General features: G+C 72.7%; 202 protein-coding genes and 1 pseudogene (2 of these 203 cut by a window edge). 82 read left to right on the forward strand and 121 right to left on the reverse strand.

From position 1 onward, the window contains the following. The 4 genes in view from AC5WAM_RS08925 to AC5WAM_RS08940 are tightly spaced (at most 8 nt apart) and all read right to left on the reverse strand, a layout consistent with a single transcriptional unit that may run on beyond the window. Positions 1–683: the start of an SAV_2336 N-terminal domain-related protein gene (locus tag AC5WAM_RS08925; RefSeq protein ID WP_495522227.1), read on the reverse strand. The gene continues 3727 nt to the left of window position 1, outside the view; the window shows 683 of its 4410 coding nt (coding positions 1–683); it begins with the start codon at positions 681–683; the stop codon falls past the left edge of the window. After that, positions 673–1719 carry an AAA family ATPase gene (locus AC5WAM_RS08930; RefSeq protein ID WP_495522228.1) on the reverse strand — a complete coding sequence of 349 codons (1047 nt, stop codon included), beginning with the start codon at positions 1717–1719 and terminating at the stop codon, positions 673–675. Before AC5WAM_RS08930 ends, AC5WAM_RS08925 begins: the two co-directional genes overlap by 11 nt. 1 nt (position 1720) lies before the next feature. After that, on the reverse strand, positions 1721–3436 hold the full coding sequence (locus AC5WAM_RS08935) for a VMAP-C domain-containing protein (protein WP_495522229.1): 1716 nt from the start codon (positions 3434–3436) through the stop codon (positions 1721–1723). Between the two features lie 8 nt (positions 3437–3444). Next, positions 3445–3801, reverse strand: a complete 357-nt coding sequence (locus AC5WAM_RS08940; protein ID WP_138962627.1) for a CU044_2847 family protein — start codon at positions 3799–3801, stop codon at positions 3445–3447. A 120-nt stretch (positions 3802–3921) separates the two neighbouring features. Here AC5WAM_RS08940 and AC5WAM_RS08945 point away from each other — a divergent pair, with 120 nt between their 5' ends. Then, complete coding sequence (locus AC5WAM_RS08945) at positions 3922–4632, forward strand: bleomycin resistance protein (RefSeq protein WP_495522230.1); 711 nt, start codon at positions 3922–3924, stop codon at positions 4630–4632. A 64-nt stretch (positions 4633–4696) separates the two neighbouring features. On the opposite strand, the gene AC5WAM_RS08950 is transcribed toward AC5WAM_RS08945, so the two are convergent. The 4 genes from AC5WAM_RS08950 to AC5WAM_RS08965 all read right to left on the reverse strand — a co-directional run bounded on the left by AC5WAM_RS08950 (position 4697) and on the right by AC5WAM_RS08965 (position 8018). Continuing rightward, on the reverse strand, positions 4697–5644 hold the full coding sequence (locus tag AC5WAM_RS08950; protein WP_495522231.1) for a methyltransferase: 948 nt from the start codon (positions 5642–5644) through the stop codon (positions 4697–4699). A 108-nt stretch (positions 5645–5752) separates the two neighbouring features. Further along, positions 5753–6499: a class I SAM-dependent methyltransferase gene (locus tag AC5WAM_RS08955; RefSeq protein ID WP_495523536.1), complete on the reverse strand. Its 747-nt coding sequence runs from the start codon at positions 6497–6499 to the stop codon at positions 5753–5755. A 23-nt stretch (positions 6500–6522) separates the two neighbouring features. Then, the gene (locus AC5WAM_RS08960) at positions 6523–6882 is read right to left on the reverse strand and encodes a 4a-hydroxytetrahydrobiopterin dehydratase (RefSeq protein ID WP_495522232.1); all 360 of its coding nucleotides are present in this window, start codon (positions 6880–6882) and stop codon (positions 6523–6525) included. Positions 6883–6950: 68 nt separating this feature from the next. Then, positions 6951–8018, reverse strand: a complete 1068-nt coding sequence (locus AC5WAM_RS08965) for an ADP-ribosylglycohydrolase family protein (RefSeq protein WP_495523537.1) — start codon at positions 8016–8018, stop codon at positions 6951–6953. A gap of 63 nt (positions 8019–8081) precedes the next feature. On the opposite strand from AC5WAM_RS08965, the gene AC5WAM_RS08970 reads away from it, so the two are divergent. After that, entirely contained in the window at positions 8082–8939 is an 858-nt protein-coding gene (locus AC5WAM_RS08970; RefSeq protein ID WP_495522233.1) for a helix-turn-helix domain-containing protein, read from the forward strand. Positions 8940–8949: 10 nt separating this feature from the next. Here the strand turns inward: AC5WAM_RS08970 and dnaK are convergent, their stop codons facing one another. Together dnaK and AC5WAM_RS08980 are read right to left on the reverse strand one after the other, a co-directional pair. Continuing rightward, positions 8950–10848, reverse strand: coding sequence for a molecular chaperone DnaK (gene dnaK, locus AC5WAM_RS08975; protein WP_495522234.1), 1899 nt, complete (start codon positions 10846–10848; stop codon positions 8950–8952). A 178-nt stretch (positions 10849–11026) separates the two neighbouring features. Continuing rightward, positions 11027–11452, reverse strand: coding sequence for an OsmC family peroxiredoxin (locus AC5WAM_RS08980; protein WP_138962621.1), 426 nt, complete (start codon positions 11450–11452; stop codon positions 11027–11029). 304 nt (positions 11453–11756) lie between these two features. On the opposite strand from AC5WAM_RS08980, the gene AC5WAM_RS08985 reads away from it, so the two are divergent. Continuing rightward, a complete protein-coding gene (locus AC5WAM_RS08985) occupies positions 11757–15068 on the forward strand; it encodes a S8 family peptidase (RefSeq protein ID WP_495522235.1) in 3312 nt (1103 codons plus the stop codon). A gap of 274 nt (positions 15069–15342) precedes the next feature. Next, positions 15343–16974, forward strand: a complete 1632-nt coding sequence (locus AC5WAM_RS08990; RefSeq protein ID WP_495522236.1) for a DUF6345 domain-containing protein — start codon at positions 15343–15345, stop codon at positions 16972–16974. Positions 16975–16993: 19 nt separating this feature from the next. Here AC5WAM_RS08990 and AC5WAM_RS08995 read toward each other — a convergent pair whose 3' ends face one another. The 3 genes from AC5WAM_RS08995 to AC5WAM_RS09005 form a co-directional block, all read right to left on the reverse strand. After that, positions 16994–18397: an amino acid permease gene (locus AC5WAM_RS08995; RefSeq protein WP_495522237.1), complete on the reverse strand. Its 1404-nt coding sequence runs from the start codon at positions 18395–18397 to the stop codon at positions 16994–16996. Between the two features lie 83 nt (positions 18398–18480). Then, the gene (locus AC5WAM_RS09000; protein ID WP_495522238.1) at positions 18481–20661 is read right to left on the reverse strand and encodes a phage holin family protein; all 2181 of its coding nucleotides are present in this window, start codon (positions 20659–20661) and stop codon (positions 18481–18483) included. Positions 20662–20748: 87 nt separating this feature from the next. Then, positions 20749–21177: a recombinase family protein gene (locus AC5WAM_RS09005; protein ID WP_172382678.1), complete on the reverse strand. Its 429-nt coding sequence runs from the start codon at positions 21175–21177 to the stop codon at positions 20749–20751. An 82-nt stretch (positions 21178–21259) separates the two neighbouring features. On the opposite strand from AC5WAM_RS09005, the gene AC5WAM_RS09010 reads away from it, so the two are divergent. Both AC5WAM_RS09010 and AC5WAM_RS09015 read left to right on the forward strand, forming a co-directional pair. After that, entirely contained in the window at positions 21260–22045 is a 786-nt protein-coding gene (locus tag AC5WAM_RS09010; protein WP_495522239.1) for an MBL fold metallo-hydrolase, read from the forward strand. Beyond that, entirely contained in the window at positions 22045–22683 is a 639-nt protein-coding gene (locus tag AC5WAM_RS09015) for a DedA family protein (protein WP_495523538.1), read from the forward strand. Before AC5WAM_RS09010 ends, AC5WAM_RS09015 begins: the two co-directional genes overlap by 1 nt. On the opposite strand, the gene AC5WAM_RS09020 is transcribed toward AC5WAM_RS09015, so the two are convergent. The 4 genes from AC5WAM_RS09020 to AC5WAM_RS09035 all read right to left on the reverse strand — a co-directional run bounded on the left by AC5WAM_RS09020 (position 22680) and on the right by AC5WAM_RS09035 (position 26787). Beyond that, on the reverse strand, positions 22680–23891 hold the full coding sequence (locus AC5WAM_RS09020; protein ID WP_495523539.1) for an MBL fold metallo-hydrolase: 1212 nt from the start codon (positions 23889–23891) through the stop codon (positions 22680–22682). The two genes, AC5WAM_RS09015 and AC5WAM_RS09020, sit on opposite strands and share 4 nt — an antisense overlap. A gap of 125 nt (positions 23892–24016) precedes the next feature. Then, positions 24017–25264, reverse strand: a complete 1248-nt coding sequence (locus AC5WAM_RS09025; RefSeq protein ID WP_495522240.1) for an aminotransferase class I/II-fold pyridoxal phosphate-dependent enzyme — start codon at positions 25262–25264, stop codon at positions 24017–24019. A 129-nt stretch (positions 25265–25393) separates the two neighbouring features. After that, positions 25394–25987 (reverse strand): hypothetical protein, encoded by a 594-nt coding sequence (locus AC5WAM_RS09030; protein WP_495522241.1) that lies wholly within the window; start codon positions 25985–25987, stop codon positions 25394–25396. A gap of 83 nt (positions 25988–26070) precedes the next feature. After that, positions 26071–26787: an ANTAR domain-containing response regulator gene (locus AC5WAM_RS09035; RefSeq protein ID WP_366793121.1), complete on the reverse strand. Its 717-nt coding sequence runs from the start codon at positions 26785–26787 to the stop codon at positions 26071–26073. A gap of 81 nt (positions 26788–26868) precedes the next feature. Between AC5WAM_RS09035 and AC5WAM_RS09040 the strand changes: the two genes are divergently transcribed. Next, the gene (locus AC5WAM_RS09040) at positions 26869–28008 is read left to right on the forward strand and encodes a PAS domain-containing protein (RefSeq protein WP_495522242.1); all 1140 of its coding nucleotides are present in this window, start codon (positions 26869–26871) and stop codon (positions 28006–28008) included. On the opposite strand, the gene AC5WAM_RS09045 is transcribed toward AC5WAM_RS09040, so the two are convergent. Then, positions 27989–29005 carry an RNA polymerase sigma factor SigF gene (locus AC5WAM_RS09045; protein WP_495522243.1) on the reverse strand — a complete coding sequence of 339 codons (1017 nt, stop codon included), beginning with the start codon at positions 29003–29005 and terminating at the stop codon, positions 27989–27991. The two genes, AC5WAM_RS09040 and AC5WAM_RS09045, sit on opposite strands and share 20 nt — an antisense overlap. A gap of 253 nt (positions 29006–29258) precedes the next feature. Between AC5WAM_RS09045 and AC5WAM_RS09050 the strand changes: the two genes are divergently transcribed. Then, positions 29259–31064, forward strand: coding sequence for a thiamine pyrophosphate-requiring protein (locus AC5WAM_RS09050; protein ID WP_495522244.1), 1806 nt, complete (start codon positions 29259–29261; stop codon positions 31062–31064). 88 nt (positions 31065–31152) lie between these two features. Continuing rightward, the gene (locus AC5WAM_RS09055) at positions 31153–31590 is read left to right on the forward strand and encodes a CBS domain-containing protein (RefSeq protein WP_366793125.1); all 438 of its coding nucleotides are present in this window, start codon (positions 31153–31155) and stop codon (positions 31588–31590) included. 45 nt (positions 31591–31635) lie between these two features. On the opposite strand, the gene AC5WAM_RS09060 is transcribed toward AC5WAM_RS09055, so the two are convergent. The 3 genes from AC5WAM_RS09060 to AC5WAM_RS09070 all read right to left on the reverse strand — a co-directional run bounded on the left by AC5WAM_RS09060 (position 31636) and on the right by AC5WAM_RS09070 (position 35260). Next, complete coding sequence (locus tag AC5WAM_RS09060) at positions 31636–32220, reverse strand: TIGR03086 family metal-binding protein (protein ID WP_495522245.1); 585 nt, start codon at positions 32218–32220, stop codon at positions 31636–31638. A 396-nt stretch (positions 32221–32616) separates the two neighbouring features. Continuing rightward, the gene (locus AC5WAM_RS09065) at positions 32617–33579 is read right to left on the reverse strand and encodes an AraC family transcriptional regulator (protein ID WP_495522246.1); all 963 of its coding nucleotides are present in this window, start codon (positions 33577–33579) and stop codon (positions 32617–32619) included. Between the two features lie 52 nt (positions 33580–33631). Next, positions 33632–35260 carry an ABC-F family ATP-binding cassette domain-containing protein gene (locus tag AC5WAM_RS09070; protein ID WP_366793128.1) on the reverse strand — a complete coding sequence of 543 codons (1629 nt, stop codon included), beginning with the start codon at positions 35258–35260 and terminating at the stop codon, positions 33632–33634. Positions 35261–35518: 258 nt separating this feature from the next. On the opposite strand from AC5WAM_RS09070, the gene AC5WAM_RS09075 reads away from it, so the two are divergent. Continuing rightward, positions 35519–37006, forward strand: coding sequence for a bifunctional phosphatase PAP2/diacylglycerol kinase family protein (locus tag AC5WAM_RS09075; RefSeq protein ID WP_366793130.1), 1488 nt, complete (start codon positions 35519–35521; stop codon positions 37004–37006). Between the two features lie 93 nt (positions 37007–37099). Then, on the forward strand, positions 37100–37948 hold the full coding sequence (locus AC5WAM_RS09080; RefSeq protein WP_495522247.1) for a class I SAM-dependent methyltransferase: 849 nt from the start codon (positions 37100–37102) through the stop codon (positions 37946–37948). A 195-nt stretch (positions 37949–38143) separates the two neighbouring features. On the opposite strand, the gene AC5WAM_RS09085 is transcribed toward AC5WAM_RS09080, so the two are convergent. The 13 genes from AC5WAM_RS09085 to AC5WAM_RS09145 all read right to left on the reverse strand — a co-directional run bounded on the left by AC5WAM_RS09085 (position 38144) and on the right by AC5WAM_RS09145 (position 48007). Next, positions 38144–38407, reverse strand: a complete 264-nt coding sequence (locus AC5WAM_RS09085) for a gas vesicle protein K (protein ID WP_366793132.1) — start codon at positions 38405–38407, stop codon at positions 38144–38146. A gap of 13 nt (positions 38408–38420) precedes the next feature. Further along, positions 38421–38666 (reverse strand): gas vesicle protein, encoded by a 246-nt coding sequence (locus AC5WAM_RS09090; protein ID WP_366793133.1) that lies wholly within the window; start codon positions 38664–38666, stop codon positions 38421–38423. Next, the gene (locus tag AC5WAM_RS09095) at positions 38663–39637 is read right to left on the reverse strand and encodes a GvpL/GvpF family gas vesicle protein (RefSeq protein ID WP_495522248.1); all 975 of its coding nucleotides are present in this window, start codon (positions 39635–39637) and stop codon (positions 38663–38665) included. Before AC5WAM_RS09095 ends, AC5WAM_RS09090 begins: the two co-directional genes overlap by 4 nt. Beyond that, positions 39606–39980, reverse strand: a complete 375-nt coding sequence (locus tag AC5WAM_RS09100; protein ID WP_366793134.1) for a gas vesicle protein — start codon at positions 39978–39980, stop codon at positions 39606–39608. Before AC5WAM_RS09100 ends, AC5WAM_RS09095 begins: the two co-directional genes overlap by 32 nt. After that, positions 39977–41104 carry an SRPBCC family protein gene (locus tag AC5WAM_RS09105; protein WP_495522249.1) on the reverse strand — a complete coding sequence of 376 codons (1128 nt, stop codon included), beginning with the start codon at positions 41102–41104 and terminating at the stop codon, positions 39977–39979. The genes AC5WAM_RS09100 and AC5WAM_RS09105 overlap by 4 nt, the downstream gene beginning before the upstream one ends. Next, positions 41097–41801, reverse strand: coding sequence for a DNA primase (locus AC5WAM_RS09110; RefSeq protein ID WP_495522250.1), 705 nt, complete (start codon positions 41799–41801; stop codon positions 41097–41099). The genes AC5WAM_RS09105 and AC5WAM_RS09110 overlap by 8 nt, the downstream gene beginning before the upstream one ends. After that, positions 41798–42091 (reverse strand): gas vesicle protein GvpG, encoded by a 294-nt coding sequence (locus AC5WAM_RS09115; protein WP_366793137.1) that lies wholly within the window; start codon positions 42089–42091, stop codon positions 41798–41800. Before AC5WAM_RS09115 ends, AC5WAM_RS09110 begins: the two co-directional genes overlap by 4 nt. Before the next feature lie 9 nt (positions 42092–42100). Continuing rightward, a complete protein-coding gene (locus tag AC5WAM_RS09120; RefSeq protein ID WP_366793138.1) occupies positions 42101–42859 on the reverse strand; it encodes a GvpL/GvpF family gas vesicle protein in 759 nt (252 codons plus the stop codon). Beyond that, positions 42856–43290: a gas vesicle structural protein GvpA gene (locus tag AC5WAM_RS09125; protein WP_495522251.1), complete on the reverse strand. Its 435-nt coding sequence runs from the start codon at positions 43288–43290 to the stop codon at positions 42856–42858. Before AC5WAM_RS09125 ends, AC5WAM_RS09120 begins: the two co-directional genes overlap by 4 nt. Before the next feature lie 84 nt (positions 43291–43374). Then, positions 43375–43695 carry a gas vesicle protein GvpO gene (locus tag AC5WAM_RS09130; RefSeq protein WP_366793140.1) on the reverse strand — a complete coding sequence of 107 codons (321 nt, stop codon included), beginning with the start codon at positions 43693–43695 and terminating at the stop codon, positions 43375–43377. Positions 43696–43752: 57 nt separating this feature from the next. Continuing rightward, a complete protein-coding gene (ligD, locus tag AC5WAM_RS09135; RefSeq protein ID WP_495522252.1) occupies positions 43753–44691 on the reverse strand; it encodes a non-homologous end-joining DNA ligase in 939 nt (312 codons plus the stop codon). A 13-nt stretch (positions 44692–44704) separates the two neighbouring features. Continuing rightward, positions 44705–46579, reverse strand: coding sequence for a transketolase (locus AC5WAM_RS09140; RefSeq protein WP_495522253.1), 1875 nt, complete (start codon positions 46577–46579; stop codon positions 44705–44707). 6 nt (positions 46580–46585) lie between these two features. Continuing rightward, on the reverse strand, positions 46586–48007 hold the full coding sequence (locus AC5WAM_RS09145) for an NAD(P)/FAD-dependent oxidoreductase (protein WP_495523540.1): 1422 nt from the start codon (positions 48005–48007) through the stop codon (positions 46586–46588). Positions 48008–48219: 212 nt separating this feature from the next. Here AC5WAM_RS09145 and AC5WAM_RS09150 point away from each other — a divergent pair, with 212 nt between their 5' ends. Beyond that, positions 48220–48828 carry a nucleoside/nucleotide kinase family protein gene (locus tag AC5WAM_RS09150; RefSeq protein ID WP_495522254.1) on the forward strand — a complete coding sequence of 203 codons (609 nt, stop codon included), beginning with the start codon at positions 48220–48222 and terminating at the stop codon, positions 48826–48828. 58 nt (positions 48829–48886) lie between these two features. Here AC5WAM_RS09150 and AC5WAM_RS09155 read toward each other — a convergent pair whose 3' ends face one another. Beyond that, positions 48887–49480: a phage holin family protein gene (locus AC5WAM_RS09155; RefSeq protein WP_366793145.1), complete on the reverse strand. Its 594-nt coding sequence runs from the start codon at positions 49478–49480 to the stop codon at positions 48887–48889. A 123-nt stretch (positions 49481–49603) separates the two neighbouring features. Between AC5WAM_RS09155 and AC5WAM_RS09160 the strand changes: the two genes are divergently transcribed. Further along, positions 49604–49951 carry a VOC family protein gene (locus AC5WAM_RS09160; RefSeq protein ID WP_242725957.1) on the forward strand — a complete coding sequence of 116 codons (348 nt, stop codon included), beginning with the start codon at positions 49604–49606 and terminating at the stop codon, positions 49949–49951. A gap of 60 nt (positions 49952–50011) precedes the next feature. Here AC5WAM_RS09160 and AC5WAM_RS09165 read toward each other — a convergent pair whose 3' ends face one another. From AC5WAM_RS09165 to AC5WAM_RS09205, 9 genes are all read right to left on the reverse strand, one after another. Next, positions 50012–51946, reverse strand: coding sequence for a DUF5107 domain-containing protein (locus AC5WAM_RS09165; RefSeq protein WP_495522255.1), 1935 nt, complete (start codon positions 51944–51946; stop codon positions 50012–50014). 95 nt (positions 51947–52041) lie between these two features. Continuing rightward, on the reverse strand, positions 52042–52938 hold the full coding sequence (locus AC5WAM_RS09170) for an arginase family protein (RefSeq protein WP_495522256.1): 897 nt from the start codon (positions 52936–52938) through the stop codon (positions 52042–52044). A gap of 58 nt (positions 52939–52996) precedes the next feature. Next, positions 52997–53587, reverse strand: a complete 591-nt coding sequence (locus tag AC5WAM_RS09175; RefSeq protein WP_366793148.1) for a GNAT family N-acetyltransferase — start codon at positions 53585–53587, stop codon at positions 52997–52999. 27 nt (positions 53588–53614) lie between these two features. Further along, positions 53615–53860, reverse strand: coding sequence for a LapA family protein (locus AC5WAM_RS09180; RefSeq protein WP_138962587.1), 246 nt, complete (start codon positions 53858–53860; stop codon positions 53615–53617). A 205-nt stretch (positions 53861–54065) separates the two neighbouring features. Then, positions 54066–55826, reverse strand: a complete 1761-nt coding sequence (locus AC5WAM_RS09185; protein WP_495523541.1) for a CocE/NonD family hydrolase — start codon at positions 55824–55826, stop codon at positions 54066–54068. 282 nt (positions 55827–56108) lie between these two features. Continuing rightward, positions 56109–57044 carry a S66 peptidase family protein gene (locus AC5WAM_RS09190; protein ID WP_495522257.1) on the reverse strand — a complete coding sequence of 312 codons (936 nt, stop codon included), beginning with the start codon at positions 57042–57044 and terminating at the stop codon, positions 56109–56111. Continuing rightward, positions 57041–59041, reverse strand: a complete 2001-nt coding sequence (locus AC5WAM_RS09195) for a dipeptidyl-peptidase 5 (protein WP_495523542.1) — start codon at positions 59039–59041, stop codon at positions 57041–57043. The genes AC5WAM_RS09190 and AC5WAM_RS09195 overlap by 4 nt, the downstream gene beginning before the upstream one ends. 79 nt (positions 59042–59120) lie before the next feature. After that, positions 59121–60446 carry a M20/M25/M40 family metallo-hydrolase gene (locus AC5WAM_RS09200; RefSeq protein WP_172382652.1) on the reverse strand — a complete coding sequence of 442 codons (1326 nt, stop codon included), beginning with the start codon at positions 60444–60446 and terminating at the stop codon, positions 59121–59123. Beyond that, positions 60439–61281: a M55 family metallopeptidase gene (locus AC5WAM_RS09205; RefSeq protein ID WP_172382651.1), complete on the reverse strand. Its 843-nt coding sequence runs from the start codon at positions 61279–61281 to the stop codon at positions 60439–60441. The genes AC5WAM_RS09200 and AC5WAM_RS09205 overlap by 8 nt, the downstream gene beginning before the upstream one ends. A gap of 705 nt (positions 61282–61986) precedes the next feature. Here AC5WAM_RS09205 and AC5WAM_RS09210 point away from each other — a divergent pair. The 3 genes from AC5WAM_RS09210 (at position 61987) to AC5WAM_RS09220 (ending at position 73533) form a co-directional block, all read left to right on the forward strand. Beyond that, positions 61987–66045: a LamG-like jellyroll fold domain-containing protein gene (locus AC5WAM_RS09210; RefSeq protein ID WP_495522258.1), complete on the forward strand. Its 4059-nt coding sequence runs from the start codon at positions 61987–61989 to the stop codon at positions 66043–66045. A 226-nt stretch (positions 66046–66271) separates the two neighbouring features. Further along, the gene (locus AC5WAM_RS09215; RefSeq protein ID WP_495523543.1) at positions 66272–73141 is read left to right on the forward strand and encodes a polymorphic toxin-type HINT domain-containing protein; all 6870 of its coding nucleotides are present in this window, start codon (positions 66272–66274) and stop codon (positions 73139–73141) included. Further along, positions 73138–73533 (forward strand): DUF5958 family protein, encoded by a 396-nt coding sequence (locus AC5WAM_RS09220; RefSeq protein WP_495522259.1) that lies wholly within the window; start codon positions 73138–73140, stop codon positions 73531–73533. Before AC5WAM_RS09215 ends, AC5WAM_RS09220 begins: the two co-directional genes overlap by 4 nt. 1257 nt (positions 73534–74790) lie before the next feature. Here AC5WAM_RS09220 and AC5WAM_RS09225 read toward each other — a convergent pair. The 4 genes from AC5WAM_RS09225 to AC5WAM_RS09240 all read right to left on the reverse strand — a co-directional run bounded on the left by AC5WAM_RS09225 (position 74791) and on the right by AC5WAM_RS09240 (position 81650). Next, on the reverse strand, positions 74791–75546 hold the full coding sequence (locus AC5WAM_RS09225) for a class I SAM-dependent methyltransferase (protein WP_495522260.1): 756 nt from the start codon (positions 75544–75546) through the stop codon (positions 74791–74793). A gap of 287 nt (positions 75547–75833) precedes the next feature. Next, positions 75834–78272 carry a SpoIIE family protein phosphatase gene (locus tag AC5WAM_RS09230; RefSeq protein ID WP_495522261.1) on the reverse strand — a complete coding sequence of 813 codons (2439 nt, stop codon included), beginning with the start codon at positions 78270–78272 and terminating at the stop codon, positions 75834–75836. A gap of 180 nt (positions 78273–78452) precedes the next feature. Continuing rightward, the gene (locus AC5WAM_RS09235; RefSeq protein ID WP_375256648.1) at positions 78453–80870 is read right to left on the reverse strand and encodes an MFS transporter; all 2418 of its coding nucleotides are present in this window, start codon (positions 80868–80870) and stop codon (positions 78453–78455) included. Positions 80871–81206: 336 nt separating this feature from the next. After that, positions 81207–81650, reverse strand: a complete 444-nt coding sequence (locus AC5WAM_RS09240; protein WP_242725931.1) for an SRPBCC family protein — start codon at positions 81648–81650, stop codon at positions 81207–81209. A gap of 157 nt (positions 81651–81807) precedes the next feature. On the opposite strand from AC5WAM_RS09240, the gene AC5WAM_RS09245 reads away from it, so the two are divergent. From AC5WAM_RS09245 to AC5WAM_RS09255, 3 genes are all read left to right on the forward strand, one after another. Next, the gene (locus tag AC5WAM_RS09245; RefSeq protein WP_495522262.1) at positions 81808–82854 is read left to right on the forward strand and encodes an Rv2578c family radical SAM protein; all 1047 of its coding nucleotides are present in this window, start codon (positions 81808–81810) and stop codon (positions 82852–82854) included. Between the two features lie 144 nt (positions 82855–82998). Continuing rightward, positions 82999–84585 (forward strand): alpha/beta hydrolase, encoded by a 1587-nt coding sequence (locus AC5WAM_RS09250; RefSeq protein WP_495522263.1) that lies wholly within the window; start codon positions 82999–83001, stop codon positions 84583–84585. A gap of 111 nt (positions 84586–84696) precedes the next feature. After that, the gene (locus AC5WAM_RS09255) at positions 84697–85113 is read left to right on the forward strand and encodes a RidA family protein (protein WP_172386248.1); all 417 of its coding nucleotides are present in this window, start codon (positions 84697–84699) and stop codon (positions 85111–85113) included. Between the two features lie 125 nt (positions 85114–85238). Here AC5WAM_RS09255 and AC5WAM_RS09260 read toward each other — a convergent pair whose 3' ends face one another. Then, a complete protein-coding gene (locus tag AC5WAM_RS09260) occupies positions 85239–85817 on the reverse strand; it encodes an adenylosuccinate lyase (protein WP_495522264.1) in 579 nt (192 codons plus the stop codon). Between the two features lie 364 nt (positions 85818–86181). Between AC5WAM_RS09260 and AC5WAM_RS09265 the strand changes: the two genes are divergently transcribed. The 9 genes from AC5WAM_RS09265 (at position 86182) to pssA (ending at position 97362) form a co-directional block, all read left to right on the forward strand. Next, a complete protein-coding gene (locus AC5WAM_RS09265; protein WP_495522265.1) occupies positions 86182–88005 on the forward strand; it encodes a 3-hydroxyacyl-CoA dehydrogenase family protein in 1824 nt (607 codons plus the stop codon). Between the two features lie 136 nt (positions 88006–88141). Next, a complete protein-coding gene (locus tag AC5WAM_RS09270) occupies positions 88142–88951 on the forward strand; it encodes a TetR family transcriptional regulator (protein ID WP_242725921.1) in 810 nt (269 codons plus the stop codon). Between the two features lie 502 nt (positions 88952–89453). Beyond that, positions 89454–90791 (forward strand): crotonyl-CoA carboxylase/reductase, encoded by a 1338-nt coding sequence (ccrA, locus tag AC5WAM_RS09275; RefSeq protein ID WP_495522266.1) that lies wholly within the window; start codon positions 89454–89456, stop codon positions 90789–90791. A gap of 91 nt (positions 90792–90882) precedes the next feature. Next, positions 90883–92934: a protein meaA gene (locus AC5WAM_RS09280; RefSeq protein ID WP_495522267.1), complete on the forward strand. Its 2052-nt coding sequence runs from the start codon at positions 90883–90885 to the stop codon at positions 92932–92934. Then, entirely contained in the window at positions 92931–93947 is a 1017-nt protein-coding gene (locus AC5WAM_RS09285) for an HpcH/HpaI aldolase/citrate lyase family protein (RefSeq protein ID WP_216678106.1), read from the forward strand. Before AC5WAM_RS09280 ends, AC5WAM_RS09285 begins: the two co-directional genes overlap by 4 nt. 5 nt (positions 93948–93952) lie before the next feature. After that, positions 93953–94465, forward strand: a complete 513-nt coding sequence (locus AC5WAM_RS09290) for a MaoC family dehydratase (protein ID WP_172386243.1) — start codon at positions 93953–93955, stop codon at positions 94463–94465. 2 nt (positions 94466–94467) lie between these two features. Continuing rightward, positions 94468–95673 carry an acyl-CoA dehydrogenase family protein gene (locus tag AC5WAM_RS09295; protein WP_495522268.1) on the forward strand — a complete coding sequence of 402 codons (1206 nt, stop codon included), beginning with the start codon at positions 94468–94470 and terminating at the stop codon, positions 95671–95673. Positions 95674–95855: 182 nt separating this feature from the next. Continuing rightward, on the forward strand, positions 95856–96512 hold the full coding sequence (locus tag AC5WAM_RS09300; RefSeq protein WP_138962569.1) for a phosphatidylserine decarboxylase: 657 nt from the start codon (positions 95856–95858) through the stop codon (positions 96510–96512). Next, complete coding sequence (pssA, locus tag AC5WAM_RS09305) at positions 96499–97362, forward strand: CDP-diacylglycerol--serine O-phosphatidyltransferase (protein WP_138962568.1); 864 nt, start codon at positions 96499–96501, stop codon at positions 97360–97362. The genes AC5WAM_RS09300 and pssA overlap by 14 nt, the downstream gene beginning before the upstream one ends. 112 nt (positions 97363–97474) lie before the next feature. Here pssA and AC5WAM_RS09310 read toward each other — a convergent pair whose 3' ends face one another. Beyond that, on the reverse strand, positions 97475–98608 hold the full coding sequence (locus tag AC5WAM_RS09310) for a glycerate kinase (protein WP_495523544.1): 1134 nt from the start codon (positions 98606–98608) through the stop codon (positions 97475–97477). A gap of 224 nt (positions 98609–98832) precedes the next feature. Between AC5WAM_RS09310 and AC5WAM_RS09315 the strand changes: the two genes are divergently transcribed. The 4 genes from AC5WAM_RS09315 (at position 98833) to AC5WAM_RS09330 (ending at position 102142) form a co-directional block, all read left to right on the forward strand. Continuing rightward, a complete protein-coding gene (locus AC5WAM_RS09315; RefSeq protein ID WP_495522269.1) occupies positions 98833–100551 on the forward strand; it encodes a BCCT family transporter in 1719 nt (572 codons plus the stop codon). 64 nt (positions 100552–100615) lie between these two features. Beyond that, positions 100616–101110: an NUDIX domain-containing protein gene (locus AC5WAM_RS09320; protein ID WP_495522270.1), complete on the forward strand. Its 495-nt coding sequence runs from the start codon at positions 100616–100618 to the stop codon at positions 101108–101110. Positions 101111–101291: 181 nt separating this feature from the next. Next, positions 101292–101825, forward strand: coding sequence for a PaaI family thioesterase (locus tag AC5WAM_RS09325; RefSeq protein WP_495522271.1), 534 nt, complete (start codon positions 101292–101294; stop codon positions 101823–101825). Next, a complete protein-coding gene (locus tag AC5WAM_RS09330) occupies positions 101822–102142 on the forward strand; it encodes a DUF4326 domain-containing protein (protein WP_366793167.1) in 321 nt (106 codons plus the stop codon). The genes AC5WAM_RS09325 and AC5WAM_RS09330 overlap by 4 nt, the downstream gene beginning before the upstream one ends. A gap of 18 nt (positions 102143–102160) precedes the next feature. On the opposite strand, the gene AC5WAM_RS09335 is transcribed toward AC5WAM_RS09330, so the two are convergent. The 6 genes from AC5WAM_RS09335 to AC5WAM_RS09360 form a co-directional block, all read right to left on the reverse strand. Beyond that, a complete protein-coding gene (locus AC5WAM_RS09335; protein ID WP_242725900.1) occupies positions 102161–102646 on the reverse strand; it encodes a methylated-DNA--[protein]-cysteine S-methyltransferase in 486 nt (161 codons plus the stop codon). Positions 102647–102729: 83 nt separating this feature from the next. Continuing rightward, on the reverse strand, positions 102730–104220 hold the full coding sequence (locus tag AC5WAM_RS09340; protein WP_495523545.1) for a DNA-3-methyladenine glycosylase 2 family protein: 1491 nt from the start codon (positions 104218–104220) through the stop codon (positions 102730–102732). Between the two features lie 151 nt (positions 104221–104371). Beyond that, positions 104372–104902, reverse strand: coding sequence for an O-acetyl-ADP-ribose deacetylase (locus AC5WAM_RS09345; protein WP_366793168.1), 531 nt, complete (start codon positions 104900–104902; stop codon positions 104372–104374). After that, entirely contained in the window at positions 104899–106320 is a 1422-nt protein-coding gene (locus tag AC5WAM_RS09350; RefSeq protein WP_366793169.1) for a phytoene desaturase family protein, read from the reverse strand. The genes AC5WAM_RS09345 and AC5WAM_RS09350 overlap by 4 nt, the downstream gene beginning before the upstream one ends. Positions 106321–106427: 107 nt before the next feature. Further along, complete coding sequence (locus tag AC5WAM_RS09355) at positions 106428–107282, reverse strand: inositol monophosphatase family protein (protein WP_366793171.1); 855 nt, start codon at positions 107280–107282, stop codon at positions 106428–106430. Positions 107283–107418: 136 nt separating this feature from the next. Next, complete coding sequence (locus tag AC5WAM_RS09360) at positions 107419–109242, reverse strand: gamma-glutamyltransferase family protein (RefSeq protein ID WP_495522272.1); 1824 nt, start codon at positions 109240–109242, stop codon at positions 107419–107421. Between the two features lie 158 nt (positions 109243–109400). On the opposite strand from AC5WAM_RS09360, the gene AC5WAM_RS09365 reads away from it, so the two are divergent. Both AC5WAM_RS09365 and lplAB read left to right on the forward strand, forming a co-directional pair. Next, positions 109401–109973, forward strand: coding sequence for a DUF4352 domain-containing protein (locus tag AC5WAM_RS09365; RefSeq protein WP_495522273.1), 573 nt, complete (start codon positions 109401–109403; stop codon positions 109971–109973). Positions 109974–110055: 82 nt separating this feature from the next. Continuing rightward, complete coding sequence (gene lplAB, locus AC5WAM_RS09370; protein ID WP_366793176.1) at positions 110056–111120, forward strand: lipoate-protein ligase LplAB; 1065 nt, start codon at positions 110056–110058, stop codon at positions 111118–111120. Here lplAB and AC5WAM_RS09375 read toward each other — a convergent pair. From AC5WAM_RS09375 to AC5WAM_RS09400, 6 genes are all read right to left on the reverse strand, one after another. Next, positions 111086–111799: a DUF4232 domain-containing protein gene (locus AC5WAM_RS09375; RefSeq protein WP_495522274.1), complete on the reverse strand. Its 714-nt coding sequence runs from the start codon at positions 111797–111799 to the stop codon at positions 111086–111088. The two genes, lplAB and AC5WAM_RS09375, sit on opposite strands and share 35 nt — an antisense overlap. A gap of 51 nt (positions 111800–111850) precedes the next feature. Beyond that, positions 111851–112849, reverse strand: coding sequence for a TIGR03842 family LLM class F420-dependent oxidoreductase (locus AC5WAM_RS09380; RefSeq protein WP_495522275.1), 999 nt, complete (start codon positions 112847–112849; stop codon positions 111851–111853). A 10-nt stretch (positions 112850–112859) separates the two neighbouring features. Continuing rightward, positions 112860–114263, reverse strand: coding sequence for a dihydropyrimidinase (gene hydA / locus AC5WAM_RS09385; RefSeq protein WP_495522276.1), 1404 nt, complete (start codon positions 114261–114263; stop codon positions 112860–112862). Positions 114264–114326: 63 nt separating this feature from the next. Continuing rightward, positions 114327–115607 carry an aspartate aminotransferase family protein gene (locus AC5WAM_RS09390; RefSeq protein ID WP_495522277.1) on the reverse strand — a complete coding sequence of 427 codons (1281 nt, stop codon included), beginning with the start codon at positions 115605–115607 and terminating at the stop codon, positions 114327–114329. Then, positions 115604–116446: a nitrilase-related carbon-nitrogen hydrolase gene (locus AC5WAM_RS09395; RefSeq protein WP_172386227.1), complete on the reverse strand. Its 843-nt coding sequence runs from the start codon at positions 116444–116446 to the stop codon at positions 115604–115606. The genes AC5WAM_RS09390 and AC5WAM_RS09395 overlap by 4 nt, the downstream gene beginning before the upstream one ends. A gap of 196 nt (positions 116447–116642) precedes the next feature. Then, complete coding sequence (locus AC5WAM_RS09400) at positions 116643–118268, reverse strand: hypothetical protein (RefSeq protein WP_495522278.1); 1626 nt, start codon at positions 118266–118268, stop codon at positions 116643–116645. Positions 118269–118733: 465 nt separating this feature from the next. Here AC5WAM_RS09400 and AC5WAM_RS09405 point away from each other — a divergent pair, with 465 nt between their 5' ends. After that, a complete protein-coding gene (locus tag AC5WAM_RS09405) occupies positions 118734–119945 on the forward strand; it encodes a Cmx/CmrA family chloramphenicol efflux MFS transporter (RefSeq protein ID WP_495522279.1) in 1212 nt (403 codons plus the stop codon). Here AC5WAM_RS09405 and AC5WAM_RS09410 read toward each other — a convergent pair. After that, positions 119902–120153, reverse strand: a complete 252-nt coding sequence (locus AC5WAM_RS09410) for a helix-turn-helix domain-containing protein (protein ID WP_366793184.1) — start codon at positions 120151–120153, stop codon at positions 119902–119904. The two genes, AC5WAM_RS09405 and AC5WAM_RS09410, sit on opposite strands and share 44 nt — an antisense overlap. 48 nt (positions 120154–120201) lie before the next feature. Here AC5WAM_RS09410 and map point away from each other — a divergent pair, with 48 nt between their 5' ends. Beyond that, complete coding sequence (map, locus tag AC5WAM_RS09415) at positions 120202–120969, forward strand: type I methionyl aminopeptidase (protein ID WP_495522280.1); 768 nt, start codon at positions 120202–120204, stop codon at positions 120967–120969. Positions 120970–121138: 169 nt separating this feature from the next. Here map and ggt read toward each other — a convergent pair whose 3' ends face one another. Beyond that, on the reverse strand, positions 121139–123025 hold the full coding sequence (ggt, locus tag AC5WAM_RS09420) for a gamma-glutamyltransferase (RefSeq protein ID WP_495522281.1): 1887 nt from the start codon (positions 123023–123025) through the stop codon (positions 121139–121141). A gap of 104 nt (positions 123026–123129) precedes the next feature. Between ggt and AC5WAM_RS09425 the strand changes: the two genes are divergently transcribed. From AC5WAM_RS09425 to AC5WAM_RS09435, 3 genes are all read left to right on the forward strand, one after another. Next, on the forward strand, positions 123130–123876 hold the full coding sequence (locus AC5WAM_RS09425; protein ID WP_495522282.1) for a hypothetical protein: 747 nt from the start codon (positions 123130–123132) through the stop codon (positions 123874–123876). Between the two features lie 138 nt (positions 123877–124014). Continuing rightward, complete coding sequence (locus tag AC5WAM_RS09430; RefSeq protein ID WP_495522283.1) at positions 124015–125211, forward strand: L,D-transpeptidase; 1197 nt, start codon at positions 124015–124017, stop codon at positions 125209–125211. Between the two features lie 136 nt (positions 125212–125347). Further along, positions 125348–126922, forward strand: a complete 1575-nt coding sequence (locus tag AC5WAM_RS09435; RefSeq protein WP_495522284.1) for an alpha/beta fold hydrolase — start codon at positions 125348–125350, stop codon at positions 126920–126922. Positions 126923–126970: 48 nt separating this feature from the next. Here the strand turns inward: AC5WAM_RS09435 and AC5WAM_RS09440 are convergent, their stop codons facing one another. From AC5WAM_RS09440 to AC5WAM_RS09465, 6 genes are all read right to left on the reverse strand, one after another. Then, positions 126971–127861 (reverse strand): amino acid ABC transporter permease, encoded by an 891-nt coding sequence (locus AC5WAM_RS09440; RefSeq protein ID WP_138962543.1) that lies wholly within the window; start codon positions 127859–127861, stop codon positions 126971–126973. Then, on the reverse strand, positions 127858–128502 hold the full coding sequence (locus AC5WAM_RS09445; protein ID WP_138962542.1) for an amino acid ABC transporter permease: 645 nt from the start codon (positions 128500–128502) through the stop codon (positions 127858–127860). Before AC5WAM_RS09445 ends, AC5WAM_RS09440 begins: the two co-directional genes overlap by 4 nt. Before the next feature lie 9 nt (positions 128503–128511). Continuing rightward, positions 128512–129435, reverse strand: coding sequence for a glutamate ABC transporter substrate-binding protein (locus AC5WAM_RS09450; RefSeq protein WP_495522285.1), 924 nt, complete (start codon positions 129433–129435; stop codon positions 128512–128514). Between the two features lie 7 nt (positions 129436–129442). Beyond that, on the reverse strand, positions 129443–130186 hold the full coding sequence (locus AC5WAM_RS09455; protein WP_495522286.1) for an amino acid ABC transporter ATP-binding protein: 744 nt from the start codon (positions 130184–130186) through the stop codon (positions 129443–129445). Between the two features lie 179 nt (positions 130187–130365). Next, positions 130366–130806 carry a DUF6278 family protein gene (locus tag AC5WAM_RS09460; protein ID WP_366793193.1) on the reverse strand — a complete coding sequence of 147 codons (441 nt, stop codon included), beginning with the start codon at positions 130804–130806 and terminating at the stop codon, positions 130366–130368. Between the two features lie 169 nt (positions 130807–130975). Continuing rightward, on the reverse strand, positions 130976–131419 hold the full coding sequence (locus AC5WAM_RS09465; protein WP_366793194.1) for a DUF3093 domain-containing protein: 444 nt from the start codon (positions 131417–131419) through the stop codon (positions 130976–130978). A 169-nt stretch (positions 131420–131588) separates the two neighbouring features. Here AC5WAM_RS09465 and AC5WAM_RS09470 point away from each other — a divergent pair, with 169 nt between their 5' ends. Continuing rightward, positions 131589–133361, forward strand: a complete 1773-nt coding sequence (locus AC5WAM_RS09470; RefSeq protein WP_495522287.1) for an SGNH/GDSL hydrolase family protein — start codon at positions 131589–131591, stop codon at positions 133359–133361. Here AC5WAM_RS09470 and AC5WAM_RS09475 read toward each other — a convergent pair. From AC5WAM_RS09475 to pcaDC, 3 genes are all read right to left on the reverse strand, one after another. Continuing rightward, a complete protein-coding gene (locus AC5WAM_RS09475; RefSeq protein WP_138962536.1) occupies positions 133358–134137 on the reverse strand; it encodes an exodeoxyribonuclease III in 780 nt (259 codons plus the stop codon). The genes AC5WAM_RS09470 and AC5WAM_RS09475 overlap by 4 nt on opposite strands. A 65-nt stretch (positions 134138–134202) precedes the next feature. Then, complete coding sequence (locus AC5WAM_RS09480; protein ID WP_366793215.1) at positions 134203–134835, reverse strand: MBL fold metallo-hydrolase; 633 nt, start codon at positions 134833–134835, stop codon at positions 134203–134205. A gap of 81 nt (positions 134836–134916) precedes the next feature. Then, the gene (pcaDC, locus tag AC5WAM_RS09485; RefSeq protein ID WP_495522288.1) at positions 134917–136212 is read right to left on the reverse strand and encodes a bifunctional 3-oxoadipate enol-lactonase/4-carboxymuconolactone decarboxylase PcaDC; all 1296 of its coding nucleotides are present in this window, start codon (positions 136210–136212) and stop codon (positions 134917–134919) included. Between the two features lie 622 nt (positions 136213–136834). Here pcaDC and AC5WAM_RS09490 point away from each other — a divergent pair. Continuing rightward, positions 136835–137017 (forward strand): hypothetical protein, encoded by a 183-nt coding sequence (locus AC5WAM_RS09490; protein WP_495522289.1) that lies wholly within the window; start codon positions 136835–136837, stop codon positions 137015–137017. A 127-nt stretch (positions 137018–137144) separates the two neighbouring features. Here the strand turns inward: AC5WAM_RS09490 and AC5WAM_RS09495 are convergent, their stop codons facing one another. Continuing rightward, positions 137145–137630 (reverse strand): Asp23/Gls24 family envelope stress response protein, encoded by a 486-nt coding sequence (locus AC5WAM_RS09495; RefSeq protein ID WP_087886396.1) that lies wholly within the window; start codon positions 137628–137630, stop codon positions 137145–137147. A gap of 453 nt (positions 137631–138083) precedes the next feature. Between AC5WAM_RS09495 and AC5WAM_RS09500 the strand changes: the two genes are divergently transcribed. The 4 genes from AC5WAM_RS09500 to AC5WAM_RS09515 all read left to right on the forward strand — a co-directional run bounded on the left by AC5WAM_RS09500 (position 138084) and on the right by AC5WAM_RS09515 (position 140756). Beyond that, a complete protein-coding gene (locus AC5WAM_RS09500; protein WP_495522290.1) occupies positions 138084–138533 on the forward strand; it encodes an STAS domain-containing protein in 450 nt (149 codons plus the stop codon). Further along, the gene (locus tag AC5WAM_RS09505) at positions 138533–139195 is read left to right on the forward strand and encodes a hypothetical protein (RefSeq protein WP_495522291.1); all 663 of its coding nucleotides are present in this window, start codon (positions 138533–138535) and stop codon (positions 139193–139195) included. Before AC5WAM_RS09500 ends, AC5WAM_RS09505 begins: the two co-directional genes overlap by 1 nt. Continuing rightward, on the forward strand, positions 139192–139953 hold the full coding sequence (locus AC5WAM_RS09510) for an ANTAR domain-containing protein (protein WP_495522292.1): 762 nt from the start codon (positions 139192–139194) through the stop codon (positions 139951–139953). The genes AC5WAM_RS09505 and AC5WAM_RS09510 overlap by 4 nt, the downstream gene beginning before the upstream one ends. A gap of 86 nt (positions 139954–140039) precedes the next feature. Further along, positions 140040–140756, forward strand: a complete 717-nt coding sequence (locus AC5WAM_RS09515; protein WP_495522293.1) for a GAF and ANTAR domain-containing protein — start codon at positions 140040–140042, stop codon at positions 140754–140756. Positions 140757–141284: 528 nt separating this feature from the next. Here the strand turns inward: AC5WAM_RS09515 and AC5WAM_RS09520 are convergent. Next, a complete protein-coding gene (locus AC5WAM_RS09520) occupies positions 141285–142127 on the reverse strand; it encodes a DUF1206 domain-containing protein (RefSeq protein ID WP_495522294.1) in 843 nt (280 codons plus the stop codon). 122 nt (positions 142128–142249) lie between these two features. On the opposite strand from AC5WAM_RS09520, the gene AC5WAM_RS09525 reads away from it, so the two are divergent. Together AC5WAM_RS09525 and AC5WAM_RS09530 are read left to right on the forward strand one after the other, a co-directional pair. After that, complete coding sequence (locus AC5WAM_RS09525) at positions 142250–143593, forward strand: bifunctional phosphatase PAP2/diacylglycerol kinase family protein (protein ID WP_495522295.1); 1344 nt, start codon at positions 142250–142252, stop codon at positions 143591–143593. 192 nt (positions 143594–143785) lie between these two features. Further along, positions 143786–144388, forward strand: coding sequence for a hypothetical protein (locus AC5WAM_RS09530; protein ID WP_495522296.1), 603 nt, complete (start codon positions 143786–143788; stop codon positions 144386–144388). A 163-nt stretch (positions 144389–144551) separates the two neighbouring features. On the opposite strand, the gene AC5WAM_RS09535 is transcribed toward AC5WAM_RS09530, so the two are convergent. The 4 genes from AC5WAM_RS09535 to AC5WAM_RS09550 form a co-directional block, all read right to left on the reverse strand. After that, a complete protein-coding gene (locus AC5WAM_RS09535) occupies positions 144552–144902 on the reverse strand; it encodes an ANTAR domain-containing protein (RefSeq protein WP_495522297.1) in 351 nt (116 codons plus the stop codon). Between the two features lie 68 nt (positions 144903–144970). After that, positions 144971–145327, reverse strand: a complete 357-nt coding sequence (locus AC5WAM_RS09540; RefSeq protein WP_495522298.1) for a PRC-barrel domain-containing protein — start codon at positions 145325–145327, stop codon at positions 144971–144973. Between the two features lie 41 nt (positions 145328–145368). Beyond that, positions 145369–145728: an ANTAR domain-containing protein gene (locus tag AC5WAM_RS09545; RefSeq protein WP_495522299.1), complete on the reverse strand. Its 360-nt coding sequence runs from the start codon at positions 145726–145728 to the stop codon at positions 145369–145371. 68 nt (positions 145729–145796) lie between these two features. After that, positions 145797–146066 carry a hypothetical protein gene (locus AC5WAM_RS09550; protein WP_495522300.1) on the reverse strand — a complete coding sequence of 90 codons (270 nt, stop codon included), beginning with the start codon at positions 146064–146066 and terminating at the stop codon, positions 145797–145799. 705 nt (positions 146067–146771) lie between these two features. Between AC5WAM_RS09550 and AC5WAM_RS09555 the strand changes: the two genes are divergently transcribed. The 4 genes from AC5WAM_RS09555 to AC5WAM_RS09570 all read left to right on the forward strand — a co-directional run bounded on the left by AC5WAM_RS09555 (position 146772) and on the right by AC5WAM_RS09570 (position 148383). Further along, a complete protein-coding gene (locus AC5WAM_RS09555) occupies positions 146772–146945 on the forward strand; it encodes a hydrophobic protein (protein ID WP_495522301.1) in 174 nt (57 codons plus the stop codon). Between the two features lie 92 nt (positions 146946–147037). Then, positions 147038–147211, forward strand: coding sequence for a CsbD family protein (locus AC5WAM_RS09560; RefSeq protein ID WP_079043547.1), 174 nt, complete (start codon positions 147038–147040; stop codon positions 147209–147211). Positions 147212–147340: 129 nt separating this feature from the next. Then, complete coding sequence (locus AC5WAM_RS09565; RefSeq protein ID WP_495522302.1) at positions 147341–147967, forward strand: hypothetical protein; 627 nt, start codon at positions 147341–147343, stop codon at positions 147965–147967. Beyond that, the gene (locus tag AC5WAM_RS09570) at positions 147964–148383 is read left to right on the forward strand and encodes a hypothetical protein (protein ID WP_495522303.1); all 420 of its coding nucleotides are present in this window, start codon (positions 147964–147966) and stop codon (positions 148381–148383) included. The genes AC5WAM_RS09565 and AC5WAM_RS09570 overlap by 4 nt, the downstream gene beginning before the upstream one ends. A gap of 190 nt (positions 148384–148573) precedes the next feature. Here AC5WAM_RS09570 and AC5WAM_RS09575 read toward each other — a convergent pair whose 3' ends face one another. The 4 genes and pseudogenes from AC5WAM_RS09575 to AC5WAM_RS09590 all read right to left on the reverse strand — a co-directional run bounded on the left by AC5WAM_RS09575 (position 148574) and on the right by AC5WAM_RS09590 (position 152015). Then, positions 148574–149002, reverse strand: a complete 429-nt coding sequence (locus tag AC5WAM_RS09575) for a hypothetical protein (RefSeq protein ID WP_495522304.1) — start codon at positions 149000–149002, stop codon at positions 148574–148576. Positions 149003–149149: 147 nt separating this feature from the next. Continuing rightward, positions 149150–149710, reverse strand: coding sequence for a DUF6328 family protein (locus tag AC5WAM_RS09580; protein WP_495522305.1), 561 nt, complete (start codon positions 149708–149710; stop codon positions 149150–149152). Positions 149711–149842: 132 nt separating this feature from the next. After that, positions 149843–150907: a fatty acid desaturase family protein gene (locus tag AC5WAM_RS09585; RefSeq protein ID WP_495522306.1), complete on the reverse strand. Its 1065-nt coding sequence runs from the start codon at positions 150905–150907 to the stop codon at positions 149843–149845. Positions 150908–150926: 19 nt separating this feature from the next. After that, positions 150927–152015 (reverse strand): annotated as a pseudogene (locus AC5WAM_RS09590) (ferredoxin reductase). 666 nt (positions 152016–152681) lie between these two features. Between AC5WAM_RS09590 and AC5WAM_RS09595 the strand changes: the two are divergent. The 3 genes from AC5WAM_RS09595 to AC5WAM_RS09605 all read left to right on the forward strand — a co-directional run bounded on the left by AC5WAM_RS09595 (position 152682) and on the right by AC5WAM_RS09605 (position 155338). Beyond that, complete coding sequence (locus tag AC5WAM_RS09595) at positions 152682–152978, forward strand: transposase (RefSeq protein WP_495522307.1); 297 nt, start codon at positions 152682–152684, stop codon at positions 152976–152978. Between the two features lie 138 nt (positions 152979–153116). After that, positions 153117–153695 (forward strand): IS3 family transposase, encoded by a 579-nt coding sequence (locus AC5WAM_RS09600; protein WP_495522308.1) that lies wholly within the window; start codon positions 153117–153119, stop codon positions 153693–153695. Between the two features lie 665 nt (positions 153696–154360). Then, complete coding sequence (locus AC5WAM_RS09605) at positions 154361–155338, forward strand: ornithine cyclodeaminase family protein (RefSeq protein WP_495522309.1); 978 nt, start codon at positions 154361–154363, stop codon at positions 155336–155338. Positions 155339–155344: 6 nt separating this feature from the next. Here AC5WAM_RS09605 and AC5WAM_RS09610 read toward each other — a convergent pair whose 3' ends face one another. The 8 genes from AC5WAM_RS09610 to AC5WAM_RS09645 form a co-directional block, all read right to left on the reverse strand. Continuing rightward, complete coding sequence (locus tag AC5WAM_RS09610; protein WP_495522310.1) at positions 155345–156613, reverse strand: sulfite oxidase; 1269 nt, start codon at positions 156611–156613, stop codon at positions 155345–155347. Positions 156614–156879: 266 nt separating this feature from the next. Continuing rightward, positions 156880–157470 carry a sugar kinase gene (locus AC5WAM_RS09615; RefSeq protein ID WP_366793200.1) on the reverse strand — a complete coding sequence of 197 codons (591 nt, stop codon included), beginning with the start codon at positions 157468–157470 and terminating at the stop codon, positions 156880–156882. After that, positions 157471–158628 carry an ROK family glucokinase gene (locus tag AC5WAM_RS09620; protein ID WP_138962531.1) on the reverse strand — a complete coding sequence of 386 codons (1158 nt, stop codon included), beginning with the start codon at positions 158626–158628 and terminating at the stop codon, positions 157471–157473. Positions 158629–158842: 214 nt separating this feature from the next. Then, on the reverse strand, positions 158843–159670 hold the full coding sequence (locus tag AC5WAM_RS09625) for an ATP-binding cassette domain-containing protein (RefSeq protein ID WP_366793201.1): 828 nt from the start codon (positions 159668–159670) through the stop codon (positions 158843–158845). After that, entirely contained in the window at positions 159667–160725 is a 1059-nt protein-coding gene (locus AC5WAM_RS09630; RefSeq protein WP_366793202.1) for an ABC transporter permease, read from the reverse strand. Before AC5WAM_RS09630 ends, AC5WAM_RS09625 begins: the two co-directional genes overlap by 4 nt. Beyond that, a complete protein-coding gene (locus tag AC5WAM_RS09635) occupies positions 160722–161735 on the reverse strand; it encodes a sugar ABC transporter substrate-binding protein (protein WP_495522311.1) in 1014 nt (337 codons plus the stop codon). Before AC5WAM_RS09635 ends, AC5WAM_RS09630 begins: the two co-directional genes overlap by 4 nt. Before the next feature lie 161 nt (positions 161736–161896). After that, on the reverse strand, positions 161897–162055 hold the full coding sequence (locus AC5WAM_RS09640) for a hypothetical protein (RefSeq protein ID WP_366793204.1): 159 nt from the start codon (positions 162053–162055) through the stop codon (positions 161897–161899). A gap of 132 nt (positions 162056–162187) precedes the next feature. Next, positions 162188–163042, reverse strand: a complete 855-nt coding sequence (locus AC5WAM_RS09645) for a GntR family transcriptional regulator (protein ID WP_366793205.1) — start codon at positions 163040–163042, stop codon at positions 162188–162190. A 36-nt stretch (positions 163043–163078) separates the two neighbouring features. On the opposite strand from AC5WAM_RS09645, the gene AC5WAM_RS09650 reads away from it, so the two are divergent. Beyond that, positions 163079–164098 (forward strand): Gfo/Idh/MocA family protein, encoded by a 1020-nt coding sequence (locus AC5WAM_RS09650; RefSeq protein ID WP_495522312.1) that lies wholly within the window; start codon positions 163079–163081, stop codon positions 164096–164098. 39 nt (positions 164099–164137) lie between these two features. Here the strand turns inward: AC5WAM_RS09650 and AC5WAM_RS09655 are convergent, their stop codons facing one another. From AC5WAM_RS09655 to AC5WAM_RS09680, 6 genes are all read right to left on the reverse strand, one after another. Next, positions 164138–164566, reverse strand: coding sequence for a PaaI family thioesterase (locus AC5WAM_RS09655; protein WP_495522313.1), 429 nt, complete (start codon positions 164564–164566; stop codon positions 164138–164140). 75 nt (positions 164567–164641) lie between these two features. Next, complete coding sequence (locus AC5WAM_RS09660; protein WP_495522314.1) at positions 164642–165826, reverse strand: cytochrome P450 family protein; 1185 nt, start codon at positions 165824–165826, stop codon at positions 164642–164644. Between the two features lie 296 nt (positions 165827–166122). Continuing rightward, a complete protein-coding gene (locus AC5WAM_RS09665) occupies positions 166123–166791 on the reverse strand; it encodes a response regulator (RefSeq protein WP_138962525.1) in 669 nt (222 codons plus the stop codon). 59 nt (positions 166792–166850) lie between these two features. Then, positions 166851–168038 carry a hypothetical protein gene (locus AC5WAM_RS09670; RefSeq protein ID WP_495522315.1) on the reverse strand — a complete coding sequence of 396 codons (1188 nt, stop codon included), beginning with the start codon at positions 168036–168038 and terminating at the stop codon, positions 166851–166853. Further along, entirely contained in the window at positions 168035–169243 is a 1209-nt protein-coding gene (locus AC5WAM_RS09675) for a hypothetical protein (RefSeq protein WP_495522316.1), read from the reverse strand. The genes AC5WAM_RS09670 and AC5WAM_RS09675 overlap by 4 nt, the downstream gene beginning before the upstream one ends. A 170-nt stretch (positions 169244–169413) precedes the next feature. After that, entirely contained in the window at positions 169414–170679 is a 1266-nt protein-coding gene (locus AC5WAM_RS09680; protein ID WP_495522317.1) for a sensor histidine kinase, read from the reverse strand. A gap of 235 nt (positions 170680–170914) precedes the next feature. On the opposite strand from AC5WAM_RS09680, the gene AC5WAM_RS09685 reads away from it, so the two are divergent. Then, the gene (locus AC5WAM_RS09685) at positions 170915–171124 is read left to right on the forward strand and encodes a hypothetical protein (protein WP_366796245.1); all 210 of its coding nucleotides are present in this window, start codon (positions 170915–170917) and stop codon (positions 171122–171124) included. 16 nt (positions 171125–171140) lie between these two features. On the opposite strand, the gene AC5WAM_RS09690 is transcribed toward AC5WAM_RS09685, so the two are convergent. Next, complete coding sequence (locus AC5WAM_RS09690; RefSeq protein WP_366796246.1) at positions 171141–171575, reverse strand: guanyl-specific ribonuclease; 435 nt, start codon at positions 171573–171575, stop codon at positions 171141–171143. Positions 171576–171799: 224 nt separating this feature from the next. Further along, a complete protein-coding gene (locus tag AC5WAM_RS09695; protein WP_366796247.1) occupies positions 171800–172408 on the reverse strand; it encodes a dihydrofolate reductase family protein in 609 nt (202 codons plus the stop codon). Between the two features lie 238 nt (positions 172409–172646). On the opposite strand from AC5WAM_RS09695, the gene AC5WAM_RS09700 reads away from it, so the two are divergent. Continuing rightward, entirely contained in the window at positions 172647–173387 is a 741-nt protein-coding gene (locus AC5WAM_RS09700) for an SDR family NAD(P)-dependent oxidoreductase (RefSeq protein ID WP_495522318.1), read from the forward strand. Positions 173388–173593: 206 nt separating this feature from the next. Here AC5WAM_RS09700 and alc read toward each other — a convergent pair whose 3' ends face one another. Then, the gene (gene alc / locus AC5WAM_RS09705; protein ID WP_495522319.1) at positions 173594–174706 is read right to left on the reverse strand and encodes an allantoicase; all 1113 of its coding nucleotides are present in this window, start codon (positions 174704–174706) and stop codon (positions 173594–173596) included. A gap of 5 nt (positions 174707–174711) precedes the next feature. Continuing rightward, entirely contained in the window at positions 174712–176049 is a 1338-nt protein-coding gene (allB, locus tag AC5WAM_RS09710; RefSeq protein WP_495522320.1) for an allantoinase AllB, read from the reverse strand. A 344-nt stretch (positions 176050–176393) separates the two neighbouring features. Here allB and AC5WAM_RS09715 point away from each other — a divergent pair, with 344 nt between their 5' ends. Beyond that, on the forward strand, positions 176394–177206 hold the full coding sequence (locus AC5WAM_RS09715; RefSeq protein WP_242725759.1) for an IclR family transcriptional regulator: 813 nt from the start codon (positions 176394–176396) through the stop codon (positions 177204–177206). 206 nt (positions 177207–177412) lie between these two features. On the opposite strand, the gene AC5WAM_RS09720 is transcribed toward AC5WAM_RS09715, so the two are convergent. Then, on the reverse strand, positions 177413–177934 hold the full coding sequence (locus tag AC5WAM_RS09720) for a universal stress protein (protein WP_495522321.1): 522 nt from the start codon (positions 177932–177934) through the stop codon (positions 177413–177415). A 120-nt stretch (positions 177935–178054) separates the two neighbouring features. Here AC5WAM_RS09720 and yczR point away from each other — a divergent pair, with 120 nt between their 5' ends. Next, on the forward strand, positions 178055–179524 hold the full coding sequence (yczR, locus tag AC5WAM_RS09725) for a MocR-like transcription factor YczR (protein WP_495522322.1): 1470 nt from the start codon (positions 178055–178057) through the stop codon (positions 179522–179524). 199 nt (positions 179525–179723) lie between these two features. Here yczR and AC5WAM_RS09730 read toward each other — a convergent pair whose 3' ends face one another. Then, entirely contained in the window at positions 179724–180035 is a 312-nt protein-coding gene (locus AC5WAM_RS09730) for a DUF5955 family protein (protein ID WP_495522323.1), read from the reverse strand. A 97-nt stretch (positions 180036–180132) separates the two neighbouring features. Here AC5WAM_RS09730 and AC5WAM_RS09735 point away from each other — a divergent pair, with 97 nt between their 5' ends. Together AC5WAM_RS09735 and aceB are read left to right on the forward strand one after the other, a co-directional pair. Continuing rightward, positions 180133–180756, forward strand: a complete 624-nt coding sequence (locus AC5WAM_RS09735) for a nucleotidyltransferase family protein (RefSeq protein ID WP_495522324.1) — start codon at positions 180133–180135, stop codon at positions 180754–180756. Positions 180757–181127: 371 nt separating this feature from the next. Next, entirely contained in the window at positions 181128–182750 is a 1623-nt protein-coding gene (aceB, locus tag AC5WAM_RS09740; protein ID WP_495522325.1) for a malate synthase A, read from the forward strand. Positions 182751–182800: 50 nt separating this feature from the next. Here the strand turns inward: aceB and AC5WAM_RS09745 are convergent, their stop codons facing one another. Continuing rightward, complete coding sequence (locus AC5WAM_RS09745) at positions 182801–183697, reverse strand: HipA family kinase (RefSeq protein ID WP_495522326.1); 897 nt, start codon at positions 183695–183697, stop codon at positions 182801–182803. Positions 183698–183768: 71 nt separating this feature from the next. On the opposite strand from AC5WAM_RS09745, the gene AC5WAM_RS09750 reads away from it, so the two are divergent. Continuing rightward, positions 183769–185049: a VWA domain-containing protein gene (locus tag AC5WAM_RS09750; protein ID WP_495522327.1), complete on the forward strand. Its 1281-nt coding sequence runs from the start codon at positions 183769–183771 to the stop codon at positions 185047–185049. Next, positions 185049–185801 (forward strand): hypothetical protein, encoded by a 753-nt coding sequence (locus AC5WAM_RS09755; RefSeq protein ID WP_495522328.1) that lies wholly within the window; start codon positions 185049–185051, stop codon positions 185799–185801. The genes AC5WAM_RS09750 and AC5WAM_RS09755 overlap by 1 nt, the downstream gene beginning before the upstream one ends. Positions 185802–185848: 47 nt before the next feature. Here AC5WAM_RS09755 and AC5WAM_RS09760 read toward each other — a convergent pair whose 3' ends face one another. Beyond that, complete coding sequence (locus AC5WAM_RS09760; protein ID WP_366791948.1) at positions 185849–186484, reverse strand: winged helix-turn-helix transcriptional regulator; 636 nt, start codon at positions 186482–186484, stop codon at positions 185849–185851. 84 nt (positions 186485–186568) lie between these two features. Between AC5WAM_RS09760 and AC5WAM_RS09765 the strand changes: the two genes are divergently transcribed. The 4 genes from AC5WAM_RS09765 to AC5WAM_RS09780 all read left to right on the forward strand — a co-directional run bounded on the left by AC5WAM_RS09765 (position 186569) and on the right by AC5WAM_RS09780 (position 190411). Continuing rightward, positions 186569–187780, forward strand: a complete 1212-nt coding sequence (locus AC5WAM_RS09765) for a pyridoxal phosphate-dependent aminotransferase (RefSeq protein ID WP_495522329.1) — start codon at positions 186569–186571, stop codon at positions 187778–187780. A 48-nt stretch (positions 187781–187828) separates the two neighbouring features. After that, positions 187829–188440 carry a cysteine peptidase family C39 domain-containing protein gene (locus AC5WAM_RS09770; RefSeq protein ID WP_495522330.1) on the forward strand — a complete coding sequence of 204 codons (612 nt, stop codon included), beginning with the start codon at positions 187829–187831 and terminating at the stop codon, positions 188438–188440. Between the two features lie 48 nt (positions 188441–188488). Next, entirely contained in the window at positions 188489–189706 is a 1218-nt protein-coding gene (locus tag AC5WAM_RS09775) for an FAD-dependent monooxygenase (protein ID WP_495523546.1), read from the forward strand. A 105-nt stretch (positions 189707–189811) separates the two neighbouring features. Continuing rightward, positions 189812–190411: a histidine phosphatase family protein gene (locus tag AC5WAM_RS09780; RefSeq protein WP_495522331.1), complete on the forward strand. Its 600-nt coding sequence runs from the start codon at positions 189812–189814 to the stop codon at positions 190409–190411. Between the two features lie 422 nt (positions 190412–190833). Here AC5WAM_RS09780 and AC5WAM_RS09785 read toward each other — a convergent pair whose 3' ends face one another. The 3 genes from AC5WAM_RS09785 to AC5WAM_RS09795 all read right to left on the reverse strand — a co-directional run bounded on the left by AC5WAM_RS09785 (position 190834) and on the right by AC5WAM_RS09795 (position 196547). Next, on the reverse strand, positions 190834–191469 hold the full coding sequence (locus AC5WAM_RS09785) for a hypothetical protein (RefSeq protein WP_495522332.1): 636 nt from the start codon (positions 191467–191469) through the stop codon (positions 190834–190836). 130 nt (positions 191470–191599) lie between these two features. Next, positions 191600–192061, reverse strand: a complete 462-nt coding sequence (locus tag AC5WAM_RS09790) for a hypothetical protein (protein WP_495522333.1) — start codon at positions 192059–192061, stop codon at positions 191600–191602. 16 nt (positions 192062–192077) lie between these two features. Beyond that, on the reverse strand, positions 192078–196547 hold the full coding sequence (locus AC5WAM_RS09795) for an RICIN domain-containing protein (RefSeq protein ID WP_495522334.1): 4470 nt from the start codon (positions 196545–196547) through the stop codon (positions 192078–192080). Between the two features lie 489 nt (positions 196548–197036). On the opposite strand from AC5WAM_RS09795, the gene AC5WAM_RS09800 reads away from it, so the two are divergent. Further along, a complete protein-coding gene (locus AC5WAM_RS09800; protein ID WP_495522335.1) occupies positions 197037–197495 on the forward strand; it encodes an acyl-CoA thioesterase in 459 nt (152 codons plus the stop codon). Positions 197496–197554: 59 nt separating this feature from the next. Here the strand turns inward: AC5WAM_RS09800 and AC5WAM_RS09805 are convergent, their stop codons facing one another. Further along, positions 197555–198475, reverse strand: a complete 921-nt coding sequence (locus tag AC5WAM_RS09805) for an oxidoreductase (RefSeq protein ID WP_495522336.1) — start codon at positions 198473–198475, stop codon at positions 197555–197557. A gap of 101 nt (positions 198476–198576) precedes the next feature. On the opposite strand from AC5WAM_RS09805, the gene AC5WAM_RS09810 reads away from it, so the two are divergent. Together AC5WAM_RS09810 and AC5WAM_RS09815 are read left to right on the forward strand one after the other, a co-directional pair. After that, entirely contained in the window at positions 198577–199248 is a 672-nt protein-coding gene (locus tag AC5WAM_RS09810) for a DNA-binding response regulator (protein ID WP_495522337.1), read from the forward strand. Between the two features lie 426 nt (positions 199249–199674). Then, on the forward strand, positions 199675–200106 hold the full coding sequence (locus AC5WAM_RS09815; protein WP_138962500.1) for a hypothetical protein: 432 nt from the start codon (positions 199675–199677) through the stop codon (positions 200104–200106). 60 nt (positions 200107–200166) lie between these two features. On the opposite strand, the gene AC5WAM_RS09820 is transcribed toward AC5WAM_RS09815, so the two are convergent. Beyond that, a complete protein-coding gene (locus tag AC5WAM_RS09820; RefSeq protein WP_495522338.1) occupies positions 200167–200595 on the reverse strand; it encodes an ATP-binding protein in 429 nt (142 codons plus the stop codon). A 156-nt stretch (positions 200596–200751) separates the two neighbouring features. Between AC5WAM_RS09820 and AC5WAM_RS09825 the strand changes: the two genes are divergently transcribed. Continuing rightward, positions 200752–201585, forward strand: a complete 834-nt coding sequence (locus AC5WAM_RS09825; protein WP_495522339.1) for a helix-turn-helix domain-containing protein — start codon at positions 200752–200754, stop codon at positions 201583–201585. Further along, complete coding sequence (locus tag AC5WAM_RS09830; protein WP_495522340.1) at positions 201582–201833, forward strand: DUF397 domain-containing protein; 252 nt, start codon at positions 201582–201584, stop codon at positions 201831–201833. The genes AC5WAM_RS09825 and AC5WAM_RS09830 overlap by 4 nt, the downstream gene beginning before the upstream one ends. On the opposite strand, the gene AC5WAM_RS09835 is transcribed toward AC5WAM_RS09830, so the two are convergent. Next, on the reverse strand, positions 201827–202507 hold the full coding sequence (locus AC5WAM_RS09835; protein WP_366791960.1) for a S1 family peptidase: 681 nt from the start codon (positions 202505–202507) through the stop codon (positions 201827–201829). The two genes, AC5WAM_RS09830 and AC5WAM_RS09835, sit on opposite strands and share 7 nt — an antisense overlap. Before the next feature lie 254 nt (positions 202508–202761). Here AC5WAM_RS09835 and AC5WAM_RS09840 point away from each other — a divergent pair, with 254 nt between their 5' ends. The 4 genes from AC5WAM_RS09840 to AC5WAM_RS09855 all read left to right on the forward strand — a co-directional run bounded on the left by AC5WAM_RS09840 (position 202762) and on the right by AC5WAM_RS09855 (position 206372). Beyond that, positions 202762–203589, forward strand: a complete 828-nt coding sequence (locus tag AC5WAM_RS09840; RefSeq protein WP_495522341.1) for an MOSC domain-containing protein — start codon at positions 202762–202764, stop codon at positions 203587–203589. A gap of 165 nt (positions 203590–203754) precedes the next feature. Then, complete coding sequence (locus tag AC5WAM_RS09845) at positions 203755–204960, forward strand: Cmx/CmrA family chloramphenicol efflux MFS transporter (RefSeq protein WP_495522342.1); 1206 nt, start codon at positions 203755–203757, stop codon at positions 204958–204960. Positions 204961–204969: 9 nt separating this feature from the next. Next, positions 204970–205548 carry a TetR/AcrR family transcriptional regulator gene (locus tag AC5WAM_RS09850; RefSeq protein ID WP_495522343.1) on the forward strand — a complete coding sequence of 193 codons (579 nt, stop codon included), beginning with the start codon at positions 204970–204972 and terminating at the stop codon, positions 205546–205548. Further along, positions 205545–206372 (forward strand): GNAT family N-acetyltransferase, encoded by an 828-nt coding sequence (locus AC5WAM_RS09855; protein ID WP_495522344.1) that lies wholly within the window; start codon positions 205545–205547, stop codon positions 206370–206372. Before AC5WAM_RS09850 ends, AC5WAM_RS09855 begins: the two co-directional genes overlap by 4 nt. On the opposite strand, the gene AC5WAM_RS09860 is transcribed toward AC5WAM_RS09855, so the two are convergent. Next, positions 206341–208158 carry an alpha-L-fucosidase gene (locus tag AC5WAM_RS09860; protein WP_495522345.1) on the reverse strand — a complete coding sequence of 606 codons (1818 nt, stop codon included), beginning with the start codon at positions 208156–208158 and terminating at the stop codon, positions 206341–206343. The two genes, AC5WAM_RS09855 and AC5WAM_RS09860, sit on opposite strands and share 32 nt — an antisense overlap. 245 nt (positions 208159–208403) lie before the next feature. Between AC5WAM_RS09860 and AC5WAM_RS09865 the strand changes: the two genes are divergently transcribed. Further along, positions 208404–210623 (forward strand): alpha-N-acetylglucosaminidase, encoded by a 2220-nt coding sequence (locus tag AC5WAM_RS09865; protein ID WP_495522346.1) that lies wholly within the window; start codon positions 208404–208406, stop codon positions 210621–210623. Positions 210624–210730: 107 nt separating this feature from the next. Here the strand turns inward: AC5WAM_RS09865 and AC5WAM_RS09870 are convergent, their stop codons facing one another. Beyond that, positions 210731–211375 (reverse strand): DUF4360 domain-containing protein, encoded by a 645-nt coding sequence (locus AC5WAM_RS09870; protein ID WP_138962489.1) that lies wholly within the window; start codon positions 211373–211375, stop codon positions 210731–210733. 522 nt (positions 211376–211897) lie between these two features. Between AC5WAM_RS09870 and AC5WAM_RS09875 the strand changes: the two genes are divergently transcribed. Further along, positions 211898–212704, forward strand: a complete 807-nt coding sequence (locus AC5WAM_RS09875; RefSeq protein WP_495523547.1) for a chitosanase — start codon at positions 211898–211900, stop codon at positions 212702–212704. A 117-nt stretch (positions 212705–212821) separates the two neighbouring features. Beyond that, positions 212822–213775 carry an alpha/beta hydrolase gene (locus AC5WAM_RS09880; RefSeq protein ID WP_495522347.1) on the forward strand — a complete coding sequence of 318 codons (954 nt, stop codon included), beginning with the start codon at positions 212822–212824 and terminating at the stop codon, positions 213773–213775. A gap of 51 nt (positions 213776–213826) precedes the next feature. Here AC5WAM_RS09880 and AC5WAM_RS09885 read toward each other — a convergent pair whose 3' ends face one another. From AC5WAM_RS09885 to AC5WAM_RS09920, 8 genes are all read right to left on the reverse strand, one after another. Further along, positions 213827–215257, reverse strand: coding sequence for a nucleobase:cation symporter-2 family protein (locus AC5WAM_RS09885; RefSeq protein ID WP_366791969.1), 1431 nt, complete (start codon positions 215255–215257; stop codon positions 213827–213829). 201 nt (positions 215258–215458) lie between these two features. Then, positions 215459–216847 (reverse strand): 8-oxoguanine deaminase, encoded by a 1389-nt coding sequence (locus AC5WAM_RS09890; RefSeq protein ID WP_495522348.1) that lies wholly within the window; start codon positions 216845–216847, stop codon positions 215459–215461. 79 nt (positions 216848–216926) lie between these two features. Beyond that, the gene (locus tag AC5WAM_RS09895; protein ID WP_495522349.1) at positions 216927–218324 is read right to left on the reverse strand and encodes a nucleobase:cation symporter-2 family protein; all 1398 of its coding nucleotides are present in this window, start codon (positions 218322–218324) and stop codon (positions 216927–216929) included. Between the two features lie 63 nt (positions 218325–218387). Beyond that, complete coding sequence (pucL, locus tag AC5WAM_RS09900; protein ID WP_366791972.1) at positions 218388–219359, reverse strand: factor-independent urate hydroxylase; 972 nt, start codon at positions 219357–219359, stop codon at positions 218388–218390. A 3-nt stretch (positions 219360–219362) separates the two neighbouring features. Next, positions 219363–219761 (reverse strand): hydroxyisourate hydrolase, encoded by a 399-nt coding sequence (uraH, locus tag AC5WAM_RS09905; protein ID WP_495522350.1) that lies wholly within the window; start codon positions 219759–219761, stop codon positions 219363–219365. A 6-nt stretch (positions 219762–219767) separates the two neighbouring features. Beyond that, positions 219768–220325 (reverse strand): 2-oxo-4-hydroxy-4-carboxy-5-ureidoimidazoline decarboxylase, encoded by a 558-nt coding sequence (gene uraD / locus AC5WAM_RS09910; RefSeq protein ID WP_495522351.1) that lies wholly within the window; start codon positions 220323–220325, stop codon positions 219768–219770. A gap of 170 nt (positions 220326–220495) precedes the next feature. Next, a complete protein-coding gene (locus AC5WAM_RS09915) occupies positions 220496–220858 on the reverse strand; it encodes a helix-turn-helix domain-containing protein (RefSeq protein WP_366791974.1) in 363 nt (120 codons plus the stop codon). Then, complete coding sequence (locus AC5WAM_RS09920) at positions 220855–221118, reverse strand: thiamine-binding protein (RefSeq protein WP_366791975.1); 264 nt, start codon at positions 221116–221118, stop codon at positions 220855–220857. The genes AC5WAM_RS09915 and AC5WAM_RS09920 overlap by 4 nt, the downstream gene beginning before the upstream one ends. 191 nt (positions 221119–221309) lie before the next feature. Here AC5WAM_RS09920 and AC5WAM_RS09925 point away from each other — a divergent pair, with 191 nt between their 5' ends. From AC5WAM_RS09925 to AC5WAM_RS09935, 3 genes are all read left to right on the forward strand, one after another. Then, positions 221310–222143, forward strand: a complete 834-nt coding sequence (locus AC5WAM_RS09925) for a TIM barrel protein (RefSeq protein WP_366791976.1) — start codon at positions 221310–221312, stop codon at positions 222141–222143. Positions 222144–222193: 50 nt separating this feature from the next. After that, positions 222194–223090, forward strand: coding sequence for a 2-hydroxy-3-oxopropionate reductase (locus AC5WAM_RS09930; RefSeq protein ID WP_366791977.1), 897 nt, complete (start codon positions 222194–222196; stop codon positions 223088–223090). 186 nt (positions 223091–223276) lie between these two features. Then, a protein-coding gene (locus AC5WAM_RS09935) for a catalase (RefSeq protein WP_495522352.1) crosses the window boundary here: on the forward strand, positions 223277–224320 show its 5' portion. Its footprint extends 414 nt past the window's final position; 1044 of the gene's 1458 nt are visible here — the first part of the coding sequence; it begins with the start codon at positions 223277–223279; its stop codon lies off the right edge, out of view.

Genomic DNA, 224320 nt, shown 5'->3' on the forward strand with positions numbered 1-224320 from the left:
CGCAGTCCGACGCGGGTGCCGAGGTCGGCGACGTACCAGAGGCGGACGTCGCGGAAGGCGCCCGTGCGCTGGAGCGCGGCCCGCAGCTCCCCGGCGAGCGGCCGCCACACGGCCATCGCGGAGCCGGTGTCGACGACGAGGGCCAGGCGCAGCGGACGGCAGGCGGCGGGCACCAGGACGGGTGCCCAGGGGCCGCGTTCGGCGTACCCGGCGGTGGTGGCGCGCTCGGCGGCGCGCTCGGCGGTGGCGTCCTCGTCCAGGACGCGGCGGCGGGGGTCGGGCCCGCGCCGCTTGAGGGGGCGCAGGGCGCGCTGGATGGCGAGTTCGTGGCGCAGCGCCTGCGGGGCGGGCACGAGCACGTCGTCGGCGTCGGTGCCGGGCCGGGCTGCGCCGCGGGGCAGGTGCAGGGGCCGCCCGCCGGGCTCCGCGGCCGCCGCCGGGTCGCCCGCGGCCTGCTCCTCGGGGGGCTCCGGCCCCGGGAGCGGCGTCCGCGCCCGCTCCCCCGCGAGCGCGTCCGGCGGCAGGCGGGGCCCGCCCTGCGGCGGCCGGGGGCCGTCCGTGCTCCCGGGGCCCTCGGGTGCCTCGGGCAGCGTGCGGGCGAGCCACAGCATCTCCGCGAGTTCCAGGGGCGTGACCGGCGGGCCGAGGGCCTCCAGCGTGGCGCGCAGCCGGTCAAGCGTCATCGGGGTCCGTCGCCTCGCTGCTCAGGTACGGGGCGACCTGCTCGGCCAGCTCGGCCACGTTCCCGGGCGGTTCGCTGAGGGCCGCGTGGTGGCACATGTAGACGGCGTTCAGGAGCTGGTCGTTGGCGAGCAGGCCGCCGCCCCGCCGGTCGAAGAAGCGCCGGATGACGTCGTGGGCGCCCTCGGGCAGGGCGCCCGAGGCGTCGCCGACGACACCGCCGAGGTGTTCGCCGACGATCGCGGTCAGCTCCTCGACCGTGGCGGGCTGCTTCAGGTCGACGGTCACGCAGCGGCGCAGGAACGCGGGCGGGAACTCGCGCTCGCCGTTGCTGGTCATGACCACGAAGGGGAAGGCCCGGCAGGTGACGGTGCCGTCGCGGATCTCCACCCGCTCCGTGGTGCTGTCGGCCGTCATCACCTCGGCGGTGGGCTCGGCGCGCCGGGCCAGCTCGACGAGTTCGTACGACCCCTTCTCGAAGATGGTGAGGAGGTCGTTCGGCAGGTCGATGTCGCTCTTGTCGATCTCGTCGATGAGCAGCACGCGGGGGCGGGCGTAGGGCAGCAGGGCGGTGCCGAGCGGGCCGAGGCGCAGGTAGTCGCCGATGTCGTCGGCCCGCTCGGGGCCCGCCGCCCCGTCGCGGGCGCGCCCGGCGGCGTACAGGCGCGTCAGCGGGTCGTACGCGTACAGCCCGTCGCGCAGGGTGACGCGGCTGGTGATGGGCCAGTGCAGGACCTTGCCGAGGCCGAGTTCGTGGGCGACGGCGTAGGCGAGGGACGACTTGCCGGTGCCGGGGGCGCCGGTGACCAGGAGCGGCCTGCGCAGATAGAGGGCGGCGTTGACCTGGCGGACGGCGTCGGCGCCGGGGCGATAGCTGACGGCCGCGTGCCGGTTGCCGGTGTCGCCGGGCGGGGTGGGCAGCGGCGGGCCGCCGGTGAAGCGCCGCCAGGGCGGCGGCTCGGGCAGCTGGTCGACGCGGTCGTGCGGGGTGCGGCTGCCGGTGTAGACGTGCCAGGCGCGCGACGGGTGTGCGGTCATCTCAGCTCCTCTCCTTGTTCCCCATGGCCAGCGGCGGGTCGGGCCTGCGCGCGGGGTCGTCCCAGAACAGCGCGAGGCGGTGTCCGCAGTGGCCGTCGCCGCCCCGCTCCGGGGAGCGGGCCTCCTTGCGCAACTTCATGACCTCGTACGGGAGCCGGTCGGGGTCGAGCCCGGACACCGCCCGGGTGAGCCGGTCGAGGAAGGCGGCGGACGCGCAGTCCGCGTGGCCCCCGCCGCCGCAGTCGCGCCGCCGCCACAGCATGATGGGCATGCCGATGTCGAGCGCCGCCGACAGCCAGGCGTCGGCGGGGGTCGCCGCGTACGCGAGGGCGCACAGCTGCTCCTGGCCGTCGAGCCAGTCGTAGAACTCCTGGTAGTCCCACGTCAGGGAGCAGGCGACGGGCTTGGGCCGGGTCTCGCCGCGGGCCCGCACGGTCTCCCAGCGCTCGCGGGTGAAGCGGCAGACCATGAGGGGTTTGAGGCGCTCCGTGTGGCGGACCACGACGGGCACGGCCCGCAGCGGCCGGGGCCGGGCCGCGCCGGGCTCGTGCAGCAGCCACTCCTCGAAGGGCTCGTCCATGAGCCCCTGCGGCACGACGAACTCCGCGATCCAGTCGAAGTCGGCGACGGCGCCGACCTGCGCGGCGAGCAGCGCCTCGACCTTCGTCCGCAGCTGCTGGGGGCGGACGCGCACGGGTCCCGCGCGCCCGACCGGGACCCCGTCGACGAGGGCGCACACGGACAGGTCCAGGCTCTTGGCCTTCGTCATCGGCTCCACCCGGACCATGAGGGACCCGGTGCGCACGGCCGCCGCGGCCGGGCCGGGGCCGGCGTCGTCCGGCTGCCAGCGCCGCATCCAGGCGGCGAGGCGGGCGGCGGCGCCGCCGGGCGCGTGGTCCCGCAGCTCGCGCAGCAGCCGTTCGACGCGGCCCTCGCCGGTCAGCTCCTCGGCGACGTACCGCACGGCGTGCCAGGCAGACCGGAAGGCGGGAAGCTCCCGCAGGAACGTCGGGAAGGCCTGGCGCACCGCCAACGCCACGGCGGCGGGGCCCAGTTCGCCGCCGCCGAGGGCGGCCCGCAGTTCGCGGCGCGGCGCGGGCTCCATCCAGCCGAGGGGCAGCAGGTCGTCCAGGCCCTCCCAGTGGCGGCGCACGGTGTCGAGGGGCAGCATGCGGCCCTGGGTGCCGCCGCGCTCGCCCTCCAGTTCCGCGTCGGTGACGATGCCGACGACCTCGCCGCTCACCGGGTCGTACACCCCGGCGCCGCTGAACCCCTCGTCGAGGCGGCGCAGATGGGCCTTGTCGACGTCCAGCTCCAGCCACTCGCCGTGCAGTTGCCGGTCGGCGCTGGTGGTCACCGTGACGTACGTGCCGTCGCGCTCGTGGCCCTCGGGGAAGCCGAGGGCGCGCAGCACGTGGGCGGGGCGGCCGCGGTCCGGGCGCAGCGCGCCGAGGGGGGCGAGGGCGCAGGGCGCCGCGCGGACCGGGCGGTCGAGCGCGAGCACCGCGATGTCGCCGGGGTCGCCGAGGGCGCGCCAGCCGCCCGTCCACACGACGCGCGCCGGTTCCTCGCCACCGTCCCCGGGCAGCGCCACGCGGACCTCGGCGTGGCCGTCGACGACGTGGGCGCAGGTGATCACCCGCTCGCCGTCGACCAGCACGCCCGCCCCCAACGGCGGGCCGCCGCCGACCGCGTGGATGCGGGCACGCCAGTGCACGTCCGCCATTATTCGCCCCGCGCCGCGCCTTCCGCGCCCCCTGGGGCGCCCCCTTTGGACCACGTCAGCTTGACCGTCAGATGCCCCTCGGCCGCGGTCTTCGCGATGACGGCACCCGCGGCGACGCTCAGCTTCACGCCGAACTCCAGCTCGATCCCGTCCGGGTCGAGCGCCTGCTCCCGGAACGTGCGGAGCGCCGAGAGCGCGGCGCCGCGCACATTGCCGAGGGCCGACTCGAAGCGGCCCTCGACCTCCCGGACCCCGTCGTCGTCCCGGCGCGAGACGGACCGGTAGCCCACGTCCCGCGAGTCCATCTCCACGACGACGGGCCCGTCGTCGGACTCCCAGCGCATCAGCTCCCTCATGCGGCAGAACGTAGACGCAACCGGCCCGCCGGAGCAGTGGAGTGGCGAAATCTACGTCCACCACGGCGTACGAATACGCATCCCCTCCCCCAGGTATTCAAGTTTGACTAGACTGACGGAATGGCTGAGAAAACCATCCCTCTGCTCCCCTGCCGGTCCGTCCAGCCGGTCGTCGACTTCTACACCGCCCTCGGCTTCGAGACGACCTACCTCCAGAAGAGCCCGTACGCGTACGCCGTCGTCGAACGCGGCCCCGTGGAGCTCCAGTTCTTCGGCATGAAGCAGTACGACCCCGCCGCGTCGTACTCGGGGTGCTACGTCCTCACCGACGACGTGGACGCGCTGTACGCGGCGTTCCGGGCCGGGCTCAAGGCCGCGTACGGGAAGGTGCCGCGGCGGGGGCTGCCCAGGATCGGGCCGCTGAAGGACATGTCGTACGGCGTGCGGCAGTTCGTGATGACCGACCCCGCGGGCAACAGCATCCGCGTCGGGCAGCAGCTCGACGAGGACCAGAGCCACCGCCCCGCGCCGAAGGAGACCTTCGCGCGGGCCCTGCACATAGCCGACCTCTTCGTCGACTCCAAGGAGGACCTGGAGGGCGCCGCCAAGGTCATCGACCGGGCCCTCGCCCTGGAGGACGAGCGGCCCACGCCCGCGCAGCACCTGCGGCTGCTCGTGCTGCGCGGGGACATCGCCCAGCGGCGGGGCGACGACGAGCTGGCGGAGCGCCTCCTGGAGCGGGCCGCCGGGATCGGGCTCGGCGGACTCGGCGAGGACGAGCGGGAGGCCGTGCGGGACGCGCTGGCGCGGCTCGACGAGCTGCGGTCGTAGGGCGGGCGCGGGGAGGGCGGCGGGGCCCGGGGCGGCCGGGGCCCGAGGCGGCCGGGGCCCGGGGTCAGCCCTCCTTCACCGCCACGTGCACCGTGTGCGCCACGAGCAGGAACACGTCCCGGCGGCGGTGCAGGCTCAGCTCGTCCTCGGGGTCGAGCAGGCGGTTCAGGACCGTCACGTCGTCGGCCGCGAGCGCCTCGGGCCCCTCGGCGGCCGCGAGGCCGCGGTAGCGCTCGAAGGTGTCGATGACGTGCGCCCGCGCCCGCTCGTCCAGGGGCGCGGGCAGGTCGAGCAGGAACGTGCGGGTCGCCGTGTGGCGCAGGCCCGCCGCCGTGAGCAGCGCGGCCCAGTCCTCCGTGGCCCCGGTGGCGCCGGGCAGGGACGCGCGCATGCGGGCGAACCACTCCTCGTTGGCCGCGTCGAGACGGGCCTGGAGGCCGGGGCGGCCCACGCCGATGTCGCGCGGCAGGCTGCGCGGCGGCAGACCGCCTTCGAGGACCGCGAGCGCGCCGCCCGGCGCGAGCCGCTCGCCGAGCGCGGTGAGCGCGGCGACCTGGTCGCCCACGTGGTGCACGGACCGCGCCGCCCAGATCAGGTCGGCGGGCGGCAGCTCGCCGAGGCCGTCGGGGAGTTCCGCGCGGTGCGCGCGCACCCGGTCCGCCAGGCCGAGCCGGGCTGCGCGCGCCTCGGCCCGGTCGAGCAGGGCCCGCTCCGGGTCCGCCGCGACCACCTCGGCCTCGGGGAACGCCTGGGCGAGCAGGCTGGTGACGACGCCCGGGCCGCTGCCCGCGTCGACGATCAGGGACGGCTCGGCGGCCGCCGCGCGCAGCTCCCGCAGCCACGCGGCGACCTGCCGGTACAGCGGGGCCGTGACCTCGGCGTTCTGCTCCAGGACGGGCGCCATCTCGGCCCAGTCGATGTCGTGGTCGCCGTGGCCGTGGCTGTGCCCGGAGCCGTGGCCGGAACCGTGGTCGTGGTCGTGGCCGCCGGCCTTGGTCTCGTACGCCGTCATCGTTCCGCCGCCCTCTCACCTGGTCTTCGCGAACGCTGCCAGCGTGCGTCGGCGTTCCCCCGAACGGCCACTTCTGTTGCCGTTTCGGCAAACGGCGTTCGGGGGCCGTCACCCAGGGGCGCTCTTGGTGAAGGCGCGCAGCGCGAACTCCGGGTCGGGCCGCCGCACGTCCTGGTCCGGCAGCCCGGCGAGCCGCTCCGCGTACCCCCGCGCCATCGCGCTGTCCGTCGGGATGCTGGTGAACCAGCCGCGGAACAGGTCCTCCGCGGTGCTGCGCGGGCTGCGGCCCTGGCCGTGGCCGGTGAAGCGGGCGCGGCCCGCGGGGGTCAGCCCGCACGCCGCGGCGTAGCCCTCGACCCGGTCGGCCCCGTCCACGGGCTCACGGACGGGGCGGCCCGCCAGGGCGGCGTCGATGTCGCTGCCCACGTCGTGGGAGGCGGCCTTGTCGACGGTGGTGACGTAGCGGCCGCCGGGCCTGAGGACGCGGGCGCACTCCGCCACCACGGCCGCGGCCTCCGCGGGCTCCGCGAACAGGTGCAGCAGCCACACCGTGACCACCGCGTCGAACGCGCCGTCGGGGAAGGGCAGCCGACGGCTGTCGCCCAGGACGACGGCGCCCGGGACCCGCTCGGCGGCCATGCGGGCCATGGCGTACGTCGCGTCCACTCCGGTCACGCCGAGGCCCGGCCGGTCGGCGAGCCGCCGGGTGACGAGGCCCGTGCCGCAGGCCACGTCGAGCAGGGTCCGGGTGCCCGGCGCCAGCAGCGAGAGCACCGCGGCGGCCGCGGCGGCGGCCCGGGGCTCGCCGCCGCGCGAGGCGTCGTAGCGGACGGCCTCCTTGCCGTAGTCGAGCATCACGCCCCGGGGCCCGTCGGCCGTCACGCGGCACCGTGGCCGGGCGCCAGCTCCTCGACCCTGCGGGCGAGTTCGAAGTCGCGCTCGGTGAGGGCGTCGCCCGCGCTGTGGGTGCACACCGCGAGCGCCACCGTGTCGTAGCCGAGGGTGATCTCCGCGTGGTGGTCGAGCTCCTGCTGCACCTGGGAGACGTGGACGACGAACGCGGTGGCCGCGTAGTGCGAGCCGAGGCGGTAGGAGCGGGTGAGGACGCTTCCGGAGGGGCCCGTGCCCCCGGCGTTCCCGGAGGTGCCCGGGCCCTCGGCGCTCTGGGTGACGGACCAGCCGGGCAGCTCGGCGAGCCGGTCCTCGATCTCCTTCTGCGACAGCGGTTCGAGAGGCATGGCCGCGCTCCTTCCTTGGTGTCGGGGGTGCGTTGTCAGCCTGCCACAGCACGTTGCGGGCACGGGACTCAGCGGCGCGCGCATTCCGTCGCGAGGTCGTCCGCGAGCGCCGCGATCACCGCCCGGCCCTCGACGGCCCTGAGCCAGTCGCCCGGCAGCCCGTGGTCGCCGTGCAGCGCGCCGAGCAGATTGCCGCAGACCGAGCCGGTCGAGTCGCTGTCGCCCGAGTGGTTCACGGCCAGGGTGAGGGCGTCCTCGACCCGGGGCGCGGCCAGGGCCGCGTACACCGCGACGGCGAGGGCCTCCTCGGCGATCCAGCCCGCGCCAAGGGACTCCACCCGGGCGGCGTCCGGCTCCCCCTCGGCGGCCAGGTCGACGGCGCGGGCGAGCGCGGCGGACGTCTCCTCGTGCCCGGGGTACCGGGCGAGCAGCCGCAGGGTGCGCAGGACAGCGCCCTCCAGCGAGTCCCCCGCGACCAGGTGCGCCACGATCGCGGCGAGCGCGCCCGCGGCGTAGGAGCCGGTGGGGTGGCCGTGCGTGATCAGCGCGCAGCGCGCGGCGAGCTCGAAGGCCCGCCCGGCGGGGGCGCGGGTGAGCCCGAAGGGCGCGGAACGCATGACGGTGCCGCAGCCCTTGGACTCCGGGTTGACCGGTCCGGGCGGCCCGAGCGGGGCGCGCGGGTCGGGCGCGTGCGCGTGGGCCAGGCCGCTGAGGCAGGCGTTGCCGGGCGCGCGGCGGGCGTAGAGCCAGGCCTCGGCGGCGAGGCCGCCGCGCGCGTCCGCCGCGGGGCCCGGCCTGTGCTGCGTGTCCAGCCAGCGCAGATACGCCTCCAGGACGAGCCGGGGCGCCGCGCCGCCGATGCCCTTGCGGCGCTCGCGCGCGTGGGCGGCCTCCAGGGCCTCGACGGTGAACAGCGTCATCTGGGTGTCGTCGCTGATCCGCCACACGCCGTCGGCGTCGGGGAGCGGGCCGGTCACGCCGCGCGGGCCGTGGGCGGCACGGATGGCCGCCAGCGAGTCGAACTCGACGGCGTAGCCGAGCGCGTCACCGACCGCGCCGCCCAGCAGACAGCCGCGCACCCGCGCCCGATAGCCGGCGGCGGCCTCCCACGACAGCGGGTCCCACGGGTCGTTCATGCCGGTCATGCACCACTCTTCTTCGCGTTCGCCATGCGGGGCTCCTCGATTACCGTCAGGGGTATGACAACTCTGGCTCCCGACAGGCACAACGGCAAAGGCGGTGCCCGGCGCGCGGGCACCGCCTCCGACGTGGGCACGGCCTCCGCGGTGGGCGCGCTGCTGCGCGGCTGGCGCCAGGAGCGGCGCGTCAGCCAGCTGGAGTTGGCGCTGCGCGCGGACTCCTCGGCGCGGCACATCAGCTTCGTGGAGACGGGCCGCTCCAAGCCGAGCGAGGAGTTCGTCCTGAAGCTCGCCGAGCACCTGGACGTGCCCGTGCGCGAGCGCAACGCGCTGCTGCTCGCGGCCGGTTACGCGCCCCGCTTCCGGCAGACCCCGCTCGACGACCCGTCGATGGGCGCGCTGCGCGCGGGCCTGGAGCGGCTGCTCCAGGGCTACGAGCCGTATCCGGCCCTGGTCGTCGACGCGACGTACGACGTGGTCGCCGCGAACCGCGGCATCGCCTCGCTCCTCGACGGCCTGCCGGAGCACCTGCTCGCGCCGCCCCTGAACGCGATGCGGGTCGTGCTGCACCCCGAGGGTCTCGCCCCGAGGATCCGCAACCTGCGGGAGTGGCGCGGGCATCTGCTGCACCAGATGGAGTGGCAGATCGCGCTCCAGCGGTCGGGCGCGCTGCGCGCCCTGTACGAGGAGGTGGCGGCCTACCCGGTCCTCGACCCGGGCGAGGACACGGCGGCGGACGGGCAGGTGCCGCACTTCGCGCTGCCGCTCAGGATCGAGCACGAGGGCCGGGTGCTGTCCTTCATCTCCTCGATCTCGACGTTCAACACGCCGATGGACGTGACCGTCGCCGAGCTGGCCGTCGAGACCCTGCTGCCCGCCGACCCGGCGACGGTCGAGTACCTCCAGGACCGGGGGTAGCCGGGACCGTTCAGGAGGCGCCGGGGCCGCGCTCGCCCTTCCCCCCGTTGTCGTCGCCCTTCCCGGCCTCCTCGTCGTCGACGATCTCCGCCTCGACCACGCCCTCGTCGGCGGGGCCCCGGGCGCCGGGGTCCCGCGGCGGCGCCGTGCTCCCGGTGGCGCCCGCGGCCGCGTACATGGCCTGCCCCATCTTCTGGCTGACCGTGGCGAGCCTCTCGGTGCCCGCGCGGACGGCGTGGGTGTCGCCGCCGTCGAGGGCGCTCCTCAACTCGGCGGCGGCCGCCTCCACTTCGGCCTTGGTGTCGGCGGGGATCCGCTCGCCGTTCTCGCTCAGGAACCGCTCGGTCTGGTAGACGAGCTGCTCGGCCTGGTTGCGGGTCTCGGCGGCCTCGCGGCGCTTGCGGTCCTCCTCGGCGTACTGCTCGGCCTCGCGGACCATCCGGTCGATGTCGTCCTTGGGCAGCGCCGAGCCGCCCGTGACCGTCATGCGCTGCTCGCGCCCGGTGGCCTCGTCCTTCGCCGAGACGTGCATGATCCCGTCGGCGTCGATGTCGAAGGTGACCTCGATCTTGGGAACCCCGCGCGGCGCGGGCGGCAGCCCGGTCAGGTCGAAGACGCCGAGCTTCTTGTTGTACGCGGCGATCTCGCGCTCGCCCTGGAAGACCTGGATGCCGACCGAGGGCTGGTTGTCCTCGGCGGTGGAGAAGGTCTCCGAACGGCGCGTGGGGATGGTCGTGTTGCGCTCGATGAGCTTGGTCATGATGCCGCCCTTGGTCTCGATGCCGAGGGACAGCGGCGTCACGTCGAGCAGCAGGACGTCCTTGACGTCGCCGCGGATCACGCCCGCCTGGAGCGCCGCGCCGAGGGCGACGACCTCGTCGGGGTTGACGCCCTTGTGCGGGTCCTTGCCGGTCAGCTCCCTGACCAGGTCCGTGACCGCGGGCATGCGGGTGGAGCCGCCCACCAGGATGACGTGGTCGATCGCGGAGAGCGGGACGCCCGCGTCCTTGACCGCCTGCTGGAAGGGGCCCTTGCAGCGGTCGAGCAGGTCCCCGGTGAGCTCCTGGAGCTGGGCCCGGGTGAGCTTCTCGGCGAGGTGCAGCGGCCCGTCCGCGGAGGCCGTGATGTAGGGCAGGTTGATGTCGGTCTCGCTGGACGAGGAGAGCTCGATCTTCGCCTTCTCGGCGCCCTCGCGCAGGCGTTGCAGCGCCATCTTGTCCTGGGCCAGGTCGATGCCGTACGCGTTCTTGAACTGCCGGACGAGGTGCTCGACGATGCGCTGGTCCCAGTCGTCGCCGCCGAGCCGCGTGTCGCCGTTGGTGGCCTTGACCTCGATGACGCCCTCGCCCATCTCCAGGAGCGACACGTCGAAGGTGCCGCCGCCGAGGTCGAAGACCAGGACGGTCCGGTCGTCGCCCTTGTCGAGGCCGTAGGCGAGCGCGGCGGCCGTCGGCTCGTTGACGATCCGCAGGACGTTGAGGCCCGCGATCCCGCCCGCCTCCTTGGTGGCCTGGCGCTGGGCGTCGTCGAAGTACGCGGGCACGGTCACCACGGCGTCGGTGACGTCCTCGCCGAGGTAGGACTCGGCGTCCCGCTTGAGCTTCTGCAGGACGCGCGCGGACAGCTCCTGCGCGGTGTACCGGCGGCCGTCCACCGTGCCGCTCTGCGGGAAGCTCCAGGCTGGGTCGCCCATGTGGCGCTTGACGGAGCGGGCGGTGCGCTCCACGTTCGTCACCGCCTGGCGCTTGGCGACCTCCCCGACGAGCACGTCGCCGCTCTTGGCGAAGGCGATGACCGAGGGGGTGGTGCGGGCTCCCTCCGCGTTCGCGATGACGGTGGGCTCGCCGCCCTCCAGGACGGCGACCACGGAGTTGGTCGTGCCGAGATCGATGCCGACCGCACGTGCCATGTCCAACAACCCCTTCCGACGCGGTGCCACTCCGCCCTCCAGCACAAAACTTGAGCGGGCTCTTGTCAATGCCGCGTACGGGGCCGGGCCCGTGCGGGCCCGGCGGGGGCCGCGGACACGACGAAGCCGCCGCCCCGGCGCGCGGGGTCGGCGGCTTGGCCGCGGTGCGGGCTGCGGGTCAGGCCAGCTTCGCCGACAGCGTGATGGTCGTGCCCGTGAGCGCCTGGCTGACCGGGCAGTTGGCCTTGGCGTTCTCGGCGGCGGCGGTGAAGGCCGCCTCGTCGAGACCCGGCACCTCGCCCTCGACGGTGAGGTGGATGCCGGTGATGCCGGTGCCCGGCTGGAAGGTCACGTCGGCGGACGTGACGAGCTTGGTGGGCGGGGTGCCCGCACCGGTCAGGCCGTGGGACAGGGCCATCGAGAAGCAGCTGGAGTGCGCGGCGGCGATGAGCTCCTCGGGGCTCGTCTTGCCGTTCGCCTCCTCGGCGCGGGACGGCCAGGACACGGCCTGCTGCCCGATGCCCGAGGAGTCGAAGGTCACCGTGCCGGAGCCCTCGGTCAGGCTGCCTTCCCAGACCGTGTGTGCGGAGCGCGTGGTAGCCACGATGCCAAATCCCTTCGGTGAAGTTCCGTGACCCCCATCCGATCACACTCCGGGGGAAATCGCGGCGTACGGGGTCAGTACGGAGCCGTAAGAAGGATCACCCGGGAGGGGGTCCCGGCGGGCGCCCGGAGGGCGCGCACCACCGTCGCACAATGAACCTGGCGCCTCAACTGATCGTCTACGTAACAAAGTTGAACTCGATTGGGGAAATGTGCGCCATCACCGAAATGAGCACAGAAGTCGCCGGGGAAGCCGTCGCAGAAGCCGTCCCACGAGAGCGGGCGCGGTCACCGTCGCGACAGCGGTGGCCGCGGCGCTGACGGCGGGCCTGACGGGACCGGCGGCGGCCGAGGGCGGCCGGGCGGCCTCCGGAGGCGCCGCGGGGCCCGCCCTGTCGTCGGCCCTGTCGTCGGTCCTGTCGTCGAAGGACGGGGCCGCGCACCGGCTCACCCTCGTCACCGGCGACCGCGTCGCCGTCGACGCCGAGGGCCGCGTGCGGGGCTTCGTGCCCGCGAAGGGCCGCGAGCACATACCCGTGCGCACCCAGACGGTCGGCGGCCACACGCTGGTCCTGCCGTACGACGCGCGGCGGCTCATCGCCGAAGGGCGCGTCGACCGGCGGCTGTTCGACCTCACGGAGCTGAGCCGGAAGGCCACCCGCACGGCCCAGAAGAAGGGCCTGAAACTGATCGTCGGCTACACGGGCGCGGCACGCGGCGCCCGGGCCGGTGTCCGGGCTGCCGGGGACACGACGGTCCGCCGCGTCCTGCCGTCCCTGAACGCGGAGGCCGTCCGCACCCCGCGCCAGGACGCGGCCCTGCTGTGGCGCACCCTCACGGACGCGCGCGGGTACGCCCCCGGGGTGCGCCGGGTGTGGCTCGACGGCGTCCGCGAGGCGAGCCTGGACAAGAGCGTGCCGCAGATCGGCGCCCCGGAGGTCTGGCGGTCCGGGTACGACGGCAAGGGCGTGAAGATCGCCGTCCTGGACTCGGGCGTGGACTCCGCGCACCCCGACCTCAAGGACCAGGTCGTCGCCGAGAAGAACTTCAGCTCGGCCGCCGACGTCGAGGACCGCCTCGGGCACGGCACGCACGTGGCGTCCATCGCGGCGGGCACGGGCGCCGCGTCGGGCGGGAAGCTCAAGGGCGTCGCGCCCGGCGCGAAGGTCCTGAGCGGCAAGGTGCTCGACGACGACGGCTTCGGCGACGACTCCGGCATCGTCGCGGGCATGGAGTGGGCCGCGGCCCAGGGCGCCGACGTGGTCAATCTGAGCCTGGGCGGCGGGGACTCGGAGGGCACCGACCCGCTGGAGGCCGCGGTCGACGAGCTGTCGGCCGCCAAGGGCGTCCTGTTCGCCGTCTCGGCGGGCAACGAAGGCGAGTTCGGGCCCGGCACCGTCGGCTCCCCGGGCAGCGCGAAGGCCGCGCTGACCGTGGGCGCCGTCGACGACGCCGACGAGCTCGCGAAGTTCTCCAGCCGGGGCCCGATCGGGGACGGCGGCACGATCAAGCCGGACGTGACGGCGCCGGGCGTGGACATCACCGCGGCCGCCGCCCCGGGCAGCCGGATCGAGAAGGAGGTCGGGCAGGGCCCCGAGGGCTATCTGACGATCTCCGGCACCTCCATGGCGGCCCCGCACGCCGCGGGCGCCGCCGCGCTGCTCAAGCAGCGGCACCCCACCTGGAAGCAGGCGGAGCTGAAGGGCGCCCTGACGGCGTCCGCGCGGGGCGGCGCGTACAGCCCCTTCGAGCAGGGCTCGGGCCGGATCGCCGTGGACAAGGCCGTCGACCAGACGGTGATCGCCCGGCCGACGTCGCTCGACTTCGGCACGCAGCTGTGGCCGCACACCGACGACAAGCCCGTCGCGAAGAAGCTCACGTACCGCAACCTCGGGGACCGGGACGTCACGCTCGGCCTCGCGGTGGCGGCGACCGACCCGAAGGGCCGCCCGGCGCCCGAGGGGCTCTTCGCCCTGAGCAAGCGCGAGCTGACGGTCCCCGCGGGCGGCACCGCCGCGGTCGACCTGATCGCGGACACCCGGCCCGGCGGCTCGGTCAACGGCACGTACGCGGCGTACGTCACCGCGACCGGCGGCGGGCAGAGCGTGCGCACGGCGGCCGTCGTGGAGCGCGAGATCGAGCGGCACGAGGTGACGCTGAAGACCGTCGGCCGCGACGGGCGGCCCGCGCCGCACTACCTGACCCTGCTCCAGGGCCTCACCGGCGGCGACAAGGGCCAGAACCACTGGGTGGACGACGCCTCCGGGACCGTCAGGCTCCGCGTGGCAAAGGGGACGTACCTGCTGGACACGGCCGTCTACGTCGACCCCCGCGACCCCGACAAGGGGACGGACTGGCTGGTCCAGCCCCGGCTCGTGGTAAACAAGAAGACGACCGTGACGCTCGACGCCCGCGCGGCGAAGCCGGTCGACATCAGCATCGCGGACCGCACCGCGAAGCTGGTCTTCCTCGACGCCCGGTACGCGTACGCGGGCAACGAGCTGGGCGCCCTCAACATCTCGAAGTTCTCCAGCCTGCGCACCGCGCACCTCGGCCCCGCGGTCCCCGCCGGGTTCGGCCAGCAGTGGCTCGGGACCTGGCGCAAGGGCGCGGACACGCGCTACGACGTCATGCTCGGCGGCAAGGTCACCAAGTTCGCGACCGGCTACACCCGGCACCTCCAGAAGGCCGACTTCGCCACCCTGAAGATCCGCTCCGGTACGTCGGCCCCCGGCCGGTGGGGCTCCCTGGCCGTCGCCGGATACCTCCCCGAGGCGGGCGGCATCTCGCCGATCCTGGCGCCGCAGAAGCTGCCGCGCACGACCACGGCGTACGTGTCCGCGCGCGACGGCGCGCGGTGGGGCGTCGGCTTCGAGCAGTACGGCGACAAGGACGCCGAGGGCGACCGCGTCCTGGAGGGCTCCTACGAGACGGCGCCGCGGGCCTTCCGGGCCGGGACGACGTCCACCCGGACGTTCAACACCGGCGTGTTCGGACCGGGCCTCGACTCCGGCACCGGTGTCTTCCGCAAGGGCGACGAGCTGCGCGGCCGGCTCCCGGTCGTCGCCGACGGCCGGGGCAACCCCGGCTGGACGCGCTACACCACCGAGAAGTCGGTCCTGTACCGCGACGGCGTGAAGGTCGCGGAGAAGAAGGGCGCGGTGACGGGCGCCGAGGCCTTCAAGGTCCCGGCGGGCGACGCGGAGTACCGGCTGACGGCCTCCGTGACCCGCTCCCCGAAGCTCGCGGCGGTGTCCTCGCGCGTGGAGGCGAGCTGGACGTTCCGTTCCCGGCACGTGGACGGGGAGGAGAAACTGCCCGTGTCCACCGTGCGGTTCACGCCGAAGGTGGGTCTGGACAGCCGCGCCCCCGCAGGCGTGAAACAGTCCGTCCCGGTCACCGTCCAGGGCCATGCGGCCGGTGGCAACCTCGCGTCCCTGAAGGCGTACGTCAGCTACGACAAGGGGCGTACGTGGACCGCCCTGACGGTCACCGGCGGCAAGGCCGAGGTGACGAACCCGGCCCGCGGCAAGGGCGTCTCCTTCCGCGCCGAGGTCACCGACCGGCAGGGCAACGCGTCGAGCGTGACGATTCTCGACGCCTACCGCGGCCGGTAGACGGCAAGTAGACAGCCTCCGTTTTCCGCCAACCGCGCGGCCCCCTCACCGTGTTCGAGGGGGCCGCGCTGGTGCGCGCGGCCGATACGAACACCGGGGCGGCGAACGCCCTGGCCGGCGGGGCCACAGGGGCGGCGCGGCACCTCCGTGGCGTGTTCCCTATGGCCGGAATGTCACCTGGGCAAGGCCCTTCGGCAGTGACACTTTTAGGCCCCCTCGACCGCGTGCGGTTCAGCCACGCGACGGGGAGAACCCAGGGGGTAAGGCCATGCGCATGAACTACGCGGACCGCGGTCCGTCTCCGCTGGAGCCGGAGAAGCCGGGCGCGACCGGGGACCGGGACTCCACGTTCGGCTGGTGGGGCGCGTTCAGCGTCGAGAAGTTCGCCGACGCCTCGCCGCTGTCGTACACGCACGAGGACGCCACCGGCTTCCTCGCGTACCTCCAGCAGTTCTACGACCGCAACTTCTGGTTCGCCGACGGCGGCGTCCAGGTGTGGGCGTACGAGGAGACGTACGACAACTGGCAGGACCGCTACGGCATGGACGCCGTCTGCGCCGTGTACCACTCGGGCCACGGCACCATGGACGGCGGCGGCGTCTTCATCGCGCCGCTCGGCGCGGCCTGGGACGGCCGCACCCGTGCGTACTCGAACCGGATGGCGCTCGGCAACGAGAAGGCGAAGTACGTCTTCTGGTCGACCTGTCTGTCGCTCCGGGTGCTCGACGGGCACTCCCCGATCCGCACCTGGGGCGGGCCCAACCTCGGCTTCCGGATGCTCTTCGGCTTCGAGACCGTCAGCATCGACAACCCGGACTACGGACGGAAGTTCTGGGAGAAGTGGCGGTCCGGGCAGACGTTCTGCGACGCGTGGCTGAACGGCAGCTGGGACATCTACCACGGCCAGGCCCCGTCCGTGTGCGCGGTCGGCGCCACCCAGGCCGAGGCCGTCAACCGGCTCAACACCGAGCGCAACTTCTTCCGCGACGCCGTGCCGGACGACTGGTACGCGTGGCGCTGGTACTACGCGCGCGCCTCGCTCGCCGGCGAGCCGACCGAGGCGCCGCAGGGCGCGCAGATCGTCCAGCTGGCGCCGCGCGACCCGAGCGCCGAGCTGACCGCGGCCGGGCGCATCGCCGAGTTCCCGGCGGCGGCCCTCGAAGAGGTGCAGGTCGAGCGGCAGGGCGTGCTGAGCGCCGCGTCCGGCGACCGCACGGTCTCCACGGGTCCGCACGCGGTGCGCTGGGTGCGGCTCGCCGAGCCGAACCACCGCAACGCCACGCCGCTGCCCACCGAGCGCGCGGTGGAGCTGGCGCGGGCCTTCGCCGAGCGGCACGCGGAGGGCGCCGAGCTGGTCGTCGACAGCGTGCACGACCTGATGCAGAACTCCGGCACGAAGGACGGCTCGGAGATCGGCGTCCCGACGAGCCTGCAGACGCACGTCACCTTCCGCCAGGCCTTCGACGGCGTGCCCGTCATCAGCCCGGACCGCGGGGTGATCCGGGTCGGCCTCGACAACGACGGCACCGTCGTCCAGGCCCAGCTGTCCACGCGCACGGCGACCGGCACGGCCCGCGAGCCCAGCAGCCGCGTGGCGCCGCCCACCGGCGAAGGCGCCCGGGCCGCCGACGCACCGGCCCCGCGCGACCCGCGGGAGGCCCTCGCGCTCGCCCAGGAGCGGCTGCTCACCGACCTCGCGGTGCGGGGCGCGGCCGACGACGGCGACTTCGGCGCGGCCCTCGCGCGGGAGCGGCGGCCCGAGGTCAGGGACGTGCCCGGCACGTTCCGCGTGGGCTACGAGGTGGTGGGCAACGAGGCGTACCCCGCCGCCCGCAAGCTGATCGAGATCGGCCCCGAGGACGGCTTCAGGACCCGGCGCTGGGTGATGGCTCCGCTGGCGCGGTGACGCGCCGGGGCAGGACCGGCTAGGAGGGAGAGCGGTCGGCGGCCCGCTTCTTGCGGGCCGCCATCCACGCGTACACGGGCACGCCCGCGAAGAGGAACAGGACGCCCTGGTAGACGGCCGTGTACCCGGCGCCCGCGACCAGCCACATCGAGAAGCCGAACGCGGCCGAGGCGAGCACGGCGTCGCGCACCAGACGCCCGCGGCGCACCCGCTCGCGCTGCCCCGAGGCCAGGAAGTAGAGCTGCGCGGCGGTGGCGAGCAGATAGGGCACGGTGGCCGTGAACGTCGTGACGAGCACGAGGACCTCGAAGACCCCCGAAGGCCCCGCCGTGTAGTTGTACACGGTCAGGAGCGAGGCGAGGACCACGGTCACGAGGACGCCGACGGTGGGCACGCCGCGCCGCTTGGTGGCGAAGGCGCTCGGGAACAGGCCGTCCTTCGCGGCGGCGTACGGCGTCTGGGCGCTCAGGAGCGTCCAGCCGTTGAGCGCGCCGACCATGGACACGAGCGCGGCGACGGCGACGGCCGTGCCGCCCCAGGAGCCGCCGAACATCGCGTTCACGGCGTCGGTGAACGGCGCCGTGGAACCGACGAGCTTGTCGTGCGCGACGGTGCCGAAGACGGCGAGGGTGCCGAGCAGATAGACGAGGGCGGCGCCGAGCGTGCCGAGGACGGTGGCGCGGCCGACGTTGCGCCGCGGGTCGCGCACCTCGCCGGCGCTGACGGCGGCGGACTCCACGCCCAGGTACGAGAAGAGCAGGATGGCGGCGGAGGCGGAGACCGCGCCGAGCGCGCCGTCGTCGCTCGCGCGAAACGGCCCGAGGTTCGCCGGGTCGAAGAAGAAGAGCCCGCCGAAGGCGACGAGCAGCAGCGGCAGGAACTTGAGCACGGTGGCGACGAGCTGTACGGCGCCGACGTACCGGGTCCCGGCGAGGTTGGCGAGCGCGGGGAGCAGCTGGAGCCCGAGCGCGGCCAGACAGGCGGTCCACTTGTGGTCGGTCACGGGCACCAGGACGTCGAAGTAGCCGACGGCGGCGACGGCGAGCGCCGCGTTCGACACCCAGGTGGTGATCCAGTACGACCAGGCCGCGAGGAAGCCCGCGAAGTCGCCGAAGGCCTCACGCGCGTAGACGTACGGGCCGCCGGTGCGCGGGTCCCGTTCGGCGAGGCGGCCGAAGACCAGGGCGAGCGCGATGGCCCCCGCGGTCAGGACGGCGAAGGCGACGAGGCTGATCGTGCCGAAGGGCGCGACGGAGGCCGGGAGCAGGAAGATGCCGCCGCCGATGATGTTGCCCATGACCAGGCAGGTGGCGATGGGGAGTCCGAAGCGGCGCGCGTGCTTGCCGTCGTCGTGCGGCGCGGCGGTCTCCGCGTCCTGCTGCGGGGCCGGAGCCGACGGTGGTGCGGTTCCGGTGTCGTGCATGGGGTGGTGCGCCTCTCGTCGTGCCGGGGCCCGGGATCACCGGGCGCGGGCCCATGGTCGGGCACCGGGGGCACGCCGCAAAATCACTGCGTTTTGTCCTGTACGACCTGGTCGGCGGCGGGAAATGCTGTCGGTGCCGCAGGGTCCGGAAGGCGATCATCCACGGGTGTGACGCGGGGCACTTCCGGCCCGTGCGCCTCGCGCAGCCAGCGCCGCAGGACCTGGTGCACGGCCTCCGCGCCGACGAGTTCGGCGGTGCCGTCGGCGCCCTCGGCGCCCTGCGCGACGGGCGGCGAGAGGACGAGCGGGGAGAGCAGGAACGGCCGGGACTGGGCGCCGCCGAGCCCGCCGTGCGAGCCGATCTGCTCCTCGAACGCGAGGACTTCGCCGTCCAGCGGGTCGTACACGGAGTTGACCATGATGTCGGCGGTGTGCGGGAAGCCGTCGGTGCGCCGCACGGCGTCGGCGGCGCCGGGCCCGAAGTCGGCGAGCGGGCCGAGGGCGGTGGGGCCCGCGTCGGCGGGCAGCTCGTCCAGATACACCTCGGCGCCGCGCGCGCCCAGGACGAGGGGCCCGCGGTCCGCGCTGCGCACCAGCAGGAAGCCGATGCCGGGGTGGTTGGCGAGCGTCGGCAGGAGCGCCGGGTGGCGCCGGTCGATCTCCTCGCGCGTCATGCGGTGGGGCACGTCGGGGAAGGAGACGAGCCCCAGGTTCCCCGAGGCGAGCACGATGGGCTCGGCGAGGCGGCGCGGCCGGTGCTCGCCGGTGCCCTCCTCCACGGGCCTGCGCAGGGCGGCGCGGACGGCCGAGCGGGCCTCGGCGTCGCTGTGCGTGCGGCGGGCCCGGCGCGGGACGGGCAGGCCGCAGCCCGCGCGCACCAGGTCGCCGAGGGTCAGGCCGTAGCGGGCGCGGAAGGTCTCGCCGGGGCTCTGGCCGTGGTCGGAGAGGAGCACGATGCGGTACGGCCGGGGCGCGTGCTCGGCGACCTGGGCGAGCAGCGCGAGGGACCGGTCGAGGCGTCTGAGGACCCGCTCGGCGTCGCCGCTCGTGGGCCCGGAGTGGTGTGCGACCTCGTCGTACGCCACGAGGTCGGCGTACACGGCGGCCCGCCCGGCGAGCATGTCCCCGATGACGGCGGCGACCACGACGTCGCGCTCCACGACGGTGGCGAAGGCGCGGATGAAGGGGTACAGGCCGCCCCGGCTCACCCGCGGGCGGCGCCGGCGGATCCGGGCGCGGGTCGACTCGCCGATCTCGCGGCCGACCTCGGCGACGAAGGACAGGGCGGTGCGGACGGCGTTGGCCGGATCGGAGAAGTACGCGAAGTACCCGGCCCGCGAGCGGTTCTCGCGGCCGCGCCGCGCGGCCATGGAGAGCACGAGCGCGAGCTGCCCGGCGCCGCCGCTGAAGAGGTTGCCGCGGCTGGCCCCGTCGTGGGTGAGCAGTCCGCCGTCGCCGGTGCGGACGATCGCGCGCCGCTGGAGCTCCGCGGCGGACGCGGGCCGGTTGGACACCATGACCTCGCCGGTGTCCTTCTCGTACCAGCGGAAGGCGGGCACGTCGTGGTTGCTGCCGTGCAGGATGCCGAGCTGGCTCGCGCCGGTCTGGCTGGACCAGTCGGTGCGCCACGGCGTGAGCCGGTGCGTGGGCCGCGCGGCGGGCCCCTCGTCGGCGCCGAGCCAGCGGGCGATCGTGGGCGTCACGCCCTTGCGCGCCGCGCGGCACAGGACGTCGTGGCCGACGCCGTCGAGCTGGAGGAAGACCGTGCCCGGGGTGCTGGGGCGGTGCGGGTCCGCGGCGCGGCGGCGTCTTCGGTCCGCGAGGCGGTACAGGCGCCGCCGGTAGGCGTCGTCGTCGCGGACGGCGAGCGCGCCACCCGTCGCGGACGCCACCGCCGACATCACGGCCGCGACGACCACGGCGGTCTCGGCGTTCGCGTCGCCGCGCCCGTCGGGGATGAGGCGCAGCGCGAGCAGCAGCAGCGAGCCGTTCAGGAAGAAGGTGAGCAGGCCGATGACCAGGGCGGGGACGAGCAGCAGGGCCCGTACGAGCAGCGGCCACACCAGGGCGGACAGCAGACCGAAGGCGCCCGCGCCGAGGGCCGCCGTCACGGCGATGCGGGTGGCGCTGTCGCCGTCGTCGGACTGGAGCTTGAAGTCCGGCAGGATGCCCGCGAGGACCAGCATCGTGAGCGTGCTCACCGCCCAGACGACGATCACCCGCCCGAGGCCGCGCCCCACCGTCCGCCACCGACCACCACGCACCGCGCTCCGCCTGCCTCACGTCCTGACCTTGCCCTCAGCCTGTCACAGGCCGGGGTCCCGCAGGCGGCAGGGCGCCCGGGGCGGGGCTCAACAGCCGTCGTAGCCCGCCGTCGGCATGGAGAGGCGGCGGTGCACGCGGGCCTTCATGTGGGAGTCGTAGCAGGGCTCCTCGAAGCCCGCGGTCTCGATGCGGACGCCGCGCCGCGCGCACTCCGCGGTGAACTCGTCGGCGGACCGCAGCGCCCGCTCCAGAACTCGGCGGCACGGGACCACGAACAGGTCCACCAGGCCCGCGTCCACGTCGTTCCAGAAGACGGCGTGGTCGGCGCGCAGGCCGTGCACGACGAGCTCCCGGGTCACCACGTAGCCGTGGGCGGCGGCCCAGCGCGCGCACATGGCGTGCTGGCTGCGCGAGTCGACGAGGAACGGGTCGCTGTCCAGCTCCTCCAGAGGCGTCAGGCTGGCGATGGCGGCGACCCGCACCGCGCGGGCCGGCCCCCCGCAGGTGTTTCCCATGGCATGCCCCTCACCTCTGCCGTCAGCCGACGACACTACTCCTGGCCGTAGGCTCGGAGACAGTCACACGAAGGAGGAACGGGTGCGGCCGGACGTCACGGTCACTTGGTGGGGCCATGCCACCTGCACGGTCGAGGATTCCGGGACGCGGGTCCTGACCGATCCTCTCTTCGTGCGCAGGCTCGCGCACTTGCGCCGCCGCCGGGGAGCCCTCCCGCCGCCCGAGGCGGCGGTGGCCGACGTCGTGCTGCTGTCCCATCTGCACGCCGACCATCTGCACGTGCCCTCCCTCGCCCGCCTGGCGCCCGGCACCCGGGCACTGGTTCCGCGCGGCGCCGCGCGTTCGGTGCCGGGGCTCCGCCGCCTGTCCCACCTGCGGTTCACGGAGGTCGCACCGGGGGACGAGGTGCCCGTCGGCGACGGGGGCGTCGTCGTGCGGGTGGTGCCCGCGCTGCACGACGGCCGCCGCCTCCCGGTGGGCCCGCACCGCTCCCCCGCCCTCGGGTACGTCGTCGAGGGCGCGGCCCGGACGTACTTCGCCGGGGACACCGGCCTGTTCGACGCGATGGCCGACGAGGTCGGCCCCGTCGACGTGGCGCTCCTGCCGGTCGGCGGCTGGGGCCCCTATCTGGGCCACGGTCATCTCGACCCGGCCCGCGCCGCCGAGGCCCTGGCCCGGATCGCGCCGCGCAGCGCGGTGCCGGTGCACTACGGCACGTACTGGCCGATCGGCATGGACGCGGTGCGGCCGCACGAGTTCCACACGCCGGGCGACGAGTTCGTGCGGCAGGCCGCGCGCCGGGCGCCGCAGGTGGCGGTGCACCGCCTCGCGCACGGCGAGAGCGTCCGGCCGGAGGCCGCCCGATGATGCTGGCCGCCGCGGCCCAGGTGGCGCCGGACTCCACCCAGCAGGCGGTCGGCTATCCGTCGCTCTTCCTGCTGGTGGTGGTCGGCGCGCTGGTGCCGGTGGTGCCGACGGGGGCGCTGGTCAGCTCGGCCGCGGTGGTCGCCTTCCACCAGACCGACACCTCGCCCTTCGCGCTGCTCGTCGTGTTCGGCGTGGCCTCGCTCGCGGCGTTCACCGGTGACGTCGCCCTGTACTGGCTCGGGCAGCGCGGCATGCGCTCGAAGAACGGGTCGCGCTGGCTGGAGGCGATCCGCGACCGCGCGCCCGAGGAGCGCCTCGCCCGCGCCCAGGACAAGCTCCAGGACCACGGCGTCCTGGTCCTCGTCCTGTCCCGGCTCGTCCCCGCGGGCCGCCTTCCGGTCATGCTGGCCTGCCTCCTGGCCCGGATGCCGCTGCGCCGGTTCGCCCGCGGCAACCTCCCCGCGTGCCTCGCCTGGGCGGTCACCTACCAGCTCATCGGCATCCTCGGCGGCTCGCTCTTCAAGGAGCCCTGGCAGGGCGTCGCCCTGGCGGTGGGCCTCACCGTCGTCATCAGCACGGCCCCGGCCCTGTGGCGCCGCCTGCGGCCGCGCGGCGCCCGGTCGGAGCGGGCCTCCTAGCCGGGACCCAGGACCCGCGAACCGCCCACCGGCAGGTCCCAGAGGTCGCCGGGCGCGAGGCCCGCCGCGGCCCAGGCGGCGCGCACCCGCTCCAGGGGTTCGAGGACGGGCTCGGCCGAGAGCAGGAACGTGCCCCAGTGCATGGGGGCCATCCGCCGCGCCCCCACGTCGCGCGCCGCCCGCACCGCCTCCTCCGGGTCGCAGTGCACGTCCCGCAGCCACCACCGGGGCGCGTACGCCCCGATGGGCAGCAGCGCCAGGTCGATCCCGGGATACCGCTCCCCGATGCGCGCGAACCAGTGCCCGTACCCCGTGTCCCCGGCGAAGTACACCCGCTGCCCCTCCCCGTCGGTGAGCACCCACCCGCCCCACAGGCTCCGGCAGGTGTCCCGCACGCCGCGCTTGGACCAGTGGTGCGCGGGCACGAAGCCGAGGCGGACGCCGTCGAGTTCGGCGCTCTCCCACCAGTCGAGCTCGGTGACGCGCGTGAAGCGCCGCCGGGCGAACCACCGCCCGAGTCCCGCGGGCACGAACAGCGGGGTGTCGCGCGGCAGCCGCTTGAGGGTGGGCGCGTCGAGGTGGTCGTAGTGGTTGTGACTGATGACGACGGCGTCGACGCGCGGCAGGGCGCTCCAGGCCACGCCGACGGGGGTGACCCGGGCGGGGGTGCCGAGGATCCGCCGGGACCAGACGGGGTCGGTCAGGACGGTGAGGCCGCCGATCCTGACGACCCAGCTGGCGTGGCCCGCCCAGGTCACCGCGACGGTACGGGCGTCGACGCGGGGCAGCGGCCCCGGGGCGAAGGGCAGCCGGGGGATGTCGGCGAGGCCCGCGGGGGCGGGCCGCAGCGCGCCCTCGCGGGCGAACCGCGCGAAGGCGCGCAGGCCCGGCAGCGGCGCGCTGAGCCGGTCCGCGAAGGACCTGGGCCACAGGCGCGGCGAGCCGGGCACGGACACCGGGGCGGGCGGGCGGCGGGCGGTGGCGGTACCGCGTGCGTCCGGGGCGGACGGGCCGGTCCGCGCGCGCCCCGCCTCGGCGAGGTCACGGGGGCGGGCCGGGGCGGCCCCGGCCGCGGGCGCGGCCGCCGGGCGGACCGTGGCGGGTCCGGAGCGGGGCGCGGCCGCCGCGCGGGCCGTGGCGGGCCCGGAGCCGGGCGCGTCCGCCGCGCCGGGCCTGTCCGTCGCGTCCGCCCCGCCCGGCCCGTCCATCGCGTCCATCGCGTCCGTCGTGCCCATCACGCCCATCACCTCCGTCGCGTCCGTCGTGTCCGTCGCGTCCGCCGTGCGCGTCCGTCGTGCCCGCTCCGTGCCCTGAAGCTGCTGCTGTGTCTGCGTCACCGAGGAGGCTCCCATCGCTGTGCTTCTGCGCGGAGCTCGTCGAAGGCCGCGGCGATCCCGGCCAACTCCCGCTCCACGTACGGCGATTCCAGTGGCTCTGGGGCGCTGAGCGCACGGCCGCGCTCCGCGGGGTCCGGCCCCAGGAGCGGTCCGGTGGACAGGCGTACGCGCAGCGCGTCGATGTCGTCGCCGAAGCGGTGGCTGCCGGGTGCGGGCAGGCCGAGCCGCTCCTGGAGGTGGTCCTCCAGCTCCTGCGCGTCCGTGACGCCGCGGGCGGCGAGCGCGGCGCGCAGCGGGCCGAGGTCGGCGTACACGTGCCGCCCCGCGGCGGGCGGCCGGGCGAGCGCGCCCGCGCCGACGACGGCCTCGCGCAGCGCGGCGGCGAGGCGCGCGTGCAGGCGGTTCGCGGCGGCGAGGCGCGCGGTGACCTCGCCGGGCTCGCCGAGCGCGTACGTCGCCGCGGCGGCGACCGGCACGGCCGGGGTCGCACCCAGGGCCGTGAGCACGTCGAGGGCGCGGGCGCGCAGCGCGGCGCCCGCGCCGTCCGCGGGGAAGCGGGCGACGGCGGCGGGCAGCGCGGGCGGCAGGAAGGCCCCGGCGAGGTCGCTGACGACGGTGACCCGGTCGGGGGCCATCGCGGCGGGGCCGACCAGGACGGTGTCGCGCGGGTGGTGCAGGGTGTCGCGCCACGTCTCGTCGCTCACGATGTGCAGGCCCTCGCCCGCCGCGGCCTCGACGGCCTCGTGGACCGCGTCGGGCGGCGGCACGGTGGCGGTCGGGTCGTCGGCGACGGAGAGCACGAGCAGCCGCGGCACGCCGCCCTCGGCGCGGACGCGGCGCACGGTCTCCAGGAGGGCGTACGCGTCGGGGACGCCACCGCACTCGGCCGGTGTCGGCACGTGGTAGACGGAGCGGCCGAGGAGCCGCACCTGGGGCTCCCACCAGGCGGCGCACGGCCGGGGCAGCAGGACGTCGCCGCCGAGGGCCGCGGCGACGGCGAGCAGCAGCGGCCCTGCGCCGGGCGCGGCGGCCACGTGCTCCGGCCCGGTCGGCAGCCCGCGGCGCTCCCAGTAGCCGCTCGCCGCCGCGCGCAGCGCCGGGCCGCCGCCGGGCGGGGGCGCGTGGCTGTGGCCCGCCGCGGCCGCGACGACGGCGGCGAGCTCCGGCAGGACCGGCAGCCCCGGCTCCGGCAGGGGCGGTCCCGACCGGACGCGGCCGCGCCCCGCGTGGTCCGTCCGCCGCATGGGCACCTCCGTGCGCTCGCCTGGCCACCCGTGTGACCGTCCGCGTGCCGTCGGGTCTGTGCGTACCCACGGCGGCGCCGCTCGATCGTCGGGTGGGTGGTGGTCCGTCAGGTTTACTCCGTACGGCGGTCAGCGCGCGGCGCGGTCGCGGCGCAGCCGGTGGACGGCGGCGGCGCACGCGCCCGCCACCAGGAGGCCGCCGGCGGCGAGGGCCGCGGGCGAGTCGGTGAAGGCGCCGCCCCCGCCCGCGTGGACGCCGTGCGGCGCGGCGGGAGGGGGCGCGGTGTGCGAGGGGCCCGGCGCGGCCCGGGTGACGGTGAAGGTGGCCTGCCACGGCCCGTCGTCGGGGCACACGCCGTCCACGGACCACTCCGACGCGGGGCCCGCGACGTCCGGGCCGCCGTCCCCGGAGCCCGCCGTGGGGGCGATGCGGGCGGTGCCCTGGTAGCCGACGGCGCCGGGGCTCCGGTTCTGGTCGTCCGGTACGCGCTGGAGCGTGGCGCTGCCCTGCTCGAAGGCCCGGGAGGCGGCCTCCATCGTCTGCGGGGGCGCGGTGCCGGTGGCCGGGCAGGCGACGGAGACGGTGACCTGCTCGCCGGGCGCGGCGCGCGCCGGGGTGACCTCGGCGGCCGTGCCGCCCTCCGCGTGGGCGGGCGGCACGACGGCGAGCAGGGGGTACAGGGCCAGCGGGAGGGCGAGGGTCAGCGGGACGGAAGTGCGCATGCACTCATTCGAGCCGCTGACCGCGCCGCGCGCTCGTCCTCCCGCGCCGGACGGGCTAACCCCGGCGCGCCGGGAAGGGGCCGTCAGCCGGTGCGTGCCACGCGCGCCAGGGAGGTCAGCTCCCGTTCCAGGCCGCGGCCGCGGGAGTCCACCAGGGCCGCCGACACCTCGGAGAGCTTGCGGTTCGTGGTCTGGGAGATGCGCCGCAGCAGGGCGAAGGCCTGGTCCGCGTCGCAGCTCAGGACGTGCATGATGATGCCGCGCGCCTGGTCGACGACGGGCCGGGTGCGCAGCGCCTCGCCCAGGTGGTCCAGCTCGGTGAGGGCCGCGCGGTAGTGGCGGTCGCGGACGAGGCCGGTCGTCGCGAGGGCGCCGAGCGCCTGCGCGGGGCCGCAGCTCACGTCGTCCAGGCTGCGCGGCCGGAAGCTGAACAGGCTGAGGGTGAGCGTGAGGCCGGAGCGCCGGAACGGCAGCGTGACGCTGGCGCGGACGCCGGATTCGAGGGCGAGGGCACGGTATTCGGGCCAGCGTTCGTCGCGCAGCAGGTCGCCCGCGTCCACCGGCGCGCCGCGCTCCTGCGCGGCCGGGATGGGCCCCTCTCCGGAGCGCAGCTGGACGGAGACGAGCCCGGCGAGGTCGGGGTGGGTGACGGCGGTGGGCAGCTCGTCGCCGCCGTCGGTGACCGTGGTGCCCGCGCCGCAGCACGCGGCGGTGCACCGAACGGCCTGTTCGGCGAGTTCGGACAGCCTGCGCTGGGGCAGTGCGGATTCCGGTCCTTCCGGTCCGATCGGCATCGGCATGTCGCTCTCCTCCTTGCTTCCCACCTGTGCGGCTTCCCCCGGAAGCCTCCGGAAAACGGGCGCAGCGGCTACGTTCGACGCATGGCGCAGACGGATGAGTACGGTGAGGAGCTCGCGGACTTCGTGCGCCGCGTCGCGGAGTTGAAGGCGTCCCGTGCCGTGCCGGCCGGAGACCTCGCCACCATGCTCGACGCGGCCCTGTTCGAACTGGACCACGCGGCCGAGCGGTTGTGGCCGGGGTTCGAGCGGCTCGCGGTGGACGGCGGCGCGGCGGCCGCCTCCTCGGACCGCGACGAGCAGCGGCTGCTGCGCGCGGTCTTCCAGCGCTTCCCCCTTCCCGTGGTGCTCGTCGACGGCGAGACCGTGGTGCGGCGCATGAACGTCGCGGCGACGGGCCTGACGGGGGTGCGCGGCGGATACGCCACCGGGCGCCCGCTGTCGGGGTTCCTCACGCCGTCGGACGGCATCGCGTTCCGCTCGCAGGCCGCGGCGGTCGCCCGCGGCGAGGGCGACCGGAGCCTGACGGTGCGCCTCCAGCCGCGCCCCGAGCAGCCGCTGCGGGCGACGCTGACCGCGCTGCGGCCCGGCACGGAGCCCCGTACGGTGGTCCTCGCCGTCCTGCAGCCCGCGGAGGCTGGCGAGCCCCGCTCCGCCGGGCACGGCTCCTTCGGCCCGCTGCGGGGCCACGTGCCCGACCTGACCGAGGCGACCCGCCACGCCGAGCTCCTCGAACTGTCGGACGCGATGACGGCGGCGCTGCTCACGGTCCCGCCGGGCGACCCGGCCGAGGTGCTGCGGCGCGCCGCCGAGGTGCTGCACGGCACGTTCGCGGACTGGGTGATCACTGACGAGGGCGGGGCGCGGCCGCGCCGCACCACGGTCCTGGGGCCCCCGGGCGGGCCGGTGGCGGACGTCCGCGCGCTCGACCCGGCCGACTGCCCGCTGGTCATGGAGGCGGTGCGCTGCGGGGCGCCCGCCCTCCAGGTGCGGCCGCACCCCGAGGACGGCTTCGGCCGGGACGCGTCCGGCGTGCCGGTGCTCGTACGGGCGCAGGTGACGTCCCTGCTGTGCGTGGCGCTGACCGCGGACGCGGGCGGCCCGCCCGAGGGGGTGCTCAGCCTGTTCAGGACCGGCGCGCGCCTCGCCTTCTCGATGGCCGAGGCGCGCGCCGTGGATGTGATGTCCCGTCATATCGCTCTGGCTATGCGGCGTCCCGGGTGACCTCGCCGGCCGCGACGGGGTGCGGGCGGGCCGGGTGCCGCGCCAGATCACGGGTGATCTCGTCCCGCAGCCGCCCGCAGCAGCGGCTGATCAGGCGGGACACGTGCATCTGGGAGATCCCCAGGTGCTCGGCGATGCGGCTCTGCGTCATGTCGCCGAAGAACCGCATGTAGAGGATGGCCCGTTCGCGCTCGGGCAGCGCCGCGAGGCGCGGCTTGACGGCCTCGCGGTCCACGACGACGTCGAGCGCCGGGTCGGGGCCGCCGAGGGTGTCGCGCAGCGCGTAGCCGTCGTCGCTGCCGGGCAGTTCGGCGTCCAGGGACAGCGCGGTGAAGCTGTCGAGGGCCTCCAGGCCGGTGGCCGCGTCCTCCTCGCTCATCCCGGCCCGCTCGGCGATCTCGGCGATGGTCGGGGCCCGCCCGGACACGGTCTGGGAGAGGTCCTGGCAGGCGAACCGCACGCGGTTGCGCAGGTCCTGGACGCGCCGGGGCACGTGCAGGGTCCACATGTGGTCGCGGAAGTGGCGTTTGATCTCGCCCGTGACGGTGGGCACGGCGTAGCTCTCGAAGGCGTTGCCGCGCTCGGGGTCGTAGCGGTCGACGGCCTTCACCAGGCCGAGGGCGGCGACCTGGCGCAGGTCCTCCAGGGACTCGCCGCGGTTGCGGAACCGGCCCGCGAGCCGTTCGGCCATCGGCAGCCAGGCCCGCACGATCTCCTCCCTGAGGGCGTCCCGCTCGGGCCCGTGCGGAAGTTCGCACAGCCTGCCGAAGGCCGCGGCGGTGTCCGGGGCGTCGTCGTGGGGGTGCCGGTTGGCGCGCTGCCGCCGCGCCGGGGACTGCCTCCCGGACAGGCGCGTCGGTGCCGCCGCGCGCTGCGCGTGCGGGGTGTGCGGGGTGGTTCGGCCGTGGTGCAGGCGCTCGCGGCGCGTGGTGTCGCCCGACGAGGTGCCGTCGGGGACCGCCGTGGCTTCCTCGGGACGTGCTGCGTCCGTTGGCATAGTGCGTCACAACTCCCTTGCCTGTGCTTTGGGTCGCACGGTCACCGTGGGAGTGCGGGCACGTGCCGCGTCAGGGCACACCCGGGGCGAATGAAGCCTCTCCCACGGACGTGCCTCCGTTCCGAAGCACTGCCTTCCGCCTGCCCCTCGCTCCGCGCACCAAACGCCACGTCGGCGGGTGCGGGTTTTTCCGGGGCTCCGGCGGACACCCGGCCGGGACGCATTCCGCGCCCGGCACCGGAAGGACACCTCCATGAGCACGAAGGTCGCCGACCACATTCTGCAGCGCCTGCGGGCCTGGGACGTCGACTGTGTCTTCGGCTATCCCGGGGACGGCATCAACGGCCTCCTCGCGGCCTGGGGCCGCGCCGACGACCGGCCGCGTTTCCTCCAGTCCCGGCACGAGGAGATGGCCGCGTTCGAAGCGGTCGGCTATGCCAAGTTCGGCCGGCGGCTCGGGGTGTGCGTGGCGACCTCGGGACCCGGCGCCATCCACCTCCTCAACGGCCTGTACGACGCGAAGCTGGACCACGTGCCGGTGCTCGCCCTGGTCGGCCAGACGCACCGCTCGGCGATGGGCGGCTCGTACCAGCAGGAGGTCGATCTGCACACGCTGTTCAAGGACGTGGCCTCCGAATTCGTGGAGACCGTGACGGTGCCCGAGCAGCTCCCGAACGTCCTGGACCGCGCCATCCGCACCGCGTACGCGCGCCGCTGCCCCACCGCCGTGATCGTCCCCGGTGACGTCCAGGAGCTCGACTACCGCCCGCCCCCGCACGCGTTCAAGATGGTGCCCTCCAGCCTGGACCGCAGCGCCTGGACGGCGCTGCCCTCGCCGACCGCCCTGGAGCGGGCCGCGGACGTGCTGAACTCCGGCACCAGGGCGGCGGTCCTGATCGGCCAGGGCGCGGCGGGCGCGCGGGCCGAGGTCGAGGAGCTCGCGGAGCTGCTCGGCGCGGGCGTCGCCAAGGCGCTGCTCGGCAAGGACGCCCTCAGCGACGAACTGCCGTACGTCACGGGCGCGATCGGGCTGCTCGGCACCCGCCCCTCGTACGAGTTGATGCGCGACTGCGACACGCTCCTGACGATCGGCTCCAGCTTCCCCTACGCGCAGTTCCTGCCGGAGTACGGCAAGGTCCGCGCGGTGCAGATCGACATCGACCCGCACATGATCGGCATGCGCTACCCCTACGAGGTGAACCTGGTGGGCGACGCGCGCGCCACCCTGCGGCAGCTGATCCCGCTGGTCTCCGCGGAGCGCGCGGCGGCCGGGCGCGAGTGGCACGCCGAGGTGCGGGCGAACGTGGAGCGGTGGCGCGGCGTCCTCGACCGCCGCGCGCGGCTGGCCGCCGACCCCGTCAACCCCGAGTACGTGGCACGGGCCCTGGACCCGCTCCTGCCCACCGACGCGATCATCACCTCCGACTCGGGCTCCACGGCCAACTGGTTCGCACGCCATCTGACGCTGCGCGGCGACATGCGGGCCTCGCTGTCCGGCACGCTCGCGACGATGGGCTGCGGCGTGCCGTACGCGATCGGCGCGAAGTTCGCGCACCCGAACCGGCCGGTCGTGGCCCTCGTCGGGGACGGCGCGATGCAGATGAACGGCATGGCCGAGCTGATCACGGCGGCCAAGTACCGGCACCGCTGGGACGATCCGCGGCTCGTCGTCGGGGTGTGGAACAACCGCGACCTCAACCAGGTGACGTGGGAGCTGCGGGCCATGGGCGGCGCCCCGTCGTTCGAGCCCTCGCAGTCCCTGCCGGACGTGCCGTACGCGGACTTCGCGCGCTCGATCGGGCTCACGGGGATCCGGGTGGACAAGCCCGAGGACGTGACCGCGGGCTGGCGCGCGGCCCTCGACGCGGAGGGCCCCGCCGTCGTCGAGTTCCTGACCGACCCCGCGGTGCCGCCGATTCCGCCGCACGCCACCTGGGAGCAGCTGGAGTCGACGACGACGGCCCTGCTCAAGGGCGACGCCGACCGGGGCGCGGTGGTGAAGCAGGGCCTGAAGGCGAAGGTCCAGGACTTCCTGCCGGGCGGCGACAAGCGCCGGTAGCGCCGGGCCGGGCGAGGCATGGGTGGCCCGCACAGGGGTACTGCGGGCGGGGTCCCATCGCCGACGGACGAAGGAGGTCTCTGCGGACATGGCGGAGTACGTGAGGCAGGTCATGACACCGGGAGTCGTCGCGGTCAGGCCCGACGCCTCGCTGGTCGAGGCGGCGCAGCTGATGCGCGCCCAGGACATCGGCGACGTCGTCGTGGCCAACGGCGACCAGGTGGTCGGGGTGCTCACCGACCGGGACATCACGCTGCGGGCCGTGGCCGAGGGCGCCGACCCGCTGACGGTCAGCGCGCAGGCCGTGTGCACCCCGAACCCGGTGGTGGTGGGCCCCGACGACGAAGTGGCGGCGGCGGTCGGTCTGATGCGCGACCACGCGGTGCGCAGGCTGCCGGTCGTGGAGAACGGGCGCCCGGTGGGCATGGTGAGCCTCGGCGACCTGGCGATCGAGCAGGACCCGGCGTCCGCGCTCGCCGACATCAGCCGCGCCACGCCCGACGGCGGCGCGGGCCCGCCCCGGTGAGGACGCGCCTCGGCGGGCCGCCGCGGCCCAGCGGTTCGGAGCGGTTCAAGGGGTGCGGCCGAGCAGGCACAGCAGCTCGGTCTGCGCGTCCGCGCCCGGGGGCGGCTCCACCGGCGCGGCGAACAGGCCGCTGTGCGCCAGGTCGGCCGCGTACGGGGCGACTTCGCGCGCGGCCGCGGCGACCAGGGCGTCGGGCAGGCGCTCGTCGGCGCCGATGGCGCGGGCCAGGTCCCAGGTGTGCACCACCAGGTCGGTGGTCATCTGGGCGCAGTAGGCGCGCGCGGGGGTGTCACCGTAGCTCAGGTGGACGGTGCCCGCGAGCGCGCCCGGTGCGCCGAGCGCGGCCCGGGACGCGGCGGCCGCGGTGTCCCAGGAGGCGACGGGGTCGGGCCCGAGCAGATCGCCGTCGAAGGCGTCGCCGACCTCCTCGACGGTGGCGCGGTCACGGACGAGCGGCTCCACCCACAGCTGCTCGGACACGAGGTGGTTGACGAGGTCGCGGACCGTCCAGCGCGCGCAGGGCGTCGGGGCGTCCCACTGGTCCTGCCGGACCGCGTGCACCCGGTCGCCGAACTGCTCGACGGCCTGGCCGTGCCGCTCCAGGACCCGCTGGTCGTCGTCGGTGCTCATGCCGTCTCCCGTCGGTCGGTGCGCGTACCGCGTGGTGTCGAGTCTGACGGCGACGCGCGGCGCGAACCACTGGGAGGGGGCCGCAGAGGCCCCGGCGGCGTGCGGAGTGGCGGGCCCGATGGCACACGGGGGAATGCCAGGGGGAACGACCGGGCCCGCCGGTCCGAGACCGGCCCGGCGCTCACCAGAGCCGGGCCGGAAGTGCCGGGGTTCCGTCCTCGGTCCGCCCCGGGAGAAGGCTAGGACCCCCGCGACGCGACCGGTCCACCCGGCGACAGAGCCACGTTAGGCGCGGCCCCCGGAGCCCACGATCCGCTGTGCGCACGGCCTGTCCGGATAGCGCACCGCGTCCGGATAGCGCACGCGCCCCGGCCGCCGCCCCGGCAAGTGCCCCGGTCAGCGCCGCAGCGTCTGCGACGGCAGCTCCCCGAACCGCGCCCGGTACTGCTCGGCGAACCGGCCGAGGTGGGTGAAGCCCCAGCGGTGGGCGACCTCGCTCACGGACCGCTCGCCGGGACCCGACGCGAGCAACTCCTCGCGGACCCGCCCCAGGCGCACGTCTCGTACGTACGCCATCGGGGACATGCCCACATAGCGGCGGAAGGCCTCCTGGAGCCAGCGCACGCCGACGCGGCCCTCGTCGGCGAGGGCCGCGGTGGTGAACGGGTGCTCGGGGCGCGCCTGGACGGCTTCCGTCACGCGTTTGACGGGGGCGGGGCGCAGCTGGTGCACGGGGTCGGTGAGCCGGTCGCGGTAGTGGTGGTCCGCGGCGAGCAGCAGGCCGTTGAGGAGGGCCTCCTGGAGTGGCTCGGCGACCAGGGGGTGGGTCAGGACGCCGTCGTCCTCGCGCAGGTCCGCCACCACGGTCCGCACGAGGCGTGCCCAGCCGCGCCCGGCGCCCCGCCGGGTGTCGAAGACCGGGCCGAAGGTCACCGGGGAGGGTACCGGCCTGCCGATGAGCTGCCCCAGGCGCCCTTCGAGGGCGGCGCGGTCGACCTTCACGGCGAGCAGGCGGCAGTCGCCGGTCCAGCGGTCCAGGACGGTGTCGCCCACCGGCTGGTAGACCGCCGCGCTGCCGGCGCCGGCCGTGGCGGCGGGCGCGGCCCCCTGCCGCCAGGTGACGTGTCCGCTGAGCGGGATGTTGACGTGGTAGGCGCCCAGCTCGCCGAAGCGCATGCGGACGTCGGCCCCGCAGCGCATGTCGCCGACGGTGAGCGCACCCAGCTCCCCGATGTCGTACCGCGCGCTGAAGGGCCGCGGGCCTTCGCACACGTCCATGAAGTTGCTGTAGTACGTGGCCTCGATGAGCTGCCTTGCCTCGTCGACGTCGCCCGTCCTGAAGGACGTCCTCACGGACACGGTGTCTCCAACCGCGCAGCGTACGACGGATTGCCCTGCGCTGCCGGCCACGCTACCGCGCGCGCTCGACCCGGCGCTCGTCCCAGACGGGCTCGGAGGTCTCGCGGACCCGGCCGTCGGAGCCGAAGACGAGGAAGCGGTCGAAGGAGCGGGCGAACCAGCGGTCGTGGGTGACCGCGAGCACCGTGCCCTCGTACGCCTCCAGGCCTTCCTGGAGCGCCTCGGCGGACTCCAGGTCCAGGTTGTCCGTGGGCTCGTCGAGCAGCAGGGCGGTGGAGCCCTGGAGTTCGAGGAGGAGGATCTGGAAGCGGGCCTGCTGGCCGCCGGACAGCTTCTCGAAGCGCTGCTCGGCCTGCCCGGTCAGCTCGTAGCGGCGCAGGCGGGACATGGCCGCGCCCCGGTCCTTGGCGTGCTCGCGCCACAGGATGTCGAGGAGGGTGCGGCCCTCCAGCTCGGGGTGGGCGTGCGTCTGCGCGAAGTGTCCCGGTACGACGCGGGCGCCGAGCCGCCACTGGCCGGTGTGCGCGACGGGGTGGTCGGGGTCGCCCGCGAGGAGGCGCAGGAAGTGGGACTTGCCCGAGCCGTTCGACCCGAGGACGGCTACGCGCTCGCCGTAGAACACCTCCAGGTCGAAGGGGTTCATCAGGCCGGTGAGCTCAAGGTCCTTGCAGGTCACGGCGCGCACGCCGGTGCGGCCGCCGTGCAGGCGCATGGTGATGTCCTGCTTGCGGGGCGGCTCGGGCGGCGGCCCGGCCTCCTCGAACTTCCTGAGGCGCGTCTTGGCCGCCTGGTAGCGCGAGGCCATCTCGTCGCTGCGCGAGGCGTACTGCTGCATGTCGAGCACGAGCTTCTTGAGCTGCGCGTGCTTCTCGTCCCAGCGGCGGCGCAGCTCCTCGAAGCGCGCGAAGCGCTCCTGGCGCGCGTCGTGGTACGTGGCGAAGCCGCCGCCGTGCACCCACACGTCCGAGCCCGCGGGGCTGGGCTCCACGCTGACGATCCGGTCGGCGGCGCGGGCGAGCAGCTCGCGGTCGTGGCTGACGAACAGGACGGTCTTGCGGGTCTCCTTCAGGCGCTCCTCCAGCCAGCGCTTGCCGGGGACGTCCAGGTAGTTGTCCGGCTCGTCGAGGAGCAGGACCTCGTCGGTGCCGCGCAGCAGCGCCTCCAGGACCAGGCGCTTCTGCTCACCGCCGGAGAGCGTGCGGACCTCGCGCCACTGCGCCTTCTCGTACGGAACGCCGAGCGCGGCCGTGGTGCAGATGTCCCAGAGCGTCTCCGCCTCGTACCCGCGGGCCTCCGCCCAGTCGGCGAGCGACTGCGCGTACTGGAGCTGGGCCGCCTCGTCGTCGACGGTGAGGAGGGCGTGCTCGGCCCTGTCGACGGCTCGGGCGGCCTCGCGGATGCGGGGGTGCGCCACCGAGACGAGCAGGTCGCGCACCGTCGTGTCGTCCCGCACGGAACCGACGAACTGGGGCATGACGCCGAGGCCGCCGCTGACCGTGACCGTGCCGCCGTGCGGGCGCAGCTCGCCCGCGATGAGCCTGAGGAGGGTGGTCTTGCCCGCGCCGTTCGGCCCGACGAGCGCGGCCGACGTGCCCTCGGCGACGCGGAAGGAGACATCTCCGAGCAGCGCCCGGCCGTCCGGGAGGTAGTACTCGATGTGCGCGGCTTCCAGATGTCCCATGGGGCGATTGTCCGTGGGCGGGCGCGCGGGCGGCAAACGGATTTACGGCCCGGACCGGCGGACACGTGCGGGGCGGCCTGCCGCGCGGAGGGGCCGAGGGGTGGGGCTCAGGGGCCGAGGGCGGGGCTCAGGGGGTCAGATCAGAAGGGCCGAGGGCGGAGACGGGGACGAGGGCGGGGGCGGGGGCGAGGACGGGGGCGAAGGTGGGGTCGATCACTCGGCCGTTGGCCGCGGCGCTCTGCGGGTACCCGGGATTCCATGAGTCCTGACGCCGTGCTCCCCCTGCCCCCCGCCCGTGGGCCCAAGGCCCGTCTCACCGCCCTGGACTGCCGGGTCTTCACCGCCGTGGCGTCCCGGCACTGGCCGGGGGCCGACCAGGTCCTGCCGCGGCTGAGCCGGGCGGCGAACCACGGCGTGCTGTGGTTCGCCACGGGCGCCGCGCTCGCGGCGACGCGGCACCCCCGGGCCCGGCGCGCCGCCGTGCGCGGGGCGGCCTCGCTCGCGCTCGCGTCCGCGACCATCAACACCCTCGGCAAGCGCTCGGTGCGGCGGGCGCGGCCGCTCCTCGACGACGTGCCCCTGATGCGGCGGCTCAAGCGCCAGCCCATCACCACGTCGTTCCCCTCGGGCCACGCCGCGTCCGCCGCCGCCTTCGCCACGGGCGTGGCCCTGGAGTCGCGGGGCCTGGGCGCGGCCGTCGCGCCGCTCGCCGGTGCCGTCGCCCTGTCGCGGGTGTACACGGGGGTGCACTTCCCGAGCGACGTGCTCGCGGGCGCCGCCCTGGGCGTGGGCGCGGCCTACGCCGTGCGCGGCCTGGTGCCGACCCGGTCCCAGCTGCCGCCGCCGGGCCGCCCGCGCGTGGACGCCCCCGCCCTGCCCGGCGGGCGCGGCCTGGTGGTGGTCGTGAACGAGGGCGCGCGGACCCCCGACCGGGTGCGCCCGCTGCTCGACGCGCTGCCGCACGCCGAGGTCGTGCGGTGCTCCCCGGACGAGGTGGCCGCCGAGCTCGACAAGGCGGCGGAGCGCGCCCGGGTGCTCGGCGTGTGCGGCGGCGACGGCACCGTCAACACGGCGGCGGCCGCCGCCCTGCGGCACGACGTCCCGCTCGTGGTGGTGCCGGGCGGCACCCTCAACCACTTCGCGCAGGACCTGGGCGCCGAGGACCCGCGCGAGGTGGCCGCCGCGATCGAGGCGGGGGAGGCGGTCGCGGTGGACGTGGGCCGGTTCAGCGCGGCCCGGGGCGACGGCTACTTCCTCAACACCTTCAGCCTCGGCGTCTACCCCGAGCTCGTGCGCGAGCGCGAGCGGTGGTCGCCCAAGGTCGGCGGCTGGCCCGCCGGGGTCCTCGCGGCCGCCCACGTGCTGCGCGCGCACCGGCAGCCGCTGCGGGCCGAGTTCCAGGGCACCGAGCGGCCGCTGTGGCTGCTGTTCGCCGGCAACTGCGTGTACAACCGCCTGGGCCTCGCCCCCGCGCGCCGGTTCGACCTCGCCGACGGGCTCCTGGACGTGCGCGTCGTGCACGGCGGCCGCAAGCCCGGCGCCCGGCTCCTCGCGGCCGCGCTGACCTCGCCGGTGGAGCGCTCCCCCGTGCAGACCGCGATCCGCCGCCGGACCCTGCGCGTGGCGGGTCTCGCGCCCGGCACCATGGTCGCGTACGACGGCGAGATCACGCCGGTCGAGGGCGAGTTGCTGATCGAGAAGTTGCCGGAGGCGCTGACGGTGTACCGCCCCTCGCCGCTGGCGTGAGCAGGACTCCCGCGGGCCGCCTCCCCGCGCCCGCGCGGTCCACATCCTGATACGGGGGTCTCATGATCCGGTACGGCGGCGTACGGTTCGGACATGACACAGCCCCTGCCCCAGCACGCCCCGGCGGACGGGCCGCGACGCGACGCGGCCGTCTACACGCACGGCCACCACGAGTCGGTCCTGCGGTCCCACACCTGGCGCACCGCGGCCAACTCCGCCGCGTACCTCGTCGGTTCGCTCCGGGCGCACATGCAGGTGCTCGACATCGGCTGCGGGCCGGGCACCATCACCGCCGACCTCGCGGCACTCGTCCCGGACGGACACGTCACGGGCCTCGACCGGGCCCCGGAGATCCTGGACCGGGCGCGGGCGACGGCGGCCGAACGGGGCCTGGCGAACCTGGAGTTCGCCGTCGGGGACGTCCACGCCCTGGACTATCCGGACGGCTCCTTCGACGTCGTCCACGCCCATCAGGTGCTCCAGCACGTGGGCGACCCGGTGCGCGCGCTGCGCGAGATGCGCCGCGTCTGCGCGCCCGGCGGCATCGTGGCCGCCCGCGACAGCGACTACGCGGCCATGACCTGGCACCCGCGCACCCCCGGCCTGGACGACTGGCTCGACCTGTACCGGCGCGTGGCCCGCACCAACGGCGGGGAGCCGGACGCGGGCCGCGCCCTCAAGTCCTGGGCCCTCGCGGCCGGCTTCACCGACGTCACCGCGGGCGCGAGCACCTGGTGCTACAGCACGCCCGAGGAGCGCGCCTGGTGGTCGGGGCTGTGGGCGGACCGGACGGTGGCGTCCTCGTACGCGGACCGCGCGGTGGAGAGCGGGCACGCCGACGCCGAGCGGCTCTCGGCCGTCGCCGAGGCCTGGCGGGAGTGGGGGCGCGCGCCGGACGGATGGTTCGCGGTGCTGCACGGGGAGGTGCTCTGCCGCCGGTGACCCGGGGTGTGCGCGGGCCCGTCGGGGATACCCGGACGGCAGGAGGTGTACGCCATGGCTTTCGTTCTTCTGGTCCTGCTGTTGGTGCTGTTGCTCGCCTTCCTGCCGCGCGGCACGGGCCCCGGCGCGTCCGGGACGCGGCCGCACTGGTACCGCTGGTAGCGGCCCGGCGGCAGCGGCCGCCCCGAGGGCCCGTCACTCCCTCGGCAGCAGCGGCCCCAGCGGCCCGAGGTCCAGGTTCAGGTCCTCGGGCCGCAGTCCGTAGCGCTCGCGCAGCTCGCCCATCCGCTCCTCCAGGAGCATCAGCGTGAGCCCGACGCGCTCCTCCTGCTCCTCCGTCAACTCACCGGTGTCGAAGCGGCGCAGCGCCTGGCGCTCCATGAGCTGGCGCAGCAGCTCCACGACGGTGAGGACGAGCGCGACGAGGTCGCGCTCCACGGTCTGGGGGTCGAGGTCCACGGTGGGCTCCCGGTCAGCTCGGCTCGCGTACGGTGATCGGCTCGCGCACGGCGGCCCCGCGCTCGGGGTACTCCGGCCAGGGCGACGGCACTGCCGTGCCGACCGTGCTGATCAGCGCCTTCAGGTCGATGCGGACGAGGTCCACGTCCGCGATGCGCAGGGTGAGGTCACCCGCGATGACCACTCCGCCCGCGAGCAGCCGGTCGAGGAGGTCGACCAGCGCGATCTCCCGGCCGTACAGGGGCTCGATCGCCGTCATCCGGTCTCGGTGTCCTTCCTCGTCGTCCCGGCCCTCCGGGTCGTCCGGGTCGTCCCGGCGGTCGTCCTGGTCTCCTCGTTCATCTCGTCCTTCCCGGCGTCGGCGCCGCGGCCGCCCATGCCGCCCGCGTCCTCCGCGTCGCCCGCGTCCTCCGCGTCGTCCGTGAAGGAGTACGCCGCCCAGGGACCCGTCACCTCCACGCGCAGGCCCGGCTGGCTGCCCTCGGTGCGGCCGATCAGCTCCAGGAACTCTTCGGCGTACGAACGGGGCACCAGGTAGGCCGCGTTGAGGACGTTCAGGCCGGAGCCCGCGGCGGCGAGGGCCGGGCTCTGCGGCGGGTGCTGCCGGGACGCGGCGGCGGACCGCGCGAGCTCGCCGTGCAGCCGCCGCGCGAACACCTCGGCCCGCGCGGTGGTCTCCTCACTCGCCGTGCGCTGCTCCCTGCGCCGGCGCAGATAGTCGCGCCCGGAGGCGGGAGCGCCGCGCGGCCGCGACGACCCGGCGGAGGCGAGGCCGGCGGCGTCGGGGTGCAGCCACACCTTGACCCCCCACTCGACGTGCCCGTCGATGCGGTCGAGGATCCGGCGCAGGCGCGCGTTCTCGTCCTCCAGCATGGCGCGCACGCCGCTGTCGTCCCGGAAGACCGTCGCGAGCCGCAGCGGCAGCGGGCAGGTCACGGCGGTGAGCGCGCCGATGACGTGCTGATGGGCGCGGGCCGTCTCCGACAGCCAGTCCAGGTCCTCCAGATGCGCGCGCAGCGGCTCCAGGCCGAAGTCGCGGGCAGGGACGGGGCCGACCACGGCGACCAGTCCCGCGTGGGCCAGCTGCCGGGGCGGCGCGCCACCGACCCCGGTCAGGTCCGCGTGCAGCGGACCGGACAGGGGCCTGCACACCGCGTAGACGTAGCGCAGTTCGTCGCTCACGCCATCGATCACGTCGTCACTCGCGTCCGGGTTCACTTCCGCCGTCATGTTCACGCTCACTTTCACTCTCGGCCGCGGCCTCACCCCGCGTCAGTTCGAGCCGCTCCAGGCGCTGCTTCAACTCGGCGTTCTCCCGGGCGAGTTCGGACCTGCGCGCCTTGCTGGACAGCGCCGGGTCGTCCTCCCACCAGTCGATGCCCATCTCCTTGGCGCGCTCCACCGAGGCGACGACGAGCCGCAGCTTCACGGTGAGCAGCTCGATGTCGAGCAGGTTGATCCGGATGTCCCCGGCGATGACGACGCCCTTGTCCAGGACGCGCTCCAGGACGTCGGCGAGGTTGGTGCCGCCGCCCTGGCCGTACGAATCGGGCAGCCGGCTCGCGGTCGTCATCGGCGGCTCCGGGCGGCCGCCACGGGTTCGTCCTCGTCGACCTCGTCCTCCGCGTCGGCGTCGACCTCGTCGGCGGCGTCCTCGGGCTCGCCGTCGTCCTCCTCCTCGTACGCGCCGTCCTCGTCCGCGTAGTCCTCGTAGTCGTCGTCGGCCTCGTCCTCGTCCTCGTCAGTCCTGTCGGCCTCGTCCGCGTACGTGTCGTCGCCCTCGTGGTACGCCGTGTCCTCGGCGTCCTCCTCGGGCTCCACGTCCTCGGCTTCGGTATCGGCGTCGGTGTCGCTGTCGTCCTGCGCGGCCGAGCGCAGCGACACATGGCGGGCGAAGTGCTTCAGGTCGAGCCGGGCCCTGCGGCCCTGGGCGCGCCAGAGGTTGCCGGTGCGCTCGAACAGGCCCTTCGGGTAGTACTCGATGACCAGCGCCACCCGGGTCAGGCGCTCGCCGAGCGGATGGAAGCTGACCACGCCCTTCGTGGTGCCCTTGGCGCCCTCCGACGTCCAGGCGAGGCGCTCCTCGGGCACCTGGTCGATGAGGCGTGCCGTCCAGCTCCTGCTCGACCAGAAGATCTTGAGCTTCCAGTGGGACTCGGTGTCGCTCACCTCGGTGGCGTCCCGCACGCCCTTGGTGAACGTGGCGAACTCCTCGTACCGCGTCCACTGCTCGTAGGCCTCGCGCACGGGCACGCCGACGTCGACGTGCTCCAGGATGACCGTGGGCTTCTGCCCGCTGCCGCCCTTGCCGCCCTTGCCGCGCGCGCTGTCCAGGGCCCCCTTGAGCGAGCCGGTCACGGCCTCCTTGAGGCGGCCGCCGCCGAGCTCCACGGCGCTGCGCACCGGGCCCTTGCCGGAGGCCAGTTTGCGGCCGCCGTCCAGGGCGAGGCGGGCGAAGCCCGGACTGCGGCCCTCGGCCACGTCGTTGAGCTTGACGGTGGCGTCGCCGAGCTTGCGGCCGACGCCGACGAGGGCGCGCTCGGCCTGCGCCATGAGGTAGGCCCGCGCCTCGTCCTTCAGGCGGTCGGCGCCGGGGCCGTGCAGGGCGGCGCTCAGCGCGCCCCCGGGCCCCGCGCCGTCGCCGGAGCCCGTGGCCCCGCCCGCGGTGTCGCTGATGCGCTCACGCGTGTCAGGCATCGTCGCCTCCCTTCTCGCCACCGGACTTCCGCGCCGCGGTGCGCTTCGCGGGGGCCCGCTTCGCCGGGCTGCGCTTGGCGGTGTCCCGGCTCTGGGTGCCGCGCGCGGACTGCTTCTTGCGGGGCGCCGGGCTCTTCTTCCTGGCCTGCCCGGACCCCGTGCCGCCGCCGCTCTTGCCACCGGTGGGCCTGGGGGCCTTCTTGGCCGCGGACCGCGCCTTTCTGGTCGCCGCGTCGGTCTTCCCGCGGGGCTCGTCGCGTCCCTCAGGCTCGTCGCGTCCCTCGGGCTCGTCGCGGCCGTCGGGCTCCCCGGATCCGTCACGGCCGTCGCGCGCCTCGGACCCGTCGCGTTCGTCCGGCTCCTCGTCGGCCCCGGGCGCCGCCCCCGCCATCCGGTCCCGCACGTCCAGGGTGCGGTCGTGCAGCCGGTCCGCGAAGGACTCCAGGCGCCGGTCGAGCAGCGAGCCGGTGGCGGCCTTGCCGACGCCCCGCAGATCGTCCTTGAGCTGGCCGCCTATCTCCTTGAACTGCGGGTTCTTCTCCAGCTGGTCGGTCACCGCGCGGGCCAGGGACGCGGGGTTCAGCTTCAGCCTCCTGCCCGCGACCATGGTGCCCACGGCGAAGGCCAGCTTGGCCTTCTTGGTCCGTCCCAGGAGGTACCCCGCGCCTACGCCGAGGCCCACTGCCAAACGGTTCATCGTGTCGCCGTCCTGTTCTCCTCCGGAGCGGCCCGCGGAACGGTCTCCTGAGCCGCTTCCTGCCGGGCGCCGTAGCCGAGCCGCGCCAGCAGCTCGTCCTCACGGCGGTCGAACTCGGCCGCGTCGATCTCCCCCGCCTCCAGCAGCTCGGTGAGCCGGGCGAGTTCGGCGCGGATCGCCGAGGGGTCGTAGTACTGCCGCTCCGCCTCCGCGACCACCTGGCGGATCACCCAGAGGGTGCCCCGGGCCGGGGCCAGGGGCAGCGCGAGCAGTTCACCGACGAGTCCCATGTGCGGGCCTCACCGCGCCCGTGCCGCGTCGTCCGCGGGCTGCGCGGCGCCGGGGTCGACGAAGCTGTAGGGGGGCAGCGGGCCGTTCACGCGCACGTCCAGGTGCGGCTGGGTCTTGCGCAGTTCCGCGACGGCGGCCACGAAGCCCTCGGCGGACTCGCGGCGCACCAGGAACGAGTAGTTGGCCAGCCACCCGGTGCCCTCGGGGCCCGTGCTGACGGCCTCCGCGCACGGTTCGAGCGCGCGGCGCACCTGGAGGCCGTCGTCGGCCTCGCGGCCCTGTACGGCGGCGGTCAGCTGCTCGCCGAGCCGCAGCTTCTGCTCGTAGGTGCCGCCGCCCGCCTTGCGGTTGGCCTCGGCCAGGGCGCGCAGTTCCGGGTTCTCGGCGAGCACCTGGTGCAGCACGGCCTGCTCGTCGTGGGCGGCCTTCACGTTGTACTCGGCCCTGCCCTCCAGGGAGCGCAGCCGCTCCTCGTAGTGGTCGGCCAGCTCGTCGAGGACCTCGACCACGGCCGCGTCGTCCTGCGCGAGGCTGCCGAAGCGCATCGGCAGGACGGGGCCGCCCGCGCCCGCCTCGTCCAGGACGTTCTGGTGGGCGAGCAGATCGCGCCGCTTGGGGCGCAGGTCTTCGGGGCTGTCGCTGACGAGCGCGGCGAGCTTGCCGTGCCTGAGGATCCGCACCGGGCGGGCCGGTTCGCCGATGCCGCCCATGCCCTCCGGCAGCGCCGGGTGGCCGCTGCCGGCGATCCCGTAGATGTACGTGGTCACTCCGTCTCCTCCTTCCGGGACCGTGACGTGCTGCGCCGACGCGGCCGGGCGGCCTCCTCCTCACCGGAGCGGCCCTCCTCGCGCGCCTGCTTGAAGGCGTCCGACACGGTCTGGGCGGCGCCGCTGAGCGCGCCCTTGGACTTGCCGCGCGCGCCCGACTCGGTGATCTCGCCGACCATGTCGGGCAGGCCGGGGCTCTTGTGCGGTCCGGACTCCAGGTCGAGGCGGTTGCAGGCCTCGGCGAAGCGCAGATAGGTGTCGACGCTGGCGACGACGACGCGCACGTCGATCTTGAGGATCTCGATGCCGACGAGCGAGACGCGTACGAACGCGTCGATCACCAGTCCGCGGTCGAGGATGAGTTCGATGACGTCGTACAGGCCGCTGGTGCCGCCTGCGCCGCCGCTCTGCTGTGCTGGGACGACGGTCATGCCGACCTGTCCTCCTTGCCTTGGGTGATGGCGTCGCGGGTGTTCGGGACGCCCGGAGTGTTCGGTTCGTGCCGGGTGTGCCGGTCAGGTGCCCGTGCGGTGCGGGTCCGCGCGGCCGCGCTCGTAGCGGCGCACCCTGCGGTAGGCGGTGAGCTCGCCGCCCGGGTCCAGGCTCACGGCGTAGGTCGCGAGCAGGCTCATGGTGTCGGGCACGCGGGCGAGTTCGAGGACCTCGACCTCCAGCTCCCAGCCGTCGTCGGTGCGTTCGAACGACGAGACGGACTCGGCGGCGAGGCCGGTGAGTTCCGAGAGCTGCTCGCGCGCGTGCCGCAGCACCGAGACGGGGCCGGGCAGGGCGTCGGACTCGGCTGTCGTGTTGTTCTGCTTGCGGGACGTATGCGTCATGGCCACCTCCTGGCCCGAGTGACCTGGTGCCGTGGCGGCAAACCTCCGCCGGGCCGTTCAGCCGCCGCGCAGCGCCCGGAGCTTGCGGCGTGCCGGGCCGAGTGCGCGGGGCGAGCGCAGCAGGCCCGCCCAGGGATCGCCACGGGCCTGCTCCACGGCGTCGGCGATGGTCCAGCGGGCCGCGTGGGTGCCGGGGGCGTCGAGCTGCTCCCAGGCCAGCGGCACGGCCACCGGGGCGCCCGGCCGGGCCCGTACCGAGAAGGGCGCGACGGCGGTCTGGGCGTATCCGTTGCGCTGGACGTCGAGGTAGAGCCGCCCGCCCCGGTCCTTCTTGCGGACGGCCGTGGTCAACCGGTCCGGGTGCGCGGCGGCGAGGACCTCGGTGAGCTCCTTGGCGAACGCGCGGACGTCGTCGACGTGGTGGCGGCCGTTGACCGGCACGACCACGTGCAGGCCGCGCGAGCCGGTCGTCATCACGGCGGACGGCAGGCCCACTCGGTCGAGGAGTTCACCGAGCAGCCCGGCGGCCTCGCGCACCGGGCCGTACGCGGCCTGCGGCGTGCCGTCCCCGGCCGGGTCCAGGTCGAAGACCATGCGGTCGGGCCGGTCGAGGCGCCCGACGCGGGACTGCCAGCGGTGCAGGGTGACGCAGGCCTGGTCGGCGAGGTAGAGGAGCGTGGCGCTGTCGTCGCACACGGTGTGCGTGACGGTGCCGCCCTGCTTGGGCACCTCGGCGCGGGTGATCCAGTCCGGGTAGTGCTCCGGTGTGTCCTTCTGCATGAAGCGGGGTCCTGTGATCCCGTCCGGGTGCCGCTCCAGCATCAGGGGACGGCCGCGCAGATGCGGAAGGATGAAGGGGGCGACGGCCCGGTAGTAGTCGAAGAGGTCCCCCTTCGTGTACAGGGCGGAGCCGGTGCCGTCGGGGACGAACGGCTTCTGGGGCCGGTGGAGTGCGACGGTGCGGCGGCCCGCCCGTACGGTGCGCGTCTCGCTCATGCCCGCTCCCCCGTCATCGCACCACCACGTGTTCCACGAGCAGCCGTACGGCCGCCGCGATCGACTCCGCGTCGATCCCTGCGGCCCGCAGCTGCTCGGCGGGCGAGGCGGACCCCGGCACGCCGGTCACCGCGAGGCGCACCAGGCGCGGCACCGGGCTGCCGTCGCTGAACGCGTCCAGGACGGCGTCGCCGATGCCGCCCTCCTGCCGGTGGTCCTCGACGGTGAGCAGACAGCCCGTCCGCTCGGCGGCCTCGCGCAGCGTGCGCCGGTCCACGGGCTTGACGGAGTACAGGTCGACGACGCGCACCGGGATTCCCTCGCGGTCGAGGAGCACGGCGGCGGCGAGCGCCTCGTGGACGGTCACCCCGGCCGCGACGACCGTGAGCCGGTCGGCGTCGCTGCGCCGCAGCACCTTGGACCCGCCGACGGGGAACTCCTCGCCGGGGCCGTAGAGGACGGGGGTCGCACCGCGCGTGGTGCGCAGGTAGCGCACGCCGTCGAGGTCGGCCATGGCGGCGACCAGGCGCGCCGTCTGCGGGGCGTCGCACGGGTACAGGACGGTGGAGCCGGGCACGGCCCGGAACATCGCCAGGTCCTCCAGGCCCATCTGGGACGGGCCGTCCTCGCCGATGGCGACGCCCGCGTGCGAGCCCACCAGGTTGAGGTCGGCGCCGCTGACGGCCGCCATGCGCACGAAGTCGTGGGCGCGGGTCAGGAACGCCGCGAACGTGGACGCGTAGGGCACCCAGCCGCGCCGGGCGAGGCCCACGGCGGCGGCGACGAGCTGCTGCTCGGCGATGTAGCACTCGAAGTACCGCTCGGGGTGCTCCTTGGCGAAGAGTTCCGCGCGGGTGGAGTCGCCGACCTCGCCGTCGAGGGCGACGACGTCGCCGCGTGCCGTGCCGAGCGCCGCGAGCGCCCGGCCGAAGGCGTCCCGGGTCGCGACCTCGTCGCCCTGCTCGTACCGGGGCAGCTCCAGGTGTCCGCTGCGGGTGGCGCGCAGCACCCGGGCCGCCGGGGGCAGCCGGACGTCCACGCGCAGCCGCCCGGGGCCGCCGAGCTCCGCGACCGCGGCCTCGGCGTCGGGCAGCGGCTTGCCGTGCAGGCCCTCGCGGTCCTCCGCGGACGCCACGCCCTTGCCCTTGACGGTGCGGGCGAGGACGACGGTGGGCTGGCCCGCGGTGGAGCGCGCCTCGTGCAGGGCCCGGTCGACCGCCTCGACGTCGTGCCCGTCGATCGCGACGACGTGCCAGCCGAAGGCCTTCCAGCGGCGCGCGTACGCGTCGAGGTCCCAGGCGTGCCGGGTGGGCCCGCGCTGGCCGAGCCGGTTCACGTCGACGAGCGCGGTGAGGTTGTCCAGGTGCTCGTACGCGGCGTGCTCCGCGGCCTCCCACACGCTGCCCTCGGCCAGTTCGCTGTCGCCGCACAGCACCCAGACCCGGTAGGGGATGCGGTCGAGCCGCTTGCCGGACAGGGCCATGCCGACGCCGACGGCGAGCCCCTGCCCCAGCGAGCCGGTGGCGACCTCGACCCACGGCAGACGGCGGGGCGTCGGGTGTCCTTCGAGGCGGCTGCCCTGGGCGCGGAAGGTGAGCAGTTCCTCGTCGCCGAGCGCGCCCGCCGCCTTGTACGCGGCGTACAGGAGCGGCGACGCGTGGCCCTTGGAGAGGATGAACCGGTCGTTGCCGGGGTGGTCGGGGCGCTGGAAGTCGTACTGGAGGTGGCGGGCGAGGAGCACCGCCATCAGGTCGGCCGCGGACAGGGACGAGGTGGGGTGCCCGGATCCGGCGGCGGCCGCGGCGCGCACGGAGTCGACGCGCAACTGCCGGGCGAGCTCCCGGAGGTGGTCCGGCCCGTGCCCGCCGCGCGAGGTGGTCTCGGTCATGGTCGCTCACTCCTCGGGCTCGGACTCGGGCTTGGATTCGGGCTCGGGCTTGGGCTCGGGCTTGGGCTCGGGCTCGGACTCGGGCTTGGATTCGGGCTCGGCCCCGGGCTGGTTCTCCCGGTCGGGGGTGCGCCCGCCGGGCCCGCCGGGCACCCGGGCCAGCTCCGGCGACGACGTGTCGAGCGGCACCGACCACGACCGGACGAGGCCGAGCTGTACGCCCTGGCGGGGCAGCACCGCGTCCAGGAGCCAGTCGGCGGCGACGCGCACGCGGTTGCCGGGCATCGCGGCCAGGTGGTAGCCGCGGGTGACGGCCCCGGCGAGCGGCCCGGACAGCGGGACGCCGAGCGGATTGGCGGCACCCTTGACGCCGCCGAGGTCGACGGTGAAGCCGAGGTCGTGGTGGCGGTAGGGGGCGCGGCGGCCGATGCCGAGCGAGGCCGCCGCGTTGCGGCCCGCGGTCTTGCCCTGCCGCCAGGCGTGCTGCGCGGTCATGGCCGTGAACTTCCCCGGCTGGGCGAGGTCGGGCACGGCCGCCGCGTCGCCGCAGGCGAACACCTCGGGGTGGCCCGGCACGTTCAGGAACGGGTCGACGACGAGCCGCCCGCGCTCCAGCGGCGTGCCGATCCCGGCGACGAGCGGGTCGGGGCGCACGCCGACGCACCACACGAGGGTGCGCGTGTCGACCGTGTCGCCGTCGTCGAGGAGCACGCCCCGGTGCGTGGCCTCCTTCACGGAGGTGCCCGTGCGGACCTCCACGCCGCGCCCGCGCAGGACGCGGTCGGCGGTCGTGGACAGCCGCCGGTCCAGCTCCGGCAGGACGCGCGGCGCGATGTCCAGGAGCAGCCAGCGGGGTTCGATCCCGGCGCGCAGCGGCTGACCGCGCACCAGGGACCGGGTGAACAGCTGCCCGTGCGCGGCGACCTCGACGCCGGTGTAGCCCGCGCCGACGACGACGAAGGTGCAGCGCGCCCGGCACGTCGCGGCGTCGGGCGCGGCGGCGGCGAGCTCGATCTGCCGGGTCACGTGGTCGCGCAGGTACAGCGCCTCCGGCAGGCCCCGGAAGCCGTGCGCGTGCTCGGCGACGCCGGGGACGGGCAGCAGCTTGTTGACGCTGCCGACGGCCAGGACGAGCCGGTCGTAGGTCAGCTCGCCGCGCTCGCCCTCCGGGCCGGTGTAGCCCACGGCCCGGCGCTCCAGGTCGATGCCGTCGGCCTCGCCGAGGACGAGCCGGACGTGCTTGAGGGCGCCCGAGAGCGACACGGTGACGCGGCGCGGTTCGAGGACGCCCGCGGCCACCTGGGGCAGCAGGGGCAGATAGAGGAAGTAGTCGGTGGGGTTGAGCAGGGTGATGTCGACCCGGCGACGGGCGAGGCGCGCGAGGGTCCGCGCGGCCTGGAACCCGGCGAAGCCGGCACCGACGACCACGACGTGCTGGCGGTGGGATTCACGGCTCACGTAGCGCCTCCGGTGGAGTGCGGTACGGCATCCGTGCGGTGTCCGCGCACGGATGCCTCTGGGCTGCCGGTGCGGGCGCCGGTGCGTGTGCTCCCGCACGGACCTCCCAGGTGCCCGTGGCCGCCGCGGTGAAACGGAATATCCGGTGGCGTGCGCCGGGCAGCGTTGCGACGCTCGCGGTCATGGATGCGCTGAGGCAAGCACAGTCGGGGCAGGAAGCACCGTCGCGGCGGGAAGAAACACCGCCGGAGGTCCTGCTCATCGGTGGCCGCTCCGGGGCGGGCAAGTCGTCCGTGGGCTGGGAGGTGGCGGCACGGCTGCGGGCCGCCGACGTCGGTCACGCCCTGGTCGAGGGCGACGTACTGGACACGGTGCACCCCGCGCCGCCGGACGACCCGGACCGCTCGCGGCTCACCACCCGCAACCTGGCGGCGCTGTGGGCCAACTACGCGGCTCTGGGCTGCCGTCGGCTCGTCTACACGAACACGGCGGCCGTGCTCGGCAGCGAGGAGTGGATCTTCACCGAGGCCCTCGGCTCCCCGCGGCTCACCCGCGTCCTGCTCACGGCGACGGACGAGACGGCCGCGCGGCGCCTGACGGCACGCGAGCAGGGCTCGGAGCTGGCCCGTCAGCTGCGCCGCAGCGCGTCCATGGCACGGCACTTGGAGACGCACGTCCCCGTCGGCACCCATCGGGTGCCGACGGACGGCCGCACGGTGGGCGAGGTGGCCCTGGCGGTCCTACGGGTGACGGGCTGGCTGCCGGGGGCGGCGGGCGAGGGCGCGCCGTAGGCGGTCCGCGCGAGGCAGCGGTCGAACCGCCCGTCCGGTAGGCGCGCGCCGCCGTGCCTCACCGCGACCGCGGGCCCGCGCTCGGCGACTCGGGGGCGACGGGCGGTGCGGTGGCGTCCGGCGCGTTCGACGGGACCGCGGGGAAGTCGGCGGTGCCCGGGGCGCCGCGAGGGGTCGGGGGCACGGCCGCCGCGGGGGGCTGGACGGGCTCACGGGCCGGGGGTCGGGCGGCCTCACGGTCCGGGGTGCCCGTGCCGGGCCGGGAGCGGCCGGGGCGCGCCGCGTTGCGCAAGGCCACGGCCACCACCGCGAGCAGCACGGTGACGATCAGGCCCGCCGCCCAGCCGGGCAGGCCGACGGCGACGGCCAGGCCGAGGGTGAGCGCGGCGGCCGCGCCCGCGTACAGCGCGGCGACTGCGGCCGCCGCGTACAGGGAGGCCCTGCGGCGCTGCTTCCGCGCCGCGTCGGCGAGTTCGCGCGGCAGCTCCGTGCGCACCGCCTCCCGCAGGGACGCACGTACCGCCTCGTGGACGACCTGCGACAGCGCGTCGCTCAGCGCCGTCTCCGGGGACGCGAGGCCCGTGGCCCGCTGCCCCGGAGCGCTCGCCGAGGAACGGCCGAAAGGTTGGTGGGGATGGTCCGATGCAGTCATGGCCGCCGAGTACCCCGCGGCCGCGGCGCGTAACGGCCCCCGCCCCGGGGACCGGCGCGTCCGCCCGCGCGAGGTCGGCCGAACGGATCTCCTGTCCCGGCCCGGCCAACTAGGCTCGTTCGTATGGAAATCCTGGGAACCGTGCTGCGTGTCTGTGTGAACGACCTGGAGGCGTCCGTCTCCTTCTACGAGCGCCTTACGGGCAGCACAGCGATGCGGTTCGAACGCGGCGGCGTGTCCGTCGCGTCGGTCGGGTGCTTCCTGCTGATGAGCGGGCCCGAGCACGAGCTGGAGATCCTCCGCAAGGTCACGGCGACGATCGCCGTGAAGGACGTCGACGAGGCCCACGCCACCCTCACCGCCTCCGGCGCCCGCATCGTCGCGGGCCCCGTCCCCACCCCCGCGGGCCGCAACCTGATCGCGATGCACCCGGACGGCACGGTCTTCGAGTACGTCGACCGCAACGCGTAGTCCGTGGCGCGGCGGTGGGCCGTGCCCACCGCCGCCCCGCACCGGGCCGCACCCGGCCGCTCAGGCCTTGCCGGGCTCCGCGGCGGGTGTCATGCGGAAGTCGTAGCACGGTGGCACCGGCTCCCCCGGCGCCACCGTCGCCCACAGCTCCCCCAACCCCTCGTCGCCCTCCCGGAGGTCCGCCACCTCGAACCCCTCGTCGAGCACCGCCCGCGCTCCCGCCGGGTCGCCCTCCGCGAGCAGCAGCCTGACCTCCAGGAGCCGGAACCGCCCGAGCCCCCGCACGGCGGGGCTCAGCCGGTCCCAGACGTCGCGCGCGGCCTCCGCCCGCCCCACGGCGAGGAGCGCCTCGATCGCCTCACGCCCGAGCGCGGCCCGGGCCTCGGACTCCCCGAGCCCTGCGAAGGCCTCCGCGTAGCGGTCCGCGGCCCGCTCCCCGTGCCCCGCCTCCAGGTCGGCCACCGCCAGGCACCGCAGCAGCGGCCAGCGCACCGCGGCCGCGGCCCGTTCGAGCCCGCGCTCCCAGCTGCGCACCGCCTGCGCCCGGTCCCCGGCGTGCCACTGCGCCACCCCGAGGTGGTACTCGGCGTGCGGCCGCGCGGGCGCCGTCTCCAGCATGTCCCGCCAGTGCCGGGCGACGAGCGTGGGCCCGGGCGCCCCGGCCCCGGACGGCTCCGGGACCGCCCCGGACCGCAGGAGTTCGAGCCACGGCTCCTGCTCGGGCCCGAGCGTGGCCTCGGCGAACGGCGTGCCCGGCAGCTTGAACTCGCCCCGCAGCACCTCGAGCGCGCCCCAGCCGGACCCGACGGCGAGGGTCTCCCCCGGCTCGTCGTCGGCGTACGGCCGCCACCGCTCGTACGCCGCGTCCACCGCCGACGGCGGCAGCGCCGTGGCGAGTCGCTCCTCGGCCGCGGCGCGGGCCGCCGCCCAGTCGTCCCCGTGCGCCACGTCCGCGGGGAGCGACAGCGGGCCGTACGACTCCAGCCACGCGACCTCGCTCTCCGCGTCGAGCCGGACGTGCTCCAGCTGCGTGCGCGCGAGCCCCGCCTGGATCTCCGCGTACCCGCCGGAGTCCGGGCCCGTCAGCCACTCCTGCCAGCGCCGGCCGCCGGAGCCCGCGCCCCACCGGAACAGCTTGCGCCCGCGCAGCGCGGCCGTGGACGTCTGCACGAGCCCGTGCCCGTCGGCGTCGAGCGCCGCGATCCAGCGGCGCGCGCCGTCCGGGACGTCGTAGAAGTAGTCGGCGGCGTACGGGCCGTGGGGCTCGGGGACCGGCACCCGAGCGAGGGCGCGCGTGTAGTCGTAGCGCCAGGCCTCGGCGGCGGGCGCGAGCACCCGGCGTTCCTCGGGCACGGCGGTGTTGGACCACCAGTAGACGGGCACGGGCTTCTCGTGCGGATTGCGGATCCGCACGCCCACGTGCAGGAAGTCGGAGTCCTCCGGCAGCCACAGGTCCACCTGGAAGGGCACGTCGCGCAGCCGCTCCCACTCCCACAGGCGCAGCATCGGACCGCCGTCGGGCGCGGTCACGACGGCGGCGTGCAGCGGTGCGCAGGACAGCGTGGTGTGCCCGGTGGCGCCGATGTTCCACTCGATGCCGCCCGCGTACCAGGCGCCGTTCAGCGCGAAGCACGCGGGCTGGAACACCGGGTTCCGGTACAGCAGTTCCCGTCCGGTCGGCTTGTGCACGAGGGAGTGCACACGGCCGCCGAGGCCGGGCAGGACGGTGGCGCGCAGCCGCTCGTTCTCCAGGACGAGCACGTCGAAGGAGGCGGGCGCGCGCCGGCGGCCGTAGCCGTCGCGCAGCGGCACGGGAAGGACCGAGCGCAGCGGCTCGTACCCGAGTTGCCGCGCCATGTCGCGCGGCAGGCCCTGCCGCGCGCGGTCGTCGACCCGGTGCGGCTCGCGCGGCAGCCGCAGCGGCGGCAGCGGGTTGTCCAGCCCCAACTCGGCGGCGGGCAGGGTCAGTACGTCGCGTCGCACGGTCGTCGCCACGGCGGTCTCCTCAGGTCATCGGGTCGGTGACCATGGAACACGCTGAACGCCACCCCCACCAGGGGCCCTGCCCGGTCCGTCGGCGCCGGGAGCGATCACGCCGGGGCGAAGGCGGCCACCACGACGTCGGTGAGCACGTCGCCCGCCGTGCCCTCGGGGTCCAGGTCCGGGTCGTAGATGGTGACGTTGAGCCCGACGCAGCGCGGCGAGCGGACCAAGGGGCGCAGCAGCGCGAGGAGTTCGTCGGGGTGCAGGCCGTCCTCGTCGGGGCTGTCGACGGCGGGCATCACGGACGGGTCGAGCACGTCGGCGTCCAGGTGCACCCAGAAGCCGTCCAGGGACGCGTGCTCCAGGGCGACGACGGCCGAGCGGGCCACGTCGGCCGCGCCCCACTGCCGCAGCTCGCCCACGGTCACGGTCGGGATCTTCAGCTCGCCGAGCTCGGCGCGGTCCTCGTCCTCGTCGCGCATGCCGAAGATCCGTACGTCCTCGTCCCGCAGATAGGGCCGCAGGCCTTCGAGGTCGGTGAGGTCGGCCTGGCCGCGCCCGGTGGCAAGGGCCAGCTCCTCGCCGCCCGCCGCGCCGATCCGGTCGGAGTTGCCCGGGTGCCGGAAGTCCGCGGAGGCGTCGATCGCCGCCAGGCCGTAGCGCCCCAGGCGGCGCAGCGCGAGGGACGCGCCGAGCTGGATGGAGCAGTCGCCGCCGAGGACGACGGGCAGGTCACCGGCGCGCAGATGGCGCTCGATGCGGTCCGCGAGCCGGGGCGTGTACGCGGCGATGGCCGCCGCGTTGAACACGCCGTCGCCCTCCTGCCAGTCGCCCCGGTCGTAGCGCGGCGGTACGACGACGCCGCCCTCCGAGGCACCGAGGCGGCGCACGATGCCGCGCTCGCGCAGCGCCCCGGCGAGTTTGTAGCAGCCGGGCACGGTGCCCGGCGCGGGCGGGCGCAGACCCAGGTTGGAGGGGGCGTCGATCACCACGATGTTCCGCATGCGGTCCATCCTCCGGGACGCGGGCCACCGCCTTCAATGGCCGCGTCCGTGGCCGCCGTCACTCCTCGCGGGGCCCGGTGGCGGCCGCCCGGCCGCCGGGCGACACGGCCCGCATCTCGGCGGTCAGGGCCCACCGCTGGTGGTCGCGCCAGGCCCCGTCGATGAACAGGAAGTCCGGCGAGAAGCCCTCCAGACGGAAGCCCAGCCTGCGGGCGAGCGCGATCGACGCGGCGTTGCCCGGCTGCACGTTGATCTCCAGTCGGTGCAGGCGCAGCTCGCCGAACGCGCGGTCCACGACGAGCCCGAGCGCCTCCCGCATCAGGCCGCGCCCGGCGGCGTGCGCGAACACGCCGTAGCCGAGCGCCCCGCAGCCGAAGCCGCCCCGGACGATGTTGTTGATGTTGATGAACCCGGCGATCGCGCCCGACTCCCGCTCGCAGACGAGGAACCCGGCCCTGGCCGGGTCCTCGACGAGCGTGCGCGCGTACGCCGCGTAGGTCTCCTCGGTGGTGGGCGGGAACAGCCAGGGCCGGTGCAGCTCCTGGCTCTCCCGCGCCCGTGCCGTGAACTCGGCCCCGTCCGCGGGGGTGAAGGGGCGTATGCCCGTGCGGGGGCCTTCGGCGAGGTGGCGGGGGCTCGGCTGGCGCATCCGTCCCACGTTACCGGGACGGCCCGCTCACTTGCGGCGGCGGACGAAGTAGGCCCCGCACACGGCGCCGATCACCGCCGTGCCGAACAGCGCCATCCACAGCGGCATGGTCACTTCGGGGATCAGCAGCCGGATCTTGGTGCTGCGGGTGTTCTCGAAGATGAAGACGAGGGTGAGCAGGGCGATGACGGCGACGGTGATCCTGCCGGGCGTCATCAGCCCGGCCACGCCGCCCTTCGAGGGACTCTTGGAGCCGCCCGTGGAACTGCTCATGGCGGGACCCTTCCGTAATCCGTCGCAGCGCCGGCCGCTGCCCGTCCCGTCAGGATGGGCAGCGGCGGCGGCGGGCGCACGGCGGGTGACGCGGGCGGGTGGGTCCGTGGGCCGAACGAGTGACGGCGCCCGGGGCGTGTCCGACGGTCGGCGCGGCGCAAGGAGCGGACGGGCCCAAGGGCCTGCCCGGCCCGCAGGACGCGCCTTACACCACGGGCAGCCGCAGCACTCCGGTGTCGCCGGGCGCGCTGGTCACCGTCACCGGCTTCACCCCGCGGTTCCCGCCGTACGCCCCGTCGCTGGCCGCGATCACGAACCGCAGCCGGTGCCCCCGCTCGTACCGGTGCACGATGCCCGGCAGCCGGACCGTGAACGTCTCCCGCACGTCCGGCACCCGCACCGGCGCCACCAGGCGGTGCACCAGCGTCTGCGTGCCGTCCGGCGCCACGTCGTACAGCTTCGCGAACAGCACCAGCTTGTCGGCGGCGTCGGCGGAGCCCTGCGCCCGCTCGGCGCGGGGCGACTCCACCCTCAGCGTCGCCTCGGGCGCCCCCACCACGTCGACGGACCGCCGCAGGGGCCCGGTGGTCCAGGCGAGGTAGGTGCCCTTGGTGTCGTACGGCGCCGGGTCGGGCAGGCCCGCCATCCTGGCGGCCGAGCTCTCCGAGTGGCTCGTGGGCAGCGGCCGGTTGCGGTACGTCCGGCTGCCGGGCGTCACCCGCGCGCGGTCGCCGACGAGCCTGCCGTCACCGGAGAGGTACAGCTCCCGCCCGGGTGCGGGGACGTGCGACGCGGTGGCGTAGGTGCGGCCCGGGTCCTTGATCCAGTCGCGGTAGTAGGCGAAGTCGGGCCCGGTGTCGGCGCTCTCGTCGTGGCGCAGATAGCGGTCGAACCACGCCAGGACGCGACGGCCGACGTACGTCGACTCCAGGTCGCCCTTGCCCAGGTCGAGCTCGCCCGGGGCGGGGCCGCCCATGCCGCCGCTGTGCCCCCAGGACTGCCAGATCATCTTCGCCGTGGTGCCGCGCTCCTTGAGCGCGCGGTACGTCGCCTCCGCCTCGTTCAGGTTGAACAGCGTGTCGGCCTGGCCCTGCACGAGCAGCGTCGGTGCCTCGACCCGGTGCAGATACGACGCCGGTGACACGCTGCGGGCGTACGCCAGGAGCCGCCGCGTCCTGCCTTCCGGGTAGCGGCCGGAGTTGAGCGTGCGGATGAGCTCGCAGGCCCGGGTGACGAAGTGCAGACAGTCCAGGGAGTTGATCCGGGACGGGTCGAGGTTCGGCGCGGCGAGGGGCTGGCCCTCGCCCATGAGGTAGAAGCCGTTCATCCACTGCCACTTGACGGCACCGGGCACCTCGCGGCCCGCGGCCGTCCCCTCGACGGCGTTGTTCGGGTTGAGGGAGTAGCCGAGGTCGTGCCAGGTGATGAGCGGGACCAACGCGTCCACGCGGTGGTCGTCGGCCGCCGTGGCGAGCTGGATCGCGCCGCCGTACGACGCGCCGACCATGCCGACGCGCGGGTCGCCCGGGGCGTCCGCGACGACGTAGTCGGCCCGGGTGCCGTCGTCGGCGGCCCGCTCACCGGCGAGGAAGTCCACGAGTCCCGAGGCGGCCCGGCCGTCGATCCCGGGGTCGTCGAGCGAGATCAGACAGCCGGACTTGCCGAAGCCGAGCCCGGAGTAGACGAGGCCGACGTATCCGCGCTCGGCCATGGTCCTGCCGATGGCGGCCGTGGCGCCGTCGGCCTTGCTGCCGCCGAAGCCGTGGGTGGCGAGCACGGCGGGCGCGGGATGCGCCCGGTCCACCCCCCGCGGGCGGTACAGATCGGCGTCGACGGTGCAGCGCCGCTCCCCCGCCCGCACCGTGAACGTGAGCGGTGTGACGGTGAACCGGCCGCCCCGCTCCCCCGCGCCGGACGCGGGCGCGGCGACGAGCAGGGGCGCGGCGAGCGCGGCGGCGGAGAGCAGCGCGAGCGGCGTCCTCGCTCTCGCCCGGCCGCCCCCGGCGGAGGCGGAGGCGGCGCCGGGACGCGGCGGGGCCGTGCGGAACGGCGGCACGGCAGGGCGGAGCTGAGGAAACAGACGGAACAAGAGGGCCTCCACGGTGTGGGCGTGGCGACCACCGCCCGGCAGGCACCGGTCCGCGCTCCTGCTGAGGCACGCGTCATGCGGGGGCAACGCCCGTGGCACTGGATTCTTGACGGAGATTCAGCGGACGGGCCGTACGCCACACGCGACAGCACACGCGCCCTAGACGAGCGCGGGTATGTCCAGCGTCAGCGTCCCCGCGTCCGCGTCCAGGTGCCCCGGTATCCCGAACGGCACCGTCAGCGCCCCGTCACAGTGCCCGAACCCGAACTCCTCCACGACCGGCACCCCCAGTCCCTCCAGGCGCTCGGCGAGCAGCGGCCGCAGCCGCTCGTACGGCTCGCAGTCCACCCACGACCCGAGCGCCACCCCGGCGACGCCGTCGAGCCAGCCCGCCCGCGTCAGCTGCGTCAGATAGCGGTCGATGCGGTACGCCTCCTCGCCGATGTCCTCGAGGAACAGCAGCCCGCCGCGCGCTCCGGTCCGGGCCCCCGCCGTGCCCACGTCCGCCGCGAGCAGCGACAGACAGCCGCCGAGCGTCACCCCCCGGGCCCGCCCGCCCACCAGCGGCCGGCCCGCGGAGGCGATCTCCCGCACGGACTCCGGGTCGAACAGCGTGGCCCGCAGGTGCTCCTGCGCCCGCGCGTTCTTCAGGAAGTCGGCGGCCGCCACCATCGGGCCGTGCAGCGTCACGAGCCCCAGACGGCTCGCGAACGCCTCGTGCAGCGTGGTGATGTCGCTGAACCCGAGGAACACCTTGGGCCCGGCCGCCCGCATCGCGTCCCAGTCGAGGAGGTCGACCATCCGCGCCGCCCCGTACCCGCCGCGGGCGCAGAGCACCGCCGCCACCGACGGGTCGCACCAGGCGCTCTGGAGGTCCCGCGCGCGGTCCTCGTCCGTGCCCGCGAGGTAGTCGAACCGCGGGTGCGTGTCCCGGGCGTGGGGGGCGGCCACGGGCTCCAGGTCCCAGCCGCGCAGGACGTCCAGGCCCGCCGCGAGCCGGTCCTCGGGGACGGGCCCGCTGGGCGCGACGACCGCGACCCGGGCGCCGGGGGCGAGCCGTGCGGGCCGCGTCAACGGCTCGACCGCCGCGCTCACTTGGACAGCTCCAGCGGCGGCAGACCGCCCGCCGGGTCGATCCGGAACACCTGCGCGTACAGCGACAGCTCGGCCTCCAGGGCCCGGACCATGGTGTCGGCCCGCCGGAAGCCGTGCCCCTCGCCCTCGAAGGCGAGGTACGCGTGCGGCACCCCGCGCCCCTCCATCCGCGCCAGGAACCGCTCGCACTGCGCGGGCGGACAGATCACGTCGTCCAGGCCCTGGAGCAGCAGGAACGGCGCGGTGATCCGGTCGGCGTGGCGCGTGGGCGAGCGCTCCTCGTACCGGCCGGGCACCTCGTCGGGCGGGCCGATGAGCGTGTCCAGATAGCGCGACTCGAAGTCGTGGGTCTCCCCGTCGCTCCAGGAGGTGAGGTCGAGGACGGGGTAGATGATCGTGCCGCAGGCGTACACGTCCGTCGTCGTCAGGGAGCTCGCCGTGGTCCAGCCGCCCGCGCTGCCGCCGCGGATCGCGAGGCGCGCGCGGTCGGCGGTGCCCTCCTCGGCGAGCGCGAGCGCGACGGCGGCGCAGTCCTCGACGTCGACGACGCCCCACTGCTCGCGCAGGCGGTTGCGGTACTCCCGGCCGTAGCCCGTGGAACCGCCGTAGTTGACCTCGGCGACGCCGATGCCGCGCGAGGTGAAGTAGGCGATCACCAGGTCGAGGACGAGCGGCGCGCGCGAGGTGGGCCCCCCGTGCGCCCACACCACGTACGGCGGCAGCTCGTCGTCGGGCGCGAGGTGACCCGGGTGGTGCGGCGGGTACACGTGCGCGTGGATCTCCCGGCCGTCGGGCCCGAGGAAGGTGCGGATCTGCGGCTCGGGGTAGTACGTGGGGTCCACCGGGTCGTCGTGCGGCGCGCCGATGACGCGGGCGCGGCCGGTGCGGTTGTCCAGCTCCACCACCTCGTACGCGCTGCGCGGGCTCGCGGCGACGCCGATGACGCGGGTGCCGCTGACGGCGACGGAGGCCGACCACTCCGTCCAGGGCCCGGCCGCGTCGACGACCTCGCCGGTCTCCGGGTCGAGCACGCCGAGGGCGGTCGCTCCGGTGCCGTGCACGACCGCGATCAGACCGCTGTCCAGCGGCGCGAACCAGCTGAGGCCGAGCTGCCACAGCGGCCCGCCGAACTCCTCCTCGCGCGGGCACAGCGCGACGGGGGCGCCGTCGAGCGGAGCGCGGTACAGGTTCCACCAGCCCGTGCGGTCGCTCGCGAACAGCAGCCGTCCGTCCGGCGCCCACTCGGCCTGCGCGATCGACTCCCGCGGCCCGCCCGCGAACCGGCGCGCGGCGGCGAAGGTGCCGTCCGCGCCGACCTCGGCGACCATCAGCTCCGTGCCGTCCCAGGGCATCCGCGGGTGGTCCCAGGCGAGCCAGGCGACGTGCGCGCCGTCCGGTGCCAGGCGCGGCCCGGTGACGAACCGGTGGCGTCCGTCGGACAGCTCCCGCACCGCGGCCCGGTCCCCCGCGGCCGAGCCGTCCAGGGGCACGGCGGCGAGCACGCGCCGCACGTCGGTCTGCCCCTCGCCGGTGAACTCCTCCAGGACGCACCACACCTCGCCCCGCTCCAGGTGGATCCGCGGGTCCGCCCAGCGCAGCCCGCCGCCCACGTCCGACACCGGGGTCAGGGGTCTTGGTTCCGCGCCGGGGGCGTCCGGCTCGTAGGCGTACAGGCGCTGGTCGGCGAAGTGCGCGAACACGAGGAGCGGGCCGCGCGGGCCCCCGGGGCGCTCGACGCCGGTCCAGGGCAGGCCGCCGTACTCCATGACCCGGCTGCGGACGTTCCACGGGGCGGGCAGCACCGACTCCTCGTGGCCGTCGGGGCGGCGGCGCAGCAGCGCGCGCCGACCGCCCTCCAGCGGGCGCGGCTCGGTCCACCACGCCTCGCCGCCGACGAAGCCCGCGAAGGCGGGGCGGCCGTCGTGCGCCGCGGCGAGCCCGGCGTCGATCGGGGACCGCCACGAGCCGTACGGCTTGGTCTGCGCCATGTCGATCATCTCCCCCATAGTCCGTTCCCCCATTGGTCCGTCACGTGGTCCATCGGCCCGTCGGCCCGCCGAGCGGCCCGTCGGCCGGTCAGGCCGTCCGCAGATACCGGTCCAGTACCCGCGTGCCGAAGTGCAGTGCCTCGACCGGCACCCGTTCGTCCACTCCGTGGAAGAGCGCCTGGTAGTCGAAGCCTTCCGGCGTCCGCAGGGGCGAGAAGCCGTAGCCCCGGATGCCGAGCCGCGAGAACTGCTTGGCGTCCGTGCCGCCCGACATGCAGTACGGCATGACGCGGCCCTCGGGGGCGAACTCGGCCACGGCCGCGCGCATCTTGGCGAACGTGGGCGTGTCCACCGGCGCCTGCAGCGCCACCTCCCGGTGGTGGAACTCCCAGTCGACGTCCGGTCCCGTGAGCCGGTCAAGGGTGGTGCGGAACTCTTCCTCGCCGCCGGGCACGAATCTGCCGTCCACATAGGCGGTCGCCTCGCCCGGGACCACGTTCACCTTGTAACCGGAGCGGAGCATCGTGGGGTTGGCGCTGTTGCGGACCGTGGGCTCGACCAGGGCCGCGGTCGGGCCGAGCTTCTCCATGAAGGCGTCGACGTCGAAGCCGGGGGCGTCCGGGTCGGCCTCCAGGCCGTAGATCCCGGCCAGCTCCACCAGGGCCGCCCGCACGGTGGGGGTCAGCCGCACCGGCCAGCGGTACTCCCCGATGCGGTGGATGGCGGCGGCGAGCCTGCTGACCGCGTTCTCCTTGTTGACCTTGGAGCCGTGGCCCGCGGTGCCGCGCGCGGTGAGCTTGAGCCAGCCGGTCCCGCGCTCCCCCGCGGCGATCGGATACAGCTGATTGCCCCGCCCGTCGTGGAAGGTGAACGCGCCGGACTCGCTGATCCCCTCGGTGCAGCCCTCGAAGAGCCCGGGGTGCTCGTCGGCGAGGAAGCCGGAGCCGTCGCGGGCGCTGGCCTCCTCGTCGGCGGTGAACGCGATCACGATGTCGCGCCGGGGCCGCACTCCGGCGCGCGCCCAGCCGCGCACCACGGCCAGGATCATCGCGTCCATGTTCTTCATGTCGATGGCGCCCCGGCCCCACACGACGCCGTCGCGGATCTCGCCGGAGAACGGGGGCACGCTCCAGTCGGCGGCCTCGGCGGGCACGACGTCGAGGTGGCCGTGGACCAGCAGGGCGTCGGCGCCCGGGTCCGTGCCCTCGATGCGGGCGACCACGTTCGTCCGGCCGGGGGTGCGCTCCAGGAGCGTGGGCTCCAGGCCGGTCTCGGCGAGCAGCGCCGCGGCGTACTCCGCGGCGGGGCGCTCGCGGCACTCGCCGTCCCCGCTGTTGGTGGTGTCGATGCGGATGAGGTCGGAGGTGAACCGGACGACCTCGTCCAGTGCCGATGAGTCCACCTGCTCAGCCATACTGCTCCTCCACCGCGGCGGAGGCGATCGTGGTGACCGCCTTGAACGTGCGAATGCCTTCGTACATGGTCTCGCTCGTGTACGCGACCTTCCGCTCCGCCACGCGCCGGACCCCGGGAACCACCGTCGCGGCCATCGACAGGTGCTCGGCGTCGAACTCGACCTCCACGGTGAACGGGCCGCCCGCCACCGGCTCGTGCCGCACGGCGAGCGCCGCCGCCTCCTTCGCGGCGGCGCGGATGTCGGCGGCCGTGCGGGCGGGGGTGCGGCACACCGCCGCGTACCGCGACACGTGGTCCTTGACGGCGACCTTCAGCGCGCCGGGCGCATAGCCGAGGGCGTCCTCACAGGCCAGGTCGTCGCCGGTGACGAGCACCACGGGGACGCCGAACTCGGCCACCACGTGCGCGTTCAGCAGGCCCTCGCTGGCGCGGACGCCGTTGATCCACACACCGGTGATCTGGTTGGCGAGATAGGTGTGCGCGAGGACGCCCTCCATCCCGGCGCCCGCGTGATAGCCGATGAAGGCGATGCCGTCGACGGCCTGGCTGCCGCCGTGCTGCACGCCCTCGACCATGGAGAGCGCCTTATGGCGGCCGGTGAGCATCTGCGCGCGCTCGTCCAGCTCTTCGAGCAGGAGGTTGCGCATGGTCCAGTGCGCCTCGTTGACGAGCACCTCGTCGGCGCCACCGTCGAAGAAGCCGAGCACCGCCGCGTTCACGTCCGAGGTGAACATCGACCGGCACCGCTCCCACTGCGGCGTACCCGGCAGCACGTCAGCCGGCCAGGTCACACCTGTGGCGCCCTCCATGTCGGCGCTGATGAGGATCTTCATGACACGCCGTCCCGTCGCAGGTCAGGAGTGTTCGGTCGACACCGTGACAGCAGTTCGCGACAACGTGCGGCAGTGACGGGGATCTTCATGCCCTGCCACGTTACGGGGTGGCGCGAAATCCTGCTACGACGAGCGGCACCGACTCGGGGGGCATCTCTGCACTGGGACCTTCCGGGGCACTTGCCACCCCGCGCCACCCGGACGGACTGCAGCGACTACCAGTGACCCCAGGTCCGTGACCCGGTCCAAGCCAGGAGAGCACACCGCTCATAGCGTGGGCATTATTCAGCATTCTTGCGTTTTGCGAACGTTATCAAGCTCCCTCCACATGGGGGGCAACCATGATCAATGCCACATCAAGGCCGCCCGATAAACCCCTAATGCCCGTACAACCCAGCCAAACTGTGGGCCTTCGCTGCATAGGGTCGTCGCCTGATTACCCATTAAGGGAATCTTCATCTTTGTGTCTGAAACGGGTTCAGTATGTGGAGACGCGCGCGCTCGCGCGGAGTTACAGGGACGCTGACAGGGCTCTTGACCGGAGCCCTGTTGGCGGGTGCCGCACCGGTCGCGCAAGCGGATCCGGCTGCGCCAGGTGAGACGGCGACAAGAACCACGCGTACAGCAACACCTGACGGGGCGGCGACGACAGAAGCCGCTCAGGACGAGGCAAAGCGCACCGGCAAGCCGGTCGAAGTGACCTCCATGCGCGGCGAGTCGAGCGATGTCTTCGCCACGGCCGACGGGAATCTGGAAGCTCGGGAGTATGTGCGTCCCGTACGGGCCCGGGTGGACGGCGGTTGGAAGCCTGTCGATACCGGCCTGGTGAAGGCTGCGGACGGCTCGGTGGCACCGAAGGTGACCACGGTAGGGCTGGAGTTCTCCGGCGGCGGGGACGAACCGCTGGTACGGATGACGAAGGCCGGCCGCGAGCTCGCCCTTTCCTGGCCAGGGAAGCTGCCCGAGCCCACGCTCGACGGCAGCACTGCCACGTACGAGAACGTGCTGCCGGACGTAGATCTGCGGATGGGCGCGCAGGAGGACGGTTTCACCCAGCTCCTCGTCGTGAAGTCCGCCAAGGCGGCCGCCGGCCCGGAACTCGCCGCGGTGCGTCTGAAGCTCGCGGCCGACGGCATGGACGTGAAGGAGACCGCCGAGGGCGGGCTCGAGGCGTCGGACGAGGGCGCGCAGGGAGCGGTGTTCGAGGCCCCGCGTCCGATGATGTGGGACTCGAGCCAGGGCGACGCCCCGGCCAAGCAGAAGACCACCGGGGCGCGGGCCAAGGCACTGCGCAGTGCCGCCCAGCAGCAGAGCTCGGAGCCCACGGCCGCGGAGTCCGGCAAGCTCGCGCCGGTGGGCGTAGAGGTCCCCGAGAGCGGCAAGGAGCTGGTGCTGACTCCGGATGCGGACGTACTGAAGGGCAAGGACACGACCTATCCGGTGTTCATCGACCCGCAGTGGCACTCGCCACAGGCGACGGCGTGGACGATGGCGTCGAAGTACTGGGCGGACTCGCCGCAGTGGAAGTTCAACGGCGAGAACAACGCAGGCATGGGGTACTGCAACTGGTACTACTGCAAGCCTCATGACACCAAGCGGCTCTTCTACCGCATCCCGGTGTCGAGGTTCGCGGGCAAGTCGATCCTCTCGGCAGAGTTCGTGGTGAAGAACACCTGGTCGGCTTCCTGCTCGGACCGCTCGGTGGAGCTGTGGCAGACCAAGGACATCTCTTCGTCCACGACGTGGAACTCCCAGAACGCTTCAGGGTTCTGGAAGAAGGAGCTGTCCTCGAAGTCCTTCGCCTACGGATTTGAAGGCTGTGCGGCCAAGGACGCGGAGTTCTCGGTGAAGTCGGCCCTGCAGTCCGCGGCCGACGACAAGGCGTCGACGATGACGTTCGGTCTGCGGGCCGGCAGCGAGTCCGACGCGTACGGCTGGAAGCGGTTCTCGGACAAGGCGTTCCTGCGGGTGAAGTACAACCGCCCTCCGTCGCAGCTGAAGATGTCGCAGCTGCGCATGGAGTACGGAGGCGTCTGCGCGAAGCCGGGCAGCGCACCGCGAGTGAGGACGCTCGGGAAGATCCGGGCCAAGAACGTGAAGGACCCCGACGGGGACAAGGTCTCGGTGCAGTTCCAGGCCAAGTGGGATGCCGGCAACGGCAAGACCGGCAGCTGGAAGCCTGACCGCACCACCTTCAAGAAGTCCGGTTCCGGCTTCTCCGTCAGCCTGCCCGGTTCGATTCCCGAGAACAAGCAGATCAACTGGTACGCACGGGTCTACGACGGGGCTCAGTACTCGCCATGGTCCTACGCGGGAGACCCGACCGCCTGCTACTTCATCCACGACACCAAGGTCCCCAAGGGGCCTTCGATCACCTCGGGCGACTACCCGGCCTCCGACTCGGAAGACCCGGAGGACCCGTGGTACGACGGGGTGGGCAAGTACGGGAAGTTCGAGCTGAACGCCGCCGAGAAGGACGTGACGTCCTACCGGTACGGCATCAATGTCAACCCCAGCTCGAAGAACAAGATCACCACAACGGGCGGTGCGGCCAAAACGCTGTCGGCGCTGCCTGCCGAGGCGGGTCCGAACTTCATCACCGCGCAGTCCTTCGACGCGGCCGGCAACGGCAGCGAGATCCATACGTACGAGTTCCGGGTCAAGGCAGGCCAGCCCGACCGTGCGTCCTGGCAGCTGGACGAGGACAAGGGCGCAAGTGAGGCCAAGGGATCGACGCCCCCGCGCACCGTGCAGCTGCACGGCGGCGTCACGCCCGGGACCGCCGGTGCACGCGGCTCGGCTGCGTCCTTCAACGGCACCGACGGCTACGCCGCCAGTGACCTACCTGTCGTGGACACCAGCCGCGGCTTCGCAGTCTCGGCCTGGGCCAAGTTGTCGAAGATGCCCGAGGGCGCTGCGGTGATCGCCACCCAGCCGGGCAACCACAGCCCGGGCTTCGAGCTGTACTACACGCAGAAGTACGACCGGTGGGCGTTCAACCAGTACAAGACCGACACCCCTGACGCGGGCATCGCCCGGGTCATGGCGGACAAGCCCGGCGGCGTCAGCGTGGACAAGTGGACGCACCTGGTGGGCTCCTACGACTCGGCGCGTGACGTCCTGGAGCTGTACGTGGACGGCAAGCTGGTCGGCCAGACCGCCTACGCCGATCCGTGGGAGGCGCGCCGCGGTTTCCAGCTGGGCGCCGCTTCCTACAGCGGTACGTCGTCGGCCTTCTTCCCCGGTGCGATCGACGAGGTGCAGCTGTTCGACAAGCCGCTCGCCCAGGACGAGGTCGACAAGCTGCGCGTGCACGAGAGCGCCGGTGACCCCGGCCGTCCCGCGGTCGCCGTCTTCGATCTGGACGAGAAGGCGGACGCGAAGGAGATCACCGGCTACGGCGGCGTGCTTCCGGCCACGTACCAGGGCGGCGTCACCACCGGCGTGAAGGGCGTGACGGGCAAGGCGGCCAAGTTCAACGGCAGCGACGGCTACGCCCGGATCGGCAAGAACAGCGGCCCGCACGTGAACACCTCGCGCAGCTTCACCGTCTCGGCCTGGGCCAAGCTCAGCAAGAAGCCGGACGGGGCAGCGATCATCACCGCGCAGGCAGGAAAGAAGGCGCCCGGTTTCGAGCTGTACTACTCCTCCGCCTACAACCGGTGGGCGGTCAACCAGTACTCCTCCGACGCCGCTGACGCCAAGCCCATCCGGGCCATGCAGGCCGACGACGACCAGGCCTACGTCGGTGAATGGGCCCACCTGGTGGGCGTGCACGACATGGTCGCCGACACCTTGACGCTGTACGTGAACGGATCCGAGGCCGGCTCCACCAAGCTGGCCGGAGCGTTCTACGCCGACCAGTCCATGTACATCGGCGCCGGTTCCTACGACGGGCAGGTCAAGAACCACTTCCCGGGCACCATCGACGACGTGCGTCTGCTGGACCGGCCCGTCTCCGCCGAGGAAGTGCGGCAGATGTTCAAGCAGCGCCCGCTGGTCAAGGGCCGCTGGAACTTTGAAACAGTGACCGGCGCGAGCTCGGCCACCACACCGGACTCCTCCGACGAGGACCGGCCGCTGAACCTGCACGGCGGCGCCAAGGCCGGCGAGGGAATGGTCGACGATCACGGCCTGGACCTGAACGGCACCAACGGCTACGCCGCGACCAGCGGCGCACCGGTGGGGACCAGCACCAGCTACACCGTGACCGCCTGGGCCAGGGCGGCCGCGCTTCCCAAGCGCCAGGTCGCGCTGGTCAGCGCGGAGGGCAACCGGCAGAGCGCGTTCACCGTGCGCTTCGTGCCCGACAAGAAGGATCCGGGGGGCCTGGGACGCTGGGAGCTGGCCATCCCGGACAAGGACGACTCCAACGCCTCGGTCAAAAGCATCGTCCACACCGAGTTCACCGATGCACGCCTCTGGAATCACCTGGCGGTCGTCTACGACGGGTTCTCCAAGGAAGCCCGCCTGTATGTGAACGGAGCGCTGCAGGAAGTCGCATGCGGCGATGCCGACGGTGACGGCGAGGCTGACGAGTCCGGCTGCCAGGACCTCGTCTCCTGGTCCGAGGACACGCTGGCCTTCAAGGCGACCAAGTCGCTCCAGGTCGGCCGCACCAAGACCGACGGCGCATCGGGGGAGTACTTCCCCGGGACCGTCGATGACGTGTGGGTCTTCCAGGGTGCTCTGTCCGACGCCCAGATTCAGCGGATGGAGAGCCGAACGATGGACGTTCCGACCGAGGTCCCCACGGACGACTGAGCTGACCGCTCGCACGGTGGGCCCCGTGTGCCGGGGCCCACCACCCGTACTTCATTTCTGTTCCTCTTCAACGTCACCGACCCTGCCCGCATGCGGCGGGCAGTCAGGCATGCCGCTCTACCGGCGGTATACAAGGGATCTGAATCATTCAATGAACGGCATATCCAGACCACGCCGTGGCCACAAGGGGCTACGGCGAAGAGTGGCAGTGGCGGTGTCCGCTGTGATGGTGGGCACGCTGCTGCAAGCAGCCACCACTTCCACGGCGACCGCAGACAGCGGCGGACGTCCCGGGCTTCCCTCCGCGGAGAAGCCCGTCGCGGGCCGCGACGGCGCCAAGACCGAGCCGCGCAAGACGGACCACGCTCCTACGACACCCTCGCGGAAGCCCAAGGCCGCTTGGCCGCGCCCCGGCTCCGCCGTGGTGACCGTCCCGGATGCCGCGCCGAAGACCGCTGCCGCACCCAAGCGGGCCAAGGGGCTGCCCCTGTCCGTCGGCGCCCCGAAGGCCGTTGCCACCCGTTCCGCCAGCCGCAGCGCGACCAAGCCCGGTCCCGCCGCACGCGGCGACGTCGAGGCCCGCGTACTGAGCCGCAAGGCAGCCGAACGAGCAGGCGTGAAGGGCCTGCTGTTCACCCTCGAATCCGGAGACCGCAAGGCCGACAAGGCCGGTACGGTCCAGACGAAGGTCGACTACTCCAGCTTCGCCGAGGCCTTCGGCGGCGGCTATGCCTCCCGCCTCACCCTGGTCGAGCTGCCCGGCTGCGCCCTCGACGCGCCCTCGAAGGACAAGTGCCGTACCGGCAAGCCGGTCCGCACGGTCAACGACACCGAGAAGCAGACCCTGACCGCGAGCGCGGTCACCCTGCGCGCCTCCGGCCCGACCGTGCTGGCAGCGGTCGCTGAGGAAGGCGGGAAGAACAGCGACTACAAGGCGACCTCGCTGTCCCCGTCGGCGAAGTGGGACACGGACCTGCGCACCGGTGACTTCTCCTGGTCGTACGACATGCCGGTACCGGAGGTACCGGGTGATCTGAAGCCGAACGTGGGCCTGTCGTACTCCTCGGGCTCGATGGACGGACGCACCGGCAACACGAACAACCAGTCTTCCTGGGTCGGTGACGGCTTCGACCTGTGGCCCGGCTACATCGAGCGCCGCTACAAGGGGTGCGCCGATGACGGGCAGAAGAACGCGGACGGCAACAAGCCCGGCGACCAGTGCTGGGACTACGACAACGCGTTCATCACCTTCAACGGCAAGGGCGGCGAGCTCGTCCCGGCCGGGGACGACGAGTTCAAGTTCCAGCAGGACGACGGCAGCCGCATCAAGAAGCTCGCGTCGACCAACCGCGGCAACGGTGACAACGACGGCGAGTACTGGCGCCTGACCGACCCCGAGGGCGTGCGGTACTACTTCGGCTACAACCGTCTGCCCGGCTGGAAGGACGGCAAGGCTGCCACCAATTCCGCGTGGACGGTGCCGGTCTTCGGCAACGACAGCGGCGAGCCCTGCCACAAGGACTCCTTCGCCGAGTCCTGGTGCCAGCAGGCCTGGCGCTGGAACCTCGACTACGTCGTCGATCCGCGCGGCAACGCCATCGCCTACTACTACGACGAGGAGAAGAATTCCTACGGCCGCAACCTCAAGGCCACGGACGACACTCCCTACACGCGCGGTGGCTCCCTGGAGCGCATCGAGTACGGCCTGAAGTCCTCCTCCATGTACGGCGGCAAGCCGCTGGCCAAGGTCGACTTCACCACGTCGGAGCGGTGCATCGTCGACAGCAAGACGGACTGCAAGGACATCGAGAAGGACGCCTTCTACTGGTACGACACGCCGTGGGACCTGAACTGCAAGGCGGGCAGCAAGTGCGACAAGGGCCGCCTGTCCCCGTCCTTCTTCACCCGTAAGCGCCTGACGGGCGTGACGACCCAGGTCCTCAAGGGCGACACGTACAGCAAGGTCGACTCCTGGAAGCTGCGCCACCGCTGGGGCAAGGCGGACGTCGACTACCAGCTGCTGCTCGGTTCGGTCGAGCGCACCGGCCACACCGCCGAGCCCGCGGTGACGCTGCCGCGGACCACGTTCTCCTACACCCAGCTCGAAAACCGCCTGGACAAGATCGGCGACGGATACGCCCCGTTCATCAAGGACCGTCTGTCCACCATCGCCGACGAGTCCGGCGGTCAGGTCGACGTGAACTACTCGGCCCCGGCGTGCAAGTGGGACGCCCTGCCCACCCCGCAGTCCAACACCACCCGCTGCTTCCCCCAGTACATCGGCGGAGACTCGGGGGACGACCCCGAGAAGCAGTGGTTCAACAAGTACGTGGTCACCTCCACGACCACCACCGACCGCACCGGCGGCGCTCCCGACGCCGTCACGACGTACGACTACCTGGGCGACGCGGCCTGGCACTACGACGATGACGACGGTCTGACGAAGAAGAAGTTCAAGACCTGGTCCCAGTGGCGCGGCTACGGACACGTCCGCGTGAAGACGGGCGGCCAGGGCGGCGGCGACGCACTGAAGACGCAGCAGGACTCCTACTTCCTGCGCGGCATGGACGGCGACCGCAAGGAACCCTCCGGCGGCACCAAGTCCGTCGACGTCGGGCTCGGCAACGACGAGGGCGACCCGATCACGGACCACGAGTCGGCCGCCGGCGTCGAGTACAAGACCGTCGCCTACTCCGGCCCGGGCGGCAAGGTGCTGTCCAAGACCGTGAACCGCCCCTGGCACCATCAGACGGCGAAGAAGGTGCGCGACTGGGGCACGGTGACCGCCAACCTCACCGGTGTCTCCCACAGCAAGACCTGGACGTCGCTGGACGACGGCGCGGGCAAGGACTGGCGCACCACCTCGGTAGCGACGGAGTACGACACCGTCGCGGGCCGCCCCGTGGAGGTCGACGACCGCGGTGACAGCACCACGGCCTCGGACAACCAGTGCACCCGCACCACGTACGCCACTAACGCCGACAAGAACATCCTGATGCTGCCGTCCCGTGTGGAGACGGTCACAGGCGCGTGCGCCGACAAACCGGATCGCGCCAAGGACGTGGTCTCCGATGTACGGACCGCCTACGACGGCGGTGCCTATGGTGAGGCCCCTACCAAGGGCGATGCCACGGCGACCGCCACGCTGAAGAAGCACGACGGTTCCAAGGCCACCTATCTGGAGTCCGGCGCGACCTTCGACGACTACGGCCGCCAGCTGACGGCCACCGACCTGACCGCCGACGTCACGGTCACCGGCAGCGGCGACCCCGTCCGCAGCGTGCGCAAGGACGGCCGCACCGTCACGACCAGCTACAGCCCGGCCACCGGCTTCGCGGCCAAAATCACCGAGACGACGCCGCCGGCGAAGGCCGCCGATCCGGACTCGGCGCAGACTTCGGTCACGGAACTGGAGCCGCTGCGCGGTCAGCCGACTGCCACGGTGGACACCAACGGCAAGCGCACCGAGCTGAGCTACGACGCGCTCGGCCGCTCGTCCAAGGTGTGGCTGCCCGACCGCCGCACCAGCCAGACCCCGAGCCACGAGTTCACGTACTTCGTCGACGAAGGCAAGCCGGTCGCGGTCCGCACCCAGACCCTGAACAACAACGGCGGCCAGATCCCCTCGTACACGATCTACGACGGGTTCCTGCGTGAGCGCCAGACCCAGGCGGTCGGCCCGGACGGCGGCCGCATCCTCTCCGACACCTTCTACGACGAACGCGGCCTGGCCGCCAAGACGTTCGCCCCCTATTACACCGAGGGCAACCCGAACCGCGACCTGTTCAAGCCGGACAACGCCCTGAGCGTCGAGTCGCAGACCCGCACCACCTACGACGGCCTGGGCCGTCCGGTCGAGCTGCGTCAGATCGCTGGCAACGGTGACGGCGGCAAGGTCCTGGCCACCACCAAGACCATCTACGGCGGCGACCGCACCACGGTCATCCCGCCCGAAGGCGACACGGCCGCCACCACCCTCATCGACGCGCGCGGCCGGACCACAGAGCTGCACCAGCACCACAAGCGCAGCGCCGACGCAGAGTTCGACACCACGAAGTACACGTACGCTCCGCGTGGCGAGCTGACGAAGGTGACGGACCCGGCTGGCAACACGTGGTCTTACGGCTACGACCAGATGGGCCGTCTGACAAGCACCGACGACCCGGACAAGGGCAAGACGACCACCACGTACGACGACCGCGGCCAGGTCACCAAGACCGAGGACGCACGCGAGACCGTCCTGGCTCACGTCTACGACAACCTCGGCCGTGCGACCGAGCTGCGTGAGGGTAGCCCCACCGGTGAGCTGCGCGCGAAGTGGGTCTACGACACCATCGACGGGGCCAAGGGCCAGCTGGCCGAGTCCACGCGTTACGTGGACGGGGCCGCGTACACGTCCAAGGTCACCATGCTCGACTCCCTCTACCGGCCGATGAAGTCCGCCGTGGTGATCCCCGAGAAGGAAGGCGCGCTGGCCGGCACCTACCAGACCGGCACCCAGTACCTGACCTCGGGACTCGTCGGAGGCATCAGCTACTCCAAGGCCGGCTCCCTGCCCGGCGGCAGCTACAACACCACCTACGACAAGGAGACCCTGCGCCCCCTGTCCGTCCTGGGCGACGGCCTCAAGGCCGACACCAGCTACTCCCTGACGGGCAAGCCGCTCCAGTACACGCTGGGCACCTCCGGCGGCAAGAAGATCTGGGCCACCAACACCTACGAGTGGGGCACCCAGCGCCTGGCCACCTCCCGCGTCGACCGCGAGGACCAGCCGGGCGTCGACCAGCACGACACCTACCGCTACGACGACGCGGGCAACGTCCTGTCCGTCTCGGACGTCTCGCGCACCGGTACCGACACCCAGTGCTTCAACTACGACTACCTGCGTCGCCTCACGGAGGCGTGGACCCAGGGCGACAAGACCTGCGGCGCCGCCCCGGCCGGTGACAAGATCGGCGGCCCGGCTCCGTACTGGCACTCCTACACCTACGACAAGGCAGGCAACCGCCTCACCGAAACCCTGCACGACACCAGCGGCGCCACCGGCGACAAGGCCAAGGACGCCAAGCGCAGCTACGACTACCCCAAGCCCGGTGCCCCGCAGCCGCACACCCTGACCTCGGTCACCACTCAGCAGCCCGGCGGGACCGCCACCAAGGACTCCTACGGCTACGACGCGACCGGCAACACCACCACCCGCACCCTGCGCGGCGACACGCAGAAGCTGACCTGGGACGCCGAGGGCCACCTGGCCAAGGTCACCGAACCGGATGCCAGTGGGAACCGCAAGGCCAAGACCACGGAGTACCTCTACGACACCGACGGCAACCGCCTGATCGCCCGCACCCCGACGGGGACCACCCTCTACCTCGGCCACACCGAAGTCACCCTCCCCAAGGGCGCCTCCAAGGCCAAAGCCACCCGCTACACCCCCCTGGGCGGCGGACACGAGGCCGTCACCGCTGACGACGGCACGGTCACCTTCACCACCGCCGACCACCAGGGCACCGGCCAGCTCTCCATCGCGGGCGCGGACCTGAAGCTCAACCAGCGCCGCACTCTGCCCTTCGGCGGACCGCGTGGCGAGCAGCCCAAGGCCTGGCCCGGCACGAAGACGTTCGTCGGCGGCACCGACGACACGGCCTCCACCGGCCTGATCCACCTCGGCGCCCGCGAATACGACCCCACCACCGGCCGCTTCATCTCCGTCGACCCGATCATGGACCTGACGGACCCGCAGCAGATGAACGGCTACGCCTACGGCAACAACAGCCCGCTGGTGTACTCCGACGCGACGGGCCAGTTCTCGATCTCCAACATCATCGGCGGTCTCGGTAGGTCACTTAAGAGGGCAGCCAACAAGGTTGTCTCCTATCTCAACTCGGACAGCAACGCCAGCAGAAGCTTCGGTGGTGGCGGAGGCGGCAGTAGGAACATCGGCGGCGGCTACTGGGGCGGCAGCGGATCCACGAGCAACGCCCTGTACACCGGCGGTGGTGGCGGCCATGTGTCTCAGGCCGGATTCGGAATCGACGATGCACTTGGCTCCCTGAACCATGGCATCCCTCGCCTGCTGAATAACTTCTTCTCCAGCGGCGGCGCAAAAGACGTGCCGAAGTTCATGCTTCCCGACCTCAACTCGTGGAAGACCTGCGGTACGCACCCCGGCGTCACAGTGGAATGCGCCGAGACCGGCATGGATCTCATTCCATGGGGCAAGGCCCTCAAGCCGTTTAAGGGTGCGCTCAAGGGCCTCAAGAAGGCAGAGAAGGGGGAGGAAGCAGCAGGTAAGGCGAGGAAGGGGATTCCATCCGGCTGCAAGTGCTTCCTGGCCGGCACCGACGTCCTCATGGCCGACGGCTCGACCAAGAACATTGAGGACGTCGAACTCGGCGACAAGGTTCTGGCCACTGACCCGGAAACCGGGGAGACCAGCGAACGCGAAGTCACCGCGACCATCGTCACCGACGACGACAAGCAGTTCACCGAACTGACCATCGCCACCCCCGACGGCCCAGAGAAGCTCACCGCCACCTATGAGCATCCCTTCTGGTCCGTCGACCAGAAGGACTGGATCGAGGCCAGAGACCTCAAGCCCGGCACGACCCTGCGCACGGACGACGGCCGCACCGTCACCGTGGCCGCCACCCGTCAGTACCGGGACCACCAGCGCACCTACAACCTCACCATCGAGGGCCTGCACACGTACTATGTGCTGGCAGGCGAGACGCCAGTTCTGGTTCACAACTCCAATGGGTGGTGCGGACCTGGCCTTCGAACGGCAGCGGAAGCCGGCATCAATCCGAATAACGCCAAGCGAATTCAGAATGCCGCCGACAAAGCCGGGCAGCCAATCGTTGTGGTCGGCAGTCGCGCAAACGGAACACCCAACCCGGCATCGGACTGGGATTACATCCTGTCTGGCCCGTCCAGGAACCGTCACAGTGTCAAGAATTCACTGCCGAGAGGAACGGGAGATGGCGAGGGGAGCGGACGCGGGAGAGACTTCTGGCAAAGCTACAATCCGAACCGCCCAGACTATGCAGAGCTGGACAAAAATAAGCCCTACGTCGTATTTGAGCCCCGGAGCAGGTGAGCACTTTGCAAGCATCAGAGCGAATCATCAACGAAGCCGCCCAAGGGCTCCGGAGTCCGGAGGACGCTGTCGCCTGGTTCTCTTCACTGGAACAAGTTGATCAGAAGGCAGCACTGCACGAGGTTGTTCGCTACGCCATGCAGGCACATGCGACAGCGAGCGACGCACGTGAGGGGCTTCTGCGATCAGGCGTCAAGCCAACCATGACTCCGGCTGTACTGATCGTCCGCGAACCGATTATCGAACAAATGGGGAAGATTATAAATCTTCCCCCCGCAGAGTACGTGAAGTCTTTTCGTGTTCTCTTGTCCACGTTCACCGTGGCTGACTCCCGACGAAGAGAAGCAGAGTGTCGGGGAAGTTGCAGCCACCCCTGGCACAACCTGTCGTAGACACCGACACCACCAGCACACCGAAAAGTAGATTTCTGAGGATTTCCGAGTTAATTCGGGCGCGCATGGGGAGCCCCCGTCGAGCAGGCCATCGGCGGGGGCTCCCGGGCGTTAGTCGGCAACGCTGGTCAGGTGAGGACTGACGGCAGAAGCGAACTCGATTTTGATTGATCACAACGACTACCTGGATGTTCGCTCCCGTGGCGCAGCCACCTTCGACCTTGATGCCAGATTGCCCAGCCAGGTCTTCAAAAATAGTGCAGAGGACTCGCTGTTTTGTGAGTTCGACGCCGCCCTCTCCGGAGTTCTGGCCGGCGCTCTGCGCGATGGCACGATGACGGGATGTCGAACTGATGGTTCTTGAGCCGGGTGGCGATGTGTTCTACTTCCCGGAGTACGGGATGTACCCGGCGATGCCGCTGTCCGTCGACGCTGACATGGACGACTACTGGGCCACGATCAGATACGAGCCGGACGGCAAAATCATGGATCGATCGCGATCTCGGCGAACGTTATTGCCGTGACTGGACCCTCTGAAAAATGGGGGTTCTGGGGCGAGAGGGATCCCGAAGTTGCAGTTTTCCGAGGTTTCCCAAACACGGTCGCACAGAATGAACGGCACAGGAAGTTCGGGCCCTTCCTGGACGCATCAGGAGCGTTGGAGTCGTATCTCCCGCTGGCCTTCGCGGGTCAGGCCGTTCCGGACGACTACGCCTCAACCCTTACCAGCAACTACGGACCTATGAACGGGCGAGGTTCCTTGCCAAGTTCTACGATGCGGCCCAGAGACTGAGAGTCACGCAGCAGATCACTTCTGCACATTTGAAGCCCCGTCAGGTGAATCCTGGCGGGGCTTCTGCATGAGGTGACGCGGTGATTGACGGCAGAGTCAGCAGACGGGGCAGCGGTCCAGCGGTTGGACGCCGTCAGAGCAGGCCGACATAGCAGTCGGCGGCGGAGACGGCACAGGCGTACGGATCGGTCTGTCGCACGGAAGCAGGACGACCGCGAGGCGACGGCTCACGGGGAGAACCGTCAGCGCTGACCGGCAACGACTACGAACTGCCTTGTCAGACAGGGCCAGCAGCAGTGCCGATGGCCGACGCGGTGGGCATGCATGGAATTCACCGGCCTCACATGTCCCTATCCGGCACGCCCGCAGGACAGGCCACAGGAGCACACAGCCGAGACGAGGGTCTCCACGCCTCGAAACCGTACGCGGTCGCGCCGACCCCGTGCCAGGCCTGTGGATAAGTCTCACTGGTTCAGACCACTGGAGCCTGTGGACACGTCGGTGCGGCCCGCCACCAGCCAGGTGGACGGCAGCTCGATGCGGGTGCCGTCGGAGGTGAATTCGGTCGTGGACAGGGGGATTTCCCCACTGGCCAGGATGGTCAGGCCCGCCGCGTGGACGTGGTCGAGGAGTTCCGCGTCGGCGACCTCGGCGGGGGTGAGCCCATGGGCGAAGATCGGCGCCAGCTTGGGCGGCGGGCCGCCCGCGCTGCGGGCCAGGCCGGCGAGCAGCGGCCCCGCGGCCTCGGCCGGCTCGACGACGAAGGCCCGGCCGCGTTCGCCGATGAGCGTCGCGAGGGACTCGGCCAAGGGCCCGCGGTCGGCGGGCTCGCACTGGTGGAGGACGCCCCGCACGTACACGTTCACGTCGCCGAGTTCTGCGTGCAGTTGCTCGGCCGTGCTCTTCTCCGCCACGTCGAGCTGGCGGTACTCGGCCTGTCCCGCGGGGTCCGCGCGCCGGGCGTGTTCGATCGCGGCGGCCGCCAGGTCGAGGCCGAGGACGCGTGGGAAGCGGTCGGCGAGGAAGCGGGTCTGGGTGCCGTTGCCGCAGCCGACGTCGACGAACGGCAGGCCGGGCGCGGCCACGTGCGGCTCGAACAGGGCCAGGTGCAGGCCCACGGTCAGGGCGGGTTCCGCGTCCCAGAAGACGGCACCCTCGTCCTCGGGTGCCTCGCTCCAGAAGCCCTCCCACGCCTCCCGGTACCGACTCGTGACGCTCATGCCCAGCTCCCCAGGGTGTGACCGGTGTGACCGGTGCCGCCGAAAGCGACGACAAGATCGGTCTACCGCTCAGGGGGGCGCTCGACAAGCCACACGCGCGCACCTTCACGGCGCTTTCGATACGCGTTCCCCGGGCGTGTGCCCGCGTACCGGCGCGCGGGACGGGGCGCGGGGCGCGGCACGCGCCCCGGATCGGTCCATCGCCCCGGATCGGTCCACCGGCGCGGAACGGGCCACCGGCGCGGCCCGGCCTACCAGCGCGGCTCGGCCCACCGGCACGGCTCGATCTACCGGCGCGGCGCCTCCAGTTCGAACCACACCGTCTTGCCCTTGCTGCCGCTGCTCGTGCCCCACTCCTTGGCGAGCCGCGTCACGATGCGCAGGCCGCGCCCGAACTCGTCGCCCGGCCCGGCGTTCAGGAGCGTCGGCAGCGTCGGGTCCTCGTCCTCGACCTCGCACAGGACCCGGCCGGAGCGGACCAGACGCAGCCCGACGCGGCCTCCGCGAGTGTGCCGTACGGAGTTGGTGACGAGCTCGCTGACCAGCAGGGTCGCGGTGTCCTCCAGGTCGTCGAGGCCCCAGGCGCGCAGTTGGCGGCGCACGAGCTCGCGGGCCCTGCTGACCTCGGAGGGGTCCGCCGCGAGCCGCCAGTGCCCGACGTCCTCGGAGGCGACGCCGTTCAGCCGGGCCATCAGCAGGGCCACGTCGTCCTTGCGCCCGCCCCGGGTGTTGAGCGCGCGGATGATCGTGTCGCAGGCCGCGTCCATGGACGCGGCGGGGTGGGCCGCGGACTCCACGAGCGTGGCGAGGCCGACGCCTATGTCCTCGCCGCGCACCTCGACGAGCCCGTCGGTGCACATCAGCAGCCGGTCGCCGGGCGCGACCCGGACCCGGACGGACTCGAAGGGCACGCCGCCGACCCCTATGGGCGCCCCGGTCGGCAGGTCGAGGAGCTCGCTGCGGCCGGAGCGGGCGCGGACCAGGACGGGCGGGATGTGGCCCGCGTTCGCCAGGTGCAGATCGCCCGCGATGGGGTCGTACACCGCGTACAGGCACGTCGCCAGGTAGTGCTCGCCGAGCCGCTGCGCCAGGTCGTCCAGGTTCCGCAGGAGCTGGGCGGGCGGCAGGTCGAGCGCGGCCATGGTCTGCACGGCGGTGCGCAACTGGCCCATCATCGCGGCCGAGTTCAGGCCGTGGCCCATGACGTCGCCGACGACGAGCGCCGTTCTCGCGCCGGGCAGCTTCACGGAGTCGAACCAGTCGCCGCCGACCCGGCCGAGCAGGGTGCCGGGCAGATAGCGGGTGGCGATGTCGCAGCCGGACATCCGGGACTCTATGTGCGGCAGCATGCTGTCCTGGAGGGTGTCGGCGACCGACTCCTGGTACGTGTACATGCGCGCGTTGTCCAGGACGAGGCCCGCGCGGGCGGCCAGTTCGGCTCCGGTCACGCGGTCCATGTCGTTGAAGACGGGCCGCTCCCGGTGGCGCAGCAGGATCATGAAGCCGAGCACCACGTTGCGTGCCTTCAGGGGCACGACCAGCATCGAGCGGTGGTTGATGAGCGGACGGATGTCGCGCTTCTCGAACTGGGAGGCGATGGCGTTGCCCATCTCCTCGGTGATGCGCGGGACGAGGACCGGATCGCCCGACGTCATGCACTGGAAGAACGGCGTGTGCGAGGGGAACGGCATGGACTCGCCGACGGGCACGACGTCGTCCCAGCGGCCCGGTTCGTCGGTGTGCTCCACGGCGACGCGGTGCCACAGCGTGGTCTCGTCCGGCACGCCTTCGGGGAAGCCCTCGCCCGCGACGACCTGCTCGCGCAGATACGTGCCCGCGACGTCGGTGAAGCGCGGCACGACCGCCTTGCTGACCTCCTGGATGGTGCGGGCCAGGTCGAGCGAGGAGCCGATGCGCGCGCTCACCTCGTTCAGGAACTCCAGGTGCTCGCGGACCGCCGCGTACTCCAGGTCGTCGGCGTCGTCGGCGCCCTGTGGGTCCGGCGCGAGCCCGGCGGCGGCCGCCTCGGCCGCGCGCTGCTTGCGCGCCTGGCGCTCGGCCCGCCGCGGTACGCCCCAGTCGGGCGTGACGGGCACCCGGTCGTGCTGGCTGAACTCCAGGACCGGATAGCCCAGTTCCAGGATCTGCGACACGATGCGGGCGCTCTCGGCCACGCTCATGCTGGGCAGGATGTCCGGGAGCCGTCCCGCGAGATCGTCGGCCCCGGGGAAGTCGGTGTGCAGCGCGAACCCCGGGGCTATGCGCTCCACATGGGCGGGGTCCACGTCGTCGCCCCGGGCCAGGCGGGCCGCGTCCGCGGCGAGCACGAGCATCCGCTCCGGGCCGGGGCCCACCAGCGGATAGGCCCACCACAGCACGTCGACGCGCTCGCCGTGCCCGCCGCCGCTCGCCGACGGCGTCAGCCGGGCCCGGCCCGCGGCCGGGTAGGAGATGTGCCCGTCCAGGGAGTTGCCCAGATCGGGCCCCAGGGCGTCGTACGTTCCGTAGCGCGTCCCGTCCTGCGGCGGCAGCGCTCCGGAGACGGGCAGCAGATCGCCCGCCGGACGGCCCACCGCGTCGTCCCTGACGTAGCCGAACAGACGGCGCGCGCCGGCGCTCCAGTGGGAGACGAGGCCGTCGCCGTCGATGACGACAACGGCCAAGGGGATGCGGCCGGACGCGGCGCTGTGCGCCACGGGCCCGTCGTCCGGGGTCCCACGCTCCATGGCCAAGGCTCCTTCCCACGGCACGGCAAGATCTGCACCGCCCCTCAACCACCGTACGGCCGGGACGGGTTGTCACGCGCTGCCTTGCGCGAATTGGCCGCGCGGGGAGCCATACTGTCCGGTCCTCTCGGTCCGCCGGGCCGCCCGTCCCGCTCGGCCTGTCGGACCCGGTCGTTCCGGTCAGTCCTCGTGGCCCAGCTGGAGGTCCCGCTCCGTCCGGCCGCCACCGGCGACCTGGAGGACCGTGGCGACCGGCGGGTAGCCCGCCGCGATCACCGTGTACTCGCCGGACGACAGGTCGACGAACCGGAACGTGCCGTCCACGCCCGTGGTGAGCGTGTCGACGACGTTGCCCGCGGCGTCCAGGAGCGTCACGCGCGCGTCCTCGACGGGCCGCCCGCCGGTGGCCCGCACGGTGCCGCGCAGCACGGCTCCGCCGGCGAGCTCGATGTCCTGGCGGGTCTCCCGGGAGGCCTGCACGCTGACGGGCAGGGCCGCGGGGCGGAACGCGGGGGCGCTCGCGGCGAGGGTGTACTCACCGGCCACCAGCTCCGTGATCACATAGCCGCCCTCGCGTCCGCTGCGGGCGGTGGCGACGACGTCGCCGCGGACGTCGGTGAGGGTCACGGCGGCGTCCCGTACGGGCGTGCCGTCGGCGGTGCGCACGGTCCCGGCGAGCCGCCCGGCGCCGCCGAGCACGACGTCGAGCTCCACGGGGCGCTCGCCGACGGTGACGGTGACGGCCTGCGGCTGGTGCCCGCCCGCCGCCGCGATCAGCACGAACGACCCGGACCCGGGGGTGGCGAGCGCGTACCGCCCGTCGTCGCCGCTCGCGCCCCGGCCGATCTGCTGGCCCGCGACGTCGATGAGCGTCAGGGCGGCGCGGGGCACCACGGTGCCGTCGGGGTGCTGCACGGTGCCGCAGACGGGGACACCGGCGACGTACGGGGAGCGGGCCTCGGGGATGACCGGAGGCTCGGCGAGGGAGGCGTGGGGGGACGCGGCACTGGACAACAGGGGTGTCTCCTTGAGGAAGAAGGCGAACAGCAGGCCGAGGACGAGCACCGGCACCAGGTAGAGGAAGATCCGGGGCATCGCGTCGGCGTACGCCTGGATGTAGCCCTCGCGCAGGTGCGCGGGCATCACGTGGACGACCTGCGGGGTGATCGATTCGGGATCCGGCAGACCGGCGGTGTCGGGCAGCCGGTCGGCCAGCGCGTCGGTGAGCCGGTTCGCGAAGAGCGTGCCGAACACGGCGGCTCCGACGCTGCCGCCGATCTGCCGGAAGTAGTTGTTGGCGCTGGTGGCGGTGCCGAGGTCGGCGGGCCGCACGGCGTTCTGCACGGCGAGCACCAGGACGGGCATGACGAGGCCGACACCGGCGCCGAGGACGGCCATCCAGACGCTGTAGTGCAGCCGGGGCGTGTCGGCCTCCAGGCGCGAGAGCAGGTACATGCCGATCACCGACAGGACGCCACCGATGATGGGGTAGATCCGGTAGTGCCCGGTGTGGCTGATGAGCTGGCCCGCGACGACCGAGGCGCCGACGAGGCCGCCCATCATCGGCAGCATGAGGAGACCGGATTCCGTGGCGCTCGCGCCGTCGACCATCTGGAGGTACGTGGGCAGATAACTGGCCGCTCCGAAGAGGGCGATTCCCACGACGAGCCCTACAAGACCCGTGATGTTGAAGACCGAATCACGGAACAGGCGCAGCGGGATGATCGGTTCTGCCGCGAACCGTTCGACGACCAGGAAGAGCACGCTCGCCACGACCGCTCCGGCCGCGAGCCCCAGGATGACGCGCGAGCCCCACGCGTACTCGGTGCCGCCCCAACTCGTCAGGAGCACCAGACAGGTGGAGGCCGCCGTGAGCAGCAGCGCGCCGAGCACGTCGAGCCGCCCTCGGGCGGCGGGCTTGGGCAGCTTGAGCACGAGCGTGACGACGGCGAGGGTGACCAGGCCGAACGGCACGTTGAAGTAGAAGCACCAGCGCCAGGAGACGTGGTCGGTGAAGAACCCGCCGAGCAGCGGCCCCGCTACGGACGCGAGGCCGAACGCGGCCCCGATCACGCCCATGTAGCGTCCCCGCGCGCGTGGGGGCACGATGTCCGCCATGATGGCCTGGACGCCGATCATCAGGCCGCCCGCGCCGACGCCCTGGAGGGCGCGGAAGGCGATGAGCTGGTCCATGGTCCGCGACCAGCCCGCGAGTGCGGAGCCGAGCACGAAGACGACGATCGCGAACTGGAAGACGCCCTTGCGCCCGAAGAGGTCGCCGAGCTTGCCGTAGATGGGCAGGCCCACGGTGGACGTGAGCAGATACGCGGTGATCGCCCACGACATCCGGTCCAGGCCGTGCAGTTCGCCGACGATCTTCGGCAGCGCGGTGGCCACGATCATCTGTTCCAGGGCGGCGAGCAGCAGGGCCAGCATGAGGGCGAAGAACACCATGCGCACCCGGCCGGGGCTCAACTCCCGCGGCGTCGGCCCCCGGTCCTCCGGGGGTGGTGGTTCCTCGGCCGCGTCCGCCGCCGGGGGCCGGGTGGCCGCCCGTTCGTCGTGCTCCGCGCTCATCGCCAGCGTCGTCCCGCCCACCTGATGCTCCCCTCGTCACGCCTGCGCCGCCCATTTCTCGCATTACGCGACAACTGCGAGCAAGCGCGACGAGTCCCCCCGAGAGGTGCACCGGCGCACGTAAGCGCCGGTGGGAGCCCTACGGCGCACCACCGGACCGCGCCGGAAACCACTCGAAACGGTGAGCGTGGGAACAACCCTGATGGCTTAAACGGGAGTTGGGGCCGGTGCGACACGGCTCCGTGTCGCACCGGCCCCAACTCCCCTGCCGGGTGCGGCGATTTCTCGCCGCCGTTCCTCACCTCAGGCCGGGCGGCCCCGACTGCCCGTCGGCGCCCCGGCCGGTCTCGGCTCCGGCTACTTCTCCACCTCGGCGGCGAGCTTGTCGAGGACGGCGTCGTAGATGCGGGCGAGGCCCTTGGGGGCGAAGGTCTTCTCGAAGAAGCCGCCGATGCCGCCCGCGCCGTTCCACACCGTGGAGACGGCCACGCGCGCCTTGCCCTCACCCGCGGGGGTCACGCGCCAGGTGGTGACCATGGACGAGTTGCGGTCCTTCTCGACCAGCTCGCCGTCGGTGGGCTCGCTCACCTCGAGCAGGCAGTCGCGGACGCGCTTGCTGGTGGCCTGGAGCTTCCAGTGGACGAGGGTGCCCTCGCCGTCGCCGCCCTCGCGCACCTCGTACTCGCTGAAGTGCTCGGACAGGACCTTCGCGCGCGTGCCGCTGTAGTCGGCGAGCGCATCGAAGACGTCCTCCGGCCGCGCCGTGATGATCCGCTCCGTGGTCGCCTCGACCTGCGCCATGGCACTTCCTCCAGTTGGTGTCTCAAAGGTTCGACCGTCACCCAACCACCCCGTGCGGCGGCGCCCCAAATCGGGTCCCCCTCAGGTCGGGGGTGACGTCCGCACGATCAAGGGAACATGTGTTCTATTCTGTGGCCAGTGCTACCGAGGAGGCGTCATGCGCTGGGAGAGCCTGTCCGACGGGCCGCGCCGGGGCACCGCGGACGCCGCGCTGTTCGGCGCGGACGCGGTGACCACCCGGACCTTCGACACGCCCGAGTTCCGTGGGATGACCTTCCACGAGGTCCGGGCCAGAACGATCGTGAACCGCGTGCCCGGGGCCTCCCGCATGCCCTTCGAGTGGACCGTCAACCCCTACCGGGGCTGCACGCACGCGTGCGTGTACTGCTTCGCGCGCAAGACGCACAGCTATCTGGACCTCGACACCGGGCTCGGCTTCGACAGCCAGATCGTCGTGAAGGTGAACGCGCCCGACCTGCTGCGCCGCGAGCTGGCCTCGCCCCGCTGGCACGGCGACCACATCGCGATGGGCACGAACGTCGACTGCTACCAGCGCGCGGAGGGCCGCTACCGCCTGATGCCGGGCATCATCGAGGCCCTGCGCGCGCACGCGAACCCGTTCTCGATCCTCACCAAGGGCACGCTGATCCTGCGCGACCTGGACCTGCTGCGCCAGGCCGCCGCCGTCACCGACGTCGGCATCTCGGTGTCCGTCGGCTTCCTCGACGAGGCCCTGTGGCGCACCGTCGAGCCGGGCACGCCCGCGCCCGGGCGCCGCCTGGAGGTCGTGCGCACGCTCACCGAGCACGGCATCGGCTGCGGCGTCCTGATGGCGCCGGTGATCCCCTTCCTCGGCGACCACCCGGACCAGCTGCGCGCCACGGTGCGGGCGGTCGCCCGGGCCGGGGCCACGTCGGTGACCCCGCTCGTCCTGCATCTGCGCCCCGGCGCGCGCGAGTGGTTCATGGAGTGGCTGGGACACCACCACCCGCATCTGGTGCGGCGCTACGAGCGCCTGTACGCCGAGGGCGCCTACGCGCCCAAGTGGTACCAGCGCCGCGTCACCCGCCAGGTGCACGAGCTGGCCGAGGAGTTCGGCATCGGCCCCTCGCGCGCGGGCGGCGCGCGCCGCATCCGCGCACTCCGGGAGGCACCCCAGGAGACCGCGTCCGCACCAGAGGCCACGCAGCTCACGCTGCTCTGACCGAAGGGCGGCGGGCACCCGTTCAGACCGTGCTCCTTTCAGGTCATTTCTTGTCAGAACGACCTCTTCCGGGCAGGGATTCCGGGACCATGCGGCGGGGGTCGTGGGCCGCACGGCCCCGAACCCTCCGTCCCGGGAGGCTCGATGAGAAGAAGCGCCGTCTCGCTGTGCGGTGTCGCCGCCCTGATGGCCGGTCTCGTCGCGGCGGTGCCCGCCGCCGCGGGCGCCGACTCACGGACCACGCCGCGCACCCCGCACCCGCCGAAGGCCCTCGTGTGGAAAAAGTGCGCGACGCCCGACCACCCGCGCCTGCAGTGCGCGTCCCTGAAGGTGCCGCTCGACCACGACCACCGGCACGGGCAGCAGATCACGCTCGCCCTCTCGCGCGTGCGGCACACCGCGAAGACGTACCAGGGGCCCCTCCTGGTCAACCCCGGCGGCCCCGGCGGCAGCGGCCTGACGATGGCCGGATCCGTCGCCGCGGCCCTGCCGAAGAAGGTGGCCGCGCAGTACGACGTCGTCGGCTTCGACCCGCGCGGCGTCGGCCGCAGCACCCCGGCCCTCACCTGCCGCCCCGGGCACTCCGCCCCGGTCCGGCCCGACTCGGTGCCGGCGACGCCCGCCCTGGAGAGCGCGAACCTGCGCCGGGTCCAGGCCTTCGCCAAGGCGTGCGCGAAGAAGTACGCGGACGTGCTGCCGTACATCGACACGGTCAGCGCGGCCAAGGACATCGACGCCATCCGCGCGGCCCTCGGCGCCCGGAAGATCTCCTACTTCGGGTACTCGTACGGCACCTACCTGGGCGCCGTCTACGCGCGGCTGTTCCCCCACCACGTGCGCCGCATGGTGCTCGACTCCGTGGTCGACCCGACAACCGTCTGGTACGAGGCCAACCTCAGCCAGGACTTCGCGTTCGACGCCCGCCACAAGGCGTTCCTCGCCTGGGTGGCCAAGCACCACACCACGTACAAGCTCGGCAAGGACCCGGACAAGGTCGAGGCCAAGTGGTACGCCATGCGCGCGGCCGTCGCCGAGAAGCCCGCGGGCAGGAAGGTCGGCGCCGCCGAGCTGGAGGACACCTATCTGCCGGGCGGCTACTACAACGGCTACTGGCCCCAGCTCGCCGACGCGTTCGCGGCCTACGCGAACCACCGGCGGACCGGGCCCCTCGTGAAGGCGTACGAGAGCCTGGGCGCCGTGGACGCGGCGGGCGACAACGGCTTCTCGGTGTACGCGGCCGTGCAGTGCCGGGACGCGGCGTGGCCGCGCGACTGGGACCGGTGGCGCGCGGACAACTGGGCGGTGTACGCGAAGGCGCCCTTCATGACCTGGAACAACGCCTGGTACAACGCGCCGTGCGCGTTCTGGCCGACCACCGGCCTGCGCCCGACGGACGTCCGCAACTCCGCGCTGCCGCCGGTGCTCCTCTTCCAGGCGACGGACGACGCGGCGACCCCCTACGAAGGCGCGATCACGATGCACCGCAAGCTGCGCGGCTCGCGCCTCGTGGTGGAGTGGGGCGGCGGCAACCACGGCGTCACCCTGAGCGGGAACGCCTGCCTGGACCGGTACTTGGCGAAGTACCTCGACAAGGGCCGGGTGCCGAGCAGCGGCGGCGAGGTCGACGCGGTGTGCAAGGCGCTGCCGGACCCGAAGCCGCGACGGGCACCGGCGCGCGGCCAGGCGGCGCGGAGCGCCGAACTGCACGGGCTGCTCGGCTTCCGCAGCTGATCCCGCGCCCGGCGGGCCCGCGCAGCCGGACCCGGTGTCCGCGGAGCCGAGCCCGGCGTCCGCGCGACTCCGCCGGGGGCGTTGTCAGACCCATGGTCCACCATGGGGATCATGAGCCGACTGACGCACATCCACGCCCCTGACGGAGTCGCACCTGCCACGGCGTACACCCACGTCGTGACGGGCACCGGCCGACTGGTCGCCGTCTCCGGCCAGCTCGCCCTGGACGAGCGGGGCGAGCTGGTGGGCGCGGGCGACGCCGCGGCCCAGGCCATGCGGGTCTTCGAGAATCTGCGCCGCTGCCTGGCGGCCGCGGGCGCCACCTTCGACGACGTGATCAAGCTGACGTACTTCGTCACGGACATGTCCCACATGTCCGCGGTGCGCGCCGCACGGGACGCCCATCTCGACCCGGCGCGCCTTCCGGCGTCCTCGGCGATGCAGGTCGCGGCGCTGATCTCGCCCGAGTTCCTGATGGAGATAGAAGCCCTGGCGATCGTCCCGGACGAGGCCGCCGCGGGCGCGTAGCCCGGCCCCGGATCCGGGGGCGCGTAGCCCGGCCCGGGGGCCTCGCCACCGGCCCCACGGCCTCGCCCCGGCCGCGCGGTCCGGCCCGCCGGCGACCGTACGCACGCCCCTGGTGCCCGGACGGCTCACGCCGACACCCGCGCCAGGGCCGCCGAGGCGGCCGCCGCGAGGCGCGGGTGGGCGACGGCGGCCGTGAGCACCGGGATCGCCCGGGCGTCCCCCAGCGCGCCCAGGCCCTCCACACAGGCCAGCGCCACCTTGCCGTACGGGTCGTTGGGCGCGAGGCGGCGGCGCAGCGTGGTGATCAGCGCGGGCGCCGACTCCGGGGCGCGCAGCTCGGTGAGCAGCCGCACGGGGTGCAGGGCGTAGGCCACCCGCAGCTCGTTCGTGGCGAGCGCGGCCGCCGCGCGCGCCGTGCGCGGGTCGCCGAGCCGGGCGAGCGCGTACGCGGCGGCCGCGCAGCGCGGCGGGTCCCGGTGGTTGAGCAGCAGCACGAGCGACTCGAAGGCGCGCTTGTCGCCCGCGACGCCGAGCCGCACCGCCGCCAACTCCCGCGCCCACAGGGGCTGTCCAGCCGCCTGGAGCATCCCCGCCAGCTCGTCCGGATCACTGACGGCCAGCAGCCTCTCGTACGCCTTCAGCGCTCCCGACGCGGCCGCCTCGCGTCGTAAGCGATCCGTCACCGTCCGCAACTCCGCATCCATGCGGTGAGCCTAGTCGCGACCGAGGTCACAGGCACCGGGGGCTGGCGCGCTCGTTACTCACCGGTTAATCTCAAGTGAGCGGGGCACACTCCCCGTAGTAGCTCCACGCAGCAGTTCCACGACTCCTGACGGCCTGGTGACGCAGCCGTCGAGAGTGTTGTCGGTTCGGTACGCACGTACCGCAGGACGACGTGGCTCCGGGACCGGGCCCGTCGGCTCCCCTTCTCGCGCAACTCACGCGCGCCGTACACCCCTTCACGCCGCTCGCGTGGCTTCCACGCGCGCGCCGTCGTGTCCGATGCGCCCCTCCGCGCGCCCCGCGCGTGCGCCCTCTCAGTCGTCACTCACTCCCTGGAGTCCCCGCATGGACGCTCCCTCCGCCCGTTCGTCCCGTACGTCCAGCACCTCCGGCGCGCCGCTGCACACCGTCGCCGTCGTCGGCCTCGGCACGATGGGCGCGGGCATCGCCGAAGTCCTCGCCGTCGCGGGCCGCGAGGTCATCGGCATCGACATCAGCGAGCAGGCCGCCGCGCACGCCGTCGCCGCCCTGGAGGCCTCGACGGCGCGCGCCGTGCGCCGCGAGCGCCTCACCGAGGGCGAGCGCGCGGACGCCCTCGCCCGCTTCCGCACCTCCACCGACCTCCAGGCCGCCGCCGACGCGGACCTGGTGATCGAGGTGGCGCCGGAGTCGTACGAGGTCAAGCAGCAGATCTTCCGCGCGCTCGACGGCATCGTGCGCCCGGACGCGATCCTCGCCACCGGCACCAACGCCCTGTCCGTGACGCGGCTCGCCGCCGAGTCGGCCCGCCCCGAGCGGGTGTTGGGCCTGCACTTCTTCAACCCGGCTCCCGCGATGAAGCTCGTCGAGGTCGTCTCGTCCGTCCTGACCGCCCCCGCGGCCGTCGCCACCGTCACCGAACTCGCCGCCGCGCTCGGCAAGGAGCCCGTCGCCGTCGGCGACCGCCCCGGATTCGTCGCCGACGGACTGCTCTTCGGCTACCTCAACCAGGCCGCGGCGATGTACGAGGCGAAGTACGCGAGCCGCGAGGACATCGACGCGGCGATGCGGCTCGGCTGCGGCCTGCCGATGGGGCCGCTCGCGCTGCTCGACCTGATCGGCGTCGACACCGCCCGCACCGTCCTCGACGCCATGTACGCCGAGTCGCGCGACCGGCTGCACGCGCCCGCGCCGATCCTCAAGCAGCTCAGCGAGGCGGGCCTGACGGGGCGCAAGGCGGGCCGCGGCTTCTACACGTACGCCGAGCCGGACAGCGGCGAGGTGGTGCGGGACGCGCTGACGCCCGTCGAGGGCGCGCGGCAGGCGCGGGGGCGCGAGGTGCGCTCGGTGGGCGTGGCCGGCTCCGGCACCATGGCGTCGGGGATCGCGGAGGTGTTCGCCAAGGCCGGGTACGACGTCGTGCTGGCGGCCCGCAGCGAGGAGAAGGCCGTCGCGGCCAGGACCCGCATCGCCAAGTCGCTCGCGCGCTCCGTCGACAAGGGCCGGATGACGGCGGAGTCGGCCGCGAAGACCCTGGACCGGATCACGCCGAGCGACTCGTACGAGGCGTTCGCGGACGTCGATCTGGCCCTTGAGGCCGTCGCGGAGGACCTGGAGGTCAAGCGGCAGCTGTTCGCGACGCTCGACAAGATCTGCAAGCCCGGTGCCGTCCTGGCCACCACCACGTCCTCGCTGCCGGTCGTGGCCTGCGCCCGGGCCACCTCGCGCCCCGGTGACGTGATCGGTCTGCACTTCTTCAACCCGGCGCCCGCGATGAAGCTCGTCGAGGTCGTGCGGACGGTGCTCACCACCGACGAGGTGCACGCGACGGCCCGGGAGCTGTGCGCGACGATCAAGAAGCATCCGGTGGACTGCGGGGACCGGGCCGGGTTCATCGTGAACGCCCTGCTGTTCCCGTACCTCAACAACGCGGTCAAGATGGTCCAGGAACACTACGCGTCGCTCGACGACATCGACGCCGCGATGAAGCTGGGCGGCGGCTACCCCATGGGCCCCTTCGAGCTCCTGGACGTCGTCGGCCTGGACGTGTCGTTGGCCATCGAGAAGGTTCTGCACCGCGAGTTCCGCGAGCCGGGCCTCGCACCCGCGCCGCTCCTGGAGCATCTGGTGGCCGCGGGCTGCCTCGGCCGCAAGACGGGCCGTGGCTTCCGCGAATATGCCCGGCGCTGACCCGGCCCCGGAGGGCCCGCCCGCCGCGCACGGTGTCGTGCGCGCCGGGCGGGCGGACTGGGGAGGGCTGCTCGAACCCTCGGGCGGTCCGCTCCCGCGGGCGCACTCAGCTGCACACATGCAGTACGTTCGGGTCATGCCCAAGGCCGCCAAGTCCTCACGTACGCCCGCTACGCCCGACGCTCCGGAGAGCGCCGCGGGCAGCCGTGCCGCCGCACAGCGGCTCAAGATGCGCCGCGAGCTCGCGGCCGCGGCCATGGAGCTGTTCGCGACCAAGGGGTACGAGGCCACGACGGTCGACGAGATCGCGGCCGCGGCCGGGGTGGCCCGGCGGACCTTCTTCCGCCACTTCCGCTCCAAGGAAGAGGCGATCTTCCCCGACCACGACGACACGTTGATCCGTGCGGAGGCCGTGCTCAACGCGGCGCCCGCGCACGAGCATCCGCTCGACACCGTGTGCCGCGGCATCAAGGAAGTCATGAAGATGTACGCGGCGTCGCCCGCCGTCTCCGTGGAGCGCTACCGCCTCACGCGCGAGGTCCCGACGCTGCGGGAGCGCGAGATCGCCTCCGTGGCGCGCTACGAGCGGCTGTTCACGCGCTATCTCCTGGGCCACTTCGACGAGCACGCCCACCACGACGGCAACGACGATCCGCTGCTCGCGGAGGTCGCGGCCTCCGCCGTCGTCACGGCCCACAACCACGTGCTGCGGCGGTGGCTGCGGGCCGGGGGCCAGGGGGACGTGGAGGGCCAGCTCGACCACGCCTTCGGCATCGTGCGGCGGACCTTCGGGACGGGCATCGGCGCCGGGCGCGACGCGGCCCCCTCGGGGGCGCCCGCGACCGTCTCGGACCGAGGTGAGGTCCTGGTGACCGTGGCCCGCACGGACGCGCCCCTCGACGAGATCATGCGCACCATCGAGAAGGCCCTGCGCACGCGCCCCTGATTCGTCCCGCACCACCCTTCCGCCCGCCCGCTCCCCTCCCGGGAGCGGGCGGGCGTCGTTACGCCTGCCCGGCGCACCCCTTCTGACCTGCAATGATCGATCATCGCTCAGATGAACCGAGGCAATGACAACTGAGTGAAATTGTTGGCACTGAGTGTCTTGCCGACTGGCACGCGGTGTCATACGTTGATGTTGTCCGGGCGGCCGGCGCACGGACACCACCCGTACGCCGGCTGTCCCCGCAAGCCTCGGCGAGCGCGCCCGGACGCCTGCGTCACAGGCACCTCCCGCGCCCCACCACGGCGCCGCCGCAGCACCACCTCCGCCGAACCGACGGCACCACCGCTTCGCACCTCCCGTAACCCCCGGGTCCGAGGCCCCCTCGCACCCGTCGAGCACCGAGCACCCACACCCCTCGAAGCACCCGGGCACCACGCCACGCACCACCCCGACGTACCCCTCAGAGCGCCCCCCACGGGGTGCCCTTCGCCGGAGGCAACCCATGCAGGAAATCCTGGACGCGATCCAATCGCCGGACACGTCGGCCGCCGACTTCGCCGCGCTGCCGCTGCCCGATTCGTACCGCGCCGTGACCGTGCACAAGGACGAGACCGAGCTGTTCGCGGGGCTCGCCACGCGCGACAAGGACCCGCGCAAGTCGCTGCACCTGGACGAGGTCCCGGTGCCCGAACTCGGCCCGGGCGAGGCCCTGGTGGCGGTGATGGCGTCGAGCGTGAACTACAACTCCGTGTGGACGTCGATCTTCGAGCCCCTGTCGACGTTCGGCTTCCTGGAGCGGTACGGCAAACTCAGCGACCTGACGAAGCGTCATGACCTGCCGTACCACGTCATCGGCTCCGACCTGGCGGGCGTCGTGCTGCGCACCGGGCCCGGCGTCAACGCCTGGCACCCCGGCGACGAGGTCGTCGCGCACTGCCTGTCCGTGGAACTGGAGTCCAGCGACGGGCACAACGACACGATGCTCGACCCGGAGCAGCGCATCTGGGGCTTCGAGACCAACTTCGGCGGGCTCGCCGAGATCGCCCTGGTGAAGTCCAACCAGCTCATGCCGAAGCCGGACCACCTGAGCTGGGAGGAGGCCGCCGCCCCCGGTCTGGTCAACTCCACCGCGTACCGGCAGCTCGTCTCGCGCAACGGCGCGGGCATGAAGCAGGGCGACAACGTGCTGATCTGGGGCGCGAGCGGCGGACTCGGGTCGTACGCCACGCAGTTCGCGCTCGCCGGGGGCGCCAACCCCATCTGCGTCGTCTCCAGCCCCCAGAAGGCGGAGATCTGCCGCGCCATGGGCGCCGAGGCCATCATCGACCGCAACGCCGAGGGCTACCGGTTCTGGAAGGACGAGCGCACCCAGGACCCCAAGGAGTGGAAGCGCTTCGGCAAGCGCATCCGCGAATTCACCGGTGGCGAGGACATCGACATCGTCTTCGAGCACCCCGGCCGGGAGACCTTCGGCGCCAGCGTCTACGTGACCCGCAAGGGCGGCACCATCACCACCTGCGCCTCCACCTCGGGCTACATGCACGAGTACGACAACCGCTACCTGTGGATGTCCCTGAAGCGCATCATCGGCTCGCACTTCGCCAACTACCGCGAGGCGTGGGAGGCCAACCGGCTCATCGCCAAGGGCAAGATCCACCCGACGCTCTCGAAGGTGTACCCCCTGGAGGAGACCGGGCAGGCCGCCTACGACGTGCACCGCAATCTGCACCAGGGCAAGGTCGGCGTCCTCGCGCTCGCGCCCGCCGAGGGCCTCGGCGTGCGCGACCCCGAGACGCGGGCGCGGCACATCGACGCCATCAACCGCTTCCGCAACGTCTGAGGACGCCGAGGTCATTGAGAACGGCGAGACCCCCGAGCACGCCGAGCACGCCGGGACCACTGAGGACACCAAGGACACCGAGGTTACGCACATGACGGAACGCCAGAAGGACCGGCCGTGGCTCATGCGGACGTACGCCGGGCACTCCACGGCAGAGGCGTCGAACGAGCTCTACCGGCGCAACCTGGCCAAGGGCCAGACGGGCCTCTCGGTCGCGTTCGACCTGCCGACCCAGACCGGCTACGACCCGGACCACATCCTCGCGCGCGGGGAGGTGGGCCGGGTCGGCGTCCCCGTATCGCACCTCGGCGACATGCGGCGGCTGTTCCAGGACATCCCCCTGGAGCAGATGAACACCTCCATGACGATCAACGCGACGGCCATGTGGCTGCTCGCGCTCTACCAGGTCGTCGCGGAGGAGCAGGGCGTCGACATCACCACGCTCCAGGGGACGACGCAGAACGACATCGTCAAGGAGTACCTGTCGCGCGGCACCCATGTGTTCCCGCCGGGACCGAGCCTGCGGCTCACCACCGACATGATCACGTACACCGTGGCGCACATCCCCAAGTGGAACCCGATCAACATCTGCAGCTATCACCTCCAGGAGGCGGGGGCCACGCCGGTGCAGGAGGTCGCGTACGCGATGAGCACGGCGATCGCCGTCCTCGACGCGGTGCGCGCCTCCGGGCAGGTGCCGGAGGAGAAGTTCGGTGACGTCGTCGCGCGCATCTCGTTCTTCGTGAACGCGGGCGTGCGGTTCATCGAGGAGATGTGCAAGATGCGCGCGTTCGGCCGCATCTGGGACCAGGTCACGCGCGAGCGCTACGGCATCACCAACCCCAAGCAGCGGCGCTTCCGCTACGGCGTGCAGGTGAATTCGCTCGGCCTGACCGAGGCCCAGCCGGAGAACAACGTCCAGCGCATCGTCCTGGAGATGCTCGCCGTCACGCTCTCCAAGGACGCCCGCGCGCGGGCCGTGCAGCTCCCGGCCTGGAACGAGGCCCTCGGCCTGCCCCGGCCCTGGGACCAGCAGTGGTCACTGCGCATCCAGCAGGTCCTCGCGCACGAGTCGGACCTCCTGGAGTACGAGGACATCTTCGCGGGCTCGCACGTCGTCGAGGCCAAGGTCGACGCGCTCGTCGAGGCGTCCCTGGAGGAGATGGACCGCATCGAGCAGATGGGCGGCGCGATGGCGGCCGTCGAGTCCGGCTATCTGAAGGCGCAGCTGGTGTCCTCGCACGCGGAGCGGCGCGCGCGGATCGAGGCGGGCGACGAGAAGATCGTGGGCGTGAACGTCTTCGAGGCGACGGAGCCGAGCCCGCTCACGGCCGACCTGGACACGGCGATCATGACGGTCGACCCGGCGGTCGAGGCGCGCGTCGTGACCGCGGTGCGCGACTGGCGCGCCACGCGGCAGGAGTCCTCCGACCGGCAGGGCGGCGGCGACCCGTTCCACTTCCCGACCGTCCAGCAGACCATCGACCGGCTCAAGGAGGTCGCGCAGGGCACCGGCAACCTCATGGAGGCCACCCTGGAGTGCGCCCGCGCCGGTGTCACGACCGGCGAGTGGGCGGGGGCCCTGCGGGAGGTCTTCGGCGAGTTCCGGGCGCCCACGGGGGTCTCCGGGGCGCCGCTCGCGGTCACCGCGGAGGCGGGCACGCCGCTCGCCCTGGTCCGCGAGAAGGTCGAGAAGACGGCCGCGGACATGGGCACCGGCAAGCTCCGCTTCCTGGTGGGCAAGCCCGGCCTCGACGGGCACTCCAACGGCGCCGAGCAGATCGCGGTCCGCGCCCGTGACGCCGGCTTCGAGGTCGTGTACCAGGGCATCCGGCTCACCCCCGAGCAGATCGTCGACGCGGCGCTCGCGGAGGACGTGCACGCGGTGGGCCTGTCGATCCTCTCCGGCTCGCACGCGCAGCTCGTGCCGGACGTCCTGACCAGGCTGCGCGCCGCCGGTGCGCACGACATCCCCGTCATCGCCGGCGGCATCATCCCCAGCAGTGACGCCGAGGACCTGAGGGCGGCGGGCGTGGCCGCCGTCTTCACCCCCAAGGACTTCGGCATCACGGAGATCATCGGCCGTATCGTCGACGAGATCCGCACAGCGAACCACCTCGACCCCCTGGAGGTCCCCGCATGACCCGCCCGTCGCCCGCCACCACCCCTCCCACGAGCGGCTCCGCCGCGCACCTTCCCGAGATCAACCGCCTTCGCCCGCGCCGCTCCTGTCTCGCGGTGCCCGGGAGCAACCCCCGCTTCCTGGAGAAGGCCCAGGGCCTCCCCGCCGACCAGGTCTTCCTCGACCTGGAGGACGCCTGCGCGCCGCTCGCCAAGCCGGAGGCACGGCACACGATCGTCAAGTTCCTCAACGAGGGCGACTGGACGGGCAAGACGCGCGTGGTGCGCGTCAACGACTGGACCACCGAGTGGACGTACCGCGACGTCGTGACCGTCGTCGAGGGCGCGGGCCAGAACCTCGACTGCATCATGCTGCCCAAGGTCCAGGACGCCCAGCAGGTCGTGGCCCTTGACCTGCTGCTCACGCAGATCGAGAAGACGATGGGCTTCGAGGTCGGGCGCATCGGCATTGAGGCGCAGATCGAGAACGCGAAGGGTCTGGTCAATGTTGACGAGATCGCCGGTGCCTCGTCACGACTTGAGACGATCATCTTCGGCCCTGCCGACTTCATGGCGTCGATCAACATGAAGTCGCTCGTCGTGGGCATGCAGCCGCCCGGCTACCCGGCGGACGCGTACCACTACATCCTGATGCGCATCCTGATGGCCGCCCGCACCCACGACCTCCAGGCGATCGACGGCCCCTTCCTCCAGATCAAGAACATCGACGGCTACCGCGAGGTGGCCGGGCGCGCCGCGGCCCTCGGCTTCGACGGCAAGTGGGTGCTGCACCCCGGCCAGGTGGAGGCCGCCAACGAGGTGTTCTCGCCGTCCCAGGAGGACTACGACCACGCCGAGCTGATCCTCGACGCGTACGCGTACTACACCTCCGAGGCGGGCGGCAAGAAGGGCTCGGCGATGCTCGGCGACGAGATGATCGACGAGGCGAGCCGGAAGATGGCGCTCGTCATCTCCGGGAAGGGCCGTGCGGCGGGGATGCGGCGCACGTCGGTGTTCGAAGCTCCGGAGGCGTGAGGGACATGCAGTTCGGCCGTACCTACGAAGAGTTCGAAGTCGGCGCCGTCTACAAGCACTGGCCCGGCAAGACGGTCACCGAGTACGACGACCACCTGTTCTGTCTGCTCACCATGAACCACCACCCGCTGCACATGGACAGCAACTACGCGGAGAAGACGACGGACTTCGGGAAGAACGTCGTCGTGGGCAACTACGTCTACTCGCTGCTGCTCGGCATGTCCGTGCCGGACGTGTCGGGCAAGGCGATCGCGAACCTGGAGGTCGAGTCGCTCAAGCACGTGGCGCCGACCTTCCACGGCGACACCATCTACGGCGAGACGACGGTCCTCGACAAGACGCCGTCGAAGTCGAAGTCGGACCGCGGCATCGTCCACGTGGAGACCAAGGGCTACAAGCAGGACGGCACCCTGGTGTGCGTGTTCCGCCGCAAGGTGATGGTGCCGACCGAGACGTACATCAAGGAGCGCGGCGGCGAGCAGCCCGGCCGCCCGGAGCCGAAGAGCCAGGAGAAGTAGCCATGTCCCGACTCGCCCAGACCGCGGGCCTCACGGATGTCCAGCGGGAAATCCTGTCCACCGTCCGTGACTTCGTCGACAAAGAGATCCTCCCGGTCGCGACGGACCTCGAGCACCGCGACGAGTATCCGCAGCGGATCGTGGACGGGCTCAAGGAGTTGGGCCTGTTCGGCCTGATGATTCCCGAGGAGTACGGCGGCCTGGGCGAGTCGCTCCTGACGTACGCGCTGTGCGTGGAGGAGATAGCGCGCGGCTGGATGTCGGTGTCCGGCATCATCAACACCCACTTCATCGTGGCGTACATGCTCAAGCAGCACGGCACGCGGGAGCAGAAGGAGTACTTCCTGCCGCGGATGGCGCTCGGCGAGGTCCGCGGGGCGTTCTCCATGTCGGAGCCGGCGCTCGGCTCGGACGTGTCGGCGATCACGTCGAAGGCGGTCAAGGACGGCGACGAGTACGTCCTGAACGGTCAGAAGATGTGGTTGACGAACGGCGGTACGTCAACGCTCGTGGCCGTACTCGTCAGAAGTGACGAAGGCCACCCCGAGGGCACGGCCCCGCACAAGTCGATGACGACCTTCCTGGTGGAGAAGGAGCCGGGGTTCGGTGAGGTGCGCCCCGGCCTGACCATCCCGGGCAAGATCGACAAGATGGGCTACAAGGGTGTCGATACCACCGAGCTGGTCATGGATGACCTGCGCATTCCAGCCAATCGCGTACTCGGCGGGACCACCGGCCGGGGGTTTTACCAAATGATGGACGGCGTCGAGGTCGGCCGTGTGAATGTGGCGGCGCGTGGTTGCGGCGTCGCTCAGCGTGCCTTCGAACTCGGTGTCTCCTATGCCCAGCAACGGCACACTTTCGGCAAGCCGATCGCACAGCACCAGGCAATTCAGTTCAAGCTCGCGGAGATGGCTACCAAGGTCGAGGCCGCCCATGCGATGATGGTAAACGCAGCACGCAAAAAGGACTCCGGGGAGCGAAACGACCTCGAAGCAGGGATGGCGAAGTACCTGGCGTCCGAATACTGCAAGGAAGTCGTGGAGGACGCGTTCCGGATCCACGGCGGTTACGGCTTCTCGAAGGAGTACGAGATCGAGCGCCTGTACCGAGAGGCGCCCATGCTGCTGATCGGTGAAGGAACCGCCGAGATCCAGAAAATGATCATTGGCCGACGACTCCTCGAAGAGTATCGACTTCAGGGCTGAATGCCCGGTTTGGGGCGGTTTCTTCGAGATCTAATCGAGAAGAAGATCACACCCAGTCAGCACGCGCGGGCGGCCGACTCGGCTTCCTGGCTTGCCCAGTTGTGGCTCGCAACCGATACGATCCCGGGAAAGCCGCCGTCCCCCCGTATGCAGTGCGGCATCATCCGCTACGAAGGTCATCCATGCCCCACAGCCAAACCTCTGCACCTCGCGACAGCCTGGCTGGTGTACGCCTCGCGCGCGGAGCATCGCCGTGGCTCCTGCCGACCGTCGCCACCGCGGCACTCAGCCTGGCCCGGTCCCGCCGGTCCAAGGGCGCCGCGGCCCTCGCCGTACCGACCACCGCACTCGCCGCGGGCATGCTGTGGTTCTTCCGCGACCCCGAGCGCGAGATCACCCAGGGCAGGGTGATCTCCCCGGCCGACGGCGTCGTGCAGAGCATCATGCCGTGGAAGGACGGGCGCACCCGCGTCGCGATCTTCATGAGCCCGCTCAACGTGCACGTCAACCGCGCGCCCCTGGCCGGCACGGTGACGTCCGTCGAGCACATCCCCGGCGGTTTCGTCCCGGCGTTCAACAAGGAGAGCGAGAACAACGAGCGCGTTGTCTGGCACTTCGACACCGAGCTCGGCGACATCGAGATGATCCAGATCGCGGGCGCGGTGGCCCGGCGCATCGTGCCGTACGTGCCGCAGGGCACGAAGGTGGAGCAGGGTGAGCGGATCGGGCTGATCCGCTTCGGCTCGCGCGTCGACATCTATCTGCCCGAGGGCGTCGAGGTGGATGTCGAGGTCGGTCAGAAGACCGTGGCTGGGGTGACTCGCATTGACCGTGACTGATCCAGAGGCGCAGACGGGCGGCTGGGTGCCCGAGGCCGTCGACGCGGTGGACGACGCCGACGAGGACATGCCGCTGTCGCTGCGCCTGTCAATAGCGGACACCCTCACGCTCGGCAACGCCACGTGCGGGTTCATGGCGGTCTACTTCACGACCACCGGCATCCTCATCCCGCACCTCACGGGCAGTGACGAGTCGGGCATGGCCCGGCACAGCGCGGCCACGGCCGTGATCCTGATGCTCTGCGCCGCGGTCTTCGACCTGTTCGACGGCCTCGTCGCGCGCAAGCTGCGGTCCTCGCCGATGGGCGCGGAGCTGGACAACCTCTCGGACCTGATCAGCTTCGGGCTCGCGCCCGCGTACTTCGTGCTCGTGTACGGGATGGTCGCCGACGACGCGCACCAGCGGGTCGCGGCGGTGGGCGCGATCGTGGTGCTCCTGGCGGTGGTGCTGCGGCTTGCGAGATTCTCGTGTGTGACGCTCCGTGACGGAGTGTTCCAGGGGATGCCCTCGCCCTTCGGGGCGCTGACGGTCGTCTCGATCGTGCTCCTGGAGCTGCCCTTCGTGGCCACGCTCCTCGCGATCATCGGTACGGCGTGGCTGATGGTCAGCCGCGTCGAGTACCCGAAGCCGCGCGGTCCCCTGGCGGTGGCCATGCTGGCGTGGATCGTCTCCGCGATGGGGCTGCTCGCGGCGTGGGCCTTCGACGCGCCGGGCGGGCAGCTGCTGCTCCAGACGGGCTGCGCGCTCCAGCTGGTGCTCGGGGCCGTGATCCCGCTCTTCGCCACGGCTCGCCGGGTGAACAACTTCCGGGACAACCGGCGCGAGGCCCGAGCGGCACAGCTGCCGTAGCCTCCCGCGACCGACCCGAGCCGGGTGGGCCTGAACCTCGTGGTTCGGGCCCACCCGGCTTTTCGCTGCCCGCACGCACGGGCCCGGCCGGGACGCCGGGGCTCCGGGACGGTCAGCGCAGATAGTCCCGGGCGATGCCCTCCGCCAGGCGCTCCAGGAGCGGGCCCGCCTCGGCCACGCAGCGGGCGACGTCCGGCTCGATGTCCGTCAGGGCGTACGCGCGGCGGATGCCCGCCGTGCCGAGGGAGGTCGGCGGCAGGGCCAGGCGCCCGCAGACGGCGATGACCTCGACCCCGGCCGCGCGGGCCGCGGCGGCGACCCCGGCGGGCGCCTTGCCGTGGAGGGTCTGCTCGTCGAGGGAGCCCTCGCCGGTGATGACGAGCTGCGCCCCGGCCAGGGCGGGCGCGAAGCCCAGGACGTCCAGCATGACCTCGATGCCGGGCCGGAAGGACGCGCCGAGCCCGACGAGGGCACCGAAGCCGATGCCGCCCGCGGCCCCCGCGCCCGGCGCCTCGGCGAGCTCCAGGGCCCGCGGCCCGGGGCCCGGCCCCGCGGACCGGGCGAGCACCCGTGCGAAGTGCGCGAGCGCGGCGTCGAGCGCCGCCACGTCCTCGGGGGACGCCCCCTTCTGCGGGCCGTACACCGCGGGGGCGCCCTTGGGGCCCGTCAGCGGATTGTCGACGTCGCTGGCGAGGACGATCTCGGTGTCCTTCAGACGCGGGTCGAGCCCGGACAGATCGGCGCTCTCCAGGTCGCGCAGCGGCCCGCCGCCCGGGGCGACCGGCTGCCCGGCCGCGTCCAGGAACCGGCCGCCGAGCGCGGCCAGCATGCCCGCGCCGCCGTCCGTGGTGGCGCTGCCGCCGACCCCGAAGACGAGGGTGCGCGCGCCCGCGTCCAGGGCGGCGCGGATCAGCTCGCCCGTGCCGTACGTCGACGCGGTGAGCGGCGCGAAGACGCCCTCGGGCAGTCGCTGCAGGCCCGACGCCTCGGCCATCTCCACGACCGCCGTGCCGTCGCGCAGCGCGTACGCCGCCGTGACCTCGTCGCCGAGCGGCCCGGTGACCCGGGCCTCGCGGCGCTCGAACCCGGCCGCGACGGCCGCGTCGACCGTGCCGTCGCCCCCGTCCGCCACGGGCAGGGCGCGCACCGACAGGTCGGGCACGACGCGGCGCAGGCCCGCCGTCACGCGCTGCGCGACCTCGACGGCCGTGAGCGACCCCTTGAACTTGTCCGCGGCGATCAGCACATGTCCGCGGTCGTGACCGCGCCCCGTCTCACGGCCCCCGTCGTGAGCTGTCGTCCCTGCGTCCGCCACCTTGCGTTCCCCTTGCTTCCGGCCTTGCCCGCGGCAAGGCAGTCGCGCCGCTGCGACCATAACCGCAGGAAGGGCCCCCTGCCCATGGTCAGCTGGGCGCAAGGACGGCGCGTCAGCCGGAAAAAGCGGTGTGTACCGCTCCATAGTGGGGCGTCATGAGCACGGAAGTGATCGATCAGCCGCTCCCCGACGGGACCCCCGGCGGCCCGCCGGACCCGCCCTCTCCGCCCGGCTCCGCCCCCGACAGCTCTCCCGACTTCAGCGTCGTCGGCATCGGCGCCCTCGTCGTCCTCGGCGTCGTCGCCTGGGCGGCCATCGGCAAGACGTCCTTCGAGAACACGACCGGCTCCGCCCTCTCCTGGGTCCTGGACAACTTCGCCTGGCTCTTCGTGATCGCGGCCGATGTCTTCCTGGTCCTGTGCGTGCTGCTCGCGTTCGGCCGCTTCGGCCGGATCCGGCTCGGCGCCGACGACTCCGAGCCGGAGTTCACGAGTCTCGCCTGGATCGCGATGATGTTCAGCGCGGGCATGGGCATCGGCCTGATGTTCTACGGCGTCGGGGAGCCGCTCACGCACTACCTCGATCCGCCGCCCGCCTCCGGCGTCGAGGCGCGCACCGGGGGCGCCGCCCGCGTCGCGTTCGAGTACTCCTTCTTCCACTGGACCCTGACGCCGTGGGCGATCTACGGCATCGCGGGCCTCGCGCTCGCGTACGCGGGCTTCCGCAAGGGCCGCGGGAACCGGCTCAGTTCGGTCTTCGTACCGCTGATCGGCGAGGCGCGGGCGGCGGGCTGGCCCGGCCGGATCATCGATCTGCTCGCCGTCTTCGCGACCGTCTTCGGCACCGCCACGAGCCTCGGCGTGGGCGCGCTCCAGGTCTCCACGGGGCTGCATCTGACCGCGGGCGCCGAGGACAGCACCACCCTCCAGCTGATCATCATCGCCTCGCTCGGCGCGGCCTTCGTGCTGTCCGCCTTCTCCGGGGTGCACCGCGGCGTGAAGTGGCTCAGCACGCTCAACCTCGGGCTCGCCGCCCTCCTGATGCTGTTCGTCTTCGTGCTCGGCCCGACGGTGTTCATCCTGGACGCGATCCCGGCGAGCGTCGGCGGCTTCCTGCACCAGCTCCTGCCGATGGCCACGCGCACCGGCGCCTTCACCGACAGCACCTGGCTCGGCGCCTGGACGATCTTCTACTGGGCGTGGTGGCTGTCGTGGGCGCCGTTCGTCGGCACGTTCATCGCGCGCATCTCCCACGGCCGGACGATCCGGGAGTTCCTCATCGGCGTGCTGCTCGTGCCGAGCGGGGCGACCGTCGTGTGGTTCTGCGTGATGGGCGGCACCGGCATCCGGCTCGACACGACCGGGGCGGTGGACATGGCGGCCAAGGCCAAGGAGGGCGCCGAGGCGTCCCTGTTCGCCATGCTGGACGGGCTGCCGCTGACCACGGTCACCTCGTGGGTGGCGATGGTCCTCGTCATGACGTACTTCATCACCAGCGCCGACTCCGCCTCGCTCGTGATGGGCTCGCTCAGCAGCCGCGGCTCGCTGCACCCGCCCACCTGGCTCGTCGTCACCTGGGGCGCGCTGATGTCGGCGGTGGCCGCCGTGCTGCTCGTCGCGGGCGGCCTCAAGTCCCTGCAGAGCGCGACGATCCTGGTGGCCCTGCCGTTCGTCGTCGTCATGCTGGCGCTGTGCTGGGCGCTCCTGAAGGAGCTGAGGGTGGACCCGGGGGCGGGGCCCGCCCGGCACACCGCGCTGCACGGCCTGCGGGACGCGGTGCGGGCCATGGTCGGCGACGCCCTGACCTCGCAGTCGACCGACCGCCACCCCAGGCTCCGCCGGATCGCCAGGTCCCGGGGCAGGTCGGACGAGTGAGGCCGCGCCGGGGCCGGGTGCGAGGCCCCTCGGGGGCCCGCCGCGCGAGGCTACCCTTCCCTCCGTGACGACTCTCGATTACGCCGCCTACATCGCCGGCCTGCCGCGTGTCCTCGCCGGAGCCGCCGCCGTCATCCGCGACCCGGCGGGCCGCGTGCTGCTCGTCGAGCCCAACTACCGCGAGAAGTGGGCGCTTCCGGACGGCGGGGTCGAGTCGGCCGACGGCGAGACGCCCCGGCAGGGCGCACGCCGCGAGACCGCCGAGGAGGTCGGCCTGGACATCGAGCTCGGCGGCCTCCTCGTGGTCGACTGGGTGCCGGGCACGGACGAACGGCCGCCGCTGGTGGCGTTCCTGTACGACGGCGGGGTGCTCCCCGACGAGCGGTTCGCGGCCATCCGGATCCAGGAGGAGGAGCTGCTGTCCTGGCGCCTGGTGGCACCCGGGGACCTGGAGTCGTACCTCTCGGTGCCGCTCGCGCGCCGGCTGCGGGTCGCGCTGGACGTGCTGGCGGCGGGCGGCGGCGCGGCGGAGCTGGAGGACGGGCGCCGGGTCGGCTGAGCCGCACCGGGCTGGCTGGGCCGCACCGGGTCGGCTGGGCCGCACCGGCCCGCGCGGGCACCGGCTCTCGGCGCGCGGCCGTCGGCGAAGCCAGCGAGAGTCGTAGGAGAAGCGGCGCGAGCCGTGGGAGAAGCGGCGCGAGCCGAACGGTGCGTGCCGGGCCCGAGGACGGAGCATGCCGATGACAGCGCAGCCGGAGCCGCGCGGGCCACGCGTCCGCACGCACACCTGGGAGCCGCCGGTGCCCTGGGCCGAGGCGGGGGACGTGAGCGGTCCGGAGCTGCTGCGGAAGATCCTCGCCGGGGAGCTGCCGGAGCCGCCCCTGGGCTCGACCCTCGACTACCACCTGGTCGGCTACGGCGAGGGCACGGCGGTGTTCGAGATCGACCCGGGCGAGCACCTCCTGAACCCCATGGGGACGGTGCACGGGGGCGTCCTGGCCACGCTGCTCGACTCCGCCCTGGGCTGTGCCGTCGCGACCCTGTTGCCGCCGGGCCGGGCCTACACCACGACCCAGCTCAGCGTGAACTTCGTCCGCCCGGTGTTCGCGGATTCGCCGCGCCTGCGCTGTGACGCGAGGGCCCTGCACGTCGGCAGGACCACGGCCACGGCCGAGGCCCGCGTCGTCGGCTCCGCCGACGGCAAGCTGCACGCCCACGCCACGACGACCTGCGCGGTCTTCGCGGCACCGCGCCCGGAGGGAGCCGCGTCATGAGCCGCACGACCGTCGTCAACCTCAAGGGGCACCGGGAGGACCCTGACTACGCCGACGTCGTCTACGTGGGCCGGGCCATGCACCGGGGCGGCTGGCACCTGAAGGGCTCTCCGCTCGCCAGCCCCTTCAGGCCCGGCAAGGACGGGACGCGGGAGGAGGTCGTGGCCATGTACCGCGACCATCTGCTCAGCCGCCCGGACCTGCTCGCGCTGCTGCCCGAGCTGCGGGGGCGCCGCCTCGGCTGCTGGTGCGTGCCGGAGCCCTGCCACGCCGAGGTGATCGCGGAGCTCGCCGACGCGGGGGCCGGTGCGGACTGAGGCACCGGAGGCCGCGGTTCAGAACAGGGCGGTCCCGCTCTCCAGCTCCAGGAGCCGCCGCTTGCGGTCGAGGCCGCCGCCGTAGCCGGTCAGGCCGCCGCCCGCGCCGATGACGCGGTGGCACGGCACGATGACGCCGATGGGGTTCTTGCCGTTGGCCAGGCCGACGGCGCGGGACGCGGCGGGCTTGCCCAGGGCGTCGGCGAGCTCCCCGTAGGTACGGGTCTGCCCGTACGGGATCTTCAGGAGCTGCTGCCAGACGGACTGCTGGAACGGCGTGCCGTCCAGGCGCAGCGGCAGGTCGAACCGGGTCAGCTCGCCCGCGAAGTAGGCCGTGAGCTGCTCGGTCGCCGCGTCGAAGCCGTCGGGGTCGCGGTCACCGAAGGTCTCCTCGGCGGGACGGTGGCGCTGCTCGGTCATGTACAGGCCGCTGAGGGTGCCGTCGGTGGCGACGAGGGTGAGCGGCCCGTAGGGGCTGTCGATGACGGTGTGCGTACGGTGCATGGCGGTCAATCCCAGGTCTCAGGGGTCTCAGGGGTCTCAGGGGTCTTGGCGGTCTCAGAGGTCTCGGCAGGGCGCGAAGGGCTTCAGGGCACGGGGATGTGGTTGATGGCGTGGTCGTCCGTCGCCCACAGGTACTGGACGGCGTACGCCCGCCAGGGGCGCCAGGCCGCCGCGCGGGCGGTGAGCGCGGCGGGCGTGTACGGCAGCCCGAGGCACTGGGCGGCGCGGCGGACGCCGAGGTCGGACGGCAGGAAGGCGTCGGGGTCGCCGAGCGCCCGCATCGCGATGACCTCGGTGGTCCAGGGGCCGAAGCCCGGCAGCGCGGCGAGCTGGGCGCGGGCCCGCTCCCAGTCGTTCTCCACGCCGAGCCGGAGCGTGCCGTCGGCGAGGTGGCGTACGAGGGTCATGAGGGTGGCGCGGCGGCTGCGGGGCAGCGCGAGGGAGTCGGGGTCGAGCGCGGCGAGCGCGGCGGGGGCCGGGAACAGGTGGGTGAGGCCGCCCTCGGGGTCCTCGACCGGCTCGCCGTGCGCGGTGACCAGGCGCGCGGCGTGGGTGCGGGCGGCGGCCGTGGACACCTGCTGGCCGAGCACCGCGCGGACCGCGAACTCGGCCTCGTCCACGGTGCGCGGCACGCGCCGCCCCGGCGCCTTGTCGACGAGGGGCGCGAGCAGCGGGTCGGCGCGCAGCTGGCCGTCCACGGCGACGGGGTCGGCGTCCAGGTCGAGGAGCCTGCGGCAGCGGCTGATGGCGAGGGTCAGGTCGCGCGGGTCGGTGAGGGTGAGGCGGCAGCCGATGTGGTCGGGGTGCGGGGTGAGCGCGACGACGCCGTGCCCGTACGGCAGGCGCAGGGTGCGGCGGTACGCGCCCTCGTGCCACTCCTCGACGCCGGGTACGGCGGTCGCGATGAGGTGGCCGAAGAGGTTGTCGGGGTTGAGCGGGGACCGGAACGGCAGCCGCAGCGAGAGCGTGCCGTGGGCGGCGGGCACCTGCCCGCCGGGGCCGCGGCCCCGGCGGGCGGCGCGGGTGCGCAGCTCGCCCGGGGCGAGCGCGAAGACCTCGCGGACGGTGTCGTTGAACGTGCGGATGGAGGAGAAGCCCGCGGCGAAGGCGATCTGCGCCATGGGCAGCGTGGTCGTCTCGATGAGCAGCCGCGCGGTCTGGGCGCGCTGGGCGCGGGCGAGCGCGAGGGGCCCGGCGCCGAGCTCGGCCAGGAGCTGGCGCTCGACCTGGCGGGTGCTGTAGCCGAGACGTGCGGCGAGGCCGGGCACGCCGTCGCGGTCGACGACGCCGTCGCCGATGAGGCGCATGGCGCGGGCGACGAGGTCGGCGCGCTGGTTCCACTCGGGTGAGCCCGGGCTGCTGTCGGGGCGGCACCGCTTGCAGGCGCGGAACCCGGCCTGCTGGCAGGCGGCGGCGCTCGGGTAGAACGTCATGTTCTCGGGCTTGGGCGGCACGACGGGGCAGCTGGGGCGGCAGTAGATCCGGGTGGTCAGGACGGCGGTGAAGAACCATCCGTCGAACCGGTCGTCCTTGGACTGCACGGCCCGCACGCAGCGGTCGAAGTCCCCGTGCATCCCCGTGGGCGCGGCTGTCGCCGGGGTGTCCCGCGTCTGCGGTGCCGGGCGCGGCTCGGCGGGCGTACGCGGCTCGGATGCGCTGGGCGTCACGGTGGGCATGGCTCAAGGATCGGCGATCGCCGCCCCCGGGGCTGGCGGGAATCCGACATCAGCCTTCGGCGGCCAGCGCTTCCTCGAAGGCCCGGTACGCCGCCGCGTCGAAGAGGACGAACCGCACCTCGCTCACCTCCGGGTGTGCGGCCAGGGCCTCGCGCACCGCGTGGACGGCGATGCGGGCGGCATCCGCCAGCGGCCAGCGGTACGCGCCCGTCGAGATCGCCGGGAAGGCCACCGTGCGGGCGCCGAGTCCGGCCGCGGTCCGCAGGGACGCGCGGTAGCAGGAGGCGAGCAGCGCGGAGCGGTCCTCGGTCGCCGACCAGACGGGTCCGACGGTGTGGATGACGTGCGCGGCGGCCAGCTTCCCCGCCGTCGTGGCCACCGCCTCGCCGGTCGCGAGGCCCTTGCCGTAGTGGGCGGCGCGCAGGCGGCGGCAGGCGGCGAGGATCTCGGGGCCGCCCCGGCGGTGGATGGCGCCGTCGACGCCGCCTCCGCCGAGGAGCGAGGAGTTCGCCGCGTTCACGACGGCGTCGGCGTGCTGCTCGGTGATGTCGCCCTGGACGAGTGTGACGCGGGCGGTCATGAGGTCGCGTCCTGGTGTCGGAGCCGCTTCCAGACGGCCTTCGCGGCGTTGTGCCCGGACATGCCGTGCACGCCGGGTCCCGGGGGTGTCGCGGACGAGCAGAGGAACACGGCCGGGTGCCGGGTGCGGTACGGGAACGCGGTGAGCCGGGGCCTGAGCAGGAGTTGCAGCCCGCTGGCGGCGCCGCAGGCGATGTCGCCGCCCACGTAGTTGGCGTTGCGCGTGGCGAGTTGGGGCGGGCCCGCGGTGGCGCGGGCCAGGACGCGGTCGCGGAAGCCGGGCGCGAAGCGCTCCAGCTGCCGCTCGACGGCGTCGGTGAGGTCGCCCTGCCAGCCGTTGGGCACGTGCCCGTACGCCCAGAAGACCTCCTTGCCCTCGGGGGCGCGGGTGGGGTCGGCGACGCCGGGCTGGACGGTGATGAGGAACGGCGTGTCGGGGGCCCGGCCCTCGCGCGAGGCGGCCCGCAGCGCGGTGCCGATCTCCTGGCTCGTGGCCCCGAGCTGCACGGTGCCTGCCCGGCGCGGCGCTTCGGCGGTCCAGGGCACGGGGCCGTCGAGCGCGTAGTCGATCTTGAAGACACCGGCGCCGTACCGGTACGCGTCGTAGTAGCGGCCGAGTCCGGCGATGCGGGCGAGCGCGGTGGGTGAGGTGTCGAAGACGTAGGCGCGCGCGGGCGGCAGGTCGTCGAGGCGCTTGACCTCGTAGTCGGTGTGGACGCCGCCGCCGAGGTCCTTGAGGTGGGCGGCGAGCGCGTCGGAGATGGCTTGGGAGCCGCCGCGGGCGACGGGCCAGCCGCGCGCGTGGGCGGCGAGGGCGAAGACCATGCCGACGGCGGTCGTCGCGAAGCCGTTGAGGGGCGCGATGACGTGGGCGACGAGCCCGGCGAACAGCGCGCGCGCCCGGTCGTCCCGGAACCGCCGGAGCAGCCACGTCGACGGCGGGAGCCCCTGGAGCCCGAACCGGGCGAGCAGCACGGGGTCGCGCGGCAGGGCGGTCAGGGGCAGGGACATGAAGTCCCGCACCAGGGTGTCCCAGTGCGGCAGGAAGGGCTCGACCAGGCGCCGGTAGGTGCCGGCGTCGCGGGGGCCGAAGGAGGCCGCCGTCTCGGCGACGGAGCGCGCGAGCACGGCGGCGCTGCCGTCGGGGAACGGGTGGGCCATGGGCAGCGGTGCGTGCAGCCACCGCAGGCCGTACCGCTCCAGGGGCAGGGCGCGGAACGCCGGGGAGTTGATGCCCAGGGGGTGCGCGGCCGAGCAGGGGTCGTGCCGGAAGCCCGGCAGGGTGAGCTCCTCGGTGCGGGCGCCGCCGCCGACGGTGCCCCTGGCCTCGAAGACGGCCACCGAGCAGCCTCGGCGGGCCAGCTCAACGGCGGCGGTCAGACCGTTCGGACCCGCTCCCACGACGACGGCATCGAGCATCGACGGCACCTTCGGACTCCTTCGTCAGCCGGTGGCCAGTGCCGCACAGGATATGCCGGAGGACCGGCGGGACCCCGGCCGCGGGCCCTCGCGGCAGGGCGGGGCGGTCAGGCCCCGGCCGCCAGCGCGTCCGCGACCCGGCGGGCCGTGGCCGCGTCCCGGGCGGCCGTGAACGGCAGCGCGTTGCCCCCGGTGATGGCGAAGGGCACGCCCTCGCGGGTGAGGTGGGCGCCGCCCGCCTCCTCGACCAGGAGCAGGCCCGCCGCGTGGTCCCAGGCCAGCTCCCAGGTGAACGCGACGGCGTCGAGCTCGCCGCGCGCCACCGCCAGGTACTCCAGGCCCGCGGAGCCGCACGGGCGGGCCGCGAAGCCGTCGGTGAACACGCCGAGCAGGGCGTGCTTCTGGTCGTCGGTGGTGAAGTCCGGGTGGGAGGTGGCGACGGTGAGGGGGCGGCCGGGCTCGGGGGTCCCGGCGCGCAGCGGCGCGCCGTTCAGCGTCGCGCCCCTGCCGCGGACGGCCACCGCGCACTGGTCGAGCGCCGGGGCGTACGTCCAGGAGGCCAGGACCACGCCGTCCAGGGCGAGGGCGACCAGGGTGCAGAAGCCGGCGTCGCCGCGGACGAACTGGCGTGTCCCGTCGACGGGATCGACGATCCACACCGGGGCGCCCTCGGCTATCGCCTCGTACGTCGACGGGTCGGCGTGCACCGCCTCCTCGCCGACGACGACGGAGCCGGGCAGGAGCGCCGTGAGCTCGCGGGTGAGGAACTCCTCCGCCAGGCGGTCGGCGACGGTCACCAGGTCGTGCGGGCCGCTCTTCTGGACCACCTCGTCCTCGGCGAGCTGCCGGAACCGCGGAGTGATCTCCGCGGCGGCGGCGTCGCGGATCACGCGCTCCACGTCGGCGGCCTGACGTGCGAGAAAGTCGTCGATGCTTTCCTTGATTTCCTGCGTTTCGATCATGCCTCCATGAGAGCACGCGCCACTGACATCCCGTGCGGAGGGGGTGAACAAAGGGTGGAATCAGGATGAAATCGCCCGACGCCGACCCGCATCCCGGTCGACGGCGGACCGGCGGCGGCCCCGGCGGGATCCGGCCTCACCGCCCCACGGCGTACCCCTGCATCCCCCGGGGGTTCGCGGCCGCCGAGAGCACCCCGGTGCGCGGGTCCCGCGCCACCGCGCACAGCCGCCCCTCCGACCACGACTCCCCCACGGTCACGTCGTGCCCCCGCAGGCGCAGCTCCTCGACGACGGCCGGGTCCGTGCGGGACTCCACGGTGACGCTGCCGGGGCGCATCCCGCGCGGGTAGAAGGAGCCGGGGAAGGAGTCGTTGTGCCAGTTCGGGGCGTCGATGGCGCCCTGGAGGTCGAGGCCGCCGCGCACGGTCGCGCGCAGGGCGACGGCCAGGAAGAAGTGCAGCTGCCACTGGTCCTGCTGGTCGCCGCCGGGCGTGCCGAAGGCCAGGACCGGTACGCCGTCCCTGAGCGCGAGGGAGGGCGTCAGGGTGGTGCGGGGGCGGCGGCCCGGGGTGAGCGAGTTGGCCAGGCCCTCCTCCAGCCAGGCCATCTGGAGCCGGGTGCCGAGCGGGAAGCCGAGTTCGGGCACGACGGGGTTGGCCTGGAGCCAGCCGCCGGACGGCGTGGCCGCGACCATGTTGCCCCAGCGGTCGACGACGTCCAGGTGGCAGGTGTCGCCCCGCGTCGCGCCGTCCCGGGCGACGGTGGGCTCCCCGGCGCCCGCGGCGGCGCCGGTGCCCGCCAGGATGCCCTGCGGGTCGTACGGGGACGCGCCGGAGGCGGCCTCCCGCGCGCGGGAGGCCAGTTTCGCCTCCCGCCCGCCCGGGTGCCCGGGCCGCAGCTCGCGGGAGGCCTTCGCCCCGATCAGGGCCCGGCGCTCGGCGTTGTAGGCGGCGGAGAGCAGCGCGTCCAGGGGGACGTCGGCGGCGTCGCCGTACCAGGCCTCGCGGTCCGCCATGGCGAGCTTGCAGCCCTCGACGAGCAGGTGCACGTAGTCGGCCGAGCCGTACGCGGGCAGCTCGTCGGGCAGCAGGGCGAGCTGCTGGAGGAAGGCCGGGCCCTGGCTCCACGGGCCCGCCTTGCACAGCGTCCAGCCCCGCCAGTCGTACGTCACGGGGTCCTCGTACGTCGCCGACCACCCGGCCAGGTCAGTGGCCGTGAGGGTGCCCGGGTGCCGCTTGCCGCTGGTGTCCAGGGTGGGGCGCGCGGCCTGGCGCACCAGGGCCTCGGCGACGAAGCCGGAGCGCCACACCTCGCGGGCGGCCTCGATCTGCGCGACGCGGTCGGTGCCGCCCGCCGCCTCGGCCTCGGCGACCAGGCGCCGCCAGGTGGCGGCGAGGCGGGGGTTGCGGAACAGCTCGCCCGGGGTGGGCGCGGTGCCGCCCGGCAGGTACACCTCCGCCGAGGAGTGCCACTCCGTCTCGAACAGCCGCCGCACCGCCTCGACGGTCCGGCCGACGCCCTCCACGGGCGGATGCCCGTCCTCCGCGTACCCGATGGCGTACGTCAGGACCTCTCCGAGGCGCTTCGTGCCGTGGTCGCGCAGGAGCAGCATCCACGCGTCGAAGGCACCGGGCACGGCCGCGGCCAGCGGCCCGGTGCCGGGCACCAGGTCCAGGCCCAGCTCGTCCCGGTAGTGCGCGACGGTCGCCCCGGCGGGCGCGACGCCCTGCCCGCACAGCACCCGCACGGGCCCGCCCGCGGGCGCCAGGATGATCGGCACCTCCCCCGCGGGCCCGTTCAGATGCGGCTCGACGACATGCAGCACGAACCCCGCGGCCACAGCCGCGTCATACGCGTTCCCCCCGTCCTCCAGAACAGCCATCGCGGACTGCGAGGCGAGCCAGTGCGTGGAGGACACCATGCCGAAAGTGCCCTGAAGAGTAGGCCGCGACGTGAACATGCCCGGCAGGCTAGCGCCGCCCCGTCCGCCTGGCACCAGGCCCTGAAACCCGGATGCCCGGGGACCGCCACGGGCCGGGGCTGGGTAATCGCCACGAAAGGGAGGATCGTGGACAGGAGAGATCGCTCGTGGGGGGATCGTGACCCCAGGAGGAGGCCATGCGTACCGTAACTCTCCCACTACTGGCCGCACTCGCGTTTCTCGTCCCGGGCAGCGCGGTCGCGGTCGAGGCCTCGGCGGCACCACCGGTCGCGGCGGCGTCCGCGGTCGCGCCCGTGCAGCGGCCCTTCGCCGCTCCGTCGGCCGCAGCCCTCGGCACCACGCTCTCGCTCAGCGGAATCCAGAGCGGCGAGCGGCTCGACGTCACCGCGCTGAAGGTGGTCGATCCCGCGACCGGCGCGAACGCGTACCTCGGTCCCGATCCCGGCAACCGCTTCGTCGCCGTCCGGTTCCGGCTCGAGAACACGGGCGACGGGCCGTACAAGGACAGCCCCTCCAACGGCGCGCAGCTCATCGACACGGACGGGCAGCGGTTCGACGCGAGCTGGGTCGCCGAGACCACCGCCGGACCGTCCTTCCCGGGCTCCGTCACCCTCTCGTCCGGAGACACCGCGCTGGGGTACGTCACCTTCGAGCTGCCCCGCACGGCACGGCCCGAGAAGGTCCAGTTCGCCATGGACAGCGGCTTCTCCGACGACGTCGGCGTATGGGACCTGACCGCCACGCGGTGACCGAGGGCTCGCCCCGGTTACCGTTGAGCGGAGCCCGACGACGGGCTGGTGCTGGATGCCCCAGGGGCAGGGAAGGTGTGCGGTGCACGGCGAATACAAGGTCCCGGGCGGCAAGCTGGTGGTCGTCGACCTCGACGTCGAGGACGGACTCCTCCGGAACGTGCGCGTGGCCGGGGACTTCTTTCTTGAGCCCGATGAGGCGATCCTCGCCATCGACGCCGCGTTGGAGGGGGCTCCGGGGGACACGGACGCCGGCGGGCTCGCCGCGCGGGTGGAGGCGGCGGTGCCCGCGGGGACCGTCATGTACGGGCTGACGGCGGAGGGCGTCGCGATCGCCGTGCGGCGGGCGCTCGCGCATGCCACGGACTGGACGGACTACGACTGGCAGCTCGTCCACGAGGGGCCGCAGCAGCCCGCGCTGCACATGGCGCTCGACCAGGTCATCACGGAGGAGGTCGCCGCCGGGCGCCGGCCGCCGACGCTGCGGGTGTGGGAGTGGGGCGCGCCCTCGGTGATCATCGGCAGCTTCCAGTCGCTGCGCAACGAGGTGGACCCCGAGGGTGCGGCCCGGCACGGCATCGACGTGGTGCGGCGGATCTCCGGCGGCGGCGCGATGTTCGTGGAGCCGGGCAACACCATCACGTACTCGCTGTCCGTCCCCGACGCCCTCGTGCAGGGCCTGTCGTTCCAGGACAGCTACGCCTACCTCGACGACTGGGTGCTCGGCGCGCTCGGCGACATGGGCGTCAAGGCCTGGTACCAGCCGCTGAACGACATCGCCACGGACGCCGGGAAGATCGCGGGCGCCGCGCAGAAGCGGATGGTCGGCCCCGAGGGCGGCCCGGGGGCGGTCCTGCACCACGTGACCATGGCCTACGACATCGACGCCGACAAGATGCTCGACGTCCTGCGCATCGGCCGCGAGAAGCTCTCCGACAAGGGCACGAAGAGCGCCAAGAAGCGCGTGGACCCGCTGCGCCGCCAGACCGGCCTGCCGCGTGAGGCCGTCATCGAGCGGATGGTCGACTCCTTCCGCGGGCGGTACGGCCTGACGGCGGGCAAGGTCACCGAAGGGGAGCTGGCCCGCGCGCAGGAGCTCGCGCGGACGAAGTTCAGCTCGCCGGAGTGGACGGCGCGGGTCCCGTAGGCCGCCCCGCGCCGGACTCGGCTGCCGCCGCCTTCCGCCAGGCCGTCGTGCCGATGCGGCCCGTGCTGCCGAGGTCGATGCCGCCGTCCGGGGCGATGGTCTGCGCGGGCCTGCCGGGGACCGGCAGCACCTGGAGGCGGGCGCCGTTGACGGGGTCCTCGGTGGTGTTGGCGTAGGTGTTGCGCCACACCACCCCCGCGGTCGCCGACTCGCCGTGCCGCAGTGTCACGGGGTGCGGCCCGGGGTCTTCCACGCCGGTGGTGATGGCCTGCGCGCCCCGCAGGCTGTGGACGTCGAAGGCGGTGCCGTCCGCGGCGAGGACCTGGAGCGTCGGGTAGCCGTCGAGGCGGTAGGTGCCGGTGCCGCAGTGGGTGAGCCACACCGTCATGGCCCGCAGGCCCATCGCGCTGTCGACGGGGCCCGGTTCGAGCAGGGTGCCGGTCTTGCCGGTGCAGTCGCGCGAGGGCTGCGCAGGCCGCTCCGCCGGTCCCGCCCCATGGCGCGGGGCATCGGGATCGAGCGAGTCGGCGGTCACCGGGTGCGAGGGCACGCCTGCCCCGGGGCCGCCGCCCCGCCCGTCGTCCCCGCCGCTCCCGTCCTGGCGCCCGCAGCCGGAGGCGAGCAGGGCGACGGCGACGGCACCGAGCGCGGCGGCGCGCCCCGGGGATATGCGGCTCATGGCGGGATCATGCCACGCCCGGCGCCGTGCGCACGGCGGCTCGTGGCGGGGTCAGGTCAGGGCCGGGATGACCTCCGCGCCATAGGCGTCGATGACCTCCTCGCGGGCGTCGTGCATGGCGTACAGGGCGAACTGGTCGACGCCGAGGTCCTTGAGGGCGCGCAGCTTCTCGATGTGCGCGGCGGCGGGCCCGATCAGGCAGAAGCGGTCGACGATCTCGTCGGGCACGAAGGTGGTGTCGGGGTTCCCGGCCCGCCCGTGGTGGCTGTAGTCGTAGCCCTCGCGTTCCTTGATGTACGCGGTGAGGGCCTCGGGAACGTTCGCGGAGTGCTCGCCGTACTTGGCGACGAGGTCGGCGACGTGGTTGCCGACCATGCCGCCGAACCAGCGGCACTGCTCGCGCGCGTGCGCCACGTCGGCGCTGACGTACGCGGGCGCGGCCACGCAGATCTTGACGGCCGAAGGGTCGCGTCCGGCGGCCGCGGCCGCGTCCCGTACGGCCTTGACCATCCACTCGGTCAGATAGGGGTCGGCGAGCTGGAGGATGAACCCGTCGGCCTTCTCGCCGGTGAGCGCGAGCGCCTTCGGGCCGTACGCGGCCATCCACACGGGGAGCTTGCCGTTCTTGATCCACGGGATGCGCAGGGCCTGCCCGCCGACGTCGGCCTCGCGGCCCTCGGCGAGGTCGCGGATCACCTCGATCGCCTCGCCGAGCCGGGCGAGCGTGTGGGGCTTGCGGCCCGCGACGCGCATCGCGGAGTCACCGCGGCCGATGCCGCACACGGTGCGGTTGCCGAACATGTCGTTGAGCGTCGCGAAGGTGGAGGCGGTGACTTCCGGGGTGCGGGTGCCCGGGTTGGTGACCATGGGGCCGACGATCAGCTCCTGGGTGTGCTCCAGGATCTGGCTGTAGATCACGAAGGGTTCCTGCCACAGGACGGCCGAGTCGAAGGTCCAGCCGTAGCCGAAGCCGTTCTGTTCGGCGCGCCGCATCAGGCCGACGACCTCGGACGCGGGCGGGTCGGTCTGCAGGACGAGTCCGAAATCCACGGGGTGCCTCCTAGTTCAGGTACTGACAGGTCGCGCGGGGCGTGTAGACGCCGTGCCCGGCGCGCCCGGTGAACGTGCGCTGGTCGATGACCGGTTCGCCGCGCGACAGGACCGTCTCGACGCGGCCGGTGATCCGCTTCCCCTCGTACGCCGAGTAGTCGACGTTCATGTGGTGGGTCTCGGCGGAGAGCACCTGGGTGGCGGCCGGGTCGTAGACGACGACGTCGGCGTCCGCGCCGGGCGCGATGGTGCCCTTCTTCGGATAGAGGCCGAACATGCGCGCGGGCGTGGCGCAGGCGATCTCGATCCAGCGGCGGCGGCTGATGTGCCCGTCGACGACGGCCTGGTGGAGCAGGTCCATGCGGTTCTCGACGCCCGGCAGGCCGTTCGGGATCTTCGAGAAGTCGCCGCGGCCCAGCTCCTTCTGGCCGGTGAAGCAGAAGGGACAGTGGTCGGTGGACACCACCTGGAGGTCGTTGGTGCGCAGGCCGCGCCAGAGCGCGGCCTGGTGCTCGCGCGGCCGCAGCGGCGTCGAGCACACGTACTTGGCGCCTTCGAAGCCGGGCTCGGCGAGGTTGTCGGTGGACAGGAACAGATACTGCGGGCAGGTCTCGCCGAAGACGGGCAGGCCCTTGTCGCGGGCGGTCACGAGCTCGGCGACGGCTTCCTCGGCGGAGACGTGCACGACGTACAGGGGGGCGCCCGCGACCCGGGCGAGCTGGATCGCGCGGTGCGTCGCCTCGGCCTCCAGGAGGACCTTCCTGACCTCGCCGTGGTAGCGGGGGTCGGTCTCGCCGCGCTGGAGGGCCTGTTCGACCAGGACGTCGATGGCGATGCCGTTCTCGGCGTGCATCATGATCAGGCCGCCGTTGGCCGCGGAGCGCTGCATGGCGCGCAGGATCTGTCCGTCGTCGCTGTAGAAGACCCCCGGGTAGGCCATGAACAGCTTGAAGGACGTGATGCCCTCCTCCACGAGGAGGTCCATCTCCTTCAGGGTCCGCTCGTTGACGTCGGAGAGGATCATGTGGAAGGCGTAGTCGATCGCGCACTTGCCGTCGGCCTTCGCGTACCAGGCGTCCAGGCCCGAGCGCAGGGACCGGCCCATGCTCTGCACGGCGAAGTCCACGATGGTGGTAGTGCCGCCCCAGGCGGCGGCGCGGGTGCCGGTCTCGAAGGAGTCCGACGCGAAGGTGCCGCCGAAGGGGAGTTCCATGTGCGTGTGGGCGTCCACGCCGCCCGGGATGACGTACTTCTCGCTCGCGTCGATGACGCGGTCCGCGGTCCAGGCCGCCGCGGCCTCGGTGCCGCGGGCGGCGAGCGCGGCGATCCGGCCGTCCTCGACGAGCACGTCGGCGTGGAGTTCCTCGGCGGCGGTGACGACGAGGCCGCCGCGGATCAGGGTGCGGGTGCTCATGGTGGTGCGCTCCCTTTCGTACGGGGGTGACGGGCGTCGGCGGCGGGCGGGCGCGGGTGCGAACTAGACCTCCTGAAGGGCCCGTTCGAGGATCGCCGCGCCCTCTTCCGCCTCGGCGACGGTGAGGGTCAGCGGTGGCGCGATCCGCAGCACGCTGGTGTTGTGGCCACCGCCCTTGCCGATGAGGAGACCGCCCTCGCGGGCCGCTTCGAGGACGGCGGTGGCCGCTTCCGGGTGGGCCTCGTCGGTACCGGGCCTGACCAGCTCGACGCCGATCATCAGGCCGCGGCCGCGCACCTCGCGGACGCAGGGCAGCTGGGCGCAGATCGCCCGCAGGCGCTCGATGAGCAGCCCGCCGACCCGGCGCGCGTTGCCCTGGAGGTCGTGTTCGAGCAGGTACGTGAGGTTGGCCAGGCCCGCGGCCATCGTCACCGGGGAGCCGCCGAAGGTGGAGATGGAGTTGGCGTCCAGGCAGTTCATGACCTCGGCGCGGCCGACGACGCCGCCGATCGACATGCCGTTGCCGATGCCCTTGGCGAAGGTGAGCAGGTCCGGCGGGCCCGAGCGGGCGTGCGCCTGCCAGCCCCAGAAGTGGTCGCCGGTGCGGCCCCAGCCGGTCTGCACCTCGTCGGCGATCCACAGGGCGCCGTGTTCCTCCAGCACCTCGCGGAAGGCCCCGTACAGGCCGTCGGGCGGCGAGGTGAAGCCGCCGACGCCCTGGATCGGCTCGGCGATCAGCGCGGCGACGCCGCGGGTCTGGCCGAGCATGTCCCTGAGGTCCGCCACGCACGCCTCGGTGAACTCGGCGTCGCTCAGGGCCGCGTAGGGGCCGCGGGTGCGCACGCCGCCGTGGACGTAGAGCGTCTGGAGCGGGGAGAGGCTGGTGGGCGACCAGGAGCGGTTGCCGGTGATGCCGACGGCCGAGAAGGAGCGGCCGTGGTAGCTGTTGCGCATCGCCAGGATCTGGTTCGAGCCGCGGTGGGCGGTGGCGAGCAGCAGCGCCGCGTCGTTCGCCTCCGTGCCGGACGTCGTGAAGAACACGCGCGCGTCCGGGATGCCGGAGAGCGCGGCGACGCGCTCGGCGAGCTCCACCATCGGGCGGTTCAGATACAGCGTCGAGCTGTGGATGATGCGGCCCGCCTGCTCGGCGACGGCCTTGGTGACCTCGGGCAGCGCGTGCGCGGTCATGGTGGTGAGGATGCCGCCGAAGAAGTCCAGGTAGCGCCGCCCCTGGGCGTCCCAGACGTGGCGGCCCTCGCCGTGGGTGAGCTCGATCGGCTCGCCGTAGTAGAGCGCGAGCCAGTCGGGCAGGACGGCCTTGTGCCGGGTGTGCAGGTCCTTCACGGCTTGACCAGCCCTTCGTACGCGTCCGGGCGGCGGTCCCGGTAGAACGCCCACTGCTCGCGGACCTCGTCGATCAGGTCGAAGTCCAGGTCGCGCACGAGGAGCTCCTCCGTCTTGTCGCTCGCCGTCTCGCCGACGAACTGCCCGCGCGGGTCCACGAAGTAACTCGTGCCGTAGAAGTCGTTGTCCCCGTACTCCTCCTGGCCGACGCGGTTGATCGCGGCGACGAAGTACTCGTTGGCGACCGCGGCGGCGGGCTGCTCCAGCTGCCACAGATAGCCGGACAGGCCGCGCGAGGTGGCCGACGGGTTGTAGACGAGCTGGGCGCCGTTCAGGCCCAACTGCCGCCAGCCCTCGGGGAAGTGCCGGTCGTAGCAGATGTAGACGCCGACGCGGCCGACGGCGGTGTCGAAGACCGGCCAGCCGAGGTTGCCCGGGCGGAAGTAGAACTTCTCCCAGAATCCCTTGACTTGGGGGATGTGGTGCTTGCGGTACTTGCCGAGGTAGCTGCCGTCGGCGTCGATCACGGCCGCGGTGTTGTAGTAGAAGCCGGACTGCTCGACCTCGAAGACGGGCACGACGATCACCATGCCGGTCTCGCGGGCCAGGTCCCGCATCCGGCGCGTGGTCGGCCCGTCGGGCACCGGCTCCGCCCAGCGGTAGTGCTCCTTCTCCTGGACCTGGCAGAAGTACGGCGCGTTGAAGACCTCTTGGAAGCCGATCACCTTGGCGCCCTGCCTGGCGGCCTCGCGGGCGTGCTCCTCATGCTTGGCGATCATGGATTCGGTGTCGCCGGTCCAGGTCGCCTGGACGAGTGCGGCGCGTACGACGTTGACCATGAGCTGTGCTCCTTCGACAGGACGTCAGAGAGCCTCTACGCCCGTAGACTTGGTGCGTAGACAGACGAACGTAAGCCCCATGGACGGCCTTGCCAAGACCATCGCCTCAACGCGGCGGAGTCGATCTTGTTTCATGGGCCACCGATCACCCGAGCGGGTGCGGGACGGACGGCCGCGCCCGCCGCGCGGGCGGGGCTCAGGTGGTGAAGCCCGCGACGCGCAGCGCGTGCACGAGGTCCCAGTGGTGCGCGTCGGAGACCCCCTTGGCCATCTCCAGGAGCAGCGGGACGAGCCGCTGCGCGTCGGCGTGCGCGCAGGCCGCGACGTCCTCGGGGCTGCGCACGCGCACGTACGCGTCAAGGAGCGCGCGGGCCTCGCGTTCGCGCCCGGCGTCCAGGAGCGCGAGCAGCGACTCGGCGATCTCCGGGGCGGGCCGGGCCACGCCCTGGCGCAGGAGCTTGCGGCAGTCGTCGGCGCGGCCCGCGCCCGCGAGCGCGTCGGCGACGGCCACGAGGCGGTCGGGCGGCAGCGAGGCGGCCTCCCACAGCAGGGTCGCCCAGTCGGCCGCGAGGCCCGCGTGGTGCAGCTCGTCGGCGAACAGCGGCAGCCGCGCGGCGGGCCACCCGGCCGCCTCCACGAGCACGCCGTGCGCCTCGCCGCTGCGGCCCTCGCCGCGCAGCCGGATGAGGGCCTTGACCGCGTCGACGGTGGCGCGCTCGTCGGCCGCGGCGCCGTCCGGGGCTGCCGACGGCTCCGGGTGCGCCCGCGGCGGCGCGTCGACGGCCTGGACGTAGCGGGCGCCGCGCGGGATGCCCGGGGCGGCCTCCGCGGTCGGCGCGGCGACCGGCCCGGCCGTGTCGTCGCCCGCGCCGTCGAGGCCCGCGAACCGGGCGCCGCGCGGGCGCCGCCGCACCCCGAGCCGGGAGCGGCCGGGCTGGGCGGGAACCCGCGGGGCCACGTCCTGGCCGGGCGCGCGCTCGGCGTCCCTGCGGGGCGGGCCGGGGTCCTCGGGGGTCTGGGGGTGACCGTAGGCGGTGTCGTGGCCGTCCGTGCCGTAGGCGGCGGCGCGGCCGTCACGGTCGTACGCCTCCGCACGGCCGTCGCCGTCGTAGGGGTAGCCGGAGGAGAGCGCGCGGCCGTCACCGTCGTCGTTGGAGGGGAACGCGCGGCCGTCGCCGTCGTAGCCGGAGGAGAGCGCGCGGCCGTCGTCGGACGCGCCGCCCTGACCGTCGTACGCGCCGCCCCGGTCGGCGGCGGCGCGGGGCTCGGCCGCGGTGCCGGACGGGTCGGCGGGGAACTCCCTGACGTCGAAGTCCCCGCCGTCCGAGGGGGCGCCGCCGAAGTCCACCCAGCGCGGCGCCCGCGCCCGGTCGAGCCGCTCCATGCGTCGGCGCAGCTCGCCGCAGCGCGCCGCGGCGCGCTCGTGGTCGTCGCGCACCCAGGCCAGGTCCAGATGGATGCGGTCCACCTCGTCGGGCGTCGCGGCGAGGGCGAGGGCGCGGGCGAGCTCCTGTTCCCGCTCGACCGCGAACCGCTGCTCCTGGAGCATCATGTCGAGCCGGTCGCTGAGGAGTTCACGGCCGCCGGGGCGGTCGTCGTGCGCCGCCACGGACGCCGCGTGCAGCGACCGGGCGCGGCCGGTCTCCGCCTGCGCGACCTCCACGCCGACGTCGGCCGCGAGGTCGTGCAGCAGCGCCTGCACCACGTCCCAGGGCGGCACCTCGGTGCCGTCGAGGCAGGCCCGCATGCCGTCGGGGTCGCGGGACCAGAACACGCCGCACCACCCGGCGCTCTGGTCGAGGCGCGCCAGGAGGTCGTTCAAGTATCGTGCGAACTCCCTTATTCGTTCCGGGAGTTGTCCCACTGCCATCGTCGGGCACCGTCCCCTGGGAGACTAGGGTCTGCCGGTCCGGAAGATAACACCAGACGCGTTACGGGACGGCTACACGTGGTTTTCCGGAGCCCTCGTTAATTACGTGGACGTGCGGCGGGAAGCGTGGCTAGTCTGCGCACATGTCCAGTCCCGAAGCCGACAGACGCCGGCCACCGGCGCGCTCCGGTGGCCTCGCCCCTGATCCGAGCCGAGCCGGCTGATCCGAGCCGACTGAGTCGAGTCGGCCGAGCCGAGTCGGCCGACACCGCGTAGCAGCCCCGCACGGGGCTCCGCGGCGGCCATGCCCCGGGACCACCACCGCGCCGCAGTCACGGACCTTTCCCCTTTCCCCAACCACCTCGTGGGCCGTTCGCCGTGCCCACGCCGTGGCTGACGTGGCTCTGGAGTCCCGCTGTGCCGTTGGTCCTCTATTTGCTCGCCCTCGCCGTGTTCGCCCAGGGCACGTCCGAGTTCATGCTGTCCGGCCTGGTGTCGGACATCGCCGCCGACATGGACGTGTCGGTTTCCGCCGCAGGCATGCTGACCTCGGCGTTCGCCGTGGGAATGGTCGTCGGGGCGCCACTGATGGCGGTCCTGAGCCTGCGCTGGTCGCGCCGCCGCACGCTCCTCGCCTTCCTGGTGGCCTTCCTCCTCGCCCACGTGGTGGGCGCGCTCACCACGAGCTACGGCGTCCTGCTGGCCACCCGGGTCGTCGGCGCGCTCGCCAACGCCGGGTTCCTCGCGGTGGCGCTCGCGACCGCGACGGGCCTGGTCGCGCCGGACGCCAAGGGCCGGGCGACGTCGGTGCTGCTCGGCGGCACCACCCTCGCGTGCGTCGCGGGCGTGCCGGGTGGCGCGCTGCTCGGCCAGCTCTGGGGGTGGCGCGCCGCGTTCTGGGCGGTGGCCCTGGTGACGCTGCCCGCCGTCGTCGCGGTGGCGCGCTCCGTGCCGTCGGACTCCCCCGGCGGCGCACCGACGAGCGCGCGCTCGGAGCTGGCCGCCCTGCGCGCCCCGCGCCTGCTGGTGACACTGCTGCTCGGCACGCTCGTGAACGGCGCCACGTTCTGCGCCTTCACCTATCTCGAACCGCTCGCCACGCACGTCGCCGGGGTCGGGGACGCCTGGATGCCCGGCCTTCTCGCGCTGTTCGGGCTCGGCTCCTTCGCCGGGGTCACGCTCGGCGGGCGCGTGGCCGACAGCCGTCCGCTGCCGCTGCTCGTGGCCGGTTCGCTCGCGCTGCTCGCGGGGTGGGCGGCCTTCGCCCTGACCGCCCAGCACACCGCGGCGACCGTGGCGTTCGCCTTCGTCCAGGGCACGCTGTCGTTCGCGGTGGGCTCCACGCTGATCGCCCGCGCGCTGTACGCGGCGACGGCGGCGCCCACCCTGGGCGGGGCCTTCGCCACGGCGGCGCTCAACATCGGCGCGGCGGTGGGGCCCTGGGCCGGGGGCAGGGCGATCGACGCCGGGCTCGGCTACCGCTCGCCGCTGTGGGTCAGCGCCGCGCTGACGGCGCTCGCGCTCGCGGCGGGGGGCGGCGCGGCCCTCCTGGCCCGCCGCTCGGCGCGGGTCCGCCCCGCGGGCCTCACACCGGGACCAGGGCGCACGCCCGCGCCACCTCGTCCATAGACAGTTCGAGGGTCACCGCGAGCGCCGCGACCGTGAAGAACGCGGGCGTCGGCGCCCGGCCCGTCTCGATCTTGCGGAGCGTCTCCGCGGAGATGCCGGCGCTCGCGGCGACCTCCACCATGCTCCGCGCGCCACGCGCCTCCCGCAGCAGTCGGCCGAGCCGCTCACCGCGCTCGCGCTCTTCGGGGGTCAGAGGAGTGCGCACCATGGCGCCAGTCTACGCGCACCCCATTCAAATACCGGTATAGTAATTGGCATGGTGGAACTCAAGACAGACACATCGATCGACGCGATGCGGGAAGCGGGGCGCGTGGTCGCACGGGCCCTGGCCGCGGTGCGGGCCGCGGCGAGCGTCGGCGTCAGCCTGCGCGACCTGGACGACGTGGCGCACCAGGTGCTCAAGGACGCGGGCGCGACGTCCCCCTTCCTGCACTACCACCCGGAGTTCGCCCCGGTCCCCTTCCCCGCCACGCTCTGCGCCTCGGTGAACGACGCGATCGTGCACGGCATCCCGGACGACTACCGCCTGCGCGACGGCGACCTGCTCTCCGCCGACTTCGGCGCGCACCTCGGCGGCTGGGCGGGCGACTCCGCGATCAGCTTCATCGTGGGCACGCCCCGCCCCGCGGACGTCCGCCTGATCGAGACCGCCGAGCGCGCCCTCCAGGCGGGCATCGACGCGGCGGTGGTGGGAAACAGGATCGGGGACATCGCCCACGCCATCGGCACCGTCTGCCGCGCCGCGGGGTACGGCATCCCGGACGGCTTCGGCGGCCACGGCATCGGCCGCCAGATGCACGAGGACCCCTCCGTGCCGAACGAGGGGCGGCCGGGCCGCGGCATGCCCCTGCGCCACGGCATGGTGCTCGCCATCGAGCCGATGGTGATCGGCGGCGGCAAGGACGGCTTCCACGCCGCCCCGGACGGCTGGACGCTGCGCACGGACGACGGCAGCCGCGCCGCCCACGCGGAGCACACGGTGGCCATCACGGACGCGGGGCCGCGCATCCTGACCGCCCTCTGACCGCCGCCCGCACGAGCCCCTGCGGCCCGCCTGAGCAACTCGTACGACGCACGGGCCCCGGGGGGGCCGTACGGGCACACCCCGCTCCACGGCAGCGGCGCGTACGAGCACGGGGCCCGCACCGCCCAGTGAGCGGTGCGGGCCCCATGCACACGGTGGCCGAGCGGCTCTAGGAGCTCGGGCGCACCACCATCGCCGATCCGCCGCCCCGGCGCTCCGGCTCCGCCGCGGCGAGCCACTTGCCGCCGGGCAGCCGCTGGACGCCGGTCGCCGCCCCGATCTCCGGGTTCTGCTTGAAGGAGTGGCCGAGCGCCTCCAGGTCGCGCCGCAGCGGGCTGTCCCACAGGCCGGGCTCCAGCTCCGTCTGCGCGGCGTTGCGCTGACTGGCGCGCGGCGCCGCGATCGCGTCGACCAGCTCCAGGCCCCGGTCCAGGAAGCCGGTCAGGGTCTGCAGGACCGTCGTCACGATGGTCGCGCCGCCGGGCGAGCCGAGCGCGACGACCGGCTCGCGGTCCTCGTCGAGCACGATGGTCGGCGCGATCGACGAGCGCGGCCGCTTGCCGGGCCCCGGCAGGTTCGGGTCGTGCACGCCGGGCCGGGCGGGCGCGAAGGAGAAGTCGGTCAGCTCGTTGTTCAGCAGGAAGCCGCGCCCGGGCACGGTGATGCCGCTGCCGCCGGTGGACTCGATGGTGAGGGTGTAGGCGACGACGTTGCCCCACTTGTCGGCCGCCGTCAGATGGGTGGTGTTCTCGCCCTCGTACGTCGTCGGGGCCGCCTTGCCGCCGCTGGCGCAGGGCTGCGGGTCGCGCGGGTCACCGGGCGCCACGGGGCTCTTGAGCACCGCGTCGTCCTTGATGAGGCAGGCGCGGGAGTTCGCGAACCGCTGCGAGAGCAGCTGCTTGGTGGGGACGTCCTCGAAGTCGGGGTCTCCCACCCAGCGCCCCCGGTCGGCGAACGCCACCCGGCTCGCCTCGATGAAGCGGTGCAGATAGCGCGCCTTGCTCACGCGCGCGAGGTCGCCGCGCTCCAGGATGTTGAGGGCCTCGCCGACCGTCGTGCCGCCGGACGTCGACGGGGCCATCGAGTAGACCCCGAGGCCGCGGTACGTGGTCTTCGACGGGGCCTGCTCCTTGACCTCGTAGGCGCGCAGGTCCTTCATCGACAGGTCACCGGCGCGCGCGTTGCGCCCCGAGGCCGGGTCCACCGGCGGCTTGTTGACCGTCCGTACGAAGTCCTTGCCGATGTCGCCCCGGTACAGCGCGCCGATGCCCTCGCGCCGCAGCTCGGCGTAGGTGCGCGCGAGGTCCGGGTTCTTGAACGTGGAGCCGACGACCGGCAGCTTGCCGCCCGGCAGGAACAGCTCCGCCGTGTCCGGGAAGTCCTTGAAGCGCGCCTGGTTGGCCTCGGTCTGCGCGCGGAACGTCCGGTCCACCGTGAAGCCGTCGCGGGCGAGGCGCTCGGCGGGCCGCAGGAGCGTGCCGAGCCGTTCGCTGCCCCAGTTGTCGAGCGCGGCCTTCCAGGTGGCCGGGGTGCCGGGCGTGCCCACGCCGAGGCCGCTGGTCTGGGCGTCCGCGAACGGCAGGGGCTTGCCGTCCTCCAGGAAGAGGTCGGCGTCCGCGGTGCGCGGGGCCGTCTCGCGCCCGTCGAGCGTGTGCACCTTCCGCGTCTTCGCGTCGTAGTACACGAAGTACCCGCCGCCGCCGACGCCCGCCGAGTACGGCTCGGTGACACCGAGCGCGGCGGCCGTGGCGACGGCCGCGTCCACGGCGTTGCCGCCCTTCTTCAGGACCTCGATGCCGGCGGCGGACGCGTCCGCGTCGACGCTCGCGACGGCCCCGCCGTAGCCGACCGCCTCGGGCACCTTCTGCGGAGTCCCGGACGCACCGGCCGTACGGGCCGAATCCGGTCTTGTGCCCGCTTGGGCATGTGTGGCCGCTTCGGCCGCAGTGCCCGGTTCCGCTGTGCGCGAAGGCGAAGGGGGCGCGGCCGCACCGACCGTCACCAATACCCCGCCCACCGCCAATAGCGTCAGATTCCGTACCACGTCATGCCGCATGAACACCTCCGGTCAACAACCCTCCGCGCAGCGTAACTTCGCGCCCCGTCCCGGGCCACGGCGCCTCCCGAGGTGGCCGGGGACGGCCGCTAGCATGCGCGCCCATGACTGACGACGTACGCCTTCTCGTCCTCGGCCCCGGCGCGGCCGTCGTGAGCGCGGCCCTGGCCCTGTACGCCCGCGCGTACCTGGCGCGGCGCAGGCTGCGGCGCAAGCGGGCGTTCTTCGGGCTGCCCGAGCACTCCGAGGCGCTGTTCGTCGTGAACCGCGAGGCGGGCGGCCCGGAGCTGACCGTGACCCGGCACGACGTGCTCTCCCTGCTCGAACTCTCCGCCGTGGTGAAGGACTGCGGCGCGCACACCCGGCTCGTCGCCCACGACGCCGCCCAGCAGGGCTTCGGCGAGCGCACCGAGTTCTGCCTCGGCAACCCCGCGATCCACCGCCGGATGGCCGCGCACATGCACTCGCTGCTGCCCGGCGTGCGGGTGAACGCCGACCCGGAGCCGGGCCCGGACCGCGGCGCCTTCCAGATCGGCGGCGAGCGCTACCGCATGGAGGCGGGCATCGCGGAGTACGTGCTGCTCGCGCGGCTCACCGCCGGACAGGACGCGCGGCCCGTGTTCCTCTTCTGCGGCCAGCGCGCGATCACCAACCAGGCGGCCACCCGCTATCTCGCCCGCCACCACGAGCGCCTGGCGCGCAAGCACGGCGGCTCCTTCGTCCTGCTCCTGAAGGTCGTGAACTCCCAGGCGTACGGCCCGGACGTCGTCGAGCTGGTCGGGGAGATGACCCACGCCGCCCGGGAACCGCTGCCGGCGCAGTCCACGCGCAGCTCACATCGCGCCAAGTGAGCAAACGTTCACGGAACGCAAGGCCCGTATAACACTTCCATGACGCAGTCCGGATTTTCCGGACACCAGGCAACCACGGGAAACCCTCCGCCCTCTCACTCCGGGCAGGCATGAACATCCGCACGGAGGTACGTTTCCTTGAGGTCCCGCAGGTCCCTGAGCCCCAGCCGCCGCTCCATACGCCCCCGGTACGCGGCCGTCGCGGGCGCCGCGGCCCTGGCGGCCGCCCTGACCGCCTGCTCCGGCGGCGGCTCCGGTGCCGACGCCGAGGCCGAGAAGCCGAAGCTCTCGGTGAACCTCACCGGCAAGCAGGCCAAGGCGGGCGTCCCGGTCACCGTGAAGCTGGCCGCGGGGGACGCCAAGCTGAAGGACGTGAAGGTCGCCGACACCGAGGGCACCGAGCTGCCCGGCAAGGTCTCCGCCGACGGCCGCGGCTGGACCTCGGCGCGCGTGGCCGCGCCCGGCACCAGCTACACCGTGCGCGCCACCACGCAGGAGGGCGGCAAGGCCGCCAAGGCGTTCACCACGGCCGCGCCCGAGAAGGTCAACAAGGTCACCATCACGCCGGGCCGGAACATCAAGACCGTCGGCGTGGCCCAGCCCCTGTCGATCGTCTTCGACCACCCCGTCAAGAACAAGGCGGAGGTCGAGAAGCACCTCAAGGTGAAGACGTCCGACGACACCGTCGGCTCCTGGGGCTGGATCAAGAACTACGACGGCAAGGACCGCGTCGACTGGCGGCCCAAGGACTACTGGAAGTCCGGCACCAAGGTCGCCCTCGACGCCCAGCTCAACGGGGTCGACTCCGGCGCCGACGGCGGCTGGTTCGTGCGGGACTACGACACCGCGATGACCGTCGGCAAGAACCAGGTCGTCAAGGTCGATCTTGACAACAAGACCGCGACGTTGACGCGCGACGGCAAGACCGTCAAGACGGTACCGATGTCCGCGGGCACGCCCGGCGGCGAGAAGGCCTCCTGGGGCGGCACGTCGGTCCTGATGGCCAAGGAGGGCACGATCAACATGCGCTCCGAGACCGTCGGCCTGGGCAACGCCTACGACAAGATGGTCGACTACTCGATGCGCCTGACCTGGTCGGGCATGTACGCCCACGCGGCCCCCTGGAACGCGGCGTACTTCGGCAACACCAACCACAGCTCCGGCTGCGTCGGCATGAGCACGGGCAACGCCGCATGGCTGTACGGCGAGGTCCAGATCGGCGACCCGTTCGAGGTCTCGGGCAACGGCTCCAAGGGCACGCCGGACCCGGGCAACGGCTTCGGCGAGTGGAACCTGTCGTGGGCGGACTGGCAGGCCAAGAGCGCGCTGCGCTGAGACCCGCGACGGACGGCGCGGGAACTCCACCGCTCAACTATCGTTACCCGTACGTAACTTACCGACGGGTTACCCGAGGTAATCCCACGCGGTTACCGTCAGGTCACTTTGCACCGGCACGTGTGAGGAGTGACCCGTGGGAAAGACGCGCAGAGCTGTGCGGACCACTGCCCTGGGTGCGGTATCGGCGGCGCTCGTCGCCGGTGCCGTGCCCGCCGCGCAGGCGGCACCCCCGTCCCCCGCGGCCGCCCCGGGCGTCCGCTTCGTCGACATCCCCGGTGACGGCGGCACGGTCCTCAAGGCCAACGTCGTCACGCCCGCCGGCTCCGCGGCAGGCCGCTCGTACCCCGTCGTCGTGCTGCCCACGAGCTGGGCCATGCCGCAGATCGAGTACATCGCGCAGGCCGAGAAGCTCGCCGACGCCGGCTATGTGGTGGTGAGCTACAACTCGCGCGGCTTCTGGCAGTCCGGCGGCGAGATCGAGGTCGGCGGCCCCGAGGACGTCGCGGACGCCTCCCGGGTCATCGACTGGACGCTGCGGAACACCCCCGCCGACCCGGACAAGGTCGGCATGGCGGGCGTCAGCTACGGGGCGGGCATCAGCCTGCTGGCCGCCGGGCACGACAAGCGGGTCAAGGCGGTCGCGGCCCTCAGCGGCTGGAGCGACCTCGTCCAGTCCATCTACAGCGGCCGCACCCAGCACGTCCAGGCCGGCGCCCTGCTCGGCGGCGCGGGCTATCTCACCGGCCGCCCGAGCGCCGAGCTCCAGCGGATCCTGAAGGACTTCCTCGCCTCCGACCTCGACCAGGAGGACGAGATGATCGCGTGGGGCGCCGAGCGCTCCCCCGCGACGTATCTGGACCGGATCAACAGCAACGGCGCCGCCGTCATGCTCGGCAACGCCTGGGGGGACACCATCTTCCCGCCCAACGCGTACGCCGCGTTCTACGAGAAGCTCAAGGGCCCCAAGCGCCTGGAGTTCCGCCCCGGCGACCACGCGACGGCCGAGGCGACCGGCCTGTTCGGCCTGCCGAACGACACCTGGACGAACACCCGGCGGTGGTTCGACCGCTATCTGAAGGGCGAGCGGAACGGCATCGACCAGGAGCAGCCCGTCCAGCTGAAGTCCCGCTCGACCGGAGGCTACGAGGGCTACCCCGACTGGAAGTCGGTCGGCGCCACCCGGCACAAGCTGGACCTCGCGGGCACCACCACGATCCGCGCGAACGTCGACTCGGGCGCCAACGGCGGCATCGTGATGCTCTCCAACGCCCTCGACCAGTTCCTGAAGCTGCCGCCGATGGCGTCGGTGCCGCTGCTGCCGCGCCGCTACGCGGCCGTCTGGCAGGGGCAGCGGGCCGAGCGGCCGCAGCGGGTGCGCGGCACCGCGCAGCTGCACACCACGCTCACCAGCACCAAGGAGAGCGGAACCCTCGTCGCGTACCTCTACGACGTGGGCCCGCTCGGCCTCGGCAAGCTGGTCAGCAACGCGCCGTACACCTTCCACGGCAAGACCCCCGGCAAGCCGTTCGCCGTCGACCTGGAGCTGTTCTCCACGGCCTACGACGTCCCGGCAGGACACAGGCTCGCCCTGGTGGTCGACACGGTCGACCCGCTCTATATCGAGCACAACCCGTCCGGCGCGCAGCTGACCTTCTCCTCGCCCGGGACCGACCCGTCGTACGTGTCGATCCCCCTGCGCGAGCAGTGATCACCGGCTGCTGCCGGGCGGGCCTGGCCCTCCAGCTACTGCTCCCCCCTAGGGGGCGGGGGCCCTGGGGGGACCCCCTCCCGGCAGCAGCGTCCCTGGTTCAGCCGGGGCGACGTCCACGGCCTCTGTCTTGGGACTGCGCCGCTGGCGCTTGGACACCCAGTAGGCGAACCACGACAGCAGCATGCACATCCCGATGTAGATCGGTGAGATCACCATGACCACGGGGATGAAAGGCAAATCGTAGTCGAGGTTCGACGCGATCAGTTTCCCGGCGTGCAGGAACTCCTCATAGGTGATCAGATAACCGAGCGAGGTGTCCTTCAGGGCCACGACCAACTGGCTGATGATGGCGGGCAGCATGGCCCGCACGGCCTGTGGCACCAGGACGTACGACATGACCTGAGTCTTTCTCATCCCCAGCGCGTAGGCGGCCTCCCTCTGTCCGCGCTCGACGGAGTTGACGCCGGAGCGGAACACCTCGGCGAGCACGGAGCCGTTGTAGAGCGTCAGCCCGGCGACGAGCGCCGGAAGCGGCTGGACCTTCAGCGCCACGAAGACGAAGAAGATCATCACGAGTACGGGCATGGCCCGGAAGAACTCCACGACCAGCGTGGCCAGCCAGCGCACCACGCGGTGCTCGGAGAGGCGCCCGGTGGCCAGCAGCGCGCCGAGCGCAAGGGAGAGCACGGCGGCGATGGCGAAGGCCTTGAGCGTGTTGCCGAGCCCGCGCAGGAGCAGCTCCTGGATGCCCTTGTACTCGAACGGCGTCCACTTGGTGCGCGTGAACTGGTCGGTGTCGAACAGCAGGTACAGGACCCAGGCGACGAGCCCGACGATGACGGCGGTCGAAAGCACGCCGTACAGCAGGTGTCTCCTGCGGGTCTTCGGCCCCGGGATGTCGTAGAGGGCGGTGGCTTCGGCGGCGGTGGTGGTCATCGGGCGACTCCCCAGCGCTTTTCGAGGATGTGGAAGACTGCGCTGATGGCGAGGGTGATGATCAGATAGCCAAGGGCGATCCAGAGGAAGGTCCAGACGATGTTGTAGCCGAGCTCGCTGAGCGTCTTGTAGGTGCCGAGCAGTTCGGTGACGCTGAAGGCGCCCGCGATCGCCGAGTTCTTGGCGAGCGCGATGAGCGTGGAGCCCACGGGCGGGATCACCGAGCGGAAGGCCTGCGGGAGCACCACGACGGACAGGGTCTGACCGAACGTCATGCCGAGGCTGCGGGCCGCCTCGCCCTGCCCCCTGGGCACGGTGTTGATGCCGGAGCGCAGCGCCTCGCAGATGAAGGCGGAGGTGTAGCAGCCGAGCGCGAGGACGGCGAACACCTTGAAGGGCAGCACGAGTCCGAAGCGCGGCAGGCCGAGCAGGACGGCGAAGAAGAGCAGCGTCAGCGGGGTGTTGCGCAGGACGGCCACCCACACCGCGCCGAACACCCGGAAGGAGCCGACGGGCGCCACCCGGAAGGAGGCCATGACGAAGCCGAGCACGAGCGCGAGGACGGAGGCGTACACGGTGAGTTCGACCGTGCCGAGGAAGCCCTCGCCGTAGGTGGAGAAGTTGTCCGTCAGTACGTCCACGACGCCTCCTCAGCTCGCCGGGTAGCGGTCGATGGCGGGCGGCCGCGGCGCGGGGACCCCGGACAGGCCGAGGGTCGCGTCGTACGCCTTCTTCCAGTCGCCGTCGCGTTCGCGGGCGGCGAGGGCGTCGTCGATGGCGAACCGCAGCGTGTTGTCGCCCCGGGGGACGCCGATGCCGTAGGGCTCCTCGGAGAAGGGCTTGCCGACCACCTTCAGCTCGTCGGGGACCTTGGCCGCGTAGCCGATGAGGATCGCGTCGTCGGTGGTGACCGCGTCGACCTGGTACGTCAGCAGGTTGTCGACGCACACCGAGTACGTGTCGTACGCGACGAGCGTGGCCTTCGGGTAGTCCTTCTGGAGGCGCTGGTACGGGGTGGAGCCCGCGGCCGAGCACACGCGCTTGCCGTCGAGGTCCTTCGGGCCCTTGATGTCCTCCTCGTCGTGGCGCACGAGCAGTCCCTGGCCCGCCATGTAGTAGGGGCCGCCGAACCCGACGAGCTTCTTGCGGTTGTCGTTGATGGTGTAGGTGCCGACGTAGTAGTCGATCTGCCCGTTCTGCAGGGCCGTCTCGCGGTTGGCCGACGCGATGGTCTTGAAGGAGACGCGCTTCGGGTCCAGGCCGAGCGAGGCCGAGACCATCTTGGCGATCTCGATGTCGAAGCCCGAGTAGCGGCCGGTCGCGGGGTCCTTCTCGCCGAGGTAGGGCTGGTCCTCCTTGGCTCCGACGACGAAGTGGCCGCGGCTCCTCGCCTTGCGCCAGGTGCTGGAGCCGGGCAGCTCGAAGCCCTCGGCGACCCGGTAGACGGGCAGCTTCCCGGCGGCGGGGCCCTTGCTCGGCGGGCTGCCCTCCTTGCCGCAGGCGGCGGTGGCGAGCGCGGTGAGCGACAGGGCCGTGAGCAGCCCGAGCAGACGTGTCGTACGCATGGGACTCATCCCCCCGTCAGTGCTTGAGGATCTTGGAGAGGAAGTCCTTGGCGCGGTCGCTCTCCGGGTGGGTGAAGAAGTCCTCGGGGGCCCGGTCCTCGACGATCCGGCCGTCGGCCATGAAGACCACGCGGTTGGCGGCCGAGCGGGCGAAGCCCATCTCGTGGGTGACGACGACCATCGTCATGCCCTCGCGTGCGAGCGACTGCATGACTTCGAGGACCTCGTTGATCATCTCGGGGTCGAGGGCCGACGTCGGCTCGTCGAAGAGCATGACCTTGGGGTCCATGGCGAGCGCGCGGGCGATGGCCACGCGCTGCTGCTGGCCGCCGGAGAGCTGCGCGGGGTACTTCTGCGCGTGCGCGGCGAGCCCGACCCGCTCCAGGAGCTCGCGGGAGCGCCGGTCCGCCTCGTCCTTCTTGCGGCCCCTGACCTTCGTCTGGGCCAGGGAGACGTTCTGCAGCACGGTCTTGTGCGCGAAGAGGTTGAACGACTGGAACACCATGCCGACTTCGGCGCGGAGCCGGGCCAGGGCCTTGCCCTCCTCGGGCAGCGGCTGGCCGTCGAGGCGGATGGTGCCCGACTGGATGGTCTCGAGACGGTTGATCGTCCGGCAGAGCGTCGACTTGCCCGACCCCGACGGGCCGATGACCACGACCACCTCCCCCTTGCCGACGGTGAGGTCGATGTCCTGTAGGACATGCAACTCGCCGTAGTACTTGTTCACATCACGCAGCTCGATCAACGGATCGACGGCCATGCCCAGACCTGCTCACTCTCAGCTGTGTCGGTCCGCGCAAACTATCCACGGCAAAACTGGACTTATGGGACGACACGCACTTACGGGCATTAACCGTATTTGAGACCAGGGGTTCGCCGTCCGGCCACGGACCGGCAGTGTTCCGGCCATGCGATGGTCATGCGCCGGTCACGCCCTGGCTACGTCTCGGAGGTCTCGGCGTACATCTGGGACAGCTCGGGGGTGCCCTGGACGGCCCAGTCGAGACCCGCGGCGACCACCTGGAGCTCCCGGCCCGAGACGAGCCGGACGACCGGCGTGCCGCCGGGCAGGACGTGCCACACGGCGCCGGGGACGGTGCGGACGATGACCGTGCCGAGGTAGAGGCCCGCGTCGTTGCCGAACCAGGGCAGGGTCTCCGGGTCATCCCGCCAGCGCGGCGTGAGCTGGTCGAGCGCCGCCAACGACGCGGGCGTGTCGTCCAGTTCGAGCCCGGCGCGCGCCGCCTGGGAGCGCAGCAGCTCGCACTCCGAGAGCAGCTCGGCCACCCCCTCCGGGTCGGCCTCGAAGGCGGCGGCGAGCTTCAGCCCCGCCCCGCCCGCGTGCCGCTTGCGCCACTTGTCCAGGAACGGAATGTTCATGACCGGCCTCTCCGTGGGGCGCCCGAGCGTTCGGACGGCGGCTCCGCATTCCCAGGAATGTATCTTGCGGCAGTTGATCACGGAATCAGGCGAATCACTCCGCTCGGTGCACCCGGCGTACGTGTCGCGCCCGGGGCGGCGCCGTGTGCGGCGCCGCCGGCGCGGGTGCTCAGCGGCGGGTGAAGGCGAGGATCGTGGCCAGATTCATCGGACGGCGCGTGGACAGGTACAGATAGGGCGCGCTGTGGTGCGGGCCCCGCAGCTCCACGCGCAGGGCGGTCGGCACATAGCTGCGCAGCAGCAGGTGCGCGTACGCGTTCGCCTTGCGGGTGCGCCACTCGAAGGCCTCCCCCGCGTCCAGGATCTCGGTCGGGCCGAGCTCGTCGATGGGGATCGCCCGGCCGCCCGCGACGAGCGTGCCCGGCGTCACGACGATGCGCGCCGAGCCGTACCGGTGCACGAGCGGACCGAACACGGCGACGACGAGGAGGAGACCCGCCGCGGCGGCCACGGGTCCGAACGGCAGCAGCAGCCCGGCGAGGAGCCCGCCGCCGAGCACGACGAGGAACCACCACGCGACCGGGACAGTCAGACGCTCATCGTAAAGATGCATGGGCCCATCCTGGCAAAGGGGTTCGGGGACCGGCGGTCGGGGTGACGGACACGGCCGCCGTCTTGACTGGCGTCTGACGGCTCCTTAGCTTCAGGGCGCGTCCACCGTCACCCCTTCAGGGCGCGTGCACCGTCACACCGGGAACACCGAGGCTCGGGAAGGGACCGTCGTGCGCCGACGCGTCTGGGGCACCGCCGTCGTACTCGCGCTCCTGGGAGGCCTGGCCCCCGCGGGGGCCGTGGGGGCCGTGCCGCACGGATCCGGGCCGCTCCCCCTGGAGCGGCTCTTCGACAACCGCGCCCTCAGCGACGACGCGCGGCCCGGCGACGCGGACTTCGACGGCTCGGGCGCCTCGCTGTCCGCGCCGGACCTGGCGGCCGCCGGGTGGACTCCCGGGCGCGTCCTGGGAGTTGAGGGCGCGCGCCTCGTCCGGCCGGACACCCGGGCGGGCGAGCCGGACAACGTACGGGCCGACGGGCAGTGGGTGCGGCTGCGCGGGCGCGGCGACGCCCTCGCCCTCCTGGTGGCCGGGACGGGCGGCGACGCGCGGGGCAGCGGGACCGTGCGCTACCGCGACGGGTCGCGCTCCACCTACCGGCTGACCGCCCCCGACTGGCGCACCGGTCCGCTCGCCACCAAGTCCGTCGCCCTGCCGCACGTCAACACGCCGGACGGGCAACGCGCCGAGAAGGCACGGCTGTACGTCGTCACCGTGCCGCTCGTACGTGGGCGCGAGGTGGCGTCGGTGCGTCTGCCCCGCGACCCCGGGGCGGCCGACCTGCACGTCTTCGCCCTGTCGGTGCGGCCCCTTGCCACCGGGTGGACGGGGACCTGGTCGGCGTCCACCGCCGGGTACGCGCCCGTGGGCCCGTGGGCGGACCGGACCGTGCGGCTCGTGGTGCACACCAGTGCGGGCGGGCCCCGGGTGCGGATCCGGCTCGACAACACCTTCGCGGGGGCGCCCGTGCGCGTCGGGAGCGCCAGCGTCGCCGTGCGGGACGCGGGGGCGGGGGCGCGGGGCGCGCCCGCGGCGCTGACGTTCGACGGGGCGCGGGGGGCCGAGATCCCGGCGGGGGCGCGGGTGTTCAGCGACCCGCTGCGGTTCGCGGTGCCCGCGGGCGCGGATCTGCTGGTCAGCTTCCATCTGCCGGGGACGGTGAGCGCGGCGCCCGTGCACAGCCAGGCCCTCCAGACCTCGTACGTGAGCGAGCCGGGCGATCACGCCGCGGACGGGTCGGGGGCCGCGTACACCTCCACGGTGGGGGTGTGGCCGCTGCTCACCGGGGTCGACGTGGCGGGCGGGGCGGGCTCCGTGGTGCTGCTCGGCGACTCCATCACGGACGGGGTCGGCTCCACGCCCGACACGAACCGGCGGTGGCCCGACGTGCTCGCGCGGCGGCTCCTGGAGGAGCCGGGGGCGCCGCGCCTCGGCGTCCTCAACCAGGGCGTCTCTGCGAACCGCGTCGTCGGCGACCGCTACCCCGGGGACGGCGTGTCCACCGACACCGGGGGCGTCAGCGCGCTGCACCGCCTCGACCGCGACGTGCTCGCGCAGACGTCCGCGCGCACCGTGGTCGTCTTCCAGGGCATCAACGACCTGCGGGCCCAGGCGCCCGCGGCGGAGGTCCTGGGCGGTCTGCGGGAGATCGCCGCACGGGCCCGCGCGCGGGGGCTGCGGGTCGTCGCGGCAACGCTGGTGCCGTGCGCCGGGGAGGCCCGGTGCACGGCGGCCGTCGACGCGGAGCGGGCCGCGGTGAACGCGGCGCTGCGGCGGGACGGGGCGGGCTTCGACGCCGTGCTCGACTTCGACGCGGCGCTCCGCGACCCGAAGCTCCCCGCGCGCCTGCTGCCGGAGTACGACAGCGGCGACCATCTGCACCCCGGCGACGCGGGCCTGGCCGCCCTGGCCCGGGCGGTGCCCCTGGAGGTGCTCCGGGGCTAGAGGTCGAGGTCCACGACCACCGGGGCGTGGTCGGACGCGCCCTTGCCCTTGCGCTCCTCGCGGTCCACATAGGCGTCGCTCACGGCCTTGGCGAACGGGGCGTTGCCGTACACCAGGTCGATGCGCATGCCCTTGTTCTTGGGGAAGCCCAGCTCGCGGTAGTCCCAGTACGTGAAGGGGTGGTCGTACTTGAGGGGGCGCGGGACGACGTCCGTCAGGCCGGTCTCGCGGAGGGCGGCGAGGGCGGCGCGCTCGGCGGGGGTGACGTGCGTGAGGCCCTCGAACCTGGCGACGTCCCAGACGTCGTCGTCCGTCGGCGCGACGTTGTAGTCGCCGAGGACGGCGAAGGGGCGCGGGCCCGCGGCGTCGGCGGTGACGGCGGCCTTGAGGGCCTCGAACCACTGGAGCTTGTAGGCGTAGTGGGCGTGGTCGACCTCGCGGCCGTTCGGCACGTAGACCGACCAGGCGCGCAGGGGGCCGCAGGTGGCCGCGATGGACCGGGGCTCCTGCGCGCCGTCGTAGTCGGGGCCGCCGGGCAGGCCGGTGGTGACGTCCTCGAGGCCTACGCGGGAGAGCAGCGCGACGCCGTTCCACCGGCCGGTGGCGTTGACCGCCGACTCGTAGCCCAGCTCGCGCAGGGCCTCGGTGGGGAACTGCTCCGCGGTGCACTTGGTCTCCTGGACGCACAGGACGTCCGTGCCGCTCTTCTCCAGCCAGGCCAGGAGACGGGGAAGGCGTGCGGTGATCGAGTTCACGTTCCAGGTGGCGATGCGCATGACGGACAACCTACCTGCCGGGTGTGACAGCGGGCGGCCCGGCGGAGGTCACACCCGGGCGGGCGTCACACCCGCGCGGACTCGCCCGGCGCGAGCCGCGTGTGCTCGGTGCCGCCGAGCCTGCCGATGTGCCCCTCGTAGATGGGCAGCGCCAGATCCGTGAGCAGCGCGTCGTGGACGTCGTACGCGCGCTGCGGCTTGACCTCGCGGACGTACTCGATGACCTCGGAGATCTTGTTCCAGGGAGCCATCACCGGGACCAGGAGGGTGTCCACGGGGTGCTCGGGGATCGTGAGGGCGTCGCCGGGGTGGAACACGGAGCCGTCCACCAGGTAGCCGACGTTGGTGATGCGCGGGATGTCGGGGTGGATCACGGCGTGCAGCTCGCCGTGGGCCTGCACGTCGAACCCGGCGGCCGTGAACGTGTCGCCGTGGCCGACCCGGTGCACGCGTCCGGGGAAGGCCGCCGCGATCCGGTCGGCGACGGCCGCCAGGGTCCAGATCTCGGCGGCCGGGTTCGCCTCCATGGCGGCGCGCAGGCGGGACTCGTCGAAGTGGTCGGGGTGCTCGTGGGTGACGAGGATCGCGTCGGCGCCGACGGCCGCGTCGGCCTCGCTGAACCCCCCGGGGTCGACGACGAGCGTCCGGCCCTCCTTCTCCAGGCGCACGCACGCGTGGGACTGCTTGGTGAGCTTCATGCCGCTGCTGCCGGTGGGCTTCGTCATGGCTTCCCCTTCTCCGTTCGGTGGTCCCCATCCTGCTCGCCGCGGGGTTCCGCGCTACTCCTGGGGCGTCGTTTCCTCGCGGATGACCGCCTGCGCGACCCGGAAGGCGCTGTTGGCCGCGGGCACGCCGCAGTACACGGCGGCCTGGAGCAGCACCTCCTTGATGTCGGGCGGGGTCAGGCCGTTGCGCAGCGCGGCACGGACGTGGAAGGCCAGCTCCTCCAGGTGGCCGCCCGCGACGAGGGCCGTGAGCGTGACGCAGCTGCGGGTGCGGCGGTCGAGGCCGGGGCGGCTCCAGACCTCGCCCCAGGCGTAGCGCGTGACGAGCTCCTGGAAGTCCTCGGCGAATCCGTCGGCCGCGGCCAGGGCCTGGTCGACGTGGGCGTCCCCGAGGACCTCGCGGCGCACCTTCATGCCCGTGGCGTACGCGTCGGGGCGCGCGGCCTGCTCCTCGGGCCGCTCCACGGGCGCGATCTCCGCCGGGGGCGCGGCGGGCGGCGGGGCGAGCACGGGCTTGACGGGCGGCGCCGCGATCGCGTGCTGCCCGGTCGCGCCGATGTCCGGCGCGGCCTGCCAGGCGCTGCCGAAGTGGCGGACGAGCAGATCGGTGACCGCGGCGGGCTGCTCGACGGGTGCGAGGTGGGAGGCGCCGGGCACCACGGCAAGGCGGGCGTCGGGGATGCCCGCGACGAGCGTGCGGGCTTCGCCCTGGCCGGTCACCTGGTCCTCGGAGCCGACCAGGACGAGCGTGGGCACTCCTATGCTGCCGAGCTCGCCGCGCACGTCGAAGGCGGCGAGCGCCTCGCAGGCGGCGATGTAGCAGCCGGGGTCGGTGGTGCGCACCATCTGCACGGCCCAGTCGGTGATGGCGGGCTGGGCGGCGGCGAAGCCGGCCGTGAACCAGCGCTCGGGCGAGGTCCTGGCGACGGGGTCGAGGCCGTTGGTGCGGACGATCACGCCGCGCTGGCGCCACTCGTCGGCGGTGCCGAACCGCGGCGAGGTGGCGATCAGCGCGAGCGAGGCGACCCGCTGCGGGTTCCTGAGGGCCAGCTCCGCGCCGATGGCGCCGCCGAGCGAACAGCCCGCGTAGCCGAAGCGCTGCACGCCCACCTCGTCGAGCGTGGCCAGCACGCGGGCGGCGAGCTCACCGACGGAGTCCACGGGGCTCGCGGGGGCGCCGCCGTGTCCGGGCATGTCGAAGCGGAGCACCCGCCAGTGCTTGCTCAGCTCGGGCACCTGCCGGTCCCACATGTGCCATGTGGTACCCAGTGAGGGACCCAGGACCAGGACCGGGGCGTCTTCTGGCCCGTCAGCGCGGTATTGCAGGGTGTTCGTCGGTGTCTCACTCACCCGCCCGACCCTCTCATCAGTCACGACAGCCCCTATGAGCGGGGTCCTGACTGTAGCTGTCCGACCAGGTGGAAGACCTCACGGGCCGCGTAGCATTTGAGGCAACGCGGGATGGGCACCGAGGGCAAGCGTACTGTCCTGGGCACGTAGGCAGGGCGCTGTGTGCAACGTCCCCTGTTCGCGTGCCGCGCTTTCGGACTCACACCGCATCGAAGCGGACCCGTCCCCATCTGAGGAATTCGGCGGTCAGGCGCCGGAGAGCGGCAAGTTCAGCCTCGGGAGACGCGGGGTTCTCGCACGGCACATCCCCTTCCACTGGAACCGCATGGGGTTCACCGCCCGCCAGCAAGCCATCTGGTCACGCGCCGCCCGAGAGGCGGTGATCGGGATTGGCTGAAGGGCTCCGCCGAACAGCAGCAGCGAGGCCGGGCCCGCTTCTCCGACACCCCTGATGTTCTTGGTGGCGTAGTCCCGGCACGGGAAACCGGAGCCGCGCGTAATCTTCCCGCGTCATCGTAAGTTGGCGCTGCGCGCGCGTGATCAGGGCTGAGTGGGAAACTCGTCTGTCGGCGTAGCCACCGGAGTCGCCTGTGGCTCGCCGTTCATCGGCAGGAGAAGACAGATGCTGGCATTCGTGGCGGCCGTGCTCTTCGTCATCGCCTTCGTCATCCACGCGACCGAGACGTCGACCGAGACGGTCTTCAGCCCGACGAGTCTCATGCTCGTCGGGCTTGCCCTCCTCGCCGTGCACTCTGGCGGCGTGGGGGCCGGATGGTCCCCTCGAGGTCGCGGACGCCGGCGCTGAGCCAGGTCTTCGGGCTCCGACCGGTCCGTCAGACCTGTGGCCGAGGACCCGGACACCGTTGTCGCCATGCCGCGCGCCAAGCGCCCGCTGAATCCGAACCGTCGCACGCGCCTGCTTGAGCGTGGCGCTACTGCACCCGGCCCTCGCCGGACTCCGGCGCGTCCTCCTCGGGCAGGTGTACGTCGTTGACGGAGATGTTCACTTCGACGACTTCGAGACCTGTCATCCGTTCCACCGCCGCGATCACGTTCTCGCGTACGTCTGCGGCGACCTCGGTGATGCTCACGCCGTACTCCACAACCACTTCCAGGTCGACGGCGGTCTGCTTCTCGCCGACCTCGACCTTGACACCGCGTCCCGCGCCGGCGCGTGCGCCGGGGACGCGGTCGCGCATCGCACCTATGGTGCGGCTGAATCCGCCTCCCAGAGCGTGGATTCCGGACACCTCACGTGCGGCGATCCCGGCTATCTTCTCCACCACTCCGTCCGCGATGGTCGTCTTGCCGCGGGTCGCCGCCTGCTCCCTCGCTTCGGTCTGCAGCCTCGCACCGACGGCAGTGTGGGGCTCGCCAGGTTGGGGCTTGGGCTGGGTCTGGCTGATCGGCTCCGTCACGCGAAGCCACCTCCTTGGGGGTTCACGGACTTCCCTGCGCGGACGGCCATCGGCCGCCGCATGTCGCACCAGTCTCCAAGTACCTTGTGGCACCACGGATATGCCATCCCAGTACCGATGAACCTGGCCGACGTCCAGCCCTTGAGACTGGGCGGCTCCCGGCCGCCTTCAGGGGCGGAATGAGGGCTACCCTGAGGTAAGGACGTCCTGGACCCCGGCGGACCTGTTGTTACTCAGCACAGATGACCGCGGGGAACGGGCTCTCTTCGTCCGATCACCCGGTGCATCTCCTGGAGGGAACGGAACGGCCTCCTTGTCCCGGTGGACAGATTGCCGGACCGTCCGTTCGCCTGCCTCCACCGCATGTATGCCCTTGCCGGGAGCACCCCCACAGGAGCCGGGAGTCCGGCCACAACGCATGGATCTGCCGGCAAGTCTCTGGAACGAGGCGTCATGTCCCTACCGCAGTTGAACGTCTACCGGCACGACCGAAGGACCCGGGCCCTGATCACCCTGGCCGGCGAGATCGACCTGGAGACCGTGCCGCTCATACGCACAGCCCTCGGACGCTGCCTGCACGATGGCGTGCGCACCATCGACGTCGACCTCACCCCTGTCACCTTCTGCGACTGCAGCGGCCTCAACGCCTTCACCCAGGCGTTCCTGCGCACCGCCGCTGCCGGCGGGACGCTGCGCCTGCATTACCCGCCTCCTGTGCTGGCCTGGATGATCGAGCTCACCGGTTGCGGCTTCCTGCTCATGGGGCTTCCGGCCGTTCCCGGGCCGGCTTCCCTCCCTGCCGCCCTCCCCACCACCGCCCTGGCCCCGCTTCCCATGGCGGGCTTCCAGACGTTGCACCGGCTCGCTCCGGCTGTCCCCGCTGTTCCGGGCGGTGTGCTGTGATGGCCTGGCCCCGGCGGGAGCCGTCACGCGCGCCCGCTGGCGACGCGTCGTCCGACATGGCCGGGGTGCGGCTGCGTCGCGTGAACCGTTGGCTGGTGGAGGACTTGCTTGAGGATCTGGCGGATCTCTACGTGGCCTCCTGCGAGACCGAGCCCAGTGAGGAGTACCGCAGTCGCAGCCGGGAGGAGTTCCTGAGCCGTCTCACCCGTGACATCCGCCGGCCCGGGTTCGCCATGGTGATCGCGGAGACCGACGGCCTGGTGGGCTGCGCCTTCGGATTCCCGGTACGCAGCGACGGCTCCTGGTGGCACGGCTTCGACGGTGCGCTACCGCGCAGTATCCAGCAACTCACCGAGTCCAACAGCGTCTTCGCGATCACCAACATGCTGGTCCGCCCCCACCCGCAGGACCAGGACCTGGCCGGCCGTCTGCAGGAGCGACTGCTCGTCGACCATCAGGCATTGCTCGGTGCCACCTTGGTGGATCCGGCCGATCACCCCGCCCTCGGCGTCTTCCGGTCCTGGGGCTGGCGGGACATCGGAGAGATCTGGCGGCCGACCGACCCCACGGCGTTCTGTGTGCTGGTGCTGCCCCTCGGCGAGCGAACCGTGGAGAGGCTGGAGGAACTGGCCCATCACGCCTGGACCCGGTGGCCCGGGTGACACCCAACGGCCGGTCGTCCCGGATCCGCGTACTGGTCGCCGAACAGGCCGCCCGACGCGGTGCCCGGGTCGGCGTGGTGGATGTGTGCACCGCAGCGGTGGCCTCGCTGCCGGTCGGTGGAGCCGGAATGTCGGCCATGTCCCGGACTGCGGCGAGCCATCCGCTGTGCAGTACCGACGACATCAGCGAACAGCTGGAGGAGCTGCAGCTCACGCTGGGCGAGGGGCCGTGCGTAGATGCCTTCACGCACGGCTCGGCTATCTTGACGCCCGACCTGCGGATCGGTGAACTGCAGGACTGCTGGCCCGTGTTCGCCGACGCGGCCCTGGAGGCCGGAGCACGCGCGGTATTCGCGCTCCCCCTGCAGATAGGGGCAATCAGCCCCGGGGTTCTGGACCTCTACGCCCAAGTCCCGGTCCGATTGGGCGGGGAAGAACTGGCCGACGCACTGGCCTTCGCCGATTTCGCGACGCTGGTCCTGCTGGACGCTCGGATCGACGCGACGGGCGCACCACCCGATGACACCGCGGCGCAGGGACGCAGCGAGGACCTGGGCGGGTACCGGGCGGAGATCTCCCAGGCCACCGGCATGCTGACCGCCCAGCTCGGCGTCGGTATCGACGAAGCCTTCGTCCGGCTGCGCGCCTACGCCTACGCCCACGGGCGCCGGCTCACCCTTGTGGCCGCCGACGTGGTGGCCCGCCGACTCCGCTTCTCCCCCGACGCAGAGCCAACCCAGGCCGACGAGGATGTCTGACCCTCCCGCTCGATCCGATGAACGCACACTGCGTCGTACTTCCCGCGCGATTCCGGCAGGACTAGTTTCTATAGAGGGTGTTGACGATGAATGAGCAACTCCTGGCCAAGACCTTCGTCGAGCTGGCAGACAATCTGGTCGCCGACTTCGACCTGATCGACTTCCTGCGCCTGCTGACCGACCGCTGCGTGGGGATACTCGGGGCGAGTGCCGCCGGAGTGCTGCTCGCGGACCGGGACGGTGAACTCCGCGTGATGGCCGCCTCCGACGAACAAGTACGCCTGCTGGAACTCTTCCAGCTCCAGAACGATGAAGGCCCCTGCCTGGACTGCTACCGCACGGGTCTTCCGGTGACCGTCCCCGACCTGCTCACGGCGACCGCCCGCTGGCCCCGCTTCGCCGCGCAGGCCCAGCTCCACGGGTTCGGCGCGGTACAGGCACTGCCGATGCGGCTGCGGGACGAAGTCGTCGGCGCCCTCAACCTCTTCCGAACCACTCCTGGCCCCTTCGATCCTCTCGGCACACCCATCGCGCAGGCCCTGGCCGATGTCGCCACCATCAGCCTCCTCCAACAACGGTCCACGCAACGCTCCACGATTCTCAACGAGCAGTTGCAGACCGCGCTGAACAGCCGCGTCCTGATCGAGCAGGCCAAGGGCAAACTTGCCGAACGCCAAGGCATCGACATGGAACAGGCATTCACCGCCCTGCGCCGCTACGCCCGCGCCCACAACCGCCGCCTGTCCGACGTGGCTCGCGCCCTCATAGACGACACCGAGCCCCTGGCCGGTCTGGCGTCCTGACCCGTGCCACGAAGGTCTTCGGCCGCCGCTGGGGCATCACCAGCGTTCTCGGACGACCGTTCTGGTTGACGCGTCTTGGGCCGAACAGCCCCGCATGGACACTCCGGGCGCGGGCGGAGTCCCTGCGCCGGGAGCGCGGGATCCGGGCCCGGCCCTCCCGAAGGAGCCACGGCGGGCTGATCCTGGCCGCCGGTTCCGGGCGTGGATGGATCTATCTCCCGGCCCGGTGCGGCATTCTGCAGCGAACGCCGCACCGGCACGTCTTGGGAGAGAGGGCTCCCATGGGTGCCGATGTACTCCCGCGTCGTCGGCGTCCATGGTCGAGGTGAGCCCGACCACGAGTGCCGGAAGGGAGGCCGACCGTGGTCGGGCTCGCGCAGATCCAGCATCCACCCCGCACAGGAGAATGGCGCCTGACTTGATGAGACTGGGCAACCGCATGGGTTGCGGTCCCGAGCCGCGCCCTGAATGCGACGGTCGGGTCCAGCAACGCTCGTCGCAGATCTGGGCGCTGTGGTGGTCCCTGCTTCACAGGCGGCGCCAGCGGGCCGAGGCGAAGGAGAAGGCTCCGAAGAGGATCAGCCCGATCGCCACGGCGACCAGGAGCCAGGGGCCCACCGGGGTCTGCGTGAAGCTGCGGAGCGTGGCGTCCACCCCCTTGGCCTCGTCCGCGTCGAACTGGACGGCCGCGATCAGGATGAAGACGCCGGCCGCCGCGAACACCGTGCCGCGGGCCACGCCGCCGCCCACCCCCAGGCCGGTCACGATCTGCCGCGTGCGGTGGCTCATCGCACCCACGTCCAGCTGTTTCAGGAACTTGCGCATCGCCGCCCGTACCGCGAGCACGACACCGATGCCGATCAGGAGGCAGCCCCCGGCCCCCACAAGGAATTGGCCGTACGACAGCTTCAGCACCGATGCCGTCCAGTCCTTCGACTTCGCGTTACCGCTGGAACCCTGACCACCGCCTGCGGCGAAAGCGGCGGTCGCCCAGCAGACCGACGCGTAGAAGATCGCCCGCCCGCCGTCCAGGAGCCGTGAGGCGGCCTTCCGCTCGGGCCCCCTGGTGAGCACCGCGCGGGAGCCGCGCCACAGCGCCATGCAGCCGAAGCCGACGGCCAGCGTCCACAGCATCGCCTTCCCGAAGGGCTGCTCCGCGACCTGGTCCAGCGCACCCTGACGGTCCGCCGACTCCCCGCCACTTCCGAGGGCCATCTGGATCGCCAGGGCGCCGATGAGGACGTACACGACACCACGCGCCATGAAACCCGCCCGGCCCGCGGCCGTCAGCGTCTCCTCCTTGGCGGCGTGGGCGGCAGAACCTGCGCCCCGGCCCTTTCCTTGTGCTTGAGGTGCTTGAGACGACGTCACGAGGCCCTCCCCCAGCATGGGGCGCGCGATGCGCGTCCTGGACACCGAGTGCCCCCGTAAGGAGGCGTGATGCGTCGTACGCGCAGCAGCCTGTTCACCCACTCCAGGGGTACTCGGCGGGCATGCGAACCCACGAACCGCGGCTCGGCGAACGCACGACGCTCGCCTCCTCGGCCGCGAAGGTCCTGATCGGCAACCGGAGCGCGCGCCGGGCCGCGTTGCGCGGCACCGGCTCGCTGGTCCTGGCCTGTGCCGCCATCCAGGCCGCCACCAAGGTGCTCGACAAGCGCCGACCCCTGCGGCATCCGCCGAAAGAGGTGGTGTCCTCTCAGCGCACAGCCGGTGCGGCCGCCTTTGCGACCGGCGCCACCTTGGAGACGCCCCGACTGGGAGCCGTCCTCCTTCCCGTCGCGGTGGGCATTGCCGTCTCCCGCCTGCGCGCGGGAGCACACGCTCCCGGCCGCGTTCTGGTGGATGTCGCGTTCGGCGTGGGCATCGCCGCGGCAACCTGCCGCTGGTGGCCGCTGCACCGCGACAAGCCTGCCGACAGCGCCCGCCCGAAGCTCCCGGTTCCCGCCCTTCCGTCCGGCGAGGGGCTGGTCGTGGTCATCAACAGCGACGCCGGCGGCGAGGTCCCGGCCGACGTCGAACTGCGCACCCTGCTGCCCAAGGCGGACGTACGGCTCTGCGATGCCGGTGAGGATCTGCACACGGTGCTCCGGCAGGCAGCCGCGCAGGTACAGGCGCGCGGCGGCGCACTGGGCGTGGTCGGGGGCGACGGCACGGCCAACGCGGCGGCCGTACTGGCCGCCGACAACCGGCTGCCGCTCGCGGTGTTCCCCGGCGGCACCCTCAACCACTTCGCCGCCGACCTCGGACTGCCGACCCTGCAAGAGGCCGCCGACGCCGTGGAGGCGGGCCGCGGTGGCACCGTCGACCTCGGCCGGATCACCGGCGACGGCAACTGCACCTACTTCCTCAACACCTTCAGCATCGGCGTCTACCCCGAACTCGTCCGGGCCCGCGAAGCCCGCGAGACATCCCTCGGCAAATGGCCCGCTCTCGCCGTCGGCCTGCTCCGCGTCCTGGCCGACGGTGCCCCCATCGACGTCACCCTCGACGGACAGCACCGGCGGTTGTGGCTGCTGTTCGCCGGCAACAGCCGCTATGACCCGCCCGGTTTTGCCCCCTCCTACCGCCCCACCCTCGACGACGGACTCCTCGACCTGCGCATCGTCGACGGAAAGCATCCCTTCGCCCGCACCCGCCTCGTCGCGGCCTTCCTCACCGGCACCCTCGCCCGCTCCCGCGTCTACCAGGAAACCACCGCCACCCGCCTGCGCATCGACGGTATGGACAAGGCAGGCGACTACACCCGGGACGGCGAAGTGAGCCCCGCCGCCGACACCCTCGTTCTCGACAAGAGGAGCCGCGCCCTCACCGTCTACCTGCCCGCGCCACCGTGATCCGGTGCCATCGGCGGACGGCAATGCGGTGCCCGTCCGGGGCTATGCTGCGAAGCAGACGCCCCAGACCCCGGCCACGCACTGCCCGTTGGGCACGTTGCTGTCCTGCACGTCTACCGGTCTCCTGAGCCGAGGCGCCTCATGCATACGCCGCAGCACCCACACGAACCCGACAGCTCACAGCCGTCCGCCATGGACGCCGTGCGTCTGCGCCGGCTGAACCGCTGGCAGGCCGAGGACCTGCGAGAGGACCTCGCAGACCTGTACGTGGAATCCTCCACGACTCCATCCGGTGAGGAGTTCCACGGCCGACAGGAGTTCCTGCGCCGCCTGGCGCACGACGTCCAACGGCCCGGCTTCGACATGCTGGTCGCCGAAGCGGAAGCACTGGCGGGCTGCGCGTACGGAGTTCCCGTGGCGCGCGACGGATCCTGGTGGCGGGGGTTCGAGGGCCCCATGCCCCAGAACCTCGAGCAACTCACCGCGTCCGGACACGTCTTCGCGATCAGCGAAACCCTCATCCATCCGCACAAGGACGCCCGCGGGCTCGCTCGCCGTCTGCAGGAGCGCCTGCTCGCCGACCACCAGGCATCCCTCGGCGTCACCTTGCTCGATCAGTCCGATCACTTGGCGTTCGCCGCCTTCGAAGCCTGGGGCTGGCAGGAGATCGGGCAGATCCACCGGCAGCCACCGTCCCCGGCAGCGTTACGCGTACTCGCCCTCCGGCTCGGAGCGCGCACGGCAGACCATCCCGACGGCCTGGCTCACAACGCCCGGACCCAGCGACCCGAATAGCCGCGTTCGGTTTGCAGAAGCGGAGCGTGCGGAGATGCTGCCGGGCCCTCGTTTGGAATCCGTACCGCGGGCTACCCGAGCGGGGCGCCCGACGGTCGACCCGGACGAAGGCACCGGAGAGTTGAGAACACAGCTCCCGGTGTCGCCCGTAGCGCACGAGCCATCACCGCTGATCACGGAGGCGCCTCAGCGCGCGATGCAGTTCGCGTTGGATCCGCTCGGGGAGCAGCTCGCCCCGGGCCGTGGCGATCAGGGCCGCGGCCACGTCACGGAGTTTGACGTTGCAGTGCTGCGAGACGTCCACCAGCAGTCCCCAGGCCCGTTCACTGGAACAGGGCGCCAGGGCCATCAGCATGCCGCGCGCCTGGTCGATCACCGCACGGCTCGACAACGCCCTGGCCAACTGCTGGTTCTCCGCGCGCAGTTTGATGACCTCGGCCACCAGAGCCGCATCCCCTGCCGAAGGCGCAGCCGTCACCCGCAGTTCGTCGTAGGGCGTGGTCGCCTGATGCATGGTGCCTCCCTCACGACGCAGTAACGAGAGCCATTGCCCGCGCATGCCCCCACGGGCACCGCAGGCGGTCAGCGGCGGGCGAGTTGCCGCTCGCCCGCCGTGCCGGGCTCGTAGGGCAGCCCGTAGTGCTTGAAGATCGCTGCCTCGTCCTCGGCGGGCAGGACGTCGTCGGTGCCGATCGAGGGGGCTGTCTTCACCAGTGCTTTGGCATAGGCGACCTTGAGGTAATCCGGGCCGACAATCGCGTCGTCGAGGGGGACGAACATCAGCCGGCGCCGGGTGGGCAGTCCGGTCCGCACGGTGGCCATGGCCGGTTCGTCGGTGGTGGTGTCCACATAGACCGCTTCGAGGACACCGATCTTGTGTGTCTCGGTGTCGACGACGGCGAGGTCGCGCCACTCTCGGACATCGGCTGCGTGAATCATGACGTCTCCCTCCCGGAGGGCTGTTCTGGTTGGCGTGCCGCTCATTGCCGGTCGGCTGCATGGAGGTGCCGCAGCGCACGGCGTAGCGCCCGATGCATCTGCTCGGGAAGAGACTTGTCCTCCGTGGTGGCGACCAGGGCCGCAGCAACCTCTCGCAGCCTGAGATCGCACTGCCGCGCAACATCCACCAGCAGCCCCCGGGCTGCCGACCGGCGGCACGGGGTCAGGGCCATCACCATGCCGCACGCCTGATCGATGACCGCGCGGCCGGCCATCGTCCGGCGCAGCTGATCGTTCTGGGTGCGCAGGGCGGCGACATCTCGCCCCGGGGACACACTTCCCCAGGTGGCCTCGACAGCCAAGTTCACCTGCTCCGCTCGGATCGTGGTCGTCCGCTGCATGACAGGTACCTCTCGCCGAGTTCCTCGTGGCCGGCCTGACTCCCCGGAGTGTCTGGGCGATCTCCAGGTCACCTGTGGTGCTCACGGTCCCGGCGGTCCTGGCGCATCCAGCGCCCTCGGCGCTGGCGTCGGTAGCGGCGGTCCCAGCGATTCTGCCGGTCCCGGTAGTCCCGGTAGTCCCCGTAATCGGAATCACTCCCGTGGCCCCGGCCCCCGGTACCGCCCCTGCCGTAGTGGACAAGGGCGAAGACCAGCAGGCCCGCGGCCACCCACCACAAGGCGTTGAGGAAGCCGAGCCCGAACAGGACCGCGAGGAGGATGAACAGGAGCACGAACACGGCGGGCCTCCACGGAGCGGAATGAGCATCGCTGCCGGGGACTGGGGCCTCACCCCACAGCGTAGTCCCGCCCAGCGTCTGGGGATACCTCGCCACGTCACCACGTAACAGCTGGATGTAGATGCGCGCTTGACATCTGGCCAGTGGTTACCTCTGCGGCTAGCGTGCGCCGTGCCGCCCCAGCCCCCGGCAGGCGAGCGCCCAACAGCTCTCGCGCCCCCTTGAGGTGCACCGTGCGCATCGCTGCCGGACCCGCCGCGTCCCGAGCGTGGCCGCTCCCGCACCCCGCCACGTGATCCCGGCACGGCCTTGATGCGCTCCACGCGGGCACCGATCCGCTGCCCGCCGCATCGCACGCATCTGCCCCCAGGCGGTACGCATGTACGCGCTGATCGTTCCGGCCGCGACCCCCTTCGTCCTGCTCGCCACTGTCATGAGCCTGTCCTGGTGGGAGGACCACATCCTGCCACCGGCCGAGCCGACCGAACCTCCCGCCGAGACTCCGATTGCCCCTGCGGCCCCGGCTGCGCTCCCCCAACCCGTCCGCCCCCACGGGTCATTGACAAGGGAAGTTGCCGGGCGTTGACTGACAGCACGGCGTAGGGCCATGCCGCTCCGGATCGTTCGGGCGGGGCATTCCACCTTCCCGCTTCGCCCGGACCCCGCGGAATTCAGGAACCCTCTCCGCGATCTGGAGGCCCGGCGATGCTCTTGTGGATTCTTCTCCTTCTGCTGATCCTGGTGATCTTCGGATTCGGCTTCACCATGCAGATCCTGTGGTACGTCGCAGCTGTACTTCTGGTCCTCTGGCTCGTCGGCTTCGTCATGCGCGGGCGCAGCGGCGGTGGCAGGCGCCGGTTCGGCCGCAGCCACGGCTGACCCACCCCAGCCCCGTGCCCTGCCCGCGGACAGGGCGGCTTGCACGGCAATCAAGCGCGGGAGCCCATCCAGCGGACGAGCAGAGGACAGCCATGAGCGTGGGACGAACGATCAGGCACAAGACACAGGCTTTCACGGGCCGGATCACGGAACGCTTCGGCAGGACCACCGGCAACAGGCGGCTGCGGAGGCAGGGCAGGACCGACCGGATCTCCGGAGATCTGAAGCAGTCCGGCGACAAGGCCAAGGGAGCCTTCCGGCGCTGACCACGAACGCCCCGGTTGGTGCCCACGTCGCGTGGGCACCAATCGGCCGGCCCCAACACGATTGAGCCGACAGGGATTGATGAAAATGCAGCAGAGCGACCAACGGGTCAAGAACCCAAGAGGCCAGCCATGATCACCATCGTCATCATCGCCGTGCTCGTCATCGCGGCAGCCGCCCTCTTCTTCGTCGTACGTGGACGTACCCGCGGCAGTGGCGGTCGTGAGCTGAAGCGGCGCTTCGGGCCCGAGTACGACCGTGCCGTCGCCCGACACGACGGCGACACCAAGGGCGCCGACCGGGAGCTCAGTGAGCGGGTGAAGCGGTATGGCTCCCTCAAGGAGCAGCCGCTGTCGCCCGAGGCTCGCGAGCACTACGTGTCTCGATGGGCCACCGTTCAGGAGCAGTTCGTCGAATCCCCGCAAAACGCCGTCATCGAGGCCGACGCGCTGCTGTCGCATCTGGCCAGGGACCGGGGCTTTCCCGACGGCGAGTACTTCGAGGAGCAGCTGGCCGCGCTCTCCGTCCACCACGCCCACTACGTCCAGGGCTACAGCAACATGCACACAGCCGCCCGCGGCCAGAGCGGCACCGAGGAAATGCGGGAGGCCATGATCGGAGCCCGCAGCCTCTTCGAGGCACTGGTCACCGAGCAGCCGGCCGACTCGAACCGGCGCCGTCCGCAGTCTCCCGACGCCCGCGGCCACGCGCCGTGGGCACTGAACCGGCGCCATGCGAAGGGAAGTGGCACGCGATGATGTACGACCAGGAACGCGCCCAACAGCCCCAGGGGGGAAGGCCCGATCTCGTCGAACAGCACGCCGGGCAGGCGCCTCGCACCGAGGCCGCTCGCGCACCGCGTGAGCCGGCTGCCAGTCCTGACGCACCCGTCCGCACCCCGGGGCCCACGCTGCTGGCGCAGGGCGAGCGGGACAAGCTCACCATGCGGCTCCAGCAGGCCCTCAACAGCTTCGTCGAAAGCCCGCGCCAGGCCGTGGAAGAGGCCGACGGCGTCTTCGACGAAGCCGTCACCCAGCTGACCGAAACCCTCGCGCAGCGGCGCCGCGTCCTGCGCGCGAGCTGGCAGGGGCAGGACACCGAAGCCCAGACAGAGGAACTACGGCTCGCGCTACGGCAGTACAAGGAGACCACAGAGCTGCTGCTGCACATGTAACGCCCGCCGAGCAGTACAACTGCCGCCCCGCAGGAAGCACAGCCGCCGCCCGAAGCCGGTGCCCAAGCCCACACCGGTCGAAAGCGGCGGTTGTGTTCTGGCGCCGGACCGATCCGCTCGATGCCCAGCGGACGGCACCGCGCATGACGTAGTGGACGCGTCTCGGAGGATCTCCCGCCGGCCGGGCTTGTCACACGCGCAGCACCACCGGTTGCACGCCCCAGCAGGTACCGCAGGAGGCTCCTTCTTGGACCGTGGTCGCGATGAGGAACTGCGGGGGATGCGTCAAGGGTTCCTCCACCTCGATCCTCAGATCATGGTCCGACAGCCGCAAAATCACACCGTCGCCGCTCGGGACAGCGGCCCAGATCGTCTCGCCCGTCCCGCTCGGCATCGTCATCACCACCGCGCCGAACCGTGCCGCCGGCACCCCCAGGAGCATGCCGGTGGCCTTGTTCACCAACTGGACTCCGGCGCCGCAGACATTCACGGTCCAGTGCTCGCGCGGCCCGTCCTGCGGAACAAGCATGGCGGCGATGGCACTACGACCGAAACCGATCGCCGCCAGATTCAGTCCCGCATCCGATTGCAGCGTGACGGTGCCCACCAGTAACGCCATGAGGTCCCCCCCCATTTCCACCTGCCCCTCGACCGCCGCGGACAGCCTCACCCGCCCCCGCCCCCATCACAACCCGCAATCCAGCCACCCCGCCCGACCGGCCCGGCAACAACTCGCTTTCATGAACCAATTGTTGAAGCAATCGCGTCAACGATCAGTCACGGGACCTCCACCAGCGGCGTCTTGGCCTGAGCCGGTAGCCGCCGTCAGAGCCACTCGGGCCTCGGCCCGAGCGGCGCGCCACCCGACGAGTTGCGGCAACAGCCCCCACAGTCCGCCGCACACCAGCAGCGTCGCGCTGCCCGCGATCGCCCCCTCGACCCGGCCGAGCACCACGTCGACGACGAGCAGCACAGACCCCGTCAGGGCCAGCATCAACACGCTCATGCCCGCCCCCGCCAGCCGTGAGGAGACCCGCACGATCTCGGGCTTGGCCCCCCGCTGGAACAGCGCGCGATGCAGCGCGGCCGGCGCGGTGAACAGGGCCGCCGCCAGCACGGCGAGCAGCAGCGTCGTGATGTACGTCGCGCGCTGCGTCGTGTCGAGCATGGCGAAACGGGCGGTGAAGGCCAGCGTCAGCAAGAACGCGAACAGGATCTGGACACCGGTCTGGATGATCCGCAGTTCCTGGAGCAGCTCGCCGAAATTGCGGTCGGCCCGCTCCAGCGTCGTCTCCTCGCGCGGCGTACGGGGACTCTCCTCGGCCATGTCCCAGCAAGCTAGTCGACACACGCCGAACCGTCGCCAGGCCAGGCAGTGCATTCCGAGCCCACGAGGCGTGCAGGCAGACAGGCCCAGGACTCACCCTCCGAGCGAACACCTGGATTCCGTCTGTGGAGTTCATTTCCCCGGCACGGCGAAGCGCAGGATGCGTCCCCAGGTCGAGCCGTACTGCCGCCACAACGGTCCGGTGACGTACGGGATGCCATACTTCTCGCAGAGTTCCCGCACGCGCGGGGCGATCTCGGCGTAGCGGTTGCTGGGCAGGTCGGGGAAGGCGTGGTGCTCGATCTGGTGGCCCAGGTTTCCGCTGAGCACGTGGAAGAGCGGGCCGCCCTCGATGTTGGCGGAGCCCTGGATCTGCCGCAGATACCACTGCCCGCGGGTCTCGCCGTCGATGTGCTCCTCGGTGAAGGTCTGCACGTCGCCGGGGAAGTGGCCGCAGAAAATGATGGTGTGCGACCACAGGTTGCGCACGGTGTTGGCGGTGAGGTTTCCCAGCAGGCAGGGCAGGGCGGAGGGCCCGGCGAGGAGCGGGAAGAGCACGTAGTCCTTGGCGAGCTGGCGGGTGGCCTTGGTGAGGAACCCGGTCAGGTCGGCTGCGAGGGAACGCCACGACTTGCGGCCGGCGGCGACGGCATCGGGCTCCAGGTCGTACAGCGCGATGCCCCACTCGAAGAGCGGCGCGAGGACGAAGTTGTAGAGCGGCTGAGCGAGATGGCGCGGACGCCAGCGCTGGTCGCCGCTCATCCGGAACACGACGTATCCGAGGTCCCGGTCACGGTCGACGACATTGGTCCAGGTGTGATGCAGATGGTTGTGCGTGTGCTTCCACGCCTCGGCAGGCGTGAGGAAATCCCACTCCCACGTGGCCGAGTGGATCGCCGGGTCGCCCATCCAGTCCCACTGGCCGTGCAGGATGTTGTGGCCCAACTCCATGTTCTCCAGAATCTTGGCCACGGAGAGCATGGCTGTACCCGCCGCCCAGGCGGGTGGGAACAGCGAGACGGCCAGAGCGGCCCGCCCTCCCGCCTCCAGGCTGCGCTGGGTGGCGATCACGGTACGGATGTAGCGGGCGTCGTCGGTGCCGCGCGCGGCGATGATGTCGGCACGGACCCGGTCGAGCTCCTCACCGAGTTCCTTGCCCAGGGCCGCCTCGATGGCGGCAGGACGGGTCAGAGTCACGGGGGTCTCCTTTGGGTGGCTAGGCGTCGAGGGCCAGCGGTCCGGCCGCCACCGAGACGCAGGTCTGGATCATCTGGCCGGCCCGGTCGTGGACTTCGCCGGTACGCAGGTCGCGCACGCGGCCGTACCTCAGCGGGGTGAGGCAGCCGAAGCAGATCCCGCGCCGGCACCCGTACGGCATCACCACCCCCGCCGACTCGCCGACGACGAGAAGCGGGGCGACCGCGTCCGCGGTGACCTCAGTACCGGTACGGGTGAACAGCACCCGGCCACCGCAAGCGGCATCGTGATCCGGCGGCAGGACCGGATCCAACTGGAAACGCTCCACATGGAGCCGCTCGCCGAGTCCCGCCCGGCCCCAGTGGCGCTCCACTGCGTCGAGCAGGGCGGCCGGGCCGCAGGCCCAGGTCTCCCGCTCGGGCCAGTCGGGGCAGAGCCGCGCCAGATCGTCCGGGGCGAGCCTGCCGTGCGGCCGAGTGTGGTGCTCGACATAGTCCAGCCAGTCCAACCGCCGCCGAGCCGCTCACAGTTCGGGACCGAAGATGCTGTCCCGGGCGCAGGGAGCGCTGTGCACCAATACGACATCAGGGTGTGGGGGCCGACGGCTCATGAGCGTACAGAGCATGCCCATGACCGGGGTGATGCCGCTGCCGGCGGTCACGAACAGGATGCGGGACGGGAGGCGGTCCGGAAGGACGAACTCGCCTTGCGCCGGACCGAGTCGAAGCACCGTGCCCGGTGGAGTCCGGCGGGCCAGCTGCGGAGACACTCTGCCCTCGGGCGCGACCTTGACGGTGATCGTCAGGAGCCCGTCCTGCCGCCCCGGCACCGAGGTGAGGGAGTACGTGCGCCACTGCCATACGCCGTCCATCTCGACGCCGACCGGAAGGTACTGCCCAGGGCGGTGCCCCGACCAGCCCCGGCCGGGCCGCAGAGCGAGCGTGACAGCATCCGGAGTCTCTGGCCACACCCCTGTCACCCGCCCTACTGGGAAGCGGGCGCCGAGCAGGGGGTCGATCAGTCCGAGATAGTCGTCCGGGGTGAGCGGGCTGGTCAGCCAGGAGGCCACGTCCAGCAGTCTGCTTGCGAGGGCCGGTAACTCAGGCATACGCGGATTCCTCTCGTCGCGCAGCACGACGGGTGCTGCGTACGTCGAGTCGTCCCGGGCCCGGCTGAGGCAACGTAACCACGACTGTGTGAACGGACGCGCGCCCAGGGGGCGCATCCCGCCACACGCGGTCTGCGGTATCCGGCGGGCGCGCGTCCGCACAGTGCGGTGGCCTGCGTGAGCAAGTCGGGGCGTGCCACAGGGTAATTGGCCGGATGGCCGTGTCGGTTCCATGACACCCGACCGCCCCCGTGACAAGAGACTGCCTCGGGAGCCCACTCACCAGGCTGCTGGACCTTCGCGGGGAGGCCGCCGAACGCCATTGACTGGCTGACCTGGAAGCCACAGCGGTGAGCCGGCCTGCGCCCGCACGGCCCGCTTCGCTATCGCGACCTCCGCCACCGCACCCCGGCGTCGCGATGACGCGTGAGCGCTCCGGAGTCTTCCCAGGTCACAGGGCGTATCCAGACCCGAGCTCCCCCGATCCGACAGGTCGTCGCACCCGCGGATGCGCCTACGACGGAAGCCCTGCATGTGCGGGCCGGACGAAGTGGAAGACCTCTCGGGCGGCGTAGCGTTCGAGGCAGCGGATGCTCTCGCGTCGGGCCTTGTGAAGCTTCCCCTTGATCGTGGACACCTGGAGACTGGGACGTGATGTTCCAGAGTATGAACAACCGCAGCAAGCGGTACACCGAGGAGTTCAAGCGGGACGCGATCGCGCTGGTCGACTCCACGGGCAGGACGATCACGGAGGTGGCACGGGATCTCGGGGTGAGCCCGGAGTCGCTGCGGGCCTGGTACAAGCAGGCCCGGATCGACCGTGGCGAGGGGCGGCCCGGCGAGTTGGCGAGCGAGGAGCGTGAGAAGCTCAAGCGGCTGCGCAAGCTGAACGCTGAGCAGGCCAAAACGATCGGGGTGCCGCGAAAAGCCGCGGTCTTCTTCGCGAAGGAGAGCGATCGGTGAACCGGATATACACGTTCATCGAGGCGGAGAAGACCACCCACGATGTTGCTTTCCTGTGCCGGTTGTTCAACGTGGCCCGCTCGTTCTACGCCTGGCGCTCGGCGGCGAAGGCCCGCATCGCACGGAGAGCGGCCGACGATGCCCTTGCGCACGAGATCAGTCCTGCACGTCGCCTCGCGCCAGACCTACGGGGTTCCTCGCATCCACGCCGATACGCCCGGCACCAAGTTGGTCGGCGACATCACCTACCTCCCGACCGCCGAGGGCTGGCTCTACCTCGCCTGCTGGCTGGACCTGGCCACCCGCGAAGTCGTCGGCTACGCGATGGCCGACCACCACCGCGCCAGCCTGGTCATCGACGCACTCGAGATGGCCCACGGCCGAGCCGCCCTGCAACCCGGATGCATCGCACACTCGGACCGCGGCAGCGAATACACCTCCGCCGACGTCCGCCGCGCAACAGGCGGGTTGGGAATCCGCCGAAGCTGTGGACGCACCGGATCATGCTTCGACAACGCCGCCGCGGAGAGTTTCTGGGCCCTGCTCAAAGAAGAGATCGGCACCCGCCTCTGGCCCGACCGGGCCACCGCCCGAGCCGAGGTCTTCACCTTCATCGAGACCTTCTACAACCGCCGCCGCCTGCGCAAACACAAGATGCTCGGCTACCTCACACCAGCCGGGACCAGACAACGCCAACAGCACGCCCTCGCGGCGTAACGATCAAGTATCCAAGATCACGGGGAAACCTCATCAGGTCGCGGACGAGTGACTGCGATCGTAGCCATCCCGCGCCGCAATGCCTACGGTTGTTCGAATTATTGGGCCGCCGCGACCTACCGGAAGCATCCCCTCCCAACCCGATACCGACCAGCGCCATGCCATCGGCCTCACAGACAGAACCCCCGCCGGATCAAGCCGACGGGGGTCAACATCTGTCACGCCCGAGTCACCAACAGCGTTGACGCACCTGGACGGCCGGGTCCCAACTCGGTCAAAAGCTCCCGCCCTGGACCACATGGACGCCAGAAGACGACTTCGCCCACCTGTGCCACGTCGTCCCGAGCGACGGCCCGAGGACCAGTACCGGAGCGTCGTCCGGACCGTCGAAGCGGAACTGGAGGGCGGGGTTCTTCGTCTCACTCACCCGCTCCACGCTAGCCAGTCGCCTTCGGCGTCGAGTGACGGGGGCATCGTCTGGACCGGGCCTCCGCGCCGGTGTCCTCCTTGCCGGTGGGAGGCCGCCCTCTCGTCTGCCCGGTGGCTGTGCTTGCGCGTCTGCGGGACTGTTGTGGCTGGTCGCGCAGTTCCCCGCGCCCCTCAGGGGGCTGTTGCCCGGCCCGGTGCGGTGTTTCGGGGGCGTCGGCATCGGTGAGGGTCATGGGATGAATCCGCTACCCGTCTCCCCAGAACCTTCAGGAAATCCTCTCCTTCACATCGGCGCCGACGCCGTCGCCCGGCTCGTTCCCATGGCCGTCGCCGTCGACGCCGTCGAGGCCGCGCTCGCCGGGGGCGGCCTCGACCCGGAGGCGGAGCCCGCCCGGGCCGTGGTCGGGGTGCCGGGCGGGCAGCTGCTCCTGATGCCCTCGGCCACGACGGCGTACGCGGGCGTCAAGGTCGCCTCCGTCACGCCGGACAACCCCGCGCGCGGGCTGCCGCGCATCCAGGGCCTCTACCTCCTCCTCGACGGGGTGACGCACACCCCGCTGGCCCTGCTCGACGGCATCGCGCTGACGTCGCTGCGCACGCCCGCCGTGTCGGGAGCGGCGCTGCGGCACCTGGCCGTGCCCGGGGCCCGGCGGCTGTTGGTGTTCGGGACGGGGCCGCAGGCGTGGGGGCACGTGGAGGCGGTGCGGGCGGTGCGGCCCGGGCTCGCGCACGTGGACGTGGTGGGCCGGGATCCGGGGCGGCGCGCGGCGTTCGTGGACCGCTGCCGGGGCGCGGGCCTGACGGCGGCGGCCGCGACGCCCGAGGACGTCGCGCACGCCGACGTGGTGTGCTGCTGCACGACGGCGCGCGAGCCGCTGTTCGACAGCGCACTGCTCGCGCCGCACGCGGCCGTCGCGGCGGTCGGCTCGCACGAGCCCGACGCGCGCGAGGTGGACGAGCACCTCGTGGGCCGGGCCACGGTCGTCGTCGAGGCCCGGTCCGTGGCGCTGCGCGAGTGCGGCGACATCGTGCAGGCCGTGGCCGCCCGCGCCTTCGACCCGCAAGGGCTGCGCACGCTCGGCGCGTTGGTGCGCGGCGAGGTGCAGGTCGCGCGGGACAGGCCGCGCCTGTTCAAGTCGGCGGGGATGGCGTGGCAGGACCTGGCGGTGGCCGTGGGGGCGTACGAGAGGCACGGCGCGGGCCAGCCGGGCTGACGGTCCTCACACCACCGTCACCGGGTGCCGGACGACGGCGTCGAACAGGTACCCCTGGGTGTTGTGCGGCGTCGTGGGCGGCTGGGTGCGGCCCGTCGCGTCGGTGACGCGGGCCAGGAGCGTGGCCGGGCCCGTGGCGCGCGGGCGCCAGGTCGTGCTCCAGCGCACCCAGGAGCCGCGGCGCGGCTCGTCGCGCAGCCGGGCCGGGTGCCAGGTGGCGCCGCCGTCGGTGCTGACGTCGACGCGGGCGACGGCCGCCGCGCCGGACCAGGCGCGGCCGGTGAGGCGGTGCCGGGCGCCCGCGGCCAGGGGCGCGTTCCAGGGCAGCTCGAAGGCGGACTTGAGGGTCTGGCGGGTGAGGGGCGCGGAGCCCTCCGGCGGGTGGCCGGGGCCGAACAGGCGGTAGAAGGCGGTGTTCCAGGGCGAGTAGAGCGGGGTGGCCGAGACCTCGATGTCGCCCACCCACTTGATGGACGCGATGCCGATCCAGGAGGGCACGAGGACGCGCACCGGGTGGCCGTGGTCGGCGGGCAGCGGCTCGCCGTTCATCTCGTACGCGAGGAGTACGTCGTCCAGGGCCTTGGCGAGGGGCAGCGGGCGGCGCACCCGGCCGAGGTTCGTGCCGTCCGCCGTCACGTAGTCGCCGTCGAGGCCGCGGGGCATGACGTCCACGGCGTGACGGGCGAGGCCCGCCTCGCGCAGCACGTCGGCCAGGCGCACGCCGCGCCAGCGCGCCTGGCCGATGGCGCCGAGCGTCCAGGCCGTGCCGGAGACCTGCTGGCCCTGCTGGGTGGTGAACAGGCTGCGGCCGTTGCCCGCGCACTCGACGAACGCGCTGCGGGTGGTCGACGGCAGCCGCTGGAGGTCGGCGAGGGTGAACTCCCTTGGGCCGCCGCTGAGTCCGTCACCCCACACGGTGAGCTTCCAGCTGTCGGCGGCGAGTTGGGGCGTGGCGGTGTGGTTGCGGACGAAGAAGTGGGACACGGGGGTGAGGTGACCCGTCTCCGCGAGGGCCTCGAACCGGGTCTCGGCGTTCGTGCCGCGCGGCGTGAACACCTCGGCGGGCAGCGCCTTGACGATGCCCGGCACGGTGGCGGCGTGGGCGCGCGGGGCGCTCCAGACGCCCGGCGCACAGGCCGCGAGGCCCGCGGCGGCCGCGAGGCGCAGCAGGTCGCGGCGGGCCACGCCGTCGGCGCGGGCCTCGCCCGCGAGCCACTGGCGCAGCCTGCGCCGGTCGTGGTCGGCTTCGGTCGGGGAGGGGTGGGGCAGCGTCATGGGGGCGGCCTTCCGCGCGGCGTGACAGGGCGGCGTGACAGGAGGGGTGCGGCACGGCGCGTACGCCGGACGGAGGTCACACGGCGTACGGGACGTGCTCGGCGGGGGTGTGCTGAAGGATCAACAACAGCCGCGCCAAGGCAGCGCACGGGCCCGGTGGGCACCGGGGGCGAAGCTGCCGCGGCCGAGGATCACGGCGCCATGCTACGAGGCCGCGGCGGAACCCGCCACGGCCTCTTCCTTCTCCTGCTCCCTGCGGAGGTGTCCTAGGGCGTCGTCGCGGAGACCACGTAGACCATCGGGTGCTTCGGGTTGGCGCGGCTCACCACGATGTCCTGGGTGGGCGCCGGGTTGTCCTGGTCGTGGGTCACGCCCCACCAGGGGCCGGGGCCCGTGAACTCCCAGCCGACGACGTTCTGGTCGCGCTTGCTGATGGTGATGTCGTCCTTCTTCAGCTTGCTCGCGCTGGTGCCGGTCTCCTTGAGGAACTTCTCCAGGCCTTCGTTGCTGGTGAGGAACTGGACGTACAGCCGGCTGGTGCGCCAGTTGTTCGTCTCGTAGTAGGCGACCTCCGCCGAGTACGGCGGCACCGACACGTCGTACAGGCGGCGCTGGACCTTGGAGGGCCAGCCCGCGGTGAGGCCGGTCGCGGAGTACTTCTTCTCCTTGTCGCGGCCGCTGTCGCGGGACTGGTTCGCGGAGATCAGCAGATAGACCGCGGGCACGCCGATGAGCAGCACGATGATCGTCGCGGTGAGCCAGCGGCGGCGGAGCATGTGGCGGCGGTCCTCGGGGCGCGGCTCCGGCGCCGCGGGGCCGGGCAGGTCCGGGGACGAGGGCTGGCGGGGAACGGTCATCTACTGGCTTCCCTGGGCGGTGCGGTCGTTGGCGCGGCGGGCCTCGGCGTAGCGCTCGTAGCGTTCGTAGCGCTCGACGCGGCGGCGGTTGGCGCGGCGGAAGCGGCGGGCCACGAGCCGGGCCAGGTCGGCGGCGCCGACCATGCCGGCCTCGGGGCCGAGCTGGGCGCGGGCGATGCGGGCCTCGGGGCGGTAGCCGCGCCCGGTGAGGTGGCGGCGGAAGGCGTCGCGGGCGGGGCCGATGAGCAGGTCGTCGGCGGCGCTGACGCCGCCGCCGATGACGAAGCAGGACGGGTCGAGGGCCGCGGCGAGGTTGGCGATGCCGACGCCGAGCCACTGGCCGATGTCCTGGAGCAGCTCGACGCACATGGCGTCGCCCTCGCGGGCCAGCTCGGTGATGAGGGGCCCGGTGATGTCGGGCACGTTGCCCTTGACGCGCTCGATGATCCCGTACGCGACCGGCGAGTCGGCGGCGGCCAGCTCGCGGGCCTCGCGGACGAGCGCGTTGCCGGAGCTGTACTGCTCCCAGCAGCCGCGGTTGCCGCACGGGCAGCGGTGTCCGCCGGGCACGACCTGCATATGGCCGAACTCGCCCGCGACCCCGAACTTGCCGCGCTTGACCTGGCCGTCCTCCAGGATCGCGCCGCCGATGCCGGTGCCCAGGGTGATCATGACCAGGTGGTCCTCGCCGCGGCCGGCGCCGAAGCGCCACTCGGCCCAGGCGGCGGTGTTCGCGTCGTTGTCCACCATGACGGGCACCGCGAGACGCCCGGAGATGCGGTCCCGGAGGGGTTCGTTGCGCCAGGACAGGTGCGGGGCGAACAGGACGCGGTTGCGGTCCGCGTCGACCCAGCCCGCGGCGCCGATGCCGACGGCGTGCACGTCGTGCCGGTCGGACAGGTCGAGGACCAGCTCGACGATGGTGTCCTCGACGACCTTGGGGCTCTTGGACTTGTCCGGCGTCTCGGTGCGCAGGGTCTCCAGGATGTTGCCGTCGGCGTCCACGACGCCCGCCATCACCTTGGTGCCGCCGATGTCGATGCCGACCGTGGGGACGCGGGGCGCCGTCAGGTGCGAACGGCGCTCACGCGTGCCCACGGTCCGCAGAACGGTGGCTCGGGCGGAGCCGCGGTGCGTGAGGTCGCGGTAGGTGCTCATCGCGCCGATTCTGCCTCACGCCCGCGGGGGCGCGCACAACGGGGACCCGGGGCGCGGCCGCCCCGGGCTTCCCGCCCGGGCCCGGGGTGAGCGCCCCTTGGGGGCGCGGGGAACTGCGCGCTCAGCGCGCGAAAAGCCGCAGACGCGTCTGCTCGGTGCTCGGCAGACGCGTCTGCGGCTGTGACCTGGCTGGTCGCGCAGTTCCCCGCGCCCCTTACGGGGCGCTCCCTCGCTCCAGTTCATGACGGAGGTCTTCCAGCTCGGAGCCCCCCGCCATCTGGCGGGTCAGCTCGTCGAGGGTGACGTCGGCTCGCGAATAGGAGCCGGACATCCGGCCGCGCTTCAGGAGGACGAAGCGGTCGCCGACCAGGTAGGCGTGGTGCGGGTTGTGGGTGATCAGGACCACGCCGAGGCCCGCGTCGCGGGCCGCGGCCACGTACTTCAGGACGACGCCGGACTGCTTCACGCCGAGCGCCGCCGTCGGCTCGTCCAGGACGAGGACCTTCGCGCCGAAGTAGACGGCGCGGGCGATCGCCACGCACTGGCGCTCGCCGCCGGAGAGGGTGCCGATCGGCTGGTCGACGTCGCGCAGGTCGATGCCCATGCGCAGGAGCTCGGCGTGGGTGGTCCTGCGCATGAACTCCACGTCCAGGCGCTTGAACGGCCCGGTGCCCTTGGTGGGCTCGGAGCCGAGGAAGAAGTTCCGCCACACCGGCATGAGCGGGACGACCGCCAGGTCCTGGTAGACGGTGGCGATGCCGCGGTCCAGGGCCTCGCGGGGGCTGGCGAGCCGGGTCTCCTCGCCCTCGACGCGGAAGGTGCCCGCGTCGTGCCGGTGCAGGCCCGCGACGATCTTGATGAGGGTCGACTTGCCCGCGCCGTTGTCGCCGAGCACGCAGGAGATCTCCCCCGCGTGCACCTCCAGGGAGACACCTTCGAGGGCGCGGATGTTGCCGTAGTACTTGCTGACGTCGTCGAGCTCGACGAGCGGCGTACCGTCCGCGGGGGCCGTGGCGTCCTTGGATACGGCCTCAGTCGTCATTTCGTCGCCTCCGCGCGCTTGCGGACCCAGGCGTTCAGCAGGGTCGCGAGGAGCAGCATCGCTCCGAGGAAGAACTTGAACCAGTCCGGGTTCCACTCGGCGTAGACAATGCCCTTGCTGGTCATGCCGAAGATCAGCGCGCCGACCGCGGCACCGACCGCCGAGCCGTAGCCTCCGGTGATCAGACAGCCGCCGATGACGGCCGCGATGATGTAGATCAGCTCGTTGCCGACGCCCTCGCCGGACTGGACGACGTCGTAGTTGAACAGCAGGTGCTGGCCGGAGACCCAGGCGCCGAAGGCGACGCCCATGTAGAGGCCGATCTTGGTCTTGCCGACGGGGACGCCGACCGCGCGGGCGGCCTGCTCGCCGCCGCCGACCGCGAAGATCCAGTTGCCCGCGCGGGTGCGCAGCAGGATCCAGGTGGCGACCGCGACCATCGCCAGCCACCAGACGATCGTGATCTTGAAGTCGACGCCGCCGACGGTGATCGTCGAGGCGAAGACGTCCTTGGCGGACGAGAAGCCCTCCATGTCGGAGATCGACTTGGTGGAGACCGTGCCGCTGATCAGCTTGGTGAAGCCGAGGTTCATGCCGGTCAGCATCAGGAAGGTGCCGAGCGTGATGATGAAGCTCGGCGGGTCGGTGCGGATCAGCATGACGCCGTTGAACACGCCGATGGCGAGGGTCGCGAGCAGCGAGACGCCGACGCCGACCCAGACGTTCGCGGTCATCTGGTAGCTGAACATCGACGACATCAGCGCGGACGTCGTGACCATGACGCCCGCCGACAGGTCGAACTCGCCGCCGATCATGAGCAGCGCCACCGGGACCGCCATGATGCCGATCGTGGAGGCCGCGTACAGGACGGTGGCGATGCTGTTGGCCTGGAGGAAGCTGTCCGCGATGATCGCGAAGAACAGGAAGACCGCGACGGCGCCGACGACCGAGCCCAGCTCGGGGCGGCCCAGGAGCTTCTTGAGGGGGGAGGTCGTCAGGAGGCGCTCGTCCGCCGCCTTCGCGGGCTTGTGCGGTGCCGGTGCGGTCGCGCTCATCGGGTGCCCCGCTTCGCGTAGTCCTCGAGCTCGCCCGCCTGGTCCTTGGTGACGATCTGCGGGCCGGTGAGGACCGGCTTGCCGCCGCCGAGGACGTCGGCGTTGTACTTGTAGAGCCACAGCAGGTCCACGGCCTCGTAGCCCTGGAGGTAGGGCTGCTGGTCGACGGCGAAGCCGAGCGTGCCGGACTTCAGGCCTCCGGCGACCTTCTCGTTCAGGTCGAACGTGTCGATCTCCGCCTTGCTGCCCGCGCCCTCCTTGGCCTTCACCGCGGTGTCGGCGAACGGGGCGCCGAGCGTGACGACCGCGTCGATGTCCTTGTCGGCCTGGAGCTTGGCCTCGATGCCGGACTGCACGTCGGGCATGTTGGTGCCCTCCACGTACAGGTTCTTCATCTCGCCCTTGAAGGTCTTCTTGGCGCCCTCGCAGCGCTGCTCGTGGCCCACGTTGCCCTGCTCGTGCAGGACACACAGGGCCTTCTTCTTGCCCCGCTTGTTGAGCTCCTCGCCGACGGCCTCGCCCGCGATCGTCTCGTCCTGGCCGATGTGGGTCAGGGCGCCGAACGCCTTGGACTCCTCCGAGCCCGAGTTCACGGTCACCACCGGGATGCCCGCCTTGCGGGCGCGGGCCACGGCGGCCTTCATCGCGTCCGGCTTGGCGAGCGTGACGATGATGCCGTCGACCTTCTTGTCGATGGCCGCGTCCACGAGCTGGGCCTGCTGCTGCGCCTCGTCGTGGTGCGAGTACAGGAACTTGATGTTGTCCTTGACGGCGGCCTGCTTCGCGCCGTTCTGGACGATGTCCCAGAACGTGTCGCCGTCGCCCGAGTGGGTGATCATCGCGAAGGTCCAGCGCGGCGTGTCCACCGCGGCCCTGCCCGACGCCTGCGCCGCCTTGCGCGCGTCCTCGGCGCGCTTGCCGCCGGTGCTGCTGCATCCCACGAGGGACGCCCCGAGCACCGCAACCAGCACGGCACCCACCGCACGTACTCCCGTTCGAACCCTTGCCACGTCGCCGTGCCCTTCTTGCTGTGCCGTGCTTGCAGTGCCTGCTGAGATCGCCGTGTTCGCGGTGTGCACAGTGTGCCGCGCCCTGCCGAGCCTCTCGTGCCGCTGGGCCCGGTGACCGGACCCAGCCGCCCAAGTATCGGTCACGCCGCCGCCGCGCATGGTCATCGGGTACCGCGGTCGGTGTACTTCTGCGGCCGCGGAACGTCCTTCCCGGCCACCGCGGCGGGCCCGGTCGGGACCGGTTCGCCGCCGGAGCCGCCGCGGCCTGCCGCGAGCGCGACGACCGCTGTGACGGCTGCTGCCGTGCGGGATGTACGCATGGTGGTGCCACCCTTCTCCCGGCTTGCTCCCGGCCGCCGCTGCTGTGCGGCTGGAGGGAGTTGTAGCCGGGGGCGCGGCCCACCGTCAATGACTTTGTCAGAACATTCTTACTTCTGTGGTGCCGGGCAAGGTCAGGGGCGCACGAGGAGCTGGAACTCGAAGGAGTACCGCGAGGCGCGGTAGATGTGCGAGCCGTACTCGACCGCACGGCCCGTGTCGTCGAAGGTCGTGCGCCGCATGGTGAGCACCGGCGCGCCCTCCGGCTCGGCGAGCAGCCCGGCCTCCTCCCCCTCGGCCGCGCGGGCGCCCACGGACTGCCGGGCGCTGTGCAGCGTGATGCCCGCGGCCCGCATCAGCCGGTACAGGCCGGTGGCCTCCAGGGCCTCGGTGTCGAGGGCGAGCAGCCCGGCCGGGATGTGGTTGCGCAGCCGGGCCATGGGCTCGCCGTGCGCGAGCCGGAGGCGCTCGACCAGGTGGACGTCGCTGCCCTCGGCCACGCCGAGGGCGGCCGCGGTCTCGGCGGACGCGGGTTCGACCACGTTGCGCAGGACCCGGGTCTCGGGGCGCTGGCCCGCCGCCTCCAGGTCGTCGTACAGGCTGCTGAGCTCCAGGGGCCGCTTGACCTGGCTGTGCACGACCTGGGTGCCGACGCCCCTGCGGCGCACGAGCAGGCCCTTGTCGACGAGCGACTGGATGGCCTGGCGGACGGTGGGCCGGGAGAGGCCGAGGCGCCCGGCGAGCTCGATCTCGTTGCCGAGCAGGCTTCCGGGCGTCAGGGCGCCGCGCTCGATCGCCGCCTCCAACTGCTGGGACAGCTGGAAGTAGAGCGGGACCGGGCTGCTGCGGTCGACGCCGAGGTGCAGGGCCACGGTGGGGTCCACGGCCGGTTTCGCGGCTTTGGCTGCTCCTTGTTCGGTCACGGAGCGAGCGTAGTCCGGGGAGATGATGACGGGAAGTTCGGAAGTTCTGTTGTCAGGACAAACCATTGACAGGAGCGCGGTTCCGTCGCGAGGGTGGGGCCCATGCGCATCGGACTGATCGGAACGGGACGTATCGGCACCTTCCACGCGGCGGCCCTCGTCCGCCGTCCGGAGGTGGAATCGCTCGTCGTCGCGGACGTGGACAGCGCGCGGGCCGCGGACCTCGCGGCGCGGCTCGGGGCGACGGCGGCCCCTTCGGTGGACGCGCTGTTCCCGGGCGACTCCTCGGGTGCCGGCGTGGACGCGCTGGTCATCACGGCGGCGACGGCCGCGCACGCGCAGCTCATCGCCCGGGGGGCGCGGGCGGGCCTGCCGGTGTTCTGCGAGAAGCCCATCGCGCTCGACCTGCCGGGCACCCTCGCCGCGCTCACCGAGGTCGAGTCCGCCGGAACGATCCTTCAGCTCGGTTTCCAGCGCCGCTTCGACGCCGGGTACGCGGCGGCGCGCGCGGCCGTGCGCGCCGGGAAGCTCGGGCGGCTGCACACCGTACGGGCCATGACCTCGGACCCGGCCCCGCCGCCCGCCGCGTATCTGCCGCTGTCGGGGGGCCTGTACCGGGACTGCCTCGTGCACGACTTCGACATCCTGCGCTGGGTGACGGGGCGCGAGGTGACCGAGGTGTACGCGACGGGGTCCGACGCCGGTCCCGCGATGTTCCACGAGGCGGGCGACGTCGACACGGCGGCCGTCCTGCTCACCCTCGACGACGGCACCCTGGCCACGGCGACCGCGACCCGCTGCAACGGCGCGGGCTACGACGTCCGCATGGAGCTGGCCGGGGAGGCCGACCAGATCGCGGTCGGCGTGACCGCCCGCACCCCGCTCACCTCCGCCGAGCCGGAGGCGCCCGGCGGCCCCGACAAGCCGTGGCCCGGCTTCCTCGAGCGCTTCGCCCCCGCCTACGAGGCGGAGCTCGCCGCGTTCGTCGACGTCGTGCGCGGCGAGCTGGCCAACCCCTGCGACGGCCGGGAGGCGCTGCACGCGCTGCGCATCGCCGAGGCGTGCGAGCTGTCGCGGGCCGAGCGGCGGCCCGTGCGGCTCACGGAGATCCCCGGGGCCTGAGCCGCGGTCGGCCCGGCCCGCCCCTCCGCGGGCCGGGGCTCAGCCCGTCGTGCGGACCGTGCCCTGGGCCAGGGCGCAGAGCGTCTCGACGCCCTCGCCGTCGACGGTCAGCAGGTCGCACCGGACGACGGCCTGACGGCGGCTCGCCTGGGCGACCGTGGCCCGCGCAAGCAGGCGGGTGCCGGTGGCCGGGCGCACGTACTGGATGGAGAAGCCCGAGGTCAGGACCGCCGGGCCGAGCACCGTGCCCGCGGCGAACGTGATGCCGTTGTCCGCCGCGTACGACAGGACGCCGCCGTGCACGAAGCCGTTCTGCTGGAGCAGCTCGGGGCGCAGGGGGACCTCCAGGGTGGCCGCGCCGTCGCCGAACTCGGTCAGCTCGGCTCCTACGAGGCGGCTGAACGGCTGGGCAGCGAGGGTCTGCTGAGCGAGGGTCAGGTCCAGGGGCGGTTCCACGGCTTCGGTCATGGCAGGACTTCTACCACCCGGTAACCGCTGCTGCACATGCCGGGGCGGGGGCCGGGCGGAGGTCCCGGGCGGGTGCTACCAGCGGACGTCCAGGCGGCGCAGGCCCCGCATCAGCAGGCCCGGGCGCCAGTCCGTCGCGGGGCCGTCCAGGGCGAGGTCCGGGCAGCGCTCCAGGAGCGAGGCGAGGGCGATCCGGCCCTCGACGCGGGCCAGCGGGGCGCCCAGGCAGAAGTGGATGCCGTGCCCGAAGGCGACGTGGCCCTGCGGGGCGCGGTGGAGGTCGAAGTCGTCGGGCGCCCCGTACTTGTCCGGGTCGTGGTCGGCCGCGGTGAGGCCCACCACGACGACGGCGCCGGCCGGGATCAGCGTGCCCGCCATCTCGGTGGGCTCGGTGGTGAAGCGGTAGGTGGAGTTCTCCACCGGGCCCTCGTGGCGCAGGCCTTCCTCGATCGCGCCGTCCAGGAGGCCCGGGTCGGCGCGCAGCGCGGCCAGCTGGGCGGGGCGGGTGAGCAGGGCGTGGACGGTGTTGGTGATGAGGTGGACCGTCGTCTCGTGTCCCGCGATGAGCAGGAGGTACGCCATGCCGCGCAGCTCTTCGTGGGAGAGCCGGTCGCCGTCCTCCGCGCGGGTGCGGATGAGGGCGCTGAGCAGGTCGTCGCCGGGGACCGCGCGCTTGGCCTCGATCAGCTCGTCCAAGTAGGCGGCGAGGGCGACGAAGACCGTCTCCTGCCACTCCTCGGTGGTGGGCGAGGTGGCCTCGTTCGACAGCTGGCGGAAGCGCTCGCGGTCCAGGTCGGGGACGCCGAGCAGTTCGCAGATGACCGTCATCGGCAGTGGGAAGGCGAGGGCCTCCACCAGGTCGGCGCGGCTTCCCTTGGCGAGCATCCCGTCCAGGAGGCCGTCCGTGATCTCCTGGATCCGCGGGCGCAGCGCCTGGACCCGGCGGGCGGTGAACTCCCGGGCGATCAGGGAGCGCAGCCGGGTGTGGTGCGGCGGGTCGACGGTGAGCAGATGCGGGCCGATCAGCACCTCGTCCGGTAACGCCAGGTCGATTCCCGTGCTCGACTTGGTGAGGCGGGGGTCGGCTAGGGCGGCGCGGGCCGCTTCGTAGCCCACCACCAAGTAGTGGTCGGTGTCGTGGTCCGGGGGTGGGAAGCGGACGCGGTGGACGGGGCCTCGGGCTCTCAACTCGGCGTACGCCCGGTGGGGGTTGGCGGTGAAGTCCTCGTAGGAGGCGAGGTCGATGATCGCGTCTGCCATGGGGCGTCCCCTCGTGCGGGTTACCTGGTGTCCGCGGAACGAACGGGGCGGCCGTGCCGTTCCCCTCGCGGTGCGCCCCAGACCCGCCCCTTCCCGAACCATCGGCTACCGCCCCCGTGCCCCCGCCTTTTCGGCGCTCCGCGCCTCGTCCTCAAACGGCGGACGGGCTGAAAGTCTCCGGTGCGGGCCGACGACCATCCAGCCCGTCCGGCGTTTGAGGACGAGCGCGCCAGCGCGAAAGGGGCGGCGGCCCATGGTTCGGGAAGGGGCGGGATCGGGGAGGCCCCCGGCAGGGGTCAGGCCCCGTCCAGGAGGTCCGCGTCGTGGACCAAGAGGGCGATCTGCACCCGGTTGTTGAGGTCGAGCTTCGTCAGGATGCGGGAGACGTGGGCCTTCACCGTGGCCACGCTCAGGAACAGCTCCGCCGCGATGTCCGCGTTGGAGGCGCCCCGGCCCACCGCCACGGCGACCTCCCGCTCCCGTTCTCCGAGGGCACCGAGGCGCGCGAGGGCGCGTTGGCGCCGGTCGAGCTGCGGCCCGCCCCCGGTCACCTGGGAGATGAGCTGCTGCGTCACCGTGGGCGAGAGCACGGGCTCCCCGGCGGCCACGGCCCGCACCGCGGCGACGATCTCGGCGGGCGCGGTGTCCTTGAGGACGAACCCGGCGGCCCCGGCCCGCAGCGCCCGCAGCACCTGCTCGTCGGCGTGGAACGTGGTGAGGACGATGACCTCGGGGGCGTCGGGGCGCTTGCGCAGGAGTTCGGTGGCGGCGAGGCCGTCCATGGTGGGCATCCGGATGTCCATGAGGACGACGTCCGGGCGCACCTCACCGACCAGCGCGGCGACTTCGCTGCCGTCCCCCGCCTCGCCGACGATCTCGATGTCGTCGGCGCCGCCGAGCATGAAGGAGAGTCCGGCACGGACCAGCGGGTCGTCGTCGACGAGCAGGAGCCTGATCGGTTTCATGCGCCCTACCGTAACGAGCCCGGTCACCGGCCCCGGCCGGGGCCCGGGGCGGGAGGTGGTCACCGGGGCAGCCGGATCCGCAGCGGGCCGCAGCCCACGCGGTCGGCCTCCGCCGCCACGTAACGGGGCATGAGCGCGCGGATGTCGGCGGCGCGCTCCCCGTCGTCGGCCCGGATCAGGAAGGTGACGTCGCCGGTCTGGCACTCGGCCTGGTAGAGGGCCATGTCGTCACGGAGGAAGCCGTGCCCCCGGGAGTGCCTGCGGGTGTCGCCGTCGGCCGTGACGCGCCGCTGCCCGCCGTCGTACGAGAGGTCCTTGTAGAGCACGGCGAGGCGCGGGTCCGCGACCGTCATCAGGCGCAGCGACGGATGGCCGAAGAGGACGTCGCGGTCGCAGGTGCGCACGGGGGCGTCGCCCGCGGTGACCAGGGGGCGGCGGTAGTGGTCGGCGTCCTTCCCGTCGTGCGTGCGCAGGCCCTCGACGCCGCAGATCGCGTCGCGCTTCTCGTCGGTGAACCGGGCGGGGGCGCCGAGCCCGCCGGTCGGGTCGGCGAGGGTGCGGGTGCAGCCCTGGTCCGTCATGTAGTCGTTGACGAGGGTGACCACGGCGCGGGCGAGCCGGGCCCGTTCGTCGGTGTCGACCTCGTCGTCGTACACCGTCCAGCCGGTCTCCATGTCGACGACGAGCGGGCCTTCGTCCTCGCGCTGGCGGCCGACGCAGCCTTCGGGGACCGCGAGCCACGCGCGCGTGTCGGACACCATGCCGAGCAGTCCGCCGCCGAAGGGCGTCATGCGCGCGGACAGGTACTCGTCGGCCCAGGTGTCGCCCGCACCGCCGAAGCGTACGTCGAGCCGGTGCAGCCGGGCGGTGACGCGGGCGCCGCGCGGGGACGTCAACCGGCACAGCCCGGACGGCCCTTCGGAGCCGGTCCTGCTGGTGGTGACGGGCACGTCGGCGGCCTCGATGTCCCGTTCGCCGTGGAACAGGTCGGCCACGTCGTCCTCGTCGAACGCGCCCCAGCAGGCCCGTTCCGCGGCGAACGGTCCCGCCTGCGCCTGCCAGGCCACGCCCGTGCCGCCGAGCAGCGCCCCGGCGAGGGCGGCGGCGAGGGCGGGCCGCAGACGGCCGCGGGTGAGCCGGCGCCAGTGCCACCAGGGGCGGCGCGGCGCGGCCGTCGCGACGGCGGCCGCCACGTCGCCCCCGCCGTCCTCGGTGTCCGCCGCGGCCGTCGTGCGGTGCTCGCTCATCGGTGCTCCCCCGCAGTGGCGGCAGGCGTCTTCGGCGCGAGGGGCGCGCACCCCAGGCGTCGCGTCACCGCGTCGGTGAACGTGGTGAAGTAGCCCTCGGTGGCACGCGCCGACGAGCCGAGCATCAGGAACGTCGTGGGGCGGCCCGCGCACCGGGCGCGGACGACCTGGTGCCCGGCGGCGAAGACGCCGGTGCCGCGCCAGCCGGGCGCGGGCGGCGCGCTCCCGGTCACGCCGTCGAGCAGCGCGCCGAGCCGTGGCTCACGGATCATCAGGGCGTCGAAGATCCGGGTGTCCTCGCGCTCGCCGAGCCTGAGGGAGCGGCCGATCCGTACGGAGCAGGCCTGTCTGTCCCGGGTGACCGCGCCGACCTGGGCGACGAGCCGCAGGGCCGCCTCCTTGCCGAGGCCGGACGCGACGTCGAGCCCCGGGATGCGGCAGACGGCGCTCGACGGCCTTGTGTCGTCCTTCTCCGGGAGCCTGAGCAGGGGCGAAGTGACGCGCGGCGGCTCTGCGGGGGCGCAGCCCGCGGCCCGCATGCCCTGTTCGGCTGCGGCCAGGAGGAGTTCGACGGCGGCGTCGGCGCCGCCGAGGTCCGTGCCGCCGATGACGTCGTCCGGCCCCTTCTCCTCGGCGCGCAGGGTGACGGCGGTGGGCCGCCCGTCGCGGGTGTCGCAGCGCTTGGGCAGGACCAGCAGGCCGTGGCTGCCGTCGACGGCGCCGGGCAGCCCCTCGGGCAGGGGCACCGCGCGGCCGCCGACGAAGGTGTTGATCCACTCCAGGCGGGCGGCGGCCCGCTCGGGCGCCGGTCCGTACGTCACCGTCACCCGGGTGTCCTGCACGCCCTTGTCGCCGTCGCTGAAGGTGTGCTCGGAGCGCACGGCGAGCACGCACCGCCCCTGCGGCCTGGCGCGGGTGGGCGCGGTCTCCTCGGCCGTGCGGCGGTGGGCGTCGTCCCCGTCGAAGGCCTCGTCGCCGAGGATGCCGGGGCCGCTGTCCTGCGCCCAGGCGCCCCAGCAGTAGCGGTCACGGCCCTCGAAGGGCCAGGTGTCCGTGGCCCAGGTGCCGAGGCCCGCGGCGAGCAGCGTGACCACGGCGGTGGCGGCGAGCGCGCCGCGCCGGGTCCTGAGGCGTTGCCGTATGCGTATGAACCGTTTGCCCTCTTGTGGGCGGCCGGTGTCGTCCGGCGCGCTCTCCCCCGTCACTGCCTTAACCTCTCCGGTCACGTGCCGTTGCCGTCCGCATCCGCTTGCGGGGCTTTGCTTCTGTGCAGCGGCTGATCGTAGCCGGGCGGCGAGCACACCCCCTCACCAGGCCCTGGGGAGTGCGGAGTTGAGGGGCGGAGCGGGGCGATCCGGGCAGGGGCTCACCCGGCTCACCCCCAGGGCAGCCAGGCCTCGACGGCGAAGCCGCCGCCCTGCCGGACGCCGTGGGAGAGCCGTCCGCCCGCGAGCGACGCCCGTTCGGTGAGCCCGATGAGCCCCTGGCCCGAGCCGGGCACGGGCGGCACCTCGCCGGGGGGCGCCGGGTTGCGGACGGTCACGGTCAGGCCCTCGTCGGGCGCGCCCGCGACGGCGACGGTGACCTCGGCGCCCGGCGCGTGCTTGCGGGCGTTGGTCAGGGCCTCCTGGGCGATGCGGTACGCGGTGCGGCCGATCGCGGCGGGCACCGCCTCGGCGTCGGCCACGCGCAGGTCGAGGACCACCTTCATGCCCGCCTCGCGGGACTCGGCGACGAGCGTGTCCAGGGCCGCGAGGGTGGGCTGGGGCCGCCCTGACGAGGTCTCCGCCTCGCCGCCGCGCAGCACCCCGATGACCTGGCGCAGGTCCTGGAGGGCCTCGTGCGCGCTCTCCCGGATGACGCCCGCGGCACGGGCGATCTCCGCCTGGGGGGCGTCGGGCCGGAACTCCAGGGCGCCCGCGTGCACGCTGAGCAGCGTCAGGCGGTGGGCGAGGACGTCGTGCATCTCGCGCGCGATGGCCTCGCGGGCGAGCCGCTGGGCCTGCTCGGCGCGGAGCGCGGCCTCGTTCTCGGCGCGCCGGGCCCGGTCGCGCAGGGCGATCAGGAGCTGGCGCCGGGAGCGGACGAGCATGCCCCAGGCGAGGACGACGAGCAGGAGCATCGACGTCAGCACGACCGACACCAGGTACGGCGTCTCGCCGTCGGGCCGCAGCCAGAAGAACACCGGGATCGTGGCGACCCCGAGGCCGCCGATCAGCGCGCTGTACTTGAACGGCCGGTGCACGGCGAGCGTGAAGTAGGCCACGAGCGTGGTGCCGCCCGCGGAGTCGGACACGAGGCCGACGAGCAGCATCGCCACGGCGAGGCCGACCGGCCAGCGCCTGCGCAGCCACACGGCGGCACAGGACGCGGCGCCGATGAGCTGGTCGATCGCGACCGTGCTGTCGGACAGCGCCGGGTTCTTGGCGACGCCGTCCGCGCCGATGAGGCCGATGACCACGGCGACCAGGAAGAAGCCGAAGTCGACGACCCAGTCCCGCAGGGTGCGCCGCACCCGCCCGCCCTCGCCGTCGCGCCGGTCCGGGTCCAGCTCGGCGGTGACGGCCGAGGGCAGGAACCAGGTGTTGGGCAGCACGGGCTCGGCGCCTGCCGGGGGCTCCGGTGCGGCTTGACGGTCCACGCCGGCCGGCCGTCCCCCGTCGACGGCCGGTCGTGTGGCAGCGCTGTCGTTCACAAGCGACAAATCTACGCACCGTCCGGCCGGATGGCTTCCCACCAGCGGCGATCGTCGACCAAAGTCACCTCGCGAGCGACTTTGGGCGCATCCCGGCGGGCGCCGATGCGGCCGCCCGGCGCGGCGGTCCTCGCCCCGCGGCCGATGTCCGTGGGGGGTGCGCGGGACGAGGATCGGTGCCATGAAGAAGCTTCTCGAAGGGATCGGTTTCCTGCTGCTCGTCCAGGGGGCCGCGGGGCTGGTGCACGAGTTCACCGGCTGGCTGCGCGGCTGGGGCGTGATCCAGCACCTGGGCTTCGCCGACGGCTACGAGCTGTATCTGAGCATCGCGCTCGTGGTGCTCGCGGTCGCCCTGTTCGCGGCGGCGGAGAGCACCGAGAAGGCCCGGTGAGCCCCCTGGGCGCCGGTCAGCAGCTGCGGTCGACCAGGTCGAACGACCGGTAGTGGTCGGCGGTGTAGTAGTCCTCCTGGCTGCGCTCGCCGGTGACGATGCGCCGGGCGCCACGGGTCGAGGAGCCCGGGGTCTTGACGGTGTACTCGTGGTAGTAGCCGGTGCTCTGCTTCGGCAGGACGCCCTCCCGGTTCTGGAAGACGGTGCCGTCCTGCGGGTACGGGAACGGCCCGTTCTTCGCTATCAGGCGGAGGGTGTCGTGGGCCTGCGAGGGCAGGGCCGAGTAACAGATGTCGCCGACCGAGGCGACGGAGAACCCGGCCGGGCCGACGACGGCCGGGCCCGGCTGCGGGGCGGCGTTCGCGACGCCGGTGACGGAACCGCCGACGAGGAACGCGGCGGCGAGGGCGGACGCACTGACGAGACGGGTGATCCGTGGGGGGATTCGCATGGGCCCATGGTGACGCGCGTAGAGGTTGATGTGTCAATGACAATGGGACATAAGTCCGAGGAATTTCCCTGGAGTTAACCGGGGGAGGCCGCCCGCCACGGACAGCCTCCCCCGTACCGCAGGTCACGCGCGGCCTCACCCGTACCACCGACCGAGTCCTGCCCGAGGGGCCGGGCAGGCCGTCCGATGAGCCGGACGCGCCCGTCCGATGAGCCGGGCGGGCCCTAGTAACTCCCGTACTCCGGGCGGCCCGCGCGGTCGTACGAGTTGATCACGACGCCCTTGGACGTCGTACGGGACGCGGTGTGCCGGAACGCCGTCGGCAGGCCGCCCTCGGCGAACAGGCGCTTGCCGGTGCCGAGGGCCACCGGGAACGTCAGCAGGTGCAGCGTGTCGATCAGGTCGTGCGCCAGCAGGCTCCGCGCGAGGCCCGCGCTGCCGTGCAGCTGGAGCTCGCGGCCGGGCCGCTCCTTGAGCGCGCCGACGTCCCGCAGCAGGTCGTCACGGCCGATGATCTCGGTGCCCGCCCAGTCGGCGCCGGTCAGCGTGCGGCTCGCCACGTACTTGGGCAGCGCGTTGAGCCGGGAGGCGATCGGGTCGGCGGGGTCGGTCATCTTCGGCCAGTACCCCGCGAAGATCTCGTACGTCCGCCTGCCCAGGAGGAAGGCGTCCACCCGGCCGAACACCTCCTCGACGAAGCGGCCGAAGTCCTCGTCCCCGTACGGCACCGACCAGCCGCCGTGCGGGAAGCCGTCGCTGGTGTCCTCCTCGGGGCCGCCCGGGGCCTGGATGACGCCGTCGAGGGTCTGGAACTGCGTGAGCGTGATCTTCATGGCGACCGCCTTCTGTCTCGTGCCGCGTGGCCGGCGGGGCGCCGTCCGCGCCCGCCCTCACCCCTTTCGACCCTCGCACCGCCCGGAACTCATCGCCCCGCGAGCGCCGTCCGGCACCCCGCGCCTCGGCGTCCGTTTCCCGCCAGCTCCGGGGCGCGGCCGGGACTTTGATGGAGCACGCAAGCACGGGGCCGCGACCGGCGGCCGCTACGGACGAATGCGAAAGCGCGGTACGGACATGTCTTCACTCACCGGTAAGAAGGCCCTGGTCACCGGCGGCAGCCGCGGCATCGGCGCGGCGATAGCGCTGCGCCTGGCCCAGGACGGCGCCGATGTGGCGATCACCTATGTGCAGGGCGAGGACGCGGCCCGCGAGGTCGTCGCCAAGATCGAGGCGGCCGGGCGGCGCGGCTTCGCGATCCGGGCCGACGCGGCCGACGCCGGGGACGCCGCGGGCGCCGTCGCACGGGCCGCGGACGACCTCGGCGGCCTCGACATCCTGGTCAACAACGCGGGCGCCGGTGTCATCGGCCCGCTGGAGTCCCTCAGCCTCGCCGACGTCGACCGCGTCCTGTCCGTGAACGTCCGGGCGGCGTTCCTCGCCTCCCAGGCGGCGGCCGCGCACCTGCCGCGCGGCGGACGCGTCGTCTCCATCGGCAGCTGCATGGCCAAGCTGGTGCCGGGCCCCGGCGGAACGCTGTACGCCACCAGCAAGGCGGCGCTCATCGGCCTCACCAAGTCGCTGGCGCGGGAGCTGGGCGAGCGGGGCGTCACGGCGAACCTGGTGCACCCCGGGCCCATCGACACCGACATGAACCCGGCCGACGGCCCGTACGCCGCGGCCCAGGCCGCTCACACCGCCCTGGGGCGCTACGGCAGCCCTGCCGAGGTGGCCTCGATGGTCGCGTACCTCGTCGGGGACGAGGCGGCGTACGTCACGGGGGCGGAGCTGTCGGTCGACGGCGGCCACGCGGCGTAGCCCTCGCGGGGGCGCCCGCTTCCTGGGGGCTCCGCCCCCAGACCCCCGCTCCTCAAACGCCGGAGAGGCTGAAAACCCTGCCGCAACCGGCGACAGTTCCAGCCCGTCCGGCGTTTGAGGACGAGGCGCGAAGCGCCGAAAAGCGGGGGCACGGGGGCGGAGCCCCCGGAGCGGGAAGGGGCGGGCCTGGGGCGCCCCGCGCGGGATCAGCCCAGTTCGCGGTGGCGGGCCCGGAGCGTCGTGGCGCCCGCCTCCGTCAGACGGCCGAAGAGGCGGAGCCGGGAGATGCCCCCGTCGGGGAAGATGTCCACGCGCGCGTGGGTGCCGACGGCGGTCTCGGGCAACACGAAGCGGTGGTTCGTGTCCGGTTGCAGCCGGGTGCGCGGCAGCACCTCCACCCACTCGCCGTCGTCGCCGTCGCGCACGGACACGGAGGCCCACCCCGCCGAGTTCCCCTTGAGGTACGCCGTGTCGATCTCCAGGGCCCGCACGGAGGCCTGCGCCACGAGCCGGTAGCGGATCCAGTCGTGCCCCTGGTCGCGCCGCCGCCGCGTCTCCCACCCGTCGTCCATCTTGCGCGAACGCCCGGGCTGGATGGTGTTGGTGGCGGGCGAGTAGAAGCGGTCGGACGCGTCCTCGACCCGGCCGCCGTTCTCCAGGGCGACGACGTCGAAGGTGCCGAGCGCGGCGAGCCAGTCGGGGTCGGCGACGACCTCGCCGTACACGCGCAGCCGGGCGATGCCCCCGTCGGGGTGCTGGTTGACCCGCAGATGGGTGAACCGCTGCGCGGCGTCCACGGCGAAGCCGTTCGCGGCGTGGCCTCCGACGGGCGTGCGCGGGACGAGCACGGTCCACTTGACGTCGTCGGCGAGGAGTTCCTCGGGCGTCGGCGAGCCCTCGACGGCCGTGCCCTCGACGGACACCGCCTGCGGGTAGTTGCCCCGGAAGTGGGCGGTGTCGACGACGACGCCGTGGACGACGCCGGGCGCGCCGAGGCGGACGAGGGCCCAGTCGTGGTCGTCCTCGGTGGGCCAGGGCCGCTCGGCGGACACGCCCCGGCGGCGGCGGGTCTCCCAGCCGTCCATGACCTTGCCCTTGTGGCCGAAGTGCTCGGGGTCGAACTCGGCGGCGCCCGGCAGGAGCAGGTTCTCGCGCATCGCGAAGAACTCGTCGTTGGCGGCGATGACGCCGGCGCCGAGCTGCCGGTCGGCGAGGTTGGCGTACTGGGTGAAGGGGAAGTCGGCGGTGCGGTAGTCGGCGTAGGGCTCGCCGCCGCCGTAGGGGTTCGCGTCGCCGGTGAAGCTCGGTATCGCCGTCACGGTGATCAGTTCTTCCTTTCCAGTAGGAGGCCCGAGGGGGCGGTGAACTCGCCCTCGGACACGATGCGTCGGCCCCGCAGCCAGGTGGACTTCACGACGCCGGTGAGGGTCTTGCCCGCGTACGCGGTGACGCGGTTGCGGTGCTGGAGCCGGGCGGGGTCCACGGTGAAGGTCTCGTCGGGCGCGAGGACCGCGAAGTCGGCGTCGCGGCCGGCCTCGATGGCGCCCTTGCGGTCCAGGCCGACCAGGCGCGCGGTGTGGGTGGACATCCAGCGCACCACGTCCTCCAGGCCGTGGCCGCGCGCGCGGGCCGCCGTCCACACGGCGGGCAGGCTGAGCTGGAGCCCGGAGATGCCGCCCCACGCGGTGGCGAAGTCGGGCGTCTTGAGCTCGGCGGTGGACGGGGAGTGGTCGGTGACGACGCAGTCGATGGTGCCGTCGGCGAGCGCCTGCCACAGCAGGTCCTGGTTGGCGGCCTCGCGGATGGGCGGGCAGCATTTGAACTCGCTGGCGCCGTCCGGGACTTCCTCGGCGGTGAGCGTGAGGTAGTGCGGGCAGGTCTCGACGGTCAGCCGGACGCCTTCGCGCTTGGCGGCGGCGATCAGCGGCAGGGCGTCGGACGAGGACAGGTGCAGCACGTGCACACGGGCGCCGATGCGCCTGGCCAGGGCGATGAGGCCCTCGATGGCGGTGTCCTCGGAGACGCGCGGGCGGGTCGCCAGATAGTCCGCGTACTTGGGTCCGCCGCGGGCGGGCGCCGCGGCCAGCTCGCGCGGGTCCTCGGCGTGCACGATGAGCAGTCCGCCGAACCCGGCGATCTCCCCCATGGAGGAGGCCAGTTGGTCCTGGTCGAGCTCCGGGAACTCGTCCACGCCCGAGGGCGAGAGGAAGCACTTGAAGCCGTACACGCCCGCGTCGTGCAGGGCCCTGAGGTCCTTCACGTTGTCGGGCAGCGCGCCGCCCCAGAAGCCGACGTCGATGTGCGCCTTGGGCCGGGCGACGTCCTGCTTCGTACGGAGGTGGGCGACGGTCGTCGTCGGCGGCAGGGAGTTGAGCGGCATGTCGACGAGCGTCGTGATGCCGCCGGCCGCGGCCGCGCGCGTGGCCGTCCAGAAGCCCTCCCACTCGGTGCGGCCGGGGTCGTTGACGTGGACGTGCGTGTCGACGAGCCCGGGCAGCAGCGCGTGGTCGCCGACGTCCTCCAGGCGGGCGCCGGGCTCCACGGGCGCGTCGTGGGGGCGGACCGCCACGATCGTGCCGTCGCTGACGGCGACGGACGCGGCACGCGTCCCCTCGGGGGTGATGACGCGCGTCGAGCGCAGCACCAGTTCGACGTCGGACACCGCGACCCCTCTCCGTAGGGCCCCGCGCGGGGGCTGCTGGGCCCCCCACCGGCGGGCCTCGGCTCCGGTGGCCTTCCGGCCAGCGGAATTCAACGATCTGTTGAAGGAGTTTTCACTTCGCCGCGAGCCGCGTCAAGGGTCTATACGTTTCCACAAAGTGGAACTACAATTCCGTAGTTCAGAACGTAGCTCTCTACGACGCATACCGTCGAAGGCGCTCCGACCGCCTCGCGGGAGACCGGACAAACACGCACTGACCGGCACGGACGCCCCGCCCGCGCCGGATACGTCCCCGCAGGCGCCCGGTAGGCTGCATACCGCCTGCCAGTCGAAAGGAACGCGCCGTGCCGACGTCCAGCGCCAGCACCACCGACGCCGCGAAGTCCTCCGCTCCCGCGCCCGCGAGCGGGGGCGTCCAGTCCCTCGAGCGCGCCTTCGACCTCCTGGAGCGGATGGCCGACGCCGGGGGCGAGGTCGGCCTCAGCGAGCTGTCCGCGAGCAGCGGCCTGCCGCTGCCGACCATCCACCGCCTCATGCGCACGCTCGTCGCCTGCGGATACGTCCGCCAGCAGCCCAATCGGCGGTACGCGCTCGGCCCCCGTCTGATCCGCCTCGGCGAGTCCGCGTCCCGGCTGCTCGGCACCTGGGCGCGCCCCTACCTCGCCCGCCTCGTCGAGGAGACCGGCGAGACGGCGAACATGGCCCTGCTCGACGGCGACGAGGTCGTGTACGTGGCGCAGGTGCCGTCCAAGCACTCCATGCGGATGTTCACCGAGGTGGGGCGGCGGGTCCTGCCGCACTCCACCGGGGTGGGCAAGGCGCTGCTCGCGCACACGCCGCCGGACGAGGTGCGGGCGCTGCTCGCGCGGACGGGGATGCCCGCCGCCACGGAGAAGACCATCACCACGGCCGACGGCTTCCTCGACGCGCTCGACGAGGTCCGCCGTGCGGGGTACGCGGTCGACGACAACGAACAGGAGATCGGCGTGCGCTGCCTCGCCGTCTCCGTCCCCGACTCCCCCACGGCCGCGGCGATCTCCATCTCGGGCCCCGCGGGCCGCGTCACCGACGAGGCCACCCGCCTCATCGTCCCCGTCCTCCAGCAGGTCGCGGCCGAACTCTCCACGGCCCTGGCGAGCTCGGGCCCGTCGGCATAGTCCCTCGCGGGTGGCGCCCCAGACCCGCCCCTTCCCGATTCCTGGAGGCTCCGCCCCCAGACCCCCGCTCCTCAAACGCCGGAGAGGCTGAAAGATCTGCCGCAACCGGCGACAGTTTCAGCCCGTCCGGCGTTTGAGGACGAGGCGCGGAGCGCCGAAAACGGGGGTCCAAGGGGGCGGAGCCCCCTTGTTCGGGAAGGGGCGGGTCAGGGGCGCACCGCGAAGTCCACCGGCCTGGCCCGCCGCAGCGCCCGCCGCAAGGCGACCGGCACCGGCGGCGCGGGCACGACCAGGACGGGACAGACCGCGTGCGCCTCGGCGTAGCGCCGGACCCGCCCCCGCCACCACCCGCCCCGCGCCCCCACCACCAACAGGTCCTCGGGCCGAGAGGCCACCCGGCACAGGGCGGGCCCCGGCCGGTCCCGCACCGGGCGCCGCTCCACCACCACCCCGGGCGGCCCCCCGCCGAACGCCTCGTCGAAGGCCCCCGCGAGCCGCGCCCGGGCCACGCCCCGCCAGTGCTCGGCCCACGCCGGGTCGGGGTGGCGCAGGTACAGCGCCTCCCCCTCCGGCGGCTCCCACGCGAGCACCGCGACCAGCGCCCGCCCACTCCGCCGCGCCTCCCGCACGGCGACCCGCAGCGCGGCGAGGCTCGCAAGCGAGTCACCGCTGACCCCGACCACCACGCGCCCAGGCCCTGCCGCCACGTCGTCCCGCTCGCCGTTCACGTCGTCTCCTCGTACGTCTCTCCTGCCGCTGCCAGGCCAGTACGTCGGCCAGAACAGCGGCTGATCACGAGTGTGTAGGCTGATTGGCCTGGACAGCAGGGCCAATCGGGAGGATCTGGCATGGCAGAGGCGCACGCGGTCCACTCCGTGGACCGGCGGCTCGGCGGGGCGCGGCTCGCCGGTCTGGTCACGGACCTGGCCGGAGGCCGACCGGGCTACCGCGCGCTCGCCCAGGCGGTCCGCACCCTGCTGCTCGACGGCCGCGTCCCGCTGCACACCCGGCTGCCCGCCGAGCGCGAACTGGCGACGGCACTGGGTGTCAGCCGGGCCACGGTCACGGCGGCGTACGACCTGCTGCGCGACGGCGGGTTCGCGCGCAGCCGCCGGGGCGCGAGCACCTGGACGGAGCTGCCGGAGGGCCGCCGCCCGGCCAGCGTGGCGGCGTTCCCCGTCGGGGACGGGGTCATCGACCTGGCGGTGGCCGCGCCGCCCGCGCCCCAGGCGGAGCTGAGCGCGGCGCTCGCGGCGGCCGCCGCCCGGCTGCCGGAGCACGCGCCGACGGCGGGCTACCACCCCTACGGACTACCGGAGTTGCGCGCGGCGGTCGCTGACCGGTTCACGCGCCGGGGCCTGCCGACGCTGCCGGACCAGATCCTGATCACGACCGGCGCCCAGCACGCGATCTCACTCGCGCTCGCGCTGCTCGGGCGCCCCGGCGACCGGGTCCTGGTGGAGAACCCGTCCTACCCCAACGCGCTCGACGCGATCCGCCGCGCGGGCCTGCGCGCGACGCCCGTGCCCGTCACCGACGCGGGCTGGGACACCGACCTGGTCGAATCGACGCTGCGGCAGGCGGCGCCCCGCATCGCCTACCTCGTACCGGACTTCCAGAATCCGACGGGGGCCCTGATGGGCCGGGAGCAGCGGGTGCGGATCCTTCAGGCCGCCCGTGCCACGGGCACCTGGCTGCTCGTCGACGAGACCATCGCCGACATCGCCCTCGACGTGCCGCCGCCCGCGCCGTTCGCCTCGCTCGCACCGCACGGCGCGGCCGAACAGGTCGTCACCGTGGGGTCGTTGAGCAAGTCGCACTGGGGCGGGCTGCGCATCGGATGGGTGCGGGCCGGATCCCGCCTGATCACGGAGCTGGCCATGGCGCGGGTGCCGTCGGACATGGCCACGCCGGTGATCGAGCAGCTCGTGGCGCTGCACCTCCTCGACGGCATGGACGCGACGCTGCACGCGCGGATCGCCTCGCTGCGGGCCTCCCGGGCGGCGCTCGCGGCGGCCCTGGGACGGCACGTGCCCGAGTGGCGCTGGCAGCTGCCGCCCGGGGGACTCTCCCTGTGGGTGGACCTGGGGGCGCCGGTCGCCTCCGCGGTGGCTCGGGCCGCGCTGGGGCAGGGGGTGCGGATCGAGGGGGGCTCGCGGTTCGGTGCGGATCCCGGGACGCACGAGCACCGGCTGCGGATTCCCTTCGCGCTGCCGCCGCAGCAGTGCGACGACGTGGCCGCCCGCCTGGCCGCCGCCCTCGCGAGCGGCCTGGAGGCCCCTGCGGGCGCACCCCTGCCGGGCGACTGGGTGGCGTAGCCCTACCGGGGTCCCCAATCCCGCCCCTTCCCGATTCCTGGGGGCTCCGCCCCCAGACCCCCGCTCCTCAAACGCCGGAGGGGCTATTCATAGCCCGTCCGGCGTTTGAGGACGAGGCGCGGAGCGCCGATAAGGGGGTCCAAGGGGGCGGAGCCCCCTTGTTCGGGAAGGGGCGGGCCCGGGGCGCCCCCGCGAGGGATCAGCCACGGGGCTCGCGGAACCGCTCCACCGCGCCCCGCACCCCACCCAACGCCCCCGTCAAGGCACTGACCGAGCCGATCGACCCCGCGACCAATAAGAGGGACCTCCGCAGCCGGCGGAGATCGGGCGTCCCCGCCGCCGCCATCGCGGCCAGCGCCGCCAGCTCGTCCTCGGCGATCGCCCGATCGGGGAACTCCCCGGGGTAGGAGGCCAGTTCACGGCGCAGGCGGGACACCGCGGCGCGCAGCTCCGTCACCCGCGGATCCTCGTAGCCGCCCGTCGCCACTCTCCGCCCCACGCTCCGCAACACAGCTCTCCCCCTCGCACGTCGTTGTGCGGCAGCCGCATCTTTCGGCCACGCCCCGGCCGGAACAGGGTCCCCAGAAGCCATGCGGTAAGCAAGGGTCATGACCGAATCGCTGTCACCCGCCCCGTCCGCCCCCGCCGCCGAGGTCGCCGGCCTGCTGCTCGCCGCGGGCGGCGGGCGGCGCCTGGGCGGCTGCCCGAAGGCCCTGCTCGAACACCGCGGGGAGCTGTTCGTGGAGCGCGCCGCGCGGGTCCTGCGCGAGGGCGGCTGCACCCGCGTGCACATCGTCCTCGGGGCCACCGCCGACGTCGTACGGGAGCAGGCGACGCTCCCGGGGTGCGTGCTCGTGGACAACCCGGACTGGCGGGAGGGGATGGGGAGTTCGCTGCGCGCGGGCCTGGCGTCGCTGGCAGGAGCCGGGGCGCGGGCCGCGCTGGTGACGCTCGTGGACCAGCCCGGCATCGGCGCGGCCGCGGTGGCCCGGCTCCTGGCCGCGCACCGCTCCCCCGCGGACCTCGCGGCGGCCGCGTACGACGGCGAGCGCGGGCATCCGGTCCTGTTCGGCGCGGACCACTGGGACGGCATCGCGGCGGCCGCGACGGGCGACCAGGGGGCGCGCGCCTATCTGCGGGAGCACGCGGGCGCGCTCACGCTCGTGGAGTGCGGTGACATCGCGGAGCCGTACGACATCGACACGCTCCCGGACCTGGAGCGGCTGGAGTGACGGAAGCCGGGAGAACGGCCGAAGCGCCCGGGGCGGCCGAAGGGGCGCCGACGCGACCCGCGCGGGGCCACCGCCCCAGGGACCCGGCGCCCCCTGGCCGCCCCGCCGGACCCCTGGTCCACTGGGAGTGACGGCGGTGGCACTCTGCGCCGCGTTGTGTCGACGAAGAGAATCTCGACATCAACAAACGATTGAACTTCCACCATGAGGAAACTAGTATCCACTGTTCAGAAGCGCCTGACCCGGTGGACGGCGCCCGCGGCCGTTTCCCGGCACCGTGGCACGCGGTGCCACACGACCGGGCCGACGGCCGCCCCGCCCCCACCGGCGCGCCGCCCGTGAAGCACGCTCGCTGAAGGAAGTGACAGCTCATGTCCGCACCAGCGCCGTCCCCGCTGGCCATCGTCGACGCCGAGCCCCTGCCCCGGCAGGAAGAGGTCCTCACCCCGGCGGCCCTTGCCTTCGTGGCCGAGCTGCACCGGCGGTTCACGCCGCGCCGCGACGAGCTCCTGGCCCGCCGCGCCGAGCGGCGCGCCGAGATCGCCCGCACGTCCTGTCTGGACTTCCTGCCCGAGACCGCCGCCGTCCGCGCGGACGACTCCTGGAAGGTGGCGCCCGCCCCGGCCGCCCTGAACGACCGCCGGGTGGAGATCACCGGCCCCACCGACCGCAAGATGACCATCAACGCGCTCAACTCGGGCGCGCGGGTCTGGCTCGCCGACTTCGAGGACGCCTCCGCCCCCACCTGGGAGAACGTGATCCTCGGCCAGCTCAACCTCACCGACGCCTATGAGCGCCGCATCGACTTCACCGACGAGCGCACCGGCAAGTCGTACGCCCTGAAGGACGCGGCCTCGCTCGCCACGGTCGTGATGCGGCCGCGCGGCTGGCACCTGAACGAGCGGCACCTCACGGACGGGGACGGCACACCGGTCCCGGGCGCCCTCGTCGACTTCGGCCTGTACTTCTTCCACAACGCCCAGCGCCTGCTCGACCTCGGCAAGGGCCCGTACTTCTACCTCCCGAAGACGGAGTCGCACCTGGAGGCCCGCCTCTGGAACGAGATCTTCGTCTTCGCGCAGGACCACGTCGGCATCCCCCAGGGCACCGTCCGCGCCACCGTCCTCATCGAGACGATCACGGCCGCGTACGAGATGGAGGAGATCCTCTACGAGCTGCGCGACCACGCGTCGGGCCTGAACGCGGGCCGCTGGGACTACCTCTTCTCCATCGTCAAGAACTTCCGTGACGGCGGCCAGAAGTTCGTCCTGCCGGACCGCAACGCGGTCACGATGACGGCCCCGTTCATGCGCGCCTACACCGAACTGCTCGTCCGCACCTGCCACAAGCGCGGCGCGCACGCCATCGGCGGCATGGCGGCCTTCATCCCGTCCCGCAAGGACGCCGAGGTCAACAAGGTCGCCTTCGAGAAGGTCCGTGCCGACAAGGACCGCGAGGCGGGCGACGGCTTCGACGGCTCCTGGGTCGCCCACCCCGACCTCGTCCCGATCGCCATGGAGTCCTTCGACAAGGTCCTCGGCGCCAAGCCGAACCAGAAGGACCGCCTCCGCGAGGACGTGTCCGTCGCCGCCGGTGACCTGATCGCCATCGACTCGCTCGACGCCAGGCCCACGTACGCGGGCCTGGTCAACGCCGTGCAGGTCGGCATCCGCTACATCGAGGCCTGGCTGCGCGGCCTCGGCGCGGTCGCCATCTTCAACCTCATGGAGGACGCGGCCACCGCCGAGATCTCCCGCTCCCAGATCTGGCAGTGGATCAACGCGGGCGTCGTCTTCGAGAACGGCGAGCCCGCCACCGCCGACCTCGCCCGCGAGGTCGCCGCCGCCGAGCTGACCGCGATCCGCGCCGACCTCGGCGAGGACGCCTTCGCGGCGGGCAAGTGGCAGGAGGCCCACGACCTCCTCCTCCAGGTCTCCCTGGACGCCGACTACGCGGACTTCCTCACCCTCCCCGCGTACGAACGCCTGCGCTGAGCCGGGCAGTGCCCGTGTGCCGCTGAGCGCCCCGCACCTCCGCGGGGCGCTCAGCGCACTTGCGGCTTGCCGTGGAGGTTCGGGACCCGTTTCAGCCAGGCCGGGCGGGACGCCTCCGTGGCGCGGGCGCGGAGGGCGTCCTCGGCGGCCAGTTGGGCGCGGGGCGGGAAGTCGGTGGGGAGCCAGGTCGCGGAGGCGCGGGCGCGGGCCGCGAGGTAGGTGACGTAGGCCTCGCGCAGCGCGTCGGGGGTCGCGAAGCCCGGCTCGTCGGCGAGCCAGGCGTCGGGGACGTCCGCCGTGATCGCGCGCAGCAGGTCCTCGGTCACCAGCGGCGCGAGCTCCGCGTCGGCCGCGCGCGTGTCGGGGCCGTAGCGGCCGAGCGCGTGCTGGCGGAAGTCGTACGCCTTCTCGGCGGTGGCGAGGACCGACGCGGCGTCCCAGCGGTGGTGGAAGACGAGGGCGGCGCCGTGGTCGATGAGCCACAGCCGCGGCGGGCGGACGCCGAACGTGGGCCAGACCATGAGGTTCGAGCTGTGCACGGTGCGGTCGACGTTCGCGGTGAGGGCGTCGAGCCAGACCACCCTGCCCGCCTCCAGGGGGTCCACGTCGAGGTCGGTGTCCGGGGTGAAGTCGTGTGCCCCGGGCAGATAGTCCATGCCCAGGTTGAGGCCCGCGCTGCGGTGCAGCAGGTCCTGGACCTCCTGGTGCGGCTCGTGCGCGCCGAGGGCCGGGTCGAAGTGGGCGAGGACGAGCTCGGGCACGCGCAGGCCGAGGCGGCGGGCGAGCTCCCCCACGACGATCTCGGCGACGAGCGCCTTGCGGCCCTGCGCGGAGCCGGTGAACTTCAGGACGTAGGTCCCGAGGTCGTCGGCCTCGACGACGCCGGGCACGGAGCCGCCCGCCCGCAGGGGTTCCAGATATCGGACAGCCGTCACTTCTCGCAGCACACCCGCCACCCTAACCGGCGCCCTCAACTGCTTTTTTGGAGCGGACCCGCCTTGATCCATAGGATCCGCTGATGATCACCAGAAAACGGCTCGCGGCGGGGTTCTGCGCCCTGTTCGCGGCCCTGAGCATGGGCATCGCGCCCACCGTCGCCCACGCGGCCGACGAACCGGACGACAGCGAGGGCGGGGCGAAGCCCAAGGTCGAGCTCCTCCTCGACGTGAGCGGCTCGATGCGGGCCCGCGACATCGACGGCAAGAGCCGGATGGCCGCGGCGAAGCAGGCCTTCAACGAGGTGCTCGACGCCACCCCCGAGGACGTCGAGCTCGGCATCCGCACCCTCGGCGCCAACTACCGCGGCGACGACCGCAGAACGGGCTGCAAGGACACCGAGCAGCTCTACCCGGTCGGGCCGCTGGACCGCACGGACGCCAAGACCGCGGTGGCCACGCTCTCGCCGACCGGCTGGACCCCGATCGGCCCGGCCCTCCTGAAGGCCGCCGACGACCTGAAGGGCGGCGAGGGTTCGCGCCGCATCGTCCTCATCAGCGACGGCGAGGACACCTGCCAGCCCCTCGACCCGTGCGAGGTGGCGCGGGAGATCGCGGCCAAGGGCATCAACCTGACCGTCGACACCCTGGGCCTGGTCCCGAACACGAAGATGCGCGCGCAGCTGAGCTGCATCGCCGAGGCCACCGGCGGCACGTACACCTCCGTCCGGCACACCGACGAACTCACCGACCGGGTGGGCCAGCTGGTGGACCGCGCGGCCGATCCGGTCGTCAACCCCGTGGCCGTGGACGGCGCCGACAGCTGCTCGGCCGCGCCGGAGCTCAAGCCGGGTCTGTACACCGACCGCGCCGGGTTCGGCGAGCACCGCTGGTACCGCGTGGACGTGGCGCCCGGCAAGGAGCTGCGCGCCTCGGTGAGCGTGGGCGCCGACCGGGCCGTGAACAACGACTACGGCGTGCTCCTGCGGGCCGTCACGAAGCACGACCGCGAGATCGTGCGCGGCTCGGAGGCCGGGGACGGCCGCACCGACGTGATCTCCACGGGGCTCCGGTATCCGAAGCCCGAGCGCGACGACGAGGACGACGAGAAGGAGACCGTCTGTCTCCAGGTGTCGCACTCCTACTCGGCCGCCGCCGGTGCCGCCGCCAAGGGCAAGCCCGGTCTGCCCCTCGAACTGGCCGTCGACGTCGTGGACGCGCCCGACGGCTCGTCCGACGTGGCGGCCTTCGGCCTCGGCCGCGGCTGGTGGCTGCTCGGCGCGCTCGTGCTCACCGGTTTCGTGGGCGGTGTGCTGTGGGGCTGGATCTCGCGCTGGCGCGTCGCCGTCTGGAGGACCAGCTGATGCGTAGGACACGTCTGTTGGCGGCTGCCGGCCTGCTCGGCCTCAGCGCGCTGCTGGCCTCGGGGCCGGCGTTCGCGGCCTCCGGTGACGACGACAAGGAGCGGACCGACGCGGGCACCTCCTTCCGTACGGCGACGGAGATCGAGCAGGGCCACAAGGCCACGGCGAGCGCCTCCACCGGCGACTACCTGTACTGGTCGTTCCCCGCGGACTCCGGCCAGCGGCCCACGGTCAAGGCGACCGTGAAGCTGCCCGGGTCCGCCGCCAAGGCGTCCGGCGCCACGTGGCGGATCGACGTGTACGACGGGCTGCGGCGCCGCCAGTCCTGCATGTACGGCATGCAGGCGCGCAAGGCCGAGGGCTCCTCCGTCGAGCTCGCCTGCACCCTGCGCACGGTGCGCGCCTGGTCGGAGCCGTGGGCCAACGACCCGCTGCCGGGCACGTACTACGTGCGCCTGACGGCGACCGGCCTGCGCACCGCCGACCTGGGCCAGCCGGTCACCGCCGAGGTCGAGGCCACGTCGAAGGACGTCGGTGGCTCGGCCGCGGTGGACGGCACCCTGGGCGACCCGCTGGTGCCGGGCTCCAAGCCGTCCGCCGCCGAGCCCGAGGACGGCTGGTCCTCGGGCTGGTGGACGGACCGCTGGGTCTGGACGGGCGTCGGCGGCGTCCTCGCCGCGCTCGCGGGCGTGGGCGGTTACACCCTGACGCGCGGCAACGGCAGGCCTCCCGCGCGCCCGTCCGGCGTCTGAGGGCGAGGCACACGCCGAGGGGTCCAGGGGCTCGGCCCCTGGACCCCTCATCCCTCTCGCAAGGCCTTGGCCAGCGGTCCGTCCCCGGTCACGGCGATCCGCCCCGCCCGCACCCCGTCGGCCACGCTCAGCACGCCCCGCCCGATCTCGACGGCGGTCCCGGCGTCCAGGGTGACGCGCGCGTCGGGCGGCTCGGGCGCGGGCCCGTCCCCGTACGAGACCACCCCGTCGGCGTCCGTGCGTACGTGGAACTCGCCTTCCTCCAGGCTCAGCTCCACCAGGCCCTGGGCCAGGGCGACGGCGTCGAGGAGCGGCAGCGCGAACCAGTGGGCGCGGACCGCGTCGGTGGGGCGGCGCTCGGCGAGTTCGGGGGCGCCCCAGGCCGCGAGGGCGCGCAGGACGGGCGTCAGCTCCCGGCCGCGCCCGGTGAGTTCGTACACGTACGCGGCGGCGGGCGGCGGCAGTCTGCGGCGGGTGGCGAGGCCCGACTGCTCCAGGTCCTTCAGGCGCGAGGCGAGCACGTCGGTGCTGACGCCGGGCAGGTCGGCGTGCAGATCGGTGTAGCGGCGCGGACCGAGGAGCAGTTCGCGGACGATCAGCAGGGTCCAGCGGTCACCGACGGCGTCGAGGGCGCGGGCGGCGGCACAGAACTGGTCGTAGCTACGGCGCGGTCGATATGGCATGCGTCGCAGTCTAGACAAGCTGTTGGACTTTCCAAGCTCCAGCTTGGTAAAACCAAGGAACCCACGCTACGGGAGGCACACCGCATGGAGTTCCGGCAGTCCAGCAAGCTCAGCGAGGTCTGTTACGAGATCCGGGGCCCGGTCATCGAGCACGCGAACGCCCTGGAGGAGGCGGGCCACAGCGTGCTGCGCCTGAACACCGGCAACCCCGCCCTGTTCGGCTTCGAGGCGCCCGAGGAGATCGTCCAGGACATGATCCGGATGCTCCCGAGCGCCCACGGCTACACGGACTCGCGGGGCGTCCTGTCCGCCCGCCGCGCGGTGGCGCAGCGCTACCAGGCGCTGGGGATCGACGACGTCTCCGTGGACGACATCTTCCTCGGCAACGGCGTGTCGGAGCTGGTCACCATGGCCGTGCAGGCACTCCTGGAGGACGGCGACGAAGTCCTCATCCCGGCCCCCGACTTCCCGCTGTGGACGGCCGTGACCACCCTTTCCGGGGGCAAGGCCGTGCACTACCTGTGCGACGAGCAGGCCGACTGGTACCCCGACCTCGACGACATGGCCGCGAAGATCACCGACCGCACCAAGGCCGTCGTGATCATCAACCCGAACAACCCGACGGGCGCCGTCTACCCGCGCGAGGTCCTCGAAGGCATCCTCGACCTGGCGCGCCGCCACGGCCTGATGGTGTTCGCCGACGAGATCTACGACCAGATCCTGTACGACGAAGCGGTGCACCACAGCGTCGCCGCGCTGGCCCCCGACCTGGTGGTCCTCACCTTCTGCGGGCTCTCCAAGACGTACCGCGTGGCGGGCTTCCGCTCCGGCTGGCTGGTCGTGACGGGCCCGAAGCAGCACGCGCGGGACTATCTGGAGGGCCTGACGATGCTGGCCTCCATGCGGCTGTGCGCCAACGCGCCCGCCCAGTTCGCGATCCAGGCGGCGCTCGGCGGCCGGCAGTCCATCCACGAGCTGACCGCGCCGGGCGGCCGCCTGTACGAGCAGCGCGACCGCGCCTGGCAGAAGCTCAACGAGATCCCCGGGGTCAGCTGTGTGAAGCCGAAGGGCGCGCTGTACGCCTTCGCACGCCTCGACCCCAAGGTGCACGCCATCCACGACGACGAGAAGTTCGTCCTCGACCTGCTGCTCCAGGAGAAGATCCAGGTCGTCCAGGGCACCGGCTTCAACTGGCCGCACCCGGACCACTTCCGCATCCTGACGCTCCCGTACGCTGACGACCTCGACGCGGCGATCAGCCGCATCGGCCGCTTCCTGAGCGGCTATCGCCAGTAGCCCCGCGCGGCCCCGGCCCGGGGCCGCCCCGCGACGAGGAGCGTGCCCGTGGCCGACTGCCCCACCTGCCGGGTCCCGTCCCTGACCCAGTTCGCCTCGCCCGACCTGGTCGGGAAGATCGTGTACGAGGGCCACGACCGCGCCGACGACCCCGCCTGGCGGGAGTCGGGCGCGGCCACGCTCGACGACTACGCGCGCTGGTGCGGCCACCTGTGCGGCCTCACCTGTCTGCGGATGGCCCTCGGCGAGGGCGCGCCCTCGCTCTTCGAGCTGCGCGACGGGGCCCTCAAGTACGGCGCGTACACGGAGGACCCCGCCGACGGCACGATCAAGGGGCTGATCTACGCGCCGTTCGCCGAGTACGTGCGCGACACGCTCGGCCGCGAGGCGACGGTGCACCGGCACCTGACGCTCGACGAGGTGGCCGACCTCGTCGACTCCGGGCACACGGTGATCACGTCCGTGCACTACGAGATCCGCCGCCCGGGGCGCCCGGCGCCCGGCCGCGGCGGGCATCTGGTCCTGGTCACGGCGCGCACGGCGGACGGGAGCCTGCACTTCCACAACCCCTCGGGGATCGACGCGCCCACGCGCACGGCCACGCTCCCGCGCGCGGAGTTCGAGCCGTTCTTCGCCGGACGCGGTGTATCCATGCGCTGACCTTTGGTCATGACAGGACGTCACCCGCCCTGCCAGGATGGCGCGATGATGCATTCGGGCAGGGTCGCCGTGGTGGGCGGCAGCGTCGCGGGCTGCGCGTCCGCACTGGCCGCGCACCGGGGCGGCGCGGACGAGATCACCGTGTACGAGCGGGCGGCGGGCCGCCTCGCCGACCGGGGCGTGGGTCTGGCCGTCCACAACTCCCGCTACGCGGAGCTGGAGTCGGCGGGCTACCTGGACGCGGACATGCAGTGGGTGCAGCTCGTCAGGCGCCGCTGGTACGTGCGTGACGACGCGGCACCGGACCCGCGCGGGCACGCGATCGCGGTGACGCCCTTCCCGTTCCGGACGTACAACTGGGGTCCGTTGTGGGGCGAGTTGCGGCGCCGGGTGCCCGAGACGGTCACGTTCCGCACCGCCACCGCGGTGACCGGGGTGCGGGCCTGCCCGGGCGGGGCCGTGGTGGAGACGGACGACGGCACGGAGCGGTTCGACGTGGTGGTCGGCGCGGACGGCTACCGCTCGGTGGTGCGCGAGGCGGCGTTCCCCGGCCTGCGGGCCGAGTACGCGGGCTATCTGGCCTGGCGCGGCGCCTACCCCGAGGAGCGCCTTACCGACCCGGAGCTGTGGGGCGCCGAGGACTGCGTGTACGCCGTGTTCGACGGCGGCCACCTGATCCTCTACCGCATCCCCGACGGGACGGGCGGGCGCCGCGTGAACTGGGTGCTGTACACGGCACCGCCGCGCGGCCTGGACGCGGACCTGGCCTTCGACGATCCCCGGAGCCTGCCGCCCGGCGGCCTCACCGACACCCTCAGCAGCCATCTGTCGTACGTCGCCGACGTGCTCCTGCCGCCCTACTGGGGCGCGGTGGTCCGCGCCACCGCACCGGCCGAGCTCTTCCTCCAGCCCATGTACGACTACACCGCGCCGCGCTACACCCAGGGCCGGGTGCTGCTCGCGGGCGACGCGGCGACCGTGGCCCGGCCGCACACGGGCGCGGGCGCGGTGAAGGCCCTCCAGGACGCCACCGTCCTGGAGTCCGCCATCACCACGGCGGTGACCTGGCCCGACGCCCTGGAGTCCTACGACGCCGACCGGACCGTCGCGGGCCGCACGATGGTCGACCTGGGGCGGCGCCTGGGCCGCGCCTTCGTGCAGGAGACCCCCGACTGGCGCTCCCTCGGCCAGGCGGGCCTGGAGGCGTGGTGGCAGCGGGCGGACGGCGCGGGGGCGTTCGGGGGGCGGGAGCTGCGGCGGAAGTGACGGGCCCCTCCCCCGGTGCCTCCCCCGGTGCCGGACGGATCATGGAATACGGCCACCGCCGCGACGGTTCGCACCAGGCAGAACCGAGCAGAACGGAACGCGCGCATGGGTGACCTCCTCCTGGTCCGGCACGGCGAGACCGCGTGGTCGCTGTCCGGCCAGCACACCAGCTGGACCGACATTCCCCTCACCGACCACGGCCGCGAGCAGGCGCGGTCGCTCGCGCCGCTGGTCGGGAAGTACCGGGTCGACGCCGCGTTCACCAGCCCCCGGGCGCGGGCGCGGGAGACCGCCGCGCTCACGGGCTTCGCGGACGCGCGCGTGGACGACGATCTGGCCGAGTGGGACTACGGGGCGTACGAGGGCGTGACGACGGTGGAGATCCACCGGACGCGGCCCGACTGGTTCCTCTTCACGGACGGCGTGGCCGCGGGCCCTCCGGAGCATCCGGGCGAGTCCCCCGAGCAGGTCGGGGCGCGGGCCGACCGCGTGCTGGCCAAGGTCGACGCGGCCCTCGCCAACACGGAGGGCAGCGTGCTCCTGGTGGCCCACGGGCACTTCCTCCGCGTCCTGGCCGCCCGCCGCCTTGGGCTCCCCGCCTCGGCCGGGGCGCACTTCCAGCTGGCCACGGGGACGGTCAGCCGGCTCAGCTTCGAGCACGGCCGCCCGGTAGTAGCCACCTGGAACCTACGCCCCTCGGCGTAGCGCCCCCTCACCTCCGCTGCGCGGGGCTCTCTCCCCACCCACCCGCCCTTCTTCGCCCTCGGGCTCGCCCTCAATCGCCGGGCAGGCTCCTTCCCCGCCCACCCGCCCCTCCATCGCGCTGCGCGCTCGTCCTCAAACGCCGGACGGGCTGGATGGTGCCGGTGCGGGCCGGATCCCGACCGCAGATCGTTCCTCGACCGCACGCCGTTCCTCGGCCGTCAGCCGGATCCCGACCGCAGGCCGGATCCCCACTGCGGAACGGAGTTCGTCCATGGGTCCGCAGGTGGGTGCCGGGCCGTGCCGGGGGTCTTCCAGCCCGTCCGGCGTTTGAGGACGAGGCGCGGAGCGCCGACAAGGGCGGGGGCACGGGGGCGGCAGCCCCCGGATCGGGAAGGGGCGGGTCTGGGGCGCCACCGCGAGGGCTAGGCGCGGCGCGGGGACGCCAGAACATACCTGCGCCCCGTCCGCGCGTCGCCATGCTCGCTGACCAGCCACCCCGCCCGCTCAAGAACCGCACCGCAGGCCCGCACCCCCTCCCCCGAGGCCTCCCACACCTCCACCGCGTCCGGCTGTGCCGTGTCCACCACGTGATACCCCTCCCGGCCGGGCCCCGCCGGGACGCGGTCCGCCGCCTCCAGGGCTATCGCCACGGCCCGCACCCGGTGCGTCCGCTCCCACGCGCAGGGGGTCTCCCGGTCGCCGCCGGGGTTCGTCATGCGCCGCATCTCGACGATGCCGAGCCAGGCGCTCCGCACCTCGCGCGCTCGCGCGGGGCCGTCCTCGACGGGCGGGTCCTGCGCAGCGCCGGTGCGCGCCGTGAACACGCCGGACGGCACCTCCACGGGCGCCGTCTCGGGGGCCGCGGCCTCCGCCGGCTCCTCCCGGACTCGGTGGCCCGCAGGCGTCAGGAAGTACGCGTGCGGCGGGCGGGGGTGCCGGAAGGCGAGCCGCAGCCGCACGAGCGCGGCGAGCTGCGCCTCCGTCCCCCGCAGGCGCCCCGTCACGGGATCCGCATCCGCAATGATCCGCCGCTGCCCGGCAGTCGTCGGCTTGGCCATGCTTCCGATGGTGCCGCACGGCACTGACATCGGCCTCGCCAGGCACTGCAACGGGGCGGCAGGGATGCACCCCCGCCGCCCCGTGACCCTACGCGGTGGAGCTATTCACGTAGCGCCCTGAACCACAGACTCAGACATGCGCCTTGACTTGGCGCACAGGCTGCCCCAGCGCCTCTGCGACCAAGGCAATTTCCCGATCATTGAACCAGTCCCGCTGCGGGTTCCGGACAGTGATCTCAAACTGGGCAAACCCACACGGCCAGTCGTAGTTCAGATCGTTCAAAGACGTGTGGGCCCCACAGCAAGGCACAGTGACCATGAGATCAGCGAAGCAACTCTCGCCGTGCGTCCCCATCTGGTCAGCCCACCATCCAATGTCGAGGGGAGCCTCACAGTGAGGGCACTCGATCTCCTCCAGGTTCGCACCGCAGTCGACAAAGACGGCCGTGTCGTGCCACGACACCTCTGGCTTGACAGTGTCACGGCCCCCAAGGGTAAAACTCCTCACGACCGCGGCGGCCCGGTCGGCCGCATCCCGGTCAGGCTGCCAGTGCGGATTGCTCGGGACGACCGACAACTTCCCGTCACTCATTGTGTGCCCCCAGCCTTCACTGCGATGTGTGTACGACGTTGATACCGGATATGTCCTTGTCTGCGAACATCTTCCGGATTGCGGTGGCCACCTCTTCCTCGGCAACATGCCAGGTGATCGGCGTATTGCCCCCTGCGGCCTTGAGTTGACGCTTGGCCTGCTCTTCGAGCTCCTTCGCACCACGATACCAAGGCTGGAATTCACCGTTCTTGACTCCGGCCGAATAGCCGGGCCCCTTAGCGTCGAGAAGAACGCCCTTGCGGTATCCGTCGAACTTGGTCCCGTTGAGGGAGTATCCAAATCCGTCCGGCACCCCCGTGACCTTCATCTGGTAGGCCAGGGCTCTTTCTGACATCGACTCGTTGACCGTGCCCCACTTACCCGGCCCGCCGAGTTCGACCCAGCACGACGCCGCGCGGACTGCCGCCGTGCGGACGCCACGCACCCGGCAGGAGTCAGCGAGTGCGTCGATAGTGCGCTGACCGATGCCGGCCACCACGTCGTCGGACAGGCCGGAGCCCCGCAGGCCCTTCCAGAGGTCGGCTATGTCGTCGCCGGACTTCAGGGCCTCGTCCAGCTTGGCGAGCGCCTTCACCCCTTGGGCGATCTTCTCCCCGGGGATGAAGTTCGCCGCGGCCCAGGCGCAGCCTTCGGCGCTGCCGTGCCAGCAGTCGACGAAGTCCTTGATGAGGAGGTCGTACGCGAACTTCGCGATGACCTTGGCGATGCCTTCGAGGATCTCCAGCTTGGTGAAGTTGCGGGTGATCTTCTTGGAGAGGTTCTTGAAGTTCTGCGTGCCCAGGAAGGCGGTGTCCTTCGACGGGCAGCCTGCCTTGGTGGCGGGCACCTCCGGGTTGGCGCACAGGTAGAAGTCGACGGTGGCGTCGAAGGTCACCTTGAAGTCGACGGAGCAACCGCCGAGTCCGATGTCGATGACGCAGTCGTTGAGCTGCTTCGGGTCACCGGACAGTTCGATGCCGTCGACGACGTAGAAGGCGTTGCCGATGCCGGTACCGGCCCCGTCCTTGACCTGTTTGTTGGCCTTCTTGCGGGCCGCCTCCTCGGCTGCCTGTTGGGCCTCGTCCGCGTACTTCTGGGCGTCCTTGGCGGCTTGTTCGGCTGCTGCGGCGTCCTCCGCGGCCCGGTCGGCGGCCTGGCGGGCCTCCTTTGCCGCCGCCTCGGCCTGGGCTGCGGCTTCGCGGGCCGCTTCGGCGTCCAGTGCGGCCTGGTCGGCGGAGTCGCGGGCGTCCTTGGCGTGGTTCTCGGCGCGCGTCGCGGCCCGGTCGGCGGCTGCGGCGTCCTCGGTCGCCTGTCGGTCGTATTCGATGGTGCGCGCCAGGGAAGCCGCGGCCTTGGACGCCGCCTCCGCTGCTTCGGCGGCGTACGTGATCGCGTTCTTGGCGGACTTCCGGGCGTCCGCGGCGTGGCCGGCGGCCTTGGCGGCCCAGACGTAGGCGGCTTTCGCATCGCCCGTGGCCGCGTTCGCGAGGCTTTCGGCCTGCTTGGCGTTCTCCTCCGCGTTGTCCGCGTGCGCCTGGGCGACGTCCCGCTGCTGTTCCGCGATCGTCTTCGACGCCTGGCCGGTCAGTACGGCGAGGCCGGCCGCGGCATCCCTGGTGATGTAGGGGGAGCCGAGCTGGACGGCATCGTTGGCCGGGGCGGCGACCTGTTGGGCGGAGTGACCGGCCGCGACGGCGGCCTGCGCCGTGACGTATGCGTGTCCGGCGGCGTCCGCGGACGCGGAGATGGCTTTGGCCGCCTCCTTCTTCGCCGCGTCGGCATTGCTCTTGGCCGTCTTGGCCTGCTCCTCGGCCTTGTCGGCGAGTTCGACGGCGGTCTTGGCCGCCGTCGCCGCCACACCTGCCGCGCTGATGGCGTCGGCGGCGGCACTCGTGGCGGTCTTCACCGCCGCGTCGGCCTTCAGCTTCGCGGCCTGGGCCGCGTCGGAGTCGGAGCGGGCACGCTTGGCCGCGGCCTCCGAGCGCGTGGCGGCCGCGTCGGCCTCCGCAGCCGCTTTGGTGGCCGCGTCCGCGTCCGCCCGGGCTTTGCCCGCTTCGGATTCGGCCTTGTCGGCTGCCGCGTCGGCCGCATCGGCGGCTTCCCGAGCGTCCTTGGCGTCGTCCGACGCATCGTGTGCTTGGGCGTACGCTTCCTTCGCGTCCGCCTTGGCGCGCTTGGAGTCGGCCTTCTGCTCGGCGTCCCACGCGTCGTCGCGAGCTTCGCGCGCCTTGTCGCTCGCCTCTTCGGCACTCTTGCGCTTGGTCGCCGCGGTGGAGGCCGCGGACTCCGCCTTGTCCTTGGCGTCCTTGGCCTTCGTGGCGTGCTCTTGCGCGCTGGTCTTGTGCTTGGACGCCTCGGCCTGCTTCGCGGCGGCGGTCAACTTCTCCGCCTTCGCCGTGGCCTCTTCCTTCTCGGCGGCCACCCGCTTGGCGTGCGCCGTAGCCGCCGCGGCCTTCGCGTCAGCTTCGGCGTCCTCCGTCTCCGTGAGCTTGGCCCTGGCGGTGTTCCGCGCCTCCTTGGCGATCTTCTCCTGCTCGGCCGCGCCCTCCGCCGCGGCCTTGGCCTGTTGCTCGGCCTCCTTGGCTGCGGCGTTGCGGAACTGGGCCTTGACCGCGGACGCTTGGGCGCGGGCCCGGTCGGCGATCGTCGCGCTGTCCGAGGCGGATGCTTTGGTGGCCTGGTAGGCGGTCTTGCCCGCTTCGGCCATCGCCTGCAGGGCAGCGAAGGACGCCTGGGTCACCTGCGCCTTCTGCTCACCCACGATGAGCCCTCGGCCGCGGGGCGCCCCGTGGGAGTCAGCGATCTTGTAGGACTCGCGCTTCGCCACCTCGGTCCGGGCAGCGGCCTTGGAGGCGATCACCAACTGGGCGTTGAGCACGCCAAGCTGGCGCCTGGCCTCTTCCTCGGCGTCCGCGATGCCCTTCTTCGCCTGGGCGAACTGGGGCTTCGTGGGGTAATCGAGGTCGCCGGTGCCGTTGTTCCCGGACGGCTTGACGTCGAACTTCTGGTGCCCGGTGCCGCTGCAGTCCCACAGCCGCGCGTTGGACCCGTTCTCGTACTTGGGCAGGTCGAGGCAGTTTCCAGTACCTACGTTCTTGAGCGTGCTCGTCCCGCGCGTGGAGTACTGCCACTTCTGCGCCGCCGAGCCGTTGCACCGCCAGATCTGCGCGGGCGCGCCGTTGGCCGTGCTGGCGCCCTTGACGTCGAGGCACTTGCCGGAGTTGACGTTCCGCAGGCGCTCCCCGTCGATCTGCCACTTCTGTGCGGGCGAGCCGTTGCACGTGTACAGCTGCACCGGAGTGCCGTTGGCCTTGCCTCCCCCTTGGACGTCGAGGCACTTGCCTTGGGCGTCGTGCACGTACACGACCATGGGGCTGTCGCCGATCGCCCCTGGGCCTCCCAGGGACCAGTAGTTCTGCCAGCGGGTGAGATGGTCGGCCGCCCAGGACTGGCCCAGCATCTCGCCCAGGGCCTGGCTGCCCGTGGACAGTGCCTGTGTCGTCTCCTTGTTCGCGTTCAGGATGTCGTCGCGCTGGGTGGCCTGGGAGGCGATCTCCTCCTGCCACTCCTTCGTCGCGGTGGCAACCTCCTTGCCCAGCACGCGGCTCGGGTCGAACGGGCCCTGCCACGCGCAAGCGCCGAACCGCGTCTTCAGGTCCTCCACCGCCACCCGGAACGGCAGGCTGCCCTCTTCGGAGGCAACGCGCGTGAACCCACCGGTCGTCAGGAACAGCCGGGCGTCATCGGCCGACAGCGGGCGGAACGTGTCCTTGGTGAGGGCCTCCCACGCCTCGTGCTCGGCGTACGCCTTTCGCCACTCCTCGGTGGGAAGCGACGAATCCGGGGCCTTCCCGTACAGCGGGCCGCCCAGTTCGCGGACCTTCGCGGCCTCCGCCTTCCCGGCCTTCGGCGTCGGGTCGTCGTAGAAGCCCTCTTCGTCCTTCCAGAACTGCTCGCTGATCCACGAGAGGTAGCCGACCTGGTTGAAGAAGCTCTTCTCACCGTCGGGGGCCCAGTGGAATCCGGCCTCCGTGAAGCCGGCGGGTGTGGGCAGTCCGTCGAGGGGCTCCTCCCAGACGTCCGCCCGCTTGTCGAGTTCGTCGGCCTTCTTGTCCGCTGCCGATTGGTCCTTCTTGAAGGCCTTGTTGAGGGGGGTGCCCTCCCAGTAGTCGCGGTTCGCAGCCTTACGCAGCTCATCAGGCGACTGCCCGAGCGCCTCCTGAGCGGTGGCGAACATGCTCGGTCCGCCCATCCGCAGCGCTTCGGCCATCAAGCACTGGTCCTGCCGGAGCTGGTCGGCCCCCTTCGGGTCGAACCCGTCGTAGGAGTCCGCCACGGGAGCGCCACGGTCGCGCGTCGTCAGATCCGGGTGGACGGCGAGCGTCGCCAGAACAGCCAGGGCCAGGAGCAGGGGAAGCAAGAAGACGTACGTACGTCTCTTCCGCCCCCGAGTCGGTAAGAGGTGTCTCACGGAACCCACAAACATCCCTTCACAAGTGGAGTGAAGGCACACCGGAGGAAGGCATGAAGGCGTACGGAGGCATCAAGCCGGGTGCGCGCGGCACGCCCCCCGGTGTGCCGGTCCAGTCGGCGCCCGGCGAAGCAGGGTGGTCCAGACCTGCGGGGCGTCGAGGGTCACCTTAGGTAGATGCCACTGGCACACAACAAGGGGTAACGGTGCATGCGCAGCCAGTTGACGCGAAAGGGCCAGTGATCCGCCCGTACGCGAGCTTGTGTGAATTCCGTGTCTTACCTGGCTACATGTCGTGAAGCATTCGTGAACCTCGACAGATCGCAACGTGGCGGCGGCGAGCCGCGGTTGGCTGGAAAGTCCGTGTCAGTCGGCAGCTGACTTCGCCGACGCAAAGGCCTACTCCTGGGTTGGGCGGGCTCGGGAAGCCCGGCCAGGAATGCCGGGCAGCCGGGGGGAGTTGAACGCCCTGCACGACGTGTACCGCACTGAAGAGGGAGCACCGTGGCGCAGCAGCAGTCGGAAGCCGGAGTGGGGGCGGAGGCGGAGGCGTACTCCGTCGGGATTGTCGTTCGGGGGTACGAGACGGACACGCAGGGGCATCTGAACCAGGCCGTGTATCTCCAGTACGCGGAGCACGCGCGGTGGTCAATCCTGATGGCGGCGGGGATCCGGCAGGCGGACCTGATCGGGAAGGGCGTCGGGCCCGTCGCGCTGGAGAACACGCTGCGGTACCGCAGCGAGCTGCGGGCCGGGGAGGAGGTCTCCGTGTCCTGCCGGTTCCTGTGGGGCGAGCGGAAGACCTTCAGGATCGAGCAGATCTTCACCAAGCCGGACGGCACGGTCGCCGCGGAGCTGACCGGCGTGGGCGGGCTGCTCGACCTGAAGGAGCGGCGGATGGTCGACGACCCGAAGGAGTACTTCCGGGCGCTCGCGACGGACGCCCGGGTCCTCGGCCTGTAGGCGGCGGGCGGCAGGCCTCAGGCGGCGGGCGGCAGGCCTCAGGCGGCGGGCGGTGGGCCTCAGGCGGCGCCCAGCACCGCCAGGTCCTCCGCGTCCAGGCTGAGCGCGGCCGCCGCCACGTTTTCCTCCAGGTGCGCGAGCGACGACGTGCCGGGGATGGCGAGGACCGCCGGGGACACGGAGAGCGACCAGGCAAGGCCGATCTGCGCGGGGCTCGCGCCGTGCCGTTCGGCGACCCGGCGCAGCGCGGCGACGTGCGGCGCGCCCGCGCCGCCGAGGGGGAAGAACGGCACGAAGGCGATGCCCTGGCGGGCGCACAGCTCGACCAGGGCGTCGGCCTCGGCGTCGCGGGACACCGGGCTGTAGCGGTTCTGCACCGCGGCGACCGGCGCGATCCGCTGGGCCTCGGCGAGCTGCGCGGCGGTGGCGTTGCTGACGCCGAGGTGCCGGATGAGGCCTTCCTCGCGCAGTGCGGCGAGGGCTTCGAAGCGGCCGTCGCCGGGGCCGTCCGCGGCGAGGAAGCGCAAGTAGACGAGGTCGAGGCGGTCGACGCCGAGCTGGCGCAGGTTCCGGTGCACGTCGGCCTTGAGCTTCTCGGGACCCGCGGCGTCCAGCCAGTCGTGGCCCGGGGAGCGGTCGGGTCCGACCTTCGTGGCGATCACCAGGTCGTCCGGGTAGGGATGCAGGGCCTGCCGGATGAAGGCGTTGGCGGACAGGTCCTCGTAGAAGTAGAACGCGGCGGTGTCGATGTGGTCGACGCCGAGCTCGACGGCCCGGCGCAGCACGGCGACGGCCGCCTCGGGGTCCCCCGCGGGGCCCTCCCAGGTGCGGCCGGGCAGCCGCATCGCGCCGAAGCCCATGCGGTTCACCGGCAGGTCGCCTCCCACGTGCCAGCGCCCGGCCGCGGCAGCGGGGGCGGCGGGTGACTTGGTCTCGTGCGGGGCGGTGTTCTCGTACGGGGTGGTGTTCTCGTGCGGCATGGGGACAATTCTGGAGCCGGTGCGGGCCGGGGCCGGGAGGGTGGCAGGTTGTTGCCAGCCGGAGAGCGACCTGAGAGGGGCCGCGGAGAGAGGTGGGCGGGATGAGCGAGGGCTACGAGGACGTCGTCACCCTGCGCGGGGAGCGGGAGCTGGTGTTGCGCGCCGGGGACCTGTTCGCCGCCGCGCGCGAGGAGTTCCTGTGCGGGGCCGCCGACCTCGTCACCTGGTCGGGCGGCGTCAACGCGGTCTTCGCCGACGGCAAGCGGCCGCCCCTGCCGAAGCCCGCGCCGCGCGACGGCCTCGTCATGCGCAAGGTGTACACGCGGCAGGCGCTCGGCGACCCGTACTCGGAGCGGCGGCTCGCGGCGATCGCCGCGTCCGGCGCGGACGTCCGCATCTCGTCGGCGCCCCTCGCCCGCGAGGCCATCGTCATCGACCGGCGGATCGCCGTCCTCGCCGGTTCGGAGGCCCGGGGGCCGCGTACGTACACGGTGGTACGGGTCCCCGAAGTCGTCGACGGGGTGCGGTCGCTGCTGTACGCGACGTGGGAGGCGGCCGAGCCGCTGGCCGACGCGGTGCGGACGCCGGTGCCCTCGCTGGACGAGGAGGCCCGCCGCGTGCTGGCCGCCCTGAGCGACGGGCTGACCGACGAGGCCGGGGCCCGGCGGCTCGGGATGTCCTTGCGGACGTACCGGCGGCGGGTCGCGGAGCTGCTGGCCGAGGTGGGGGCTACGTCTCGCTTCCAGGCGGGGGTGCGGGTGCGGGGGCGGTAGGCCTCGCGGTGCGCCCCAGGCCCGCCCCTTCCCGATCCGGAGGCCGCCGCCCCCGTACCGCCGCTTTGTCGGCGCTCCGCGCCTCGTCCTCAAACGCCGGACGGGCTGGAGGGCGCCCCCGAGGCGGATTCGATCCGTGGGCTTGAAGAGGTCGCTCGCGGCGGCCGTTCCGGTCGTTGTCGGGGCGATCGTGGTCGGCGGGGCGCTGGGCGAGTGCGCCGGTGCGTGGCCCCGCACGCCCCCTCGCCCTCCTCTTGCACGGGAGAAGTTGGCGGTATCCGCCCATCTGACGGGCATTTAGGGCCATCGCCCCGCATGGCCGCATTTCGTCTGCCTGTCGTGCCGGGTGTGCCGTGAGAGTGATCCGGTGTACAGGCCGGTGACGTCCGTCACCTGTCCGGCCCGGAGAAGCGGAGGACTAAGACCATGCCCGATGTCAATCTTCCCAACGGCCGCTACGTCATCGGAGCCCACATCGGCTTCCGGATCGTCCTCACTCCCACCCCGCACGCCGTCCAGCACGGCCGGCCCGTCATCGCGGCGCCCGAGCTGATCCCCCCGATCGCCCAGGAATGGATCATCGAGCGCGCCAGCGAGGACCTGCCGGGGCAGTACCACATACGCCCCTACGTCGGCCCGTCCGACCAGTATCTGACCTACACCGGCGAAGAGGTCTTCGTCAGCCAGGGATCCCCGACCCCCTGGCGGATCCAGCCCACCCCGTCCGGTCTCCAGATCACCTCGGACAAGGGGCTCGTCGTGCGCGCCGAGTACATCGGCAGTCACGTCAAGCTGGCCCAGGAGGACGACACGCCCAATGAGGCCTGGTCGTTCCACTTCATCGGCCCCGCCGACTAGCCGTCCCTGACCCAGCAGGCCCCGGTCACGCCCCCTGCGCGTGACCGGGCCCCCTTCTGTTCAGCCGAGCGAGAGGCGCGCCCACACGGTCTTGCCGATCTCGCGGCTCTCCACGCCCCACGCATCGGCGAGCGCCGCCACGAGGACCAGGCCGCGGCCCGACTCCGCCTCCTCCGGCGGCAGCCGCACCTCCGGCGGCGGCGCGCACTCCGCCCGGGTGTCCGACGTCTCGATCCGCAGCGTCCCCGCGAGCAGCAACAGCCTCAGTTCGAAGCTGCGCCCGGGGACCCGCCCGTGCGTGGCCGCGTTGGCCGCCAGCTCGGCGACGATCTGGGCCGCCGCGTCGGAGAGTTCGCTGTCGTAAGGGATTCCCCAGCCGTTCAGCTGGTCGCGGGCGAGCGTTCTCGCCTGGCGCGCTCCTCGCGGACTGGCGTTGATACGCCGCGTGAACACATGTGCTGGTGTGGGGGTTTGTACCTGGGGTGGCATGCGGTCCACGGTGACCGTGTGAACGCGCAGTTCGGGAGGCACAAAACTCGTACGCTCCGTAAGTGTACGAGTGCGAAACGTAGACAGCGGGGGTAACTCCCCGTAAGCATGGGCGCGTTGGCGGGGACGGTAAGCGAGCGTCAGGGGATACCCGTGATGTCGTCAAGCACGCCGGGCTCACAGGAGCCCGAACCGAGCGATGGGCTCAAGGCGTTCGGCGCCGCACTGAAGAGCTTCCGCAAACGGGCCGGGTACACGCAAGAGACCCTGGCCCCCGAGATCGGCTACTCGACCCACTTCATCGCCTCCATCGAGCAGGGCAGGCGCTTTCCGCCGCCGCGCTTCGTGGACCAGGCGGAGGCGACCCTGGACGCCTTCGGGACGCTGCGGCTGATGGTGAACCAGCTTTCTCGACAGCGGGGATTGGCCGCATGGTTCCGCCGGTGGGCTCAGCTTGAGCAGGAGGCCCTCAACCTCTGCACGTACGAATGCCGATTGATTCCGGGGCTGCTGCAGACGGAGGCGTACGTCCGCAGGCTGTTCGGCACCCGAGTACCAGCACTGTCGGACCAGGAACTAGAGGACCAGGTAGCGGCGCGCCTGGAGCGCCAGAACCTGCTACGCGAGCGACCCAACACCGGCTTCAGCTTCATCATCGAGGAACACGCGTTCATGCGACACACAGGCGGGGTGGGCGTGACGCGCGAACTCATCACTCACGTGCTGGAAGCAGCGACGCCACGCAACGTCGAGGTGCAGATCATGCCGCTGGCGCGGGACGTGCACTGCGGGCTCGACGGGCCCATTCAGCTCCTGGAAACCCCTGAGAACAGGTGGTTCGGGTACTGCGAAGGGCAGGAGAGCGGGCAGTTCATCTCCGACCCGAAAGTGATCAGCACTCTTCAGATGCGGTATGCCAAACTGCGCACACAGGCCCTCACCCCCGAGGACTCCGTGGGCCTGTTGGAGCGACTGCGAGGAGCGCTATGAGCACTGAACCTGAACTGGAGTGGTTCAAGAGCAGCTACAGCAGCGGCAGTTCGGGTGACTGCGTAGAAGTAGCCCTCTCCTGGCACAAGTCCAGCTATTGCAGTGGAGGAAGCGGCGACTGCATAGAGGTAGCCACCTGCCCCACCACCATCCACATCCGCGACTCCAAGCACCGGGCCGGGCCCCAGCTGACCGTTGCCCCGGGGGCGTGGGCCGACTTCGTCTCGTACGCGGGCGGCGCTCAGTAGCCCACGCGCAGCCCGTGCGCGCTGAGCACGGGCACCAAGGGCTGGTAGTAAGTCGTCCCGCCGGAGGTGCAGTTGCCGCTGCCGCCCACCAGGAGGCCGAGCCCGGCGTCGCCGCCGAAGGCGGAGCCTCCGGAGTCGCCGGGTTCGGCGCAGATGGTGGTGCGGAAGAGGCCGCTCACCGTGCCCTGGGGGTAGGTGATGGTGACGTTCACGCCCTGGACGGTGCCGCAGTGCGTCCCTGTCGTGGGTCCGACGCGGCACGCGGACTGGCCCACGACGGGGTTCGCGGCGCGGTTGACGCGGATGACCTGCACACCGGCGGCGATCTCGCTCGGGTAGGTGTAGTCGGGGTTGGTGAAGCGCACCAGCGCGTAGTCCTGGCCGGGGAAGACGGCCGTGTCGGTGACGCCGACCGGGACGGTGAGGCGCGGGTCGGCGTACCACCGCGTGCCCACGGCGCCGCAGTGGCCCGCCATGATCCCGTAGTAGCGGGTGCCGTTGGTGGCGTTGAAGGCGACCATGCACCGGCCGGACGGGCTGAAGAGCATGGTGCCGCCGCGCAGCGGCGTCTGCGCCGGGGCGGCGGTGGCGCTCGCGGCGGGGGCCGCCACCAGGGCGAGTGCGCCGAGGAGTACGGCACACAGGAGCTGGGACACGGCGGAGCGAAGCCTCATGGCGCGCCTCCGGTGGGGAAGGGTGAGGGCGCCGCCATTGTGGCGGAGCCGCCGTACGCGGGGCGATCGGACGGACGCCGACCGTTACAGAGGCCCGTGCTCCCCCACCGTGATCCTTTCCGTTGGGCAAAAGGCATTGATGCCGTACGGGTCGGCGAACGATGCTGAGGCGGACGGGGAAGATCGCCCCGTGGATCCACCTGTGGACCGACCGAAGGGCAGCTCATGGACGACGTCGCGGCGATCGGACCGGCATGACAGCGGTAGTCACGGACCTCATCACGTATCCGGTCAAGGGGTGTGCCGGAGTGGCGCTCACGGAGAGCGACCTGACCTCGGCGGGCCTCGCGCACGACCGCGCGTTCATGGTGACCGACGACTCCGGCGTGTACCGCACGCAGCGCAAGGACGCCCGGCTCGCGGTCATCCGCCCCGAGGTGAGCTGGGACGGCGGGCGCCTGACGCTGCGGGCCCCGGGCGCGGAGCCGCTGGAGATCGAGGTCGACATCATGTCGCCGCGCCGCGACGTGGATCTGTTCGGGGCCCCGTTCCGGGCCATCGACCAGGGCGCGGAGGCGGCCCGTTGGCTGTCGGACGTGCTCGGCACGGACTGCCGTCTGGTGCGGGTGCCGCCGGAGCACCAGCGGGTCACCGACGGGCTGAACCCCGGCACGTCCGGCTTCGCCGACAGCGGCGCGCTGCACCTGCTGTCCCGGGCCTCGTACGACGACCTCAACGCCCGCATCGAGGCGGCGGGGCGCGCCCCGGTCACCCTGAGCAGGCTGCGCCCCAACGTCGTCGTGGACGGGTGGGACGCGCCGCACACGGAGGACTCCGTCAGGAACGTCGGCATCGGCAACACCGAGCTGGGCTTCGCCAAGCTCGCGCTGCGCTGCGCGGTCACCCTGGTCGACCAGGCGTCGGGTGAGCGGGCCGGGCCGGAGCCGTTGCGTACGTTGGCCGCGTATCGGCGGCAGCCGGGGGGTGGGGTGGCCCTGGGGGCCAAGTTCTCCGTGCTGCGCACGGGCAAGCTCGCCTTGGGCGATGAACTGGACGTTACCGTCTGGGAGTCCGCCGAGTAGCCCACCTGCGGGTACATCGTGGTTGCTCGCGCAGTTCCCCGCGCCCCTAACGGGGCGTACACCCCGCCCAAGTTTTGAAGCGGATGCTTCAGAACATGCTACCGTCCACCTTGATTTTGAAGCGCCTGCTCCAAAACGACGTACGTACATCAAGGAGGGACACCCATGCCGCTCGCGGTCTACGTGTTGGCGCTCGGCATCTTCACGCAAGGGACATCGGAGTTCATGCTGTCCGGGCTGTTGCCGGGCATGGCGGAGGACTTGGGGGTGTCCGTTCCCGACGCGGGGCTGCTGATCTCGGCGTTCGCGATCGGCATGGTCGTCGGGGCGCCGCTGCTCGCCGTGGCGACGCTGCGGTGGCCGCGCCGGACGGCCCTGGTGAGCCTGCAAGCGGTGTTCGTGGCGGGCCACGTGGTGGGCGCGGTGGCGCCCGGGTACGGGCTCCTCTTCGCGACGCGGATCGTCAGCGCGCTCGCGTACGCGGGCTTCTGGGGCGTGGCCGTGGCGACGGCGGTGGCGCTCGTGCCGGGCGAGGCGAAGAGCAAGGCGGTGGCCCTGGTCGCGGGCGGCCTGACCCTGGCGACCATCGTCGGCGTACCCGCGGGCACCGTACTGAGCCAGTCGGCGGGGTGGCGGGCCGCGTTCTGGGCGGTCGCGGCGGCGACGGCGGTCAGCCTGGTGTGCACGGTGGCGGCGGTGCCGGGCGGCGAGCGGGGCGAGGCGCCGTCCGTGCGGGCGGAGCTGCGCGGGATGGCGCGCCCGCAGCTGTGGCTCTCGTACGCCGTCACGGCCTTCGCCTTCGGCGCGGTGATCGTGACCTTCAGCTATCTGGCCGCGCTGCTCACCGACGAGACGGGCCTGGGCGAGGGGTGGGTGCCCGCGGTGCTCGCGCTGTTCGGGGCGGGCGGCATGCTCGGCCTGGTCATCGGCGGCCGGACGGCCCGGACGCACGCGGTCGCCACGCTGGCGTGGGGGCTCGGCGCGCTCGCGGCGATCTCGGCGGTGCTCGCGCTGACGGCGGGCTCGGCGGTGGCCGTCGTGGTGGCGCTCGTCTTCCTGCTCGGAGCGGCGGGGTACGTCACCAACCCCGCACTCCAGTCACGGGTGTTCACGCTCGCGCCGGGCGCGCCCACGCTGGTCGGCGCGACCAACACGGCCGCGTTCAACGTCGGCAACACGCTCGCGCCGCTGCTCGGCGGGCTCGCCATCGACGCGGGCTACGGATACGCGGCCGTCGCGTGGGTCGGGGCCGGGCTCGCGGCGCTCGGCTGCGCGGTCGCGGTGGGGGCGGGACTCCTGGAGCGGCGGGCCGCGCAGACGCCTCCCGCTTCGGCGTCGGCCAGTTTTGAAAAGGTATTCCAAAACGGGTAGGGTCCGCCCATGGCCAGGCCACGACAGTTCGACGAGGACCGCGTCATCAGCGCGGCCATGGAGACCTTCTGGCGCCGCGGGTACGAGGGCACGTCGACGCGCGACCTGTCCGAGTCGACGGGCCTCGGCCCGTCGAGCCTCTACAACACCTTCGGCGGCAAGCGCGAGCTGTATCTGCGCGCGCTCGACCGCTACTACGACACGGTCACCGCCGCGCAGGTCGAGCGGCTCCAGGGCCCCGGCTCCGCCAAGGAGCGGCTGCGGGCGATGATGCTGCACTCCCTGGAGAGCGACCTGGACGCGGACGACGGCCGGGGCTGCTTCGCCATCAACGCGGCCATCGAACGGGCCGGGCTCGACGGTGACGTGCGCCGGGCGGTGCGGCGCGGCTTCGACCGCGTCGAGGACGAGGTGTGCGCGGTGACCAGGGCCGGGCAGGCCGCCGGCGAGATCTCCCCCGGCCGCGACCCGCGCGAGGTGGCGCGCCTGGTGCAGAGCACGTACTACGGCCTGCGCGTCCTGGCCCGCGTACGGGACGGCAGGAAGGCCCTGGAGAGCACCATCGACACCGTCCTGGAGGGGCTGTGAGCGGGACCGTGACCGGCCAGGACGCGCTCGACGCCGTCGAGCGGAACCTCGCCGCGCACGCCGGGCATCTGCACCGGCATCTGCCCGGCGCCACCGTCACCGACAGCGGTGACCTGGTCGTCGCGGACAGCGGCATCGACGACGACACCTTCAACATCGTCGCGGCGGCACGGTTCACCGACGAGACCGCGGACGACCGGATCGCCGCCACCGTGCAGGAGCTGACCCGCACCGGGCGCGCCTTCTCGTGGTGGGTGGGTGACACCTCGACACCGGGTGACCTCGGGGCGCGGCTCGCCGCCGCCGGTCTGCCCGCGTCCGGGACCGAGACCGGCATGCGCCTCGGCCTGGACGCCGCCCCGCCGCCCGCGCACGCGGACGGCCTGGAGATCCGCCCCGTGACCACGCCCGCCGAACTCGACGCGTACGCCACGGTCGTGGCCGCCAACTGGGAGCCCCCGGCGGCGACGGTCCGCGCCTTCTACGCGGCCGTCGCCGAGGGGGCGCTCGCCGCCGCGTCGCCCTCGCGCTACCTCGTCGGGTACGTCGCCGGACGGCCGGTGTGCAGCGCCGAGGCGTTCCTGCACGCGGGCGTCGCCGGGATCTACAACATCTCGACCCTCGCCACCGACCGCCGCCGCGGCTACGGCGGGGCCGTGACGCGGGCCGCGCTGCACGCCGCGCGCGCCGCCGGGGCGCGCACGGCGGTGCTCCAGGCCTCCCCCGAGGGCGAGCCCGTCTACCGCGCCCTCGGCTTCGCCGCCTGCGGCACGTTCACCGAGTACGCCGTGGTCAGCGGGTCCGCAGCTGCGTCGAAGGGATGACCTCCTGCGGCTGGTTCGGGCTGGACCACAGGAGCTTCAGATGGGCCTCGCCGGTCTGCTCCGCGTAGTCGACGCGGAGGGCGTGCCGTCTGCCCGCCTCCAGGCGCACCCGGGCCTTGTCGACCTTGGGCTCGTGCGGGCTCCAGGAGTCGATGACCAGCTTGCCGTCGATCCAGACGCGCACGACGTCGTCGGAGACCGTGGTGAGCGTGTACGTCTCCGAGCGGCGCGGCTCGACCGACCCCGTCCAGCGCACCCCGAACCGGTCCGCCGGGACGGACGGGTGCGGTGAACCCGTGTACTTCCAGGCGTGGTTGACCGTGGGGTCGGTCCGGGTGACCTTCGGCGTGCCGGACAGCTCCACGTTGTCGAAGACCTCCTGCTTGAGGCCCTTGCCGTCGCCGGGGCGGGACGCGCGGCCGGGGTCGACCCCCAGCTCGATGACGGTGGCGGTGGGGTTGGTGGCCGCGCCGGACGGCGTGAGGTCGTAGCCGTCGCCGGACTTGGCGACGGTGACCTGCTGGGAACTGCCCAGGACCCGGGCCGACGTGACGGTGAAGTCCGTACGCGCCCGCAGGTGCAGGGACCGGCCCGCGCCCGGCCAGCGCGTGACCGCCGCGTACAGGGTGTCGCCCTTGCGGCTGACCGTGCCCCAGTCCGGCTCCTCGACCAGACCGCCGTAGCGGGCGCCGAAGACCGCCTCGCCCTGGCCCGCCGTGCGCAGCCAGGTGCCCATCTCCCTGAGCCGGTCCACGGACTGCCGCGGGATGCGGCCGCGCGCGTCGGGGCCGACGTTCAGGAGGTAGTTGCCGCTGCGTGAGGTGGTGGCGAGGAGGTTGCGCACCAGCGTCTGCCCGGACTTCCAGTTCTGGTCGTAGCGGGCGAAGCCCCAGTGGTCGTTCAGGGTCATGCAGGACTCCCAGAGCTGGCCGTCCACCGGGGCGTCGGGGATCTCCTGCTCGGGCGTGCCGTAGTCGCCGTCGACCACGCGGCGCTTGCCGACGCGGTTGTTGATGACCAGGTCGGGGTTCAGGCCGCGCAGATACGCCTCCAGGCGCTCGCCGTCGCGGGCGGTCCACGGGTTGTGCGGCTCGTCGGTGTCCCACTCGCCGTCGAACCAGAGCAGCGCCGGGTCGTAGCGGTCGATCAGCTCCTTGAGCTGCGCGTACATGCGCTTCTCGTACCTCGGGAAGGTCGCGGGGTCGGGGAAGTCCGGGTCGTGCCAGTCCCAGATGGAGTAGTAGAAGCCGAGCTTGATGCCCGCCGCGTCGGCGGCGCTCTTCAGCTCGGCGAGGATGTCGCGCTTCTTGTCGAACGACGAATGGTCGCGCAGGTTCCAGGAGTTGACCTTCGTCGGCCACATCGCGTAGCCCTCGTGGTGCTTGGACGTGATCACGATGTACTTCATCCCGGCGTCCTTCGCCGCCTTCACGACGGCCCCGGCGTCGAAGTCGGCCGGATCGAACGACCGCGCCCGCTGCTCGTACTCGGCCGTCGGGATCTTGCACTGGCGCTTGATCCACTCGGCGTTGCGGCAGACCGTGCCGTCGGGGCGCGCGTACTCGCCCTCCAGTTGGGAGTACGCGCCGAAGTGGATGAACATGCCGAACCGGTCCTGGCGGAACCAGTTGGTTCGGTCGGCCGTGAAGGGGTCGTCGGCGGCGTGGTCCGTACCGGGCCCTGCGGCCCGCTGGTGCCGCGGGGCGCCCTGCGCGGGCGTGAGCGCGGACAGCGGCAGGGCGGCGGCGGTGAGGAGCAGGGCGAGCGTGGTGACTCTTCGTCGCATGAGCGGCTCCTGTTCGACTACGGGACGCTCGGGAACGTAGGAGCGGATACATCGGATGTCAATGGGCCCAACTTCCCCTCGTCTTCCACCAATCAGCTTCCTCCGGTCTTTCCGATCCGATGAATCTCCTTGCTCACCGGCGTGGTGTGCGCCGCGCGCTCTCTGACGGGTGGTTAGGAACCGGGGGCGTCCGGGGCAGGAGTCACCTCGGTGTCCGCCCCGCCCGCCCGACCCCGGGAGCCCCGATGTCCCCCCTGCCCCGCCGCACTCTGCTGACCGCCCTCGCCGGCACGGCCGGGACCGCCGCGGCCTGCTCCGGGAGGCACGCCGCCGACGGCGCGTCCCGGGCGGCCGTGGGCCCGAGCGGGGACCCCGGGGGCGCCGCGGCCGCCGCGCGGCGGCTGCTGCCCCGGCACGCGGAACAGCTCGCGTTCGAGGTGTCCGGGGACCCGGACACCTACCGCGTCTTCGGGTCGCGCGGCCGCGTCACCGTCACGGGACCGACCCCGGCCGTCCAGCTCAAGGGCCTGTACCACTACCTGAAGCACGTCTGCCACACCAACATCACCTGGGCGGGGCACCAACTCGCCCTGCCCAAGGTGCTCCCGGCACCCGGCGCGCCGCTCACCGGCCGCGCCAACACCCCGCACCGCTTCGCCCTCAACGACACCAACGACGGCTACACGAACGCCTACCACGACTGGGCCTACTGGGAGCGCGAGATCGACGTGCTCGCGCTGCACGGCTACAACGAGGTCCTCGTGCACACGGGCGCGGACGCCGTCCACCACCGGGTGTTCCAGGAGTTCGGGTACGGGGACGAGGAGCTGCGGGCCTGGGTGCCGGGCCCGGCGCACCAGCCGTGGTGGCTGCTGCAGAACATGGCGTCCTTCCCGCACCCGGTGTCACGGCGGCTCCTGGAGCACCGCGCCCGGCTCGGGCGGCGCATCGCGGACCGGCTCCGGGCGCTCGGCATGACGCCCGTGTTCCCCGGCTACTTCGGCACCGTCCCGCCCGGCTTCGCCGCGCGGAACCCGGGCGCGCGGACCGTGCCGCAGGGCGACTGGGTGGGCTTCGCGCGGCCCGACTGGCTGGATCCGCGCACCGACCCCTTCGCGCGGGTCGCCGCCGCCTTCTACCGCGTCCAGGGCGAGCTCCTCGGACCGTCCACGATGTACAAGATGGACCTGCTCCACGAGGGCGGGAAACCCTGTGACGTGCCGGTGGGCGAGGCCGCGCGGGCCGTCGAGCGGGCGCTGCGGACCGCGCGCCCGGACGCCCTGTGGGTGATCCTCGGCTGGCAGCGCAACCCGCCGAAGGCCCTCACGGACGCCGTCGACAAGGGCCGCATGCTCGTCGTCGACGGCCTGTCCGACCGCTTCCCGCACGTCACCGACCGCGAGGCCGACTGGGGCGGTACGCCGTACGCCTTCGGCTCGATCTGGAACTTCGGCGGGCACAGCGCGCTCGGCGCGAACACGCCCGACTGGGCGGAGCTGTACGAGCGGTGGCGCACCAGGGACGGCAGTGCCCTGCGCGGCATCGCGCTGCTGCCGGAGGCCGCCGACAACAACCCGGCCGCCTTCGAGCTGTTCTCCGAACTCGCCTGGCGGCAGGGCGCGTTGGACCTCAAGGAGTGGTTCGCGCAGTGGGCCACCAGCCGGTACGGCGGCGCCGACGCGCATGCCGCGCGCGCCTGGGACGTGCTGCGGCGCACCTGCTACGGCACCACCCGTGCCGACGGGTGGGCCGAGGGCGCCGACGGCCTCTTCGGTGCCCGGCCCGGCCTGACCGTGCGCTCCGCCGCCTCCTGGTCACCGAAGGAGCTCCGCTACGCGGCTACGGACTTCGAGCCCGCGCTCGATGAACTCCTGCTGGTCAGAAGGGAGTTGCGAGGCTCGGCGGCATATCGACGCGACCTGCTCGACGTGGCGCGGCAGGCGCTGTCCAACCGGAGCCGGGTGCTGCTGCCCCGGATCAAGGCGGCCTACGACGCGCGGGACACCGCCCGCTTCGAGCGGCTCACCCGCACCTGGCTGCGCCTGCTCGGCCTGCTCGACCGGCTCGCCGCCACCGACGCCGGGCAGCTGCTCGGGCGGTGGGTGGCGGACGCCCGCGCGTGGGGCGCCGACGCCCGGGAGCGGGACCAACTGGCCTATGACCAGCTGTCGTTGGTCACCGTGTGGGGCACCCGCGCCGGGGCCGAGGCGGGCTTGAAGGACTACGCCAACCGCGAGTGGGCGGGCCTCGTCGGTGGTCTGTACCGGCTGCGCTGGACGACGTACTTCGACGCGCTGCGGGCCGCGCTCGACGAGGGCCGCGCGCCCGGGCCCGACGACGCGTTCGACTGGTTCGCCCTGGAGGACCGGTGGATCCGCGAGCCGGGACGCCTCGCCGTGGCCCCCGCCGGAGACACGTACGCGATCGCGAAGAAGGTGCGCGACGCGCTCGCCGGGTCCCGCTGACGCGGGGCCCGGTGTCGTCGCCGTGCCTCCGGAAACGGCGGTCAGCCCCGCCGGAGGCACGGCCCCCTCACCAGGAACTAGCTGGTCAGCACCTCAGCCGAGCCAGGTCAGCGCGGGCACTCCTTCCACTTCACGCGGTAGATGGTGCTGATGGCCCCGTCGGTGGAGTCCATCGTCATGAAGCTGGTCTTGGTGCGGTCCGAGGTGCCGACGTCCACCCGCAGCTCGGTGTTGATGTTGAAGTTGCGCTTCTTGCCACAGGGCGCCCAGACCAGCTGGGTGACCTCGGTCTCGTCGGTGGCCTGCCAGTTGTCGGCTATCTGGCCGTTGAAGACGTGGGACTTGGCGCCGGTGTCCGGGGAGCCCTGGAAGTAGTACGACGCCTTCTCGATGCCCCTGGCGCCCTGCTGCAACGACGCGAAGCCCCGGTAGTCGGCGCTCGCGATCGCGTAGGTGAAGCCCTGCGGGACGTGCACGATCAGGCTGAGCTGGCAGTTCTTGCGGAACGCCGTGGGGGCGGAGTTGCCGCCCGCCTGGGCGAGGTAGTCGCTGTAGGTGACGGTGAACGCCGTGTTGTCCTCGGAGACGGCGACGGCTGCCGTCCCTCTGGGGCAGCCCGAGCCGTTCACGGTCGCGATCTCGATCACGATCTTGTCGGGCGGCGGGTCGCTGAACTCGGTCGGGTCGTGAGCGGGCAGACCCGCGGCGAGCAGGGTGGCGAGGGCGCCACCCGCGAGCAGTGCAGCGGACATGTTCGTGGTTCTCCCATCGAGTGCTTCGGCCCGTGGCGGCACGCACGCAGGGCGTGCCGCCGCGAGGTGGGGGATGGAGCGTGTGCTGGGAGGAACTGACTCAGCCATCGCACGGGTCCGCTCACGCGGTCCGCTCACGGGTCGGCGACCGGTCGGCGTGCGATGAGCGGAGGCTGAGGGTGTTGGGATCGTACGGACCAGCGTGAGCAGCGACTAGGGCGATGACCGGCCATGTACGAGCACGCTCGTGGGCCCTCTGGGACACGCCTTCGTGCCGCGTCGGGGGACCGCTGTGACTCCTGTGCCGCGAACCGGACCGGGCCGGGCGGCACACCGGGCGCGCACCGGGCCGCACACCGGACCGCGCTTGACGGGTATACGTCATCCTCGATTTCTGGTAGGAAACCTTCCTAACAAAGCACGGCCCGCGCACGGCACCACGAACTCCCCCCTCTGGAGGTTCCGTTGCACTCCCACCACACCCCCCACCGCACCAGCACGCGGCGCACCGTCATCGGCCTGATGGGCGCCGCTCTGATAGCGAGCCCCCTGATAGCCACCCAGACCGCGGGCGCCGCGCCCGCGCCCCGCGCCACCGCCCCGGTGAGCTCCGCAGCCGTCGGCCTGGACGACCCGGCGAAGAAGGAGATCGCCATGAAGCTGGTCTCCAGCGCGGAGAACTCCTCGCTCGACTGGAAGGCGCAGTACAAGTACATCGAGGACATCGGTGACAAGCGCGGCTACACCGCGGGGATCATCGGCTTCTGTTCCGGCACCGGCGACATGCTCGACCTCGTCGAGCTCTACGCCAAGCGCAAGCCCGGCAACGTCCTGGAGAAGTACCTGCCCGCGCTGCGCCGCGTGAACGGCTCCGACTCGCACGCGGGCCTGGACCCCAACTACACCAAGGACTGGGAGAAGGCCGCCAAGGACCCGGCCTTCCAGCAGGCGCAGAACGACGAGCGCGACCGCGTCTACTTCAACCCGGCCGTCAAGCAGGGCAAGGCCGACGGGATCGGCGCCCTCGGCCAGTTCGCGTACTACGACGCGATCGTCATGCACGGCGACGGCGGCGACAGCACCAGCTTCAGCGGCATCCGCAAGCGCGCCCTGCGCACCGCCAAGCCCCCGGCGCAGGGCGGCGACGAGATCAAGTACCTGAACGCCTTCCTCGACGCCCGCGTCTGGGCCATGAAGCAGGAGGAGGCCCACGAGGACACCAGCCGCGTGGACACCGCCCAGCGCGTCTTCCTCAACAAGAAGAACCTGAACCTGGACCCGCCGCTGGCGTGGAAGGTCTACGGCGAGTCGTACCGCATCGACCGCTGAGCAGCGCCCCACGGGGGCGCGGGGTGCGCACGGCCCGTGGGGGCCGCGCGCACCCCGCGCCACATCTGCCCCAAAGGCTCTTGTCGGCACACGGTCGGACTGTCTACGTTCGCGACCATGACTGACCGGAGGAACATCCTGCGCGGCGGTGTCGGCGCGACCGTGGGCGCCGCGGCGCTGGGGCTCACGGCGGCGGGGCCCGCGGCGGGCGCGCCCACCACGGCGCGGACCTACGTCCTGGTGCACGGCACCAACAGCGCGGGCGCCTTCTGGGCCCCCATCGCCCGGGAGCTGACCCTGCGCGGGCACCGCGTCGTCGCGGTGGACCAGCCCTACCACGGAGCGGAGGCGTATCTTCCCGCCTCCTACCAGACACAGGACCTGGCGGCGTTCGCGACCGAGCCGACGCCGCTCGGCCGGATCGGACTCGACGACTTCGAGCGGCGGGTCACCGATGTGGTGCGCCGGGCCGCCCGCGGCGCTCGCGACGGCAAGGTGGTGCTCGTCGGGCACAGCATGGGCGGCGTCTCCGTCAGCCGGGTCGCCGACGCCGTGCCCGAACTCCTGGAGCACCTCGTCTACATGGCGGCGTACTGCCCGGCCCCCGCCTTCCCCACCATCACCGCCTGCATGGGCACCCCCGAGGCTGCCGACGCGATCGTGCCCGAGGAGCAGGTCATCGGCGACCCGGCGGTCCTGGGGGTGATCCGGCTCAACCTGCGCACCGGCAACCCCAAGGACCTCGCGCTGTTCAAGGAGATGGTCTGCGCGGACTACCCCGACGCCGCCTTCCGGAACGTGCTCGCCGGGCTCCAGCCCGACGAGTCGGACCGGGTGGCCACCGACCGCGCCGTCGGCGGGGCCGGGACCTGGGGCCGGGTGCCGCGCACGTATCTGCGCTTCGGCAAGGACCGCCTCATCACCCCGGCCCTCCAGGACCTCATGATCGCCGCCGCGGACGAGCGGACGCCCGGCAACCCCTTCCGCGTACGGAACTTCGCGGCGGCCTCGCACATCGGGCCGCTCGATCCCGCGCCGCTGGTGGCCGCGCTCGCCGAGCTGGGGCGCTGAGGCGCCGAGGGCGCGGGGGCGGGCCGTGGGCGCCGCCCCCGCGCCGTGCGGTCAGTGCGCGGTGGCCTGCTTGGGGACCCGGGACTCCGAGATCTCGTCGCCGGGCTCCATCGGGGCGGTGACCTCGTCGTCCTCGCTGCCCCTGCCGATGTGGTTGAAGAGGAGGTTGAGGACCACCGCGGCGACGCAGCCGGTGGAGATGCCGGAGTCCAGGATGATCCTCGCGGTCTCCGGGAACGCGTGGTAGAACTCCGGCGCCGAGATCGGGATCAGGCCGACGGCGAGGGACACCGCGACGATCAGGACGTTGTTGTCCTTGTCCAGGCCCGCCTTGACGAGGGTCTGGATGCCGCTGGCGGCGACCGAGCCGAAGAGCACGACGCCCGCGCCGCCGAGGACGGGCCGGGGCACGACCGCGATCAGCGAGGCCGCCATCGGGCACAGGCCCATCAGGACGAGGAAGCCGCCGCCGGTCGCCACGACGTAGCGGCTGCGGATCTTCGTCATCGCCACGAGGCCGATGTTCTGCGCGAAGGCGCTGCACATGAAGCCGTTGAACAGCGGGCTGACCGCCGAGCCGAGGGTGTCGGCGCGCAGGCCCGCCGCGATGGTCTTCTCGTCGGCGGGGCGGCCGACGATCTCGCCGAGCGCGAGCATGTCGGCCGTGGACTCCGTCATGGAGACGACCATGACGACGCACAGGGAGACGATCGCGGCGGCCGTGAACTGCGGGGCGCCGAAGTGGAACGGCGTCGGGAAGCCGACCACGTCCGCCTGCGTGACCGGGTCGAAGTCCGTCACGCCGAACGGGATGGCCACCAGCGTGCCGAGGACCAGGCCGAGCAGGACGGCGACCTGCTTGACGAAGCCGCGCGTGAACCGGCGCAGCAGCAGCACGATCAGCAGCGTGATGCCCGCGAGGGCCAGGAACGTGCGCGAACCGTAGTCGTCGGCCCCCGGGTTCGGGCCCTGGGCCCAGCCGAAGGCCACCGGCATCAGGGAGATGCCGATGAGGGTGATGACCGTGCCCGTGACGACGGGCGGGAAGAAGCGGACCGCCTTGGAGAAGAACGGGGCGGCGACGAAGCCCAGGAGCCCGGCGACGATCACCGCGCCGAAGATGACGGGCAGCGCGTCGTCCTTGTCCTGGGTGGAGTCCACCACCGCGAGCATCGGCGCGACGCCCGCGAAGGTGACGCCGTTGACGAACGGCAGGCGGGCGCCGATGTTCCAGACGCCGAGGGTCTGCAGGAACGTGGCCAGGCCCGCGGTGAACAGACAGGCGCCGGTGAGGAAGGTCAGTTCGGTGGCGGACAGGCCCACCGCCGCGCCGACGATCAGCGGCGGCGCCACGACGCCCGCGTACATCGCGGCGACGTGCTGCAGGCCGGTGGTGGCCATCTTGAGCGCCGGGAGGCGCTCGTCGACAGGGTGCTGCGCAGCGGCAGTCGCTGCGTCCTTGCGGGAGCTTGGCTTGGCCACGGCGGACCCTCCGGTCGGTTACGCGTCACCGCGTGACGCGGGTGTCAGGGAGGTGGTGCGTGGAGCAGGTGGGAGGTGAGGGTCCGGGGGCGCGCACGGCGTGCGCGCCCCCGGCCACGGTGTCCGCGGACCCCGCTCGGGTCCACGGGCGCCGGCTGAGGGCCGTCCCCCTCAGCCGGACATCTGCGTTCGCCGACGCGGTCAGCGCTCCACGGCGATGCGCGCGAGTCGCTGGGCCTCGTCCCGCGCGGTGCGGGCGACGGCGTCCTCGTCGGCCGTCAGCAGACGGCCGTGCTCGACCACCGGCTCGCCGTTCACGAGGGAGAGGGTCACCGGCGCGGCGGCGCCGAAGACGAGTGCGGTGACCGGGTCGGCGATCGTGGAGTGCCCGATGCCGTCGATCTTCCACAGGACCAGGTCGGCGAGCTTGCCCGCCTCCAGGGAGCCGATCTCGCGGGCGCGGCCGAGGACCTGCGCGCCTCCGTAGGTACCCAGGCGCAGGGCCTGACGGGCGTTCAGGGCGGCTTCCTTGTGGGCGCCGAGCCGGTTGATGAGCAGCGCGTTGCGCAGCTCGGTGTGGAGTTCGCCGGACTCGTTGGAGGCGGTGCCGTCCACGCCGAGCCCGACGGGCACCCCGGCGGCGAGCAGGTCGGGGACGCGGGCGATGCCCGCCGCGAGCCGGGCGTTGGAGGACGGGCAGTGGGCCACGCCCGTGCCGGTCCTGGCGAAGGCGGCGATGTCGGAGTCGTTCATGTGGACGCAGTGCGCCATCCACACGTCCTCGCCCAGCCAGCCCGTGGACTCGAAGTAGTCGGTGGGCCCCTTGCCGAACAGCTCGTGGCAGAACTTCTCCTCCTCCACCGTCTCACTGCCGTGCGTGTGCAGCCGCACCCCCAGGCGCCGCGCCAACTCCGCTCCCTGCGCCATGAGTTCGGTGGACACGGAGAACGGAGAGCAGGGTGCGACGGCGACCTGCGTCATGGCGTCGAAGGACGCGTCGTGGTGCGCCCGCACGGTCTCCTCGGTGGCCGCGAGCGCGCCCTCCAGGCTCTCCACGGCGAAGTCCGGCGGCAGGCCGCCGTCCTTCTCGCTGCGGTCCATGGAGCCGCGGGCGAGGGTGAAGCGCACGCCCATGTCGCGGGCCGCCCCGATGATGGCCCCGGACAGGTCGCCGGAGCCCTTCGGGTACACGTAGTGGTGGTCCATGGCGGTGGTGACGCCGCCGCGGGCCATCATCGCGAGGGAGCCGCGGGCGGCGGCGCGGACCATGTCCTCGTCGATGCGCGCCCACGTCGGGTACAGCGCGACCAGCCAGTCGAAGAGGTTGTGGTCGGTGGCGAGGCCGCGGGTGATCCACTGGTAGAAGTGGTGGTGCGTGTTGATCAGGCCGGGCGTGGCGAGGTGTCCGGTGCCGTCGACGCGGCGTACGACGTTCTCCAGGCCCTCGGGGGCCTGACCGGCGCCGAGGGACTCGATGCGGTGGCCGGCGACGACGAGGTGACCGGAGGCGTACTCGGTGTCCTCGGCGTCGACGGTCGCGATCGCGACGTTCTCGATGACGGTGCGCTGCGGGGCTGCCGAAGGTGCCATGGTGCGTCCTTCTCGGGTGGGTGGCGGTGGCGGGGGTTCCCCTGCTCCTCACGAGCTTGGGGGAGGGCACGGCAGGACCCTAGGGAGATTTGAGTGCCGCGACCTCGCTGCGCGCGCTGTCACGGGTGCCGAGATGGTGGAAGAACAGGTTCAGCGCGACGGCGACCAGCGCGCCCGCGCTGATCCCCGAGCCGAGCACGGTCTGCGCCCAGGCCGGGAAGTCGGCGTAGAAGGCGGGCGCGGCGAGCGGGATGATGCCCGCGCCGAGCGCCACCGCGACCAGGACGATGTTGGAGCTGTCGTCGAGGCCCGCCTCGGACAGCGTGCGGATGCCGCTGACCGCGATGGAGCCGAAGAGCACGATGCCCGCGCCGCCGAGCACCGGCATCGGCACGAGGCTGACGACCGCGCCGAGCACGGGGAAGGCGCCGAGCACGATCAGGGCGCCGCCCGCGACGGCGACGACGTAGCGGCTGCGCACCCGGGTCAGCGAGACCACGCCGACGTTCTGTGCGAAGGCCGAGGTCGGGAAGCCCCCGAAGACGGGCCCGACGAGGGTGGCGAGGCCGTCGGTGCGCAGGCCCCGGGTGATGGTGGCGCCGTCGGTCCTGCGCTCGCAGATCTCGCCGAGCGCGAGCATGCCCGCGCTGGACTCGGTCATGAGGACGAGCATCACGATGCACAGCGAGAGGATCGCGGCCGGCTGGAACTCGGGCGCCCCGGACGCGAAGGGCGCGGGCAGCGCCGCGACCGGCGCGGACCGCAGCGCGGAGAAGTCCGCGAGCCCGAACGGAACGGCCGCGAGCGTGCCGATCAACAAGCCCATGAGCAGGGCCACTTGCTTGAAGAAGCCGCGTGCGAACCGCTGGAAGAGCAGGATCACCACGAGCGTGAACGCGGCGAGCGCGAGGTAGCGCATGTCGCCGAAGTCGGCGGCCTCCTTGTCGCCGCCCTGCGCCCAGCCGACGGGCACCGGCATGAGCGTGACGCCGATGAGCGTGATGACGACGCCGGTGACCAGCGGCGGGAAGAACCGAAGGAGCCGCCCGAAGAACGGTCCGACGGCGAGGCAGAAGAGCCCGGCGACCATCACCGCCCCGTAGATCGCGGGGAGTTGGTGGCCGGTGGCGCTGTTCTCGGCGATGGCGAGCATCGGTGCGATGCCCGCGGAGGAGGCGGCGTTGACGAACGGCAGCCGGTTGCCGACGACGTTCTTGACGCCGAGCGTCTGCAGGAGCGTGGCGAGTCCGGCGATGAGCAGGCCGGCCGCGATGAGCCGGGTCTGCGCGGCGGCGTCGAGGCCGACGGCCTGCCCGATGATGAGCGGAGGGGTGACGACACCCGCGTACATGGCGGCGATGTGCTGGAGCGCGGCGGGGACGAGCCGCGAGACGTGGAGCTTCTCATCCACCGGGTGGCATGCGTCCGGCGGGGTGGAACACGGGCCGTCGGTCGGCCCTTCGGCAGGCTGTGCCATAGCTGTCGTTCCCTCCGGTGTGGCGCGCCCCGCCCCTGCGGCGGGCGGGGCGCGCGTCCCGCGTCAGAGGTTGGTCATGTCGACCGGGATCTTGGCCTCGGCGCCGTCGCGCAGGATCGTGGCCTCGATGAGGCCGTAGGGGCGGTCCGCGGCGTAGTAGACCGCGCCGTCCTTGGCGTCGTTGTCGAGGCCGCAGAAGGAGAGGTCCTGGCGGAAGTGGTGCTTGTTGGGCGCGGAGAAGCGGATCTCGTCGATCTCGCTGCGGTTGTTGATGACCCGCGAGCCCATTTGGTAGAGCGTCTGCTGGAGCGAGAGGGAGTACGTCTCCACGAAGGCCTGGAGGATGTGCTTCTTCGCCTGCTCGTAGGACTTGTTCCAGCTCGGCGGGCGCTGGTCGTCGCCCGTCCAGGTGTACCGCCACCACGTCGACAGGGACGTGGCGAGGATGCGGTCGTAGTCCTCCTTGAGCGTCGTGTACTTGTCCTTGATGTAGCCCCAGAACTCCGAGTTGGTGGTGTTCATGACGGTCAGGTCCTTCAGACCGCCGAGCACCTCGAACTGCGGCTCCCCGTCGCCTTCGGCGGAGTAGGTGATCTGGGCGAGACGGGTCTCCTGGCCCTTGCGCACGAAGGAGTGCTTGACCTCGTCGGCGCCGATGAACTGGGAGTTGCCGTCGGAAGCGGCGATGCGCTCCCAGGAGTACTCCTCGATGCGGATGCGCGCCCGGTGGATGGAGGGCTGGCTGTCCACGAAGTGCCGGGCGAGGTGGATGCCGTAGCTCTCGGCGGACTCGATGCCGTGTTCCTTGGCGAAGGCGAAGCAGGTGTTCTTCGTGGTGTCCGTCGGCAGGCAGTTGGCGTTCGAGCCGTTGTAGTGGACGTCGTCCAGGTCGCCGGAGAGGGCGACGGAGACGTTCAGGTCCTTGATGTGGTGCGTGTCGCCGTCCCGCGTGATCTTGACGACCCGGTTCTCGGCCTTGCCGTACTGATTCTGTCCCAGGACCACAGGGCGGGCGGGGCGGGAAGAGTCGACCATCTGCTAGCTCCCTCGATATACGGAGTAGCCGAACGGGTTGAGCAGCAGCGGTACGTGGTAGTGCTCGCCGGGCTTGACGGCGAACGTGATCCCTACTTCTGGAAAGAACGCACCGCTGTCCCGATTCGCGGGGGCGTCCTGCTGCGCCTCGGCTTGCTTGGCTTGCTTGCTCAGGAAGTACGGCTCGACGGCGAAGTCGAGGCGCACATGGGTGGTGCCCTCCGGCAGGGCCGGGAGGTCCTTGCAGCGCCCGTCCGCGTCGGTCACCGAACCGCCGAGCTCCCGCCAGTCCGCGGCTGCCCCGCCGCGGGCGGAGAGCCGGACGGCGACCGCGGCGGCGGGCCGGCCGACCGAGGTGTCCAGGATGTGCGTGGACACCGAGGCCGTGGTGCTTGTGCTCATGCTGCGTCAGTCCTCTTCAACGGCGTCGACGAGTCGGGCGAGGCGGATCCGGTTGATCTTGCCCAACTCGGCGCGGACGATCTCGCGTTCGCGCTCGGGCGTGTTGCCGATCCGGTCCCTGACCGCGTCCCGCATCTGCTCCCCGGTCCTGCCGGTGGCGCAGATGAGGAAGACATGGCCGAACCTGTCCTGGTAGGCCAGGTTGAGTTCGAGCATCTCGGCCTTGAGCTCCGCGGACGCCCCGGCCATGCCCCGCTGCTCGCGGGACGAGGTCGGGTCGCCCGGCTTCGGACGGCCGATCGGCGGGTGTCCCGCCATCGCCTCGGCCAGGTCGGCCGCGGTCAGCGCGGCCGTGGCGGCGTCGCTCGCGGCGTACAGGGCGTCGGCGGTGGCGAAGGGGCGCCGGGCCAGGATCGTCTCGCCCCAGACGGTCGAGGCGCAGGCCTCGTGGAGTGCGGTGCGCGCCGCGGCCTCGTCGAGGGCGTTGAACCGGGCCAGGCCCGGCGTCTTGGTGCTCGAAGTCACGGGGGCCTCCGGGGCCTTTGTGCTGGACGGGCTGCGCATAGCTAACGCCGTCCGAAAGTCGACGTCAACACTTTGTTGAAAACTTTGGTTAACAAAGACCCCGGGTCCCCGGGCGCGACTTCACCGGGGCTTCGCGCCCCGTCCGCACGCACCGGACGGGCCGTCCGCACCCGCCGGGGCGGGCCCCGCGAGAGCCCGTCCGATGGCGGCTACGTGGAGCGATTCAGGTAGTTGTAGACCGTAAACCTGCTCACGCCGATCGCCGTGGCGACCGTCTCGACGCCGTGGCGCACGGCGAAGGCGCCCCGCGCCTCGAGCATCCGGACGACCTCCTGCTTGGCCTTGCGGTCGAGGTCGGCGAGGGGCTTGCCGTGCTTGCGCTCCAGGGCGAGCAGGATGTGGTCCAGGGAGTCGGCGAGCTGCGGCAGCCGCACGGCCAGGACGTCCCGCCCCTCCCAGGCGAGCACGACGTCGTCCTCGCCCGCCTCCTCGGGGGCCAGCATCCGCCCGCCCATCGCGTCCACCAGCGGCTTCACCGCGAGGGCGAAGGGGTCATCCGCGAAACCGGTCATCCCGCACCCTCCTCGGCGCCGCCCTCGACGACGTTCACCTGGAGGGAGACGCGGGTGGCGCCCGCACCCAGGGTCTTGCGCAGCATCGCGTCGACGGCCGCGAGCACGGCGTCCGCGTCGCCCTCCGCGGTGTTGCCGAACGGGCCGACGTCCACGGCGTCGAGGCCCGCCCCCTGGACCACCTCGCGGGCGACCACCGCGTGCGGGGGCGCCTCGTCCAGATCGAAGGGCTCGGTCGTGAACTCCACTCTCAATCGCACGGGCTCAACCTACTTCGGAGTCCGGAATCTGCGGCAGCCCCTCTTGACAGCTTCCGCGGAACGCAGGCAGTCTTCCATCAAGCAGAAACGAACTTCCGCAATACGAAATCAGCCCCACGGCGCTACGGCCACGGCACTCCGGGCCTCACCGCGCCCCGGCCACGGCACTACGGAAGGAGCGCGGAAGCCCCATGGGATTCTCCGACCAGCGCTTCGATGTGAACCTGTCGATCCTCTTCACCGAGCTCCCGCTCCTGGAGCGCCCCGCGGCCGCCGCCGCGGCGGGGTTCAAGGCCGTCGAGCTGTGGTGGCCCTGGGTCGAGACCCCCACCCCCGAGCACTCCGAGCTCGACGCCCTGAAGCAGGCGATCGAGGACGCGGGCGTCCAGCTGGTGGGCCTGAACTTCTACGCCGGGCAGCTGCCGGGCCCCGACCGGGGCGCCCTGTCGATCCCCGGCGAGGAGAGCGAGAAGTTCCGCGCGAACGTCGACGTCGCCGCGGACTTCGCCGAGTCCCTCGGCTGCACGGCGCTCAACGCCCTGTACGGCAACCGCGTCGACGGCGTCGACCCGGCCGTCCAGGACGCGCTCGCCCTGGAGAACCTGGTGCTGGCCGCCCGCGCCGCCGACCGCGTGGGCGCGGTGCTGCTCGTCGAGGCGCTGAACGCCCCCGAGTCGCCGCGCTGCCCGATCGTCAGCGCCCCCCGGGCCATCGAGGTCGTGGACAGGGTCAACGAGGCGACCGGGCTCGGCAACGCGAAGTTCCTCATGGACCTGTACCACCTCTCCATGAACGGAGAGGACCTGCCGCAGGTGATCGCCGCGTACGCCGACAGGACGGCCCACGTGCAGATCGCCGACAACCCGGGGCGCGGCGCCCCCGGCACCGGGTCGCTCCCCCTGGAGGACCTGCTCGACCAGTTGCGCAAGGCCGGGTACGAGGGCCGGGTCGGCCTGGAGTACAAGCCGGGCGACCGCCCGAGCCACGAGTCCTTCGACTGGCTGCCCGCCGGGGCCCGCGGCTGACGCCCGGCCCATCTCACCACGTACCGACGCCCGTTAGAGAGGTCCCCCTCATGAGCAGCACGCTCCCCAAGGTCGCGTGGATCGGACTCGGGATCATGGGCTCGCCCATGTCCGAGAACCTGATCAAGGCCGGTTACCCCGTCACCGGCTACACCCTGGAGCAGGACAAGCTGGACCGGCTCGCCGCCGCGGGCGGCACCGCGGCCGCCTCGATCGCCGACGCCGTGCGCGACGCCGACGTCATCGTGACGATGGTGCCCGCGTCGCCGCAGGTCGAGGCCATCGCCTACGGCCCCGACGGCATCCTGGAGAACGCCAGGTCCGGCGCGCTGCTCATCGACATGTCGTCGATAACCCCGCAGACCTCCGTGGACCTCGCGCAGGCCGCCGCGGCCAAGGGCATCCGGGTGCTGGACGCCCCGGTCTCCGGCGGCGAGGCCGGCGCGATCGAGGCCGTCCTGTCCATCATGGTCGGCGGCGAGCAGGCGGACTTCGATACGGCCAAGCCGCTGTTCGACGCCCTCGGCAAGACCGTCGTGCGGTGCGGTCCGCACGGCTCGGGCCAGACCGTGAAGGCCGCCAACCAGCTCATCGTCGCGGTCAACATCCAGGCCTGCGCCGAGGCCGTGGTCTTCCTGGAGAAGTCCGGCGTGGACCTGGCCGCGGCCCTCGACGTGCTGGGCGGCGGGCTCGCCGGGTCGACCGTCCTGACCCGCAAGAAGGACAACTTCCTGAACCGGGACTTCAAGCCGGGCTTCCGCATCGACCTGCACCACAAGGACATGGGCATCGTCACCGACGCCGCCCGCAACGTCGGTGCCGCGCTGCCCGTCGGCGCCGTGGTGGCCCAGCTCGTCGCCAGCCTGCGCGCCCAGGGCGACGGCGGCCTCGACCACTCCGCGCTGCTCCGCTCCGTCGAGCGGCTCTCCGGCGGCCCGGCCGCCTGACCGACCCCAGACTTCCGGGCCGTGGCGGCGCTGACACCTGTCCTGTCGCGCCCAAGCGTCGCCACGGCCCGGAACCCCACCCCACCTCGAACTTCAACAAACTGTTGACGTGATGGATCCGGCGTCCTTACGCTCGCGTCACCTCAGCAGCCCATGCAGTTCTGCACGGAAGGCCGACCTACCACCATGCCGAAGCGCGTGCTCACCACCGAGTCCGGCGCCCCTGTCGCCGACAACCAGCATTCCGCCACCGCAGGCGTCGGCGGCCCGCTCCTCCTCCAGGACCAGCACCTCCTGGAGAAGCTCGCCCGCTTCAACCGCGAGCGCATCCCGGAGCGCGTGGTGCACGCCCGCGGCTCGGGCGCGTACGGCTACTTCGAGGTGACCGACGACGTCACCGGCTTCACCCACGCCGACTTCCTCGCCGAGGTCGGCAAGCGCACCGAGGTCTTCCTGCGGTTCTCGACCGTGGCCGACAACCTCGGCGGCGCCGACGCCGTCCGCGACCCGCGCGGCTTCGCCGTGAAGTTCTACACCGAGGAGGGCAACTACGACCTCGTCGGCAACAACACGCCGGTCTTCTTCATCAAGGACCCGCTGAAATTCCCCGACTTCATCCACTCGCAGAAGCGCGACCCGTTCACGGGCAAGCAGGAGCCGGACAACGTCTGGGACTTCTGGGCGCACGCCCCCGAGGCCACGCACCAGGTGACCTGGCTGATGGGTGACCGCGGCATCCCGGCCTCGTACCGGCACATGAACGGCTACGGCTCGCACACCTACCAGTGGACCAACGCCCAGGGCGAGGCTTTCTTCGTCAAGTACCACTTCAAGACGAACCAGGGCATCCGCAGCCTGTCCTCCGAGCAGGCCGCCGAGATCGCGGGCAAGGACCCCAACTCCCACCAGACGGACCTGCTCCAGGCCATCGAGCGCGGGGTGAACCCGTCCTGGACCCTGCACGTCCAGATCATGCCCGCGGCCGACGCCGCCGACTACCGCTTCAACCCGTTCGACCTCACCAAGGTGTGGCCGCACCGGGACTACCCGCTCCAGCGCGTGGGCCGCCTGGTCCTGGACCGCAACCCCGACAACGTCTTCGCCGAGGTCGAGCAGGCCGCCTTCTCGCCGAACAACTTCGTACCGGGCATCGGCCCCTCGCCGGACAAGATGCTCCAGGGCCGCCTGTTCGCGTACGCCGACGCGCACCGCTACCGCCTGGGCGTGAAC

This window comes from Streptomyces sp. JLYT201, assembly GCF_059448825.1.

Coding starts and splice junctions, on each gene's coding strand:
- AC5WAM_RS08930 (WP_495522228.1), bottom strand. CDS start 1,719: ATGACCGCACACCCGTCGCGCGCCTGGCACGTCTACACCGGCAGCCGC.
- AC5WAM_RS08940 (WP_138962627.1), bottom strand. CDS start 3,801: ATGAGGGAGCTGATGCGCTGGGAGTCCGACGACGGGCCCGTCGTCGTG.
- AC5WAM_RS08945 (WP_495522230.1), top strand. CDS start 3,922: ATGGCTGAGAAAACCATCCCTCTGCTCCCCTGCCGGTCCGTCCAGCCG.
- AC5WAM_RS08950 (WP_495522231.1), bottom strand. CDS start 5,644: ATGACGGCGTACGAGACCAAGGCCGGCGGCCACGACCACGACCACGGT.
- AC5WAM_RS08955 (WP_495523536.1), bottom strand. CDS start 6,499: ATGCTCGACTACGGCAAGGAGGCCGTCCGCTACGACGCCTCGCGCGGC.
- AC5WAM_RS08960 (WP_495522232.1), bottom strand. CDS start 6,882: ATGCCTCTCGAACCGCTGTCGCAGAAGGAGATCGAGGACCGGCTCGCC.
- AC5WAM_RS08965 (WP_495523537.1), bottom strand. CDS start 8,018: ATGAACGACCCGTGGGACCCGCTGTCGTGGGAGGCCGCCGCCGGCTAT.
- AC5WAM_RS08970 (WP_495522233.1), top strand. CDS start 8,082: ATGACAACTCTGGCTCCCGACAGGCACAACGGCAAAGGCGGTGCCCGG.
- dnaK (WP_495522234.1), bottom strand. CDS start 10,848: ATGGCACGTGCGGTCGGCATCGATCTCGGCACGACCAACTCCGTGGTC.
- AC5WAM_RS08990 (WP_495522236.1), top strand. CDS start 15,343: ATGAACTACGCGGACCGCGGTCCGTCTCCGCTGGAGCCGGAGAAGCCG.
- AC5WAM_RS08995 (WP_495522237.1), bottom strand. CDS start 18,397: ATGCACGACACCGGAACCGCACCACCGTCGGCTCCGGCCCCGCAGCAG.
- AC5WAM_RS09005 (WP_172382678.1), bottom strand. CDS start 21,177: ATGGGAAACACCTGCGGGGGGCCGGCCCGCGCGGTGCGGGTCGCCGCC.
- AC5WAM_RS09015 (WP_495523538.1), top strand. CDS start 22,045: ATGCTGGCCGCCGCGGCCCAGGTGGCGCCGGACTCCACCCAGCAGGCG.
- AC5WAM_RS09020 (WP_495523539.1), bottom strand. CDS start 23,891: ATGGACGGGCCGGGCGGGGCGGACGCGACGGACAGGCCCGGCGCGGCG.
- AC5WAM_RS09025 (WP_495522240.1), bottom strand. CDS start 25,264: ATGCGGCGGACGGACCACGCGGGGCGCGGCCGCGTCCGGTCGGGACCG.
- AC5WAM_RS09030 (WP_495522241.1), bottom strand. CDS start 25,987: ATGCGCACTTCCGTCCCGCTGACCCTCGCCCTCCCGCTGGCCCTGTAC.
- AC5WAM_RS09035 (WP_366793121.1), bottom strand. CDS start 26,787: ATGCCGATGCCGATCGGACCGGAAGGACCGGAATCCGCACTGCCCCAG.
- AC5WAM_RS09040 (WP_495522242.1), top strand. CDS start 26,869: ATGGCGCAGACGGATGAGTACGGTGAGGAGCTCGCGGACTTCGTGCGC.
- AC5WAM_RS09045 (WP_495522243.1), bottom strand. CDS start 29,005: ATGCCAACGGACGCAGCACGTCCCGAGGAAGCCACGGCGGTCCCCGAC.
- AC5WAM_RS09050 (WP_495522244.1), top strand. CDS start 29,259: ATGAGCACGAAGGTCGCCGACCACATTCTGCAGCGCCTGCGGGCCTGG.
- AC5WAM_RS09055 (WP_366793125.1), top strand. CDS start 31,153: ATGGCGGAGTACGTGAGGCAGGTCATGACACCGGGAGTCGTCGCGGTC.
- AC5WAM_RS09060 (WP_495522245.1), bottom strand. CDS start 32,220: ATGAGCACCGACGACGACCAGCGGGTCCTGGAGCGGCACGGCCAGGCC.
- AC5WAM_RS09070 (WP_366793128.1), bottom strand. CDS start 35,260: ATGGGACATCTGGAAGCCGCGCACATCGAGTACTACCTCCCGGACGGC.
- AC5WAM_RS09075 (WP_366793130.1), top strand. CDS start 35,519: ATGAGTCCTGACGCCGTGCTCCCCCTGCCCCCCGCCCGTGGGCCCAAG.
- AC5WAM_RS09080 (WP_495522247.1), top strand. CDS start 37,100: ATGACACAGCCCCTGCCCCAGCACGCCCCGGCGGACGGGCCGCGACGC.
- AC5WAM_RS09090 (WP_366793133.1), bottom strand. CDS start 38,666: ATGACGGCGATCGAGCCCCTGTACGGCCGGGAGATCGCGCTGGTCGAC.
- AC5WAM_RS09095 (WP_495522248.1), bottom strand. CDS start 39,637: ATGACGGCGGAAGTGAACCCGGACGCGAGTGACGACGTGATCGATGGC.
- AC5WAM_RS09100 (WP_366793134.1), bottom strand. CDS start 39,980: ATGACGACCGCGAGCCGGCTGCCCGATTCGTACGGCCAGGGCGGCGGC.
- AC5WAM_RS09105 (WP_495522249.1), bottom strand. CDS start 41,104: ATGCCTGACACGCGTGAGCGCATCAGCGACACCGCGGGCGGGGCCACG.
- AC5WAM_RS09110 (WP_495522250.1), bottom strand. CDS start 41,801: ATGAACCGTTTGGCAGTGGGCCTCGGCGTAGGCGCGGGGTACCTCCTG.
- AC5WAM_RS09115 (WP_366793137.1), bottom strand. CDS start 42,091: ATGGGACTCGTCGGTGAACTGCTCGCGCTGCCCCTGGCCCCGGCCCGG.
- AC5WAM_RS09125 (WP_495522251.1), bottom strand. CDS start 43,290: ATGACCGTCGTCCCAGCACAGCAGAGCGGCGGCGCAGGCGGCACCAGC.
- AC5WAM_RS09130 (WP_366793140.1), bottom strand. CDS start 43,695: ATGACGCATACGTCCCGCAAGCAGAACAACACGACAGCCGAGTCCGAC.
- ligD (WP_495522252.1), bottom strand. CDS start 44,691: ATGAGCGAGACGCGCACCGTACGGGCGGGCCGCCGCACCGTCGCACTC.
- AC5WAM_RS09140 (WP_495522253.1), bottom strand. CDS start 46,579: ATGACCGAGACCACCTCGCGCGGCGGGCACGGGCCGGACCACCTCCGG.
- AC5WAM_RS09150 (WP_495522254.1), top strand. CDS start 48,220: ATGGATGCGCTGAGGCAAGCACAGTCGGGGCAGGAAGCACCGTCGCGG.
- AC5WAM_RS09155 (WP_366793145.1), bottom strand. CDS start 49,480: ATGACTGCATCGGACCATCCCCACCAACCTTTCGGCCGTTCCTCGGCG.
- AC5WAM_RS09160 (WP_242725957.1), top strand. CDS start 49,604: ATGGAAATCCTGGGAACCGTGCTGCGTGTCTGTGTGAACGACCTGGAG.
- AC5WAM_RS09170 (WP_495522256.1), bottom strand. CDS start 52,938: ATGCGGAACATCGTGGTGATCGACGCCCCCTCCAACCTGGGTCTGCGC.
- AC5WAM_RS09175 (WP_366793148.1), bottom strand. CDS start 53,587: ATGCGCCAGCCGAGCCCCCGCCACCTCGCCGAAGGCCCCCGCACGGGC.
- AC5WAM_RS09180 (WP_138962587.1), bottom strand. CDS start 53,860: ATGAGCAGTTCCACGGGCGGCTCCAAGAGTCCCTCGAAGGGCGGCGTG.
- AC5WAM_RS09195 (WP_495523542.1), bottom strand. CDS start 59,041: ATGATCGACATGGCGCAGACCAAGCCGTACGGCTCGTGGCGGTCCCCG.
- AC5WAM_RS09200 (WP_172382652.1), bottom strand. CDS start 60,446: ATGGCTGAGCAGGTGGACTCATCGGCACTGGACGAGGTCGTCCGGTTC.
- AC5WAM_RS09205 (WP_172382651.1), bottom strand. CDS start 61,281: ATGAAGATCCTCATCAGCGCCGACATGGAGGGCGCCACAGGTGTGACC.
- AC5WAM_RS09210 (WP_495522258.1), top strand. CDS start 61,987: ATGCGCGGCGAGTCGAGCGATGTCTTCGCCACGGCCGACGGGAATCTG.
- AC5WAM_RS09215 (WP_495523543.1), top strand. CDS start 66,272: ATGGTGGGCACGCTGCTGCAAGCAGCCACCACTTCCACGGCGACCGCA.
- AC5WAM_RS09225 (WP_495522260.1), bottom strand. CDS start 75,546: ATGAGCGTCACGAGTCGGTACCGGGAGGCGTGGGAGGGCTTCTGGAGC.
- AC5WAM_RS09230 (WP_495522261.1), bottom strand. CDS start 78,272: ATGGAGCGTGGGACCCCGGACGACGGGCCCGTGGCGCACAGCGCCGCG.
- AC5WAM_RS09240 (WP_242725931.1), bottom strand. CDS start 81,650: ATGGCGCAGGTCGAGGCGACCACGGAGCGGATCATCACGGCGCGGCCG.
- AC5WAM_RS09245 (WP_495522262.1), top strand. CDS start 81,808: ATGCGCTGGGAGAGCCTGTCCGACGGGCCGCGCCGGGGCACCGCGGAC.
- AC5WAM_RS09250 (WP_495522263.1), top strand. CDS start 82,999: ATGAGAAGAAGCGCCGTCTCGCTGTGCGGTGTCGCCGCCCTGATGGCC.
- AC5WAM_RS09255 (WP_172386248.1), top strand. CDS start 84,697: ATGAGCCGACTGACGCACATCCACGCCCCTGACGGAGTCGCACCTGCC.
- AC5WAM_RS09260 (WP_495522264.1), bottom strand. CDS start 85,817: ATGGATGCGGAGTTGCGGACGGTGACGGATCGCTTACGACGCGAGGCG.
- AC5WAM_RS09265 (WP_495522265.1), top strand. CDS start 86,182: ATGGACGCTCCCTCCGCCCGTTCGTCCCGTACGTCCAGCACCTCCGGC.
- AC5WAM_RS09270 (WP_242725921.1), top strand. CDS start 88,142: ATGCCCAAGGCCGCCAAGTCCTCACGTACGCCCGCTACGCCCGACGCT.
- ccrA (WP_495522266.1), top strand. CDS start 89,454: ATGCAGGAAATCCTGGACGCGATCCAATCGCCGGACACGTCGGCCGCC.
- AC5WAM_RS09280 (WP_495522267.1), top strand. CDS start 90,883: ATGACGGAACGCCAGAAGGACCGGCCGTGGCTCATGCGGACGTACGCC.
- AC5WAM_RS09285 (WP_216678106.1), top strand. CDS start 92,931: ATGACCCGCCCGTCGCCCGCCACCACCCCTCCCACGAGCGGCTCCGCC.
- AC5WAM_RS09290 (WP_172386243.1), top strand. CDS start 93,953: ATGCAGTTCGGCCGTACCTACGAAGAGTTCGAAGTCGGCGCCGTCTAC.
- AC5WAM_RS09295 (WP_495522268.1), top strand. CDS start 94,468: ATGTCCCGACTCGCCCAGACCGCGGGCCTCACGGATGTCCAGCGGGAA.
- AC5WAM_RS09300 (WP_138962569.1), top strand. CDS start 95,856: ATGCCCCACAGCCAAACCTCTGCACCTCGCGACAGCCTGGCTGGTGTA.
- AC5WAM_RS09315 (WP_495522269.1), top strand. CDS start 98,833: ATGAGCACGGAAGTGATCGATCAGCCGCTCCCCGACGGGACCCCCGGC.
- AC5WAM_RS09325 (WP_495522271.1), top strand. CDS start 101,292: ATGACAGCGCAGCCGGAGCCGCGCGGGCCACGCGTCCGCACGCACACC.
- AC5WAM_RS09330 (WP_366793167.1), top strand. CDS start 101,822: ATGAGCCGCACGACCGTCGTCAACCTCAAGGGGCACCGGGAGGACCCT.
- AC5WAM_RS09335 (WP_242725900.1), bottom strand. CDS start 102,646: ATGCACCGTACGCACACCGTCATCGACAGCCCCTACGGGCCGCTCACC.
- AC5WAM_RS09340 (WP_495523545.1), bottom strand. CDS start 104,220: ATGCACGGGGACTTCGACCGCTGCGTGCGGGCCGTGCAGTCCAAGGAC.
- AC5WAM_RS09345 (WP_366793168.1), bottom strand. CDS start 104,902: ATGACCGCCCGCGTCACACTCGTCCAGGGCGACATCACCGAGCAGCAC.
- AC5WAM_RS09350 (WP_366793169.1), bottom strand. CDS start 106,320: ATGCTCGATGCCGTCGTCGTGGGAGCGGGTCCGAACGGTCTGACCGCC.
- AC5WAM_RS09355 (WP_366793171.1), bottom strand. CDS start 107,282: ATGATCGAAACGCAGGAAATCAAGGAAAGCATCGACGACTTTCTCGCA.
- AC5WAM_RS09360 (WP_495522272.1), bottom strand. CDS start 109,242: ATGTTCACGTCGCGGCCTACTCTTCAGGGCACTTTCGGCATGGTGTCC.
- AC5WAM_RS09365 (WP_495522273.1), top strand. CDS start 109,401: ATGCGTACCGTAACTCTCCCACTACTGGCCGCACTCGCGTTTCTCGTC.
- AC5WAM_RS09375 (WP_495522274.1), bottom strand. CDS start 111,799: ATGAGCCGCATATCCCCGGGGCGCGCCGCCGCGCTCGGTGCCGTCGCC.
- hydA (WP_495522276.1), bottom strand. CDS start 114,263: ATGAGCACCCGCACCCTGATCCGCGGCGGCCTCGTCGTCACCGCCGCC.
- AC5WAM_RS09395 (WP_172386227.1), bottom strand. CDS start 116,446: ATGGTCAACGTCGTACGCGCCGCACTCGTCCAGGCGACCTGGACCGGC.
- AC5WAM_RS09410 (WP_366793184.1), bottom strand. CDS start 120,153: ATGGTGCGCACTCCTCTGACCCCCGAAGAGCGCGAGCGCGGTGAGCGG.
- map (WP_495522280.1), top strand. CDS start 120,202: ATGGTGGAACTCAAGACAGACACATCGATCGACGCGATGCGGGAAGCG.
- ggt (WP_495522281.1), bottom strand. CDS start 123,025: ATGCGGCATGACGTGGTACGGAATCTGACGCTATTGGCGGTGGGCGGG.
- AC5WAM_RS09425 (WP_495522282.1), top strand. CDS start 123,130: ATGACTGACGACGTACGCCTTCTCGTCCTCGGCCCCGGCGCGGCCGTC.
- AC5WAM_RS09440 (WP_138962543.1), bottom strand. CDS start 127,861: ATGACCACCACCGCCGCCGAAGCCACCGCCCTCTACGACATCCCGGGG.
- AC5WAM_RS09450 (WP_495522285.1), bottom strand. CDS start 129,435: ATGAGTCCCATGCGTACGACACGTCTGCTCGGGCTGCTCACGGCCCTG.
- AC5WAM_RS09455 (WP_495522286.1), bottom strand. CDS start 130,186: ATGGCCGTCGATCCGTTGATCGAGCTGCGTGATGTGAACAAGTACTAC.
- AC5WAM_RS09460 (WP_366793193.1), bottom strand. CDS start 130,806: ATGAACATTCCGTTCCTGGACAAGTGGCGCAAGCGGCACGCGGGCGGG.
- AC5WAM_RS09465 (WP_366793194.1), bottom strand. CDS start 131,419: ATGCATCTTTACGATGAGCGTCTGACTGTCCCGGTCGCGTGGTGGTTC.
- AC5WAM_RS09475 (WP_138962536.1), bottom strand. CDS start 134,137: ATGCGCATCGCCACCTGGAACGTGAACTCGATCACCGCACGCCTTCCC.
- AC5WAM_RS09480 (WP_366793215.1), bottom strand. CDS start 134,835: ATGAAGCTCACCAAGCAGTCCCACGCGTGCGTGCGCCTGGAGAAGGAG.
- AC5WAM_RS09490 (WP_495522289.1), top strand. CDS start 136,835: ATGCTGGCATTCGTGGCGGCCGTGCTCTTCGTCATCGCCTTCGTCATC.
- AC5WAM_RS09500 (WP_495522290.1), top strand. CDS start 138,084: ATGTCCCTACCGCAGTTGAACGTCTACCGGCACGACCGAAGGACCCGG.
- AC5WAM_RS09505 (WP_495522291.1), top strand. CDS start 138,533: ATGGCCTGGCCCCGGCGGGAGCCGTCACGCGCGCCCGCTGGCGACGCG.
- AC5WAM_RS09515 (WP_495522293.1), top strand. CDS start 140,040: ATGAATGAGCAACTCCTGGCCAAGACCTTCGTCGAGCTGGCAGACAAT.
- AC5WAM_RS09525 (WP_495522295.1), top strand. CDS start 142,250: ATGCGAACCCACGAACCGCGGCTCGGCGAACGCACGACGCTCGCCTCC.
- AC5WAM_RS09530 (WP_495522296.1), top strand. CDS start 143,786: ATGGACGCCGTGCGTCTGCGCCGGCTGAACCGCTGGCAGGCCGAGGAC.
- AC5WAM_RS09535 (WP_495522297.1), bottom strand. CDS start 144,902: ATGCATCAGGCGACCACGCCCTACGACGAACTGCGGGTGACGGCTGCG.
- AC5WAM_RS09540 (WP_495522298.1), bottom strand. CDS start 145,327: ATGATTCACGCAGCCGATGTCCGAGAGTGGCGCGACCTCGCCGTCGTC.
- AC5WAM_RS09545 (WP_495522299.1), bottom strand. CDS start 145,728: ATGCAGCGGACGACCACGATCCGAGCGGAGCAGGTGAACTTGGCTGTC.
- AC5WAM_RS09555 (WP_495522301.1), top strand. CDS start 146,772: ATGCTCTTGTGGATTCTTCTCCTTCTGCTGATCCTGGTGATCTTCGGA.
- AC5WAM_RS09560 (WP_079043547.1), top strand. CDS start 147,038: ATGAGCGTGGGACGAACGATCAGGCACAAGACACAGGCTTTCACGGGC.
- AC5WAM_RS09565 (WP_495522302.1), top strand. CDS start 147,341: ATGATCACCATCGTCATCATCGCCGTGCTCGTCATCGCGGCAGCCGCC.
- AC5WAM_RS09570 (WP_495522303.1), top strand. CDS start 147,964: ATGATGTACGACCAGGAACGCGCCCAACAGCCCCAGGGGGGAAGGCCC.
- AC5WAM_RS09575 (WP_495522304.1), bottom strand. CDS start 149,002: ATGGCGTTACTGGTGGGCACCGTCACGCTGCAATCGGATGCGGGACTG.
- AC5WAM_RS09580 (WP_495522305.1), bottom strand. CDS start 149,710: ATGGCCGAGGAGAGTCCCCGTACGCCGCGCGAGGAGACGACGCTGGAG.
- AC5WAM_RS09595 (WP_495522307.1), top strand. CDS start 152,682: ATGAACAACCGCAGCAAGCGGTACACCGAGGAGTTCAAGCGGGACGCG.
- AC5WAM_RS09600 (WP_495522308.1), top strand. CDS start 153,117: ATGCCCTTGCGCACGAGATCAGTCCTGCACGTCGCCTCGCGCCAGACC.
- AC5WAM_RS09605 (WP_495522309.1), top strand. CDS start 154,361: ATGAATCCGCTACCCGTCTCCCCAGAACCTTCAGGAAATCCTCTCCTT.
- AC5WAM_RS09610 (WP_495522310.1), bottom strand. CDS start 156,613: ATGACGCTGCCCCACCCCTCCCCGACCGAAGCCGACCACGACCGGCGC.
- AC5WAM_RS09615 (WP_366793200.1), bottom strand. CDS start 157,470: ATGACCGTTCCCCGCCAGCCCTCGTCCCCGGACCTGCCCGGCCCCGCG.
- AC5WAM_RS09620 (WP_138962531.1), bottom strand. CDS start 158,628: ATGAGCACCTACCGCGACCTCACGCACCGCGGCTCCGCCCGAGCCACC.
- AC5WAM_RS09625 (WP_366793201.1), bottom strand. CDS start 159,670: ATGACGACTGAGGCCGTATCCAAGGACGCCACGGCCCCCGCGGACGGT.
- AC5WAM_RS09630 (WP_366793202.1), bottom strand. CDS start 160,725: ATGAGCGCGACCGCACCGGCACCGCACAAGCCCGCGAAGGCGGCGGAC.
- AC5WAM_RS09640 (WP_366793204.1), bottom strand. CDS start 162,055: ATGCGTACATCCCGCACGGCAGCAGCCGTCACAGCGGTCGTCGCGCTC.
- AC5WAM_RS09645 (WP_366793205.1), bottom strand. CDS start 163,042: ATGGTTTGTCCTGACAACAGAACTTCCGAACTTCCCGTCATCATCTCC.
- AC5WAM_RS09650 (WP_495522312.1), top strand. CDS start 163,079: ATGCGCATCGGACTGATCGGAACGGGACGTATCGGCACCTTCCACGCG.
- AC5WAM_RS09655 (WP_495522313.1), bottom strand. CDS start 164,566: ATGACCGAAGCCGTGGAACCGCCCCTGGACCTGACCCTCGCTCAGCAG.
- AC5WAM_RS09660 (WP_495522314.1), bottom strand. CDS start 165,826: ATGGCAGACGCGATCATCGACCTCGCCTCCTACGAGGACTTCACCGCC.
- AC5WAM_RS09665 (WP_138962525.1), bottom strand. CDS start 166,791: ATGAAACCGATCAGGCTCCTGCTCGTCGACGACGACCCGCTGGTCCGT.
- AC5WAM_RS09670 (WP_495522315.1), bottom strand. CDS start 168,038: ATGAGCGAGCACCGCACGACGGCCGCGGCGGACACCGAGGACGGCGGG.
- AC5WAM_RS09685 (WP_366796245.1), top strand. CDS start 170,915: ATGAAGAAGCTTCTCGAAGGGATCGGTTTCCTGCTGCTCGTCCAGGGG.
- AC5WAM_RS09690 (WP_366796246.1), bottom strand. CDS start 171,575: ATGCGAATCCCCCCACGGATCACCCGTCTCGTCAGTGCGTCCGCCCTC.
- AC5WAM_RS09695 (WP_366796247.1), bottom strand. CDS start 172,408: ATGAAGATCACGCTCACGCAGTTCCAGACCCTCGACGGCGTCATCCAG.
- AC5WAM_RS09700 (WP_495522318.1), top strand. CDS start 172,647: ATGTCTTCACTCACCGGTAAGAAGGCCCTGGTCACCGGCGGCAGCCGC.
- yczR (WP_495522322.1), top strand. CDS start 178,055: ATGGCAGAGGCGCACGCGGTCCACTCCGTGGACCGGCGGCTCGGCGGG.
- AC5WAM_RS09735 (WP_495522324.1), top strand. CDS start 180,133: ATGACCGAATCGCTGTCACCCGCCCCGTCCGCCCCCGCCGCCGAGGTC.
- aceB (WP_495522325.1), top strand. CDS start 181,128: ATGTCCGCACCAGCGCCGTCCCCGCTGGCCATCGTCGACGCCGAGCCC.
- AC5WAM_RS09750 (WP_495522327.1), top strand. CDS start 183,769: ATGATCACCAGAAAACGGCTCGCGGCGGGGTTCTGCGCCCTGTTCGCG.
- AC5WAM_RS09755 (WP_495522328.1), top strand. CDS start 185,049: ATGCGTAGGACACGTCTGTTGGCGGCTGCCGGCCTGCTCGGCCTCAGC.
- AC5WAM_RS09760 (WP_366791948.1), bottom strand. CDS start 186,484: ATGCCATATCGACCGCGCCGTAGCTACGACCAGTTCTGTGCCGCCGCC.
- AC5WAM_RS09765 (WP_495522329.1), top strand. CDS start 186,569: ATGGAGTTCCGGCAGTCCAGCAAGCTCAGCGAGGTCTGTTACGAGATC.
- AC5WAM_RS09775 (WP_495523546.1), top strand. CDS start 188,489: ATGCATTCGGGCAGGGTCGCCGTGGTGGGCGGCAGCGTCGCGGGCTGC.
- AC5WAM_RS09780 (WP_495522331.1), top strand. CDS start 189,812: ATGGGTGACCTCCTCCTGGTCCGGCACGGCGAGACCGCGTGGTCGCTG.
- AC5WAM_RS09785 (WP_495522332.1), bottom strand. CDS start 191,469: ATGGCCAAGCCGACGACTGCCGGGCAGCGGCGGATCATTGCGGATGCG.
- AC5WAM_RS09790 (WP_495522333.1), bottom strand. CDS start 192,061: ATGAGTGACGGGAAGTTGTCGGTCGTCCCGAGCAATCCGCACTGGCAG.
- AC5WAM_RS09795 (WP_495522334.1), bottom strand. CDS start 196,547: ATGTTTGTGGGTTCCGTGAGACACCTCTTACCGACTCGGGGGCGGAAG.
- AC5WAM_RS09805 (WP_495522336.1), bottom strand. CDS start 198,475: ATGCCGCACGAGAACACCACCCCGTACGAGAACACCGCCCCGCACGAG.
- AC5WAM_RS09810 (WP_495522337.1), top strand. CDS start 198,577: ATGAGCGAGGGCTACGAGGACGTCGTCACCCTGCGCGGGGAGCGGGAG.
- AC5WAM_RS09815 (WP_138962500.1), top strand. CDS start 199,675: ATGCCCGATGTCAATCTTCCCAACGGCCGCTACGTCATCGGAGCCCAC.
- AC5WAM_RS09820 (WP_495522338.1), bottom strand. CDS start 200,595: ATGCCACCCCAGGTACAAACCCCCACACCAGCACATGTGTTCACGCGG.
- AC5WAM_RS09825 (WP_495522339.1), top strand. CDS start 200,752: ATGTCGTCAAGCACGCCGGGCTCACAGGAGCCCGAACCGAGCGATGGG.
- AC5WAM_RS09830 (WP_495522340.1), top strand. CDS start 201,582: ATGAGCACTGAACCTGAACTGGAGTGGTTCAAGAGCAGCTACAGCAGC.
- AC5WAM_RS09835 (WP_366791960.1), bottom strand. CDS start 202,507: ATGAGGCTTCGCTCCGCCGTGTCCCAGCTCCTGTGTGCCGTACTCCTC.
- AC5WAM_RS09840 (WP_495522341.1), top strand. CDS start 202,762: ATGACAGCGGTAGTCACGGACCTCATCACGTATCCGGTCAAGGGGTGT.
- AC5WAM_RS09845 (WP_495522342.1), top strand. CDS start 203,755: ATGCCGCTCGCGGTCTACGTGTTGGCGCTCGGCATCTTCACGCAAGGG.
- AC5WAM_RS09850 (WP_495522343.1), top strand. CDS start 204,970: ATGGCCAGGCCACGACAGTTCGACGAGGACCGCGTCATCAGCGCGGCC.
- AC5WAM_RS09860 (WP_495522345.1), bottom strand. CDS start 208,158: ATGCGACGAAGAGTCACCACGCTCGCCCTGCTCCTCACCGCCGCCGCC.
- AC5WAM_RS09865 (WP_495522346.1), top strand. CDS start 208,404: ATGTCCCCCCTGCCCCGCCGCACTCTGCTGACCGCCCTCGCCGGCACG.
- AC5WAM_RS09870 (WP_138962489.1), bottom strand. CDS start 211,375: ATGTCCGCTGCACTGCTCGCGGGTGGCGCCCTCGCCACCCTGCTCGCC.
- AC5WAM_RS09875 (WP_495523547.1), top strand. CDS start 211,898: ATGGGCGCCGCTCTGATAGCGAGCCCCCTGATAGCCACCCAGACCGCG.
- AC5WAM_RS09880 (WP_495522347.1), top strand. CDS start 212,822: ATGACTGACCGGAGGAACATCCTGCGCGGCGGTGTCGGCGCGACCGTG.
- AC5WAM_RS09890 (WP_495522348.1), bottom strand. CDS start 216,847: ATGGCACCTTCGGCAGCCCCGCAGCGCACCGTCATCGAGAACGTCGCG.
- AC5WAM_RS09895 (WP_495522349.1), bottom strand. CDS start 218,324: ATGGCACAGCCTGCCGAAGGGCCGACCGACGGCCCGTGTTCCACCCCG.
- pucL (WP_366791972.1), bottom strand. CDS start 219,359: ATGGTCGACTCTTCCCGCCCCGCCCGCCCTGTGGTCCTGGGACAGAAT.
- uraH (WP_495522350.1), bottom strand. CDS start 219,761: ATGAGCACAAGCACCACGGCCTCGGTGTCCACGCACATCCTGGACACC.
- uraD (WP_495522351.1), bottom strand. CDS start 220,325: ATGCGCAGCCCGTCCAGCACAAAGGCCCCGGAGGCCCCCGTGACTTCG.
- AC5WAM_RS09915 (WP_366791974.1), bottom strand. CDS start 220,858: ATGACCGGTTTCGCGGATGACCCCTTCGCCCTCGCGGTGAAGCCGCTG.
- AC5WAM_RS09925 (WP_366791976.1), top strand. CDS start 221,310: ATGGGATTCTCCGACCAGCGCTTCGATGTGAACCTGTCGATCCTCTTC.
- AC5WAM_RS09930 (WP_366791977.1), top strand. CDS start 222,194: ATGAGCAGCACGCTCCCCAAGGTCGCGTGGATCGGACTCGGGATCATG.